Raw genomic sequence first — 230686 nt, forward strand, 5'->3', positions numbered from 1 at the left:
AAAAAGCTAAACCCTAATCCTGGCCGGACCCTTCTTGATATTGGTTGTGGTTGGGGCACCCTAATGCTCACTGCGGCCAAGGAATTTGGGTTAACCGTTGCCGGAATTACGCTTAGTAAGGAACAATACGACTACGTTCAAAAACAAATCCAAGAACAAGGACTAGAAGATGTTGCTACCGTCTACCTTCGTGATTACCGTGATTACCATGACGAACAATATGACTACGTTACTTCAGTCGGCATGTTCGAACACGTTGGAAAAGAAAACCTTGGTGAATACTTCAAGTATGTTAATAAGTATCTAAAGCCCAATGGAGTTGCCTTGATTCATGGAATCACTAGACAACAAGGTGGTGCTTACAATGGTTGGATCAATAAATACATCTTCCCAGGTGGTTACGTTCCTGGTTTATCCGAAAACATTGACCACATCGTAGAAAATGGAATGCAAATCTATGATTTAGAAACCCTGCGCAGACATTACCAAGTGACGCTAGAACACTGGGATCATAATTTTAACGAACACTTAGATGAAGTTAAAACTATGTTTGATGAACGGTTTATTCGGATGTGGGATCTATACTTAAAAGCCTGTGCCGCTTCATTCAAGGCTGGTAACATTGATGTTATTCAATACTTGATTTCCAAGGGCCCTTCCGGACACGCACTTCCAATGACTCGTGAATACATGTATGAAGATAATCAAAAATAACATGCTAACTAAAAAAGATGGGACCGATGATTTTACATCATTGGCGCCATCTTTTTTAGTTTAAAATAGATTGACTAATCCTCGCCAGAACCGTACGAAGATATTGGCTTTTTGAACTGAATGATCAGTAGCCAATGGAACCGAGATTGATTGCCCCGTTAAGGTTTTCAAATCACTAAATACCAATCGACCAATTTGTTGATTAGCTTTGACGGGGGCCTTAATTCCATTTCCATCCTTAACACTAGCTTTCAACGCTAATTTCACCCTTGAACCACTTAGATTAGGATTGATCCAATAGTGGAATTGCCGGTCGGTCTTCACCTTAACACTAGTATCTTTTCCAGCTGGAACGGCTACCTTTTGATATGCAGTTTTAGCGCCTGACGAAAGGCTAACGTAACGGTAGTTATTATAAACATAGTTCATAATCTTTTTAGTTTGAATAAAGCGTCCCGGATCGGTAGGCATGGTATTGGAAGCATGCATTACTACCGTGATGATCCGGTGTCCATCACGATTAGTGGTCCCGATGAAGCTCCCACCACAAGTAGTGGAGGTCCCGGTCTTTAACCCCTGAACTGGAAATTGGCTATCATATTGACTCCCGCCAGGTAGCATATAATCTCCATTTCTAAGGGTGGTGCCGGCAATGCTGTATTCACTAACCGAAGTGTTATTCAAAACATCAGGGAACTGCTTAATAAATTTACTAGCAATCATCGCCATATCCTTAGCTGACATTTTGTTTTCAGCATTCGAACTAACCCCGGGCATCCCCAAAGCACTTCCAACCTCACCATTGGTCAATCCACAGGCGGTATAAATCTGCGCATCGGTAATGCCCAATTGACGAGCCGTTTTACGCATCATCAGAGTAAAGTTTTGCGTTGAGCCCCCCACCAAGTTAGCGAGTGACATCATTGCCGCATTTGCTGATTCGAACGATGCTTGGTAAATCTGTCTAACTGTATAGTGACTCCCCTCAGCTAACGGTGCATTAGCATAAGTAGTGTCAACACTAAGTTTATGTAAAGCAGAGGAGACCGGAACCTTTTGATCCCAGCTAATCTTTCCCTCTGCAATTGCTTTTCTAACAATATACAAAGACAGTAATTTACTCATCGATGCCAACGCCATTGGTTTATTAATGTTCTTAGAGTAGAGGATTTGATTGGTGTTTGCATCAATCGCTAATCCAGTAGTTGCATCAATATCAGGTTGGTCAGTATTTTGAACGGCACTAGCACTGGCCACAATTGGCAATGCTAACATCATCAAAATGGTTCCGATTATCAAAATCATTTTAGAAAATCGGTGAGTAATATTCATAATTAATTATCCTTCTTATCTGTAGATTGTAGTTTTTCAAAGCCACTTTTCTTAAGTGGTTGATCAGCATGAACGGGAAGATGGATTGCAAAACTAGTCAATTTGCGATTAGATTCAACGTTGATAAACCCATTATGGCTATCAACAATATTTTGGACAATTGCTAACCCCAATCCAGTCCCCCCGGTGGCTTTATTCCGGGAAGTTTCAACCCGGTAGAACCGTTCGAAAATTTGATTGATCGACTTCTTAGGAATCGGCTCCCCATCATTTGATACCGTAATAACCGCCTCATTCGAATTCACCTGTGAAGCCGTTAGATAAATATGCTTAGCATCCTTCCCATATTTCAATGCATTGGTAATCAGATTATTAAATACCCGGCCTAACTTCTCAGCATCCGCCTCAATAAAAATGTCGTTATCCTTACATTCAGTCTCGATTTGAATGTTTTTCTTCTCGGCCTCTAACTCAGAACTAATTGCCAACTGTTCAACTAATTGCTTAACGTTAATTCGATTCATCTGCAGATTCCTAGGCAGTGTCCGCGCCTTTGAGTATTCAAATAAATCATCGGCGAGTGATTTCATCTGCTTAGATTTAAAGAATGCAATATGGGTGTATTTTAATAGCTCGGCTTGGCTGCGGTAACCACCCGCTTCAATTAAACCCAAATAACCAATGATGGAAGTTAAGGGCGTTCTGATATCATGCGATACATTCGTAATTAACTCATCCTTAGAACGTTCAATTGAGCGTTCCTCATCCATTGATTCAATCACACTATCCACTAAGGAATTCACACTGTCCACTACCTTTTGATTCTCGCTATTAATTTTAAACGGAATCCGGTGGTCAAAATGGCCGTCTGCAATGTAGTGAATTTCATCAATTACATGCCGAAGCTGAATTAAATGGTAACGCCGCAATAGCCGCCAATAAATTACTACCAAATCGACAATTCCCATTACTGCAGATAAAATATTTTGCCAGGTTAGAAAATCCATCCACCATGGAGCTGGCCGTCCAGATGGATTTTGAAACGGAGCTCCGGGATTAGTAAAGATCGAATGCTTAATCGTAATAAAGCCAAATTTTAATCCCGGATTATTGAATAGGGCCTGACTGAATAATACAATTACCGATAAATTCAATAATAATAACAGAATTAAGGTAATTACTCCCTCGCCAAATAGCTCTGTTTTTTCGCGTGTCGTTAACTTCAATTTAAAAGGACCCCGTTAATTATTTCATTTCAATTTTGTATCCAACACCCCAAACGGTTTGAATTACCTTTTCACCATTAGTAGCTTCTTCAATCTTATCCCGTAAGTGACTAACGTGGACCATCACGGTCTTGGCAGAAACTACACTTTCCTGTCTCCAAACCCGTTCGAAAATTTCATCAGCTGAAAAGACCCGGTTAGGATGACTAGCCAATAGGTATAAAATACCGAATTCAAGGGCCGTTAGTTGAATTTCAGTCCCATCGGAAGTCTTAACTTCATGGGAATCCTTATTAATGGTCAATGATCCAATATCCAATACATCAGGTTCATCGTTAGTCATCTTGTCTTGGCTTCTTCTTAATAATGAGCGTACCCGCGCCATAATTTCCAATGGATTAAATGGTTTCGTCACGTAGTCATCAGCACCACTGATCAACCCCTGAATTTTATCCATATCGGTGGTTTTAGCTGATAGAATGATTACCGGTAGCTTAGAATCACGGCGGAGTTCCTTAAGCACCTCGATTCCGGTCATATTTGGCATCATAATGTCTAGAATCATTAGTCCAATGTCATTTTCAGTTCTTAAAACGGAAAGGGCATCCTTCCCATTGTAAGCAGATACTGGTTCGTACCCTTCGTTTCGAATGTAAATTTCTAATAATTGTGCGATTTCTTTATCGTCATCTACGACTAAAATTTTCATAAAATATCATCATCCTTAATGCATAGATTTATATTAATTATAGTGTATCAAATTGAACCAAAAATTATTTTATTAAAGATGTTTCTTTACGACTATTTTAACTGGTTTATAAAAATTTAACTTTAACAAAACTATTTTATCATACTCATTATCAACAAAAAAAGACTAAGTCATTGGGCAAGCCCAATTCTTAGCCTCTAGATTATTAATTATCCTTATTTGTAGTTAGGAGCAGCCCTAGTAATTTGAACATCATGGGGATGGGATTCAATCAATCCCGCATTAGAAATCCGAACAAATTGAGCTCGATCAATCATGGTTTGCAGGTCCTTAGAACCAGTATAACCCATTCCGGAGTGGAGACCACCAACCATTTGGAAGATGATGTCCTTAACGCTTCCCTTGTATTCAACCCGGGCTTCGATTCCTTCTGGAACTAGCTTTTGCGCTTCATTCACTTCACCTTGGAAGTAACGATCCTTGGAACCATGTTCCATAGCAGCAATACTTCCCATTCCACGGTAAGCCTTGTACTTCTTACCATTTTCTTCAAAGACCTTCCCAGGAGCTTCAGCAGTTCCTGACAACATGCTACCAAGCATTACCGCATTTCCACCAGCAGCAATGGCCTTAACAACATCACCACTGTACTTGATTCCACCGTCAGCAATAATTGGCTTGCCCCACTTGCGAGCAACTGAAGCAGCATCGTAGATGGCAGTTAGTTGGGGCACCCCAACTCCGGCAATGATCCGAGTAGTACAGATTGATCCAGGACCAATTCCAACTTTAACTACGTCCACCCCGGCTCTAAACAATGCGTTAGTTCCTTCACCAGTGGCAACGTTTCCAGCAATTAAGGTTGCATGAGGGTACGTATCGCGGATTTCTTTAATTTTCCGCAATACCCCTGCTGAATGTCCATGCGCAGTATCAATAACAATTGCATCGACCCCTGCATTTAACAGTGCTTCCGCACGTTTGAAGGTATCACTAGTTACCCCAACGGCAGCAGCAACTAGGAGGTGGTCATTTGAATCCACAGCAGCATTTGGAAACCGTTCTGCATCCTTTTTAACTGCCTTTACTTTTTCAACTTCCTTCGCCTGGGCGTCGATAACCATATTTTTATGAATTACCCCTAAACCACCCAAATTGGCTAATGTGATTGCCATTTCACTTTTAGTAACGGTATCCATACTGGCACTTAGGAATGGCACGTTCAGCTTTAAATTAGGGGCTAATTGGACACTAGTATCAACTTCGTTCGGTAAAACATGACTTTCTGCAGGCACTAATAAAACATCATCAAATGTGATTCCTTCTTTTGCAAATTTTGTATCCCAATTAGACATAACTTAAAGCGCTCCTTTATAAAATATTCAACTGTACTAAAATTATATTGTTTCTAATTTACCAAAAAAACATTTAATTGTAAATAAAACTTTAGTAACCAGGCAAAAAACTAATTACTTTCACATTATTATCTTATTTTAGGCTAAAAAAGCGTTGAATTACGAACATTCAACGCTTTTTTAGTAATTATTTTCGTGGTTGGCGTCTTGAAACAAACAGTCCAGTTGTAATCTTAAACTTACGACGCATCCAAAGGGTAATTCCAAATGAAATCACCGCAATAATAATATCAGCAATTCCTGGCAACACCGGATTGATAGCAGTCGGAACCACTACAATCGCCCCAAATGAAACGATAATCCAAGCAGCTGCTAATAACAACATCAACGCTAATCGAACATACCACTTGCTTTGATGTTTAACAGCTGGATCGAACATTCTGGTAAAAATTGGCATTAACGCCCCGGTCGCAAGTGAAGTTATTAAGATCACGGCAACCCCTGCTGATTTAGCCTGTTGGGCGGTAATGTCCTTTGAAAACATTACCGAAGCCCCGTATGCTACAAAGAAAATAGCTAAGAAGATAAAGAAATTATAGATTGCATTCGGCCAATAGTTATCAAACATGGCTTCTTTTTCACGGGGCGGATTCTTAATAAAATCAATTCGTTGCTCAACGGTCCCGTATAAATTACGCGCAGTGGCACCGCTCTTTTGATTTTGTACTAATTCATTTACCATTGAATCCACAACTTCACGTTTCTTTTCTGCCAACATGTTTAGTTGGTCTAACTGTTGCTTGAACCGAAACATGTATTCAGCATTGCGCTTCGTTAAGCCCATATTATCAAAGGCATTGCGTTCCTCTACTTTTGCAGCGGCCTTCTTTTGTTGCGCAGCTGCAGCAGCATTGCGCTTTCGATTTTCGTTACTCATTCAAGCCCTCCGTTATTAAACGTTAAATCTAAAGTTAACAATATCGCCATCTTGCATTACGTAATCTTTACCTTCGACCCGTAGCTTACCGGCTTCCTTAACAGCACTTTCACTTCCTAGTTGATCAAGGTCATCGAATGACATTACTTCAGCACGAATAAACCCACGTTCAAAATCAGAGTGAATAATTCCAGCGGCTTGCGGAGCCTTAGTACCCCTTAAATATGTCCATGCCTTCGTTTCCTTCCCACCGGCAGTGAAGAAGGTTTCCAATCCTAAGAGCTTGTAAGATGCCCGGATTAACTTGTTTAACCCAGGTTCTTCCACTCCCTCAGCCTCTAAGAAGGTTTGTTTATCAGCATCATCCAATTCAGCAATTTCTTCTTCGGTCTCAGCAGCAATCCCGATTGCTTGAGCCCCGTCTTTGGTAGCATAGTCTTGGACCTGCTTAAAGTATGCTGAACTTTCAGGATCAGCCATGTCATCTTCACTAACGTTTGCAACGTATAAGACCGGCTTAGAAGTTAATAGAAATTCACCCTTAACGATTTTTTGTTCATCTTCATTAAAGTCAATCGAACGAACTGAACCACCGTTTTCAAGCACTGGTTTAATTTTTTCTAGGACCGCTTTTTCAGCGAGGGCATCTTCGTCCTTCCCCTTAGCAGCTCGTTCGACTTTTCCAAGCCGCTTATTAACAGCATCTAAATCCGCAATTCCCAATTCCAAATTAATGGTTTGGATATCAGCAATGGGATCCACCTTTCCGGTAACGTGGGTAATATTGTCGTCATCAAATGCACGAACAACGTGAACAATTGCATCCACTTGACGAATGTTTTCCAAGAACTTGTTACCAAGTCCTTCCCCCTTACTAGCACCCTTAACAATTCCAGCAATATCAGTAAATTCAAAGGTGGTTGGCACCACTTTCTTAGCTGGAATTAACTCTTGAATCCGATCTAGCCGCTTGTCTGGGACCTCAACCATCCCCACGTTAGGATCAATCGTAGCAAATGGATAGTTCGCCATTTCTGCTCCGGCATTTGTAATTGCGTTAAATAAAGTCGACTTTCCAACGTTCGGAAGTCCAATAATTCCTGCTGTTAATGACATAAAAAAATTCTCTCTCTTTCTATTTATTCTGCTGAATGTTTTTCCAGTAATTTTTTCATTTTGTGATCAAATTGACGTCTTGGCAACATCACAATGTGACCACAATTGGTACATTTAATTTTAATATCCGCACCCATCCGAATAATTTCCCAACGGTTAGCGCCGCATGGATGGGGTTTCTTCATTTCAACGATATCATGTAATTCATACATTGAAAAAACTCCAATCTAGTCAATATTAATGTTTAATATTTTTAAAATGCGATTTAAATCATCATTAGACATGTAGTCAATCTCAATTTTACCATGCCCCCGTTTAGAACGATTACCATTGATTGAAACGGCAGTTCCAAAGCGATCTTGTAGCTTATCCTCAGTCGCCCTTAAAAATGGTGATTTATTCCGAGCTGTTCGTTTGGCTTTTTTAACCGGCTTTTGATCATTCATCGCTTCAATTTCCTTATTAATTTGGCGAACGGTCATGGTTTGATCATAGACCCGCTTAGCAAGCTTGCGGAGTTCATTTTTATCAGTAACCGAAAGTAAGGCTCGCGCCTGGCCCATTGATAGTTGCTTTTTTTGCACCATTTCCTTCACTTCATTCGGAAGGCCTAATAATCGTAAATAATTAGCTACATACGAACGGCTCTTCCCCATCCGACTAGCCACCTGGGCCTGAGTGAGGTTTAAGTTTACCATTAATGTATTGTATGCCTCTGCCTCTTCAATCGCGGTCAAGTCCTCACGTTGTAGGTTTTCTAAAATCGCAATTTCCATCATTTCTTCATCTGAAACGTCGCGAACGATTGCTGGAATTGTATCCTTGCCAGCGATTTCAGATGCCCTAAACCGTCGCTCACCAGCTAGGATTTCATATTGACCCTGGTGTGCTGATTTTCTAATGATGATGGGTTGAAATACCCCTGATTTTTTAATTGAAGTAGCTAGTTCGTCCAAAGCAGCTTTATCAAAGCGGGCCCTTGGTTGATATGGATTTGGTACTAACTCAGTCAGTTTAACATCATTGATGGTTTCCTCAGGTTGAACGTTGTTATCTGAAAATAAGGCCTCAATCCCACGGCCTAAACCTTTTTTATTTACCATGAGCAGCCAACACTTCCTTTGTAAGATTCATATACACGATCGCCCCTTTTGATTTTGGATCATAATCATTAATGGGCTTCCCATAACTAGGAGCTTCAGATAGCCGAACGTTCCGGGGGATTACCGTGTCATATACCTTATCCTTAAAATAATCGCGGACTTGTTCATTCACCTGGCGTCCTAAGTTCGTTCGCGAGTCGTACATCGTCAATAAAATGCCCTCAATCCTAAGCTCAGGATTGAAATACTTCTTAACCAGGTTAAAAGTATTTAACAACTGGCTCAGTCCTTCCAGTGCATAGTATTCACTTTGCACTGGGATTAAAATCGAATTGCTAGCCGTGAACGCATTTACGGTAATCAATCCGAGCGAAGGGGGACAGTCAATCAAAACATAGTCATAGTCATTTGCAACTTCGGTCAACGCAGCTCGTAAAATGGTCTCGCGGGCCATTTTAGAAACCAACTTAATATCCGCACCGGAAAGGTCAATCGTAGCTGGGACAACATCCAAGCGTTCGTATTCAGTATGGATGATTGCATCCTTGATCGGCGTATCTTCGACCAACACATCATACATTGTCGGAAGCTGATTTTGCTTAATGAAGCGTTTTTCAATATTAATCCCACTCGTTGCGTTCCCCTGGGCGTCAGCATCGATCAATAAGACCCGCTTTCCCATGAATGCTAAATCTGCACTCAAATTAACGGCGGTCGTGGTTTTACCCACACCCCCCTTTTGATTCGCTAGTGCAATTACATATGCCATTTGAAAGCCTCCTTTTATTCACCAATTGGTTTTTTATTTGGTGTTCCTGCCTTACGCGGATACTGCTTTGGGGTCGCCTTAACCTTTTGAATCACCACAATATTCCGTTCATCATTAGAGACGGGTAGTTTAAATTCATGGTCTTGAATTAACTTTCCGCCCAACGTTTGAATTGCCTTTTCGCCGGTAGTTAACTCACTAGCAGCTTTGGCAGCTTTGAGTGCCACTAGATTACCGCCAACCTTAACTAATGGCAAGCACAATTCAGCTAAAACGCTCATCCGAGCAACTGCACGGGCAGTGACTACGTCAAAAGTCTCACGAGCAGCTGACTTTTTACCACCGAATTCTTCGGCCCGAGCATGCACCGTTTGAACATTTGATAGGCCCAATTCCTTAACTAACTCATTCAAAAAATTAATTCGCTTATTTAGTGAATCAACAATGGTCACCCGTAACTGTGGAAATAAAATTTTAATCGGTAATGATGGAAAGCCAGCTCCCGCACCGACATCACAAAGGGTTAGTGGTTCGTTGCGTAAGTCCGAAAAATAAAATACCGGAGTAATCGAATCGTAGAAGTGCTTTAAATACACGTCATCACGATCAACGATGGTCGTTAAGTTAACGTGTTCATTGGTTGCTACCAAACGCTGGTAGTATGTATCGAATTGCCTCATTTGAGTATCGCTGAGCTCAATGCCCTTGCTTGCTAACTGTGTTTTAAATTCTTCTGGATTCATTTCATTACTCCATCACTGTTTTGGTTTAAATGTTCAATTATCTAATAGTAGGTAGTCAACCCTTATTTTATCATAAATTAATCGTCCTGGATAAGCTGAAGGATATCTTAAGCAAAAAAAATAAGCCCCCCACCGAACCCCGGCTAAAAGCTTTATGTGCTTGTAATATGTATGTGCAGTTTAAGCAAGCCACCGCACAAAGCAAATTCATGAAATCGAATCCCTAATCCATCAAAAAAGCGATTCCAATTCACGACACGTTTAGTATTTTAACACAAAAATTAATAAAATAAAGCTTTTTTTAATAATTAACAAAAAAATTCTAAATCAATTAGAGCTTTAATATTATTTTTTAATAACTTTTAAATGGCCATTCTTATCAGCGCGGTATTGCAATCCATTATAATTAAAAACTGAATTAATGACTAAATGGCCTAGCTGATTATCATAATATTCGAGATGCTTACCAACCCTTACAATTTGATTTTTAACTTGAACGCTATTTTTATCAAAATACATGTAATTACCATATAGTTTTTGTTTTCCAGTAACCGCAATGCCAAACTGATTAAAATAATAATTTTTCCCAGCAATGTTATCAAAAATATTAATAGGTGCATTTCCATCAGCCGGTTGATAATATCTCAAGTTCCCCTTATTATCACGACGCCATTCATCTTTAACTTGATATCCATTATCATTAAAATATTGGTAATTTCCGTTAATTAACTGTGAGCCAACCGCCATGACTCCATTTCGATCATAATAACGATAATTTTGATATGGATCACCCGGAACAACATAATAATTATTAGCATACTGGGCACCATTGGCACCAAAATAATAGCTTTGCCCCTTAGCATCTCGGTAATAAATACTCTTCTTCATCACTCCATTAGATGCAAAGTAATAAACCGCTCCGTGAATTCTGTGGATTCCAGTAACCATATTTCCATCGGCATCAAAGTAATATGAATTACCATTATCATCCCTAACAAAATTATCCTTCACCTGATAACCACTGGTAGAGTAGTAATTAGTATTACTACCATTTTTAATAAATCCATAAAATGACTTTAAATTAAGAAGCTGTGCTGGGGCTAATTGATTAGTATTAACATTAAAGTAGTATTTATAATTCCCAGAATTTAATACATATCCAGCTCCACGGCCCTGAATATTAGAACCATTGAAGTACTTAGCCTCCCACTGCTTAATCTTAGTTCCTGGATCAATTCGATGGTTATTAGATTTTTGAACCATTGTGAATATATCCGGGTACATCGATTGTAATTTAGCTAGAAATTCACCACCATACTTATTCTGATAATCGCTATTACTGCCCATAGTATAAGAACTATATAGCGTATTATAAATTAAACTTCCCGGTGTTAATTGGCCGAATTGATTCGTTCTCATTGCAGTGACTACCTGTTGATTTGGCAATGAATACAATTGATCAGGAACAAAGTCAGCCATTACCTTAATGCCATTAGCATGAAACGCTTTAATTGTATTAATTAATTGGTCGTCCGTTCCATACTTAGTTGGGGTATTAAATCCCAAATCATAGCGATCATTAAATGCATACCCATTCTTAACTGATGAATCTAAAAATGAATTATCATCAGTAGAACGATATTGGGGTGGTAATTGAATGTAAGTTACGCCCCAATTTTTAAATTGATTTACCTTTTGAGGTAAAATTACATTTTCATATTCGTCATTAGTAGTGGGTTGGGCTTGAAAGTTAGAGAACCCTTCAAAAATCAGATTAGAATCCAGTGCTGCGTTGGAGTGAATTGATTGTCCGTCAGTGCTTGGGGTTGTTGTCGGAGCAGTTCGAACATCTTGATCAATAGCAGCCCCTACCGGAACCCACATTGATAAATAACCAGAAACCGTTGGGGTATTAAATCCTTGAACCTGAGAAGCTCCTAATATTAGTTGGCCCTGATTATTGGTATATATTATATTATTACCTGCATCAGAGTCATTAGCGTAGTTTTGCAACCCATTACTGGTGGAATTAATTAATGGTCGATATGCTTGATTTTTATGGGCAGCGCCCATGTTGATAACTACCTGATCACCACTAGCTAATTTCAAATTAGGGTTATTACTTTCAATGACTGCAATTCCTGAACTTCTAGTGGTACTATCTCCAGAATCACTAGCATTCAAAGCTCCCTTCCCGTATCGGACAGACGTTAAAATGCCCCGGTAACTATTACTAGGCATCTTAGAATCACCCTTAACATTCATAACCTTCATCGACTGCCCACCAGCAACATATTTAACACGCCCCTTCAACATCTGATCAATTGAAGCAAAGTAAGGGGTCTGGTTAGCCATAAATTGACCATCATCAGTATACATATCACCGTAATAAACCCGTGGAATTGTATCTTTGTTAGTTAACATTAAAGCATATGCACTAGGGATATTATACTGAGTATACTTTTTATTGGTCTGTTTTTGATCGGCATCATAAATCTTAAAGGCCCGGTTTAATTGGTCAGCAGTTAGGACAAATCCATTAGACTTAGGATCAATTTTATCCTTAATGATTTGGGCGATTACATCTTGAACTCCGTTATCATGCGCTCGTACAATCGAATAGTTAGGAATTGCATTATTTTCAGTACTATCATTATTTCGGTCAACTAGCCCCGTATTAATTAAAGACTCCAAACCAAATCTTTGATCTGGGCTCTTTAATAGGTCAGCTTGAACTGCGTCTAAGAAAGTTCCGTCAATCGTTAATTGATTGCCACCATTATCCCGTAGATAATATGCATCATTTTTACTCCAATCCTCCAGAATCGTTAAATGATTATTAGCATTCTGATCATTTGAATTCATATGATAAGCATCTTGAAAATACCGTGCAGCAATATTCAAAATATCAGCATTCATATTTTCAACTGCATCAATTCTTAAGCTATCAAAATTAGCATCTGGATCGTTATGGGTAATGGAGCCGAAGTTAAGAAGGTAATACAGCCAATTCAAATCCTCAGCTTGAACAATTGGATTGGAATTATCAACATCGTTAGCCAACAAAAATTCATAACCATAGTAAGGATCCTTGGTATAATTTACCTTTGCATTTTGTTGGGTTGGAGTGCGATTTAATAACCGGTAATTCGAGTTTGCATCAGGTGTCAACGAGCTATTAGTATACAGTAACGATCCACCCTGGAAACCATCATTGATGTTATAATCTTCACTCTTGATGTTCCAAAGTGGTTGTTGATTAACAAAATTACTAATTAAATCATGTAGCCATTGCACGTTTTTAGTTGTTGTGATTTTGCGTTCAATGTCCCGCTGCACTTGATAGGCAGCATCATTTAAATCAGATTGATCATCACTAGCAGCGTGTAGTTCATAACTAGGCCCAAATCCATGTTGATTCATATATGATAAGTAGTTTACCTCAGTTTGTTTGTCCGGCCACCATGCCATTAATAATGGTCGCATGTCGGTTGAACTAGATGGCATCCACTGCTTTCCATCAACTAAAATGTCCTTGGGCCGATACCAAGTATCAGCAGTCATATAACCATCTGTAGTGGTAACACTATTTGAATCAACACTAGCAAATGAATTATGTTTGGATAGTTCATTATTCAAGCTCACCTTGCCATATTGAAATTGCTTTTGATCGGACTTTACCAATGCTCCGGTTTTTTTATTAAAATACAAAATCTGTTTGCCAACTTGGACTGCAAAACCAGTCTGTTTTTCGCCATCTTGGTAGTAATAGTAATTATCATTAATTTTCTTAATATTTTTATCTTGATCAGTTAATTTACTAAGGTTAACGTCAGCCTGAGAATTGAATTGCTGCGCACTTGAAGAACGATTATCACCAGCAAGCGAACTTGCCAATGAAATTCCCGTGCTTGAATTCGAAGAAGCAGCCACAATACTACCCGCTGATGACGAAGCAGCTGAATTGATAGGTTCTGCAATCGAACTAGACTGACTAACAACGGATGAGTCAATCGAAGCACTAGTTGGTATCGTGGCTGTCGTTTCAGTTTGTTCATCAGCAAATACCTTTGGCTGGGCTCCTAAAAATTGATAGCCAGCCCCTAACGCAGTAGCAATTACAGTTGCTGCTGCCCACTTTTGACTATTTTTATAAATTTTATAATGCATTTTTAATTGATGATTTAATTTCAATTTAAAAAACTCCTACTTAATTGCTTGAGGAAGGTATCCATGATGATTGGTTACTAAATAATACTTATGACTATGTGAATCTTGTAAAATATAGTTAATGCCACGTCCCTGAATGTTACTTCCATTGAGATATTTCGCAGACCACTGGCGGAGTGGTTGATTCGATACTAACCGCTGCCCATTTGAAATCTGGCGAACACGAAATAACTTGGGATGTTGTTTTTGCAACTGCTTTAAAAATTTCCCACCATACTTAGCCTGATAACTATTCTTAGGGCCCAATGCATTTGCTAAATACAATCGATTCACTAACTTAGTCCCCTTAATCCGCTTACCATTAATATCCACTCGGGTTGCAGAAACGACCTGCTTTCCTGGTAAATCATAGAGTTGATTAGGCACAAAGTCAGCAAGTGATTTAATTCCATCACGATGGAACGTTTCAATCGTGTTTGCTAATTCACTAGCGGTCCCATACTTAGTGGGGCTCCCAAATCCCAAGTCATAACGATCATTAAAGGCATACCCGTTTTGGGTGGTTGCATCCACAAACGAGTTCCCGCCAACTGAACGATACTGGGGTGGTAATTGCATATACGTAATTCCCCAGCGTTTAAAATCATTCACACGCTGCGGTAAAATCACATTTTCATACTCCTGATGGCTAGTAGGGACGGGTTGGAAATTCGAAAATGCCTCAAAAATGACCTGTGAATCTAACGCGGCGTTTGAATGAAATGTTTGCTTAGTCTGATTTCGTGCTGAACTCGGCGCGGTCCGGACGTCTTGGCTATCGGCAGCCCCAGTCGGGACCCAAACAGAGAGATAGCCCGACAACTGTGGATTCAGGTATCCTTGAATCTGTTTATTCGTCAAAATTAACTGGCCCTTCCCGTTCGTTTTAAGTGTTTGTTGATTATTATTGTCTGCAAGTGCCGTCACTAATCCATTTGTACTAGGGGCAATCAACTGCCGGTAGGTTTGATTTTTATGGGCAGCTCCCATGTTCAAAATCACCTTAGCATTTGACTTTAACTTCATTTGTGGTTGGTTTCCGATCACAACCCCGATTCCAGAGGTCCGCGTCTTTTGATTCCCCCGTGAACTTAGCTTATTGGCGCCACTACCAAACCGCACTGAGGTCAATAAGCCATGTTGAACATTCAACTTTTGTCCGCCGGCTACGTATTTCACCCGCGCTTCTAACAGCGTCTCAATTGCATTAAAGTAAGGTGACTTATTCGCCATGAACTGACCGTCATCGCTATACATATCACCATAATAAACCCGTGGAACGGTATCTTTATTGGTTAACATAAACGCATAGCTAGCTGGAATATTATAGTAGGCATACTTTTTATTGGTGGCTTGCTCATCAGCATTATATACCTTGAGCGCTTGCCTCAAATAATCAGAATTGACCCGGCCTCCCACAAATCGATGATCATATTTATCGTGGATAATTTGGAATAAAATTTCCTGCACGCCACTATCATGGGCCCGCATAAATGAATAGTTCGGGGTTGCACGATTCTGGGTGGTGTCATTATCACGATTAGGGACAATCGTATAATCAGCCAAGTGATTCATGCTCAAACGTTGTTTTTGCGGCAACGCTAGCGAATTAATCAGTGCAAAGTGTTGATCACTATCCATCGTCAATTGGTTATCACCATGTTCGGAGACATAATTCGGATCCTTACCTGCCCAGTCCTCTAAAATAGAGAGGTGATCAATTGCATTCTTATCGCTTCGGTTAACGTGGTACTCCTGTTTAAAGTAATCTGCGGTAATGTTCAATAGGTCAGCATCGACGTTATCAACGGCATCAAACCGAATTCCGTCAAAATTAGCTGCGGGATTGTGTTGAGTAATGCTCCCAAAGTGAGTTAAATAATAAACCCAGTTTAAGGCTTCTGATTGAACCACCGGATTGGAATTATCAACGTCATTAGCAAGTAAGAATTCGTTTCCATCAGATAGATTTTCATCATCATGGGCGTTTTTACCAGTTTGGCGGTTGGGATAACGATTCAAAATCCGATAATTGGAATTTGCTGCCGGCGTATATTTACTATTGCCGTACCGTAACGCACCGCCCTGAAACCCATCGTTAATGTCATACCCCTCACTTTCGATGTTCCATTGGGGTTGGGAGTTCACAAATTGTTTGATTAGCTGTCTTAACCAATCCACTTGATGGGTTTGACTAATCTTGCGTTCAATTGCCACTTGAACGGATCGATTAGCAACCGCCAATTGATGGTTAGACTCAAGCGTGGTGTGATACGATGGCGTGTCCACAAACCCCCGGCCATTCATAAAGTTTAGGTAGTTAACCTTGGTTGACCGATCAGGCCACCAACTCATCAAAAGGGGCCGTCTGTCATCAACATTAGACGGGGTCCAATGCGCTCCATCCCGCAGAATTTGTTTCGGCCGGTACCATGATTCAGGGGTTAAGAACCCATCTGCCGTATCATCAAATGAATTCGCAGTGTGGTTATAAGCTCGGTTATAGTTATTAATTGAAGTTAGCGTAACTTCATTTGCATTTACTATTTGAGGTGACTGAAAAATAAAAAGAATGGTAACGAGGCAGAAAAACATAAATAGCGGTAAATGGAATTTTCTTAGCATATTCAGACACCCTAACTTTAATAAATTATATGAATTTTAATATTTATTAATGGTATCTCAATATGTTAGTCCGTGCAAATTTTACAAAAAAAGCCGCTCATCAAAAGTGACTCTTGATGGCGACTCTTTAAATTAATTATTTAATTCCTAGATCAAATAACTTCGTGGTGTAAGTGTATGGTTGACTGTAGCCGGGTAAGTTCTTAATGGTAATTGTGTAGCTGTGGTTGACCTTAATGGCGTTAGCATCTGGAGTGAACCAAACGTTAGAACCGAAGTATCCTGATCCATAAGCATAGGTACTGCCCTCGATAACTCCGTTAAAATTAACTCCACCAGAAACGATAGTTCCATTGATATTAGTATTCGTGACTGAAACAGCCCTTTTATCAGTATTATCATATACAGTGACAGTTGGCTTAACAGTCGTATTGTTAAAATTAGTTGGTACCGAAACTGACCATGGGGTCCCTTGTACTAAATTGATTGGATATAAGTTATTTCCAGGAAAGTTAACCGGGTGATTAACATTTGTATTAAAATCATGTTCACTATTTGAAGAATTATAAATTTTATAATCACTAAAGTTGCCTGATAGTCCAATCCCAATGCTATCAATATTTCCAGTTAACCATTCACGATGCCCCGGTCCATCCTGAGCCTTAATGTTGTTACCATCATTTAGATACTGTGTAACAACATCATATGGGGATGGATTTTCACCATTTGATGTTGCTGAAATATTACTAGTTGATGTTGCAGCAATTCCACGGTTCCAGTCTTGATCACTCATAAAGGGTGGCTTGTAAACAGCTGATATATTGTGAGCAATGTAATTATCAAAATCGTTGTAAGTATTAACTGCGTTCAACAGATTTGCCCCATATTGAGATTCAGTTGACCAACTGCTATTTTCAGAAACTGGATTCATCCCCACCATTTTCCGGAAAAAATTAATCCATTTAATACTATTATCAATATAATTCTGGTTTAATTTACCAACACTAAATGTACCATTCACGTTTGGCTTAGTATCATAAACATCCGAATCAGAATTACCATTGCCAATGGCAGCCGCTTCACTCTTATATGCATTAATTTGCTTAATTTCATCACCTGTAAAGTACTTAGCTAATTCGCTGTTACTTGCGCTACTGGCAGCCGAGCTAGTGCTACTACTATTGTTGCTTGCATTTGATGCATTGCTAGCTGACTTTGCTGACGAGCTGGCGCTGTTGATATTCTGATTTGATTTTGATGCAGCACTGGATGCCTTTGTTGACGAGCTGGCGCTGCTGCTATTCTGATTTGATTTTGATGCAGCACTGGATGCCTTTGTTGATGAACTAGCACTGTTACTAGCTTTACTTGCCGTTTTACTGTTATTAGATTGATCACTAGATTTACTAGTCTGACTAGTAGTTGAAGCAGCAGTATTAGCGGCATTGTTACCAGCATTCGCGGCATTCGAAACCTTAGCACTACCGTTCGAGTTATTAGATGAACTAGCACTATTTGCAGCCTTGCTACTATTATTCGAGCCATTAGTAGCACTAGCAGCCCTACTACTTTCACTTGATTTTGTGGATGCTGAGTTAGCACTATTTACAGCCTTACTACTTCCATTCGAATTGTTAGCAGTGGAACTAGCGTGACTTAAAACGCCTGCACTACTGCTACCATTACTTGAATCACTAGTTACAGAAGTCCCAGTCATTCCCATTGGGGTGGTCGTTACAACGGTGCTAGTCCCACTACCGGTACTAGCATTTGGATCTCCAGTATAGCTAGTTTTATTTAACGTTGAATTTGCACTAGTTTGACTGGCTTGATCATAACCCACTCCCTGATTAATAGTTGGATTCACTGCGGTTGAACTTGGGGTTTGGGGATTCTCGCCATTCAATGTGGAATTATTATTTGTGGTAGTACTCGTATTATGGGTAGTTGATTGCTGCTTAGCATGGTGCTTAGCCTTAGTTACCTTGACTAATCTTAGCTTGTGGCTTAATACGACCCCCTTCAGCTTCTTGCTCTTAATCAAGCTATAAGTCTGTTTCTTTCCCCTTTGGTTTTTAATCACATACTTGCGGTTCGTTTTAAAAACCGTATGTTTATGTTTTTTAAGGTTACTGATGGCATGGTTAAGATGATAGTTAGAATAAATAACCCCGTTCTTACCACGCACTTTTCGAGCATGACTCAATTTAACCGTCTTTTCCAGCTTCGCCCTCGTTGAAGGATGGGTTTTGGCAAATGCATTGACATCTGATAATCCAAACGTCCCCGTTGCAACCACTGCAACTGTAATTATTTTATAAATATTATTTTTCTTCATATGTAATCTCCTTAATCAATATAATTAATATTCATTAACTAAAATAATTATAAAATATTTAAATTTACTTATCAATCATTTACTATAATTAACCGTTGCTCACCAATATGATCCAAAATAAAAAAGCCGTCATTCCTTACTAACGGCTTTAATTCGTATTAATCAAATGGCCACCAAGCGATCCGCTTAGCCGTCACGGGTTCATCCTTTAGCTTACCCATGTATGTCGAACCCACTTGTTGTCGCATCGAAATTGGAATCTGATTTTTGGGAATTAAGCGAATTGATGAAACATATGATCCCTTATGCTTCACAGCTGCCCATCTCTGCTTATTACTATAAGCCCCTGTATAAAATTTAAGCCAACTGCCATAGCCAAATTGATCGTCAGATACGTAGGCACTTACTTTTTTATTTAAAGCTGGACTCTTCGCTGGGAGGGTCGCATAACCAACCTGCGTTTTTAAAAATGGATTCACCGCGTCGATATATTCATTTTGGGTTGCACGGCCATACCCTAAGATCCCCAGCCACAGCAATAAAATACAAAGGACTCCCAATCCGCTTGCTAAAATGACCGTAGACCGTTTATACTTTTGCTTTGCTCTTACATCATTACTAATTTGATTGACCATCGTGTTGTTTTCTCCCCTCAATAGTTCATCTAACGTCACGTTTAAAATGCCCCCAAGGTCGACCAGCGTATCCAAGTTCGGATAACTCAAATCATTTTCCCATCGTGATAACGTCTGCCGCGTCACGTGGAGTTGGTCTGCCAATTGTTGCTGGGTTAAACCAGCTGATTTGCGTTTATTTTTTAATACCGTTGCAAATTCCAAATTAGACACTCCTTTCAACCATCACGATAGCAAATTAGTTCCTAAATGTAACGCAATTATCATGTTACATCGTTGAGATAACAGTATTTTAAGCATAAAAAAAGAAGCCGAAACGACTTCTTTTTTAATTATGAATGATTTTACCAAACAAATAAACCAACGATTCCAGCAGACATTAGTGAAACCAAGATTCCTGATAGTAGCATGTAAACCACGTTCTTACTAATTACGTCGTTATGAGCCCGATCAACGATTCCCTTGAATGCACCAACGATCATTCCAACCGTACTCAAGTTCGCAAATGAGGTAATAAAGACCACTAATTGAGCTTGGTAGTGTGGTGGAAAGACGCTGTGGTTATTAATGTTCTTTGTGATTTGTTGCATAATTACGAATTCATTCGTAACTAACTTCTTCCCCATAAACTGAGCAAATTCAAATGCTTGATGGACATCTAATCCCATTAACCAAGCAAATGGGAACATGATGATTCCTAGAATGTGTTCCAATGAAATCCACGGGTTAATGTATCCTAATAATTTATCAATCAACGCTGCTAGGGCAACGAAAGCAATTACGTTCGCGGTAATGATCAAGATCAACTTCCCGGCACCTAAGATGGAATCACCCAGGAATGAGAAGAATGGTTCGCGACCCTGATCTTCATCACCATCAGCAGCTTCGGCAGTTGCTTCAGCCACATCAGCACTTGAGCCTAATTTAGCAATCGTATCCTCTTCAGGACTAACTTCAATTGGATTCAAAATACTAGTGATAATTACCGAGTTCAAAATGTTCAATGGAACGGCAGTCAATACGAATTGACCGGGCACCAATTGAACGTATGCCCCAAGGATTGACGCGGTAACACATGACATGGACATCATCGCAATCGTTAAATCACGATTAGCCTTCATTTGCTTTAACTGTAGTTGTGAAACCGCTAATGCTTCGGTATTCCCCAAAAACATCATTTCAACTGAGAAAAATGATTCGAACTTTGGTTGGCCAGTAACGAATGAAAGCCCCCGGCCAATCCATTTGATCAGGAATGGTAGGACCCCAATGTAAGTTAAGATATCAAACACTGGAACGATCAAAAGGATTGGAAGTAATGCACTAGTAACAAAGTCAGGTGTCTTCAAAGCAAGCCAACTAGGTAATGCAAATCCAATTCCGGCATTAGCAACTTGAACCAGGCTCGTAAAGCCATCGGCTGCCGCCTTAACTGCATCACGACCCCATGAAAATTCGGTCAATAGAAATGCAATCAATAAATTTAAAATTAAAACGGTGATAACTGAACGCCAGTTAATTTTTTTACGGTTTTTCGAAAATAATACCGCAATCGCAAGGAATACAATAATTCCCACGATGTTAATTAAGAGATACATTAAAAACTAATCCTTTCTATTAATAAGAACTAAATTTAACCATGCAACTAAAGCAACAAATCACCAGTTTGTCACACATCACTCCTCTCAAGTTAGTGGATTTACCGATCTAATTCGTGCAATAAGCTATGCTTAAAATCACTCTTACTCATTGGACTAGTAAAATTATCCATGATGGTAGTTGCAACGTCGCCTAAAGTGCGCCGAATACCAAGCGAATGGCCTTCCTGGTAATGCTTAGTATATAGAATAATTGGTAAGTATTCACGAGTAGTCGGTTTATCAATCGCAATGTCCTTAGCAAAACTTGCTGTTACCATTAATAAATCGGTATCAAGCATTGTATCCATCAATAACTGGATTTGCTTATCCACGACCATTAACCGACTAGCATAGGCACTTGCATTATTTTGACGGGCAGCAATTGCTAATTCTGGCACCTGGTTATAAATAATCCCCTCTTCAACCTTCTTTAGGTTATAGAGCACTTCCACGAAGGAAACATCATCACTAGCGCATTGAACCTGCTTACAGACATCTTGTGATTCCAGATAGTTAACAAATCTTGAAATTAAAACATTTGAAAACCCCTGGCGCGCTAAATTATTAAAGATACTCACTACTCGTAATGGCTCCGAATAATCAAACATTTCGCGAAGCGTTGAAGATGCGTGACTAGTCTTTACCTGAGCATGCATCTTACCATAAAACCCCTTGGGATGTTCAACCATTGGGATGGTCGTTAGTTCATGATCCCAGCGAATGTTACCAAAACCAAGTGATTCTAAAGCTGGTAATCTAAGTCGATCTGCGAATTGCTCGTCTAAATGGCCAATCGTATCAGCACCAATTGAATCATAACGGTTTGCATCACTTGCTTCACCCATCCCGAGCGAAGCCAAGTCAATAATGATAATTCGCCGAAAATTCATTTCTACAACCCCTTAATTTTTAAGAATCGTTTAAATCTTTATAACGATTATAGCAGTGTATTAATTGTTAGTAAATAGCATTTAATTTACTAGTCACAAAAAAAGCTTTTGTAAATTTAAAAATAAACTTACAAAAGCAGCTTAACCATGACTAATTTAGTTAGCCCCTGCCAAGGAACTTTATTATAGCACTTAATTTCATGTTATTTTTGAATTGGTTACTATATAATAGAGATAATACTATATTTAAGGAGGAACTGTCTTGAAAATACTTGCATTAGGTGATTCAATCACCAATGGTTACGATGGTGAGCGTGACCTAACCAATGGTACATACCCACAGGAACTTAGTAAGTTATTGAACTGCGAGGTAACTAACTACGGGGTGAACAATGCGATGATCACCCGCCATGAATATGGTGATCTCACCCCCCGGGTAAATAGCGTTGACTTTACCAAATATGACCTCATCATCATCTTTTACGGCACCAACGATTACGCTCACATGTCATCGTCACTAACTGACGTTGAGAACGAATTGGGCCATGCCGTTGAAGCCATCAAGGCCAAGAATCCAAAAGCAACCCTTTTAGGCATCGTGCCAATGAACCGGTGGGATTTTAACCACAATGCGGATCAAATCGTGCGGGGGGGTGGCTACACATTCCACCAATTACAAGCTGGCATTGCTAAAACGTATGCAGAACATGAAGTCGCATGCCTTGATTGGAATAAAGTGGCCCCACGGTTATTAACTGATGATAACTACCAAGAGCGGCTTCATGATTCACACCTCCACCCCAACGCAAAAATGTATGGTATCATGGCTGATTATATTGCTAAATTTATTCGAGAGCACCATTTAATTTAGGAGGGGTAACGCTATGATTTCATTTGCTTACCGCGCATTCAGCGCCGTAGTGCAAGAAAAGAGTTTTTATAAGGCTGCTAAGCTATTAGACGTTACCCCATCAGCAATTAGCCATGCCATCAACCAACTAGAAAAGTTTCTGGGGTTTTCGGTCTTCATTAGAAACCGGTCCGGCGTGAAGTTAACCGCCGATGGGAATGCGGTGATGCCAATCATCCAAGACATTATTAATACCCAACACCGCTTGGAACAAGAGGCTGCTAACATCACCGGTCTTAACGCTGGTTCCGTTCGATTAGGAGCATTTAGTAGTGTTTGTATCAACTGGCTCCCCCAAATCATTAGTTCATTTCGTGCTCAGTATCCAGATATTTTAATTACGGTCGACCAGGACTCATACGATGATATCAGTAACGATGCCAAGTTGGGTACCATTGACATTGGTTTTACCTGTGATCCCATCATTGAGAAATTAATCAAGGTCCCGTTGGTCAAAGATCAAATTTATTGCATCACTCCCAATGACTTCATCCCGATCAATGGTAAAACGATTACCATCGAAGACGTAAAACACCAAAGTTTTATTCTTCAACGAAGTGATTATTACGGTGATACTAAGAAGGTGTTGGACCGTTACAACGTTACTAACACCGCCCTCCAATTTAGTATTGATGATCAATCAATGTTGGCAATGGTCAAAAGTAAATTAGGAATGGGAATTCTACCTAAGTTAGCATTAACTAACGTTCCAAACGGGGTCAAAGTCTATCCATTTGACCAAAAATACTACCGAACGATTTACCTAGTGATTAATTCAATTCAAATTAAAACCCCTGCTACTAGGCGGATGCTAAATCATATTAAGGAGTTCATTCAAAAGCGTTATCCAACCGGAATTTTAGAATAAAAAAACTGCTCAAATGAGCAGTTTTTTTAGGATTAATATTAAATTATTCAGCACTTAAACTTTCAATCGGATCTAATTTAGCAGCCCGACTTGCAGGTAGCATTGCAGCCAATAGGTTAATAATGATTGCAACTACGATTCCGAAGATTGCGTTACCAGCTGTAATTTGAATAATTGAGTAGTGGATGGCACCACTAGCAGCAGAATTAATTCCCCATTCAATCAAGTAAGCAACGATTGTTGCTGAAATTGATGAGAACAATCCAAGTAGTAATGCTTCACTAAAGAATAGGCCACGAACGTTCCCCTTGGTAACCCCGAGGGCCCGGAGGATCCCAATTTCCTTAGTTCTTTCAGCAACACTGATGTAAAGAACCACGATAATCATGATTGCAGAAACCAATAATGAGATTCCAGCAATTGCAGCTAATACGTTAACTGCTAAGCTAATGTAAGTGTTCAAGGTCGAAACAATCGATCCGGCACCGGTAATTTGGAAGTCCTTCTTACCATTCGAATCCTTCAATGCCTTAATTTTATCTTGAGTTGGTTGTACTTCAGCAACCCCACCCTTGATGTTAGCAGTTACAAAGTTCGTCTTTAAGGTCTGGTTATTATCCTTATAGATACTCTTTAAAGTATCGTAGCTAACTGCGATCACTGGCGAAGCACTATCACTAATTCCACTAACCGTAACCTTTTGACTCATTTGAATTGGTTGACCGTTCTTACCAGTAGCAGCAAATGCAAGGTTAATCTTCTTACCAACTAATGCCTTGTAGTTACTCTGCATCTTTTGTGCAATGCTCTTTGGTAGTAAGACCGTGTTCTTCTTGGTTGGCTTATCACCCTGCTTAATGCTCTTTTCAAGCATCGTTGAGTTATAAGTTTGTAGCACCTGTCCCTGAACGTTCTTATCCTTGTAGGTTAACTGGGGACTAACTGCCATTGAGCCCTTTTCAACTGACTTAACGTTCTTAACATTATCAAGCTTGTCAATATCCTTGCTAGTCACGTTAGATTTTAAAATGGCGGATGCATCAGTGCCACTATCAGCTTTCCCCTTGGTAACCTGAACTGAATTAGGGTTAATTTGATCGTAAATTTGATGATTAATATAACCCTTAATTCCGTTTCCAAGCCCCAACATGAAGATCACACTAAAGATTCCAATCGCACCCCCGAAAATAATCAAGAGGTTTCGCTTCAAATTGTATGTCATTTGTTGGAATGCCATTCTAAATGTGTCTACCATTCTAAGTGGATGCAGCTTCATTCCACTGGATGGTTCGGTTTGGTATGGATCACGAAGTTGCTTATCACTATCGATCTTCCCACTTGCCATGTGCACAATTCTAGTCCCGTAGGCAGCGACCTTATCAGAGTGGGTAACCGTAAGCACTAGTTTCCCTTCGGAAGCAATTTCATCCAATAGCTTTAGGATTTCATCGGTATTTTGAGCATCCAAAGCTCCGGTTGGTTCATCAGCAATAATGATATCTGGATCAGAAGCTAATGCCCGCGCAATTGCGACCCGTTGTTTTTGTCCACCGGATAATTGATTTGGGTGCTTATGAATGTGATCACCTAATCCAACCCGCTTTAATAGGGTTTCTGAACGCTTATTTTGTTCAGCTCTTGATAAATCACTCATTTCAAGGGCGACCCGTACGTTATCCAAAATGGTCATGTGCCCAATCAAGTTAAAGTTTTGGAAGATAAACCCAATTGTTTTACGACGGTATTCATCTAATTGCTTATCAGTATCATGCCTAAGGGAATTTCCGTCTAATAACACGTCCCCTTGGTAGTTACTATCTAGTCCCCCAATAATGTTCATTAAAGTGGATTTACCACCACCTGATTCTCCCAATAGTGAAACAAATTCACCATGGTTAAATTTTAGGCTGATCCCCTTTAAGACTTTAAATTCTTCTTTGCCGAGGTAGTAAGACTTTTGAATATCTTTTAACTCTAGTAAAGCCATTTGTGTTCCCCTCTCAATCTAGTTAATTTTAGAATTGTTTGTTAACTTTGTTTCCAATAGTATATCAGAATCTAATAATAGTTAAAAGTAATTACTAATTTAATTTGTTTAAGAATCCATAAAGAACTAAAAATTAGAATTTATATTTGTAATCATATCCATATCAGTGTACGATATAAAAATCGTGCATTTTACATTCTTTGTATTTTCTACTAACTAGAATTAAAATTAACTATATTAGATAATTGATAAGGAGCGATTAATAATGGAAATCAAGTGGCACTTAGAATCATTTGAACATCTAATGAATGACGAAATTTGGCAAATTTATGCCCGCCGGGTTCAAGTTTTTGTGGTTGAACAAAATCGGGCATTTCAAGAAATTGATAAATTAGACAAACACGCATTTCATTTATGGGCAACCGATGAGAACGATAAGGTCGTTGCATACGCACGAATCTATCGAGAAGAAGACTATATCTCATTCGGCCGGGTCCTAACCACTCCTGATACCCGTGGCACTGGAATGGGTAAGCAGTTAATGGATCACGTAATGAAGGCCATTGCTGACGTCTTCCCCGGTGAACCAGTTAAAATTCATGCTCAGGCTGATAAACAGCATTTCTATGAAAAATTCGGCTTTGTTGCCCACGGTGATGAATACACCCATATTCATACTCCCCACATCTTTATGGTGAAGGAAAAATAATGCTCACTCAATCATGGTTATTCGAATTTAAATTCGAATAACCATTTTTTATTAATAACCGCTCATCATTAATAAATCCGTAAAGATAATCAACCATTGTTGAATTAAATACGAGTATAATTACTTTTAACTATAAATACAAACGACTTTTATTAAACAAAAGTTGATTAAAATGAATGGAGAGTTGATATGCGGGTAAAACATGATTTAAGAATTAAAAAAACGCAATTTGCCATTAAACACGCATTTTGGCAATTAATTATGGAGCAGGGCATATCAAATGTAACCACTAATCAAATCATTGCCACTGCTGGAATTAACCGTACAACCTTTTACAACCACTATGCTAATCAAGCAGAATTGCTATCAAATGTCGAAGATGATTTAATTGCAAAGATTAATCAGCAGGTCAGTGCGTTCCCTAGTGATACTGAAAAATGGAATGATTACCATCAACGGGTCATTAACGCCATTTATAAAAATGGTGCCTATATTAAGGCGTTGATCGATAATAAGGATTCCCGATTCATTCAAAAAGCAACCCATCAAAGTCGTATCTTCATTAGGGAGCAAAATCTTTTAAATCAAATTACCATTCCCGAAAACTACGTTATTGAGGGCCTGTTCGGCCTTGCCAGTACCATTATTTATGAATGGGTAAAGTCTGATTACCGTGAGACCCCTGCTGAGTTTTTTAAAATCTTCGAAAAAATGATTCGACCCATTTTAGTTAGTAACCAAATTATTACCAAGTAGTTAAGATTCACATTATCAATTGGATGAACTGATAGGATAATTGCGGTGCATGATTAGAAGCTACAATAGCATTGCTAAATTCTAATAAAGTTATATAATTAAATTGGTATAGACTTATATTACATTTAATAATGAGGTGTTTCACATGAGTAAAGATGCTACAAACTGGAACCCCAAGACCTTACTACATAGGTTTGCGGTGCTCTCAATTTCTTTGATTATTACGACTGGGACGGCGATCTCCCCTGCACTTCCTGCTATGGAAAAGACATTTAGCAATTATCCCGCTTCATTAGTTGATATGATTGCAACCATCCAACAAATTCCAGCATTTATCGTATTATTGTTTTCATCCAGCATTTCGAAAAAAATTGGGATGAAAAATTCCATTGGAATAGGATTAATCTTAATGGGGGTTTCGGGAGTCTTACCATCCATCATTCCTAACCTCTGGGTCATCCTAGGGCTTAGAATTGTATTTGGGATTGGAATTGGACTCTTCAATTCATTAGTAATTACCATCATCGATGATTTTTATGAGGGCCATGACAAATCCCAAATGCTAGGAATTAGAAGTTCCTTTGAACAAATCGGAATCTGTATTATCAATATTCTGGTTGGATTATTACTAAGCATTAGTTGGCAAGCATCATTTCTTTCATATTCAATGGCGTTTTTAGTCTTAGTAATCTTTTGGTCTATCGTTCCTAACGTTAACCACGAAGAAAATGATAACGATGCGCAAAACAAATCAGCTGACCACCCTAAGGCTAAAATTAATTCACGGGTCATTGGTGCTGCTATAATGTGTTCATTCATGACAATGGGAATGGCCATCGTTAGTGTGTTAGTCCCATCGATTGTTGTAACATTAAAAATTGGAACCGCTCAAGATGGTAGTTTTATCATCACCTTGTTCACACTTGTCAGCATGGTAATGGGCTTTTTGTTCGGTGGATTTGTTAAGGTTTTGGGCAAGTTCGTTTATCCACTCGGCTTACTATGTCTATCAGTTGGAACCATCTTGTTAAACTACTCAGACAGTTTACCAATGATCATCGTTTCAATTGCCATTATCGGTTGTACATTCCCATTAGCCGGTAACTACCTCTTTAGTTTAATTGATGTAATTGCTCCTGCTAACTCAACCGCATTAGCTAATTCCATTCTACTAGTCGGCTGTAATATGGGGACTGCTTTTTCACCATTAATCGTTAAATTTCTGGGTTCGTTCTCCCCAATGGGTGGTAAACAACCTGGAATTGGATTATTTGGTGGCATTATCGGAGCGTTGTTAATTGCAGCAATCGTAGTTCAAATCTTCAATCGAAAGAAACCGGCCATTAAAGTTGATAATCATCACCAAAACCGGTTCTAATCACATTGTGATAATGTGCTAAATAAAAAACCTTCCAATCGGAAGGTTTTTTATTTAGCCTATTTAATTGGTGCCGTCGTCTTTAAGATTTCTGGTTTCCATAACATCAATAGGTACCCATATCCCTGGGCATCAAATGTTAAATCTTCAAACTCACGACCGGTATTGAATGAAATGTAGTTAACGTCTGAAGGTTGCACCGTTCCGGCACTGAGCTTATCCGCTGGAACCGATGTAATAATATCATCAGATACAATGTATAAGCGATTATTAACCGGATTATAGGTTAACCCTTGATTATGGGTCCCACCCCACTTAATCTTTTGTGGGACCGGAGCGAAGTTAACCTGGCCGGTAGTTTCATTTAACTGACCCTTGAATATCTGGTAATTCTTACCTGATTTTCGACCAAAGTAGGCATTCCCATCGTTATCAAACGTTAACGTATGAATAGCGTAATTAACGTTATTGTGCATTAACTGGAAGTTAAACTGCTTAATTGGTTGGAGGGTATTCGCATCTAATTCAGTGATTACATTTGAACCACTAGCTGGTAAATCACCAGAAGTTTCATCTTGTGCTAGGTAGAGGTTCTTAGTCACTGGATTATAAGAAAGGGTCTGCCCATGACCAATATTAATCAACGGACTAATTTGGGCAGCATGTGCAATTGCAGAATACTTAGCAAAATCAACTTGATTTTGACTTAGTTGATCGATTGCCTTTTGGGCATTCACAACCGCTTGATTAGCATCCGTAATCGCTTGTTGATCCTGGACAATCAAGTCCTTTGCATCGTTAACATTCGTAGTGTCAGTATTCCACTTCTTACCAAAACCATTTAAATATTGAGCAAGGTACTTGCTATTAACAGCCCGTTTGCTCTTAATATCATTCTTTTGATTGGTAATCTTAGTTAACTTTTTAGTTAACGGTAGCATTTGTTTTTGGTATTCCTGCTTCGAAATTTTCTTCACTTTGGTCTTGGCATTAGCCTTGCTATCAGTAGTGCTATCCTTTACTGAAGACTTATCAGTCGCACTAGCAGAAGTGGCTTTAGTGTCATCACTCGATGCTGATGCACTGGAAGCACTTGACGAACTATCAGCACTAGCATCGCTATCAGTATCGGAAACAGAAGCAGAAGCACTAGAACCTGCCTTAGCAGCAGCCGCTGAACTACTTACTGCCAATGACTTTGGTGCCTTCCCCTTCAAAGCTGCTTTGAGATCACTCATTGATTGGCGCACTTGTTGTTCATCGGCAGCTAATTTATTCAATCGATCATCATAAACGCTATTTGCAGATTTCATGGTATCAACGAAGTTATCCAACGTGAGTTTTGCTGGCTTAGGCATTGGAGTATTCTTATCAGCCTTTTTAGCAGCCTTATATGCCGTATTTAATTGCGATTGAATCTTCGCAATTTGTTGATTCCCGGCCTTAGTGCTCTTGTCCAACTCAGTTTGATAATCATCAACTTCTTGTTGGTCGCTAGCTAATTGGTCCTGAGCATTTTGAACTTGGTTTTTGGTGTTTTGCAACTGACTGTTGGCATCGTCTAAATATGATTGATAATTTGCATATTGAGATGAATGGTTATTTCCAGATTGTGTATATGGTGAAATATACTTCAGTGCCTTCCAAACCGTATCGATGCCGCTTCCATCGGGGTTTAATACCCCCAGTTGCTGTAAGTCATTTACGTTGTAGCGAACGATAGCTCCCTGGTTCGTCCCAGTCCCCATTGATTCGACCACGTAGATGTTATCACCCACTTGGACTGAACTTTGGTAGTTCCCGTGTTCTGTACTCTTAACGTGGAACCCTTCTGGAAGGTAGTAATAAGTATTAAAAGTCGTGCTGCCATCTTGCGATGTATAACTATCAGCCTTATTTTGGGAGTTCATATCCAAACTGGTGTGCACATACTTGGAAGGTGCGGCGACACTAGGTGGAGTAGTGGCAACCGTTTGTAAGGAATTATCGGCATAGCTACTCATTGCATTGGAAGTGTTATTTTCCTGTTGAATATTCGAATTTGCATTAGGAACACTGTAAAACTGTTCAGCAGCAGATACTCGAACGTTATTCCCAACGTATCCGTAACCAAATGCGAAAATCCCAAGTGAAATTGCAGAAATCGCTCCTAATCTAACCCATTTGTTCATTAATCTTGCTCCTATCTTATCAATAATTCTTAATACATATTTTACAACATCCAATCATAAATATCCTATTTTCCCGCTAAATGTTATAATATGGTAATAATTAACAACGAAAGGAAACATAATGAAAAGCTATCAAAACACCAATGATCAATTTCAAATTGGTCAACAATTTACTTTAAACACGAAGCCAGAATTTGATCGAATGGGGGTCAATGGTGAGGCGGTTGGTTACGTTGACCGGACCCTTGTATTTATTCAAGGCGCCCTCCCAAAAGAGCGGGTCACCATTGAAATTACTAATACTTACCACCATTATTTACGTGCTAAGGTCGTCAATATCGTTACCAAAAGTCCTTACCGGGTCACTCCCCGCGATAACTATGCCGAATCCGTGGGGGGCTTTGAATTAGAAGCAATGGATTATCCAGCCCAATTAAGGTATAAAAAGGAAATCGTTCGGCAATCGCTTTATAAATACCAACCGATTGGCTTTGAACGGTATAAGATTCATAATACTATGGGCATGCAGGATCCCTATGGCTATCGTAACAAGGCCCAGTTTCAGATTCGTGAACGCGATGGTCAGGTAATCGCCGGATTATACAAGACCCGTAGCCATGATCTGGTCGATCTAAAGACCTGTTCCGTTCAATACCCAGTTACGATGAAGGTAATGCGCGCCATCGTAGCAATGATTCAGGAACTCAACATCCCCGTCTATGACGAATCGAACCACTCTGGGATTATCAAGACCGTCGTGGTCAGAGCCGCCTTACACACTGATGATGTGCAAGTCGTTTTCGTCACTAACACTAAGAAATTCGTTAAACAACACCGCATCTTAATGAAAATTGCACTCCAATTACCAGAAGTCACATCGGTCATGCAAAACATCAATCCCGGTGATACGCCACTTATCTGGGGCGATGAAACCATTCTATTAGCCGGTAAACCATTCATCGTAGAAAAAATTGGTGGATTAGAGTTTGAACTATCGGCACGCGCCTTTTTACAATTAAACTCCTTTATGACTCCCCAGTTATATGAGGTGGCCATTAACGCCTTGGACCTTGATGGAAACGAACGGTTAGTGGATGCTTATTCCGGAGTCGGTACGATTGGATTACCACTAGCCAAGTACGTTCAGGAAGTTCGTGGAATGGATACGATTGCAGAAGCCGTCGAAGATGCAAATCAAAATGCTGAAATCAACGGAATCCGAAATGCGCAATACTTCGTGGGAAAGGCGGAAGAATTAATTCCTGAATGGATTGATTCGGGTTGGCGACCAGACGCATTAATCGTTGATCCACCAAGAACCGGATTAGCAGAACCATTAATTGATGCGATTTTAGATGTGGCTCCCGAAAAATTCGTCTACGTCTCCTGTAATCCCGCCACGTTAGCTCGCGACTTAGTCGATTTAACCCGCCGGTATCGGGTTGATTTTATCCAACCAATCGATATGATGCCACAAACCGCCCGGGTCGAAGCTGTCGTTAAGTTCACCCGAAAGTAAGCACAATGTTTTTAAAATGGTTTAATAAGTGTTAAGCTATCTTAATAGACTATTAAGGAAAGCAGTGAATTAAATTGCAGAACCCGTTTGGGAATGGAATGATTCCAATTCCACCTAATTATGCAACTTTTAAAAATCCAAAAACTGGTGAACTCAAACTAAGCAAGGTCGGTTTTTCTTATACCTCATTAGTTTTCGGGTTCATTCCCGCAATCTTTCGAAGTGATTGGTACAACTTCTTTTGTATGCTTGGGATTAATTTCTCAATTTCAATGTTGGTATAAGCTATTATGGGTTCACCACTTGGTGTGGTTTATGAATATACAGAAGCTGCCACCAGAATCATTTGGGGATTCATGTATAATTTAATGTACTGTCGACACCTCTCAAACATCGGGTTTGTGCCTACGGATGAGCGCTCAAGAAACCTACTAATCAAACACAAATATATTAAAGCTTAACATTAAAATACGGACACCAGTAATTCTGGTGTCCGTATTTTTTAATCACTACTGATTAACGTTTGATTTCTACTCGAATATCAACGCCTTCATTGGGGTTCAGTTGTTCTTTATACGTAAAGTTAGCTTCTTGGAAGTACTTCTTAACTTCGGCGTTAACCTCTTCCAATGGCCGCCGATCATTATCTTGACGGTGTAATACTAAGGTATATTCCTTATTATCATCATCAGTATTTTCAAAATCATATAACACGTCAACCGTGTTTAAAATTTCTTGAATTAATTTCCGTTCTGAATTTTCCATAATCAATACCCTCTCAATAAATGATGTACCTATATTTTAGACTGTTAGAAAGGATTTATAAAGTAAAATGCATTCATTAGACTAATGATTGGTCGTTCTTACTTACAAACTGACCGTGGCCATCAACAATCTGATAATTACGATCCACATATTTGATTAACCGGGAATCATGGGTAATTAATAAAACCGTCTTATTTTGGTGATGCGCAATTTTTTGAAAAATTTCCATAATTTGCACGGCCCGCTTACCATCTAGAGCTGCTGTAGGTTCATCCGCTAAAATAATGCTTGGGTTTGGGTACATCGCCCTAGCAATGGCCACCCGTTGTTGCTGTCCACCTGATAACTGGTCTGGATAATCATTCATTAAATCACCAATTGCTAACGCACTACATAACTCCTTAAATTCAGCTGGCGCTAAATTATGCTTTGGCTTAACCCGACCCACCAGTTCAAATTGTTCGCGGACGGTTAAGTACGGGACTAAGTTATATGATTGAAGAATAAAGCCCAATTGATCTAAACGAAATTGACTTTGGTGTGCACGGGTCATTTGATTATAATTTTGCCCATTAATCGTTAACTCACCACTAGTTGGTGATAAGATGCCACCAATGAGCTTTAAAAAGGTACTTTTCCCAGATCCAGACGGTCCGGTAATGGACACTAATTCACCCGCATCCGCAGTAAAGTTAATTCCACTCAGGGCCTTAGTTTCACTAGCCCCCCTACCGTAAATTTTTTCAATTTGGTCTAATTTAATCGTTTCCATTTGTTAACCCCCAATTACCGTTGCCGGATCAATTTTAGCAACCGTGCGCATTGGAATTATGGCCCCTAATATGGTAATGATTACCATTAACAGTGAAATCAATCCCAACAAGCCTAAATTAAATTGAATCGGAACGCTAGTGGGAATCGATAATGCAGTCATAAATGTCAGGGCTCCGCTAATCACAATTCCAGTAATTGCTAATGCTAACGCTTGCCCTACAATACTCTTAAATAGGTACCAATTACTAATTCCTTGTACCTTCATTACCGCTAAAAACGGAATCTTTTGAATTGTTAATACGTATAGGAAGATGGCAACGATGAACAACGTAATTACCAATAAAAAGCCAATCATAAAGTTGAAAGTATTATTCTGAGCGGTATAACCAGGTAATTTATTAATAAATTGATCCATCCGCATTACCTGGGTTCCGCTTGCAGCCACTCCGCTAAAGTGATGCTTCAAAACAATTGCACTAACAGTAGGTGTTTGCTTACCGAACTTCAGTTTTTGAACCATCTTCGTTGAACCGTAAATAACCGGTGCAACGCTTAACTTTGCATTCTTAGTCATTCCTACGATTTGGAATTTTTTGGTGTGATTGGCAATTCGAATCCATTCACCAACATGATAGCCATTCGCCTTGATTAAGCTATCATCGACCACAATTTGATGGTCATTCGCAAACCGGTGTCCCGATTCAACTTTTAAATTCCGGTAAATCGGTTGGTCCATGTTAATTCCCAACACTTGGACCCCCAATTTAGCACCATTCTTATTCTTAGCAACGTTGGCGTTCAGCTGAACCAGTGTTGATTCATCGTTAACGCCCTTAAAGTGAGCCACCTGGTTGCTGGTTAGATTCGATTGAGTCAATGAGCCGTTTGCATCATCATTTAACACAATTTGTTGGGCATCCCAAGAATCAATCGCTAAGCGATTTGATGAGGATAATCCATTCGCTAACCCCGTTAATACAAAAATTAAGTATGCGATTAATAATAAAACGAACGTAATCAGGCCATAACGTAATTTATACTTTTTAACTTCCCTTAATCCTAAAAACATCTTAATGCACCTCTTCAAGCAATCCTTGATTCATAATCTGCAACATTGTTTTTAGATCCGCCAATTCAGTCTTACGATCAGCCCCCATTAAAATGGCTCTGATCGTGTTGTGGCTAGCAGCTGTGGCCGCTTTATAAATCACTGCGGCCACGTTTGAATTCGATAATAACTGCCCGTTGACCCATAGCGGTAACTGCTCCGGATTAAAATGATGGTAGTCCACTACCGGACGCTTAATTTCATATTGATTGTATTCAACATATAGCCGATAAAAATCAAGGTACTTAGATTGGCTAATGCGCTTAATGAAATCAGTTGTGGCAGCATTAAAACTAGTTAGTGTGTTCTGATGGTTCTCCCTAATCCTACTAAACACATCAAAGTGCACTTTATCTAACACCCGCTTTAAAGTGTAGTGATAGCTATCAGTTAAATCTGCAAAATACTTATAAAAGGATCCGCGCGCAATTCCGCAATCCTTAATGATCCGCGCCACCTGAGCATCAGGTAGTTTATAGTGCGAAAATTCATTTAACAGTGCATTCAAAATGATTTCCCGTTTATCTGGTTTTAAATTTTCAAATGTTTTAGTCGGCATATTATCCACGCTCCTATTCGATGACACCGTGTCATAATTGATTGATTGTAGTTTAACATTAAGATGACACCGTGTCAATCAGTAGCTTTTTGAATTCACAAATAATATTAGTATCTTATTTCAGATATTTCTTTTAGAATAGAAGTAGGATAATCTAGCTAATAATATGAAAGAGTGAGTAATAATGACAGACAATAAACGGTTATTGAACATTAAAAACGGTTATAATTTCCGTGATATCGGTGGTTACCCCACTAGTGATGGTCGCACTACCAAGTGGCATAAAATCATTCGTTCTGGAAACCTAGCCGAATTAGATTCAAATGATCAAGCATACTTAAAAAATTACGGGGTCACTAACGACATCGATCTCAGATCGAAAATGGAACGTGATTCGGAGCCGGACTTACTACCGGATGGCATTAAATATTCCAAGAACCCCATCTTTGAACAAAAACAACGGCGAACAGCAGACGTAATGAAGAAGCTATACTCCACTGATCCGACGGTTGGTAAATTACACATGCAGCATGTTTATGAAGACCTCATCGAAAACCCAATTGCTCGCGATTCATACCGCCGTCTCTTTCAAATCCTCCTAAAAGATCCTGGTGAAAGTTCATTAATTCACTGTTCACAAGGTAAGGATCGGACTGGGATGGGAATCGTGATGCTAATGTTCGTATTAGGAGTTGATGAAAAAGACATCCAAGCTGATTACCTTGAATCAGCTAAGCAAATGGTTCCATACGTTCAAAAGAAAGTGAAGGAATATGAACGTTACAATATTAATAATATTTGTAAGGAAAATATAAAGTCCCTTTACACCGTTTCCATTGATTATTACAATGCTGCTATGGATAAAATCAAGGAACTATACGGTAATATGAATAACTTTATCCATGAATATCTACAATTAAGTGATTCAGACATTCAAAAACTCAGGGATAAATACCTGACTAATAGCTAAAATATTTGGAGGAACACAATGGCAAAACACAGTAAATTACCACTAATTTTAGGAATTCCCATCGCAGCTGCTGCTGGGACATTCGCACTTAGTGAATACTTCTTTCGTATGGGAATGAATCGGCGGACTAAAAAGCCGAAGCCATCTAAAACTTTGCTCCCATACGCTAAGGAATACTACCAATGTCTGAATTGGTACAATAACATCCACAAGGAAGTTTGGCGAAATACTGATTCAGAAACGGATGAGGTCATGGTTGCAGACTTTATTCCAAATGAAACCCCTACCAATAAAACCGTTATCATCGCTCACGGTTATAACGGCACTAGGGAAACAATGTCTGCTTACGCTAAGATGTACTATGAAATGGGCTTTAATGTAATGCTTCCTGATGACCGGGGGCACGGTGAAAGTGCTGGTAAGTACGTCAGCTTTGGGTGGTTAGACCAAAAGGACTACCTGGCCTGGATTGATCGGGTCATTAAACGGGTGGGGCCTGATAGTCGCATTTTACTATTTGGAGTCAGCATGGGAGCTGGAATCGTTTCCATGTTAAGTGGTGACGACTTACCACCACAAGTGGAGGCCATCATTGCAGATTGTGGTTATTCTAGTGTGTCTGCGGAATTAAAGTACCTATTACAATACCGCTATAACCTACCAGAATATCCGTTTGAAGCACTGGTCAGTTCAATTAACAAGCGGCGATTAGGCTACTACTTAAATGATGCCTCGACAACAAAACAGTTACAAAAGAACCACCTGCCGATTTTAATTATTCATGGGAGCGAGGACACATACGTTCCTACGTTTATGGCCTACGAAAATTACCGGGCATCTGATTCACCAAAACAACTATGGATCGTTAAGGGTGCTAAGCATGCCGAAAGTTTTTGGAAGAAACCGGTCGAGTATCGACAACGGGTAAGTGACTTTTTAAAAACCTACTTCAATTAAAAAAACCTCCATCGGTTCGACAGCAATGTCCAATCGATGGAGGTTTTTTCATATCATCATGACCACTATTTTTATTTCTTGATTTTTTGACTAACTAATCCAATCACTGCTGGTAATAGTGATACGGCAACAATCCCTAAAACGACTGCAGAAAAATGTTCTTGAATAAATGGAATGTTCCCAAAGAAGTAACCAGCACCACAACAAATCAGGACCCACGCAATTCCTGAAGTAACATTATAGAAGATAAATTTTTTATAATTCATTTTCCCAGTTGCAGCGATAAATGGCACTAGGGTTCTAAGAATTGGCATGAACCGAGCTAAAAAAATAGCTACGGGACCATGTTTTTCAAAAAATTGCCGCGTCTTATTAAGATGCTCTGGTTTGATGATTTTTTGGACCCATTTATGTTCCAGTAGTTTGAGGCCCACTTTTTCACCCACCCAAAAATTAATGGAGTCCCCGGCAATCGCAGCAACCAGAAACAATCCGATAAACACCCAGATGTTTAATGAATAGCTAGCGTTAGCAGCTAATGCTGCGGCTGCAAATAGTAACGAATCACCAGGTAAAAAGGGCATAATTACCGCACCGGTTTCCAATAAAATTACGATAAAAAGGATTAGGTAAGTCCAAGCCCCAAACGTATTCACGATATCAATAATGTACTTATCAATATTTAAAATAAAATCAATTAAAGTTCCCAAAGTATTTACCCCTCATAAATTAGTATTTATATTTTAGCAGAAATCCAATCGTAATCATTCTGTTTAGAATTTAATTTATGAAAAAACAATAAATAGACTTAAAATATAATCATATATTGAGTTATCCCATGTGAGAATGGGGCTTTAATAACGTTAGGCGCTTAACAACCACTAGTGAAATAGTGCAAAAGTAGTTAACAAATTAAACTGGGGAGCTCTTTAATTTCCTCAATCAAAATTGAGGTACTTTAGTTCAATCCATTAATTAATATTTTCATGGTAGGTCTTCTTAGCAAGCAAATCACCAATGATTTGGATAATAAAGACGATAATCAAAATGATGATCATTGACATGATCGTAACATCATTTTCAAATCTTTGGTAACCGGTCATGATGGCTAAGTTACCTAAACCACCACCACCAACGGTTCCGGCCATTGCAGTTAAACCAATCAAGCTAATTAAAGTCACTACTGATGATCTAATGATTGCTGGCAGCCCTTCCTTTAAATAGACCCGAAAAATAATTGCTAAATTGCTGGACCCCATTGCTTGGGCCGCTTCAATAATTCCCTCATCAACATCCAAAAGCGCATTTTGAACTTGCCGGGCGTAAAAGGGGGTCGTCGATACGATCAACGGCACAATCGCAGCAATCGTTCCAATACTGGTTCCGACAATTAGCCTAGTTACCGGTGCAATCACCGCAAGTAAAATGATAAACGGAATCGATCGGAACAGGTTTACAATTTTATCCAAAATGGTGTAAAACGCTGATTGCTGGGCAATCCCATCGGGACCGGTAATTACTAATAACACCCCAATCAAGATTCCAAAAGCTCCGGCAATTAACGCCGTAATCGCCGTCATATAAATGGTTTCCCACGTTGCTTGAACAAAGCTCTGAATCGAGTTAGCAACATTTGGAAAGTACTGACTAAATAATCCCATCTATGCTTCCTCCCTTTCTTCCAACGCTTCTTGTTCCCGGACCCTTGCTAAGTCAATATCATGAACATGAATTTGATTAGCATGGAGGTACTCCTTAGCTTGAGCAATTTCAGCATCAGTTCCACTAAGGGTCACAATTAAATGTCCCAATGGCACACCTTGAATGAACTCTACGTTCCCAAAAATAATGTTGGCGGTAACGTTAAACTTCTCAAATAGTTCAATAATGACCGGATTATTGGTATTATCACCCAGGTATTGAAGCTCAACTAAGCGCCGATTATCGTAGTTAACAAAGGCTTCTTGATGACTCAAGACCCGTAATGCGGGTTTGATTTGATTCGTGGTTTCAATAAAGTCCCGCGTCAAATCGTTCTTAGGCGCACTGAAGATGTCCAGGAGGCTGCCCTCTTCAACGACCTTTCCGGTATCCATTACCGCAACCTTATTACATACTGACTTAACGGCATCCATTTCGTGGGTAATCAATAAGATCGTTAGATTTAGTTCCTGATTTAGTTTATGCAACAACCTAAGAATTGATTGGGTCGTCTTAGGATCCAACGCACTGGTGGCTTCATCACTAATTAGAATTTCTGGATCACTTGCCAGGGCCCTAGCAATTGCGACCCGTTGCTTTTGCCCACCAGATAGTTGAGAAGGATAGTAATCCTTCTTTTCAAACAACCCGACTAGTTTGAGTAGCTTGGTCACCTTTGCTTGTCGATCATGCTTACTAACCTTGGTTCCCAATAGTGGATACTCAACATTATTAAAAATGGTCCGGGCATTCATTAAATTAAAGTGTTGAAAAATAATGCCAATCTTACGTCTAACTTGTCTTAACTTAGCCCCATTGAATTTTTCAATATTTTGGCCATTGATGATCACTTCGCCAGCTGTGGGTTCTTGAAGCCGGTTCACAACCCGAACGAGCGTACTTTTACCAGCACCGGAATAACCAACAATTCCAAAAATATCTCCCTTTTCAATCGATAGCGACACGTCAGAAACGGCTTTAATGGATTGCTTTTTTTGTTTAAACGTTACGTCAATGTGTTTTAACTCCACTTGAGCCATCATGAATTCCCCCTCAATTAACTATTTTAACTTGATATTCCAAGCAGGGATAAATGCTCCTTTGTAAGTCTTTTCAATATTCTTTGCGGTAGCAGCAGTTTGGTAAGCTTCAACGACCTTCTTTAATTCCTTGTTGTTCTTGTCAGACTTGTTAGTAGCAATAATGTTAATGTATGGTTTGGATTCTTCGTTTACCTTTTCCTTGATTAAGGCCTTCTTAGGATTCAACTTAGCATCCAATGCATAGTTCGTGTTAACAATTGCAGCGGTAACATCATCCAATGAACGTGCCGTTTGTGCTGCATCTAGTGGTGTAAACTTCAAGTTTAACTTGTTATCGTAAACATCCTTAGTTGTTGGGAATCCAGTTGGATCCTTAACCTTGATTAATCCGTAGTAAGCAAGGAGTTGAAGTGCTCTTCCTTCGTTCGTTGGATCATTTGGAAGTGAAATCGTGTCGCCCTTCTTTAAGTCCTTGATACTGCTAATTTTATGGGAGTATAAGCCAATTGGCGTTAACACAGTGTTTCCGATTGAAACAATGCTTGATTTGTGCGCCTTGTTCCAGTTATCCAAGAATGCTTGGTGTTGGAAAGCATTCGCATTAATTTCATGGTTTTGTAGCGCCCCGTTTGGTTGGGAATAATCACTAAATGAAACTAATTGCAAATTGATGCCTTCCTTGGCCAACGTTTTCTTAATTGGATTCCAAATCCGGTAATCATTTCCCATGATTCCTAATTTAACCGTTTTCTTGGAGTTTCCACAGGCTGCCAAAGTTAATGGTAATGTAACTAATAAAGCTAATAAGAATAAATACTTAATGAATTTTTTCATACTCAATCGCCCCTCAGCGTATAATTTTTAATGAAATATAGAAATAAACAAAAAAGCCGTTCCTAGACTATCGCTAGAAACGGCTTTTACCGTGGTACCATTCTAATTCAGCAAAAAATTACTTTTTTGCCCTCAACAACGTCAAAATAACGCGTGCAATTAATAATGGTTGCCACCCCATTGCTATTTAAATATCAATAGCACCAAATCACAGGCCATATTCACCATTACGAATCGATCTACTCACATTAACCGTAGACTTTCTGAACCATCGTTAACGACTACTCTCCTGATCACTTTGTTTATGTATCTCTATATCTCATTTATTACTTATTATTGTACAATCTTTTAAAATAAAATCAAGCATTTTTTAATTATTTTTTAATAATACAGGCAAATCAGCATAAAAAATGGGAATTTGAACATCAATTCCCATTTTGATTAATTAAACCGGTATGCTTTCACATCCGCTTTATGCTGCGTATTAAACTTGAGTTGATTATCAGTCGAGAGTTTTAAAATCGTGTAAATCTTCCCTAATTCAGGAATTACGACTTCAATTGAACTCTTGTCAATGTAGAAAATAAATTGCTTAGCAGGGTGGTCTAATCGATTCGAGATATCATTAGCACCGCTTAACTGACTAAATGGCTGTGAAATCGTAACGTTATTTTGTTGGTTCTTCTTTCCGTTAGAAAAGACGTTAACGTTCGTAGTGGTATCATTTTGCACCATGGCAAACACATTTTGTGAGACCGGCTTTTTAAAGGTGACCACAATTTTACTACTGGTATTAGTCCCCTTTAGCGTCAATCCATTACTCTTCTTTTTGTGATAGAAAAGCCGATTAGCTGGTTCCACCACCTTTTCATTCAACACCCCGTTCTTAAGGGTTAAAATCCGGGGTAACGTAAACGAGCCAATATGATAATTATTATTCGCCTTCATAAAACTACCATAACCACGGTCCCAATTACCAATCCAACCAATCATCATAATTTGTTTTCCCTGTGAATCCATTGGTTCGTAATTCGCAGCGTAGTCATCGGTCCCGTTATCAATTCTCCGCACATTACTACTACTATCGGCAATAAATAAGCCACTTGAATTAATATGGCCAACTTGATAGTAAAGGCCCTTGCCCCCTTCGCCACCATCACCACTAAAGAATAACACTGATTTTTCCTTATGGGTAGCATAGTCATAAACATTGCGAATTACATTCGGACATTCTAACATCCCTGGAGCATCATCGTTCATCTCAGGATCAAATGAAGCGCTATTTCCAATTTCAGTCCAGGTATTGGGCGTCCCCGTGGGGCTAGTAAAGGTGCCAATTTCGTCACCACCACTGTTAGTGGTCCCTTGGGCAATGTACATCACGATTTGTTGCTTATCTGGATCCCATAATACCTTGGGATCACGGAACGCGCCCCCTTGACTATACTGATTCATAACCGGCTCGTTTTGGGCTGGTTGAAAGGTAATCCCTCCATCAGTAGAGTATGCCTCATACACGTTTTGCCGCCCTTCGGTAAACCCGGTAAAGAATGCTAAAATGGCGTTCGCTGGTAGATTGGGATTCACAATGTGGCCATTTTGATTATTTAGCATTACCGAACCCGTAGCGACCGATTCCCAACCACCGGTGTTGCGTGGAATGGCCACCCCGCGATTAACGAATGATTTAAAATCGCGGGTTTGCACTAGTGACCATTCGGTACTACTGCCAGTATTTCTTTGATCATTTGAGAGGTAGTAGATGTTCCAAACATCGCCAACTTTGATAATTGACTGAATGTCATTCATAAAGCCATTCGGGATGTTGTAGTGATAACGCTGGGTAAATGTATTCTTATTTAACGGGTTCACTGCAGCCGTTTCAACATTACTAACCGCATTTTGATCAACATAGTACAGATTATTATTATACATGGTGGGGACCTTATTCTTAACCACGTAATCGGCCGTCTGGACCTGGGTGTTATCACCCCCTAGCGAAGACGTAACGTCACCATCGACCGGGTTATCATAAAGCTTTGCGCTAGCATCAACATAGGCATCACTGAATGATTTTTGTAACACCACCTGGTTGACGATGTTCGTTGCGGCCTGCGTAATCGCATTAGCGGCATTTTGCCCCAACGGAACTGCATTCATGGGGTCGGTCGAAATCGTGTTATTGGCCGCACTAGCTGAAGTTGAAAACTGGGCCGCTTGCTTACCATTCACTTGGCCAACGACCTGTGCCCCAGACGAAGCGGCCCGATCGACCTGTGATTGAGCCATCTGAATTGCATTTTCACCAAAGTTAAATGTCGGGACCATATTAAATGCTGATGCATGCACGGGTGGGGTCGCATCAACCTTTGTAGTACTAAAAACAAACACTGTAAGTGCAGCTGTTGACAGCATTAGCCACTTTAAGCTTCGATTGATTTGGCATCGATAGTTAAATTTCATCATTAAATCCCCCCCTTAAGTCATTTATTGATTATTTTGTGATTATGAAAATGGACTGGTCGTGTTCGTAGCGGTATTCGTGGTCGTTCCGCTCGTCCCGGTAGTCCCAGCAAAAACACTATTGGTAAGGGCGCCCTGCGGCAGAATCGAATTAGCAACCACGCTAGTCCGATTTCCATTGATATTGAGTAAAAAGCTTGGTGCAAACGTGGAATGCCCACCGCGTAACTTAGCATCCCCCGCCTTCGTCATATAACTAGTTACCACTAGGTTATTACTATTTGGATTATTAATCACGAAGTAGGAGTATGTGAAACGCCGGTTATTGGGGTTTAATTCGGTCGATGATAACACCACCCCACTCTTGCCGTTCAATGGTTTGTAAGGGCCGGTCAACTTATTGGCAGAAAAGCCGAGCATGAAGATGCCCTTCCGACTGATTGTACTCTTCAACATGTGGGTTCCACGGGTATCCGTAAATAGATACCATTTCCCGTTTTTCTTAAATATGTTTGGCCGTTCGGTCTCATCATCAACCCCGTTAAACGTAACTAATGGCTTCATGACCTTCTTAACCGTATAATGGTTGGTTAACTCTACAATTCCAATCGCGCCATTAGTGTATTGGTTTCTGAGTCCATTCCAAGTATTGCGGTTCTTGACCAGTTGTTTTTGCACTTGCTTTTGATACTTTTTACTCCCGCCAATATTAGCGTAATTATAGTTATTATTATCACTGTATGCCGGGCCGCCTAACTTAGTCCCAGTATTCCCCTCAAAGACTAGGTACTTATGACCGTTATCTTCAATGTAGTGTGGATCCCTAAGTGTAAAATCATCGGCAGTAAATTCCATTGCCTCCTTCTTGGTCTGATCAGTACTTTGATAGTACTTCCCATCACCAAAGAAGATGGTCTTATGGTCGGTAGTCGCATTGTGATCAATTTTTAGACCGTTGCTAGTCGCAGTGATCTTTAATTTAGCGGTCGCCAATGCCTGTTCATTGTACCCATTCCCACCATGGCGTTTTGCTCCAGAGAAGGCGGTATAAAATACCCGAACGTGGTTCGTCCCCTGAACAACCGTTGATCCAGACCACTCGTCAGTTTGCTTCTTTAGATACTTACTCTTTCCATCGCTACCATCAGTTTTAGACTTAAAGATCTTTCCACCATTATACCACGATGAAATATCACTGGTGTCAGTGCCGATTTTTTGATAGAACATGTAAATTGATGCCCCGTACTCAGCACCGTTTTCTTCATTGGTCTTAGGATCATTTGCCATTGCAAAGACCACGTGGTAGCCGTGGTAATTAACCAGGTTGCCCTTGCCGTCTTGAAGTGGCCAACTATCCCAAACGTCTAATTGGTCAGTCCGGTCCTTATGCAATCGATTCGTAATCCGGGCATTCGTAACGTCAGAAATCGCAACGTTCTTAAAGCTAGGCACTTGATGCTTAGTTAGTTTTGCAGCGGCTGGCACGTGCTTCATATTATAACGGGTATAATGATTCGTTCCATAGCTATCGCTAAATGTAACCGGCTTAGTCGTTAATTTACTAGCATCAACATACACCGTCTTACCATCATAATTAGCAGCCACCTTTCCTGAGGTATTATCAGTTTTTACGAGCACGTTATGGTCGGCAAGCTTCCCAGCTGCTGATGAAGAATTAGCACTCTGATAATAAGCCGTTCCCTTTTGGGCGTACTTATAACCAATGCGTGATAACTTGGTTCCTTGAACGTACCCCCGCTTAGTCCCGTAGGCGTTTTTATACGTGACCTTCATCCACTTAGAGTAACCACGACCCGTTCTAGTCACCTTAGAATTCCGCCCTAAATAGGAAAGCGGCTTACTATTTTTATCAGCCTTAGTGAATAAAATGGCCGAACTATTTACATAGTAAGTATTAGTAGAATATTTCCATTCGTGGTACCCATAAATACCACCTGCAATTAAAATCACACCTAGGAGTAATGCCCCACTGATCCAATATTTAAGATGGGCCATCCGCTTGTGCTGAGTTCTTTTTTGCAACTTCATTCATCTCCGTTAATTAAACTTATAAACTAATTAATATTAACACACAAAAAGCGTCGCTTCCCATTTTATATGTCAAAGCCACGAATCTTAATCTTTATATTTAATTGCTGTTTTTGATGAGTAATCGAATCAACCAATCACCATGAAATCGGATTAGTAATCATCATTTCCTTCAAAATCAGAATCCATCCAATCATCATTATCGATTGAATCTAAAACATCATCAGCTTCGATTCCACCATGGATTTCATTTGCATCATCATTCGGATCAATACCATCCTGAATTTCATTTGCATCATCTAGATCAATCTGGTCCTCTAATGATTCTAAAAGGTCCTCATGGTCATCAGCATCATCGATCAAATCATCAATTGCATCATCATCGATTTCCTCATCATTAATTTCCCCATCCGATTCCATATTGGCATCATTAGGCTCTAAATGCGAGGTTGGATTAGAATCAGCACTTAATTCTGCAAAATTGGAATGATCGTAAATATCAGTAATGGAATCCACTATCTCTGCATCGTAAAGCACCTGCCCTAGCGGTGTCGCAAAAATACTCGGTGCATTGCAATGCGGACATTCCAGAAACAGACTATCAAATTCAAGATTACAGCGACCACATTGTAATTCCATCATTATCTAACCCCTTTATAAAATCATTATATTGATATTGATTATTATAATTGAACCCAACTGATTTAAAAAGATACAAAAAACCGGTAAACCTCATTGAGTGGATTTACCGGTTTGATTATTATTTTAATAATCCAACGCGCTTGAAGACTTCATCCGCACGCCGAATGTGGTAATGGTAATCAAAGGCATCGTCAATATCAGCCTGTGAAAGGTGACTGGTGATATCCTGATTGCCCTCTACTAATTCCTTAAATGGCAGGCTCTCATCCCATGACTTCGCGGTCAATGGTTGGACTAAATCGTATGCGGCTTCACGCGTCATCCCGCTATCGATTAGCTTCAACATCACCCGTTGACTGTAAATCAACCCGTGGGTAATTTGCATGTTTGCCTTCATCCGATCTGGGAAGACGGTTAAGTCCCTCAAGATCCCAGTGAAGCGGTGCAACATGTAGTCCAATAGAATCGTGGTATCAGGCATAATGATTCGTTCAGCTGATGAATGGGAAATATCTCGTTCGTGCCAAAGTGGCACGTCTTCATAAGCAGTGACCATGTGGCCCCGAACGACCCGTGCTAATCCACAGATGTTTTCAGAACCGACCGGGTTGCGCTTATGCGGCATTGCAGAGGAACCCTTTTGACCAGCATTGAAGTGTTCTTCGACTTCATGCACTTCTGAACGTTGTAGTCCCCTAATTTCAGTGGCGAATTCTTCTAAACTAGTCGCAATCAATGCTAACGTCCCCACGTAGTCAGCGTGGAGGTCCCGTGGCAAGATCTGACTAGAAATTTCCTGAGCCCGAATGCCCAACTTATCACATACATATTCTTCCACGAATGGTGGAATGTTGGCAAAGGTTCCAACGGCACCGGAAATTTTACCGGCCTCCACTTCACGGGAAGTTTCTTCAAAGCGTTTTTGGTTCCGCTTCATTTCTGAGTACCAACGAGCAATCTTTAACCCAAAGGTGGTTGGTTCGGCTTGCACCCCGTGGGTCCGACCGATCATGACCGTATCCTTGTACTTAAGTGCTTGGGCAGCAATTACATCGATTAGTTCTTGAATATCTTTTCTTAAAATTGCGTTTGCTTGTTTAAAACGGAGGCCGTATGAAGTATCAACAACGTCGGTGCTGGTCACTCCAAAGTGCACCCATTTCTTTTCAGGGCCTAATGATTCTGATACATTTCTGGTAAATGCTACGACGTCATGATGGGTAACGGCTTCAATTTCTGAAATCCGTTTTTCATCGAACTTAGCATTCTTTTTAATCTTTTCTACATCTTCAGCAGGAATGTGGCCTAATTTGGACCAAGCTTCATCAATCGCAACTTCTACTTCTAACCAAGCTTTAAATTGGTTGTGCTTAGACCAAATTTGGCCCATTTCACTTCGTGTATATCGATCTATCATTAGCTAATCACCTTTTATATTAATTTCGATTTCACAATTATTATAACACATTCAACAAATAATTTTCGGAAAAAAAGGAATATTAATCTATTAATAGTTTAATATTCCTTTAAATCCGAACTTTGTTTTTTAAAAAAGACCGATTGTTCTTGATTTTTTCTTTTTTAATGGTAAAATCTTATAGGTTGCTTAAATTAATGCTAACCTAAAAAATTCTACGAGGTGTTTATATGTCATCAATTGTTATCGTTGGAAGCCAATGGGGAGACGAAGGAAAGGGAAAAATTACCGACTTTTTAAGTCAACGCGCCGACATGATTGTCCGCTACTCTGGTGGTGACAACGCCGGTCACACCATCGTGATCGATGGAAAGGAATTACACCTTTCCCTAATTCCTTCTGGAATCTTTTTCAATGATAAACTCAGTGTGATTGGCAACGGGGTCGTTGTAAACCCCAAGTCACTCCTATCTGAGCTAAAATATCTAAATGATAATGGAATTGATACTGATAACCTCAGAATTTCCAGTCGAAGCCACGTAATTATGCCTTACCATATCTTATTCGATGGGCTCCAGGAACGTTTAAAGGACGAAAAAATCGGAACCACTAAAAAGGGAATCGGTCCGGCCTACATGGATAAACTTGAACGAATCGGGATTCGAATTGCCGATTTAATTGATAAGGATACCTTTGCTGAGAAATTACACCAAGCCCTTAAAATTAAAAATCAATTTTTGACCAAGATGTTCAATGAAGATCCACTCGACTTTGATGATATCTTCGATGAATACTATGAATACGGTCAACAAATCAAAAAATACGTTACTGATACCTCATTACTAATTAACGATGCCCTTGATGCCGGCAAACACGTGTTATTCGAAGGCGCCCAAGGGGTTATGTTAGATGTTGACCACGGGACCTACCCATTCGTTACATCATCTAATCCCATCGCTGGTGGGGCTGCCGTCGGTGCCGGAATCGGTCCTAGTCGCATTAGTGAAGTGATTGGGGTTTGTAAGGCATACACTTCCCGTGTTGGAGACGGTCCGTTTCCGACCGAACTCCATGACGAAGTGGCTGATCGAATCCGTGATATTGCCCATGAATACGGTGTCGTTACTAAACGGCCCCGTCGAATTGGTTGGTTAGATGCCGTGGTCTTAAGACATGCCAAGCGGGTTTCCGGATTAACCTACCTATCATTAAATTGTTTGGACGTTCTTTCGGGCCTTAAGACCATTAAGATCGCTACTAAGTACGAAGTGGATGGGCAAACCATTGAAAACTACCCTGCTAATAACTCCGTTCTCGAACGCTGCAAGCCAGTGTACGAAGAACTGCCCGGCTGGGACGAAGACATTACCAAGTGTAAAACGGTTGATGAACTCCCGGTCAACGCACAGAACTACCTAAAACGAGTAAGTGAACTTGTCGGCATCAAACTGGATACGTTTGCCGTGGGCCCTGATCGTGACGCTACTAACATCATGATTAATGCCTGGGATACCGCTGACAAGCAATAATTGTTACTACACCTGTTGTTTTTATTTATGGAGGCGTTCAAATGAAAGTATTTGATTATGAAGACATCCAATTAATTCCAAGTAAATGTATTATTAAGAGCCGAAAGGAAGCTGATACTAGCGTTACCTTAGGCCCTAGAACTTTTAAAATGCCAGTCGTGCCAGCAAACATGCAAACCGTTATTAATGAAGAATTAGCAGAATGGTTAGCATCCAACGACTACTTCTACGTAATGCACCGGTTCCAACCCGAAAAGCGGGTCGATTTTATTAAAGACATGCAATCAAAGGGTCTATTCGCATCCATTAGTGTTGGAATCAAGGATAGCGAATACGATTTTATTGACGAACTCGTTAATGAGGGCTTAACCCCAGAATACATCACCATCGACGTTGCCCATGGTCACTCTGATTTTGTAATCAAGATGATCAAGTACATCAAGGAAAAAATTCCAGCTAGTTTCTTAATTGCTGGGAACCTAGGAACTCCTGATGCCGTCCGGGAAATCGAAAACGCCGGTGCGGATGCTACTAAGATCGGAATTGGTCCTGGTAAGGCATGTATCACTAAGTTAAAGACCGGTTTCGGAACTGGTGGTTGGCAATTAGCCGCCCTCAAGTGGTGTGCTAAGGCTGCTCGTAAGCCAATGATCGCTGATGGTGGTTTAAGAACTAACGGTGACATTGCAAAGTCAATTCGCTTTGGTGCTACGATGACCATGATTGGTTCCCTCTTTGCCGGTCACGAACAATCACCTGGTAGTGTTATTACCATTGATGGTAAGCAATACAAACAATACTGGGGTTCCGCTTCTGACACCCAAAAGGGTGAATACAAGAACGTGGAAGGTCGGCAAATGTTGATTCCATACCGGGGCGACATTCAAAACACCCTGCGCGAAATGCAAGAAGATTTACAATCATCGATTTCATACGCTGGTGGTAAGGATCTTTCTGCCATTAAGACTGTGAACTACGTGGTTTTAGATTCAGACGATTAATTCAAAAAAGCTCATCAACGTTATTTAACGTTAATGAGCTTTTTTGGTGGTGTTTATTATTAATATTAAACTAAATTTCGTTCAAAAGAACGATGACAACGAATTATCCAATCGTTTAGTATAAAATTCGATTAATTGTTATTGTTTCTGCTTATCTGAATTAATTTTACTTGGTCATTATTTAGCATAGGAGCGGACAAAATAAGCCCGCTCAATCAAGAGCAGGCTTATTGTATTTACCCTAAAAATGATATACAATAAGTTTGCTGATAGGTTAGCACAAAATAGTTACTAAAGTTGGTAAGTGCAACCTTGCACCTGTAACTTTAGCTATGCCAGTAGCTACCAACATGGTGTGTAACCAATAACTTGGTTAATTTAACCACCACCCGTGTATTTTTTAGGTTCGTGGAGCTTAATAACTCCACATACATAGTATACCATAAGTATTAATCATCAAGGGATTGCTTAATTGCAATCTCTTTTTGTTTAGTGCAATTTATTAATGTTTTTGATTGTAATCATGATTATAATCAAACTGCTCATATGACTAAATAATGGAATAAAGAAGCTGAATTAAATTACTTTTGTTCCATAGTTTTAAATGGAAATACAATCATTTATTCAATTCCTTTGAAAAACGAATTATGGATTCAAAATCAAATGAAAATTTTCAATGTAGAAATTCAAGAGAATATGGGAAGACTGTCACCTCTATCGCTAAATGAGGAAAAGATTGAAAAGTAACTTCGACTAAGAATGGCAACGTCAAGAATGCAGAATCAGGTGATTAATATCCGTAAGCAAGCCAAAGTAATTAAGTCCAAAATTAATGAAACTAATTAAATAATTATGAACTTCATGGTTTACAGGTATACAATATGAATCGAACGATTACTTGAGATAAATTACTTTTTGCAATATTTTAGCATAGGAGCAGAATGACTAATGAAAATCAAAAAATTATCTATCTATTCATCCATTTTATTAATAATAATTACTTTTATTACAGCGTATCATTTTAAAGTTAGTGCTAATACAAATTATCCAGCTACAAATTATCAGCTAGTTCTTTATAAGCACAAAAAGCAGACTAATAATCATATCAAAACTTTAAAATCCTATCATATAAACCCTAAACAATATATTTTTCAGGGTAACATATATTCGAAGAACTTAAGGTATATAAATGCTTACTTGAACCAAACAGTAGTGAATGCGGATAAAAAGAAATTAGTATACAACTATAAAACAAAAAGAAATTATACTTATTACTTCGTTAAATACAATCCTACTGTTTATAAATATGATCCTAATAATACTTCAGAAGCTTCAATTCCCTTTAGCGGTTGGGTTTTAGGAAGTAAATTAAAAGCCATCACAGGGATAAATGCCAAGCAAAATAAGGAAATTCTCAGTCTGTTCAAAGGAGCAATTCCAAATTCACTTTATCAACTAGCAGTAAATTATAGAAGTAAGGTTAGTCTTGCAACCTGGGAGAACGATTTTAGTATCAGTAGTATCACTGGTGATCAAAATACCACTTATATTGAAATAGCCCCTAGTAAAGTTAGTAAATATATAAAAAATAATTTAACTTATTTTGCTAATAAGACATATGACCAGTTAATTAATGGAAAAATCACTTATCAACAATATATTGCTTATAACGTTAACAACTATCAAAATTTATACAATTTAGGTGGAGTAAGTAATGGAATCACGTTTAAAGATTATTTAAACAACATTAAAAAATATAAATCTGATAAACCAACTAATAAATATAATGGTCAAAAAATTGGAATATATGCATATCCTAAGAATAGTAAGTTGTATGGAATCGCTTATATTATTATCTCTAATAAATAATACTAATGAAAGATTCTTTGTTGCTTAATTATTTGATCATATCTCAATAAATTGGACTAATTATAAGTAGTTTTAACCAATTTAATTCTGTCATTATATTGATGATTATGCTAACGATAAAGGAGCTGGTTAAAATCAAGTCAAAGGGAATTTATTTTGCATTAATATTATTTGCTATTACGTTGGTTTTTTATATAACATTTAAATTCAATCATGATGATGTAAAATCATCAATGGAAAAAACGGTTTACAAAATTATCAATAATCCTGAAGCCCTGAAAAGAGTAACAGATAAAACAACATATAAGTATCTTTTAAGCCATCAGAATGTTAAATTGAAAAACCTAAGTGATAATCAAGGATCAGGCAATCTTTACTATTATGTTGGTCAATACGGGAGCGGACGCGTTGAATATGAAGGATCGATAATAAAAAATAAAGTAACAATCAAAAGCATAAAATATCTAAATCAATCTTAAATCAGTTCCGAATCGGAATCAAAAGACAATCACTAAATCAATTCAAAAGCCCCACCAATGATATTTATCACTGATGGGGCTTTATTTTACATCATTTTACTTTAATAGTTTTCTAAGGCCTTCTGACAATGCCTCTAGCTTACCGCCTAGCACATCGTTCAAATCATTTGAAGGAACGTCTAGTTCACCAGCCTTAATAAGGTCCTGGGTGGCAATTACAAAGCCTGCAGTAGCTTCATCTAAGCCGGCCTTCAATAATGATTGCTTATATTCATCATCGGTTAGTGGCACTGGCGTAATTTCTTGGCCAGTGGCGGCCGTTAATTCATCAACTAGTTGGGTGTATGAAATTGGCTTGCCACCAAATTCATAGACTGCCTTAGGATCATCTGCAGTTAAAACTCTAGCAGCACCCGCAGCATAGTTTTCTTCACGGGTCCACCCCACCTTGCCATCTTCAGCAGAGTATGGGAAATCAGTGGTCTTTAAAGCCGCTTGAATCGTCATTAAGTCATTTTGCAAATACCAGTTATTCCGCATGAATGAGTACTTAATACCAGATTCCTTAATCCATTGCTCAGTCTGCTTGTGATCAGCTGATAGTGGCGATTTAGCATGGTCTGCATTGGGGAAACTAGTGTAGGCAATAAATTGCACCCCCGCCTGCTTTGCAGCGTTTACGACATTATGGTGTTGTTCAGCCCGTGGCATCCCTGCTCCCGGTTGTGATGATATAAAAATCAATTTATCAACACCCTTCAATGATTCGTTCAATTGATCAACTTGGGTGTAATCAGCTGGCCGAATGTCCGTTCCAGCGGGAAAAATTTGTTTAGCCTTATCAACATTCCGCACCAAGACCACAATGTCAGATGCGGGGACTAATGTAGCTAACTCCTTAAATGCGGTTTGTCCGAAGTGACCGGTCGCAGCGGTAATCCCATATTTCATAGTTCATAACTCCTTATTGTTTAAATTAGTGTCTTCATAATAACTTACTTTTTGTAAGAGTACAAGCTATTTGCACAAAAAAAAACGGCGAATCAGATCCGCCGTTTAGAGTCTTACTAATTTAATTAATGGTTAATCCTAAATCTTAGTACCAACCGTGGCTTTGCCAGAATGCCTTAGCAGCATCCCATGAACCGTAACGTGAAGCTACGTATGAATCAGCAACTCTTTCTTGGTTAGCAGCTGAGTAGTCACCGTTAAGGTATGATGAAGATAATTGGTACTTACCAACGTATTGACCGTTAGTAGCAGTGTATGAACCACCAGATTCACGGTTAGCAATCCATGCCTTAGCAGAGGAACTGTCACCTGAAGTAGCAGCAGTGGTTGCAGTCGTGTTTGAGCTAGCTGCAGTCGTAGTGTTGTTTGAGCTAGCAACTACGTTTGATTGGTTGTTGTAGCTTGATTGAGTAGCACCACTAGTTTGAACAGCTGATTGAGTGTTTGCAGTCGTGTTAGTAGTTGAAGCAGTGTTTCCGTTATCAGGTAGGGTTAAACTTTGTCCAACGTAAATAACTGAATTGTCATTTAAGTTGTTTGCGGATTCAAGGCTCTGTAAATCAACATTGTATTCACGAGCGATTGCCCAAAGGGTGTCACCTGATTGAACAGTGATTCTAGTGGAAGCATCAGCCTTAACGGCACCAACACCAGCAACAAATAATCCGGCAGCAACAGTAGTTGAAGCTAAAATTCTCTTTAAATTCTTATTCCGTAAGATAAAAATCTCTCCTTCTATAATAAAACATAATCTGGATATCGTTTCCTTGATATCGTTTTCTGGATCGTTTACATGAAAACAGCTAATCCGATTTGATTAACTGTGATGTATTCTACCCATTAGTTGTTACATGTAAATATCGTCAATGTTAAATAAACAGGGTGATTTTGTAAAAATGTAATCGTTTTGTAACAATGCACCCCTTGATAGCTGTTAATACTGATTATAAATCAGTAAATAATATACATTTTAGCTGTGTATTTCTGCATATTTTGTAATATTTCATGGTTTCTAAATGATTAAAATGCTTATTTAATCAGTTTCTAATTAATTCGGCTAACTTAAAAGTGTATATTTTATTTGAAGTTAACTAATTTAGCGTCATAATTCAAAAGTTCTAATCAATCACTATCCCTATTTAATGTAAAAATGATTTAATTTAAACTCTAAAAACAGGTAAATTTTGCTTGAATTAGCTTTATTTTAGCAAGTTTTGGTGGTATATTGTGAATGGATTAACAAGATTATAAATAATACAAAAGAGGTCCTTATAGATGAAAGCTGCTGTTGTTAGACAAACCCCCGATGGTTACGTTGATATTAAAGATGTTACCCTCCGCCCAATTAAGAATGGTGAAGCCCTAGTTAAAGTTGAATACTGTGGGTTATGCCACACTGACTTACACGTTGCTAATGGTGACTTTGGTGATCAACCAGGTCGAATCATTGGTCACGAAGGGGTCGGTCGAGTAATTCAAGTCGCTGACGATGTTGATAGTCTTAAAGTCGGCGACCGTGTCTCAATCGCTTGGTTCTTCAGTGGCTGTGGTCATTGTGAATACTGTCTTACTGGTCGTGAAACGCTTTGTCGAAACGTTTTAAATGCTGGGTTTACTGCTGATGGTGCAATGGCTGAAGAAGTCATCGTTAAGGCTAACTACGCAGTGAAGGTCCCAGAAGAACTTGATCCAGTGGAAGCCACTTCACTTACCTGTGCTGGGGTTACCATGTACAAGGCTTTAAAGGTGGGCCAAACCAAGCCTGGTCAATGGGTAGAAATCGTTGGTGCCGGTGGTTTAGGAAACCTAGGGGTGCAATTCGCTAGCCATGTCTTCGGTGCAAACGTCGTTGCCATCGCTCGTGGTAAGAACCTTGAAGAAGCTAAAAAGGTTGGTGCTAACGTTGGGCTTGACTACCGCGATGAAAACTTGGACGAAGAAGTCCGGGCTAAAACTGATGGTGGTGCCCATGTTTCAGTAATCACTGCGGTTACTCCGGTCGCATTTAACCAGGCCATCAATGCATTACGTCCTGATGGTCATTTAGTCGCCGTTGCCCTTCCACAAGGAAACATGGACTTAAGCATTGCTAAGACCGTTTTAGATGGTATCCATGTTGAAGGTTCATTAGTGGGGACCCGGGAAGACCTTAAGGAAACCTTCCAATTTGGTGCCGAAGGAAAGGTTAAGCCAATCGTGCAAACTAGAAAGTTATCAGAAATTAATGACATCATTGATGAAATGAAGAATGGTAAAATCGTTGGCCGGATGGTCGTTGATTTTACTAAATAATTAACCCATTGAAAAAGAGCCGCCCATTTGAAAAAATGGACAGCTCTTTTTTAGTTACTTTTTAACCGGGTGAATGTGCTTAATTCCGATCCCCGTGTAAGCGGAAAGAATCGAAAAGACCGGTGAAAATAGACTCACGAATACAAATGGCAGGTAGTGAATGGTTGGAACACCCAGGGCATTGGTAACAAATGCCCCAGCGACTCCCCATGGGATTAGATAGTTAATTACGGTACCCCCATCTTCTAGTGCCCGACTCAATGCGACCAGTGCAAGGTTATTTTCCGCAAACGTCTTCTTAAAGGCATTCGCTGGTAAAATAATCGACAGGTACTGTTCACCAATAAAGATGTTGACCCCAATACAGGTTGCAATGACGGTCGTAATGATATTACCATCCGACTTTAGCCGATCGGTCAATGGTTTAATCACTGCATCCACGATGCCCAGGTGCATTAAAATGCCCCCGAGTGCCAATGCCACAAAAATCAATGACATCGTGCTCATCATCCCGGCAATCCCACCTCGGGATAATAATGCGTCTACTTGGGGGTTCTTAGTATGGGCAACGTAGCCACTTTGAATCACGTTGTTCAATTTAACCAGGTTTAATTCTGGATTTTGAATCATCCCGATAATTGATGAAACCACAATGTTGATAAATAACGTGGGAATAGTGGGAATCTTAGACCACGCACATATGAATAGTAATAACACTGGAATTAGGGCCCACGGTGTAATTGCAAAATTTTGGTGCAACGTCATTACGGTTCCTTGGATCCGGTCTAAATCAGCATGCCCGTTCCCTTGACTCATTAGTGCGTATAGAATAAATGCTACCACACTAGCTGGTAACGTTGACCACATGATATTTCTAATGTGAGTAATTAAATCAGCATTTGCAACGGCGGCCGAAAGGTTATTGGTTGCTGATAATGGGGATGATTTATCCCCGAAGACAGCCCCGGATAGAATTGCCCCAGCCACCATGGCTGGATTAATGCCCATCGTTAACCCAATCCCCATGAATGCGATGCCGAGCGTTGAAATAATCGTAAAGGCACTTCCGATAATCGAGCCCACTAGTGCACACACCACAAATACGGATGGCAAGAACCAGCGAATGCTAATTAAATTAAACCCAAATACCATTAAACTAGGAATAATGCCCGTGGCAATCCAGACCCCGATAAGGGCTCCGATTAACAGGAAGATAAATAACGGGATGATGCCATTTTTAATCCCGATCGTGAAACTTCCGTGAATATCATCCCACGAAAAGCCGCGTAACTTGGCCCAAAAAATCAATAGCATGATGCCGATTAAAATGGGCACTTCAGGGCTAATTTTCAATCCGATGATGCCGGCTGCCATAATCGCTAGTAACACCACCAGGACTAATACGCCCTCCTTCAAACTAATTTTTGGTCGCTGTTCATTCATAAAATCCAAATCCTTTCTATCATGTAGACAAACAAAAAGTCCCAATTACACCTAAATGTAATTGGGACGACTTTTATACCGTGGTACCACCCTTATTAATAGTCAATTGACTACTCACTTCAAGACGGTAACGGGTCTCATTTCGATTAATAATTCATGCAAATTCCGGTATTTCGCATTCATAATCCTGATCGGTTCGCATTAACCACCGACTTTCTGACGCACAGACCATGCCCTACTTAAATGGAATTCAAATTATTCTAAACTAATTTATCAAAAGCTTATCATTGATTAAAGTAACTGTCAATTAGTGAATTAACTAATTTCAGCAATTTTTTGTTCGATAAACTCCGCTAACTTGGGCTCTGGGAAGATGCCAGAGACCTTTTCAACGCCCTTGCCATCCTTAAAGACGACTAGGCTGGGAATACTAAACACCTTGTAGCGTTCGGCAATATCTTGATTATCATCAACGTTAAACTTACCAAACTGAAGCTGATCGCCATATTCAGCTGCTAAGTCCTTGATGATGCGGTCCATAATCTTACATGGACCACACCACGGCGCCCAAAAATCAATGATTGTTAATGGGGCCGAAACGAACTCATTTAAGTTATCACGCGTTACCTTAGTGATCATCAGTGCTGGTCCCCCGTTTCTTTCTCGTAAAGTGAATAATCATCGTAATGATGACCGTCACTAGTACAATGCCACTGAACAACAGTGGTGGAATTTCAATGTCAATTGCGGGAATTGAAATAAAAAGCTTCACCGCAATGATGGCGATCAACACGTATGCCATCGATTTTAATTCTGGGATCTTCTTCATTAGTAGCATAATTACCTCGGCGACCCCCCGCATTGATAGAATTCCAATCATTCCACCAATTAACACGATCACGGGGTTCGGCGAAATTGCTAGTGAAGCTAAGACTGAATCCACTGAGAAGACGATATCCATCATTTCAATCTGGATAACCACCATCCAAAACAATCTCCGGTGGTGTTTTGAATCAGTAGCATGTGTCTTTTTGACCTGCTTTTTATCATTACCATGACTAGTAAAGTGTTTATAAACCAGGTATACCAAGTATAAACTACCAATAACCTTAATTTCCCAGAGGTGAATCAGAAACGTTCCCAATCCAATTACTAAGAACCTGAAAATATAAGAACCCCAAATTCCATAGAATAATGATTCTTCTTGTAACTTTTTAGTCGGTAGTGATTGAGTCTGCGCAGCTAATACCACCGCATTATCCACTGATAATAAACATTCAATTAGTACCAGTGAAAGAATCACTAACCAATCGCTCCCCGATGTAATTACAGATGTCCAATTATTCAAATCGAAGAATGGTCCGTACATTTTAGATAATATTTCCAGCATTGATCTTCCCTTCAAAAAATAAATTTTAAACTATCACTTACTAAATTATAGTACAAGTCAGATAATAATTGCTAGTCAAATCGTTTAATTATTGTTTAATGCCTGTAAGTCAAACCGTTCTAGATTATATTCTTCAATTACACTAATTAACTTGCTAGCGTATTGTGGATCAGTCGCATAAACGTTTTTTTGCAGCAGATTAGCGGCCTTTACGTAGCTAGTCACGTTCGTTTGTTTAATAAAATGCGTCTTGATTGATTCATCATGATCCTTGATGGCGGCTTCTAAGTTTGGATACTTTCTAAATTTAGCCACTACCGTGATGTTTTTACCATTTTCATATTCAGTCGTATCATATGATATCGACTGGCCCTTATAACTCCCCTTAATTCCAAATGGGTTATTGGCCACCTTGTAGAGTTTAGAATTACCCCAATCAGATTCCAGGATTGCTTGAGCAGTCACAATGCTGGGGAGCACGTGATAGTCATTTTGATAAACCTTAATTGATGATGCGGCCACTTGATTTACAAATGCCCGTCGTTGTTTAATTTGTTGAATTTGTTCAGAAGTTAAAGAGCTACTGGACTGTGAACTTTGTTGCGAATTTTCTAACCGGGTGCTGATTTTACGAATTGCAAACCCAAACACCAATACCGCTAAAATGACAATCACAATTAAAATGGCAATTAATTGGCCATGGCGTTTTGGCTTTGCGCCCCGCTCTTTTCTGGTTGGTTGATTATTCTTCAATTCTTTTCCCCTCTATCAATCGTTCTTTTTTGACCGCAACCTTTATTATAGTTAATTAATTGCCAAAACTAAAACAAAATTTTACTTTTTTCGACTTTTTTATAAATTTACCCCCAAAGCTTAGCTCGATAATCTATAATAATAGGTAATTATAATATAAAGGAAAGATAATTTTGATAACAACTCAAATGGTCAACGATAAATTTAAATGGGTCAAAGTGGAAAACCCAAATGAGAAGGACCGGGCTAAACTGCTCAATGATTATGATATCAGACGCGACATCATTGATTACGCATTGGATATTCATGAACGGCCCCGGCTCGAAATTGATGAGGATAATAACTACCATCTATTCATCTATGATGCGCCGGTTAGGCCTGCCTTTATGGGTGATATTAGTGTTGAACCAATTGGTTTATTAATCAGTGACCACATGTTATTCACGTTTACTAGAAAGCGCACTAACTACGTCGTTCCACTGATCAATTCGATTCTGAACAATCCTAATATTAGTAACCCTAGCTTTATCTTAGACCTCATTTTGGAAGCTATTTTTCAAGTGACCACCAAGTATTTCGACTACATTAATAACGCTAATCGGGAACGCACTAGCATCCAACAACACCTAACCCATAAGGCTAATCGGGATTCAATTAACCAGCTTTTGGGGTTGCAGACCCAAACGGTCTATTTCTTGACCGCCTTAAATTCAAATTCCGAAATGCTGTCCGCAGTCCAGAGAACCTTTCGTTCCCAGCTAACTGAGTTTCAAAATAATCGCTTAGAGGACATTTTGATTGAAGCCCAACAGGGATTGTCAATGGCCCAAGTATCCAGTAGCGTTACCCGGGAGGTAACGGATGCATACTCAAACCTACTGGATAGTAACCTAAATTCGACCATGAAGTTTTTAACCATTTTTTCACTGGTCCTCTCAATTCCAAACATCGTCTTTGCGTTCTATGGAATGAACGTTAAGCTCCCATTTGAAAATTCACCAGTGGGGTGGATCATTTCAATTGGGATTTCAATCATTTTATGTATTATCATCTGGATTTTATACCATAAACGTTTTTCTTAAATTAACTAGTCAAGGGAGCCTTTTCAAATGCAACTACTAAAAAGAATCAATGCAAACTGGTTAATTGTGATCGTCATCTGGTTGGTAGCGGTCTTTTTCGCACTAGCCAAACTACCTAACGTTACTAATCTAATCACTAATAACGCGCAACCACAATTTAATCAATCATCACAAATCACGAAGGAAACTCAACTCCAAAATTCATGGGGACGGGGATTAGCACATTCCACCACCCTAGACGTGGTTTATAACAATTCGAATGGCAAATTGGATGGTACCCAGCAATCCAAAATCAATACCGCCATTCGCAACCTACAAAAGGACCGTTCCATCGGCATAAAACAAATTATTTCAATTAACAATACGCCGAATGGGATTTTACAATTGGCATCTAACGACCAAACCACCCAGATCGTGCGGGTCACCGTTAGCAATGAAGCCGCCGTTTCCAATGCCACCATTAATAAATTACAGGAAAAAATGAATATTGCAGGATTAAATACATACGTAACTAGTCCTGAGGTGGTCGCGCACGCCAATGCGCAACAATTTGCGCACGTTTCTAAACTGGTCATGATTATTTCATTCATTGTCATTTTTATCCTGACCGCTATTTTCTTCCGTTCAATTGTTGCTCCGGTCATTTCGGCAGTCACCATGCTAATTACGGAACTGACGGCCCTTAGCCTGATCGGTAATTTAACCGTGCACAAGCACGTGGCCTTTTCTCCATTAACACCCATCTTAGTTACTATGATCACCCTAATCCTTGGGAGCATCTTTAACTTCATGATCATTAAGGCAGTTAGCGAGGAAATTAGCAACCACCGTGATTCGCTCAATGCAACCACTAGTGGTTTAAAGCGGGTTGCAATGCCAATCGTTACGGTCGCATTGGTCCTTACAATTAGCTTCGCGGGGCTTTCCTTCGTTAACTTCTATCCACTAAGGGCATTTGCATCGTTATCCATTGTATTTATTATTTTATTAGCAGCGGTCTTTACCATTAACCCCATCCTCACTAGTTTAATGGGCGCCGAATTACTATGGCCACGGCACCAACCACTCCATGTCGAAACCCATCGGTTCTGGCATCAATTAATGCGGTTACCACTATGGCAACCCATCGTTGGCATTCTTTTGATTGCATACATCGTGGTTCCATTTGCATATTCATACCGTAATAACGTTACCTATGGTAACTTAGATGATGCTAAGAGTACTAATCAAGCAATGGTGGGGGCTAGAATCCTTCAAGCCCACTTTAGTCAGGGGAAGGCGACTCCGGTTACCATTTATCTTCATAACGCTAAGCAGCCCCTTAACCAACAGGCCAACGTAGCAAAAATCGACGAATTAACCACCAAGCTAAAGGCGGTCCCAAATGTTAATGCGGTGTATTCAATTACCCAACCTAGCGGGGTTCCAATCAATAAGTACTACGTTCAAGGCCAGCTTAATAGCATTACTAAAAAGATCGACTCCGTTCAAGTTCAATTAACAAATAGCATCAAAAAGGTCAATCAGGGGACTAAGAACATCACCGCTGCGAAGTTAAGTTCTGAAGCTACTGCCCTTAGCCAATTAAAAGCAACCGCTGACGAACTAGCTAGTGAAAACGGCCAATTAGCAAGTCAACTTGTGGGGGCTGGTCAAACTAGCAGTCAAAATGGCCGTAGCAAAAGTGCCCGAGCCTACCAAAATGAAATTAACCGCTTAAAACAAACAATCGCTAGTGCCGAAACCAGCCTCAGCTCGATTCAAAGTAAGGGCCAACAAATTACCACCGCTTCAGACACCCTTAACACCCAGTTAAGCAAGTACACGGCCAAGTTACAAACGGCTAAGGGGATCCTAGCAAGCATTAAGGGGGCCACTAAAGCAGCTAACCAAAAGCTAACCCCGATTTATGACTACCTAACCGGATTAGCTAAGAGTAACGTGGGGGCTGCTTATTACATTACCCCTACGCAGCTAGCTGATACTGACTTTCAGCAGTCTCTATACACTAACAACAGTGCTGATAATAAGACCACTAAGTTGACCGTGATGTTACAATCCGATCCTAATAATGCTGCACAAACTGCCCGGACGATTAACAACTTGCAGCGCACTGCTAACGTAGTATTACAGGGCACTGAGCTCCAATCATCAACGGTTGCGATTACCGGCCAACCAGCTCAACAAACTGAATTAAGAGCTAATTTTGCAAAATTTGGAATGATTAGCCTCGTTTTAATTGCAGCCTTCATCCTGGTGGTTCTCTTTATCATCAGCAAATCGATTCTAAATCCCCTATTCTGGTTGACCACCGTAGTGATCAGCTTCCTAGCGGGATTGCAATTAACCACCCTAATGACCCACTATGCAATGGGCATTGATCAACTCAGTTGGGAGGCCCTAATCATTAGTGGGATGATGGTTAGCATCATCGGTTTAATCGAAATGACCATTCTTGCCATCAGTTACCGGCAGCGTCAATTGCCGTTTTTTGCGACCATTGTCGAAGGGGTTGACCAACTTGGAACCATCATTAGATACATCAGTGGTTTCTCAATTGTGATCGGCTTAGTCCTATTTGCAATGAACGTTCAGTCACTCAAACAGGCTGGCGTTATCATGATTATTAGTACCATTATTTTCAACATCATTTTCCCAATCGTTGCGGTTGGGTTAGGCAAGCTAGCTGAATATCGGCCAGCTAAGTCGAAATAACCATTCCATTCAAAAAACCACCCTGAAATTAATTTCAGCGGTGGTTTTTATTTTGCGTCATTAATTGGAACAACCCGGTAAACCGTCTCTTCATCTTCCGTTAGATATCCATATAGATAACTAGTTTTCGCTTGATCAAAATAGCCTAGGTTAATCATCGGACGGCCATCAATCCTCTCAACCCCGTAAACTGCATGGGTCAAAAAGCGGTGAATGTTTCTAATCGTTTCTTGCTTATCGTTAGTCATTTTGACCGCAGCTTTTAGGGTGTATCCATCATCCAAATACCCCTTGATCGAACCAATTCGTAACAGGCTAGGAAAATCATACACCCGTGAGCTACTTTCACCATGACGCTTAGACGCTATAAAGCCCTTTTGATCCCAATATCGTAATTGTCGTGCCGAGACATTACAAATTTTGCTTACTTCACCGATTCGAAAGATTAGTTTATGGATATCAATGGGGGTAAAAAATTCATGTTTCCCATTCATATGCATTCTTCCCAACTTAATTAAGGATAAACATACTTTATCACATTATCGCAAACGTAAACCAGTATTTATAATAATGGGGTTAAATTACAAGCCTGTTATATGATTTAACTGACTTGAAACGCCCGTGTTATCTTTTTGTAACATAGAATTGTTAATCTTATAACTGTTGATTTAAGAAACGACCAAAATAAAAATAAAAATTAAAATTAAAATTAATCATTAAAAATACTAAAAATCGAAGGGAATTAAAATTATCATGAACAATCATTTAAAAAAGACTTTTGTAAGCATCGCCACTGCATTTACTTTATTTACCGCAGGCGCATCACTAACTGCCGCTAAGCCAGCTCACGCTGCTAGTGACGAAGATGCCACTACGTTAATCGATGAAGCAAATACCCACATGAATGCAAGATACGTTTGGGGTGCTAACGGTCCTTCATCATTTGATTGTTCAGGATTCACTAAGTACGTTTACAAAAAGGCATTAGGCGTTAACTTACCAAGAACCGCTCAAGCTCAATACAATTCAAATCAAAAAGTTTCAGTTTCAAACCTTAAAAAGGGTGACCTAGTATTCTTTGGTTCCAGCTCCCGTAGCATTTCACACGTTGGAATGTACATTGGTAACGGCAAGATGATCGATGCTCAAAACCGTGGGGTTATCAAGGAAAACATTCACTCAGCATGGTGGAACCTAGTTGGAGCCGCTCGGGTCGGTGAATAATAACAATAATTAAAAGGCGTAACGAAAATAATCGTTACGCCTTTTTTGCGATTTAAATTACTATTGGATGTTATAGTCGGTAACGACGGTTTCATCATCACTGACCGCTAACTTAGTAATACTCCCATTTGCGGGCCGTTCGGTCACATCGTACTTTCCACGACCAAATCGTTCTACAATGCTTAACACGGTATTGCCATGGCTAATTAATAGCACGTTGTCACCGTCATGAATTGCTGAATCATTCTTAATTAAAGCTAGCCCCTGATTTAACCGGTGCCAGTATTCTTCGTTATTTTCAGCTTGATGAAATGGATCGGCTTGCTTTAAGTAGTCCTTAGCCGTTCCAATTGAATCGCTTTCCACAATTGCCTTAAATGTCGGTTTCCCATGCGGCGCTCCTGCTAAGTACCAAGCTTGGTTCATGTCGGTTCCTTCAAAGTAACCATAAAACTCTTCCCTAAAGAATGGTGAAACGGTTAATTTAGCATCTGAAACCTGGTTGGCACCTAAAATGATGTTAGCAGTTTGTTCAGCGCGGGTGGTATCACTACAAAAAGCCGCCTTAAATGGAATCTGCTTTAACTTATCAGCAGTTTGCTTGGCGCCATCAATCCCCTTTTGGGTCAATGGTGAATTACTCCACCCCTGCAGTTTATTATAAATATTGTAATAAGTTTGCCCATGGCGGACAATGTAAATATTAAATGCCATGTCTTCATCCCCTCATGAATTATAATTACCCCTTAATTATAATTCATGAGCTAATTTCTTTCGATAATATTGATTTGCAACCTTTGAATATCTAAGCTGCCTTAACGTTCTATAAACAATGCATTTTAAGTCAAATTGCTTAATTTCAGAGTAGGATAATAATTGGGTTAAAATTAAAACCTCAGACCGTTTAATGACATCAGGGTTATTAGTGAACTCACTTAACGCCGCCCGTAATTGATCAGGATGAAATTCAATTAAGGTCCCGTCGTTTTTGATGACCCTTAACTTCGCATCAGTAATTGATTTAGCTAAATCCACAATAACCCTCCTTTCTGCTATCAATTCGTTTCTATATATAGAGCATCTATTTCATATTATAACAACATATTGTGGTTTGCGCACTGATTAGATTAATTTTTTTAATATTTCGCAATCAAATCATGCTATTTAACTAATATTTTGATAATATTAAATCAGCTATATCCAAAAGGAGATTATATCTTGTCACTTCTTAAACGAAATATCCAAAAAATAAACACCAGAATGGGCTTCTTCTGGCTGCTAGTTGCCCTATTTTGGATCAAAACCATTGCTGCATACTTCATTGATTTTCAATTAAGCATCACGGGTGGATTCGAAATGTTCATCGCATTAATCAACCCCATTGCAACCACCATTTTAATTTTTGGAATTGCACTGTACTTTAAGCGTTCGAGAATCTTTTATCCGTTAATTTTTATCTTAGATATTTTAAACACCGTCTTATTATATTTAAACGTGATTTACTTTCGTGAATTTACGGACTTTATGACGATCAACACGATTACCGGTTATTCAAAAGTTAACCAGGGGTTAAGCGGCAGTTCACTTGCCCTAACCGCCTCCCATGATTTTATCTATTGGATCGACATCGTCTTAGTACTACTGTTAGTTATCTTTAGGGTGATTAAAATGGATAATCGGCCCCTCAGGCCTAAGGTCGGCTTTACGATCACTTCGATTGGATTGTTACTATTTAGTTTCAACCTAGCACTCGGTGAAATGGATCGGCCCCAGTTAATTACCAGAACCTTTGATCGGACTTACATCGTTAAGTACTTAGGCTTAGATGCATTTACCGCATATGATGCTGCAAAGTCCCAACACACCAATGATCTTCGTGCAATGGCCACTAAATCAGAATTAAAGAACGTCTTAAAGTTCACCCGGAGCCACTATGCCCCTGCCAATCCGAAAATGAAGGGAATTGCCAAGGGCCGCAATGTGATTGTGATTCACCTAGAAAGTTTCCAGCAGTTTTTAATTGATAAAAAGATTAACGGGAAGGAAGTGACCCCGTTTCTAAATAAAATCTACCATAGTAAGTCTACGTATGCATTTGATAACTTCTTCCACCAAGTGGGTCAGGGGAAAACATCGGATGCTGAAAACATGTTAGAGACCAGTACCTATGGTTTACCACAGGGTTCCCTATTCTCACAGCTAGGTAGCGATAATACGTTCCAAGCAGCCCCCGCCATTTTAAAGCAAAATGGTAATTACACCAGTGCGGTCTTCCATGGTAACGTTGCTAGCTTTTGGAACCGGAATAATACTTACAAGAACATGGGTTACCAATATTTCTTTGACGCCAGCTACTATGATGTTTCTGGTGATAAATCAACTGGTTACGGACTAAAGGATAAATTGTTATTTAACGATTCAATTAAATACCTCCAAAATCTCCAACAACCGTTCTATGTTAAATACATCACGGTTACTAACCACTTCCCTTACACAATGGATGCTGAGGATAATGATGATAACTTTAAATCAACTGATACCGGTGATTCGATTATCGACAACTACTTTAAGACCGCCCACTACCTGGACCAATCAATCAAAGAATTCTACGCATACCTTAAAAAATCAGGATTATTGAAAAAATCAATCATTATGATTTATGGTGACCATTACGGGATTTCTGACACCGAAAATCAAAACCTTGCCAAGGTGATTAGTAAGGATCCTGATAAATGGGATGATTTTGATAATGCCCAGATGCAACGGGTCCCATTCATGCTAAACATCCCTGGCACCAAGGGCGGTTATATTAGCCATAAATACGGTGGTGAAATTGACGCCCTCCCAACGCTGCTTCACCTGCTTGGGGTTAATTCCAAACCGTTCGTTCAATTTGGGACCGACCTCTTCTCAAGTAAGCACGACCAAGTCGTCGCATTTAGAAATCGGGATTGGATTGATCCGCAATACACGTCAATTAGTGGCACGATTTACGATAACCAAACTGGGAAACCAGCTAAATTAACCAAAGCAGAAATTAAAAAGGTCCAAAAGATTAAGGAAAAGGTTTCACTGGAGCTCTCCCTATCTGACACCCTAAACGAACAAAATCTCTTACGATTCTACAAACCAAAGGGCTTCAAAGAAGTGGACGCCAGCGATTATAACTACGCCAACGGCCTCCAAAAAGCCGAAAAAATTGAAAAGCAACTAGGTAAAAAATCCACCAGCCTCCTTTCAAAACGGGGTGGGAAGTCGACTGTGAACCTATACAAGACTGATGCCCCTGAGGTTAGTCACCATTCCACTGACTCAAATCGTCTGAAGGTAACCAACCCGGATTCAAATAAGTAGCAATTTCGTTAATGACTAAGGAAGTGAGTTATCATTACTAAAACCAAAACTAACCCATGGCAGCTTTCGTATAACGTCATCATCGTTATTTTGGCGTTAGCATCGATTGGAATGGTCATCCTAGATTACATCCACTTGGTATATCTATACCGTGGTTGGCTAATGTTTGTCTACTACGGGATTTGGATCCTTTTCATTCTGGACTACCTAGTGAACCTGGTCATCAGTAACAATAAGCGCCACTTCTTAATTGCTACCTGTTTAGACTTGGTCTCGTTAATTCCAGGCCATCCCATCTTCGTCTTCTTTCGGATTTACCGGGTCATTCGAATTATTCGGAGTTACCATCTTTTTTGGCGCCTCGGGTGGGACGGTAAATTAACTAAAAAGATGCATCAGTTCATTTATGACACCGGCTTTATCTACATTTTTTCAGTTAGTATCATTATTCTAATTATTGCCGCACTAGTTTTTTCACACTTTGAGCACTACCCGTTGAAAACAGCATTATGGTGGGCAATTACGACTGCCACTACCGTCGGATACGGTGACATCGCTCCTCAAACCACCGGTGGCCGCCTGGACGCCGCAGTCCTAATGATTGGTGGGGTTGGTTTTATCGGTTTATTGACGTCTTCAATTACCGACTTCTTCACTAAAAATAACGCCGAAAACGATGGGACATCGGATAAATTGGATCAATTAATGCAACAAGTGGCCCAGTTAAATCAGGAGGTCCAATCCATGCGTAAGGAGTTAAAACAGACACAAAAAAACGCCGCTAAAAAGCCCAAGGCTTCTAAGCAGCGTAACCACCATTAACGTTTGAGTGCAGTACTATGAATTGGTAGATGCCGGTCTGGATACAGCTGGTTAGCAATCTGATTGATTGCTAATGGCACTTCACCGAAACCGGTCGCAATTAGGGTGTCTTTGCCCTCATAGGTGGCACTGTCGCCGACCGCATAGACGCCAGCAACGCTCGTTGCCATCTCAGTATCGACATTAAACATGTGGTGGGATTCATCTAAATCTAACTCCCATCCCTTTGACACCTTGTTACTGGAAATAAAACCATAATTAACTAAAATTTTATCCGCCACAATCTCAATTGTTTCGGCTTCCGTTCGCATCTTCTTAGCGGTGACCAACACTTGATCAGCTTGTGCGGATATTTTTTTAATTAGGTATGGAGTGACCACCTTAACCGCAGAGGCCCTTAGTTGGTCCACCATGTGTTCCATCCCACGGAATTCATCCCGGCGGTGAATCAAATAGACCTGTTTAGCAACATCTGATAGTAATAAGGCGTTGTCAACGGCAGAATTACCCCCACCGGCGACGATTACCGTTTTGCCTTTAAAATCGGCTAAATTTTGCACACTGTAAACAATGTGTTGGTGTTCAAATTGTTCAACGTTATCCACCGCTAATTTCCGTGGTTCAAACGATCCCCCACCGGTAGCGATCAAGACCGTTTTGGAAGCACTAGTTTCATGGGTGGTCTGAATTTTAAATGCATCCGGACCCTTTACTAGATTAGTTACCGCTTGGCCTAACTTAACATCCACATCCATGGTCGCTAATTGATCAGCTAAGCGTTCCACCAGTTGCTTCCCAGTTACACCGGTGAAGCCAGCAACGTCTAAAATCGTTTTTTCTGGATAGATGGCATTTAACTGCCCGCCCAGTTCGGGGAGGCTTTCAATTAATTGGACCCGTAAGTTTCTTAAACCCGCGTAGAAGCCGGCGAACATCCCCACGGGGCCGCCACCAATGATTGTAATATCATAAAGATTATCTTGCATTTTATTATTACCACTTTTCTTTCATATAGTTTTATAATATCATGTTAATATTATATTAACATAGGTCAGAACCCTAGGATAAGTAAAGGAAGTTTAACATGCGCATTCGCAAAAAACACATTGGGATTTCAATTATCCTGTTCATTGAAGCAATTATTTTTATTTTCACCCTGAATTGGCAGTTTCGGGGCAACGTTTTAAATGACGTCCAGGTTCACAAAACCAGAACGGCCACCGTTTTCATCCCTGGATTTGCTGGAAATGCGGTTTCCACCGATGATTTCATTCAACAATTTAGTGAACACAACATCGCCAGTCGGACCCTTAAAATTGGGATTACTAAAAACGGGAAGGTTTATACAATTGAACAGTATAAGAAGGTAGAAAGTGATAACCCACTGGTACAACTGGTCTTTAAGGATAATACCCACCCCTACAAGGAAAGTAACCAAATGGTCAGCGTAATGCGGTATTTAAAGAATAAATATAACATTACTAGTGTAAACTTACTGGGCCATTCTTCTGGTGGCAATATTGCCTACTACTACATGGTCAACCATCCCCACTTAAAGGATTTACCAACCGTTTCGAAGTTCGTGTCGATTGCAGCTGATTATCCCACTAACGATCCATACGCTAAGGGCGGCCCACAAAACCTGCCTAAAAACCTCGAAATCTTAAACATCGCCGGGGAAATTTGGAACCTTAAAAGTGATGCCGAAGAGGCCGTTGATATCGTTAAACCAATGGGTAAACTGGTGCAACCCCATGTTAAATCTTATCAATTCTGGCTCTACAGAAGTGATCCGCTTAGTGCTGAACACTCAATGCTTCACGAAAACCCAGTCATTGATAAACACATCGCCGGATTCTTATTTGGCTTTAAAAAATAACTAAGTAAAAGGGGTGCTCATCGTAATTTTACGATGAGCACCTCTTTTTTGTATTCATATTTAATTCTAGTGACTAATAACATGCTTAGGTCCTGCGTAGCCAAACACCATAATTAAAAAGCTAAATAACGCTAAAATGATCATTGTGACCACTGCCAATAGGTTGCCCAATATTTCACCCATCCGATACGTGGTCATCGAACTAGCTAGTATCCTGGATAAATCGTATCCATCTAAAGCTAAGGTTAAATTGCATTGAAATATTAAGAACAATCCAGATGCAATAACGACCAATTTTTTATTATGAGTCAGCGGCTGAACATCGCTTTTGGTGGTATTCCACACAATCATATTAACCACTAACAACAACGTGATAAACGGCACCCGAACGTGCCAAGAATTCACCAAATTAAAGTAATATAACAACAGTAAGCAGATATTTAATCCATAACTAATTTGATTAATCAACTGATTTCTTTTCATTAGCTCACCCTGCTTTTGATAATTATTTACGATATCGCTATTTTGCCGTAGCAAATCATTTAAATCAATATCATAATCACTACTAATTTTCAGCAGCATCGGAATGTCCGGATATGAACGTTGATTTTCCCAACTAGAAATGGTTTTACGTGACACGTTCAGTTGCTGCCCCAATTGGGCTTGCGTTAACGAATGCTGCCTGCGAAGTTGTTTGATGTTTGCACCAAATGGCATCTCTTCACCTCCCTATCCGATCACCTTCATTATTGACGGATTCATGCAATTAGCCAAGCTAAGCTAACGTTACATCAACGATTGCTAATTTACTTAGCCCCCATTTAATGCCCATACACCACATTATTTCAATCGTTTCCGGATTTGTTGACCCTGCAAAGTGCGCACTTCACGCAGCCCGGCATCAATTAACCAAAAGATAATCACCCAGCCAACTACGATCAATAAATATTTCAATAAGTAAAATTCATTAACCCACCATACTGGAAATTGCCAATCCCACATTGCGTGGAGCAAAATGGCGACTAAGTAATAACTAAGAAAGTGCGCATTCGTGAGTGCATCATGAAGCGTAAAGTGATGATAGCGTTGCTTCCCTAAAATAACGGCGGCCCCAATGATTGCAGCCCAGATGGTGTGGGTCCCAATTGCTTGCCAACTACGTAATAAGATGGTCGATAGGCCAAACTCATTCGAATACCCAGCCGTTTCAAAAATTGCAAACCCCGCCCCAATTGCAGCGCCAATTAAAATTCCGTTCAAAATGTAATTGAGCTTAAAGCGGTTAATAAAGATCACAATGATAATCGTTTTCGCGGTTTCTTCAATGAACCCGACCAACAATGCTGAGCCTAATGACACCCCATTGCCAGATGGAATCACATCGTAAAGAACCATCGTTAATAATAACGAGGCCACCCCGCCCACTAGCATGGTCGTATTGACCTGCATCAGTGAAATATTGCGGTAAACATTCATTTCAAAAAACATGATTAAGATCGAAAACGGCACCACTAGTGACCCCACGACCATCATTCCAGGAATCGCCTTATCACTACCAAAGCCTAAGTAAAGAATGGTTAATAGTAAGAAACTAAAACTAAGTAGCATAAAAAAACGTGAAAACAGCCATGGTTTAACCGGTGCTGATGAAACCTTAGTTAGCGCAGGCGTGGTTTGTTTAGTCCCTGCAATCATGATTCGATCGGCTTCATCACGAGAATGACGGTGGAATACCTGCTGAAACAACTGGCTGAGGTGAATTTCAACGAACTGGTTGCCCCGATTCGCCTCATTTTTAATATCATCCTTAATCCGGGCATAGTTACGCTTGACCCCCATCATGGTCGTTGACAGTAGCACGGTGTGTAATGAACCCGTTAGTTTGTTTTTTGCCAATTAAATTGAACCTTCTTCATTTTTTGTTTGTGTTTACATTGATTTTACAGTATCATTAAGATAAATAATTAACTTTTCGACTAAATAATTGAGGAGCGCGATCATGACAAATAAAAAAGTGATTTTAGATGTTGATACCGGAATTGACGATGCAATGGCAATTGCATATGCAGTTGCTGCACCAGGATTAGATTTAATCGGGGTGGCCAGTTCATATGGTAACCTAGTGGTGCGGGGCGCAGCTGAAAATTCATTGAAAATTTTAGAACTACTGGGCCATACCGACATTCCAGTCTTCATGGGTGAATCACATTCAATGGCTACCGATCACTTTGACAGAATGCCAGTTAGTGCACACATTCATGGTGAAAACGGGATTGGTGACGTCGAATTACCCGCTCCGACGCGGCAACCAGAAGCCCAAAGTGCCGTTGATTTTATGATTGAATCAGCTCACAAATATGGCAAAGAGCTAGTTATCATCCCCACCGGTGCATTGACTAACGTTGCGACTGCAATCGAAAAAGACCCTAGCATTGTTGACTTAATCGGTGACGTGACCCTGATGGGTGGTGCCCTGACCGTTCAAGGAAACGTTAGCCCGTTTGCAGAAGCGAATATTAACCAGGATGCTGAAGCCGCTAATACGGTATTTACTAGTAACCTCCATGACACGATGGTCGGCTTAGACGTGACCTTACGGACGCTCTTGACTAAGAAAGAAACCCAACAATGGCGTGACCTCGGTACTAATGCCGGTGCTAAGTTTGCCGACATTGTTGATTACTACATCGATGTGTATGCAGAACTGTATCCCCACTTAGATGGTTGCTCACTACACGATCCACTAGCAGTCGGGGTGGCCGAAGATCCATCCTTTGTCCGGACTTTAGACATTGACATGATCGTAAATACTGATAAGGAAAAGTACGGGCGGACCATTGGTGATAACACTAGGTTAGACGACCCAAACCCATCAGTGAGTGCCGCCATTGAAGTGGATACCGATCGCTATTTAGCCACGTTTATGAAGTACCTTACGACCCTCTTTAAAAATAATAAATAATCAGCATCAAGACCACGGTTCAATCGAACGGTGGTTTTTACAACTTAAAATAATTAGCTAAAAACTGCCCGACGCCATCGTGATCATTGTCGAACTGCGTTTCTTGATCGGCAATCCGTTTTACTTCCGGTTGACCATTTTGCATCGCAACCCCCACGCCAGCAGCCTCAATCATTTCTAGGTCGTTTTCAGCATCACCAAAGGCCATTAAATTAGCAAATGTCCAGCCATAATGATCGAGCAGCGCCTTTAAGCCGACGGCCTTGTTCATGTGTGGAGCGATAAATTCCAAAATTTTGGGTTGGGACCGGACGATATGGTAAGCACCCTGGTTGTTAAACCCATCCCTAGCTGCATCTAATTTATCGGGCGTGGTGGACATAATCGCCTTACTATATTGCTGATCGGATGGTAGCGTTTGAAATGTCTTTGGGATGAACTTTACGTCGGCTTTCATGATGGTATGGTACATTGATGGTGCTAATTCGGTTAATTCGTAGATCGAATCAAAATCAAGGATGTTTAACGGGAGCTGTGCTCGCTTAGCAAAATTATAAATTGGTTCAAAATCCGCCTTCGTTAATCCAGATTTAAACAGGGGGTGGCGGGTTTTATTATTAATTACTAACGCGCCGTTAAAGGTAATCGTGTAATCCGTAGCGCCCACTACCCCCAGTTGATCAATGTAATTTTGAATTACACTGATTGGCCGGCCGGTACAAATGACGACCCTCACCCCCGCAGCATGGAGCTTTTTCAACACGCGGGTATTAAAATCACTAATTCGTTTATCGCTAGTTAACAGGGTCGCATCTAAATCTAGTGCAATCATTTTTATCATTATTCATTACTCCCATCTAATATTACAAAAAAAGCATTAATTTCACTTAAGAAATTAATGCTTATGGTTAAACTACGGAACTAGGCGCCCAATTGAGCCTCTAATTGACGTAATTCAGCTTCTCTAACCTTACGTGGTAAGAAGCGACGAATTTCTTCTTCGTTATAGCCAACTTCTAGGCGTTTATCATCAAAGATGATTGGACGTCTGATTAAATCAGGGTATTTCACAACTAACTTAATTAATTGTGAAACTGATAAGTCATCTAAGTTGAGGTTTAGCTTTTTAAAGATATTAGATCTAGTGGAAATAATGTCTTCGCTTCCATTTTCAGTTAGGCGAAGAATTTGTTTTACTTCGTCGGCGTTTAATGGATTAGAATTGATATTACGTTCCTTAAATGGAATATCGTGTTCCTTAAGCCAAGCACGAGCTTTGCGACTTGATGCACTACTAGGTGCTACATAAAGATTTAACATGAACATCCACTCCTTTAAGTGTATTGGATATATCGACGATTATGAGAAAATAGGTGTACTTACTCATAATCATTTTTATATTATCATAGATTCGTGGATAGTCAAGCCAATCCAGCGTTTAATTCACCAAAATTGGCTTTTTCTTAAGTAATATGGTGCAAACAATTTAAGACTGCTTCAAATATCACGTAGGAAAGAATTTACATTAAAGTTAATTCAGCTTATAATTTGAACTAACTAAACATTAATGTAATAGAGGTGTGTGTATGAAATTAACGATTCTATCCACAAGTGACACCCATGGGTTCATCGAACCCACTAACTACGTTAGTGCCACAAATGATAAACCGTTCGGCTTAGAACGAGCGGCCGCGTGCATTAACAAATTACAAACCGAAAATGATAATACCATTACCATCGATAATGGTGACTACTTAGAAGGTTCTCCATTAGCTTATTACATCGCAAAAATTAAAAAACAATCTGGTCCTGATCAAATCGACCATGCGTTTAACATGGTTAATTATGATTACGGAATATTAGGTAACCATGAATTTAACTACGGATTAGAGTACATGCAGTCTTCAATCCATAATACTGACCGACAAATCCTTTGTGCTAACATCGTTGACCAAAACGACGAGCACGTGTTAGGCGCACCGTATGCGATTCAAACCATTAATGGAATTAACGTCGGGATCATTGGCATGACGACTAGGGGAGCTACCAAATGGGAATCATCAGAAAACATCATTGGCCTAAAGTTTTTGTCAGTTGCAGAAACCGCTAAAAAGTACGTCCCCATTGTCCGCCAGAAGGCAGATATCGTAATCGTCGCTTACCACGGTGGATTCGAACGCAATAGTGAGGGCGTCGCTACCGAACCGCTAGAGGACTCTGAAAACGAAAGCTACGCTATGTTAAGGGATGTGCCAGGAATTGATGCGTTGGTTACTGGCCATCAACACCGTAAAATTGCTGAAAAGTTATTTAACGTCCCCGTCACCCAGCCGGGCCACCGCGGTGAATTTGTTGGTAAGATTGATTTAGACATCCAACACGTTGGTGATCGGTATCAAGTCGTCGATAGCGATGCCCAGTTAGTTAAAACCGCAGATTATGCCCCAGATCAACAAATCAAAGAATACATTAAACCACTTAGTAACAAGGTTAACCACTGGTTAGACGAACCACTATCTAAGATTGATGGCTCCCTTTACTTTGCCGATGCGTTTGATGCCCGCATCAATAAGACCAGCTTCATCGAATTCATCCAGAAGGTGCAGATGGAGACGATGGGCGTCGATATTTCAGCTACCGCCCTATTTAATAATGAAGCGCATGGATTTGAAAATCCAATTACCATGCGTAATATTATGACTAACTACGTGTATCCCAATAAACTAGCTGCCCTAGAAATCAGTGGTGCGGACCTTAAAGCTGCCATGGAAATTAGTGCGAAATACTTTGCAATTAAGGACCATCAAATTGCCGTCAACGAGGCGTTTGTTTATCCAAAGGCAAGGCATTATAATTACGACATGTACGAAGGGGTTGACTACACCATTAAGGTTAGCAACCCCGTTGGTCACCGCATTATGAATTTAACTTACCATGGCCAACCGGTGCACCCTGATCAAAAATTAAAAATCGCTTTAAATCAATACCGTGCATCCGGTGGTGGTCACTTCCCGATGTTCAGTAATGATAAGGTAATTGCCAAGGATTCAGTCATGATGAGCCAATTAATCGCTAACTACCTGCGTAAGCATCCTTATATTAAGGCTACTAATAATCATAACTTCCACGTTGTGGAGTAAAAAAATAAGGAATCATAATCAATGGATTATGGTTCCTTATTTTATTTAGTGGCATTGGCATAGCGTCGCCGCTTTTGATTATAGCCAACGTATTGAATTACATTTAATTTGCGAATTGCAGTCACTTTGATTTTTCCCGGGTAAGTTAAGTCGTTTTCAATTTGTGCTTGAACGTGCTTAGTCATATCCGACATATCATGATCGTTTAACCGCTTAGGATCAACAATAATCCGAATCTCACGGCCAGCCTGAATTGCGTAACTCTCTTTTACACCCGGCTGGGTATCAGCAATTTTTTCAAGATTCTTAAGGCGACTTACGTATTCCTCAACCGATTCACTTCTGGCTCCTGGTCGGGCACCAGAAATAGCATCAGAAGTCGAAATCAGCGTAGCAATCAAGCTAATCGGTTCCACATCACCATGATGGGCAGCAATTGCGTTGACAACGATTGGCTCCTCATGGTAGGTTTCAGCAATTTTAACCCCTAGTTCAACGTGGGTCCCCTCAACTTCGTGGTCAATCGCCTTACCAATATCATGAAGCATCCCGGCCCGTCTTGCTAGCCGGGGGTTTAACCCCAGTTCACTAGCAATCACTCCGGCGAGTTGGGCCACTTCAATTGAATGGTAAAGGACATTCTGCCCGTAACTAGTCCGGAACTTCAAACGACCAATGATCTTCATTAAATCAGGATGCATTGCCCCTAAGTGCAGTGAAAGCACCACGTCTTCACCAGTTTCACGCAGTTCATCGTTAACATCTTGCCTAGCGTTATTGACCTGGGTTTCAATGTTAGCGTTATTAATTTGGCGTGAGACAATCAAGGCGTTCAACGCCCTCCGAACCACTTCCCGTCGGATTGGATCGTGGGTCACAATGTGTAACGTTAAAAAGTCATCCGGGTCAAAAATCAGGCCCGTTCCGGTCAACGTTTCAATTAACCGCAGGTGCTGCTCATCGTGACTTAATAGCCGATTGCGAATTTCAGCTGATGGGATGTTGACGTTACGTTCAATGTGGCTTCTAGGAACATCTTCAGGTCCGCGCTGAATGGCTTCAATAATGACGTTATCAGCAATTCGATTGGCATACGTCTCAGTGGACTCACCAAGGTATTTAACCTCAATGTCACGTTCCCTTCGAAGTTGCTGTGCCGTTTCGTCCAAGACCATTTGCTTAACGGTATTATCGTCTAATTGACTTTGCTCATTTAGAATCTGATGGCGGTGCACAACCAATTGATCAGCTTGAATAATGGTTTGCTTAACAAACGCCCGATTTTTGGCATTCAAATCCTTAATTTCATTATAACGGCGTTCATCGTCATCGATACGACTACTTAATTGTTTTAAGTAATCGGCATGTTGACGAATCCGCGTTTCGCGGGTTTGATTATCGGTAATCTGGGTCGCCAAATCCTCGGTAATTGTCCGTTCATAATCGGCAGTCCGAGCTTGATTCTGGCTAATTACCTGCTGCTTTTTACTTTTGATTTCAGCCAAACGCTCGTCAAGATATTGCCTTGCCCTACGCTTTGCATTCGCCAGTTTTTTAGCAGTTTGTTTGTTGCTAGTAATGACTCCACAGCCCACTCCGGCAATCATCATTACTAATGCGACTAATGGATACAACGAATTTTCCCTCCCTTCAATTTAAATTCTTCTATCTTATGATAACATAATTATTTAGTGATTGAGTCCAATAATTGGTAAAGAACGGTCTTATTTTGGGCGTCAATATCCACAGCAGCAATTTGTTCGGGAGTTTGTTGAACGGCATTCGGTGCATTCGTAGCAGCTAGATAGTCATGATCAAAATCAATTAGCGGGCCTAGGTTTTCGGCCTTCATTTCGAAGTGAAATTGCAGTCCAATGATATTGTTGCCCAACATGAAACCTTGGTTTAGCGTCATTGAGTTCGTAAATAACCGTTTTGCATCCGGTGGCAACGTAAATTGTTGGCCATGCCAGTGCAACACCGTCAACGTCTCAGGTAATGCTAATGGACTTTGCTGATCAGCTTGAACGGGGAACCAGCCGATTTCAGTTACGGGAATATTACTGATCCGGCCCCCAAACGCTAGTGCAATTTGTTGAGCTCCCAAGCATACCCCGAAAATGGGCTTGTTTGCTTCATGGGCGCGGTGAATTAAGTCTCGTTCAGATTGTAGCCATGGGTCACTATCGGTAGCACTATTACCACCCCCCATGATTACCAGGAGGTCGAATTGATCAGCACGAATCCGATCCAATAATGCCCCTCGATCAGGCCGGAGGAGCAACACATCGTATTGATTATCTTCCGCCCAATCCTGGATTAATCCGGGCCCTTCGACCTCGTTATGTTGTAAAATTATCATTTTCATTATTAATAACCTTCTTTAGTTAAATTCATCTATCCTAATTATAACTAAAATTCTAGAGCAGGTCGATTACTTGGCCCGTTCTAGTATTCAGAACGCCATTTTGGCTGTATAATTATACTGAAGGAGTGATTTTTATGTTATCTATTTTCGGTCAACGACTGCGGGCCTTGAGGCGCGGGCGCAATTTAACCCAAAGCCAACTAGCAGCCGCATTGAATAACCAATTCGATGCCAAACCACATCCAAATACGGAAGCCCAATTGGGTAAATGGGAGTTGGGTTTAAGGTCCCCTTCAATTCCAGAATTAATCAAATTAGCCACGTTTTTCAACGTCAGCATTGATTTTCTAGTGGGCCGTAATGACGATAATATTAAGGATGTTGCTCGTGAACTAATCAGCGCTAGTGAACTGCAATTTAACGCCACTCCGCTCGATCGGAATGATAAACGGGAAATCTTCGAACTAATCCATGCCTACTTATTAGGTAAGGAGGGGCGTAATCATCGCCACGTGGCCAATCACAAACAACAAGAAGAACTAAGGTTAGACTTCGGCCCCCAGCCAAAAAAGTAGGGAGGAATTTTTATCAACCGCAAAAAACTACTGAAACAGCTCCGTAAAAATCACCAAATTAAGCATCACCCAGCATATATCGAACAACTAAAACAATTTGCCGAACTATTCAGCGATTTTGGTGAAATTAAATTTCTAATTAACAATATCATCATGAGTGATAAACTGCTCAGTAACGGTAATTTGCCCCAGGATCTGCCTAATTTATTGCTTCCTGATAACATCCAAGACACCATTTTTAAAGCGGTCAACAACCAGTTTCCGGCCGATAGTAGCGAGGGTGATCGCCTCTGGGAACGATACTCAAACGCACTGCCTAAGCTCGATAAGCAACTACGATCATTTCGGGACTACTTAGAAACCCAATATGGAATGTGGGCCTACATTTCCGCACCGTTTACCAAGGCGATTGCTGATTTTGTTGGTAATGACCACGTTTTAGAGGTCATGGCGGGCAATGGTTATATTTCAAAGGGCCTCCGGAATAATAACGTGAACGTAGTTGCTACCGATAGTTTAGAATGGGTGCAGGAGAACGAAACTGGCAAACACCTGGTCACTAACGTTGAAAAATTGGATGCCATGGCTGCTTTTCACAAGTATGAATCATCAGTCGATACGATCATCATGTGTTGGTCTCCGGATGGCGTGCCAATTGATTGGGAGCTACTGCAGGCAATTCGTCAATCCCCTCGTGATATTCGACTAATCGTTATTGGTGAAAAAAATGGTGCTACTAATTCCAAGGCGTTTTGGGAGCATGCCCAATTTGTGGACTTAGCTGCTGCTAAGCAACTGAATGTCCACCACCAACCATTCGATTTAATTCATGATCAGCTCTACGTCGTAAAATAAAAACCTTGTCGTGCAATGATTTGCATGACAAGGTTTTTGCTTATTTGGTTTCAGCAGCTTCTTCTTCACCCGCTGTAAAATTAGCATCAATTTTATTAAGTTGGTCTTGCGTCCACTCCACAAATCGAGTCGTCATTGCAGGCGTTTGTTTAACAAAGTCATCCGCAGCAGCAGCTTCATCAATTCTTAACTTTGAGCGATTCACATCGGGTGATTCTACGATCATATATACGTTAATGGGTTTAACCCCATCACCAGCCATAATCTTACTAGTGGCCTTAATATTATCAAACGGCAAATTAATGACCCCCGTTTCTAATTTAAAAACGGTATCAGCATCATCAACGATTAGCCGCGCTTGAGCAATTTGATCCGCATTGATTTGTTCGGTAATAAACTGTACCAATGGGGTCAATGCCTTCTGTAAATCAGCCTCTAATGCTTTTCGGTTCATTGTAAAATTAGTGGCAGCGTATTGTTCATTAGTTACTTGCTCAATAAATTCGTCTACATCCATTTTCATTTTTAACACCTACTTTGATTTTTGATTTTGCTTTAATCGCTTCTCAACGCGCCGCTTCGAGTTCTTAAATACCATCTGAAACCAAACCACGTTGACTACGATTCCAAGGGCGCCCAATAATAGGTTAATGATTCTAAGCCAAATACTAATGGACGCATCGGTGATTAGCAACATTGCGGTGATAAAGCTAATCGTGTAAAAAATCATAATCAACCCTAGCAGATGGTAGGCAAAGTGGAAGCGCAACGTTGCCAAGCCCATCGGCACTCCGTATAATAAGGCTGCAATGACAGCCGTTTTAATGAGGGCCTCCCCACTCAATAATGATGACCCTAGCCACATGCCAACGTTAATTAAAATATAAACTAATAGTGAGCATAGTGCTCCGATGTTTAATTCTTTATTTTGCATCCCATTCATCCATTCTAAAATGTTATCTATTAATAACTTTGCCACAAAATAAACCGATACACAACCATTAACCCTACTTTAGAAGGAAGGAATTTAAGTGAACTGGCAATACCATCTCGTTGCAAACCGCCCCGGAACCGTGCGGGAACTACTTAGCAACCAGCTATTAATTCCAAAACACCTCATTTACAGACTCCGTACGGATAAGCGGGTCACCGTCAATCACCGCTACCTCCCGATGAATTTTCAAGTTGCTGTCGGAGATCAGATTCAAATCAGCTTTGAACCCGATGACTTTAATTCAGTCCAGCCCCCGCTCTCAGATTGTACCGACGGCGTCCAAGTTCTATTCGAAACTAACGATGTTATCGTCGTAAATAAGCACCGTGGGGATAAAACGCATCCTAATCAACCGGGAGAACGGGGCGCTACGATCAACCACGTAGCAGCATACCTAGCACCTGCCCATCAACAACCATATATTATTCACAGGCTCGATCAACAAACCTCTGGTGCCATCATCTTTGGTAAAAATCCAGCGGTGGTGCCGATCCTAACCCGGCTCATCAGTGAGAAACGCATTAAACGTTCCTACCTAGCGTGGGTATCAGGAACCGGAATGCGTTCATCGGGAACGATTGACCTCCCAATTGGCATTGATCCCAATGATCAACGGAAGCGCATGGTCAACGGTCCCCATTCATTGAATGCAATCACACACTACCAAGTCATTCGGACGAGTCATCATATGACCCTCCTTAAAATCGAACTAAGCACCGGTCGCACCCATCAAATTCGGGTTCACTTAGCAGCAATTGGCCATCCACTCGTTGGTGATCCCCTTTATAATCCGACTCCAGGGAACGCGCTCCAGCTGCATTCCTACCAACTAGATTTAATTCAACCATTTACAATGGAGCACCACCTCATTACCGCCCCACTACCAACTGATTTTTATATGTAAAAAAATTCCGAACCAATTAAGGTTCGGAATTTTTTGCTTTACAGTAATTAATTAAGCAATTACTTTAAAGGCTTCCATTGCCATTCGTTAACTTCTGGTAAATCAGTACCTTCGTCACGAATGTAAGCGTTATGCTTAGCAACCATGTCTTCCATCCGACGAACGAATGATTGACCCTTAACAGCATATTCTGGAACATCGTTAACAACTTCGATTGCAAGATCGAAACGGTCAAGTTGGTTAAGAACACGCATGTCAAATGGAGTAGTAATATCACCATTTTCACGGTAACCATGAACGTGGACGTTGTGGTTATGACGGTCAAAGAAGAATCCTTTAATCATGTCTTCGAAGCCGTGGAATGCAAATACAACTGGCTTGTCAGTAGTGAATAATTGATCGAACTTAGCGTCACTTAAACCACGAGGGTCGTTTTCTGGAGTACGAAGTCTTAAGATATCAACAACGTTGATAAAACGAATCTTCATTTCTGGGAATTCATCGTGTAGTAATGAAACTGCAGCTAAAGCTTCCCAAGTAGGTTCAGTACCAGCAGCAGCAATAACTACGTCAGGTTCTTGACCTTGGTCAGTAGATGCCCAGTCGACGTAACCTAAACCATCCTTAACAAGGTTGGTAGCTTCTTCGATTGAGAACCATTGTGGACGTGGGTGCTTGGAAGTAACGATTAAGTTAATCTTTTCGTAACTTCTGAATGCAACATCACCAACAGCTAATAAAGTATTAGCATCGGCTGGCAAGTATTCACGAATAAATTCAGGCTTCTTTTCAGCCAAGTGAGTAAGCATCCCTGGATCTTGGTGAGTGTAACCATTGTGATCTTGTTGGAATACAGTGGAAGTATCAACGAAGTTCAATGATGGGTATTGCTTACGCCATGGTTGTTCAGCAGCCTTACGTAACCACTTGAAGTGTTGAGTTAACATTGAGTCAACAACCCGACCGAATGATTCGTAAGTTGCGAAGAAACCGTGACGACCAGTTAGAACGTAACCTTCTAACCAACCTTCAGCTTGGTGTTCTGATAATTGTGAGTCAATTAATTGACCGTGGTTAGCCATGTAAGCATCGTTTGGTTCTTCGATGTCTTCCATCCATTGACGGTTAGTGTTTTCGAACACACCGTAAAGACGGTTTGACATTGATTCATCAGGACCAAATGCACGGAAGTTAGTAGGGTTTAACTTAATAACTTCACCTAACCAGTTTGACCATACAACCATATCTTGAGCAACTGGCTTTCCGTGACCTTCAGCTGCAATATCAACAGCAAAGTCGCGGTAGTCTGGTAACTTCAATGGTTCTGGCTTAAGACCACCATTAGTGATTGGGTTCATAGCCATTCTTTGGTCACCCTTAGGTGCCATGTCGATAACTTCTTGCTTGATAGTACCATCATCGTTTAAGAAGTCTTCTGGCTTGTATGACTTCAACCAGTCAACTAATAAGTCAGCATGGTCCATCTTGTTAGCGGAGATGTCGATTGGAACTTGGTGAGCACGGAATGAGTTTTCGATTGGTTCACCTTCAAGGTTCTTCTTAGGACCAGTCCAACCCTTTGGAGTCCGAACAACGATAACTGGCCAAATTGGTTCCTTAACGTTGTCAGGAGTTTCGTTTTCACGAGCATGCTTTTGGATAGCCTTGATATCTTCGATAGCAGCATCAAGAGTCTTAGCCATCTTTTCGTGGTATGCCATGTGATCGTCGAAGTCGTTACCGTTTTCAACAAAGGAAGCCTTCCAGCCAAGACCCTTGAAGTAATCAGCAATATCTTCGTCGCTCATCCGGTTTAATAAAGTAGGGTTAGAAATCTTGAACCCGTTTAAGTTAATGATTGGTAAAACGGCACCATCAGTGATTGGGTTGATGAACTTGCTTGAGAACCAACCTGCAGCTAATGGACCAGTTTCGAATTCACCATCACCGATTTCAGTAGCAGCGATAACGTCTGGGTTATCAAGAATTGCACCAACACCGTGTGAAAGTGAGTAACCAAGTTCTCCACCTTCATGGATTGAACCTGGAGTTTCAGGAGCAGCATGTGAAGCAACCCCACCTGGGAATGAGAATTGCTTGAACAATTTAGCCATACCCTTTTCATCTTGTGAGATGTTAGGGTAGATTTCTGAGTAACTACCATCAAGGTATGAGTTGGAGACCATTACTTGGCCACCATGACCGGAACCTTCGATGTAGAACATGTTAAGGTTGTACTTCTTAATTGCACGGTTTAAATGTGCGTAAATGAAAGTTTGGGAAGTAATAGTACCCCAATGTCCGATTGGCTTAACTTTAACATCATCAGAAGTCAAAGGCTTCTTTAATAATGGATTGGCACGCAAGTAAAGTTGACCTACTGATAAGTAGTTAGCAGCACGCCAGTACTTGTCAACTTCTTCCAAATATTCTTTGGAATCGAAATTTTCTGCCATTTAATAACACTCCTTTAGTAAAATTAAATACATAGATTATCGTCAACATAAAATTAACCACGACAGCTAATTTTATTTACAATCACTATGATAATAGATTTAAATTAAAAGTCAACCTTTTTGTAAATTGATACGGACCAATTTAAAAGACCACTTTTAATCGTTACGTATATTATGAATGAAAACGGTTAAATAGTCCAACTATTTGTTACGAATATTAACCTTTTTTTAATTGATTTGAACGAATGTATTATACTTCAAATATTGATAGTGTAATCGCATGTTCGAAACCTCAAACGGCGTCCCATCATCAAGGAAGAAAATCCCTTCCATGATGCCGACTGGTTCGGTAGGTTTCAACCCCAATAGCTGTTGATCTTCTTTCGTCGATGGTTCTGCCATGATCGACATGAACGAGCGGGTCACGGTCTTGCCAATTTCTCTTTCCAAATAGTTGAAAATCGATCCTGCAACCACCTGTTTAGTTAGTTTAGGGGTGATTTGAATTGGGATGTAGCCGGTCTCAATCATAAACGGCTGATCACCGAACGACCGCAGCCGCTTAATTTCATAGACAAAGTCATCTTCGCTCAAAAATAAATCCTGCTGAAGCTCTTTGCTAGCCGGAATGACCCGAAGATCCAATAATTTGATTTGGGGGGTCCTCCCCTTACTCTCCATGCTATCGGTAATGCCGATATTAGAGCCATCATAATGAAAAATCGTCTTGGACTTCATATATAGCGGGTTTACGAACGTCCCAGAACCCCGTTTTTTAAAGATAATCCCCTGATCAGCCAAAAGGGCTAACGCACGCTTGATCGAACTTCTACTAACTCCGTATGCTTCACTTAACGACCGCTCATCTGGGAGCCGGTTGTTGGGGAACTCATCCCGACTAATTCGTGCTTTCAAATCCTGCATCACTTTATGATAAACTAAATCTGCCATTTCATTACTCCTCATAAACGTCCGTTCCATCTTGTGTCTCCAGTATAACAGAATAACAGCTGATTTTTAAAAATGAAAATGGGTTGTGCTAAAATGGAGGAAAGGTGGTTATAATATGTCGAAAAAATCCAAATTAAAAAAAACCCTCGTCGAAAAAATTCTCGATAAGAATAAAATTAGCTATCAACAACATGAATTTGCAACCCACACCGAGGGTGACGTTGCCCAAATGGACGTTGATCACGGTGGAATTGAAGAACATCGCATCTATAAAACCCTGGTCCTAAGTGGTAAGGCCACCGGTCCAGTCGTTGGCGTCGTACCATTAGATCAACACCTGAATGAAAAGGAACTCGCCCGTGTTTCCGGGAATAAAAAGGTTAACATGGTGCCATTAAAGGACCTCGAAAAAACAACCGGATACGAACACGGTGCTAATACCCCGATCGGTATCTGGGAAAAATTTGAATATCCCATCTACATTGACGCTTCAGCTGAACAACAGGGAACCATTTTAGTGTCATCCGGTAAAATTGGCCGCTCGGTCGAATTAGATGCGAACGATTTGCAAACGCTTGTCCATGCCCAATTTGCGGACATTGCTACTGATAAGTAACGATGGATAATTTAGGACAAACACTATTGCATACTAATCTCACCGCACTATTTGAAATGATAGCAGTGCCATTCTTCTTAATTTTGGCGCTCAAGCGGGTCAGTCATGGGTGTAAACAGTTGATCGCGAATCGGTATGGAATTCGCGGTCAGCTCTTTTTCGGTTGGCTCGGCATTGTAATTCATGAGTTCAGTCACCTAGTCATTGCGGTGCTTTTTGGTCACCACATTACCGGATTTAAGCTATTACACGTTCCGCGTGGTGGTGATGATAACCAGTTAGGCTACGTTAATCACACGTTCAACCAAAAAAACGGCTACCAGCGAACTGGCAACCTATTTATTGGGATTGCCCCTGTTTTGGGGTGTGCAATCAGCTTAATTTTATTTACCAAATTGTTAGCACCGGAATTAATCACTAGCCTCAGTCGCCTTCCCGATTGGCATTTTCCGACCGCCATTTTAGCGCTAGCTTCCATCTGGAAATTCATCCTTTTAATTTTAATCGCTAGCTCGATTTCAATCGGCGGCTTTGACCTTAGTCATGCTGATCTCAGCAATATTAAATTCGGCCTCTTGGTGGTCGCAATCTTGGTGGTGGTTTCCGCCAGTTTCGCAACGGTGCTCGGGGTCGCAGTCAATTACTTAAATTGGGTGCATTCGATTTGCATCATTGTCAACGGAGTCCTGACGTTATCGTTAGTCGTGACCGTGCTTAGTAACGGGGTCATCAGATTAATTACTGACCACTAATTACCCCATTCGACCTTAAATTCGGCTAGAAAATCCTGCATCACCTTTTGGCGTACCCGGGCCATTTCACGTGCCGTATCAGTATTCAAGCTATTTTTAATTCGCAACAGTTTCTCATAGAAGTGATTAACAATGGTCGTCGGGGTCCGGTATTGTTCAACGGTTAGCTCCTCGCGGGGTTTAATTTTAGGATCATACATCCGTTCACCGAAATGACCACCGTAATAAAACGCCCTTGCAATTCCAATTGCTCCAATTGCATCCAAGCGGTCGGCATCCTGGACGATTTGCCCCTCCACCGATAGTTCGTAGTGGTGTTCCAGATTCTTACTAAATGACATGTGCTCGATAATTTCTAAAATCGCATCAATATGGGCACCTGAATAATTCCATTCCTGGAGTTTGGATTTCACGATCGCAGTTTGTTTTCCTGGATCATCCACTAACTTATCATCAATTAAATCATGCATATACGCTGCGGTTAGGACAATTAGAGCGTTTGCCCTCGATTCATTTACCAAAATTGACTGGGCGTTGTTAACGACCCGTTCAATATGGTCAAAGTTATGCCCAGTGTGATCACGTTGCATTTGTTGCTTTACGTATGGTCCGACTTGATCAAATGCGGTTTCCATCATTCACTCATTCCTTTTCCTTAAATCGTACTAACATTTTATCATAGTCCCTTCTGATTCAAATGAAAAATAATTAAAAGCATATTCAAAAAAATAGCATTCAGATGATTATCATCTGAATGCTATTTTTTATTGATGATGCAAACTAAAAATCACTGCACCATATTGACTATTCCCTTTATAATTTCCACTAACATGAATATGATGTTTAGGAACTAACCAAATGGTATCCTTAGAAACTTGCTTAATCTTAAACCAATATTTCTTATTTCCAGGATTTTTAGTCATTTTATTTTTATAATTACCCTTACCGTAATAGGTTGTTTTATTAACCTTCTTTAGGGTATAGAATTTAATTCTAGTTTTACCCTCATAAGGCGTAGTATATTTAATAGTCCGATTTGAAAATTTAGTCTTATCATTGTATCCACCCTGACTACCATCAGTTAAACGATACCAGTTATGACTTCTGATGTACTTTGAAAAACTAGCAGCATTAGTAACGGGTGAAGCAACAACCAAAATTAAGAACCCCATCAAAAATGAAATCGAGATACTAATTAAAGCTTTATTTATTTTCATTATGTATAACTCCTTAAAAATAATTTAATTTTTATTAATTATACATTATCAAAAAATAAATCGTCAATATCAATTTATTTAATAAAGAATGATTAAAATGCTCATTAATGTAAAGCACCCCTAAGCTTTGTCTAACAAAACCCAGGGGTGCTTTACATTTATTTATTAAACCGTTTAAATTTATTAACTAACAGCTGGATCCCCAATATCAACGGATATGCGGTTAACACAATCAATAGCGCTACCCATATCATTGGTGCGGCGAAAATAGAAACCAGTGAGAAAAACTTACCGGTAACGATGAACGTGAATAAGAAAATCAATCCAGTTCCAGCCACCACCGTTGATTTGAATGGGTTTAATGGTCTGGAAACTAAGATCAATGCAATCCAACAACACACCCCAGTGGCTAACACGCTAAGCGTTGACGTCTGGGCGTAGTTCATTGGCCATTCGCGCGCTATAAATAGAATGGCCAAAACATAGAAGACAATGCTGAATGCCGCGGGGACGGCAATCTCAACAATCTTAGCAGTAAATTGGTTCGTCACCCGTTGGTAATTGGCTTCAAATGCTAAAATAAACGACGGAATGCCAATCATGAACGTGGAAATTGGCGTTAATTGAATCGGTAAGAAGGGATAGTCATGGGTGGCAAAAATGAATAATAACGTCAAAATGGTGGAGTAAATCGTCTTAATTAAGTAAAGCGATGCCACACTCCCAATGTTATTAATCACCCGGCGACCTTCCTTTAAGACATCGATCATGGAGTCGAAATTCGAATCAATCAACACGAAGTTTGCAATACTCTTAGCACTTTCACTTCCTGATGCCATCACAATTCCACAATCAGACTGCTTCAAAGCGGGCATATCGTTAACCCCATCACCAGTCATTGCAACGGTATGGCCATCATATTGATATCCCTTAATTAAGCCCCGCTTTTGGTTGGGCGTTACCCGACCAAAGACGGTGTACTGCTTGGTCAGGGCTCCATAATCAGGATTTGCACCAACGGTGGACATATCAATGTACTTATCGGCATCCTTTATTTTGACCCGCTTTGCAATGCTGGATACCGTAACCGGGTCATCCCCTGAAATCACGTTAATGTCCACATCTTGGGAGGCAAAGAAGCTAAGCGTTTGTTCGGCGTTGGGTCTAATCACATCAGAAATGAGAATCAACCCAATCATGGTCGCACCAACTGCTCGTTCCCCGTCAAAATGATCGGCCTTTGCAATTGCCAAGACCCGGTTGCCCTGTTCAGCGTATTGCTTAACCAGTGCCGCTTGTTCATTCGTCATCTGATCAACAACGAACTGTGGCGCACCGACCATGTAACTGCCGTTAGCAAAAGTAGCCCCACTCCACTTCCGAGCAGATGAAAAGGGATGCACTTCTGTGGCATGCCAACCTGGATTTGGCATTGCCGCCTTTAAAGCGGTGGCGGTTTCATTATCATCGCCAATGCTATGCACTGCAGCCCCCACCGCTTGTTTGAGACTATCAACGGAATTACCAGCTAATGGAACTAGTTGTTCAAATGCTAATTCCCCACTGGTAATCGTTCCAGTCTTATCTAAACAAATCGTATCGACCCGCGCCAGCGTTTCAATTACCGGCAGATTACGGACTAACACCCGCTTCCGTGCTAACTTCATTGCTGAAACGGCTAGCGTCATTGATGAAAGTAGGACCAATCCTTCTGGAATCATCCCGGTTGCAGAAGCAACTGTTCCCAAAATGGCGTTATTGATGTCACTCCCCCGTAAAACCTTGGAAGTGAATAAAATAATCCCCAACGGAATAATAATGAATGTCAAAATTTGAATGATCTTATTGATCATCTTTAACATCTTGCCGTTCGAGTCGCCATCGTCCTTAGCAGCTGCTGAGATTTGGTTCACAAATGATTGAGCGCCGACCTTAACGGCGACCATCTTGGCGTTGCCGCTGACCACAGAACTGGCCGAGGTAATTTCATCGCCGGGTTGTTTAGAAATCGAATCCGATTCACCAGTAATTTGGGATTCATCGACCTCAAGGGCGCTTGTGGTAAGGACAATTCCATCAACTGGAACCTGACTCCCCCGGGTCAATTCAATTACATCCCCCACCACAATTTGGCTGGGGTCAATTTCAATCGACTGCCCATCCCGGATCACAGTCGTTTTATCCCTGGATAATAGGGTCATTTTATCAATTTGTCGTTTGGACCTAATTTCTTGAAACGAACCAATCACGGTATTAACTACCGCTACCACTAGGAACAATAAGTTTTTATAGCTACCAGTATAAATAACGAATGCGGCTAATACCACGTTAATCAAGTTAAACAACGTAAAGGAATTAATCTTAATAATTTCCCAGACACTCTTGGTTAAAGTCTTGGGCGAATGATTAATTTCATCAGCTTCCACTCGTTTGTGCACTTGATCCGTAGATAGTCCGCGATCAGCATCGACCTTATGCCAGTCAATGTTCATAGATGACCACCCTTCCTAATTAAACATCTTAACTCCTATTATATAATGCAATTGTCCATAGGTGGAAATATTTGCACTAATTAACCAGTTCGCATTATTATATTCGTATATACTATTAGGAGGTTGCCTGTATGCCAAATTCAATTATGGATACTTTTAAGTTAAGTGACGGGAACGAAATTCCAATGGAGGGATTTGGAACCTATAAAATTAACGAACAATCAGAAATGGATGCCGCCATTAAAATGGCCTATGAAGTCGGTTACCGGTTATTCGATACCGCTCAATTTTATGGCAACGAGGCAGTATTAGGCCAAGCGATTAAGAATAATGGCATTGCCCGGGGTGATATCTTTATCACCACTAAGATTCCGGAACCTAAGCAGGGGTATGACTCCACATTGAAGGCCGTTGATGAATCACTTCAGCGCCTCCAAACTGATTATTTAGACCTAGTCTTAGTTCACTGGCCAATTCATTCTGAATTTTTTAACACCTGGCGTGCATTAGAAGACGCTAAGGCTGCTGGTAAGATTAAGTCAATCGGAGTCAGCAACTACCACCGGACCCACTTGGAATTTCTTAAGACGCAAGCGCGCGAAATGCCAGTCGTAAACCAAATTGAAGACCACCCATACTTGAGTCAACCTACAATGGTTGATTTTAACAAGCAAGCTGGCATTTTGACCCAAGCCTGGAGTCCGCTCGGCCGTGGCGCCGTCCTCAAGGATCCCGTAATCGCAAAGATTGGTGCAGCTCATAATAAATCAGTTGCACAAGTTATCTTAAGATGGCATTTACAACGTGGCGTTTCCATTATTCCGAAGTCCGGAAAACCGGAACGGGTTAAGCAAAATGCCGATATTTACGACTTCACCCTATCAGATGAAGAAATGAACATGATCAATGATTTGAATAAGAACCAACGAACTGGTGACGATCCAGAATTGGTTTACGAATTGGAACACCAATACCACTAAAATTAAAAATCATTTCACTAATTTAAAAGCTTTGGAGATTTAAGAGGCCTCCATAAGTTGGACAGAAATCGTTCAACTTATGGGGGCCTCTTCATATTGAATAGTGATTTTTAGATAATTTCTTTAAATTCCGTTCGAATTGTGTAGTTTGATTAACTTTCATTCCGTTTGATAGTTTCTAAATATTGGTTGAAAGCTTGAATAGCGCCTTAATTTTCGCAGGCCTCAACAAAATAACTGATAGAACAATAACTAGTCCATAATAAAGTATTTCAAACCAGTTACTGGATGAGATCAAAGAACTTTGAACAAAGTTAGAAACAATATGAATAATCATTCCAGGAATGATCGATTTTGTTCTAATGCAGATAGCCGCTAAGAATATTCCGATGATGATAGCGGTTATTACTTGTAAAATCGTTGCCAATACTGGTTGGCCAATTATATTTATTAAATGCATGCCACCAAATAAAATACTGCTTATAATGACTGCACTAATGATTCCCCAATAATTAGCATTTCTGAATCGGTTAATCAGCGCCTTTAAAATCAAGCCTCTAAAAACATATTCCTCATAAATTCCAGGCCCAATCGAAAAGCAGATGGCGTTAATTAATTGACCTTCATTGTAATTGTACTCGAATCCATAGCAAATAAATAAGATTAGAATTAATTCAAATGTGTATGGTGCTAACAAATCTTTGACAGCAATTCCGCTGGAGAACACCGGAACCTGCTGTTTTAACCAAAAATGATTTAAAATCATAGCTATTCCAATTAACACGATATACCTAGTCGCAACAGACATAAATTCATTGGGAATCAAGATAATACATAAAATGGCAATTACCAATATTAAAATCGTTTGAACAATGCTAAATCCAATTATACTAGATAGTGATTTTTTCAAATTAATAGCTTCCTTTTTGATTTAGTTAATTTTTATTAAACTACATTAAAATATTAACATAATAAAGAATGATAGGGACTACATTAATCCAAAAGAGCATGAGCATTATCTCCATCGTGCATTTGGATAATTGATTCCCTAAATTCGTTTGAATATTTTCTCGACATCGAAAAAATTCATATGATTAAATTATCCCGGATTTAAAAATTTTGTCCGGAATTTAATCATAGGAGCAATATAAATAATATCATTTTTTAGTCCATGTCGTGAATTCATCCGTGTTTATATTAAAATCAATCGTTTTCACAAAATAAATAAAAGCTTCAGCAATCATTTCTGACTGCTGAAGCTTTTATTAATGAATATAAATTGTAATGAAGGTTACTAATCCAAAGATAACCCCCGGAATATTAGAAATAATCAACGGCCAATCACGGTAAGTCTTTGCCCAACCATAGTATACCCAAAGCGATGCATTAATCGTCGCAATGGCGTATTGCAGTGGTGAACCCGGCTGTCCGTGAAAATTAGCAATAATTTGTGGGAAGTAAAAGATGTACATCAGCGAACAGGTAACGATGGCCACCTTACTTAAATTCTTTAACCGCTTTACCCTTTTCTCAGATACCTTTTTACGCTTATCATCTGGGACATAATTATCTACTTTCAAGTCCTGACCCCCCTTATTAAAACCGAATTAAAATTGGTAATAATTTAATTATATCATAAACGGAGGGCCTACTAAAATAGTGCCCTATTCAGTATGAACGGAATCATCAGCCATTTCCCCATGGTCAACGAGGTCCATCCCCTTGATTTCTTCTTCCTTAGTCGCTCTCATTGGTGTAATCAAACCAATGACCTTCGCAATTACATAGGCTGCAATTGCAACGAAGACGATCGTAAAGCAAGTGGCGATCAGTTGCACCCCGACTTGGTGGAAGCCACCACCATAGAACAATCCGTTATCAGCAATTGATGGGTTTGCTAACTTACTTGCAAATAGTCCGGTGGCAATACTCCCGACCATTCCACTAATTCCGTGACAACCAAATGCATCCAAGGTATCATCCAAACCAATCCGTGGCTTCACGTAGTTGATAAATGCGAAACTCGCAATCGTTGCAATAATCCCGATCCAAAATGAACCAGCAACGGTCACGAACCCAGTCGCAGGGGTAATGCCCACCAATCCACACAGTGTTCCGGTACAAACACCCATTAGACTAGCCTGCTTGTTAAAAATGACATCCAAGAAGAACCAGGTCATCATTGAAGCCCCAGTCGCAACAGTTGTTGTAACGGCAGCCTGCATTGCTACATCATTCATTGCCAACGCTGAACCGGCGTTAAAGCCGTACCAACCAATCCAAAGTAACGTCGTTCCAATTAATACCAATGGAACGCTGTATGCTTGGAATGGCTTACCGTAGTTAAGCCGTTTCCCGATTAACTTCGCTAGCACGAAGGCCGTTACCCCAGCATTAATATGAATAACGGTTCCACCGGCAAAGTCAAGGGTGCCCATTTTAGCTAGGAATCCAGTTGAACTCCAAACCATATGTACCATTGGGTAGTAAACAACGATCGACCAAACAAAAATAAATAGCAAGATGAACTTTAATTTAGTTCTTCCAACAATCGCACCAATAAATAATCCGGGCGTGATGATCGCAAACATCATCTGGAATAACATGTATACCCCCGTTGGAATCTTGCTGGGTTGAAGTGAGTTCAAGTCAATCCCACTCAAGAAGAAGTGCTTAAAATCCCCGATAAATGCTCCGTTCCCAACGAATGAGAACCCATAACCAAAGATGACCCACATTAAGGCAACCATTCCGGTCATGATGAACACTAAGAACATCGTATTAACTACGTTTTTCTTGGAAACTAATCCACCGTAGAAAAATGCTAACCCGGGGGTCATCAATAACACTAGTATTGCAGAAATTAAAACAAAGACTGTACTTCCTAAACTCATCGCAATCCACATCCTTTTTCTTTATGTTAGATATTATAACACGAATATTTTTAGTGCGCAGCTCATTTTTAACCAAAAATTAAAAATAGCGGCCAACACAGTGTGTCAGTCGCTATTATAAACCGGTATTATTATTATTGAATTTCAATCCGCGTATTCTTTTGTTGTTCCTTGGTTTGCTTTGGGAGCGTAATCTTTAAGATGCCACCATCATAACTAGCTGAAATCTTGGTATCATCAATGTTTGGAATATAGAACGAACGTGAAATATTACTTGATGAACGTTCACGCCGTAAAATATTGCCTTGCTTATCATTATCTTCCTTAGTTAAATCATGAACAGCACGAACACTAAGGGTGTCATCGTTATAATATAGCTTAATGTCATTTTTCTTAAATCCTGGTAATTCTGAATCCACTTCATAGTTATCATCATTTTCAACGACATCAGTCTTCATTTGATTACCTGACACAGAAGATAAGAAGCTCTTTCCGAAGTTACCAAAGAAAGCATCCATTGGATCGAAACTAGAATCAACATTTCTTAAATCATTAGCCATAATCATAAGACTCCTTTTGTCATTAAATTGAATTTGTAATCACGTTAACCTTGATTACATTATCTATGATAGTCCGAATATTTCAGAATTCAAATATTTAGCACTCAAATAAGGTTAGTGCTAAAAAGATTAAGCTTGCTTTTGACCAGTAGCTTTAGCAAGGGTCTTCATTGCTGCATCCCGATTAGGGACCTTATCCATATCAAAAATAATACTGTCAATCTTGCCACCTACAAAATCAAATTTTTCAACGTAGAGGTATGGATCATCACTATCATCATCCCTAAAGTGGAGGTCGAGTTGCTTTTCGAATGCAATTGCCCAGACATCATCAGTCATCTTTGGAAAGTCCTTTTTGGTAAGATACCCTTGGGTTTCAATTAAATCGATTCCCTTCTGAATATCACTGTCTTCAAACGTCATTTCAGCTTCCCGTTTTTCATCTTCGGTTCTGTTATCTTGATTATCCTTAGCCATAATAATTCCTCCCAAATATTAGTACGACTTTAATTTAGCACTCTTTTTATCCCTAGTTAAGAAAAACGCTTCCTAACATTTGTATTTATTTTAATCTACTGTTTTTAGCTGTATAATGTAAATATTAATTAAATATATATAAAGATTCAGAAATGAGGGAACTTAATTGTCTAGTGGCATACAATTAATAATTATTTTATTTACGTTTTTCTTTGCAGCGTTTTCGGTTGCAAGTGAATTTGCGTTAGTGCAAACCAGGCTTAGTTCATTGGAAGATGATAAAGCTAACGGAAATGGTAACAAAAAGAAATTAGATCGCCAAATTTACATGGTAACCCATTTAAATGATTACCTATCCACTACCCAAGTGGGGGTTTCGCTTGCCGGAATCATTCTTGGGTGGATTGGTGAGCCATTTATTGATGGTTTATTATCTGACGTTTTAAAACTAGTCAATTTAGGTGAGACGTCATCACGGGGAATTAGTGTCATTATCGGGGTCGGGTTACTAACCTACCTAGAAGTGGTTTTCACGGAAGTCGTTCCTAAGAACCTCAGTACTGATAAACCCCGTCAAATGCTAGACATCGTGGCCGGCCCGCTTCACTACCTCCACACCCTATTCTATCCATTCGTGTGGCTCCTAAACATCTCAGCTGGAGCGGTGGTAAAGATGATGGGAATCAAGATGGCTGATGAAAACGATGATTCATATTCTCAAAATGAAATTTTAATGCTCTCTAGAAATGCCGTTCAATCAGGAGAACTTGAGAAAAATGACTACCTATATATGCAACGGGCATTTGATTTAAATGATAAGGTCGCCCGTGACATCATGGTCGACCGGACCCAGCTAGTGGTTTTAGACATTGACTCTAGCGTTAAGGATGGATTACGGCTCTACCTTCAAAAACGGTTTAGTCGAATTCCAGTGGTTGCTAATGGTGATAAAGACCGCATTTTAGGTTATGTTTATAACTACGATTTAGTTCGTCAATCCCGGGTGGATTCTAGTATTGGAATCGATCGGATGCTTCGTGACATCACTACCACCTCTGAAACGACCCCGATTACCGAGGTCCTTCAACAAATGATCAAAAACCGGGCCCCCATCGTGGTGGTCGTGGATGAATACGGTGGGACTTCCGGAATCATTACCGATAAGGATATTTACGAAGAACTATTCGGAACCGTTCGGGATGAAATTGATCCTGCTACGAATGAATTTATCTTTAAACAACCGAAGGGAACCTACCAAGTGAACGGTAAGTTAACCACCTATGATTTTGAACGGTACTTTAATACCGATATTAAGGCGTTCGATAAATCAGATATCGTTACCATTGCTGGATTCATTATTGATAACTATGATGACCTTAAGGTTGGGAAAGTAATCAAAATCATGAACTTTGAATTTAAAGTATTGGATTATGAAAATTCATTCATTAACTGGTTCGAAGTTACAAACCTCAATGAAGCTAAACCGACCATTCAAAAGTCTACATTAGACCAGGTTAAACGGGGTCAAAAGGAACAATCAGAAAACAAATAATTAAAAAGCTAGCGATTAACTCGTTAGCTTTTTTCAATTCAAAGGATCGTGATATTATTGCAACCAATTCAAGCCCTTTTTATCTCCATCAGCGGTAACACCCGTAGCTTTATGGATTCACTCACGGAGTACGCAAAGACCCAACATGCTAATCATTCGGCATCCCCACTATTTAAAGCTCGTGAAATTAGCGATGTCACTGATTTGGCAGTTGAATCCCACCCGTATTTTGCATTCGTCCCCACCTATTTAGATGGTGGCAACGGGATTGACAACGGGGTCAAGGAACTAATGACCAATTCGTTAGGCGAATACATCGCATATAAATCTAATCGCAACCAATGCCTGGGCGTTATCGGAAGCGGCAATAAGAACTTCAATGAGCAGTACTGCTTAACCGCAAAACGGTATGCCCGTGATTACGGGGTCCCATTCCTAGATAACTACGAACTTCGTGGCACTTCTAAAGATGTTGAACGGGTATATCAGTCGATGGTCAATCGGATGAAAACAAATTCAGCAAAATAAAAGATTAGCCGAACGGCTAATCTTTTATTTTTGGTGATATTCATCTTTAATCGGATTGCTATCTGAAATAATGGAATTAATTTTGTACTCACCATCAGATCCTTGCATCACTGCATTGGTCTTAAAGATTTGGGTGTGAATTTGATCGTCGTTATCAAACCGGTACGTAAGGTTATAGTCAACGCTATAACGGTCATTACCCACCTTCTTAACGTCAAGCACCTTGGGTTGGTATACCGCTTGATACTTCGATTGATGGAAAATCAACGCTAATTGATGAACGCTTTGATAGTAATGATTATTCTTGGCATCGGTAAAGTAACTAGATAGATTCGTCCGGACATTCCCCTGGTTGGTGATCTTTTGCATTTGCTCATAAACATCATTAAGGGTCGACTGAGCAACGGATGCATTGAGGGTGTTATCCCCTACTAACTCAATCTGGCGACCGTTATCCTTGGGCGTTACCTTAACTACCGGTGTACTAGGGCCCTTATCATCGCGGTGATACTTAGCACTTAGGTAGATATGGTCACTGGTCAAATTACTAAGGTGATAGTTTCCATTATCATCAGCAAAACTCATTACCTTCCCATTTAATAAGATTAAAGCATGGGGCTTTGTCTTAATATTAATCGAATAGGTCCGCTGTTTAACTAAGCGCTTATTCATTACCACTTGGTATTTAGGGAAAATGCCAAAATGAGTTCCAGTCTTCTGGTATGTAAAGAAACCATCGCTAGTCCGATCTTTAGATCCTAATTCAGACTTCAAATGATTGGCCAAATCAGGATTTGCCTTTAAATAATCAGCCACCATTTTGTTAATATCTTGTTGTTCGGTTTTAGAAACAAAATAATTGGCGGTCTTCCCATCAGCTACACTATCGGTTAACCGGTTTAAAGTAGCGGATTTGGAGTAATAGTAGCGACCATATCCATATCCCCCCACGATCAAAACCAATGCCGCTGCTGAAAAGATCCATAATTTTTTATGCTTAAAACCCGTTCCGTTCGGCTTAACCGGTTGCTTCTTCGCTTTTGGTTTAGGACTAACCTTAGGGTGAGCATTTTGCTTTGGCTTCTTCTTTAGATTTTTATCCTTTTTTTTGCCATTAACCGCATTTTGGCGGTCAACATCAATTTGCGGATTGGGTCTAGGTTTAGGAGTCGTTTTCTTGTTATGAGTGGTTTTTTTAGGTGCTTCACTATGAACAGTGCTCTTTTTAGCATCATTTTTTTGAGATTCTGCTGGTTTATGCGAACCTTCGCTGTGTGATTCACTACGGGAAGGGAAGGTTTTGAACGAATATAGTTCAGATTCTGTTTCACCGTCAGATTCAGCTTTTTTGCCAAAATATCCAGCGAGGTTAAACCCACAATAATCACAGAATTCATTTTCTGGATCATTTTGATAACCACAACGTGGACATTCAATTTTTTGTTGATCTGGCATTCAAGCACCTCCTTAAAAAATAATATATAACCTAATTATACTATAATTATCTGGTTTTATCATTCTGTTTTAGAATTCGATTCCGATTTAATACAATTAAAATGGCAATCACAATCAAAGCGAACGAAAAAATAAACAGCAAATTGTAACTAAAATATTCCACAAATGCACCGGCATACAACGGACCACATGCTCGCCCTAATGACATTGAAATACTAAAGAATGATTGGTAGAGTCCCTTTTGTGAATCACTTGCAAGTGAATCAATCCAGGCCGGCAGGTCCGGAAAGCCAATCATCTCACCAATGGTTAAAAATGCAATCGTTAAAATGAATGAAATGTAGGAATGATCAAATACTAAGAATAAAAAGGAAAGTCCGAAAATAAAAATCCCAAAGGCAATTTGACGATTAATCGGAAATTTACGCCCGATTTTGCTAACGAGCGTTTGCCCAAAGACAATCATCAATCCGTTCACCGTCCAAACAGAACTGTATTCTTCAAATGAAATTCCCATTTGGGTCATGTGAATTGGCATTACACTTTCCCAAATCGCATAGATTAAGTAGATGCTAAAAATCAGAAAACAAATTGCTAGTAGTAACTGCAGCGTTTTGGACTTAGCACCATCAGCTGCCTTAACTTGGTGGTTATAGTCATAATCAGTAAAGTCAATGTCGAAAAGCCGAATTGCCATTATAAATAAAATAGCATAAAAAGCAGATGTTACTGCAAATACCGTGGTCACTCCGTATTTCAATAGGTAACCCACCATCGCAGTTCCAACCACGACCCCAATGTTTAGCCCTACGTAGAGGGTATTAAAAACATACCGGGGACTCTTCGATTTAATGGTAGAAGCGTATGAATTAATCAACGTTAAGCTAATTCCATCACTAAACCCATGAATAATTAATAGGAATGCAAAAATAGGCCAGCCATGAAAAAAGGTCAGAGCAACGATTGACGCTAGTGAAATCAAAATACTGATTAGCGCTGTTTTATATGCTGACCAGTGATCGAATAAAAAGCCGCCAGTATAGTTCCCAATAATCATGAATAATGACATTAAAAATAAAATCAATCCCGATTCAGTCAACGAACGGTGAAGATAGTCATGCATATACATCGTTGTCAGTGGCCATAAACATGATGAGCCGGCATTTAGTAGCGTTGTATAGACTAATACCGACTTCATCCCCACTTCTTTTGGCTTTGCCATAAATTACACTTCCCAACTATGATTTAAAATCCTTATTCTCTAGCCTAAAACATTCCGAATGAAAAAACCACCACAGCTAATGCTGAAGTGGTTATTATATAGAAAGTTAAGCTAATTACTTAATCCGAGTAAACGAGTAAGTAGCAGCTGGTGCAGCCCCCATCTTAACGGATACTAACTTATTATTACTATCTACTAAGTAGAACTTATTCTTGTTTACCAAGCGAATGTACATTGTGCTAGTCTTCTTATCGCCCTTACCACGGTAAGTTAAGGTAATTACTTTTCCATTAACGTGTTTAACGTTAAAGACTGCGTTACTCAATAACTTGCTGTTCAAAATTTTATTTTTGTATAACGTTTGGTTTAAACCAGTATCGTTGTTAAAAGTCCAGAGTTGGGTATAACTACCGCTAGCGCTTGACTTCCAATTGCCCATCAAATCGTTGACCTTAGCAACGGCAACTGATGAACTACTGGAGTTATTAGAACTACTCTTATTAGTCGTCTTAGCAGATGAGCTAGTGTTAGTAGTGGTAGTAGTTGAGGCAGCCTTAACGGTTACGATCCGGTAAAAGTAATGCGATGATTTATCTGGTTGTGCGTAAACATATAGCTTCGTGTTTACGGCATACTTTTTAGGAAGCGTAATGGTATACTTACCCTTACTATTAGCGACCGTAGCAGCAATTTTTTTATTGTTATTTAACCGAACGTAAACATCAACGTTCTTAGTAGCAGTTCCTGAAATTTTGGTATCTGCGGTGGTAACACTAGGCACGCTTAATGATGGTGTCTTAGTAGCTGATGTTGCTGCATTGGCACTGGTTCCGAACGAGAAAAGCGCTAGGAAAAATGCCCCAATTACAAATAAAAATGGTTTCTTCATGATGGTTCTCCTTATCATTTATAAATAAATAAATCTTACCATATCTATATTAAACATTTTAGATATTAATAGCAATAGAATTGGGATTAAATTGCACTGATATTATGTAAATTTAAATAATTGGAAACCGGTAAATAATTTAAAAATAGCGTTTTCATAATATCAGTGTAAACCCTTTCTTTGACTTTGTATGTGGTATATAATAATCAAAGTTGATTAATATATATGAAGAATATTGAATTAATAATTTAAATCTAGGGAGTGTGACAGTATTGGCAACTGAACAAACTGCTTTGATAACGCTTTTCGGTGCAACTGGTGACCTTGCTTCACGTAAGTTGTATCCTGCCCTTTTTAACCTATATAAAAAGGGAGAAATTAAGGAACATTTTGCACTGATTGGTACTGGTAGAAGAGAATGGGATGATGATAAGTTCCGTTCAGTCGTTTCTGACTCAGTCAAGGGTGCTGCTGATAGTGATCAACAAGTATCCGACTTTGCAAGTCATTTCTACTACAAGTCACACGACGTTACTAATCCTGAACACTACAAGGTGTTAAAGGGAGTTGCAGATCAATTAGATGCTAAGTACGACCTTAAAGGAAACCGTATTTTTTACATTTCATTAGCCCCTCGCTTCTTTAGCTTGGTTGCTAACAACTTAAAGCAACAAAACGTATTCTCTGATAACGGTTTTAACCGCTTAATCATTGAAAAACCATTTGGTCATGACTTTGAATCCGCTCAAGAATTAAACGATTCATTGAGTTCAGCATTTGATGAAGACCAAGTATTTAGAATTGACCACTACCTAGGGAAGGAAATGGTCCAAAACATTGCCGCCCTTCGTTTTGGTAACCCAATGATCGAATCAGTTTGGAACAACAAGTTCATTGATAACGTCCAAGTAACCCTTGCTGAAAACATGGGGGTTGGTGAACGTGCTGGTTACTACGATACTTCCGGTGCTCTTCGTGATATGGTGCAAAACCACATCATGCAAATCTTAAGCCTCTTAGCAATGGACGAACCTAACAAATACAAGGATGTTGAAATCCGTGCCCAAAAGGTGAAGGCATTACAATCACTTCATATTTATGATGAAGATGAAGTAGCTAAGAACTTCGTTCGTGGTCAATATGGCGCTAATGGCGACCAAAAGGACTACCGTCACGAAGATAACGTCCCCGAAGATTCCAATACTGAAACCTTCGTTGCTGGAAAGTTAGAATTCCAAAATAACCGTTGGGCAGGAGTTCCATTCTACGTTCGGACTGGAAAACTATTAGCTGATAAATTTGCAAGAATCGACGTTGTATTCAAAAAGCCTGCGTTAGATGACTTCGCACGTGCTAATGGAACTGCTCCTCAATTATTACCAAGCGTGCTTACCATTAAGATCGAACCAGATTCAGGTTTCGAAATGCAATTGAATAAGAAGCATGTTGGCCAAGGTTACACTACTGATAGTTTCAAGTTCACTCATGACTTAACCGACTCAGAAATGAAGGAAGTGCCACTTCCATACGAACGCTTAATTAACGATGCCATGAAGGGTGATCACACTAACTTTGCAAGTTGGGCTGAAGTCGCTCAAGCTTGGAAGTTCGTTGATCAAATCGAAAAGTTCTGGAACAGCAAGAAGGCCGACTTCCCTAACTACACTCCAGGGACAATGGGGCCTAAGGCTGCTGAAGAATTATTGACTCGTTCAGGTCGTAATTGGGCATTTAGAGCTGAAGATTAAGGATATGTATAATTAATTCACTTTTAACTCACTAAATGTTAAAATAGAATTGTATTAAAACTAATAATAATATCTAAGTAAGCGTTTTCTTACTAGATTAATTCTTTTATAAAGGAAGGTTTATTTCAATGGCTGATCAAAAAGCAAATATTGGTGTTGTTGGGATGGCTGTTATGGGTAAAAACCTTGCCCTTAACATTGAAAGCCGCGGCTACACTGTAGGTATCTACAACCGGACTTCTGCAAAGACTGAAGAAGTTATGAAGGATCACAGTGACAAGAAGTTAGTTCCAAGTTACTCTGTGGAAGACTTCGTTAAGTCACTTGAAACTCCACGTCGGATTCTAATCATGGTTAAGGCCGGTAAAGCAACTGATGCTGTTATCGACGAATTATTACCACTTCTTGACAAGGGTGATGTTTTAATCGATGGTGGTAACACTAACTTCCACGATACGATTGCTCGTAACGCTCGTCTTGACAAGTCTGGGATTAACTTTATCGGAATGGGTGTTTCCGGTGGTGAACTTGGTGCATTGCACGGTCCATCATTAATGCCTGGTGGCCAAAAGTCAGCTTATGACTTAGTTGCCCCAATCTTGGAAAAGATCTCTGCTAAGGCCGAAGATGGCAAGCCATGTGTTGCTTACATCGGACCTAATGGTGCAGGTCACTACGTAAAGATGGTTCATAACGGTATCGAATACGGTGATGAACAATTAATCGATGAAAGTTACGACATTTTACGTCGGGTTGCTGGAATCGACGTTGATGAACTTTCAAACATCTTCAAGGAATGGAACAAGGGTGAACTTAATAGTTACTTAATCGATATCACTGGTGATATCTTAAGCCGTAAGGATGACCTTGGTTCAGGTAAGCCAATCGTTGACTTAATTCTTGATGAAGGTGCTAACAAGGGTACTGGTAAGTGGAGTTCAGAAGATGCATTAGCACTTGGTGTTCCTCAATCAGTTATTACTGAATCAGTTTACGCTCGTTTCATCTCAATGCTTAAGGATGAAAGAGTTGCTGCTTCTAAGGTTCTTCCTAAGCCAGGTCTATCCGTAGACTTCGATGCTAAGGAATTAGTTGAAAAAGTTCGTGAAGCACTTTACTTTGGTAAGGTTATGAGTTACGCACAAGGATTCGAACAATTACGTTTCGCTTCCGAAGAATACGACTGGGACCTCAAGTTTGGCGAATTAGCTCAAATCTGGCGTGAAGGTTGTATCATTCGTGCACAATTCCTACAAAACATTACTGATGCCTTTGAAAAGGATCCTAAGTTAACTAACTTACTATTGGACCCATACTTCACTGACATTGCTAAGAAGTACCAAGACTCAGCTCGTGAAGTAGTTGCAATTGCTACTAAGGCCGGTATTCCAGTACCTACCCTTTCAGCAGCTGTATCATACTACGATTCATACAGAACTGAAGTTCTTCCTGCAAACTTACTACAAGCTCAACGTGACTACTTCGGTGCTCACACTTACAAGCGTGTAGACCGTGAAGGTACTTTCCATTACCCATGGTACAAAGAACAATAAAATTCACTTAAATGTTCAAAAAGAATCTGCCGGTTGGCAGATTCTTTTTTTATTTAATCTTAAAAATTATGCTTACCTAAATTTTTTCTTAATTCATAAGCATTATAAACTAACTTTTAAATCATTCGGTGTATCATATAGATGGATTATTTAATTGAAAGGATGATTAAGATGAGTGAAAGACAATTAGTAACTGACTACTACTTTAACAAGGAAGATTATGACACTCAAGATGGTGGCTACGTTCCGTTAGAGGAACCTAATACTCCCCCACAACAATTGAAAATTCCTGAAATTCTTACTCCTGATAAAGAAACTGATACCGATATGTATTACACGGTAGTTTCACAGACTGGTGAAACCCAACTGCTGCCTGGTAAGAAGACTAAGACCTGGGGTTACAATGCTTCTTTGCTTGGCAAAACCATTATCTTCAAAAATGGTAAGCACATCCATATTACCCTTAAGAATGAATTGCCCGAGTTAACTACATACCATTGGCATGGGGCAATTATTCCTGGAGTTGCGGATGGTGGTTGTCATACCCCCGTTTACCCTGGTGAATCTAGACAAATTGATTTTAACCTTAATCAACCTGCTGCTACCCTTTGGATGCATGCCCACCCATGTCCTTCCACTGCTGAACAAGTTTGGCATGGATTAGCAACTGCCGTGGTCGTTCAAGATGCAGAAGAGGCTCAATTACCATTACCCCGTAACTACGGTGTCGATGATATCCCATTGATTTTACAGGACCGGCGATTCCATGAAGATAACCAATGGGATTATAATGCTGACTATGATCCTGATGGTGTCATGGGACCCACTCCAATGATTAACGGGACAATTAACCCCTACTTTGATGTAACCACCCAAAAGGTGCGGTTCAGAATTCTAGATGGTGCGAACCGTCGTGAATGGCGCTTACACTTTAGTGACGACTTAAAATTCACCCAAATCGCCGGTGATAATAGCTTATTACCACACCCAGTCGATTATACTAAGTTATTGATTGGCTGTGCTGAACGGATGGAAATTGTCGTTGATTTTGGTCAATATCACCCTGGTGATGAGGTCGTCTTATATTCAGATGATACCCCAATCGTTCACTTTAGAATCCATGAATTTGCAAAGGATGATTCTAAAATTCCAGAAACGCTTACCACCACACTGCCAGATCCAAAGGTTACCCCTGAGGCCCCTATTCGCAAGGTTGTAATGTCAGGAATGGATGAATCGGTTGCCATCAATGGGAAAAAATTTGATATGAGCCGTATTGACACGAAGACCAAGTTGAACAATGTTGAATACTGGGACGTTACTAATTCAAACGATATGGATGGTGGCATGTTGCACCCTTACCACATGCATGGTTGTGTATTTAAGGTAATTTCAAGAAATGGGAAGGAACCTAATCCAAACGAATTAGGCCTTAAGGACACAATTGAAGTGGAACCTGGTGAAACAGTCCGCCTCAAAGTATGGTTCCCATGTATTGGGGTCTTTATGTACCACTGCCACATCATTGAACACGAAGATGGTGGAATGATGCTTCAATTAGAAGTTACTGATCCAAAGCATCCAAATGAATTACCACAACCATTGATGGATCACCACACATTAATGAGTGCCTTTGCTAAGGAACGTGGTGTTAAGATGGAAGATTTAAATTTAGGTGGCATGGAATCATACCATAAAATGAACATGAAAATGTAATTATTTTAATTGACAATTCATGCGTGATATATTATATTAATAATGTATGGTAAATATTATTGAAGATAATTTATTCGGAGGTGAGCAAAATGACAGAATTAACATTTGATCCTGGAGCGACGAGTGAGTCGATGATGGGAAAATTGACGTCATTTCACAAATCACCAAGGAGCTTTCATGGTAGATAATTGATGACGACCGATTTTCCCGAAAAAAACATTCAATATTAATTGTTTTAATCTAATCAATCTTTCTAGTAAATAGAAAGTAATCATCAAGTAATCGGTGGTTAAAACAATCTAGAAGCGTGTAAAATAGGAAAATTAGTTGTTGTTGATTATCTCGGTATCTTCAATTATTCCAGGTATTGACGTACTTATAATTGAAAAGGTAATCACGTTGCTTATGATGCTTTACCCTATGGGGAACCATTGGGGGAGGTACTGAACAACAATTTAATTATAGTTAAATTTTAATCTGACATTTGATCTGATAATTAAAAAGAGCATTCAAATTATTTTGAATGCTCTTTTTTACGTTCTAATTTAAATTACTTAGCGTTAGGCAGAAATTCTTGAACGTATTGACGCGATTGTTCAGAATTAAATACCTTTTCAGACTTCCCAATAATCACGGTGGCCAGTGAATTTCCAACTACGTTCACTGCAGTCCGGCCCATATCAACTAATCGATCAATTCCAGCAATAAACGCCAGACCATTTACAGGAATCCCAACCGTGGAAACGGTTGCTAGTAATACTACAAATGATGCTCCTGGTACTCCAGCCATTCCCTTAGAAGTAACGACTAGCACTAGTAAGACCATCACCTGTTGTCCAATTGATAGGTGGATATGATAGGCCTGAGCCATGAAGATAACCGCCAATGACTGATAGATTGCAGAACCGTCCAAATTAAAAGTATACCCAGTAGGAATTACAAACGAAACGATTGATTTATCAACCCCAAAGCGTTGCATTTTATCAATCAATCTGGGTAACGTTGCCTCTGAACTAGCGGTCGAAAATGCTAATACAATTTCATCTTTAATCACAAATAACAGATTTTTAAGGCTAAAACCAAAGAGTTTCGCAGCTAAACCCATAAAGACTAGGATAAAGACGATCATAGTAGCATACGCCAGGAATACAAAGTAACTCAACGGAGCTAATGCACTAACCCCCATTTGGGCAAGGGTTGCTCCAATCAACGCACAGACCCCAATGGGTGCTAAGCTCATTACCCAGTTGGTTACTTTAAACATTACCTCTGAAACTGAATTCAAGAAGTCAACGATGATTTTCCCCTTTTCACCAATTGCTGCGGTTCCTAATCCAAAGAAGACTGAAAATACAATTACCTGCATCATTGCACCATCACTTAAGGATTTAAAAATGTTGGTGGGAATTAAATTCATTACAGTTCCCCAACCGCCACTTTCTTTTGCTGCATTAGCAGTGGATACATACTTACTAATATCCTCTCCCTTTAAGGCATGAATATTAATAAAATCACCAGGATGGGCTAAATTAGCAACTAATAATCCTAACGCAATTGCAATCGTAGTCATAATTTCAAAATAGAGGATCGTTTTACCACCAATCCGGCCTAATTTCTTAATGTCTCCCATGCTTGCAATCCCGACGGTTAAACAGGAAAGCACGATTGGTAGCACAATCATTTGAATTAGGTTAATGAACATCGTTCCAATGTTCGACATAGTAGTGATTGCAGTTTTATTTTGATAGAAAATAATCCCCAAAATAATCCCCAATACTAACCCGATCATGATTTGCCAACCAATCGTTAGTTTAAATCTCTTCATAATAATCCTCTTCTCAATATATTAGTAACATTATGTAAACTCAAATTTACAATGACTGATTATATTTTATCATAATTTTAAACTCATTTTAGGGTTATCTTAACTAATCTAAAATTAATAAAAATAAAAGAGCATCCGTAAAATTAATTACAGATACTCTTTTATCACTTGCGTGGCAACGTCCTATCCTTGCAGGGGGCGATCCCCCAACTACTTTTGGCGTGCGAAAGCTTAACTACTGTGTTCGGCATGGGAACAGGTGTATCCTTTCGGCCATCATCACCACACTAATTTAACTGTGAGAACTTCGTTCTCTCAAAACTAGATAATATTTTATTTTTCCGTGAGAACAACCTTACTTGGTTAAGTCCTCGACCAATTAGTACTAGTCCGCTCCATGCATCACTGCACTTCCACTTCTAGCCTATCTACCTGATCATCTTTCAGGGGTCTTACTTCCATAAAGGAATGGGAAATCTCATCTCGAGGTGGGTTTCACACTTAGATGCTTTCAGCGTTTATCTCATCCATACATAGCTACCCAGCGATGCGCCTGGCGGCACAACTGGTACACCAGCGGTATGTCCACTCCGGTCCTCTCGTACTAAGAGCAGCTCCTCTCAAATTTCCTACGCCCGCGACGGATAGGGACCGAACTGTCTCACGACGTTCTGAACCCAGCTCGCGTACCGCTTTAATGGGCGAACAGCCCAACCCTTGGGACCAACTACAGCCCCAGGATGCGATGAGCCGACATCGAGGTGCCAAACCTCCCCGTCGATGTGAACTCTTGGGGGAGATAAGCCTGTTATCCCCAGGGTAGCTTTTATCCGTTGAGCGATGGCCCTTCCATACGGTACCACCGGATCACTAAGCCCGACTTTCGTCCCTGCTCGACCTGTAGGTCTCGCAGTCAAGCTCCCTTCTGCCTTTACACTCGTCGAATGATTTCCAACCATTCTGAGGGAACCTTTGGGCGCCTCCGTTACTGTTTGGGAGGCGACCGCCCCAGTCAAACTGCCAACCAGACACTGTCTCCCACCACGATTAGTGGTGCGGGTTAGAGTGTTCATACAGCGAGGGTAGTATCCCACCAATGCCTCCATCGAGACTAGCGTCCCGACTTCTATGGCTCCTACCTATCCTGTACAAGCTATACAAACACCCAATATCAAGTTACAGTAAAGCTCCATGGGGTCTTTCCGTCCTGTCGCGGGTAACCTGCTTCTTCACAGGTATCTCAATTTCACCGAGTCTCTCGTTGAGACAGTGCTCAGATCGTTACGCCTTTCGTGCGGGTCGGAACTTACCCGACAAGGAATTTCGCTACCTTAGGACCGTTATAGTTACGGCCGCCGTTTACTGGGGCTTCGTTTCTGGGCTTCGCCGAAGCTAACTCATCCACTTAACCTTCCAGCACCGGGCAGGCGTCAGCCCCTATACTTCATCTTACGATTTTGCAGAAACCTGTGTTTTTGATAAACAGTCGCCTGAGCTTTTTCACTGCGGCTGCACATAGTGCAGCACCCCTTCTCCCGAAGTTACGGGGTCATTTTGCCGAGTTCCTTAACGAGAGTTCACTCGCTCACCTTAGGATACTCTCCTCGACTACCTGTGTCGGTTTGCGGTACGGGTAGTTAACTACTAACTAGAAACTTTTCTCGGTAGTGTGACGTCAACGACTTCCCTACTAAATTTCGGTCCTCATCACACCTTGTCAACCCGGGATTAAGCATTTGACTCAACCCCTGACTTAGTGCTTGAACATTCATATCCAACAGAATGCTTCGTTTAGCCTCCTACGTCCTTCCATCGGTCAAACATAGTTAACTAGTACAGGAATCTCAACCTGTTATCCATCGCCTACGCCTCTCGGCCTCGGCTTAGGTCCCGACTAACCCTGGGAGGACGAGCCTTCCCCAGGAAACCTTAGTCATATGGTGGATCAGATTCTCACTGATCTTTCGCTACTCATACCGGCATTCTCACTTCTAAGCGCTCCACCAGTCCTTACGGTCTGACTTCATTGCCCTTAGAACGCTCTCCTATCACGTAACAAAGTTACGTCCACAATCTCGGTAATATGCTTAGCCCCGGTAAATTTTCGGCGCAGGATCACTCGACTAGTGAGCTATTACGCACTCTTTAAATGGTGGCTGCTTCTGAGCCAACATCCTAGTTGTCTATGCAACTCCACATCCTTTTCCACTCAGCATATATTTAGGGACCTTAATTGGTGGTCTGGGCTGTTCCCCTTTCGACGGTGGATCTTATCACTCATCGTCTGACTCCTGGATATAAATCAATGGCATTCGGAGTTTATCTGAATTCAGTAACCCAAGACGGGCCCCTCATCCAAACAGTGCTCTACCTCCATGATTCTAAACTCCAAGGCTAACCCTAAAGCTATTTCGGAGAGAACCAGCTATCTCCAAGTTCGTTTGGAATTTCACCGCTACCCACACCTCATCCCAGCACTTTTCAACGTACACGGGTTCGGCCCTCCGGTGTGTTTTACCACACTTTCAGCCTGGACATGGGTAGATCACCTGGTTTCGGGTCTATCACAACATACTCGAACGCCCTATTCAGACTCGCTTTCGCTACGGCTCCGACTTTTCATCTTAACCTTGCATGTTATCATAACTCGCCGGTTCATTCTGCAAGAGGCACGCTATCACCCATTAACGGGCTCTAACTGCTTGTAGGCACATGGTTTCAGGAACTATTTCACTCCCCTTCCGGGGTGCTTTTCACCTTTCCCTCACGGTACTGGTTCACTATCGGTCACTAGGGAGTATTTAGCCTTGGGAGATGGTCCTCCCGGATTCCGGCAATGTTTCACGTGTATTGCCGTACTCAGGATCCTGAACTGAGGGAATTAGATTTCGTCTACAGGGCTATCACCTTGTGTCGCAGAACTTCCCAGATCTTTCGACTATCTAATTCTTTGGTAACTCAAATGTTCAGTCCTACAACCCCACCGAGTAAACTCGATGGTTTGGGCTGTTCCCCGTTCGCTCGCCGCTACTGAGGGAATCGAATTTTCTTTCTCTTCCTGTGGGTACTTAGATGTTTCAGTTCCCCACGTCTGCCTCTTGATGAGTATGAATTCGTCATCAAGTAATAATCGATCAAGATTATTGGGTTTCCCCATTCGGAAATCTCCGGATCAAAGCTTACGTACAGCTCCCCGAAGCATATCGGCGTTAGTCCCGTCCTTCATCGGCTCCTAGTACCAAGGCATCCACCATGCGCCCTTAATAACTTAACCTATTACCACGAAGTGGTATTTGGTTAATTGAGTAAATACGAATAAACTATTTAAAAAACTCAAAATAACGCGGTGTTCTCGGTTGAAATTGTATTTAATACAATTCAATAATTTGGAAAAATTAAAATATTATCTAGTTTTCAAAGAACCAAGTTTGAGAGTAGACCTCTCAAAACTAAACAAAACTATGACTGTGCAAGGTTCCGAATTATTCCTTAGAAAGGAGGTGATCCAGCCGCAGGTTCTCCTACGGCTACCTTGTTACGACTTCACCCTAATCATCAGTCCTACCTTAGGCGGCTTGCTCCTCAAAAGAGGTTACTGCACCGACTTTGGGTATTACTAACTCTCATGGTGTGACGGGCGGTGTGTACAAGACCCGGGAACGTATTCACCGTGGCATGCTGATCCACGATTACTAGTGATTCCAACTTCATGCAGGCGAGTTGCAGCCTGCAATCCGAACTGAGAACGGCTTTAAGAGATTAGCTTGACCTCGCGGTTTCGCGACTCGTTGTACCGTCCATTGTAGCACGTGTGTAGCCCAGGCCATAAGGGGCATGATGATTTGACGTCGTCCCCACCTTCCTCCGGTTTGTCACCGGCAGTCTCACTAGAGTGCCCAACTAAATGCTGGCAACTAATAATAGGGGTTGCGCTCGTTGCGGGACTTAACCCAACATCTCACGACACGAGCTGACGACAACCATGCACCACCTGTCATCCTGTCCCCGAAGGGAACGGCTAATCTCTTAGCTTTGCAGGAGATGTCAAGGCCTGGTAAGGTTCTTCGCGTAGCATCGAATTAAACCACATGCTCCACCACTTGTGCGGGTCCCCGTCAATTCCTTTGAGTTTCAACCTTGCGGTCGTACTCCCCAGGCGGAATGCTTAATGCGTTAGCTGCGGCACTAAAGGGCGGAAACCCTCTAACACCTAGCATTCATCGTTTACGGCATGGACTACCAGGGTATCTAATCCTGTTTGCTACCCATGCTTTCGAGCCTCAGCGTCAGTTACAGACCAGACAGCCGCCTTCGCCACTGGTGTTCTTCCATATATCTACGCATTTCACCGCTACACATGGAGTTCCACTGTCCTCTTCTGCACTCAAGTTTCCCAGTTTCCGATGCACTTCTTCGGTTAAGCCGAAGGCTTTCACATCAGACTTAAGAAACCGCCTGCGCTCGCTTTACGCCCAATAAATCCGGACAACGTTTGCCACCTACGTATTACCGCGGCTGCTGGCACGTAGTTAGCCGTGACTTTCTGGTTAAATACCGTCACGATGTGATCATTTCCTATCACACCCGTTCTTCTTTAACAACAGAGTTTTACGAGCCGAAACCCTTCTTCACTCACGCGGCGTTGCTCCATCAGACTTGCGTCCATTGTGGAAGATTCCCTACTGCTGCCTCCCGTAGGAGTATGGGCCGTGTCTCAGTCCCATTGTGGCCGATTACCCTCTCAGGTCGGCTACGTATCATTGCCTTGGTAGGCCATTACCCCACCAACTAGCTAATACGCCGCAGGTCCATCCTAAAGTGATGCAAACGCATCTTTTAAACAAAAGCCATGCGGCTTTTGTTGTTATGCGGTATTAGCACTTGTTTCCAAATGTTATCCCCCGCTTTAGGGCAAGTTACCTACGTGTTACTCACCAGTTCGCCACTCACTTCGATGTTAAGTCAAGTTAATGCAAGCATCAACTATCATTAACGGAAGTTCGTTCGACTTGCATGTATTAGGCACGCCGCCAACGTTCGTCCTGAGCCAGGATCAAACTCTCATCTTATGATGAAAAGCTTAACGTTAGCTCTTCTTAATTTTGTTACTTTAAAGCGAATTGACTTCGCATAAGTTTTTTGTACTTCATATTAAATATGAAGTTCCTTACACAGTTTTGTCATAATTTTGTTCAGTTTTCAAAGATCTACTTTGCTGTGTCGCTCTTAACGACAACTATTTAATAATATCAAATTGTTAACTCAATGTCAACATTTATTTGAAATTATTTTTTGTTGGTTATTGATAAGCGCTTTGCAGCGCTGCTCAATTGACAACGTTTTATATAATATCAATTATCAAAATGTAAGTCAATACATTTGATAAACTTTTTTGCAATTTATTTTTAAAATGAAGTTAGCTAACGTGGAATTAATTTTTTCCAAACTTAGCTTTTATTTCATTATCCCATTATTTAAATATTGTATACTAAAAACAATCAATACAAAACCAAAGGAGCATTTAAAATGGAAGAAGTTGTAATCGTTAGTGCCGTTAGAACCCCCATCGGAAAATTTGGTGGCGCACTTAGCAACCATTCATCAGTTGAATTGGGTACGATCGTCACTAAGGAGGCCATTAAAAGAGCTGCCCTTTCCCCAGCTCAAATCGATCAGGTAATTTTTGGAAACGTTCTTTCTGCAGGTGCGGGGCAAAATATCGCACGTCAAATTCAAATTCAATCCGACATTCCAGAAAGTAAAACTGCATTTACTGTAAACCAAGTTTGCGGATCAGGCCTCAGAGCGGTGCGGTCCGGACAAGCAGCGATTGCAGTTGGTGATGCTGAAATCGTAGTGGTCGGTGGAACCGAAAGTATGTCAAACGCCCCGTTTTTAAATCATGATATGCGCTTTGGTCATAAAATGGGCGCAGTTAATATAGAGGATTCAATCCAAAAGGATGCATTAACCGATGCGTTTTCTGGTGCGCCAATGGGGTTAACAGCTGAAAAAGTCGCTGAACAATTCAACATTACTAGACAGCAACAAGATGAATTTGCCTTTCAATCATATCAAAAGGCAATTACTGCTCAGGACAATGGGACCTTTAATGATGAAATCATCCCAATCGACCTCCCAAACGGGACTCAAATCAATAGTGATGAAAGCGTCCGCAGGGATACGAACCTAGCTAAGTTAGCAAGGTTAAAGCCCGCTTTCAAAGCTGAAGGTAGCGTTACGGCAGGGAATGCAGCGAGTTTAAATGACGGGGCCTCCGCACTAGTCCTCATGACGAAACAAAAAGCACTCGAGCTAGGGATTCATCCCCTAGCTACCATTAATGGTTATAAGGAGACTGGTATCGACCCATCCATCATGGGGTATGCACCATACTACGCCATTAAGGAATTAGCAAAAAGCCAAGGGATTTCCGTAAACGCCTTCGAACAAGTTGAATTAAACGAGGCGTTCGCAGCTCAAGCACTTGCAGTCATTAATCAATTAGGAATCCATCGCGAACGCGTCAACGCTACTGGGGGTGCCATTGCACTTGGTCATCCCCTCGGTGATTCAGGTTCACGGATCATCGTTACCCTAATCAATAACCTTAAACGAAATCACCAACACCGGGGATTAGCCAGTCTTTGTATTGGTGGTGGCATGGGAATGGCCATCGATATTTCTGTTTAAAAATCAAAAGCCGCTGAGGACTGACTCGGTGGTTTTTTAACCGGCTACTTTCTGTTAAGAAGGTGGTCACCATGTTAAAATTAAGTTAGTCAAATTTAACTCAATTAGCGAGGTGAGCAATTTAATGCCAGTCAACATCAATTTTTCAGCAATTATTGTAATGGGTGCCCAAAACATTTACGTTCAGGTGATTGATTTAACACATGCCAAGGTCGTCGAAGACACTCGTTATGATATTGATCTCGGTGAAGATGTCTTTTCCGAGCGCGTTGTGCATAGCGATACCGTTAATGAAATCGCAACGGCATTGAATGTTATCAAAGATTTACTCAATGAATATCACGTCAGTAATTATCAATTCTATGCGACACATGCATTTCATGAAGCTAAAAATTCAGAGTTCGTTAGGGAACAGCTTGAAGAACGAAGCCACTTCAATATTAAGTGGATTAGCCAAAGTCAAGAGGCCCTCTATCGTAACCTAGCTACCAATACCTACCTAAAAGATTTTGATAAAATTACCCAGAAAAACACCCTTTTAATTGATATCAGTTCCGGAAGTGTAGAATTAATTGCATACCGTGATGGTAAATTTACCACATCCAGGACCCTTAAACTGGGCCCGTTACGTGTCTACGAGGCAATGCGCGAAATTAAGGAATCAGAGCCAAATTACTTCGCAATTCTTCGTGACTATGTTGATAGTCGGTTGATTGATTTTATCAGGCACTTCCCAGATATTAAACGAACTGATAACGTCATTTTGATGGGGTCATCAGTTGCAATCATCAAACCGTTAATCAGTGACCTTCATAAGACGCTTAGATTCTCTAATAAAGAGTTTAATGAATTATATAATGAAGTTAAAGCTAGTAATGATCAGATGTTAGTGCAAAAATACGATGTGGATGAGGACGACGTTCCACAGATTCTTCCATTTATGACCCTCCTCCACGAATTATTTAAAATTTTCCATCCCAAACGCCTTTGGGTATCAGATTTAAAATTCATTAACGGATTGACATACGATTTACTTTCTAAAACTAGCGGTAACGGCAAAAGTCACATTTTAAGACAACAAATTCTTATTTCTGCCCATAATTTAGCAAATCAATACCAAGTCGAACCACGCCATCAACAATTTGTTGAAAAGTTCGTTCTTCAACTATTCGATGAGTTAAAACCACTACACGGCCTCAACGAACGGGACCGTTTATTGATCGAAATTGCAGCTATTGTTGATGACGTAGGTTCATTTATCAATAACCATAACCACTACGTTCATTCAGAATACATCGTCAAAAATTCTGAAATTATTGGGCTTTCTGAATCAGAGCTCAATATGGTGGCTGCCATTTCAAGATACCACAGCCATAAGGCCACTTCATCGGCCCTTAAGCACCTTGAAAATATGAACATCGACCGACGGATGCGAATTATGAAATTATCTGCGATTTTAAGGATTGCGGATGCACTAGATGCCAGCCGCAAGCAAAAAATCAAATCCATTGATATTGGAACATGGAACCCCACCCAAATCATCATTACCGCAACAGCTGATCAACAAATCGAGCTTGAAAAGCTTGATTTTGACCGGAAGGGCGCATTTTTTGAATCCGTATTCGGTGTTAAACCCAAATTGAAAGGAAGATTAAAAATATGAAGTTTGATAATCCAGAATACTTCAATAGCCGTGAACTTAGTTGGCTTGACTTTGATAGTCGGGTCTTAGATGAAGCAAACGACACTAATAATCCCCTCTTGGAACGCCTTCGCTTCTTAGGCATTACCCAAAGTAATCTTGACGAGTTCTTTAACATCCGGGTCGCATCCCTTCACAAACTGGTTGCGGTTAACTACGAACAGCCAGATGCTGCTGGATTAACCCCCGCCCAACAACTAAAGGGAGTTTCCAAGAAGGCGCACCATTTAGTGGATACCCAATATAATATTTTATTTAATGAATTGCTTCCCCAATTAGCTAAAAAGAATATCCACATGCTTAAGATGGACCAACTAAGTAATCGACAAATTGACTTTTTAGATGATTACTTCCACCAAAAATTATATCCAGTGTTAACCCCACTTGCGGTGGATGTTTCAAGACCATTTCCATTCATTGCTAATAATACATTAAACATTGCATTGATCATCACTAAGAAGGGCCAAAATGAACAGGAATCTTTTGCTACCGTTCAGGTGCCGGATGTCTTTTCCAGAGTGATCAAGCTTCCGGACGCAAGCAACGACTTCATTTTATTAGAAGAGGTCATCAAGCACTACGCAGGTGAATTATTCGTTGGTTACACGGCCCATGACATGGCCTGCTTTAGGGTCACTCGTGACATGGATATCGAAGCGGATGAAGACACCTCAGATTTAATGCGCGAAATCAAGCATGAACTTAGGCAACGTGAACGGGGCCAGGTAATGCGATTAGAAATTGAATCCAGCATGAGTAATCAATTACGCAACCGTTTAATCAAGGAATACCAACTCGATGATGATGCAATTTACGTTGTCGATGGTCCAATTGACCTGACCCTAGTTAGCAAGTGGATCAAGCAAGTTCAACGACATAATAACTTGCTCTTTGATAAGTTTACGCCATACTTTCCAACCCCATTGCAAGATGAATCTATGTTTGACGCCATTTCTAAAAGCGATGTTTTCGTTCACCATCCCTATGACTCGTTCCAACCCGTCTTAAATTTCATCGACCAGGCTGCAAACGATCCGGATACACTGGCCATCAAGATGACCCTCTACCGGGTCTCACCCAATTCACCAATTATTAGATCACTTAAGCACGCCGCCCAAAATGGTAAGCAGGTCACCGCACTAGTTGAACTAAAAGCCCGCTTCGATGAGGCCAATAACCTTCATTGGGCTGATGAACTAGAACGGGCTGGGTGTCACGTTATTTATGGACTAGTCGGATTGAAGGTTCACAGTAAGTTAACCTTAATCGTCAGAAAAGAAGCGGATGGCATTAAGCGTTATATGCACATGGGAACTGGAAACTACAATGACGTCACCGCTCGCCTATACACTGATATGGGGATTTTTACAGATAACCAGGAAATGGGCATTGATGCCACTAACATCTTCAATATGTTATCGGGATTCTCGGAACCACCATACTTCCATAAGCTAACCATTTCACCAAATGGAATTCGGAATTACTTAATGGAACGTATTGATGACGAGATCGAAAACGTGAAGGCCGGTAAAAAGGGCTTGGTTAAAATGAAGATGAACTCACTATCGGACACGACCATTATCAAAAAACTATATGAGGCCAGTGCCGCCGGGGTTAAAATCGACCTAATCGTTCGCGGTATTTGTAATCTCCGGGTCGGAATCAAGGGCGTCAGTGATAACATTACGGTGCACTCACTAGTGGGCCAACTATTGGAACACAGCCGGATCTATTATTTCTACGCAGATGGCGAAGAAAAAGTCTTCCTATCTAGCGCTGATTTGATGAAACGAAACCTTAGTCGGCGGGTAGAATTACTCTTCCCAATCCTGCAGGATGATATTCGCGAACACATCATTCAAATTTACGATATTTTATGGGACGATAATGTTAAAACGCGCGTTCTACAGCCTGATGATTCATGGCCACACATTGCTCAAAACGGCGCAGAACCATTGAACGCCCAATCATTCTTAATTAAAAATCGTAAAAGAATTGCGAATGCATTATTCAAAAAGGATTTTGGCAGTTCAGCTAAGAAAAAGACCACTAAGTTCATGCCAATTCGTAACCACAATGGAAGGAAGCTTTAGGATATGGAACATTTTGCAGTAATTGATTTGGGCTCAAATTCAGCCCGCCTTGCCGTTACTAGAATCAAAGAAGACGGGACGTTTGAAAATATTATCGAACGCAAGGAGGCCGTACGCTTATCCGAAAACATGGGTGATGAAAAAGTCTTAAAACAACCCGCCATTGACCGAACAATTACGGCCTTGGAATCCTTTAAAGATGCTTTTAAGGACCTGCCTAACTTGACCATCCGGGCAGTCGCTACTGCAGCCACTCGAATGGCAGTAAATCAAGCTGACTTTTTAAATGAAGTCAAAACAAAGACTGGAATTACATTAGAAGTAATCCCTGGGACCAAAGAAGCTTATTACGACTATTTAGGGGTAATCAACTCCTTGCCCGTGGTAAATGGAATCATCATGGATACCGGTGGCGCTAGTACCGAACTAATCCTAGTGCAGAATAAACGCATCATTAACTTAATTAGTTTACCCGTCGGTTCAGTGACCCTTTCCGAAGCAGACGTTAACGCCGATAAACCATCAGCTGGCCAAATGTATCGGGTCTTTGACCAACTCAATGATATTTATAACGACATTTGGTGGCTCTATCGGGGAACGAACCTACCAATTATCGGGCTGGGCGGTTCCAATCGGACGCTAGCCAAAATTAAGCGTCGCAATGATCCAGATAAGTTACACTGGGATGATATCCACGGCTTCCATATGAACGCGCGGGAAGTAAAGGACATCTTCTTAAAATTAATGGACTCCACATTAGATGAACGTAAGGACATTCCCGGTTTATCTAAGGAACGGGCTGACATTATCGTTGGTGGCTTGGCCCCCGCAATGTCATTAATCTGGCGCCTTAATTCTGATCGAATGATTTTCTCGAAACAGGGATTGCGCTATGGTGTCCTCTACGAACACATTGAAAATCTTCGTAATGCGGGAACGATTGAGGCTCCTAAGCAAGCGGGGGCTTCAAATGATTAAATCTGATTTTGACGTTCAAGTTAAATTAACAATAATGTACTTAGTAGGAGTGGTTGTCGTATTCGCCCTGCTAGGGTACTTAATCTATAAGCATAAACGGATATTTACTAAGTTTACTGCTCCACTAATGGTCGTTATGCTAATCATGATCTACATCTTAGTAACCGTAATTCGATTATCATAGCAAAAAAACAGGTCAATTCGACCTGTTTTTTATTTGATAACCACTTTCGTTCCGGTTGGAACCTTTTGGTTAATCCACTTAGCATCTGGAATTGATAGGCGAATACAGCCATGTGAATTAGCCGTTTTCCCCAGTTGCCTAGCTTCTGATTTAATGTATTGCCCCTGTGCATTCGTGGGCACGGTATGGAATAAATAGATGCCATGGTCCTTCCAGGATGTCCAATAACGCGCCCCCTCCTTCGATGATTGATTATAGAAGAAATGGCCCCGCTCTGATTGAATATGATAAGTCCCACGCGGGGTTGAATTATGGGCTCCGGTGGATGCATTCATGGTATAAAGTACCTTGTTTTGAGGGCTCATTACATAGACGCGCTGTTGCTTAATCGATACTTTAAGCCAGTTATGATCACTCAATTGCATCTTTGGATATGGCTTATCTTCAGATGGTTGCCGCCAGTTGATGGTGGGTTGTTTTTTGGTTTGATTTTTAGCCGTAGTAGACTTGCTACTAGCTGAGTTGGTACTAGATTGACTAGTCGATTGCCGATGGGCTGATTGATTAGCACCACAGCCACCCAACGTCAGTATTAATAATAATGGAATTAATAGGATGCGCTTTTTCATTTCAATCCCCCTCTTGAAATTTAATTGTAGCTTGAAACTATTGGAAAATCAAAAAGGAGTGCCAGTAAGCACTCCCTAATCTTAAATGTATTGAACAATGGTCATTAAAATTGGTACTACGATAATAAATAACACGGTCGATGTCGTTACAATGTTAGTCGCATACTTAACATCCCCGTGCGAATCGGCGGCTAATACCGGTAGCACTGCCAACATTGGGGTTGCTGACTGGACGATCATTGTTTGCGATAACATGGCTGGCACATTGGCATCACGCGTGGCTACCAACATCAAAATGACCATCACGGCTGGCGATAAAACAAACCGCCCCAGCAACACTACGACGGTGTCGCGATCAAATTTAATGCTCTTTAGCCCAGCATCAGCTAATACAATCCCAATATAAATCAATGAAAGCGGGGTCACCAGGTTACCGACGTAGGTTAATGATTGTGCAATAAAGTCAACATGCAGGATTGGAATGTTCAATATTAAAAATACCAATGCCACCAAAAAACCGACCAACGGCATTGGTAACACTTGCTTCCAATTAATGCGGTTCTTACCAGCAGGGCAGGACTGCTTAGTAGGGTCATCATTACTGATTAAAAACACCCCGAACGCCCAAGTGGAAACCGTGTTAATGATGTAATACACCAGAAAGTACGTCATACTATTTTCTCCGAACAACGCAATATTCAGTGGCAAGCCAATGAAAATGGTATTAGCATTCACGATTGCGTTAATGAAAATTCCGCGCCGCCCCGCTCTGACCCGTAGGATCTTCACCAGAAGAAATGAAATTAAGTAACCAATTACAACCGAGATCAGTCCCCACAATAGGTAGCTAGAAAAACTAATTAATTTATCGCGAGTCAACTTAGTTAGTACTGATACAAAAATGGAAGCTGGTAACGCAATGTTCTTGATAAACTTAGCAATATTTCCCCCAAATGAATCAGCGAACCAGCCGGTATTTCTTAAGATGTAACCCAGTGCCATAATTAAAACCACCACTAGTACACTTTGAATTGAGCTCCATAAAACACCCATTAAAAACCCTCCTGTTAATTCATTAATTATAAGTTAGTAAGATTATCCTACAATTATAATCGCGACAATCAGGTATAGTCAAAGCGTGGCTAGTTAATAAATAAAAATTATATCACATTTAAAAATACTGATTTATAAACATTTTATAAGTTATTTTTTAATGAGTTATAATTAATTTAATTATCAAGCAAAGAAAAAGAACGCTAAAAGTAATTTAGCGTTCTACATTTAAATCCAGTCTTATTTAGAACCGTTGATGTCAAGGTTAGCTAACTTAGTCACCCGCATCTCTTCCACTTCGGTCCAATTTAAGTTTAAGTGGGTTCCTTCATGGAAGAAAAATCCGGTCATGGTCTTGTAACCATCATTAATGAAAAGCTCAAAAACGGTGTTATCAAGGTATAGTTTACAGTTTTCAATTTTCCCGTTGTTCAAGCGAATACTTCTCGTTTCATCATGACCATCGTTTTCAACGTCCTTACGATGAAGGGTCAACTTTTGGCAATCGCTATCAATATCAAATACCAAGTGGGTGTTACCAGCGGTAATTGCCACTTGATTATCAGCATCGGGGTTGATCTTAAAATCAATCAAGCTTTGCTTATCAACTTCCATCCCGTTGAAAGTGTCTTCAGGACCATCTTCAATTGATTTCATTTCAGCCACTGGCGTTTGAATCAAGTTCTTATCATCATCTAAGCTTAATTCACGCACCATGGACAGGCCGCCTTCCCAGCCCTCATCATCAGTTGGGTAGGTAGTATCTGGCAACCCTAACCAACCGGTAAGTAGCGTCCGACCATCAGGTGCATTGATTCCTTGAGCGGCATAAAAATCAAATCCTTCATCTAATTGACGCATCTTGGAAGGGTTAATTAACTTCATCGTTTCCCAGTTAATGTCATCAGCAACGATATATGCATTGGGATGCACATTATCATATTTAAAGGACTTTTTATCGGCCCCCTGTGGACAGAAGGTTAGAACTGGGTGCCCATCAACGAACAATAGGTTTGGACATTCAGCCATGTAACCCAAGTTATCGTTTCCAATGTCTAACTTACTGTAAAATTCCCAACCACCGTCAACGCGAGTCGAACGGTAGGCAACGATTTCGCCCTTTTCTTCGGTCGTTTGAGCACCTAAGAATGCATAGTAGTAGTCACCATGCTTAATTACTTGTGGATCGCGGAAGTGTCCAGTAACGCCCTTTGGTGGGTTCGCAATCAATGGCTCGGATAGCTTGGTGATGTTATTATCCTTATCCATCCAGGCCCCATCTTGGTATGGGTGCCGAACTTCATTCATCTTTTCCCAGACGTTTCCAGTATACATTAAGAAGAGCTTATCATCGATTGCAATGGCTGAACCAGAGTAACAACCATGCCGGTCATACTTAGTATCGGGAACCATTGGTTTTCCAACGTTTTCCCAGTGCACCAGGTCATCTGAGACCATGTGGGTCCAACTCTTTAGCCCATGCGTTCCGCCAAATGGAAATGCTTGGAAAAAGAGATGCCATTGGCCATTAAAGTATGAAAAACCATTAGGATCATTTAATAATCCAGTTTCAGTTTGAATGTGGTAACCAAACCGCCAGTTCGATTTTTTAATTTGGGTTTTAAGTTCCTCAATTCGATCAGCTGGCCAATCTTTATACAAACGATTTAAACGTTCGGTAGTCCAGTAATTTTTATCCATAGTGAATACTCCTTAGAATTAATTTTATCTATATTTTAACATAAATTTGGTTTATACCAATAATATTAATTACAATATGATATGATAATGGTATCAAATTAACTAAGGTTGGCTTAATCATGTCAAATTCTCAAATTCTAAAAATTTTCTTAAATCATCCTAATCAATGGCTTTCCGGCACAGCCATTGCAAAGCAGCTATCAATCAGCCGAACGATGGTGTGGAAAACCATTAACATCCTCATCGATAATGGTCATCAAATTGAGCGCAAGCATAATCTCGGCTATCGCTATCTGGGGACCACCCAGCTCAGCGCTACTAAAATCAGTCTGCAATGTTCACAATCAATTCAGATTAAAACGTTCGACCAAATCGATTCTACTAATAAGTACGCAAAGGATATTTTAAACCACAAACAAATCACTAATCCATTTGTAATCATCGCAAACCAACAAACTGCTGGTTATGGCAGGCGCGGGCGTCACTTCTATTCACCCGCTAATTCTGGATTATACCTAACAATTGCGGTCCCCGTTGAACACCATGCAATGATTAATCCTGGTTTACTCACGACCACGACCGCTGTCGCAGTGGTCAGGGCACTCAAGGTAAGCTATCCCCAGATTCCATTTCAATTAAAGTGGATCAATGACATCTGGGTCAACGGCCAAAAAGTCGGTGGCATCATGACCGAATCCATTATGGACGTCGAGTTAATGCAACCATCAGCGATTATCGTGGGGATTGGAATCAATCTATCCACTAAGCAGTTTCCATCCACCATTAACCAACCGGTGACATCAATTAGTGCGAACCCAATCGATCGAAATCAATTAGCTGCGGACATCATTAATCAGTTCATGCAGAGCTATCCAACCTACCAAAGCGGGATTGCAATGGATGAATACCGCAAACTGTCAGTTGTAATCGGTAAGCAGGTCACCATCAATATCCGTAATCAACCCATTGTTGGCACCGTTGAAGCCATTGATGATAACGGCGCATTGATGCTCCGAAGTGCTGACGGGCAGCTGCAACGAGTCATGACTGGCGAAGTTACTAAAGTCCGAATTAACCATCAAAACGAGAAGTAATTCTAAAGTGGAATTGCTTCTCGTTTTTTAATCCTGTATAATTGTTAACCGTGTTAAATAAAAGGTTAACAACCGTAATGATGGAGGAACACTAATGAAAAGTAAAGATTTAACTCAGATTGCACTAATGGTCGCTTTGATCATCGTATTAGGCTTTATTCCGGGGATTCCAATCGGCATTATTCCGGTCCCAATCATCCTACAAAATTTCGGGATTATCCTAGCCGGGTTATTGCTAGGTGGTAAAAAGGGCACGATTGCCGTTGCCATCTTCATTTTATTGGCTGCAATTGGGTTACCAATTTTATCTGGCTTTCGGGGCGGCTTGGCGGTCGTCCTTGGCCCGACTGGTGGCTACATCTTCGCATGGTTACTTACGCCAGCATTAATTGCCGGTGGGATTGACCTAATGGCTAAATTATTACGCCAGCCACTCAATTTCGGCTGGGTCCTCCTAATCACCCTAATCGTAAGTATTCTCTGGGTCTACCTAGTTGCTGTCATTTGGCTTAGCTATCAAACCCACATGCCATTTATGGCTGCCCTATCAGCTAATGGGGTGTTCATTCCGGGTGATGTTATTAAAACGGTAATTGCAGTCATCATTGCAGTGCGCTTAAACCATTCGTTAAAGTTAAATCCACAAATTAAATAATAAAAACCGTCCGATTGGGACGGTTTTTTATTATTCAAAGAAGATTAGTAGATTCAGTAAGATCCCGACGTTGATCAACATGATTGTGGTTGAGACCGCATAGTATAAGATGCTACGTTTTTCAATCAAAATACGCACGGTGTCTAAATCGACATCATTATCATTCTCAATGGCTTGAACATCAACATTTGTATGTTCGCGTTGAATTGCAATCAATGCTTGCACGAATAACCATAATAAAATTGCTACTAAGATGACCAGTCCAATCAGTTTCAGGGCTGCCAACCGATTAATTAGCACCAATAAAATGGTTGAAACGACTAACCAAATTCCCTGATAACTAATCTGGCGATTCCGCTTGTGCCCATCAAAATCAATCACCTTGGCATTAATTCCGGTTGTTTTAATAAATCCATGGTACTTAATTAATAAGCCCAGTAAGATCAACACCACTACGATTGGACAGACAAACGTCAGGGTTAATAAAATTAAATAAAATAGCAAAAAGCTTCCTCCTTAATCGTTGTGCTCATGAATGGGGACTAATTTACCAATCGCAAGTAGATACAAGAACCGCTTTCGGACCGGGCGACCGAGAATTTTTTCCAATGCTAATCCGTATAGGTTCACCTGCCCACGGTATTTATCAACAATGCGTTGTACATGTTGCTCTACATTCCGTTTACCGACATAATCAGTTTTATAATCAAACAAATAAACTGCGTCATCCAGAACCAAGTACCCATCAATAATCCCGTGAATCAAGATTTTTTCATTTGCGGCCGAATTAAAACCTTTAAACAACTGGCTGGCTGACATAATTAATGAGAACGGCGCCTCCCGACGCACACGGTCTGGATGCTTTAAAACTAATGCCCCTAATTCACTGCTAAAGAAGTTCACAATCGCTTGGCAGTCAATTTTAGCAGCGACCCGCTCAGCAATAATCCGGTCGGTAACCAATTGATCAATTAAAGCATTTACCGTTGCCAAGGTGGGCGGCTGCGTGAGGTCTAATTGCTGTAGTACCAAATGAGTCGCCGTCCCAATCTCAGTGGGTTGGGGCTGACTAATTGTTTGTAAAAACTCAGGTTCGGCAAAGTCATTGGCTACGTACCGGTTAGTCTGCTTGGTATCTTCACTAATCCCATCAATGCGCCCCATCTCCAGGGCATCGGGATCATCAAAGGCCCGTTTCACTTCCGAAACCGCTTGGTATGCCGTGGTGGTCGTGGCCGCTTGATTGGGGTATTGATAATCCATAATTCGTTGAATTTGATTTGCGTTGTCAACATCTAATCCGGCGGCAACGGTTGCGTTCAAATGGTCAATAAACTCATGGTCATCATCGACCGGTTGCTCGGGAGCATGTTCCTGAAGGTCAACCGGATGGTAGAAGCGTAACGAAATATTAGTGGTATCACTATCCAATGCCGTTAGTGCAGTGGTGCCAGTAAATTGGGCCTGTAATTTAGGGTGGCGTGCTACTGCTGGTAAAATCCAATCTAAATAGCTCTTAGCGCTCCTGCGTAACGCTGGGGTCAGCAATAGTTGGTCACTTTGCATCGCCTTATGGCCCCATTCATCTAAAATGTCCGCATCGGTCTTTTTAATATCCTTAATTGCACCAACAATGAATAGTTGTTGTTCGGTTCTAGTCAATGCCACGTAGAGTTTTCGCATCTCTTCATCCAGTGTATCATTATCAATTCGATTTTGAACAACCTGTTTTTGGAGCGTGGCAACCTTTTCACGGCGTTGATCGTTAAAGTAGGTAATCCCCAATCCTAAATCATCATCTAAAACATACTCACCCTTTGAGTCCTGCATGTTGAACTGGTGATTAGCATCCACTAGGAACACAATGGGATACTCTAGCCCCTTACTTCCGTGAATCGTCGTTACCGTAATCGTATTATCATCCGGATTAGCAGCCGGTTCGGCAAGGTCGTTGTCACCACTTTGCATCTTATCGATAAAACGGACAAATTGGAACAGGCCCTTAAAGCTACTTTTTTCATACTGGGCAGCCCGGTCATATAACGCATGCAGATTGGCTTGACGTTGTTTCCCAGCCGGCATTCCGCCCACATAATCCAAAAAGCCGGTCACTTCATAAATTTGCCAAATTAATGTAACTAACTCGTTTTGCTGCGCGGTATCCCTAAATTGACTCAGCTGGTCCAAAAAGCGCCCGACCCGTGCATAGACTTGATCACCAAACTCAGTTGAATCTTGATGGGGGTAATTCCGCACAAAGTTAGTTACCGCTTGGTAGTACTCACCAGTATTGGAGTTAATCCGTAAATAGGCTAACTGATTTTCGTTCAACCCCACAATCGGCGAACGTAACACTGCAACTAACGGGATATCCTGGTACGGATTATCAATAATTGACAGCAACGCCATCATAATTTGAATTTCAGTCGTTTTAAAGTAACTTTGGGCCCCGTTAATGGTCACCGGCAAATTATGTTGCGCAAAAACATCCGAAATGACCAGGTTATTATTCCGGGTCGCTGAAATTAATGCAATATCTGAGTATCGAAGCTCCCGCATTTTTCCTTCATGCCGGTCATACACCCTTTGCTGCTTCCGTTTTAATTCTAATATTTTTTGCGCAATTAACTCAATTTGCCCATGGGCACTATCATCCACTTGAAACCGCTCGTTCACGGGTTCTGATTGTTCATCATTAGAATCGGTCACATCCTGATTTCGATAGAGCATCACCGTTACTTTAGATTCAAGTTCATTTGGATAGTAATTTGCTCCAGCAACTAGGTTATTGGCTCCTTGATATTCAATTTTACCAACTTGATTGCTCATCACTTGGTTAAAAATCAAGTTTACAAAGTGGTCGACGTTTGCCATCGAACGAAAGTTTTCTTTCAATAGGATCGTTTGGTCGTCATTATCGATCACTTGGTACTTTTTCATTCGTTCCAAGAACATTTCCGGAGCCGCTAGTCGAAACCGGTAGATGGACTGTTTAACATCCCCCACCATAAACATGTTGTTAGTTTCGCCAGTATCCTCATCACGACGGGCAATCGTGGTTAAAATGGCATCCTGTAGTCGATTATTATCTTGATACTCATCAACCATAATTTCGTTATACTGGCGTTGCAAATCCATTTGGACGTTAGCCTTTCCAGTGTTTTGATTAAAGATATCCAAAGCAGCGTGTTCAATATCAATAAACTCCATTACGTGGCGATTACGCTTCAATTCCCGATAATGATCACTAAACGCACCTACGACCTCGACTAATTTATCAATGATTTTCGCTGAAGCATCCATAATTGCAACGTTGCGTTGTTCATCATTTACAAAGTAGTTTGATAGAATTTGATCCCTAAATTGATTCTTGCCGGCATCCCTTAGGTCCTTAACGTGGTTATGCGCTGTTTTTACCAGTTCATCATCATTTTTAGAACCACGTGGGAACGACTTGAAGTTAACATTCATGGCATCTCGAATTGCATCCCACTGCTCAGTATCCAAAAGCCGAATTAAATGGTCAATTAACTCCACTTCACTAGCCTCTAAAGCGGCTTCTTTTGCCAATTGCTGTTCATTGGCATAGTCCAACGCCGCTTGAAAATTAAGGCGCACCTGATTGAGTTGATCGACCAACGTCGGTTTCAAATATTGACGATAAAAAGGACTTTGCACAATTGAATCCCCAACCTGGTATTGCTTGGTTAGTTGGTTCAACCACTCCTTAGGGTCGCGGTTAACATTGGCATAGTCGTACAGGCGGTACACTAAATCGGTCAATCCGTCATCAGAGCGGTCATTTGAAAAATTCTCCGTTAGTTGCGCAAATGAACCATCTTGATCATTTGCGTAATAATTCTCCCTTACGGTTTCCCAGACCAAGTCACGCAGCATCGCAGTTTCAGTCCGGTCAGTCAAAATCCGAAAATCAGGATCCAGATTAATTACATAGTAATTCCTTTGGACCACTTTTTGACAAAACGAATCCAGCGTACTAATGTCTGCCACCGGTAACTTCCGAATTTGGAGGGTTAAGTGGGTGCGCAGCTTAGCATCCTTAGCCTTACTTAGTTGTGCCTGCAAAGCCGATAGAATCCGATCCTTCATCTCCTTAGCAGCGGCCCTGGTAAACGTAACGATTAGCATTTGATCGATACTTTCAAAATGAATCAACTTATTGATCACCCGGTCAACTAAGACCCGCGTTTTCCCAGATCCCGCAGATGCGGAAACTAATACGTTGCCATTAAATTTACCATACACGGCAGCGGATTGTGCCTTAGTGTAGTCCATGCTTTCGTTCCTCCCTTAATTTTGCAATGACTTCCTGCATTCCAAGTGATTCAACATTGCGGTAGTTATTTTCACTCAGTAGCGGATCAAACTGCATGATCGACTTAAACGGTGAGTACTGCATCGCAGTCATATTATTATCCTTAACGGGAGCTAGTTGAACGTCACCATTAAAGATGCGTACCCCCGCATTTTGAATCAGTTGTTCGGTGTGTTGTAAGATTAAATCCAAATCATCGGGTTCAATTACCTTACTGAAATGGCTTAATTTTTCACCACCCTTGTTAAAACCAATTGGATAAATGACCGAATTCCCACCAGTCTTAATTTGATCATCGATCAAGCTAATCAGTTCCCGGTCATCAACCAACACCCCGCTGTACTTTTGTTTCTTCATCATTGCGGTTTTGAAATCATGCTTTTCAAGATCCTTGGGCGTCAGCTTCGGATTAAAGACGTGGAAGTACAACGCTCCCGCAAGTTCAGCTTTTTGCTCCTGGCTAAATCGATCCAGATTCTTTTTAATTACATCTAGGTAGGTGATCAATTGCATCGCGGTTCCATCATAAACCTGGCCGAAGTCAATCGATTTATTTCCTGATTTATAGTCAATCAACTCTAAGAAGCGTTTATCCTCAGTATTCATCGAATCAATCCGGTCAATTCGACCGCGCACCTTCAGGGTTTGAATTCCTGGAATCACAATTTGATTAGAAAGATCGAACGTTAGGGGATCTAAATTCGGCCCCTTGCCGACCCGACCAAATGAAATTTCAGTATCACGTGGTCGCATTGGCGTTGATTGGCTTTGCCAGTGCATTGTTAAAGCCATTCGTTCAACGGTTTTAATCAATTGCGTCTTTAAGTAGTTCATTCGAGAAGAACTATGCAAGATAGCGTATTGAAAATTATTGGGGTCGTTCAACAACTGATTAGCGACCTCATTTACTAGCTGATTTACATCCTGTTCGTCCAATGATTTCAAGTCAATTTGCTCAGCTTGCAGGCGCTTGACCAACATGTCCAACGCGGCGTGGTAAAACTCACCGGTACTTGCGGATGATAATTCAAAGACCGCCCGTTCATGTAATTTTAAACCATACTTTAAGAAGTATTCATACGGGTTGGAATAAAACTGTTCTAGTTGTGAAATCGAGGTCTCGATCGTATTGCCATATAATCCCGTGACGATTTCATTCGTTAACCGGGTTGGGGTATTATGATAGTCCAATCCGCCCAATAACTTCTCAGTCAAAGCACGACTTTCAGCACTGGCGTTAATCAATTCAGCATACACAAAGTTCCATGAGTCAGCCATATCATGATGGTTATACTTATGATCATAACTAGCCTGCACCAAATGGCGAAGCGTCGTGCGTTGCGTTCCAACATACGGCATAATATCCGCATGGCTAGCATTGGGGGTATCAACATAGTGATATTCTTGAATCTGAAAATGGCGTTTAATTCGATCCACGTATGGTGAAATTTGTACCCCGGTCTCACTATCACTATCGTTTGCAAGGCAATATGAAAAAATCAACCGCTCACTACCAGTTAAAAACGCCAGGTAGTTCAGGTATGAATCATTTGCCATTTGGCTGATGCTAGTGTCACGAAGATATTGATCAGCTCCAAAGTACTTCGTTAAATCATCCCGATCACTGTCATTAAATAAATTATCATCAGTAATTCGATCTGGCATCACGTCATCAGTGGCCCCGATCATAAATACGACCTTATAATCCTGCATCTGGACAATTCCACTTTCAGAAATTGCAACCTGATCCAATGTCGATGGAATTTGCGAATAATTAGCCCCTTCAAACCCAGCCTTCAGTAGCTCTAAAAAGTCAGCTAACTTAAACGTTTGGTGTTCACCTAGGACGGTCACAAAATCGTCTAACAAGCTACAAAAAGTTTGCCAGACCTGCTCAGGCTGTGCACCAGCGGATAAATCGCCGCGTTCAACGGCGGTATCACGCCATTGCTTTAGGCGTTCTACGACCCCCTGCTCCACTAAGAATTGGTACAGCCACTTTGCAGCAGTTGGCACATCCTTGGCCCGTCGCATGCGTTTAAAGAACGGTGGGAATGTATCCTTTACATAGTGTCTAATCAAATTGATCTTACGGTTAACCTGTTCATCCGAAGGCGACTTTGATTCAAAATCAGCATCGTTCAACCACCGATATTGCCAGTCGTCATCTTGCAACCACCGCGATCCTTCATAGCCATTCTTTAACACCACATTCTCAGTCAAAGCAAGTGCATCCCGAAATGCTTTAATGTCCATTAAGTGGCCATTTTCATCACGCGGAAGTAATAATTCCGTTTTTAACAAGCGCATTACATCGTCATAGCGATACGAACGTGCACCGAAAGCTGGCTCAATATTAAATAGCGCATCGATTAGTTGGACCAAGGGATGGTCGACCATCGACTTTTGCACATCGTTAAAATACGGAATCGCCTGCATCTTAAAAATTGGCTGAATAATGTTTTGATATTTATCTAGATGCCGTGTCATTACTAAAATATCCCGGTAATGATACTGCCCACTGGCCACTAATTGCCGAATTTGAATTGCCACTGATGTTAATTCAGCATAGTAGTTATCAGCTTTAACCACCTGAATGGATTGATCATCGAATAGCTTAGTCTTTTGAATTGGATCAACACCACTTGATTGAATCCAATAGTTATTTAACGCCAATAAATCATTATTGACCCGTTCTTGCTTAGCGTATAAGTCAAACTTAACATGGACATGGTGATCGTTTGCAAATTGATACAACTGATGATAAAGCTTGGCCGGTTGAAAGAATAAATCTGGTTCATCTGCTCGCTCACGAACTGCTGGGCGATCCAGGTTTAAATCGATGGTCACATTCGCTGCTTTTTGGATCATGATCATTACTAATTCACGCTCTTGTGCGCTCAACTGTGAAAAGCCACTAATAAAAAAGTGCATCTGTGATAAATCAGCTTCCATTAGGTAGTTACAAAGGAGTTTCAAAGTGTCATTTTGATGAATAAATTTTCCGACCGTAGCTTCCTCAAATTCACGATAAATAATCGTAAAATCATGTAATTTATCACGTAAACTGGGACTCAGAGCATCATGATTAACTTCATATAGGTCGGCAAGGTCATCGGGGCTCACCCGTCCAGATTCCATTTCAGCAATCTGACTCGCAATTTGGTTGATAAACCCGGGCTGTCCACTTTCACCACGAAAAACGGTCAGTTGTTCTTGTTGCTCGTTAATAATTTGGTAGAGCAGCATGTTAACCCCCGCCCCACTCAACCTAGGAATTTGATACTCCGGCTCATGACTTAAAAAGAACCATGCTAACCGGGTCAACGAAAAAATCTGCACATTCGTCTGAGCGTAAACATCATCATGATGACGATTCAACCGCTCTAACGTTTTCACTTCTGATTCAAACTTAATGTGATTAGGAACTAAATAAAAATAACGGTCATTGGGGCGGTCATGAATCATGGTTTGTAATAAATCAGTCAACGTCTGAGCGTGATTCTTATCGGCAGTTCCTAAGATAAATTGTAGTGCCATGGTCAGCTTCTCTCCTTTTTAGTATGTAAAAAGTCATTGACGTTCAGCCAATGACTACTTGTTAGTTTCCAGTTTATTTTCGGCGAGTACTTCGTTAATGCATTCATCCATTCTTTGGACCAATGCTTCAACATCACCATTGCCACTCATGCTAGCAGCTGCAGCATCGTGTTCAGCAACTGCCCACCGGGCTAATGCATCGGTTACCGGTACGAAGTCACGAATGATTTTCATTGGTGTCGTAGCATTCCGGGCCTTTTTCATTTCCTCGTACCCATTCCGATCGATTACCATCCGGACCTTTTCATTTAAAGTAGGATCGTAAGTTTCAAAAATTACGAAATGTGATACTTGCTGCGCACGAGCTAGTTGTTGTTTCACTTGGTCCAGTTGGTCACGGTTTAAATCCATATTTACACATCCTTTTTATTTTGAAATAATCCAATTGATTGATTCACGTATTGATGCTCAACAGCGGATTGGACTGCAACTCGAGCAACTGTTTCACGTGAAACAAATCCAGTAGGCATTTTTTCACCCTCATCATAAACCTTAACGGGGCCAGCCACTTGATCGACCACCGTTACCGGTCTAATCACCGTATAGGGAATTTCGGCTTCATCAACAACCTTAATGGCATAGCGTTGTTGTTTTAAATACTCATTAACATCACTAACCCCCGCTGGGAATTGAAGGGTCCCCGTTACTTCATTATCAATTCCAGCAGTGGAAATCATTACAAAGTTCGTCAGCGTCACTTCACTGGCCCGAATTGCATCAAATAGCCCCTCAAACGCAATGTCCACATCCAACGGTCCCAAGAACGAAATAATGATATTCACATCTGAAATAAATGGTAAGTAGGTCTTTTCATATGTGACATCCACTTGTTCATCATCCAATTCAATTAAATGGACATCATCACGCCCACTTAACTCATGAATTGCTAACCTTGCGGTCGGCTTTTGACTTCCAAGCACTAAAACGGTTTTCAACTTAATTCCCTCCCTTATTAATTCCTACATTAATTATACCTAATCTAATGCCACGATTTAAAGGCCAAATATTTTAATTTTAGGATTATTAGTATCATAATAGGAATATCAAATCAAAATTAAACTTATTTTAGGAGGAATCATCTTATGAAGGAACGTAACGTTCAAATTGGTAAATCAGGTGTATTAAGCACCCCACTCGGGTTAGGTACAAACGCAGTGGGTGGCACTAACCTATTTCCAAACTTAAAGGATGCTACTGGAATTGAAATCGTTAAAGCCGGCTTAGATTCCGGTATTAAGTTACTAGACACTGCCTTTGCCTATGGGATGGGTCATTCAGAAGAATTAATCGGTCAAGCCATTCAGGGCTACGACCGTGGTAGCTTCGCAATCGCTTCAAAGGGAGCTCAACAAGTCACTGGTGACTCAGTGGTGATTAATAACGACCCTGAATTCTTGAAACAGGCAGTCGAAGATAGCTTAAAACGCCTGCATACCACATATTTGGATGTTTTCTACATTCACTTCCCAGATGACCACACCCCCAAGGATAAGGCAGTTGCCGCATTAAACGAACTTAAGGTTGAGGGTAAAATTAAAGCAATTGGGGTTTCCAACTTCTCAATGGATCAATTAAAGGAAGCTAACAAGGACGGCCTTGTTGATATCGTTGAAGATCAATATAGCTTAATCCACCGGGATGCTGAAAAGGAATTATTCCCATACCTAAAGGACCATGATATTTCATTCGTCCCATTCTTCCCCCTTGCTTCAGGCCTACTAACTGGTAAATACGATAATTCTGCCGTTAATTTTGCCGATGATGATATTCGGCATAGTAATCCTGATTTTCAAGGTGCCCGGTTTGCTGAAATCGTTAAAGCCGTCAACACCTTAAAGCCACTTGCTGAACAAAAGAATGCTACCATTGCACAACTAGTTCTTGCTTGGTACATGCAAAACCCTAACATTTCAGTTGTAATTCCAGGTGCAAAGCACCCTGAACAAGTACAAAGCAATGCGAAGGCCATGGATGTTGAATTATCAGATGCTGAATATCAACAAATCGATGCTGCCTTTGCCACATTTAAGTAATTTCTGCCTAATCACTCCTTAAATCGAACCAATCGTTCGTGAATTTGATAAAAAATTAACATTGTGTTAAGATGAACTTTGTAATTTTATTGAAAACCGAATATTTATAAGGAGTGGCCTCAAATGGGAGCTAAAATAGCTAACTTTTTTCACTTTGACGAATTAGGGACTAATTTCCGGACCGAAACCGTGGCCGGATTGACGACCTTCGTCTCAATGGTTTACATCCTATTCGTAAACCCGAATGTCTTGGGTGCATCTGGAATGGAAAAGGGGGCTGTGTTTACCGCAACCGCCCTTGCAACTGCCATTGGTTGTTTTTTGATGGGACTAATTGCTAACTATCCGATTGCACTATCGACTAGTTTAGGAATGAATGCATTCTTTGCTTACTCTGTCTGTATCGGAATGAAAGTGCCTTGGCAAACTGCCTTAGCTGGTGTGTTCATTGCATCATTAATTTTCTTGGTCTTGACGTTATTCAAGATTCGCGAAATCATCATTGATGCAATTCCAAACGACCTAAAAAGTGCCATTAGTGGTGGGATTGGGTTGTTCATCGCCTTCCTTGGTTTAAACCAGGGGGGCATCGTGACCGCCAGCAAGAGTACCTTAGTGGAACTAGGGTCCTTCCATGTTGGCAGCACTTGGTTGACGATTTTTGGATTAATATTAACCCTAGTGTTAATGTCTGCACGGGTGCCCGCATCAATCTTTATTGGGATGGTTGCCACTGCAGTCCTCGGAATGATCACGCATTTAATTCCGCTACCTAGTCAATGGGTATCAGCAGTGCCAAGCTTAAAGCCAATCTTTTTACAATCAATTAAACACATTACGGACATCAATACCGCCCAGCTTTGGATCGTAGTATTGACATTCTTATTGGTTAGTTTCTTCGATACTGCTGGAACGTTAGTTGGATTGGCTGAACAAGCTGGATTCATCAAAAATAACAAGATTCCAAGAATTGGTGGCGCATTGCTTGCTGATTCTACTGGAATGGTTGCCGGTTCATTACTGGGGACTTCACCAGTGGGCGCCTTCGTTGAATCATCCGCCGGAATTGCCGTGGGTGGTCGTTCAGGATTCACAGTTATCGTTACTGGGATTTTGTTCATTCTCGGAACCTTCTTCTCACCATTGTTGGGTGTGATTACCGATCAAGTAACTGCTCCAGCATTGATTATTATCGGAATCTTAATGGCCCGTTCACTTAAGAGCGTTCATTGGGAAAAATTCGAAATTGCTGCTCCAGCATTCTTAATTATGTTAGGAATGCCCCTGACCTACAGTATTTCAGATGGGATTGCCCTTGGGTTCGTTATCTACCCAATCACAATGCTAGCTGCAAAACGGGGGAAGGAAGTTAACCCAATTATGTACGTGTTAGGGGTTATTTTCCTAATCTTCTTCTGGGTCTTAAATGAATAATTAGCTTAATTAAAAAAACCACAATGGAAGATAGTTCCATTGTGGTTTTTAATTTGCTCATTGTAAAATGAACTACCCATCAATTTTTATACTCATGGTGAAAATATTATTAAATAATTCTAAAGAAGATTGTTAAAAGTTAATCTTTTATGTATACTACAAAGCGTAATGAATTTTGGTAAACCTAAAAAATATGATTATTAGCAGCTAAAAAGCTAATCAATCTAGTTACCCCTGTAGCAAAACACAAAGGAGTGCTTTTAATGCTTAATGTTAGGAATCTATCCGTTTCCTACGGTGACACACCAGTCTTTTCCGATTTATCAATCGCAATTGAAGCTGGCAAAATCACCGGAATCATCGGCCCCAATGGTGCCGGTAAGTCAACCTTTATCAAGGCAATGTTAGGGTTGATCAAGTCCCAGTCAGGAACTAGCGAGTACGATGGCCAACCAGTTAAGGCCATCCAAAAGAAAATTGCCTATGTTGAACAACGAAAGGAAATCGACTTAACGTTCCCAATTAGTGTGTTTGACGTCGTATTAACTGGTAGCTATGCGAAAGTCGGCCTATTCAATAGCCCCGGCAAAGCAGAAAAAGCAGCCGCAATGGAGGCATTAGCAAAGGTTAAGATGACCGGATTTGCAAACCGCCAAATCGGTAACCTATCTGGTGGACAGCTCCAACGGGTCTTCGTGGCCCGTGCAATTCTGCAAGATGCAGATATTGTAATTTTAGATGAACCGTTCGTTGGGATTGATCTGCAAAGTGAAAATTCAATTATGCAAATTTTAAAGCAATGGCGAAATGAAAATAAGACCATCTTAGTTGTTCACCATGACTTAAATAAGGTCAACAGCTATTTCGATAATTTAATCATCATGAATCACGGCATCGTAGCTAGCGGAGCAACTGATCAAGTTTACAATTCCACCAATATTAGTAAGGCATTTAGTGCTGATCTATCCTCCGTATTGTTTAATCAAAAGGAGGCTCAATAATGAAAATTGCTGAATTTATCTCTGCTTTAGGAAAGTATGATTTCCTCCAAAGCGCCCTAATTACCGCCATCATGGTCGGAATTATGTCTGGAATCATTGGAAGTTTTATTATCCTGCGGGGAATGTCACTAATGGGGGATGCAATTTCACATTCGATTCTACCAGGGGTCGCAGTGGCTTACATGCTAGGAATTAACCTCCTCTTAGGCGCATCGTTCTTCGGGGTCTTAGCCGCCCTTTTAATTGGGTTCGTCTCCACCAGAAGTAAGATCAAGGTCGACACCTCGATTGGAGTCGTGTTCAGTTCGTTCTATGCATTAGGATTTATCCTGATTTCGTTAACCGAAAGTTCAACAAATTTGCACCACATCCTATTCGGGAACATCCTAGCAGTTAGTAACTCCGATATGATGACCACCGCAGTGGTGCTAGCCGTTGTCATTCTTTTCGTGACCATTGGCTACAAAGAATTATTAATTACTTCATTTGATGAAACATTCGCTAAAACGTATGGGCTAAATACCCAGCTAATTCACTATTCATTGATGTTAGTATTAACATTGGTTACGGTATCTGCACTGCAAACGGTGGGAATCATCCTAGTGGTTGCAATGCTAATTACTCCAGCGGCGACCGCATTCTTCTGGACTAACCGACTATCATTAATGCTAGTCCTATCAGCCATCTTCGGAACGGTCGCATCGATCATCGGACTCTACCTGAGTTACACATTCAACTGGGCTTCCGGGCCTGCAATCGTGGTGATGGCAGCAATTATGTTTGCAATCTCATTCATTTTCTCACCCAAGCAAAACTTAATCCACTTTAAAAAATAATCCTGGAAAGAGGTCCCAAAATGAAAAAAATTATCGCAGCAGTTGCCGCAGCAATCGTCATTATCGGTGGTGTCTTTTTATTCATCAACCAACGGGGAAGTCATAAATCGACATCCAATGAAAATGGCGATAAACGGCTGAGCGTAGTCACTACCAACTCAATTTTAGAAAACATGGTTGAAAACATTGGTAAGGATCGCATCAATGTTTATAGTATGGTGAAACGGGGAACTGACCCCCATGAATACGAGCCACGGCCCGAAGATATCTCAAAAACCACCAACGCCGATGTCGTTTTCTATAACGGGTTAAATCTAGAAACCGGTGGAAATGGTTGGTTCAAAGAATTAGTTAACACCGCCCACAAGAAGTTTGGCAAGCAAGTTTTTGCCGCCAGTGAAGGTGTAAAGCCATTACACCTTACTACCAATAAAAATGAAGTTGACCCCCACGCATGGTTAGACCTCTCTAACGGAATTCAATACGTTAAGACAATGACGAAGGTCTTGAAGGAAAAGGATCCAAAGAACGCCAGTTACTTCCAAAAGAATGCTGATGCATACATTGCAAAGCTATCCAAGTTAAATCAGGATGCTAAGTCTAAATTCCTGGACATTCCAGCTAAACAACGGGTCCTAGTAACTTCCGAAGGGGCCTTCAAATACTTCTCAAAGGCCTACCACGTGAAACCAGTTTACATCTGGGAAATCAATACTGAGTCCCAAGGAACGCCAGAACAAATGAAGCGCGTCCTTGCAGCCATTAGCAAGTATGACGTTAAACACCTTTTCGTTGAATCATCAGTTTCACCTAAATCAATGGATAAGGTCTCATCAGAAACCGGCATTAAGATCTATTCAAAGATCTTTACCGACTCCCTTGCAAAGAAGGGCACTCCAGGTGACACCTACTATTCAATGATGAAGTGGAACTTAGATAAGATTCATGATGGATTGGCTAAGTAGTTATAGTCATCATATACAGAGTTTATAAGAACAATAGCATGAACTTAAAATTACAAATATTTAGCTAATCAAAAAGCGTAGTTCGAAAAAGATTCATTTTCGAACTACGCTTTTTACTATTTTGATTTTAATAAGATTGCGATGGACTTCATTTTATTTTTGTATGCAACCAATAACTGATCATAATCCCGTTTGTGGTTTCGCTTTGATTTGTTTTTATTAATTGCTCGTCTTAATTTGTTAGCTGCTTTTTCCATTCTTCTTAATTTATTATCATTGACTTTAAAGCTTTTAGTAAACTGTTTCGCTTTAATATTCAAATTACTTAATTCGCTTTTAAAAGAATTGAGTGCATTTTTTAAATTATCAATTTTCTGTTTTGCAGCATTTAAAGTTTGTTTCATTCTCACAATTTTATCATTAACATTGGGATTGGACCCATTGGAATCCCAATTATTAGCTTCTTGAATCGTAAATTGATTGACACGATTGAATTCAGCAACTGCATGATTTAATTCATTTTGATATTTTATAACAATCTTTTGCGCTCGAATTAATTCCGTATTAAAAGCCTTAATCGCCAACGGTTTTGCTTTATGCTGACGCGCCCGTTCAACATTCAACTTTGCATGATTTAATAATTGTTTTAAGTTAATAAGCTGATCATTAGATTGCCCTATTTCTGAATTATTAATAATCTTTTGTTGAATGTCGTTTTGCTTTGAATTTAAACGATTAATTAATGTAGCGTTATGATCATTATTACTAGCATTGGTAACTTTATCATTCATAACATCATTTTTAGAAATTGAGCTTGAATTATCATTAGTTGATGCATTCAATGAATTATTAGTAGTCGTCACCTCAGAACTATTAGCACTACTATTACTATTAAGATTAGCGATACTATTACTACTATTAGTGTTACTTATTGAATCATTAGCAATCGATTCCGTTGTTAATGAGCTGATAGCCAAAGATGCGCCATTATTTTCTGAACTGAATTGAGCTGGTTCCGTTACATTCATTACGTTAGCAGAACTAGCTGGTTCTGAAGCATAAGTAGCAACACTACTATTATTACTAGCAACACTACTGATTGCAGGAATGGCACTACTAGGTGGACGAACAGCAATCCCACGGTGCTGATCAACCATTTGTTTAGCCATTGGATTATTATATCCATAATGAGAATATATATAAATTTCAAATCCATCTAATCCTTCAAATGGAAATGGCGGCTGACTACTGGATTGGGAAGTGCTCGAGGTAGCTACGGAGGTTTGTGCAACTGATTCAGATGCGGTGGCTGTTGATGCAAATTCAGCAAATGAATCAGGAATCACAAACGCCTTAGCCACGGGTAGACTTAGTAGCTCAGCGTCATGATTTGAGACTAAATCACAAAAGGTAATTGTTGATGCAGCTACAATCATAGTTGTAACCCAATTCTTGCCAGATTTATATAATCGATAGCGTTCTTTTTTATCATTTTCATTCATATTATTTCACCTATAATCATTTATTTTTAAATTTCCAAATGAAAAAGCCCAATTATGAATATTTTTATAACTGGGCTTTTTTCATTTATTCAATATTATTAACGCGAAATTGGTACATTCGTATTCGTTGGATTCTGACCATCTTGGAATTCATCATTATTAACGGTATATAGTACCTTGTTGTTATTGGCATTTCCGTTAATTACCACCTTAGAGTTTGAAGCAGCTCCATCAATGGTATCCATCTTGATCATATTGTTGTTTCCACCCATGATTAATTCACGAGTAGCTTCAGATTCTTGTTCAGAAGTTAAGTGGTTTCCTTGTAATACATTGTTATCACCGGAAACATAGACATCCCCAATCTTCTTATCAAAACCACGTGGGTTATCCTTATTTCCACGAATATAGATTGAGTTATTGGACATTGTATTGTAGTTCCCAGTTAGGAACACTGCCCGACTGTAGTATGATTGAATGTTATTATTTGAAATATTAACATGGTCACCATCATTAACCTCAAGATTAGTAAATCCATCTGGATAGATGTTATTACCATTAATAGTTGCCGCGTATGGGTGATCTAACTTAACGGAAATTCCGCCTGGTTGAGCACCAATAAAGTTACTAGCAATCTTAGCTTGTTGGGATGAGCCTAACAGGTGCACCCCATTGGTTAATTCTGAAATCCAGTTATCGTGAATATCAGGAGTATCAGCACCACTTAACTTAATTCCATAGGTAGCGTTCTTCATCACAACATCATGAATCTTAATTCCATCGGAATCTTGTGGGCCACTAATTAGCGTTTGATCCCCACTACCACTTCCGAGCATATTAACGTGGTCAATTTCAATTCCGCTAATTCGTGGGGTTTGGTTAGCCACTCCAATTTGGATCCCAGTGGAATTATTAGCGTCCATGATTAACCGACTCCCACCACCGGGACTAACGGCAGTCTTATCGGGATCAATGGCTGAACGTAATCCTGAATTAATTCCCTTAATTCGAACGTGGTTATTATTAATTACCACCGGTGTCTTCAAATAGAAATCACCATTTGGAATTAATACGGTTCCACCAGATGATGGCATTTGTGAAATGATATTGTTAATAATGGCTCCAGAATCAACTGATGACTGCCCACTCTTAACCCCATAGTCAGTAATGTTGTAGTAAACATCGGATAGCGCATCCTTACCGTCTTTACCATCCTTGCCGTCCTTACCATCTTTACCGTTTTGACCATCAGCACCCTTGGCACCTTGGGCATTGCTGGCTCCAGCATCACCCTTAAGCCCTTGAATTCCTTGTGCGCCAGTGGCTCCGGTCGCACCAGTTGCGCCAGTCGCACCAGTATCACCCTTTGGACCCTGGGCACCAGTCGCTCCAGTTGCTCCTGTATCACCCTTTAGGCCCTGGGCGCCAGTAGCCCCGGTAGCTCCAGTAGCGCCCTTTTGACCCTGGGCACCAGTTGCTCCGGTGGCGCCGGTATCACCCTTTGGACCCTGAGCGCCAGTAGCACCAGTGGCGCCCTTTTGACCCTGAGCACCAGTTGCTCCAGTTGCTCCAGTGGCACCGGTCGCACCTCGTGCACCCGTAGCACCAGTTTTTCCACGATGGCCTCTAAGAATGGTTATATGTCCACTAGTCGCTTTTTTAGTCGACTTCTTCTTTTTATTAACCTTCTTAACAGCCTTTTTCTTACTATGTTTGGCTTTCTTATGAACTGCGGCACTAGCAGTATCTTCATTGCTATTCAAGTTAGCACCCAGTCCCAAAAGTGCAGTTGAGATCGCTAACGATGCAATTATTTTTCGCACATTATTCAATTTATGATTCCTCCATTTTATAAACCATGCATTTAAGTAGTGATGTGAAATAATAATTGAATGAGTATGGATTACTAATAAGAAACCGATTAAAATTAAAATTTACCATCATATCAAAACCATCATTAATTATATAAGGTTAATAATAGTTTTGATCACTTTAATCCAGGATAATGATTATATAATCATCCTATTACTTTTGCACAAATAATATAATAGCATATTTTTATGCAATTAGTACATTATTTTTTCAATAGTCATTAATTTAATTACATCTTCATAAATCAATATGATACTAACAATCCATTAGCGCACAAATAAATCACATAATACATTTAGTTGAATCATTATTAATCTACCTTCAATAAACAAAGTCAGATATCATTTCAATTTATCTTAGTTATTAAATGCATAAACACTATGGTTCAAAATTAGTTAAATTAGTTAATATCCCACCAGTATTTGATTTTACCAATAAAAAAGGACAAAATAACTTAATGTTAATTATAAATTAAATGGAGATGATTTTTTCATGCAACTCAAAATGACTGTAACTCTAGTTACCGCTGTTTTACTCCTTTCTGTCCCAGCTACCAGCAAAGTTAAAAAGAGCAAGCAAAATAGTGCTAAAACAAAGGTTACTTTCAAAAATAGTAGGGTTTCAGTAACCTACACTGAAAATGATCACAATAAAAAGGAACCCACGTACTCATTTAGCACTAAATACCAAAAATCTGGCAATCAATATAAATTAAAAAGCCACCATTGTCTAAATGACAATGGCGGCTTTTTAACTTATTCATTTAATTTAGCATCAATTTGGTTCAGGACCGCGGTTAAGTCCGCTGCGCTATTAACAAAATCGTATTGATCGCCATCAATTTTTAATTTAGGGCTAATATCATAATTTTGAAACCATTTCTGGTATGCCACTCGTAATTCTCGGTAGTAATCTAATAGTTCATCGGATTGTTCAAAATCGCGCCCCCGTTTTTTAATTCGTGCTAACTGGGTGTCTAAACTGACCTCAATATACACTAGCAAATCCGGGCGTTTCTTTTTCGCTGCAAATGGTAGTTCCTCCATCATGTTATCCAATAATTCATGATAAATCGCTGCCTCGGCATCGTTAATATTTCCCAACCGATGGTTTAAATCAGTAAACAACGCATCTTCATAGATTGAACGGTCTAAAACGTTGTTATCATCCCGTTGCGCTCGCTTAATCATTTCAAAACGCTTATTTAAAAAATAAATTTGTAATAAAAAACCGTATTTCTGTTTATCCTGATAAAACAATGGTAATACTGGATTATCCCCAACTGGTTCGTAGAACGCCTTCGTTCCAAGGTGCTTCGCTACCCGGGTAGTCAATGATGACTTCCCTGCGCCAATCGTTCCAGCTAATACAAGCATCGGCATAGGATCCCCCTTTTAATCGACCCAAATTAATTATCCAGCTGTTTAGCAAACCATGGACTCTTGGTAAACGCTAGAATATCATTTCCAATGTACAACATATAGGTTACAAATAGCACTGGTGATGCCCCACCCTGTGCTGCAGTGATCCCCCATAAAATAACTGATAAAATGCCCTGGGCAAACCAAAAATAATAGGTTTCCCGTTTCTTTAACGTGGTTAAAATCGCGCCCATGATTCCAGTTGTTGATGAAATCGAATCAATCAATGGCCGCGGACTGTCAGTAAGGTGAACCAACAGGGTATGCATAATCAAAACCACAACAACAAAGCCGAATACGTATGGTAACCAGTTTTTAATGGTCGTGGCAACACTATCGCCTCGCAGACCAGAAATTTTTTGTTCAGCATCTTGATTCCAACTAGGCATTAACAATACCGGAACATCTAATAATACGATATAGCTAAGTTGCATCACAATTTCCATGTAATTCTTGGCGGTAAATGCAACCGCAATTAATAAGATCGCACTAAGTAAGCCCAACCAACCGTTGACTGGTTTTGCATTATTAATTGCCAGTACACAGGTTAAACCTAGCGCACCAGCAATAAACGTTACAATACTAATCGTAGTCATCGGGCTACTTAGCGTTAATGCTAAGTTAAATCCTAACCCAAAGAATAATAGAATGTATGATTGGACATTCCAGCCCAACAATTGGCTCCATAGCCACTTACAATAATTCATTCAAAACGCTCCCAACACAATATATAGTACCTAAATAACTAAAAATATCTATATATAGTTATTTTAGTCGACTCGTTCTATTATATCCAAATTAGAATTGATTTCAATCTCGTTAATTAAACGATTGAATCGTAAACGTGTTATTTTTCAATTAGCAAATCCACGAAAGGACCCCTAGCCATAAGCATAAATAAAGGGGATGGCCACCCCATCCCCGTACTAAATTGCCATTCCGATTAAAGCTGCTAAGATTCCTAATAAAGTAGTTAAAATAAAGTATATCCCGGCCCATTGTGGATGTTTAATCTGCAGTTTGACCGTTTCATTCATGAACGTAGAGAACGTAGTATAGCCACCCAGAATCCCACTCCCGATTAGAAATGCGATGGATCCATCAGCAAGGTGGCCAGTTAATAAGCCTAGCAAAAACGCACCGGACACATTGATCACCACGGTAGCCAGCGGAAATTCCTTCCACCCCATGCGATTGCCAATTAATTCAATCATGCCATATCGAATGACCGCTCCAAACGCAGCGGCAAATCCCACAAGTACAATTTTGGTAATCATTATTTTTCACCCGCCTTTGCAATAACGTAATCAGCGAGTTTGACCCCAATTAATGCGAATATATATCCAAAAATCAAACTGATTGAAAGATACCAGAATGAATTAATTAGTGAAATTTTGAGCAGCTTCACAAAATCGACCGTAAACGTTGAAAAAGTAGTAAAGCTACCAATAAACCCCACGGTAATCCCACTTAAAACATCACTCGAAATATTCATCAATAGTGGCAGAGTACTAGCAATAAATGATAGTAAGAACGTCCCAATTAAATTAATTGCAATAATCATTGCAAAGTGTTGATTACCAGATAATAACGTTAACCACTCACGAAGTGCACCGCCTAAGAACCCAAAACAGATAATATAAATAATCCTACGCAACTAAATCGCCTTCCTTAGCTTTATTAATTTATCCTATCATAATTAAGTGATTATGCACTTTAGTTAAGAAATTCACAAAATAAAGTAAAAATATCATTTTTAATTTTTTATTCATGCAACCGGTTGTAATTTGCATAATTATATAAAAACAAATTAATTAATTATTAACATTTGTGAAACCATGAACTATCTTTGCTAATAAATCAACATTCACCCTTGCTTACTAGGTATTCCACTAATGTGATTTTATTCATTTATAAATTGAATTATCGTTATATTTATAAGAAATAATAGTTGATTATTTAACAATAATCATTAGTATTATAAGTGTAATCAAAAGTAACTAACTACTAACTAGTTGGTGTTAATTGGTTATTTCATATCAAATCGTTATTGAAAGCCTGATCATTTGATTGGGTTAAAAAATTTATTATATTTATAAAGGGGATATTTACACATGAAAGCATTAGTATTAACTGGTACTAAACAAATGGAAATCCAAGATTTGGATACTCCAACTCCAAAGCCTGACGAAGTTTTAGTTAAGACCGCATACGCAGGTATCTGTGGTACTGACGACGCATTATACAATGGTCTTCCAGGTTCAGCAGATGCTGTTCCTCCAATTGTTTTAGGACATGAAAACTCAGGGGTTGTTGAAGCCGTTGGTGCTAACGTTACCCAATTTAAGAAGGGTGACCGTGTTGCTGTTGACCCTAACATCTACTACCCTAAGGACAAGTACTTCCGTGTTGACCGTCCACAATTAGCTGAAGACTTATCAGCTGTTGGTGTTACTCGTGATGGTGGTTTGGAAGAATACTTCACTGCTCCTGAATCAGTTGTATACCACGTTCCAGCTAACCTTTCATTAAAGGCTGCTTGTTCTACTGAACCTGTATCATGTGGTGTTCACGGTGTTCGTCGTCTTAACTTACAACCACACTACAAGGCACTTGTTATGGGTGATGGTTACATGGGTCTATTATTCGTTGAATTATTAAAGGCTTACGGTGTTCAACACGTTGACTTAACTGGTCGTCATGATGACAAGTTAGCTGAAGAACAAAAGCTTACTGGTGCAGACCACGTTATCAACACTGAATCTGGTGACATTACTGAAGAATACGACATCGTTATTGAAGCCGTTGGTCGTCCAGAAACTCAAGAAAAGGCAATCGAAGTTGCAGGTAAGGGTGGTCAAATCCTTATGTTTGGTGTTGGTCGTCCAGATCAAACATTCACTGTTAACACTTACGAAGTATTCCAAAAGGAATTAGACATCAAGGGTTCATTCATTAACCCATACTCATTCGATGACTCCCTTGCATTAATGGCAAGTGGCAAAATTGATGTTGAACCACTTATCAAGAACGTTCTTCAACTTAACGAAGTTGTTGGTAAGCTTGATGGTTCTGACAAGCGCCCTGGTAAGTCAGTTGTTGAACTTGACGGTAGCTTGAAATAATTAATTTCTACGGAGGCATATAAAATGGCTTTACAAGATTACTTCACTGGACTTCAACACGTTGGAATCCCATCAAAAGACTTAGATAAAACAATTGCGTTTTACAAGAAGTTAGGCTTTGAAGAAGCTGGTTTGTTCCATAATGGTGAAAACCGTTGTGCGTTCATGAGATACAACAACTTAACCATTGAAACTTGGGAAGGTGACCCCGTTACTATGAAGAACGGTGCCATTAACCACTTTTCAATGAACTGTACTGACGTTGACAAGGCTTTCGAAGCTGCTAAGGCTGAAGGCTTTGACATGGTCAACGATGAAATCCAATCCATCCCTTCATTCTGGGATAATGGAATTCGGTTCTTTAACATCTTAGGACCAAACCATGAAACGATTGAATTCTGTCAAATTGTCTAGTTAAGACTTAAAAATAACCACGATGATTAAATCATCGTGGTTATTTTTTTATCTTTAGTAGTAAAAAAGCTTTGATCCTAAGAATTAGAATCAAGGCTTTTTTTAAATTTATTTAACTGCTTTAACGTAACTCTTATTAGATGTAAAGTGAGTCCCATTTGCACCCATTGCAATGGTCTTAGTCCCCCGTTGTTTAAACGATTTAACTGCAACCTTTGCGCCCTTCTTAAGGTGCTTAATCCGTTGATTAGCACTGTCATAAATGTAAATTCCATTCTTAGCAGTTACCTGAACCATCTTAACGTTCTTTGAAGAGTGGTAAACTTTTGTATTAATCTTTGGCTTTAACACCTTAATCGTAGTCGTTTTTTGCTTACTGATTGAGTGTTTATTAGCGGTCGTCAAGCTATTAGTCGTACTGTCACTAAATTTAGTGCTGGAACTAGCACTAGCAGCTACACTGGACTTTACGCTAGTTGAACTAGCGCTAGCACTTGAACTTGCGCTACTACTAGTTACTGAACTAGTACTGCTGCCATTCGAGGATGCAGAACTAACGCTACTACTAGCGCTAGAGGTGACATTAGATGAACTAGCAACGCTTGCTGATGAAACGATCGATGAGCCGACCGAATTAGCAGATGAAGCAGCACTACTGGAAACGGATTGCGAACTGCTTGCAGTGGAACCGCTGGCACCACTACCGACCCAAAATGACATTGATTTTCCACCATCTGGAATTACAGATGCATCAACATTTTGATTCAATGCCGTACTATGATAACTATCAGTAAATTGCCATAACCCATAAGTATATGATGGATTGGGTTCCCCCGCTCCGTATGATGCAACCCATAATGTATCATAATCGTCCTTAGCGTCACCAATGGTATTACTCATGAAGTAAAGGCCACTATAAAGCACAATTGGCCTAGTGGTCAAAGTCCGCATCTCATCAGCCCAAGCAGAAGTTGCTGAATTCAATGTGCTCGTACTCATCCCATTGGTTTGTTCAAGATCATTTACGTAGAACCGGGCGTTTGGCACCCGATTATAAAGTGTCTGCGCTTCCCCCTGGGCCTGTGCAACGGAGTTATATAAACTATAACTATAAACCCCGTATGGCACATTATACTTATCTAACAACTTAATGTTATTTTGATAAACTTTATCAGCATAGTTACTACCATACTGAACCCGGATAATTACAAAGCTAGCTTCCTTCTTTAATTGTTGAACTTGAGAATCAGTCATCGTCTTTTGCCATTCTGATAAATCATAGGCTGGATTCATCGAAACAGCAGCTTTAACGGTGGGATTTGGTTTTCCTAATGTCGCAACATTAACAATTCCTAAAGTAACGATTCCAGTGGATAATACCAGTCCCGCTTTCGTTAGTACATGTCTTATTTTCTTCATATTTAGGATCCCTTTTCACTTAATTACTTTGCGTCAATTGCAGCCTGCAATGCAGCTTCCGGAGTACTTCCGGAAACCTTATGCACAGTAGCTCCTTCTTGCCACTTAACGGTCGTTTCATTTGAATCAATGTCAGCACTTACGTGTCCATAACCGTCTGGAACTGGGAGGGTATGGGTTTGCAAGTAAGCAACCATTTGCTTAGCAGCTGGGGTGGCAGTATCACTAACGTTAACCTCAGTCCCCCGAACCGTTAATGACCAACGGCCCATGTTAAAGCTAACAAAGACCTGGCCGGCACCAGCATCTTTCACCCCGGTAATTCCGCTTCCTAAGTTCACGGTTGGTAATCCGGATGTCGATGCTTTAGATTGGTAGCCCACGCTGTTTTTAGCAGCTTCCCTACTAGCGTAAGTTTTCGAGGAAACTGGGTTCCCACTAGTAGCGCTACTAGCACTTTCACTACTACTTGAACTAGCCACACTATCACTTGAACTAGCGGCACTAGAGGAGCTAGCGCTAGAACTGGAACTAGCCTTTGAACTAGTCGTTTTATCACTACTTTTAACAGAAGTAGATTGACTGTTCTTCATCGAAGCATTTTGATTGTCATTATTTTTGCTTCCACAACCAGCTAACAGTAGCCCTAAGATGGCCACTGGAATTAATTTTTGATATGTTTTCATTATTAAACTTTACCTCCTGAACGGTAAACATGATTTGTACATAGTATAACAAATTACCGTCCAAAATAAACATTAGTCATGATTTTTTAACTTATCGTAACCAATTGCAACTACGTAAAAAGCGCTTTCTATCGCTGCTATGAAGAAACTAACTGGCCAATTTGTAATGTAACTGAAATATAAACCGGCCCAGGTTCCAACTAGCGAAAAGAGGAACGTTAAGAAAATCATCCCCCAAACATTATGCACAAAATACTTGGCGGCAGAAGCTGGAATCGTTAATAATGCAAAGATTAATAACGATCCCACAATTTGGGCCGTCACACTAACAGTGGATGCAAGTAATATCAAAAAAATGATTGAAATCACAGTATCATAACCAGCATTAAAGTGCGATCCGGTCCCATCAAATGAATTATACTTCAATCGACGGTAAATCAACAGAATTGCGATAATAATAATGATGCTTAGGATAATTAGGGTCTTTAAGTCATTCACGCCGATTCCAACAATGCTCCCAAATAAAATATTCGTGGCATAACTGGACTGGGTATTAGCTAGTGATAGAAATAATATCCCCAGACCAATGAATAATCCGGAAAAGACACTAATTGAAGACTCACGCCGGCTAACCCGGTTACCAACGGTCCCAATCATTAGTGAACTGAGAATCGTAAAGATTAACATCCCAATTACAGGTGAAGTGCCTAGAAACAATCCAAATGCAGCCCCCGCAAAACCAATTTCCGATAATGTATGGGTAAAGAAAGACGTCTTTCTAGAAACTACAAACACGCCCATGAATCCACATAGGATTGAAATAAAGAAACTGGCAATAAAACCATACCTCATAAACGCATAAGCTAACATTATGCTTGTCCCCCCTTTACTCGGTGCATTTCACCATGGTGATTAGCAATCTCTAAGTCGTAATCACCAAACCGGTTGATTAATTCAGGGTCGTGGGTAATGAACATAACTGCAGCTCCCGTTCGTTTAATAATATCAACGACCACTTGAAGGAGGTACACCCGCGATTGCTTGTCCAAACTAGCGGTCGTTTCATCTAGAATCAATAGTTTAGGATCCGTCACTAGTGCCTGCGCTAGGTAGGCCCGTTGCTTTTGCCCACCGGAAGCACGCCCCAGTGGCTCATTTTCAATTTCAGTTAATTTAGTAATCTTGAGCACGTTTTCGATTCGGTCTTTTTCTGATTTAGTCAACCATGGTAAAAAAGAATTTTGCAAGCTCAAGCTCACAAAATCCTTTATTTTTAACGGATAATCGTCATCTACATTCCGAAATTGTGGAACGTATTGAACTTGATCCGGCCGAACCAAAAAGTGGACTTGTTTAGTTGAATTCCGTTTATGTTTAAGCAATGCCTTTACTAAAGTGGTCTTCCCCACCCCGTTTTCACCGGTAACACAGGTTAATGCACCACCGTAAACATTAAATGAAAGATCATTGATCAAAATCCGGTCTTCAACCGCAACATCAAGATGTTGAACAGTCAGCACTTTTGATTTCAATTGATTTATTTCTCCTTTTGAATCGCCAATAATTGTTTATATTGAGATGCCATCCAGTCTTTATAGTCCATTCCATCAGGCATCGTCTCAGTAACCTTTAGCACTGGGACTTTGTATTGATGGGCCATCTTAACTAGGTTTTGGACAACTTTATCACTGGCTTGGCTATTATCAACGAAGAACGCAATCTTCTTATTTTTAATATCATTTTGAATTTCCTTGATATCGGAAGGTGAAGGATCGGTTCCCTTTTCAACTGACTTAGCATAGCCATTGTCAGCAACCTTGTAACCCATTTCTTGTAATGAGTAATCAAAGACGGGTTCACTAACCCCAACGTTCTTATTCTTAGTATTATTAGCCTTAATTTGGTCAACTAACTTCATGTTTGAATCCAAGGACCGAATGTACTTAGCTGCGTTCTTTTTGAACTCGGCTTTGTATTTTGGTTCTTTTTTACCAAACTGAGCTGCTAATTCATTGGCTAACTTAGGCATCGTCTTGCTATTGTACCAGATATGTGGATTGTCACCGGTTTGCTTACCCATCAAGCTACCAACATTAATGGATTTTAAATTATCTGATCCATTGCTGGTCAACTTCTTCATCCATGAATCATAACCCAATCCATTATAAATGACAAAGTCAGCACCTGATACTTGCTTTGCAGTTTGCGCAGTTGGTTGAAAATCATGTGGATCAATCGTCGACTTATTAATAATCGATGTAACCGTCCCGTGGTCTCCTAAGACCGCCCGTGCTGCATCACCATAAAAATCAACAGAACTCACCACGTGAATTCCCTTACTACTTTCGCCCTTTTTAGAGCTACTGCAACCAACTAACACGAATACCATACTTAGGACTAATAGTAGCCCCATTACTGATTGTTTCACAAATCTAAACATTATAAAATGTCCACTCCTTCAATTTGTATTACCCCCAAAAGCAATAAAAATTGATTTAAAATCTGATTTGCTAGATAATCTTAGCATAGGTTAAAATTATCTAATATAACCAATCATCATTATTCTACTTGAAAAATGCAAGGGTGGCAAAGATTATGAATAAAAAAATCAATTCTTTTTTATCCGCTTCCCCCGGAGTTTGGATGGTTCGCTTGATTATTACTGCTTGTATCGTTGGAATTATCGTAATTGAACTGGGCCTTTATTTTGCACGTCCACTAGTGACTGCTCATTCAGTTAATTTAAGGTCGAGTCCACAATTATCTGCCAAGTTAGTCAGTCGAATCAATACCGGGACCCGTTTAAAAGTCATTAAGAAAAATGAATCCACTGAATGGTGGTACGTGAAAGCTAATGGTCATACCGGATGGATTGCATCATGGTTAATCGACCAACCAAAATATAATGCTAAAACAGCTGATAAGATTTCAGAAGCAACGATCGTATTGGATCCTGGCCATGGTGGTCAAGATACCGGGACCCTTTCCCACTTCGGTAGTGGCGCTAATAATGAAGAAAAAACATATACCCTACCGCTAGCTTTGCGGGTGCGTGATTTACTCAAACCGACTTTTGCACGGGTGATCATGAGCAGAACCAGTGACAAAACCGTTGGTTTACAAGATCGGGCTAATTTATCAAATCATACCAAAGCAAATCTATTCATGAGCTTCCATTATAATTCTTCCAATGTTGCTAACGATGCCACTGGTTTCGAAGTTTTTAAGTACCATCGCAATGCTGATATTTTTGCAGAAATTCTAAATAATAATTTTGCAAACCTACCATTAACTAACCGGGGCGTAAGCTTTGGTAACTACCTGGTATTAAGAAATAACACCCAACCAGCAGTGTTGATTGAAATGGGCTTTATGGATAATACCCGGGATTTACAGTATATTCGCAATGCCAGTTATCGAAACCAGGTGGCGCAGGATGTTGTTAAATCAATGAATCAATACTTTGATGCGGAGTGATAATATGTTAAGTCTATGTACATTTAAATTAAATGATTCTGAAATTAAACTAGTAATGCCAGAAGCGCGGTTCGCGGAACCGCTTTACACCGTTATCGATCAAGATCGTGAATCACTAGCGCGTTATTTACCATGGGCCGATGCAATGAATAGCGTCCAAGATGAACTTAATTTTATTGAATTTGCCCGTCACCAATTCGCCGATCGGAAATTATTTTTATTTGTGATTACTGATAATCGCCAACCAGTTGGAATGATTGATCTACACAACGTTAATTTTGATAGTCATTCCGCTGAGGTGGGATATTGGTTAGCTAGTTCATCACAGGGCAAGGGCATTATGACCAACGCGCTAAAACAAATGATCATTAATATCCAACCCGAATTACAACTCCATAAAATCACGGTAGTTGCAGATGTGGATAATATTGCAAGCCGTTCAATTCCGCAACGCCTTGGTTTTACACACGAAGCGGTCCTTAAAGATCACATCTTTTCTAATGGTCAATATCATGATGCGGACACTTTTATCAGACTTTTTGATTAAAAAATTGGAATTAATTTACTAATGGCTTCCAAATAATATATAATTAAGGGGTGACTAGATTAAATTTTATATAAGGAAGGGTTTATAATGGCAATTTTAGTTGGACTATTGCCAGCGCTTTTGTGGGGAATTGGACCAATCATCGCCACTAAGGCTGGTGGTCGACCAGTTGATCAGCTAATGGGGACCGTTTATGGTCAAATTATCGTTGGTTTAGTGCTTTATATTATCTTTAGACCCACATTAACGCTAAGTGGTTTCATTTGGTGTTTTGCTGGGGGAGCACTTTGGTCAATTGCACAATTGATGCAATTCGATGCATTTACGAAAATGAACGTTTCCACTGCGATGCCTATTTCGACCGGACTGCAATTAGTTGAAATTCCACTAATTGGAGTGATCGTTTGGGGAGAATGGGGTTCCGTTTCATCTAAATTAATTGGATTCATTAGTATCTTAGTATTAATTATTGGAATTACATTTACTAGTATTCAAGATAGTAGTGTTGAACGCCCTAAGATGAACTACAAGAGCGGATTAATGCTCTTGATCGTAGGTTCACTGGGTTACACCGCTTGTTCTGTATTTCCACGGGTGCCCAATGCATCTGGGTTATCCAGTTTATTCCCACAAACCCTTGGAATGTTCTTTGGGGGAGTCGTTATCGGTTTGATCTTACAAAGACGTGATCATCAACCACTGTTCTTCACCAAACCTGCGTTGAAGAGTATTTCAATTGGGATTACCGGTGGTTTCGGGGTCCTTGCATACTTATCATCATTGAAGCTAAATGGAGTTGCCACTGCATTTCCACTTACTCAATTAAACGTTATCATTTCCACATTGGGTGGAATCATCGTCCTAAAAGAAAAAAAGAACCAAAGAGAACTAATTCTTACGATTATTGGATTAATCTTGGTAATCGGAAGTGCGTTCATGATTAGTAGGTTAGATTAATCAATCAGCTTAAACTACAAAAACGATATGTCAAATGACATATCGTTTTTTATTTGTAAATAATTTTTGCAATTTCCATTAAAATATCACAAAAAAATGATTGCTAGACGTAACCGTCGCGCAATCATTTTAAAGTTTAACTATTTAACAATATCTTCATGAAATTTCCTAAGTGCTGGAATCGATAGCATCGTAACAAAACTAATTAGGTAGAGCACCGATAGGCTCGCCATAACTACCGTCAGTGAATAATGCTCCATCATAATCCCAATTACCATTGGTGAAAAGCCCCCGATGGCCCGACCAACACTCATGATCATGTTATTAGCAGTTGCTCTAATTTGGGTGGGGTAAAGCCGGCTAATAATGGCTCCGTAACCACCATACATTCCATTTGAGAAGAAGCCAACCACAGTACTTGCTAGCAGCAACGTCCAGGCATTAAATGCGAAAATAATCGCATAAACTGAAATTGCAGCAACCAGTAGAAAAATGCCAAATGCCCGCCGGGGACCAAAGAAGTCCATAATCGTCCCGAACGTAAGCATCCCAAGACTTATTCCGATAATCGTGACGATCATCCAAGTCGATGAACCGGAAACGCTCAAGCCGAGTTGTTTTTGCATGATCGAAGGTAACCAGTTCATCAATCCGAAGTATCCAGAGATTTGAACGATTACCATTACGATTAACGCAAGCGTTTGATATGCCAACCGTGGGGTGGCAAATAATGCTTTAATTGAAACCTTCGGTTGGTCATCAGTGGCCTGCATTTCCGATTCAAATTCAGGGCTTTCCTTCAAGTTCTTCCGAACAAAGTAGGCAAACACAATTGGCACCAATCCGACTAGGAACAAGGCGTGCCACCCCAAGTTAGGCAATACCCATGCAGCAACTAACGCTGCAATGATGGCACCAATTTGGCCCCCGATTGCAGCAATCGAAGTCCACTTAGCAATCTTACCGTGTCTAAAGTTTTCAGCAATTAATGTCACTCCAGCACCATATTCACCACCAGCACCAATTCCAGCAATAAACCGGAATAAGAACACCAAGTAAATATTATTAGCAAAATACATTGCTGCAGTCGCAATTGCAAAAATCAAAATGGTATGGGAAAAAATCTTGACGCGTCCATATTTATCCGCCAGAATTCCGAAAAGAATCCCGCCCAATAACATGCCCAAATTAGTAACTGACGATATAAATCCAGCGGCACCGGCACTGATATGCAAGTCAGCGATAATCGATGTCAAAGCAAAGGACAGGAACATAACATCCATGTTCTCTAATCCAAACCCAGCCGTACTGGACGCAAGCGTCAATTTCTGATTCGTCGTTAATGAACGAGATTCATCTTTAAGTATTTCCATATTCAATTAATCCTCCAAATGAGTGCTCGCTGGCACTCTTTATTTCTCGGCTTTCTGCGAGATATTAAATTCTTATCTATCATTACACAGAAATTTTCAAATTGCAATCTTAAATTATAAATTAAAATGATGGTACCAATTAAAGATCGGTTCAACCGTCGCTTGTGGTAAGTATCTGCAGGTCATATTAGTTGCAGAAAACCCGCTTCGCACCGCTAACTGCAAATGGGCTCTTTTACTATGCGTCATAAAAAGTGATTGATTGACGGTCATACTTTGGATTTGGTGCCAGTTAACAATATCGACCGTTCTGGTAAACATTTTAGTGGTGCGTAATGCAAGCTGACTAGCGTTAATTTGCCTTACCGCCGTTTGCTTGCCACGGTAAATCCCCATGCAGATATTAATCGCCGCAATGACTATCAAAATAGCATATAGCCACCATGGCCTAAAGAACGTGCTGATTGCAGCTCCTAAAATAACGGTCCACAACAAATTATTACGACTAAATAACCACTTACTGCGATTATCACCAGCTGTAAATTGAATTGGTTCAACGGGGACCATCCCGATAAAGCGGTTGATCATCTTATATGCCAGCTGTTCATTAATGACCGGCATTACCGTTACCACTTCCTTATCATCATCACTACTTACCCCAGTAATTAGGTGAATGCGAATTGTCACTAGGTGAAATAGTTGCCGCAATGCATTTTGTTTGAACTCTACTGCTTGAATTTTATTAATCGGAACGTTAATTCGTTTTGTCTGGAATAACCCCTTTTCAATTACTAAGTGCTCCCCTTGCTTCGTCAACGTAAACCCATAGTAACGAACCAGTGTCTCCACCATGCTAGCCACCGCTAATAAAATTACCGCAGAAATAATGGACGAAACGATTAAATAAATGCTATTGGCCAAGTTGGCAAAGATACTAAAAAAGCTATCAAAATTAACGTGTAGTCGGTCTAAAAATGAAATGATAACCAGAACTTCAGCCATTACCCGTAGATTCGTTAACCCAAAGATAAACATATCAGTGCCTTTAATCCGATATTGATCATTATTTGAAGCTTTTGATTCGTTTTCAATGGCTGGGCTTTGCTTCATCGCAGTTTTTGGTTGCCCTGAATTTGTTGCTGCTTCGTGGTGTTGCTCTAAAATCGGTGCAATTTTGGTGCTGACCGCATGTAAGCTAATTTCACTGTCATCGTGGGAGGTTCCAGCATTGTTAATGACTAATTCTTCAATCCCAAACGGGCGTAAATAGAACCACTGCCGGTTTTGAATCGTTTGAATTCGTTCATATGGAATATGATGCTCTTTTCTAAAGATTACCCCTTCTTTGATGACTAATTCATTTGGCAAAATTGAGTAAGTAAACATTGCATAGCGTAAAATGTCCAAAACGATAAATAACCCTAATAAAAAGATGCCAATCTCAATTAATAACTCCAGCTTTAAAAAAGCCACCGCTAGCAACAGGTAAAATAAAAATTTGAATGATTCGAAAAACATTGAAACTAGTGCTAATGGATGTTGGTGTTTATTGCGCATTTTTGGCCTCCAACGCTAGTTGCATCACGCGATTCTTCAATTCCGTAGCATGCTCCTTCGTTAATGCATCAATCGAATGATTTGAACCACCAGTTGCAATCTTAACCTCATAGAGATGCTGAGTAATCAAAAATGGGCCCTGGTTTAAGTCCACATTTTGCACCCGGGCAATCGGAATTGAGATATGCTTCCTAAAAAAGAACCCCTTTTGAATTTCAACGTCGGTTTCATTTACCGCGAAATGATAGAAGCGATAGCGGTACGGAATCAACGCAATTTCAGAAAAAGTTACAATTAAGCCGATGATCAAGACGATCAACAGCCCCCAAATTGGTAACCAGCTCCAAAAGATTTGGGCAATTCGATACCCGATTAGGATCGCTATCCAAAATAATGCACCGCCAAGCGCACTAAATAACCAGACGGTTTTTACGCGTTTGGGTAACCTTTGCATGGTTTAAATCCTCCTAAAAATTAGCATCAGCGCTACGGTTAAAGTATTTTACATAATAATTATTGTTAGCAAGTGTAATCTTAGTCACGGTCGTATTATCAGGTTCTTGAATCACCATCACGTCGGGTGGATTCCCCATTGCAGCCAACACTGCCGCTTTAATGGTAAAGCCGTGGGTTACCACAATGATTTTTTGAGCTGGTGATTGACCAGCAACATCCTGCATAAATTCAGCAACCCGTTCAATTACAGCATCGAACGTTTCACCATGTGCTAACACTGAATAGGAAGGTAATACGTCGTTCAACACTGGATCAAATACCTCGGGGTGAGCCCTTTGTAAATCCGCATTTTGCTTGCCGTCCCAATTGCCATATGAAATTTCTAGAATCCGTTTATCTAAACTAATGGGTAACTGAGCAGTTTGGTTTAAGTAAGCAGCGGTATCTTGGGTCCGTTTCAACGGACTCGCAATGATACGATCAGCAAATGAAATATCAAAATGATCGTGAAGCGTTTGGGCCTGTTGTTTCCCCTTCTCTGAAAGATAGGTAATCGGGGTATTAATACACCCCTGCTTTAAGCCAGCGGCATTGGCAGCCGTTTGGCCATGACGAACAAAGTAAAAATCAGTCATAGGAATTCCTCCAGTAATATTTTTATTAATTATCTCACATTCTTTCCAACAAAACATTCTAATTTTTAATTGCATTTTCAAAAGAGCTGTGTTAAATTAAAATTATAAAGAAGGGGAGGATTTCTAATGAAAATTATAATTTATAATTTGAATAAATTTAATATCGTTAGCTCAAAGAGTTCCTCTCGGTCTACAGTGACATTTATGTAGGCCTATTTAAAATGACAATTTAGTCTGGTCTTGCATAGATGTCTTAACATCGCTGCGAGGCCGGGAATTATACCCTGAAAAGCCCTCGCAGTGCACTACTGCGGGGGCTTTTTGTTTCTACCTTTTTTATAAAAAATCCACATAAGGGGATCATCATTATGACAGTTTATAATTTTTCAGCTGGTCCAGCGGTTTTACCAAAGCCAGTCATGGAACAAATTCAAAAAGAACTTCCATCGCTTCAAGGGAGTGGAATGAGTATCTTAGAAATCTCACACCGAACAAAACGGTTCGAAGATATCCTGGATACCACGAAGCAGGATCTAAAGGAGCTTCTACAGATTCCAGATAACTACGAAGTCCTCTTCTGCCAAGGGGGCGGTACTGGTCAATTTGCTGCCGTTCCACTTAACCTAGCTAATCATCATCGTAAAATTGCGCTATTGGATAGTGGTCACTGGGCATCGGGCGCTGCTGATGAGGCTAATCGTTTAGGATACACTGTTGATATCGTTGGCAACACCAAAGCCAATAAGTACCAATCACTCCCATATCCTGATCAAAAACTGTCTGGTGATCAATATGATTACCTATACGCTACCCTTAATAACACGATTGAAGGGACTACGTATCATCGTGATATTCTACCGGAGCATAATGACATTACCCTGGTGGGTGATATGTCATCTAATTTTATGGCTGAACGTTACAACGTCAATGACTTCGGATTAATCTTTGCTGGAGCCCAAAAGAATCTTGCTCCAGCTGGCTTAACAATCGTCATCGTTAGGAAGGACCTAATCCATCCTGCAGCCCATACTCCCAAAATGTTAAATTACGAACCATACGTTAAAAAAGATTCGATGTTCAACACCCCACCAGTATTTCCAATCTACGTTGCCGGTCTAGTTACCAAGTGGCTTAAGGACCTCGGTGGGGTTGATGAAATGGAAAAAATAAACCGCAAGAAGGCAGCGGTCCTATACGACTACCTCGATGAATCTAAAATGTTTAAAAATCACGTTGCCAAGGCAGAACGTTCGTTAACTAACATCACGTTTTCCACCGGCAGTGATGATTTAGACGCTCAATTCGTTGAATTTGCTACCCAAAACGGGTTAATGAGCGTCAAGGGGCACCGGAGTGTCGGTGGACTCAGAGCTAGCCTTTACAATGCAATGCCAATCGAAGGTGCCAAAGCATTAGTTGATTGCCTACACCAATTTGAACAAACCCACTAGGAGGAAATTAAAATGTACAATGTAAAAACCTATAACGCGATTTCACCAGCTGGAATCGACCACTTATCAAATCAATACCAAGTAAATAAAACTGACGATGCAGATGCATACTTAATCCGTTCAGTTGATTTACACGAGGCTGACTTTCCAAAGCAACTAAAGGTCATCGCTAGAGCCGGAGCCGGTTTTAACAACATCCCATTGGATCGGGTAACCGAAGCCGGAATTGCTGCCTTCAACACCCCTGGTAGTAACGCCAATGCCGTTAAGGAATTAGTAATTGCGATGTTAGTGGCATCCGCACGCCACATGTTTGCGGTCACTAATTTCTCTGCCCAACACATCCACGCTGACATTTCATTAATGAAAAAAACTGATGATCGTTTCAAGGGCACCGAACTCCTTGGTAAAAAACTAGCGGTAATTGGTTTAGGGCATGTCGGTTCATTAGTTGCCAATGCCGCCCGCGAATTAGGAATGAAAGTCGTTGGTTTTGACCCCTTCTTATCATCAGATGCCGCTTGGCACATTTCGAATCAAATCGAAAGAGCAGATTCAATGAAAGCAGCAATTAAAGATGCCGACTTTGTGACCGTCCACGTCCCAAAGACAGCTGAAACCACCGGTTTAATTGGCGCTGAAGAAATTAAGGCCATGAAGGATGGAGTCCACCTTTTAAACTACTCTCGACTAGGCATCGTTGATAATCAGGCTGCCGTTAACGCATTGGATGCTAAGCACGTGGCTTCATACATCACTGACTTTGGTGAAGACGTCCTCTTTAACCGTGAAGATGTCGTTGTTACGCCCCATATTGGTGGATCAACTGAGGAAGCCGAAGCCAACGGTTCAATTCGTGGTGCTAACATCATCATGAAGTACCTAGAGACGGGTAACGTTAAGGGAGCATTAAATCTACCGGACTTAAACGTACCGTTCAATACCCCCTTCCGCTTAACGTTAATTCACCAAAACATCCCAAACATGGTGGGTCAAATTGCTACTAAGTTAGCTAATAATGATTTAAACATCGAAGGGATGAGCAATGCTGCTAAGGATAAAATTGCCTACACGATTATTGATTTGGATGAAGAACCCACTGAAGATTTAGTGGATGCATTAACCCAAATTAATTCCATTATTCGCGTTCGGGTAATCAAGAATCAAAAATAACCCTTGCTTAATCCGTTAATTGAATGTAGAATACATGTAAATAAAAGCATTTTAAATTAGTCCTGTGAGGCTAGCAATTGACGGTGCATCTTCATCACTACCATTCCGCTTAATGGGGTGGTTTCAAGCCAGCTAGTCCTATCGACTAACTGGCTTTTTTGATAGAAAGGTGAATTTGATGAAACCAATTATTATTGCTCTGGATTTTGAGAATCAAAAAGTCTGTTTTGACTTTCTTAATCGCTTTGCCCATCCTGAGGGATTGTTCGTTAAAGTCGGAATGGAATTATTTTACTCCGCTGAACCTGCAATCATCAGTAAATTACGTCAAATGGGGATCAATGTCTTTTTAGATTTAAAACTTTATGATATTCCACACACGGTAGAACAAGCGATGGAACAACTAGGCCGGCTCGATATTCAAATGACCACCATCCATGCTGCTGGTGGTGCTGAAATGATTCAGGCTGCCAAACGCGGGTTGATCAAGGGTAGTCAAGCAATTGGTGGCTTGCCTGCTAAACTGCTTGCAGTCACTCAGTTAACTTCAACCTCTGAATCACAGATGCAATCAGAACAATTGGTTTCGGCTAGTCTTAAAGAATCGGTCATCCACCTTGCCCGGTTAGCTGTCGATAATGGTGCCGATGGGACCATTTCATCAGCTTTAGAAACGCCATTCATTCACGATGCCGTAGGGAATGACTTTTTATGTATAAATCCGGGCATCAGGTTAAAAAATAATCACGCTGATGATCAAAAAAGAATTACCACGCCTGCTCAAGCTCGTGAGCTGGGCAGCAATGGCATTGTGGTTGGTCGCGCCATCACTAAAGCAGTCGACCCACAAGCAGCATATCAAATCGTTAAACAAGAATGGGAAGGATAATAAATATGGCACTCAAAATTGAAAAACAAATTGCATCGGGACTTCTTAGAATCAACGCGGTCACCCTATCACCTAAGCAGCCATTTACCTGGGCCAGTGGAATTAAGTCCCCCATCTACACTGATAATCGATTAACCATCGGTTATCCAGCCCTAAGGACCCAAATTGCCGATGGACTTGCTAACATGATTAAAGTTGCATATCCAGAAGCGACCGTTATTGGTGGTGTTGCCACCGCGGGAATTCCCCACGCTGCATTAGTTGCGGATCGGCTCAACCTGCCAATGGTCTATGTGCGTTCTAAGCCAAAGGACCATGGTCAAGGCCGCCAGATTGAGGGCCATCTCCCTAATGACGCTAAGGTGGTTTTAATTGACGATTTAATTTCCACCGGCGGAAGCGTATTGGATGCTGCTAAGGCTGTTGATAAGGAAGCAGCTGCCAAGGTAATCGGTGTTGCGGCCATTTTTACCTACGAATTAGCTGATAGCACCAAAAATTTTGGTAACGCCAAGATTCCGTTAACCACCCTTACTAACTACTCTAGCTTAATTACCCAGGCTAAGGATGAGGAATTAATCACTCCAGAAGATCACGAATCCTTGGTTCAATGGCGGGAAAATCCATGGAGTTGGGGTAAATAAAATCTCTTTTACTTGAATTAGTTCCAGTTTTTGAATATGATTAATAATCAAAAACTCAAGGGAGGCTTGATTATGAGTAAGACTAACATGACTAAGTCAGAAGCTAAGAATAAACAACAGGCCTTTAATGCCAATACGAGACATTGTGATTGCGCCTCGCATAAGCAAAGATAGCTTAATTGTTTAACTCAGCCCCGGTTAGAATCCGAATGAGAATCCATTTTCATTCATTACTAGCGGGCTTAATATAAATTTAATATTATCTAAAAAGCATTGAACCGTTGATAAACCAACGATTCAATGCTTTTTTAATTGGCAATGATTATCGATAATCAAAATTAATGCATCCCGGTTATAGACTTTTCAATGCTAGCATGATATATTATGTCGTATACAAATTGATTGTATGCTAATCAATTGTATGCGATTAATTAAATTTAAGGAAAGAAGGAATCTTTATGTTCAGACACACTCGAAAATTGCAATACAACGCTAAGCCGGATCGTCCAGATCCATTAATGGCGCGTCGACTACAAGAAGCGCTTGGTGGTCAATGGGGAGAAACGACTGGAATGATGTCATACCTTTCCCAAGGATGGTCATCAACTGGAGATGAAAAATATAAAGATTTACTTCTCGATACCGGGACTGAAGAAATCGGTCACGTTGAAATGATTTCAACGATGATTGGCTACCTATTAGAAGGGGCCCCAATCCATGCTTCTGAAGCAGAATTAAAGAATGATCCTTCATTAGCTGCAATGATGAGCGGTATGGATCCAGAACACGGACTTGTTCATGGAATGACCGCTAGTCTTAATAATCCAAATGGGGCTGCCTGGAACGCTGGTTACGTTACTTCCAGTGGCAATCTCGTTGCTGACATGCGCTTCAACGTTGTTCGTGAATCAGAAGCCCGCCTTCAAGTTAGTCGGCTTTACTACATGACCAAAGATGAAGGGGTTCGTGATATGCTCAAGTTCTTATTAGCTCGTGAAACGCAACACCAATTGCAATTCATGGAAGCCCAAAAGGAACTGGAAGATAAGTATGGCGTCATCGTTCCTGGTGACATGGGTGACATCGAACATTCCCAATTTGCCCACACGATTATGAACTTCTCCGATGGCGAAGGTTCACGTGAATTTGAAGGTAAGGTCGCAAAGGATGGCCACAAGTTTGAATACCAAGAAAACCCAGAAGCAATGGGTGGGGTTCCAAAGACTAAGCCAGCTGATCCACGCTTCAAAAATAACCAAGGTTAATCATTTAAAATCATCATAAATAATTAAAAATGGTTCTGGAATTAATTCCAGAACCATTTTTAATTATAAAATCGGGGCAAACAAACGGCTAAACTGTTGCTTAAACCTAGTCCACAATGGCTGTTGACTAAATAATTCTGGCGTCATTAACTTACTTTTAGCCATATCCTGCCTATAAATGGATTCCAATTGCTCACAAATCTTTTCATCGTACATAAAAGCATTTACTTCAAAATTTAATTTGAAACTTCGGTAATCTAAATTAGCCGATCCCACTGAACCAACTTGACCATCAATTACCATCGTCTTGGCATGAATAAATCCGTCCTGATAAAAATAAATCTTCACCCCATCCTCAGCTAGTTGATGAGCATAATACTGAGTAGCCCGATAGACAAATGGGTGATCAGGTTTACATGGCACCATGATTCTTACATCTACACCGGACATTGCAGCAATTCTAAGCGCGTCAATCATACTGTCATCTGGAATTAAATATGGCGATTGAATCCAACAGGTTCGTTCAGCCATTTGAATTAGCTTGATGTACCCCACCTTAATTTGTTCCATATCGGAATCAGGACCACTGGTTACGATTTGCATATCAGTCGTCCCAGGGACCTCAGTAACTGGGAAGTGCTCCGGACTATCATCATCCATTTGGTGTTTATCATCAGTTGCGTTCCAATCCAGAATAAACTGTGACTGTAAACCAAATACTCCGGCACCCATCACGCGAATATGTGTATCACGCCAATTCCCAAACTTCTTCTTACGGCCTAGGTATTGATCTCCGATGTTAAAACCACCAACGTAACCGACCTTCCCATCAATTACCACAATTTTACGGTGATCCCTAAAGTTAATCCGAAAATCCAGGATTGCAGAATGGGTATGTAAGAATGGTTCCGCATTGCCTCCTGCTTCTACCAACGGCTTAAAGAACTTTGCATTCGTTCCCATCGAACCCCAGCTATCATAAATCACCCGAACGGAAACGCCCTGTTTAGCCTTTTCCACTAACTGATCAAGAACCTGAGTCCCGATTTGGTCAGAATAAAACGTGTAAAATTCAATGTTAATACTCTGTTTGGCAGCTTTAATATCAGTAAACATTTGATCAAATAGCTGGTTTCCATCTGTAAAAATCTGAACGTCGTTTCTACGGGTCAAAAATGCATTATCCATATTATCGAACAGCCGAATCAAACCACGCGATTTATACGCAACCTTATCAGCAGGGATCACCTGAGCATTTTTAAACATCCCCAGTTGCATATCTAATACCTTTCGCATGTTGGCAACGTTTTGTTCTTGAAATCTGAATAATCGTTTCTTAGGTAACTTCCGCCCCAAAAATGCATAGGCAATGAATCCCACCACCGGCAAGAACGACAAAACTAATAACCATGCCCAAGTAGCAGCAATATCCCGTTTTTGTCTAAAAACGGTCAATAACGCAAAGAATGTATTGATCCAGATAATTACATCAATAATTTCCGTTATCATCTTTTATTAATCACCATCCTATAATTTCCATAAGTATCATTAATTATACACTCATAGGGGTAAATAATAAGGGTAATTCAAGACAAAAAATTAATAAACGCACCGCTATCATCATTTCTTGGCATCACTAGCATCCCAAAGTCGCTTTAAACTAGCCATCCGGCCAAATTGATCAGCCTGTTCCAACGGGGTCACAATTAAGTTGCTATCAGAATCAGCAAGCTTTGCAAAGGCATTGATCGATTGATTTTCAAAATACTTTTCATCTGCATTGGCCAGCCCAGATTGTAACGTATCGATCCGGTACTTTTCAGCATCGGCTCTGATTTTAGTCGCCTTGGCATTTGCATTTGCCGTGGCAATTAACGCTTCATTTTGAGCCTTCGTCCGCAATTGAATCGATTGGGCATCCCCTTCTGCCTTAGAAATTTCGGCTCTTCGTTCCCGATCGGCAGTCAATTGTTTGTCCATCGCCTCTTGAATTGACGTTGACGGCGTTAATTCATCAATATTGATCCTATCAACATTAATTCCATAGGTATTCGTCAAATCACCAATGGCTTCAGCTAGATCCTGATTGATTTTTGCAGTTGAGCCAAGGACCTCATTTAAATCCATTCGGCCAACAATATCACGTAGGTGCCCACGCACTAATTGTGACATTGATTCCACTGAGTCGGTATTTTCATACTGATATTTAACGGAGTTCGTAACGTGATAGTTCAAGGTCACACTTGCTGATACTTCGGCATTATCCTTCGTAATGATTGAATATTTGCTAAGTGATAATGGCTTCATTGCAAGGCTGACCGTCACCACCTTTTGAAAAATTGGGATGTACAAATTTAAGCCTGATTGAACCGTCCGGCTGTACTTTCCCAAAGTTTCGATTAATCCTTCACAATTTTGTTTAACAATTTTGATTCCTAATGGCATTATAAGCGCCCTCCTTAATTATTTTTGGCGTAACAATAATACATTACCGTTCGTTCCCACCACTTCGTATGTTGCAGCGTTAGTTGGTTGTGATTCGTTCAATAGATCATAACGATAGTAGATTCCTTGCATTAGTACTAACCGACTTTTGGCACTAATCTGATCACCACTCACTGTTCGACCCACAAATTGTCGTTGTTCCAAGGTGCCACTTTTTACGGTGTTCCTCAATACGTTTTGAATGTATTCATCCACCGTCCGATGCTCAACTGCTGCTGCTTGCTTGATTTGATTAGCTAGTTGCGCATCTAAATCAATTGTAAATTTGATGTTTCCCACCTCTTTTTTTAATGTTTCACGTGTAACATTATCGCATTAATCGTTATTATTACAACCCAATATAATTCGTGATATACTGAATTATAATCATTATGAGACTTGGAGGACAATCGGATGGCTACTAACTTACAATTACGCAGTATGTTAACACTAGAATCACAACCAGGACCTTTTATTTCAATTTTCGAACCACTAGATGATGTTCGGAATCAAGACTTTGTCAAAAATTTGAGCAATCGAGTTAAATCTTCATTTAATAATAAATATCCTGATAAAGATTGGTCACCATACCAAGCGAAATTCGATAAGCTAAAGATTCCAAGAATGTTGGGTTCACGCAATACTAAGGCCTTAGCAATCTACGTCGGCCCCACCATCTTAAAGGTGTTTAAATTAAACCACGAAGTGAACGAGGCAATTATCATGGATGATACCATGAAGATTATTGAATTGATTATCGATACCCAATTCAAACACATTCAACGTTCACATCGACTTTTTAACGCTGCCATTAAAAATATTAAGGTTCATTATCATGAATCAAGCCAAATTGACATGACCACTGATAAACTCGATGACATTGTTAAACTCGCACCTGCTGGAAGAATCGATGCATTAATCATCAACTCCTCCGCATCATTAGAAGCTAAGTACCATATTTTAAATGACCTCGCCATCACCGTCATCGGATTTGGTGGGAATGTATTCCTATTAAATAACGATGAAATGCCTAATAATAAAGGGGTTGTGGTTATTAAACGGGGCTAAAAAAGACACTCATTCGAGTGCCTTTTTTATTTGAAAAACGGTCGTCCACCAGCAAGAATCACTCCTAACAAAAGTACGATGATCAATAAAACCGCTAGTGTCGTGATCCATGTCTTGTTAAGTTGGTGCTTTTTTTGCTTCGCAAACGTCATTTCTAAAAGGCCAATTAAGATAATTGCTGCAACGACCTTAGCCACCGTTAGGATTGGATTTCGATCCCACGCGTGCGGAAATAACACAATCCCGCTAACCAAAAATACTAGGTAGCAAAACCGGTCAATCATGACATAGAATTGATTGCCGCTCCTTAGTGACAATGCCATTACGGTCGAAATGATTAGAATTAAAGCAAAAATAATATGCAGCCAAAGAATCATACCAATTCCCCCACTAAATTAATTTATTCGTCTTTATTCTTTTTCCGTCGTTTGTCAGCCAATAATTTTTCAGCTGTCTTAGCGTTAATTTTAACGGAACCATTTGCATCCAATAATGGAATCAATGAACTACCGTAACCACCATATTCAACCCCGGTCTCACGGTCAACGTACACTGACACACCCGTAAACGATTCTTCTAATAGTTTAAAACGTTTTGCCAATTTATTCGCCCCCAAGTTATCACTACCATTTATTCTAACATAAAAAACACATAGCAACCGGATTGCCGATGCTATGCGTTTAATCTAATTAACTTAATGAATCCCAAGGCGCAAGTTCCACTGGAGCCTGTTCCAAAACGGCTTGTTGATCAGCAGTTAGGTACTTCTTGTTTACGACGACTTCATAGACAAATTCGTCCATCCAACTATCATCCATTGCGAAGTAACCCTTTTTACCGTTATCTGCTCCCCAGCTATTTTCAACCTTCCATCTCGTTGGTTGATCATCAACTAAATCGACACCCGTCAATACCATCGCGTGTGATACTTCAGCTTGATGATACTGCAATCGTTCAGCCTTACTCATTGATAGGTCAATATTATATAACTCAGCCCGATGGTAAAGATTAGCGTCTAAAATTCCATCCTTACGTTGTGATTGTTCCACCACGTCGTTGCCAAACCATACTGTCTTACCCGCCTGCAACTGTTTAATCGCAGCAGTTTTTAAAACTTCCATTGGCAGGTTCACGAATTGGATTTGTTTCCCACCGACCACGTTATTTTGGCTAGGGAGGCTATATAACTGGTTGTAAGGCTTATCAGGTGAATTGGCAAGCACTACGTAATCATCTAAATCATCATCAAAGTACTTATCAAAGAATTGCTTGGGGGTCAATCCTTGGTCTAGATGGTAGTTATCCTTATCATCCCGATATTCAAAATCAAATTTTGCTGGCGGAACCCCGACTGAATAACCCACCATCCGGTAAACTTCACTCAACATCTTTTGGCGCACTTGGGTCAATTCCTCATCACTAACCCCATCATTAACGAGGTTCCGTAGTTGCATCCCATCACGCCGAAGCTTCAAATTCAATACAGAATTTAAATCACGGGTATTCTTAGTAACATTCGTTTCTGGAAAATCAGCCTGCGGCATCACGCCGTACTTTTGAACTAGCGCTGCTGACATGGCCCATTGACCACCATCATTGCCAGGCCCTGATAAGTAAAATGCAACCGTCCGGTCAGTTGTAGGTCGGTTCGCAGTACTAATCATTCGATCATAGAAAATATTAGCCCGTTCGATTTTATCCCAGAAAAAGAGGTAACTTTGGGAAAGTTCAAATTCCTTTACACCGTATTTTGCTGCAAACTGGTGCCTTAGGTTATTAGTAAGTGAAAATAGCCAACAACGCCCGCTTTGCCGTTGGTTCGTCACTCCTCCGGTCTTAACTTCTACCGAGAAAACATGGTTCGTCCGAACCACCGCTTTAGGGTCCCGTGCGGTATTGTTAACCCCGTTTTGTTGAATTGCTCGGGCAATTACATCCGCTTGGGGTTGTTTTTGATAGTCTGCTTCCAGATCGGCAATATCATTAGCGGTTAGTGCATTTTTAGATTCAGTCATTATCATCCCTCCAAGTGTTCATTAATCCCACGGTTCCAGTTCAACAGGGGTCTGAGTCAGCATCTTTTGTTGCTTGGCGGTTAAGTACTCCCGTTTAACAATTACTTCGTACACAAAATTATCCATCCAGTCATCGGACATCGTAAAGTAGCCGTCTTCACCGACTTTAATCCCCCAACTATTTTCAACTTGCCACTTCGTGGGTTTGCCATCAATCACATCCACTCCGGTAAAGGTCATCGCATGTGATTCCTGTGCCTCTTGGTATTCAAAGCGTTGCTTCTTGGTTAAATCAAGATTAACGTCAAATAACCGATCACGACGGTAGAGGTGACTATCCAAGAGCCCGGCCTTCGTAATTGATTGTGCTCCAACGTCATTCCCAAACCAAACTGGTTCGCCATTTTTCAGTTGTGCTAACGTCATTCGTTTTAATTCTGGCATTGGTAGGTTTAGGTAGTGAATATCAGGCCCCCCCACTACGTTGCTTGCAGTGGGTTGATAGTACAACTGGTTGTAGGCACGGTGGGGAAAATTACATACAGGAACGTATTCACTCAAATCCAATCCAAAATACTTATCATAGAATTGCTTGGGAGTTAAATTACGATCAATATGGTAATTATCCTTATCATCCCGATATTCAAAATCAAATGTTTTTGGTGGTACCCCGATGCTCATTGCAACAATCCGATAGACCTCGGTCAACATTTGTTTTCTGGTGGCTTTAACTTCGGTAACGTTTGCATCTGCATTCACTAATTCGCGTAGTTTTGCTCCATCACGACGTAACTTTAGTGATAATAACCGATCAAATTCACCCGTGTTATTAGCAACGGCGGTTCTAGGAAATGCAGCATCTGGCATTATCCCGTACTTTTGCACTAATGCCACTGCCATATCCCATTCGCCACCGTCTTCATCTGGATACGATAAGTAGATTGATACTTCACGGTCATGGGTATCCTGGTCAGCAGTTCTGATAATTTGATCATAATATGCATTCGCCCGTTCAATTTTATCCCAGAAAAATAAGAAGTTTGATGATAATTCAAACCCACTAACGTTATTTTGCTTTACAAATTGATGCCGTAAGATGTTCATTAATGCAAACATCCAACAAAAACCGGCCTGTTTTTGATCAGTAATTTTATCGTTCTTACTGGCCTTTAAGTCAATTGAAAAGGTCGGATTTAAGCGGACCTTGGCTTGATTATCAATGGCTACTTTGTTAATGCCATTTTCTTGGATCGCCCTAGCAATTACGTCTGCCTGTGGTTGACGATCATATTCGGTTTTAAAACGTGCTAAGTCATTAGCACTGACTTCGTTCGTCATTAACCATTCCTCCTTGATTAATAAACCATTAAAAAACAATTTATTTATAATCATACTATCATTTTAGTTAAAGTAAAGCAGCCCAACTAACTATAATAAAAAGAGCCCCCGTAAGAGCTCCGATTAAATCATCAATTTAGCTTATGATTTAGCGATATCATCGTAAGTACTAGTCATCTTTTCAATTACGGCTGGTAAACTAACATCATTTAAATCAACCGTAGTTGTGAGACAGTGGTATGGACGATAGTAGTAAATCTTAAAATTACTTCCATCAATCCGGTGATTAGGTAACTTTTCAAAGTAGTTTTCCACAGTGGATAACTCTGGGTAATCTTTGATATCAAAAACGCCCCAGTCTTCCAATTGGAGTGGGATTAAAACCCGTACTTGGTGGTCATTGTGAACTTGAAATTGAATTTCACAATCGCCATCATTAACAAGTCCAACCATTGCCCAATATGGTGTTTCAGGGATGATTTTTAATTCTGAAATGTTGTATTGACCATCAGCTTTAACTGATTCAACAGCACTTTCAATTGTATCGATCATCTGCATGAAATCATATCCTTTCTCTATATTAATACGTATATAATTATACCATTATAATTAAACTACGATTACTATTATACATTATAATTAAATGCTTTTTTACAATTTTCACGGAACATAATTACTAATATTGTCTTTATTAAATAAAGATTATCAAAAAAAATTATAAAAATGAACGTTTTGTATGTTATTTATTTCATGTTTGTGATACTATATTAATTTGTGAATGATAGATACTTTTTGTTAGTGAATATTTAGAACTGTTTTTTGAGAGAGAATATGTTTTATAATGAGAGGTAATTAATATGTTTTTAGGAAGTAAAATTGCTCAGCAGCGGAAGGCGAAAAACATCACCCAAACCGATCTAGCGAGCGATATTTGTACACAGAATACCATCAGTAAGATTGAAAAGCATAACGTTCCACCAACTACTAAGATTTTGATTAAGCTATGTCAAAGAATTGATTTAACCTTAAATGATGTCTTTTCAGACTTCAGTCGTCCAGATGGTGATTTAAATTCAAAGTTACAAACCATCGAACAATCATTATACAACTATAAGCCTGAAAACGAATCTAAACTAGAGAAGGCGGTTAGTAAGTTAAATCCTGAAAAACTAGAATTAAATGATCAGATTCAAGCACAGTTCATCGTTGCATTTTTGAAGTTCCGTCAAGGTAAATTTGAAGATGCGATTTTTGAATGTGATAAGGTCCTAGCCAGCACCCACAGTGATGATGAGAATGTATATACTACGTTAGCATATACGATCAAGGGTGACTCATACAAAAAAGTGGATAAAATTAATAAGGCTGAATACTACTTCAACATCGCTGATAATTTTATCAATAATTTAAAATTGGATCAGGAAAATGATAATAATTCAATTCAAATTATTTTTGTATGTAACCAACTGGCTAACTACTATGTTCTAACTAAGCAATTTAAAAAAACAATGAAGGTTGCAAGAAAGGGAATCAGTCTAAACGACCGCTTGCACACTACCTATTTTATGGATTCCCTATTTAAGATTGCATATGAAGCAGGTAAAGAACTTAATTTAACCACAGAGCTACTCGAAAAATACCAAAAGTTTGCTAATTTATTCAGTGAATATAATGAATTTGAGAGTGTTAATGATTAAATAAAGGATCGTGATTTAGATGATCAATATTAAACAACACATTCGCATGTACGCTGAAACGGCAGTGGAGAATCACGATTTAGTCTCCACTGAGGACGTTCGATCAATCGCCCAACCCGATCATAAGTCATGGAATGTGGCTGTTAATAATTTTCAAAATAACAATCGCACCGTTCAAATTACCCTATCTCCAGTTGATAACTCATCTGAATACCGGGTATTAGATAGTAATGATAATCCTATTTGGCAAGGTCAATTCACAGAAGCAAACTTTAATTCTATTATTCAAAATGTTCTAATGAAGCTAAATATTATCTAACTAAAAAGCCCTCCCAAGTAATGGGAAGGCTTTTAATTTATTCATATGATAATGAATTAATGTTTTCTTGTTGTTGTTTATTCGTATTATTTCCATTAAATGGTGCTGGCCATTCAAAGACGTGGACGACACCCATAATCTTATCCTTCGGAACAAATCCCCAGTAACGACTATCATTAGAAACACTCCGGTGATCACCTAAGACGAAATATTCACCCTTTGGAACCGTCACGGCCTGCTTATTCTTAGGCCAATTAGCTGCTAACTTATGGATATCCCAATTAGTAATCTTGTAGGCTGGAATTTGAGTTCCCTTTGTCCGTTCATATTTACTAATGAAGGTTTGCTTGATTTGTTTATTATTCACATAGATGGTGCCATCTTTAAATGCTACTTTGTCCCCTGGTAATCCAATTACCCGCTTAACATAGTAATCTGGATTTCCATTTGCTTGTGGGTCTTCACCAGAAGCGTTAAAAACAATTACGCTAAGGTGCTTAATTTTAGCTTGCCGGTAAACCACGATTGACTGATTATTCTTTAAATTTGGCTCCATGGAAGACCCACTGACCCGGACCTTCGTGATCAAGAACGCTTGAACGATCCAAAGAATTACTAAGGTCACAACGACTGGTAAAACGTAGTCGTATATAAACTGAATGAATTTATTTTCCGATTTCACAATAACGTCTCCTGTTCAATTTAAGCAAATTTACTAGTATTATAACATTTTACGCCAAAAGATTCTGATATCAATCATTTTTTTATCAACAAAGTTATCCACAACTTATCCACAGTAACAATATGTACACAAAAGTAATCCACAGGTTCCTTAAAACCTGTGGATTACTTTTTACTTCGTCTTTGCAATCCGTCCCTGTTGGATATAAACACTTAGAATTGCAATATCAGAAGGATTTACCCCACTAATTCTGGATGCTTGGGCAATACTGTGTGGTTGAATCTGTTTTAGTTTTTGATGGGCTTCAGTTGCCAATCCATCAATCGCATCATAATCAATGTTTTCTGGAATTTTCTTAGCTTCCATCTTCTTCAGTTTTTCAACGTTTTCTTCGGCCTTTTTAATGTATCCGGCGTACTTAGTCCGAATTTCAACCTGCTCGATTACCCGCCGGCCCAGTGGCTGGTCAGGGGCTGGGATAAAGCGCTTCAAAACGTTGTAAGTAACGTATGGTCTTCGTAGGAAAACGGACGCTAAGACCCCATCTTGAAGTGGTTTATCACCGTGGTCTTGGATGAATTGGTTCACTTCAGCATTGGGCTTAATCCGAATACTGTTCAGCCGCTTGATTTCGCCTTCCACTGCAGCTTTCTTTGCAAGAAATGCTTGATAACGCTCCTCTGAAATTAACCCCAACTCATATCCCTTTTCGGTTAATCGCATGTCAGCATTATCGTGCCGCAGTAATAAACGATACTCAGCCCGACTAGTAAGGAGTCGGTAGGGTTCGTTCGTCCCCTTGGTAACCAAATCGTCAACCATTACGCCAATGTAGGCTTCATTCCGCTTTAAAATTAGCGGATCCTTCCCCTGAGCTCGTAATGCAGCATTAATGCCCGCATACATCCCCTGTCCAGCAGCTTCTTCATACCCGGAAGTCCCATTGGTTTGTCCCGCAGTATAGAGGTTCTTTATCACCTTAGTCTCAAACGTCGGTTTTAACTGGTATGGATCAACTACGTCATATTCAATTGCGTATCCAGGCCGCATTAGTTCAGCATCACGCATCCCCTCAACGGAGTGCACCATCTTTTGTTGGACTTCTTCTGGCATCGAAGTTGACATTCCATTAACATAGTATTCCTGGGTATCACGACCCTCAGGTTCCAAAAAGACCTGGTGGTGATCCTTATCAGCGAACCGCACAACTTTATCTTCAATTGAAGGACAATACCGTGGTCCAATTCCTTCAACGGTTCCATTGAACATTGGTGCCCGATCCAAGTTTTCACGAATGATCGCATGGGTCTTCTCATTCGTATATGTTAACCAACAAGAAAGTTGATTCTTCACATCTAGATACTGGCTATCAGGGGTTTCATAACTAAAGTGGTTCACATCTTTATCCCCAGGTTGTTCAGTCGTCTTAGTGAAGTCAATCGTATTTCCATCGACCCGTGGTGGGGTCCCGGTCTTAAAGCGCTTCAGCTTGAAACCAAGCGCTTCTAAATTCTTAGAAAGCTCCAGTGCTGGTTGGGTATTATTAGGGCCTGAGGAGTACTGCAGTTCACCGATGATAATTCTACCCCGTGCAGACGTTCCGGTACATAAAACGACCGTTTTGGCGTTATATTTAGCCCCTGTGTTAGTAACAACACCCTTACAAACCCCATCTTCCGTAATCAACGAATCCACAATTCCCTGACGTAACGTCAGGTGGGGTTGATTTTCAATCGTTTGCTTCATTTTCATGTGATAAGCATGCTTATCGGCTTGAGCCCGCAGTGCCCGGACGGCTGGACCCTTCCCGGTATTTAGCATTCGCATTTGAACGTAGGTCTTATCAATATTGCGACCCATTTCACCACCAAGTGCATCCACTTCACGGACCACAATTCCCTTTGCGGGGCCCCCAACAGACGGGTTACATGGCATAAATGCAACCATTTCTAAATTGATCGTCAATAACAGGGTCTGATTCCCCATTCTAGCGGCCGCTAATGCTGCTTCACAGCCGGCATGTCCAGCACCGACCACGATGACATCGTAATCCGGCCCCTGATAAGTCTGCTTAACATGACTTAAAATTTCACTCATAATTTTCCTCCAAAGTTATCCACATGTTGATTATTTGAATTTACATTAGTTATCCACAGTTACTTTCCTAAACAAAATTGGCTGAATAGCTGATCTAGTAATTCATCATTGTAACTATCACCAGTAATTTCACCGAGCAGCTCCCAACACCTAGTCATATCAATTTGCACTAAGTCAACCGGCATCCCGCTATCAATTCCATTAATTACATCGTTCAACGCAGAATCAGCTTGATTCAATAAACTAATGTGTCTAGCGTTAGTCACCATTACGTTCGATTGCGAATTTTGAATGCCCTCTTCAAAAAAGAGCTTTGCAATTCGTTGTTCTAAGGATTGTAAACCATCAGCCTGCATTGCAGAGGTTGAGATAATATTCTGCGCTCCAACTAATTTTCTTACGACATCCAATTCGATCTTAGTCGTAAGGTCGGTCTTATTTAAAATCACAATTCGTTTCGTATCACTAGTGAGCTTCAATAGTTCACGATCTTCAGCAGTCAATGGTTCACTAGAATTTAAAACCAATAGCACTAAATCAGCACTATTAATTGATTTCCGTGAGCGTTCGACCCCAATTTTTTCAACCTGATCATCGGTTTCACGAATTCCAGCAGTATCAATCAACTTAAGAGGCACCCCACTGACGTTAACGTATTCTTCCAACACATCCCGTGTCGTTCCTGGAACGTTAGTAACAATTGCCTTATCTTCATGCAGAAGGTGGTTTAAAATACTGGACTTGCCAACGTTGGGTCGGCCCACAATTGCAGTGGCCAATCCATCCCGTAACACCTTCCCCTGTTTAGCAGTTTTTAACAGTTGCTGAATTCTGGCCCGCACTTCTCTGGCCTTATCTAATAGCAACTTCGTCGTCATCGTCTCTGCATCATCGTATTCGGGATAATCAATATTGACCTCGACGTTCGCCAGTACGTCTAAAATATCCTGTCGTAAGTTTCTGATTAAATGTGAAAGATTCCCATCTAGTTGGTTTAAAGCCGCCTTCATTGACTGGTCGGTCTTAGCCTCGATCAAATCCATCACTGCTTCGGATTGGGAAAGGTCAATCCGTCCATTTAGAAATGCCCGTTCAGTAAACTCTCCCGGGTTCGCCATTCGCGCTCCGTTGCTAAGGACAATTTGTAAAATTCGATTCGTAGCAACGATGCCACCATGGCAATTAATTTCAATTACATCTTCCTTGGTATAGGTATTCGGTGCCCGCATTACAGACACCATCACTTCATCAACGGTTTCATTATTATTAGCAGGATCAATAATGTGCCCATAATTAATGGTATGGCTAGCAACTTGATTTAAATTTTTACCACGGTAAATTGCGGTAATCACCTTCATTGCGTCCTCACCACTAATTCTGACGATTGCAATTCCGCCCTCACCAGGAGGCGTTGAAATTGCTGCAATGGTATCAAATTCAGTTGTTGTTAATGCCATTTGATGACTTCCTTTCTCTTTTTCAATACAAAAAAAGTGCCCACTCCACGCTTAAAATTCCGTGGATAAAGCACTTTCACTACTTCATCTAGCGATATTTATTTTTACACGACAAATAACATTTATATCATAGCGAGATATAAACGGTTTGTCAATTTGGCTGTTTGATAAAAGCTAGTTACTTGGGAACCACCACTACAGCGCGATATGGTTCGCGACCTGCTGAGTAAGTCCTGACGTATTGATGGTGTTCTAGTGTCTTGTGAATTTTTTTACGCTCAAATGAAGGCATTGGATCTAGATAAACTGGTTTGCCTTCAGCTACAACGTCTCGAGCGGTCTTCTCTGCTAATTTTTCCAAAATATCTAATCGTCGTTGCCGATAGTTAGCGGTATCTAATTCAACCGTCACATGATAAATCCCTAACCGGTTTAAGTAAATTTCAGCAAGGGTCTGAAGGGCATTAATGGTCAAACCATGCTTTCCAATTAACAACCCCTCTTCCTTAGTATCAAAATTAATTTTAACGAACTTACTATTTTTAATAATTACTTCTGAAGTGGCATGAATGCTCAATTGGATCACGATCGCATCTAGGTATGCCCTTAACTGTTCGATTGCTTGTTTAGTTTCTTCAGCATTTTTAGGGGTTTCAGATTCATCACCCTTAGAACGACTGAATTCAACACTTGCTGACTTAGCAGCATTGGATGCCTTCGTATTAATATCATCGTCATTACTGGATGATTTTGGTACTTGTTCATTAGGTTCTTGGATGGGTGTTACTTCAACGATTGCATCTCGTTTGCCAAAGCCAAGAAACCCCTTTTTTTCTGTTTGAACAACTTTTATTTTTGCTTGGTTTTTATCGATTGCTAGTGTGTTGAGTGCTTTTTGAATCGCATCTTCAACGGTTTTTCCGGTAAACGTGTTCATGAATATGTTTCCCCCATTAAATTTTGGTTAACATTATAATGATAGCACATCAACAACAAAAAAAGACACCGAATTCAATAGAAACGGTGTCTTTTAATTAAGGTTTAATTTATTTACGACGGCTCTTCTTAGCTTTTTTAATTGCTTTAGCAACCTTACGTTCGTGATCTTTTTGAATCCGCTGCTTTTCATCACGTTCCCGTTGGATTTTCCAAGGGTTTTGAAGAACTAGGGTTTGTACCGCTTGGAAAGCATTGGTAATTACCCAGTAAAGTGAAAGGGCGGATGGAACACTAAGTGCAGTAAAGAAGATAATTAATGGCATCCCAAATGTCATCATCGTGGTCATGCTATTTTTCTCAGGTTGAGACTTCATTGCAAGCCATGAACTGATGAACGTCAATCCTGCTGCTAAAATTGGTAGGATGAAAAATGGATCCTTATCCCCTAATCTTAGCCACAAAAATTGACCGGATTTTAAAATCTCAGTTCGTGAAATTGATTGATACAACGCATAAATAACTGGTAGTTGAACAATTAAAGGCAAACAACCGGCGATTGGATTAACACCAGCTTCAGAATAAAGCTTTTGTTGCTCCTCACGCAATTTTTGCATTGTTTCGGTATCCCGCGACGAATACTTCTTTTGCAATGCCTTTAACTGTGGTTGAATTTCTTGCGTCTTTTTCATGCTGCGGGTCTGGAAAATCATCAATGGTAAAATGATGATTCGGATGATAATCGTAAAAACAATGATCCCAATTCCGTAACTAGACCCAAATAGTTTAGATAACCAAATGATCGCACGTGAGAAGTTTAAAACAATTCCACCATCCCAAAAACCAGTACTGTGGTTGGTGATGGGAGTGGTACTACATGCACTCAAAAGGAACGCTAAACTAAAAACAGAACCTAACGCTAAGTACTTTTTTAGTTTTTTATTCAATTTTTTGGTCCTCACTATAATCAGGATTAAGTAAATTTGCTAGTTTCAAGACGTGAATCAAATTATACTTGATGGTTTTCATTGACTGGCCATCAGCATGTGGACGCGCAATCACTAGGATATCAACATCACTGCGTAATGCTGGCTTCAATTCTAAAAGTGATTGACGAACCCGACGCTTGACCCAATTTCTATGGACGGCGTTCCCAATTTTTTTACCAACAGAAATGCCAACTCTAAAATGAGGTTGGCTCGGCTTATCCATTTGATAAATTACAAACATTCGATTAGCCACTGAGTTATGGTTTTCAAATACCGTCTGGAAGTCAGCTTCCTTTTTAACGCGATATGATTTTCGCATAATCCATCTCCAGGTAACGATTCAAAATATACATAATAATGAAAAAGACCACTGAATGGTCAGTGATCTATACAGACAATGATTTTCTGCCTTTTTTACGACGACGTGCTAACACCTTGCGTCCGTTACTAGTTAACATGCGTTTACGGAAACCGTGTACACGAGCACGATGACGTTTCTTTGGTTGGTAAGTTCTCTTCATTACTAACCCTCCTTAGACTTGTTCTATTTATATTAAGTTTAAATACAATTCCTAAACATAATAACACAATTAATCTCAATTTTAAATAGTTATTTCTAGAAACCACCATTATTTTTTATCCACAAAACTGTGGATAAAAAATGTTACGCAACATTTTTATGAAATCCATTTTACTAGTTATCCACATAGTTATCCACAAGTTATCCACATATCCACAGGCTGTGGATAAAGTTATCCACAGTTGTTGATAACTTTAACTAAATGCTATTATACCAACGTTAAAAGCACATAAGTTATCCACAACGCCTGTTGATAACTCAATTATTAACTCTCAAAATTAGTAGTTATTCACAGGGTGTTGATAACTTTATCCACAAGTTGTGAAACAAGCTTGATTATTTAATGAACCTGTGGAAAACTCCCCCTTTTAATGCTAAAATATTTTTTGTATTTTTTATAAATCATAAGGAAAGGAGGCTCTTAATTTGGATGCTAATTCTTTATGGGATGAAATCAATTCACTCTTAAAAAATGATTTTACAGCAGTTAGTTATCGGACGTGGTTTAGCAACGTTAAGCCCCTTAAGCTTGATCACGATCAATTAACGCTCCAATTACCCTCCGTTTTACACGTTGAATATTGGCAAAAAAACATCTCTAGTAAGGTCATTGAGTATGCCTTTCAACTTACAGGAAAGGACATTACCCCGGTACTAATGACTGAAAACCAAGTCAAAGATGAACAACAAGCGCAAGCAGAGCCACTATTATACCCCACAGAAAGCGACGAAAGCGATCAATTAGATCCTAATTATACTTTCGATAAATTTGTGGTCGGTAAGCAGAATATGTTCGCTCAAGCTGCCGCCCTTTCAGTTGCTGAAGATCCAGGAGTTACCTATAACCCCTTACTGATTTATGGAGGCGTGGGGCTAGGTAAGACTCATTTAATGCAAGCAATCGGAAATTACATGTTGGAACAGGATCCGAGCAAAAACGTCGTATTTATTACTAGCGAGAAATTTACAAATGAATTTGTAAGTGCTGTTAAAGATAGTTCACATGGCGGTACTGAAATGGAACGCTTTAAAGAAAAGTACCGCAATGTCGACTTACTATTGGTTGATGATATTCAATTTTTCTCTAGTAAGGATAAGACTCAAGAGGAGTTTTTTCATACTTTTAATGAGCTTCGTAATGATAAAAAACAAATCGTCATGACCTCAGATCGACTCCCCAATGAAATCTCAAAGCTCCAAGACAGATTGGTTTCTAGATTTAACTGGGGACTATCAGTCAGTATTGAAGAACCAGACGTTGCTACCAGAACGAAAATCCTCCAGAGCAAGGCCAAATATTCCAAAATTTCAATTACTGAAGAAGCGCTGGAATACCTTGCTAAACAGGTTGATTCTAACGTTCGGGAGTTGGAAAGCGCCCTCTCACAAGTAAAGGCGTTTTCTGATTTTAATGGTGGCCCTAGCCGCATTAATATTCCAATGGTTAAAAGTGCCATTTCGAATCATGATTTTGCTTCTAAAGTTGATCATAACGTTGATATTGAGGATATTTTAGAGGGCGTTTCGGCTTATTATAACGTTTCAATTGATGATATTAAGGGGAAAAAACGGTATAAGGAAATCGTAGCACCCAGGCAAGTTGCCATGTACCTTTCTCGCGAACTAACCAAAACGTCTCTGCCTAAAATTGGTGAGGCTTTTGGTGGTAAAGACCACACAACGGTTATCCACGCCTATGATAAAATTAAACGAGCTCTTGATAATAATGATCCACAGATAAAAGACGAAGTGGCTGATCTAAAAATGGAGTTACTTCGTTAGCTTGCACAACTTTAAATCGGGAAATAATGTTATAATTTAAACATGTCTTTCACCTTTTTATAACTAAAGTTATCCACAAGTTATCCACAGAAATCTCGAGTTATCCACAAGTTATCCACAGGCTCAATCGCTTGGGCCCCATGGGCTAAGGTCGAAAATCAAAGGGTTATCCACAGCCCCTAGTACTACTATGTATATAAATACTTATTGTTGTAGAGCAGGAGGAAATTAACAAAATGAAATTTTCAATTAAGCGAGCAGCTTTAATCAAAAGTTTGAACAAGGTATCCAGAGTTATCTCTTCAAAAACAACGATTCCAATTCTTACTGGAGTTAAAATTACTGCTGATGATGAAGGGTTAAGTCTTACTGGAAGTAACAGCGAGGTCTCAATTGAAACCCAAATTAAAAGTGATGATGACAATAACGAATTAGTAATTGCTGAAGGTGGCGCAGTTGTTTTAACGGCCGGATTCTTTATTAACATCGTTAAAAAGCTTCCTGAAGAAAAAATGGAACTATCAGTTGCCAGTGACCTACAAACCACGATTACATCTGGGCAATCAGAATTTACGATTAATGGGTTGAACGCTAGTAACTACCCTCACCTTCCTCAAATTGACACAGACGATTCCATTCCATTTTCTGGTGATATCTTTAAAGAAATTATTAGCCAAACTGTAATTGCAGTATCAAATCAGGAAAGTCGGCCCATCTTAACTGGGATTCATTTTAAAATCAGTGATGGGAAGTTATTAGCAGTCGCAACCGATAGTCACCGTTTAAGCCAAAGAACCATTAATTTCTCTGGAAATAATCGTGAATATAGCTTTATTATTCCTGGAAAGAACCTAAGTGAGCTTTCTAGAATGATTGAAGAGCATCAAGATCTTGAGATGCGAATTGCTGAAAACCAAGTACTATTTATTTTTGGGGACACGTACTTCTACTCAAGACTACTAGAGGGAAACTATCCTGATACTTCCCGTTTGATTCCCGAAGAGTCATCCACCCAAATTCAATTAGAAGCCCCTATGATGCTGGCATCCATTGAACGGGCTTCCCTGCTTTCCCATGAATCAAGAAATAACGTTGTCAAATTAACTATCGACCCAAGTGATGGTAAAATTAAAATTACTGGTGATTCTCCAGATGTTGGAACGGTTGAAGAAGAATTAGAGCCAGATTCAGTCACGGGTGAAGAACTAGAAATTTCATTCAATCCTGATTATGTTAAAGAGGCATTGCATTCATTTGGAAAAACGATGATTGAAATTTCATTTTCATCTGCACTTCGGCCGTTTACTTTAAAGGCTACTGAAGATGGCAACAGCTTTATCCAACTAGTAACGCCAGTACGGACCTTTTAGCAGTTAATTAAAAATTATTTTGTGGGGTGGTTTAAATGTCAAAATTAGAATCAGTTCAAAAATGGACTGCAGAACAGGGTGCTGATTTCACATACATTAGCAATCCTAAGACGATTGAATACCTAACTGGATTCTTTAGTGATCCAGTGGAACGGGTATTAGCGTTAGTTGTATTTGCTGACCAGGAACCATTTATGTTTGCACCAGCGTTAGAGGTGGAAGTAATTAAGGGGACTGGTTTTAACCACCCTGTTTATGGATATTTGGACCATGAGAATCCATGGCAAATGATTGCTGACCAAGTAAAAAAGCGGGTCGCTAATCCGAGACGAGTGGCATTAGATAAATCCTACTTATCCGTTGCAAGGGAAGAGGCACTCCAAACCGTAATGCCAGCTGCCCAATTTGATTTGGATGTCACTTCGTTTATTGATCAGCTGCGGCTATTTAAGTCTGCTGATGAAATTGCAAAGCTAGACGCTGCTGGCCGTGAAGCTGACTTTGCTTTTGAGCAGGGCTTTGCTGCTGTTAAACCAGGCGTGACTGAGATGAGTATTGCTGCCAAATTGGAATATGCATTAAAGATGCGTGGTGTTAGTAACATGAGTTTTGACACGCTAGTCCAAGCCGGTGCCCATGCGGCTAATCCACATGGTGATACCAGTGAAATTAAGGTTCAAAATAATCAGCTAGTGTTATTTGACCTAGGGACGATTCATGATGGTTATATCTCAGATGCCTCTAGAACCGTTGCCGTTGGTAAACCGACTGATAAGGAACTGGATATTTATAACGTCTGTTTAGAAGCCCAGTTAAAGGCAATGGATGCTGCGAAACCCGGAATTACTGCTGAGGAATTAGATGCGGTTGCTAGAGACGTGATTGAAAAAGCTGGTTATGGTAAGTACTTTATCCACAGACTTGGTCATGGGATGGGGATGAGTGAACATGAATTCCCATCAATTATGGAAGGTAATCAGATGGAATTACAACCAGGCATGTGCTTTTCAATCGAACCTGGGATTTACATTCCAAATGTAGCAGGGGTTCGAATTGAGGACTGCGTCCATGTTACTGAAAATGGTGCTGAGCCATTTACACATACTTCAAAGGAATTAACCTACGTTGATAAAGATTGATTTTAACCTAAAGGAGCAGAACTAATTCAATGGTTCTGCTCCTTTTTTTGCCTAATATCCGTCAAAATTTGCGATTTAAGGCGATTTAAGTTTTATTAGACTGATTATATTTAATTAGCATAAAGTGGCTGTAAACGGCTGATAATGTTATTAAAGTGTACTTTTTAACTTTTTAAGGGTATAATAATACTTGTAAAAGAGGGGTGAAAATTTGAAAAAAACTGTTTTTATCTCCACTCCGTATATAACATTAGGTCAAATGTTAAAGGAGGAGACAATCGTTAGTTCTGGTGGACAGGCTAAGTGGTACTTGCGTGAAAATACGGTGCTGCTTAATGATGAACCAGAAAACCGCCGTGGTAAGAAACTATATGATGGTGATAATGTCTCAGTCCCAGATGTTGGGATGTTCTTCATTCGAGCAAAGCAGGATGATTAATGAGAATTTCAAAATTAGAATTGGATCACTTTAGAAACTATGAACACCTAGTTGTTGATTTCGATCGGGGAGTGAATGTGCTACTCGGGGACAACGCCCAGGGCAAGACTAACCTATTGGAATCGATTTATGTCTTAGCATTGACGAAGAGTCATCGGACTAATAATAATTCTGATTTGATCCAATGGAAGCAACCGAATTCCCGTTTAAAGACCCTCGTAGAAAAGAATTCAGGAAACCTGAACTTAGAATTAGACCTTGGTAAGAAGGGGAAACGTGCTAAGGTGAATCATATCGAACAGGCCAAACTATCTGATTATGTTGGTCAATTAAACGTTATTTTATTTGCGCCAGAGGACCTTTCGATCGTGAAGGGGGCTCCCCAGGTTCGCAGACGATTTATGGATATTGAATTTGGTCAAATGAGCAATCAATATCTTTATAATACCGTTCAATATCAGCGGGTGTTAAAGCAGCGTAATAAGTACTTAAAGTTGTTACAGCTTCATAGGGCGACTGATTTAGTTTATCTTGACGTTTTATCCGATCAGTTAGCTGCTTATGGGTCTAAAGTGATTGCCCAGCGGTTAATGCTATTAAAAAAACTTGAGCATTGGTCAGCAGAGATTCATTCGACGATTTCACAAAAACAAGAGCACTTGACCTTTAAGTACATGACTTCTTTAAAGCAAAAGCAACTTGAATCCATCAACGCAATTTACGATGGCTTAAAACGGGTGTTTCATGATGAACGTGACCGTGAAATTAAAATGGGAACCACCATTGCCGGTCCCCATCGTGATGATTTAAAGTTTCAAATTAATCAAAATGATGTTCAAACGTTCGGCTCACAAGGGCAACAAAGAACGACCGCCCTATCTGTGAAATTAGCTGAGATTGATTTAATGAAATCAGAAACTGGTGAATACCCAGTGTTGCTATTGGATGATGTTTTATCAGAATTAGATGATGCCCGGCAAACCCACTTGTTGAAGGCAATTCAAGACAAAGTTCAGACGTTTTTAACAACGACTAGTCTGAGTGGGATTGCTAAGGATTTAATTCATGATCCAAAGGTGTTTCAAGTTACAAATGGGGTTTTAAAAGTTGATTAATGATGTTTGATTAAAGGAGGAGTTTAGGGTGACTGACGAAGAAAAGCGCCGTGAAAAAGAGGCTGAGAAGTATAATGCCAGTCAAATCCAGGTCTTAGAGGGACTGGAAGCCGTTCGTAAGCGACCTGGGATGTACATTGGTTCCACTAGTGTTCAAGGATTGCACCACTTAGTATGGGAAATTGTTGATAACGGAATCGATGAAGCACTCGCTGGATTTGCTGATACCATTCACGTAATTGTTGAAAAGGATAATAGTATTACCGTTACTGATAACGGACGGGGAGTTCCCGTGGACGTGATGACGAAGACTGGGAAACCGGCGCTAGAAACCATCTTTACGATTTTGCACGCTGGTGGAAAGTTCGGCGGTGGCGGATACAAAGTTTCCGGTGGTCTTCATGGAGTGGGAGCATCGGTTGTTAATGCGCTTTCCACTGAATTAGATGTAACCGTTAAACGTGGTGGAAAGGTATACTACATTGACTTTGCACGTGGACATGTGAAAACACCGATGAAACAAATCGGGACGACCTCTGAAGAGGAACATGGGACTAAGGTGCACTTTGTACCGGACCCTGATATCTTTACTGAGACGACTACTTACGACATGGACACACTAACTAACCGGGTCCGTGAACTTGCGTTTTTGAACAAGGGTTTGCGAATTACGGTACGTGATAATCGACCAGAAAAGCCAGTTGAACATGATTTTCACTATGAAGGTGGAATTAGGCACTACGTTGATTACCTAGATGAAAACAAGGACACGTTATTTGAAGAACCAATTTACGTTGAGGGCAAGGAAAATGACATCAACGTTGAAGTGGCACTTCAATATACTGATGATTATCACAGTAATCTATTAACCTTTACTAATAACATCCATACGATTGAAGGGGGAACCCATGAAGAAGGGTTTAAGCGTGCTTTAACACGGGTCATTAATGACTATGCACGTAAGAATAATCTTTTGAAGGGTAAGGATGCTAAGCTGACCGGTTATGATGTGCGTGAAGGGTTAACCGCAGTGATCAGCATTAAGCATCCAGACCCACAATTTGAAGGGCAAACTAAGACGAAGTTAGGGAACTCCGATGCACGGGCCGTGACCGATCATATCTTTAGTGAGCACTTCAACCGCTTTTTGCTAGAACATCCAAGTGTAGCCAGAAAAATTGTTGAAAAGGGTTCGATTGCATCCAAAGCACGGGTTGCTGCTAAACGGGCCCGTGAAGTTACTCGGAAGAAGAGCGGCCTAGAAATTAGTAACCTTCCTGGGAAATTGGCTAATAACACCAGTAATGATCCATCCATTTCAGAGTTATTTATTGTCGAAGGGGATTCTGCCGGCGGTTCAGCTAAACAGGGCCGTTCAAGATTAACGCAGGCAATCTTACCAATTCGGGGCAAGATTCTAAACGTTGAGAAGGCTAGCATGGATCGAATTTTGGCAAATGAAGAAATCCGTTCTTTATTCACAGCGATGGGAACCGGGTTTGGTGAAGACTTTGATATTTCTAAGGTTCACTACCACAAGTTGATTATTATGACCGATGCCGATGTTGATGGTGCTCATATTCAAACGTTGTTATTGACTTTGATTTATAACTACATGCGTCCATTATTGGATGCGGGGTACGTTTATATTGCACAACCACCTTTGTATCGTTTAAGACAGGGAAAACTACAACGGTATATTGATACCGACCAAGAGTTACACAAGCTATTGAGCGAACTACCAGGTTCACCAAAACCACAAATTCAGCGTTACAAGGGGCTTGGTGAAATGGATCCGGAACAACTATGGGAAACAACGATGAACCCAGAGAATCGACACCTCCTACGAGTGGATTCCGATAATGCTGCTGGTGCCGCACAGGTATTTGCAATGCTAATGGGGAATCAAGTTGAGCCACGGCGTAAATTCATTGAAGAAAACGCAAAGTTTGTTGAAAACTTGGATGTTTAATTAAATGTTTCACGTGTAACATTTAATTGGATTGCTCAAAAAATGTTTCACGTGTAACACGAATTAAAATAAGACCATGAATGGAGGCAAATTAAAGTGGCCAATGGAGATATTGTAAATCACCGAATAACAGATATTGATTTATCTAAAAAAATGAAGACCTCATTTTTAGACTATGCAATGAGTGTGATTGTTGCAAGAGCACTACCCGATGTGCGGGATGGATTAAAGCCAGTCCATCGTAGAATCCTTTATGATATGCATGAATTAGGGGTTACTCCTGATAAACCGTATAAGAAGTCAGCCAGAGTCGTTGGGGACGTTCTTGGGAAGTACCATCCTCACGGTGACTCTGCCGTATATGGATCGATGGTGCGGATGGCACAAGACTTTAGTTATCGTTACCTACTAGTTGATGGACATGGAAACTTTGGTTCCGTTGATGGTGATGGAGCTGCTGCAATGCGGTATACCGAAGCTAGACTTAGTAAGATTTCATTGGAAATGTTACGTGACATCAATAAGGATACCGTTGATTTTCAAGATAACTATGATGGAACTGAAAAGGAACCGAGCGTGTTACCATCACGCTTCCCGAACCTATTAGTGAATGGAGCTTCTGGAATTGCGGTTGGGATGGCCACTAACATTCCACCACATAACTTAAGCGAAGTTATCAGTGCGATTCATATTTTAATGGGCAATCCTGATGCAACGACTGCTGATTTAATGGATGCCCTTCCGGGACCTGATTTCCCAACCGGGGGAGTGGTAATGGGTAAATCCGGAATTAGAAAAGCATATGAAAATGGGAAGGGAACCATTGTCCTACGTGCCAAAGTGGATATTGAAGAAGTGAAGGGCCATCAACAAATTATTGCCACCGAACTTCCATACATGGTTAATAAAGCCAAGTTGATTGAGCGAATTGCTGATTTAGTTCGCGAAAAAAGAATCGATGGGATTACCGATATTAAGGATGAATCTGACCGTGAGGGATTACGGGTAACGATTGATGTTCGCCGGGATGCTAGTGCCGAAGTGGTTTTGAATAACCTTTATAAGTTGACCCTTTTGCAAACCTCATTTAGTTTTAACATGTTAGCGATTGTTCATGGAGCACCCAAAGTGCTAAGCCTAAAAGAAATCTTGCAGAACTACTTGGAACACCAAGTCCAAGTGATTAAGCGCCGGACTGAACATGATTTGAAACGGGCCCAAAACCGTGACCATATCTTGCAGGGACTGTTAACAGCACTGGATCACATTGATGCAATTATTAAAATTATTCGTGAATCCCAGACGGGTGCAATTGCCAAGGCGCAATTAATTAATAATTACGCTCTTTCTGATAAACAAGCCCAAGCCATTTTGGATATGCGACTAGTTCGTTTAACCGGCCTGGAACGTGAAAAGGTTGAAGACGAACACCAAAAGCTATTGAAGGATATCGAAGAATTTAAAGCAATTTTGGCAAGTCGTGAACGGATCAATCAAATTATTTACAATGAATTATTGGAAATTCAAGATCGCTTTGGCGATGCCCGCCGGACTGAATTATTGGTCGGTGAAGTCTTAAGCATCGAAGATGAAGACTTAATTGCCGAAGAAGACGTAATGGTGACGTTGACCCATAACGGCTACGTTAAACGATTACCAACTTCTGATTTCAAGACCCAAAATCGCGGTGGTCGAGGAATTCAGGGGATGGGCGTTCATAATGATGATTTTATTGAACACCTAGTTGCCACTTCTACCCATGATACGCTGTTATTCTTTACCAATGCTGGGAAGGTCTATCGAATGAAGGGGTACGAAATCCCTGAATATGGCCGGACTGCAAAGGGAATTCCAATCATTAACTTATTGGGGATCAAACCCGAAGAAAAGATTGAAGCTGTGATTAACGTTTCTGCTAAGGCTAAGAATAATGAAAAATACCTATTCTTTACGACCCAGCTGGGACGTTCCAAGCGGACACCAATTGATGAATTCTTCAACATTCGGAGCAATGGACTCAAAGCAATTAGTTTGAAGGATGATGATGAACTAATTCGGGTCTCAGTTGTTAATAATGATGACAATATCATTATTGGGACGCATTTAGGGTATGCTGCAAGCTTTAAGGCTGAAGATGTTCGTTCAATGGGGCGGACTGCTAGTGGGGTTCGTGGAATCAATCTCCACCCTAATGACTATGTAGTTGGTGCAGACGTGTTAAATGCTGATAGTTATGTTTTCGTTATCTCAGAAAAGGGATATGGAAAGCGGACGCCAGCTGATGAATATGCCATTAAGGGTCGTGGTGGAAAGGGAATCAAGACCGCTAGGATCAATTCTAAGAACGGCCCGTTAGCTGGATTAGCAACCGTTGATGGTGATGAAGACATCATGTTAATCACCGATAAGGGGGTTACGATTCGGTTTGATGCAAACAATGTATCAAAGAGTAGTCGGGTGACCCTGGGAGTCCATCTAATTCGAATGGATGATGGTGCGAAGGTTGCAACCATGGCCAAGGTCGCTAAGGATGATGAAACGGCTGATGCTAATCAAACTCCAGAATCATAAAGATTTAAAATAAAAAAAACGGTGATACGCCGTTTTTTATTTTGCTGCGTATCTTAATACTGTATCGCAATTTTAGATCTCGTTATTTGAATCTATTGATTAATTTATTTAAACATGCTATAATTTTTATTTGTGAATATTGGCGCACTATGCGCTAATGTTTTCCTTGCCCCATGGAATTGTCCATGGAGCCACAGACCACAAGGAGGTGTAACTCATGGAAGAAAAGAAATACGAAATTACTTACATCATTCGTCCTGATTTAGACGAACCAGCTAAGAAGGAATTAGTTGATCGTTTTGACAAGATCTTGACTGATAATGGTGCTAAGATTATTGACTCAAAGGATTGGTCAAAGCGTCGTTTTGCTTACGAAATTGGCGGTTACAATGAAGGAACTTACCACATTGTTAACCTTACTACTGATAAGCACGAAGCATTACAAGAATTTGACCGTTTATCCAAGTACAGTGATGGAATCTTACGTCAAATGACTGTTTTAAGATAATTAAACAGTCTAGCTTAAATATGAGAGGAGTTTTTCAGCATGATTAATCGAGCCACATTAACTGGTCGTTTGACCCGGGATGTAGAATTGCGATACACCCAAAGCGGCAGAGCAGTTGGTAGTTTTAGTTTAGCTGTTGATCGTCGTTTCAAAAATGGAAATGGCGAACGTGAGGCGGACTTTATTAACTGTGTCGTGTGGGGGAAGTCAGCTGAAAATTTTGCTAATTACGTGCATAAGGGGAATTTGGTCGGAATTGATGGCCGAATTCAGACCCGGAATTATGAAAATAACCAAGGGAACCGTGTGTATGTAACGGAAGTTGTCGTTGAGAACTTCTCATTCTTGGAATCACGGAATTCTGCTAACTCTAATCGGGGCGCAGCAAACGTGAATAACTTCCAAAATGGTGGAATGAACAATGATAATGCTCCTCAAAATGGCGGAAACATGAACCACTATAATAATCCTGGCAACGGTGTGAATGGTGGGAACCAAAATCCTAACCAAACTTTTAATAACCATAATAATGGTAATAATAAAGACCCGTTTGATGGCAATGATGATGATAGTGGAATTGATGTTTCTGATGATGATTTACCATTCTAATCTAAAATTAAAATTGTAAACCGAAAATAATAAATTGTAGGGGAGTGAATCAAATGGCACAAAGAAGAGGCGGACGTCGTCGTCGTAAGGTTGATTACATTGCTGCTAATCATATCGATTACATCGATTACAAGGATGTAGCATTGTTAAACCGCTTTACATCAGAACGTGGTAAGATTTTACCTCGTCGAGTTACTGGTACCAGCGCTAAGAATCAACGTAAGTTGACTGCTGCTATCAAGCGTTCACGGATTATGGGATTAATGTCCTTCGTCAGTGAAGACTAATATTGATTGTGAAAGGGAGTGGGATCATTTGGTCCTACTCCTTTTTTTACTATCAAAATCAGATTGTGATAAAATATAGTTATCTCAAAATACAAGAGGTATCATAATGAAGAAAAAATTTTCATCTAAAAACATACCACCTTTTCTTAGAAATAAACATTTAAGGTGGGTGACTTTATTTACTGCCACTTTATCAATTTTAGGCACCGTGATTGCTTTTTTATACAGTAGTTTAACTGGAGTCTTCCTATTAGCATTTGTATGTTTAGGATTAGCGTATACCTTCAATTTATTAAATCATTTAAGTGCTAATCGGAATGAGTACATTTCAGATTTATCATATCGAATTCATCGTGGTGAATCAGAAACGATGCTAGAGATGCCAATGGGAATTATGATCCTAAGCGATGATCAAAAAATTGAATGGGTTAATCCGTACTTACAACCATACTTTGGTGACCAATACGTCTTAGGCCAATCGGTTGTGGATGTCGCGCCAGGGCTAAATTCCTTAATTTCAAAATATTGGAATTCTAACGATACGAATGATGTCACTTGGAATCACCACCATTTTTCGATGTTGATTCAAAAGGAATTTCATACCGTCTACTTAATGGATGTTACTAGTTATTATGATATTCAAGAACGTTATAATAATGAAAAAATTTCAATTGGAGAAATTTTTCTAGATAATTACGATGAAATTACCCAGTCAATGACTGACCAAGAAATTTCGAACCTATTGAATTATGTTACCAACGAATTAACGGCATGGGCTCGCGAATTTGGAATGTATTTGAAACAGATTGATGATGACCACTTCATGATTATTGCATACGCTAGTTCGTTAAAGGCAATTGAAGAGGATAAGTTCAAGATTTTGGATAAAATTCGTGAAAGTACTTCTAAGCAAAACTTCCCGTTAACCCTAAGTGTGGGAATTGCTTATGGTGATAATAACTTGAATAGCCTAGCTGATCAGTCCCAGAGTGATTTAGATTTGGCATTGGGTCGTGGAGGTGATCAAGTCGTTGTTAAGGCTAAGAACCAAGAAGCTCGGTTCTACGGTGGTAAGACCAACCCAATGGAAAAGCGGACGCGTGTGCGTGCTAGAATGACCTCTCAGGCCCTTCAAGAAATCATGAAGGAATCTGATCAGATCTTTGTTCAAGGGCATCAACGACCAGATATGGATGCAATTGGGGCCTGCTTTGGCATTCGGCGAATTGCTAAGATGAATAATAAGAAGTGTTGGATCGTAGTGGACCAGTCACAGTTGCATACCGATGTAAAACGACTGATTGAAACTAGTAAGGACTATCCTGAAATTTATGATTCCATCATTACCCCCGAAGAGGCTTTACAAAAGGCTACCGACGATAGTTTATTGATTATGGTTGATCATTCCAAACCATCAATGAGTATTTCCAGTGATCTTTACGAGCGCCTATCCAATCGGGTTGTAATCATTGATCATCATCGGCGGGGTGAGGAATTTCCACCAAACCCAATTTTGGTTTACATTGAGCCGTACGCATCCTCTACCTGTGAATTGATTACTGAAATGTTTGAATATCAATCTCAGGATGCAGAACCAATCAATAAGCTAGAAGCAACAGCAATGCTAACTGGAATCTTCATTGATACCAAATCGTTTTCAATGCGGACCGGGACTCGAACGTTCGATGCCGCCAGTTATCTTCGTTCAGCTGGTGCTGATTCTGAAGAAATGCAACAATTTATGGAAGAAAATGTTGATGATTACCTTGCTCGGAACCACTTAATTTCATTAGTTAAGTTTGTTGATAAGGATCGCCACATTGCAATGGTAATTGGTGAAGATGATCATCCATACGATCCAGTTACTGCTGCTCAGGCCGCTGATTCAATTCTTACGATGTCTGGGGTAGAGGCTTCCTTCGTTGCTACGGAAAGAGCCGGCGGAATGGTTGGAATTTCTGCTCGAAGTAACGGTGAAGTTAATGTTCAAATCATCATGGAAAGACTTGGTGGTGGTGGGCACCTTTCAAGTGGAGCTACTCAAATTAAGGATAAAAAGGTTTCTGAAGTTGAGCCAATTTTGGATAAAACCATTAAAGATGTTTTGTCAGATGAGACTGATTCAGATAATGATGATAAAATAGAATAGTAATAGCTAAATAGCCATTTTATTTAATAATTTGGCGAAAAGGAGTGGATTCTAAATGAAAGTTATCTTCTTAGAAGATGTTCGTGGAAAAGGGAAACGTGGCGAGGTCAAGGATGTCCCACAAGGTTACGCCCAAAACTTTCTAATTAAGCATGGAAAGGCTAAGGCAGCTACTGGTTCTGCAATTGGAAAGCTAAAAGCTGAACAACGGGCTGAAGCTAAAACTGAAGCCGAAGAACTGGCAAATGCTAAGGAACTTAAAACTACGCTAGAAAACGACAAGACCGTCGTAGAACTAACTGCTAAAGCTGGTTCAGATGGCCGGTTGTTTGGATCAATTCCAAGTAAGCAAATCGCACAAGCGTTGGATAAACAATTCAATATCAAGCTTGATAAGCGTAAGATCGAACTATCAGAACCCATTCGTTCACTTGGTTACACTAACGTTCCTGTTAAGTTACACCCCACCGTTACTGCTACGATTAGGGTTCACGTTGGTGAAAAATAACCACTTACTTTATTAATACGTTAGTAAAATGGAACTGAGGCGGCTGCGCTTCGGTTCCATTTTGATTAAAGATCAAAAAGAGGAAATCCTATGAGCAATGAAGTAATGAATCAAATTCCACCACAAAATATTGATGCTGAAAAAGCCGTTTTGGGAGCAATTTTTCTTGATACTGAATCATTACCAGAAGCCATGGAACAACTACAGTCTGATGATTTTTACAAAAACGCGCATCGGATTATCTTTCAGGCGATGGAAACGCTTAATGATCGGGATGAAAAAATTGATTTATTAACCATCACTAATTATTTGCAATCTAATCAGCAACTGGAAGATGTTGGCGGAATTCCATACCTAACTGAATTGGCCCAATCGGTTCCGACTGCTTCGAATATTGTATACTATGCTAAGATCGTTCATGATAAGTCAGTGGCTCGAAAGTTAATCGATACCGCCACTAGCATTGCAAAGGAAAGTTATAATAACGATGACATTACCACTTTGCTAGATGATGCTGAAACGAAGATTATGAACGTTTCTGATAATCGCAATCAATCCGGATTTAAATCCATTGGTGATGTTTTAAAGCTATCCTTCAATGAAATTAATGAACTGTCAAAAAATAAAGACACCGTAACTGGGGTTTCGACTGGATTTCAAAAATTGGATGAAATCACGACCGGATTGCATGGTGGTGAATTGATTATTCTTGCTGCTCGACCAGCGGTTGGTAAAACTGCCTTTGCATTGAATGTTGCTCAAAACGTTGCGACTAAAACTAATAATACGGTTGCCATTTTTAGTTTAGAAATGGGGGCTGAGCAGCTAGTTAACCGGATGATCTGTGCAGAGGGCAGTATCGATGCAAACCACCTCAGAACCGGGAATTTAAGCTCTGAAGAGTGGCAAAATCTGGTGATTGCAATGGGCAGTCTTTCTAAGGCGAGTGTATATATTGATGACACCCCTGGCATTCGTATGTCAGAAATTCGGGCTAAAAGTCGCCGGCTAGCTAAGGAAAAGGGTAATTTAGGGCTGATTGTGGTTGATTACCTTCAATTAATTGAAGGTGGCAATCGTGAAAACAGACAACAAGAAGTTTCTGCCATCTCGCGGCAAATGAAGAAATTAGCAAATGAATTAGACGTTCCTGTAATCTCGCTTTCCCAGTTATCACGGGGAGTGGAACAACGACAGGATAAGCGGCCCGTTCTTTCAGATATTCGTGAATCAGGATCGATTGAACAAGATGCTGATATTGTAGCATTTCTATATCGTGATGATTATTACGAACGTGATGAGGGGGACGATGACGATGGTTCCCAAGATGATGGCAACAACGACATCGGTGAAGTTGAAGTGATTATTGAGAAGAACCGTTCCGGGGCACGTGGAACGGTTAAGTTATTATTTATTAAATCCCATAATAAATTTTCATCAATTTCATATATGGACGATGAGTAACGGGAACTTAATTATTTTTTAGATAATTAGTTAAATTAGTTTAAATAGTATATCTTTTTATGATGGTGCTCTGGTACACTATAATTAGTAAATTAAACGATTGGAGAACTATAAAATGGAAATTACTTTTAGACCACCTACTCAAAATGATTTAGATGGAATGTTACACGTGGAACAAAGTTGTTTTGAACCTGAAGAAAGAATGGATGAAAATGAATTTATCCAGGTGCTTAAACATGTTTCAGAAACAACCATCATTGCAGCTGATGATGATCATGTTGCCGGAATGTTAATCGGACGGACCACTAGTAACCAACTATTGGATAATGATGCTTACCATTTAGACCTAGATAGTAAGCCTGGTGATAAGTATCTTGCAATCTTAGGGCTGGCCGTTTACCCCGACTACCAAGGACATGGAATTGCCACTCAGTTGCTCGATCAAATCGAAAAATTGGCTAAACAACGCGGATTATCCGGGGTAACCTTGGATTGTCGTGAGCACTTGATTCCATTCTATGAAAAACATGGCTTTGAATTGCTTGGCCGCTCTAATTCCAATTTTGGTGGAATTGAATGGTTCGGAATGCAAAAAAACATTTAATCATTTTAAATTATAAAATAGGGTTAACTACCAAATTGGTGGTTAACCCTATTTAAGTATTGCCTGTAAAAGAATGTTAATTAAAATATCACCCACTTGTTTAGTTTGATTATTAATTGTTAATTAATGTAGAATTAATAAGATGGTGGTGAAAAAATGATACTTGTTTTATTATTGTTACTTTTATTTTTGGGTGGCTTAGAGCTCTTCTTTAGTTGCTTTGGCACCTTAATTGCAATTGTTGTAATCATAGCGTTACTGTTTTTTGCAGCATGGCTAATGTTTTATGCTGCAATCGTGTTGCTAGTGTTTTATGCCGTATTTATAATTTGGCGGTGGTTAATTAATGACCATCCTCAATTAGCTCGCCGGCTTAACTTAGATCGATTGAATGCTTGGATCATTCGGGTTAATAATGGTCAAACCCGGCAGAATGTTTTCATATTATTAATCATGGCATTGATTATTATTTGGCTAATTCGTAAGTGAAAATGTTATATGTCATATCCACAATTGTGCTAGAATTAGTTTACAAGGATTTTCATATTGAAGGGGTAATTTTCTATGTTATGTATTATGAACTTTAAGACTTTAATGCCTGTTAATGAACAACAAAAAATGATGAAGGATGTTGAAAGTCATACTTTTGACCCAGACTTAATTATTTCACCAGTTATGCTTCAACCCAATCATTTTAAAAATTTTCAAGAAGCATCGCAAAATATTACCATTACAAAGCGGACCGTCGGAGAACCATCCGCTGATGAATTACATTACTTTGGAATCAAATATGCTTTTGTCGGACACTTGGAACGGCGGATTCAATTACATGAAGGTTATGATATCATCCATAACAAGTTAGAAAACGCTTTGCGGCATAAAATTGTTCCCATTATTTGTATGGGTTCCCAAAATGATGAAGATGGGATTGAAAAGGAATTCAATAACATCGTTGGTGACCTTGATTTAAGTAACCATGAAGTAATCATTTCATGGGAATCAATTAAGTCCACTTTAGAGGGCAAGCGGTTGTATTCTGATGAAACCGCTGCACGGACGTTTGATGAACTGAAGAAAATTCTTTCTAGATATGACAATGTGAAGTACCGCTTAGTATTAGGTGGTCATGTGGAACCCCGTGAAGCTGAATTAGCTAAGAAACTTGGTATCGACGGGGTCTTAATTGGTGATCGGTTCAAGACGTTCGATCAATTAAACACGATTTTAAAACCATTATCATAATTAAAAATGCGCTTCCTCATTTGAGAAAGCGCATTTTTAATTATTGGAACAGGGATGAATATTTATAAATTGCAGCAATCATTCTAGCTTGATCCTTAGAACCGGTGTTATCATGTAGAGTCGTTACGATTAGACGATGATTACCCTTAGTACTGGTACTGACCAAACAATACCCGGCTAGTGGGGTATAGCCAGTTTTCAGACCGTCAACATTAAGGTTTGAATGATAGCTATAACCACCCGGGAGGAGCTCATTTACGTTCTTAATGGTTTGACCATATAATTTAGCGTACCGATGGTCAGCATCATTTACAATCGATGGGTATAGCTTTAATAGGTGTTGAGCGATAATGGTCAATGCCCGGGCACTAACTTTGTTGTAATCACCACGACTACCGACCCTAAATCCATATGGATAAAGATCGGAGTTTTCTAATCCTGATGATGAAACGAAATGGGCTTGACTACCGATATCCCATGCATCAGCTTGTTTGTTCATCATTGAAATGAACTTAGCATTTGAACCTGCAACGTATTGGCCCAACGCAATGGCTGCACTATTTGACGATGCGATTAGTGCAGCTTTATATAAACTCCGAACGGTGTAACGACTACTGGAGTTCATTTTAAAGCTACCAAGTGCACTATTTCTGCTCATCTTAACGAGGCTGTTGGAAATCTTAACCCGATGGTTCCATTGGCCCAATTTCTTGGCCTTTTGAATCGCAAGGTATAACGTCATTATCTTAGTGGTGGATGCAATTGCGTACTTTTTACTGCCGTTCTTTGAATAAACGAATTTACCACTATTGGCGTCCATTGCTGCAGCAGCCCTAGCGTTATTCTTTAACTTACTTAGTGCAGTTGATGAAGTGATATATTGATTTTGGCCTAACGATTCAGTTGAAAAGTCTGAATAGTAATCTGGTTTATAACTGGCGTTAACTACTGAAGTAGTTACAGCCGTCCCAAGGGTAACGGCCGTAACTAGTGTGATTGTCATTTGTTTAAAACTGTGATTGTGAAACATTAACTTCACTCCTAATTTATGTAATTACTTTTATCATATTACTAAAGTTGAATTTATTCTGGAATGTTATTAATATGTAAATAAAAATTCACAGGGATGAAACATGTGAACATTTAAAAGGAATTTGATTATTGACTAGTAGCCCTGCTTAGAATGGACTAATCTATATTAAAATCTTTTTAGCGTTCATCTTAGAATAGTTATGGTACGATAATAATAAAGAAGGGTGATAGTATGGCGATTCAACATAAAGAAACGATTCCCGATAACATTAAGGTTTATGGGGCAAGGGTAAATAATCTAAAAAACATTAATGTGTCAATTCCACTAAACGCATTTGTGGCAATTACTGGTGTTTCTGGTTCTGGGAAGTCATCACTTGCGATGGGGACCCTCTATGCTGAAGGCGCGCGCCGGTATTTGAATGCACTATCTACATATACGAGACGCCGAATTGGTCAGGATGCTCAAACTGATGTGACACGGATTGAATACTTACCATCAGCAATCGCATTACGTCAGCGGCCTACCGTTCCCGGGAACCGTTCTACTGTTGGAACGATGTCTGAAGGCTTAAACGTATTAAGGTTAATGTTCTCAAGACTGGGTTCGTATACTTGTCCGAATGGGCATACCGTGCCACCTACCATTAAGGTGGCCCAGGCGATGGATGCATCTGGGGATGCCAGGGGGAAGATTAAATGTCCTACCTGTGGGGTTGCCTTTGAGGCCCCAAGTGCAGAGTCGTTTGCGTTCAATGGGGATGGTGCCTGCAAACAATGCCAAGGAACTGGAAAGGTACGCCAAATTTTAAAATCCTCGTTAATTGAAGATGAAAATGAAACGATTGCGCAGGGGGCCGTTGCATCTTGGCATCTTCCTGGTCGTAATTTTATGCCTTCAGTTGCCCGAGAAATGGGGATTCGCATTGATATTCCGTTCAAGGATCTAACTGACCATGAAAAGGATTTAATTTTTAATGGTCCTGATAAGAAATATCAAATTAGCTGGCCCACTAAAGCGGGACGGGTCTTTAATTTAAATGCAAAGTATGAAAACGCCTTTGCTGCCGTTGAGGATAGTATGAAAACCACCAAGAATCCACGGTCAATCAAGCGCTTGGACCGTTTTTATGAATTCGGGACCTGTCCGCGTTGTCATGGGGGATCGATTTGACCCGGATGTTTATAAAACAAAGTTAATGGGCAAGAATATTGCTGAGGTAAGTGATATGGCGCTCTTAGACTTGGTACCGTTTATGGATCAACTAGCACCGTCTCTACCTGATGATATGAACCAATTAGCCACTAGCTTGTTTAATGAATTTAAGGGGGCCATTAAACCGATTTATGACCTGGGGTTAGATTATCTTACCCTTTCAAGACCGGGAAATACCCTTTCAACTGGTGAGTTACAACGGATTCAACTAGGCCGGACGTTACGAAGCCAAACCACCGGGGTATTGTACGTGTTAGATGAACCTTCCGTTGGGCTCCATGCTGCAAATGTTGCTGGTTTAATTAAGGTATTACACCAACTAGTTAGCCAGGGGAATTCACTGGTCGTAGTTGACCATAATATTGATATTATTTCAGCGGCCGATTATATTATTGAAATCGGGCCACAGGCCGGTCGCCTAGGGGGACAAGTGATTGATTATGGGACTCCGGATGAGATTAAGCAGCTGCCAAATTCAATTATTGCACCGTTCTTAAATGGTCAGGGACAAATTATTGAACGCCCGCAAGCACCTGAATCGAAACTCTTTGAACACGGCCAAATTGATTTACACATTAATCATCGCCATAATTTAAAAGATGTCGGGGTTAAAATTCCCAAGAATCGAATGACCGTTTTTTCTGGTTATTCAGGAGCCGGAAAGTCCACACTGGTAATGAGTGGACTAGTAACGGCAATGCAAAAACAAGCCGCTAAGCAACCATTACCTAGCTATATTGATCAGTTTAACAGCAACGGTTTAAAACGGGTCATTGAGATTAACTCAGTGCCAATTGGCAAAAACGTTCGTTCAACGGTTGCAACGTACTGTGGGATTTTAGATCCAGTGCGAAAATTGTTTGCGCAAACTCCTACTGCTAAACGCCACCACTGGAATGAGGGCCGGTTTTCATACAATGTGAAGGATGGGGCCTGTCCTAATTGTCAGGGAACCGGAACGATTTCGCTTGATGTTCAATACCTACCTGATATGACGATGACCTGTCCAGTATGTCATGGTAAGCGCTATGCTCCCGATACATTAGCCGTTAAATGGAATGGGAAGAGTATTGCTGATATTCTTGATTTATCGGTTAAGGATGCAAAGGCGGTTTTCAAAGATGAGCATAAAATTTATGATATTTTACAATCATTAGATCAGATGGGGTTGGGCTATCTAATCTTGGGTGAAAGCACCCCCATTCTTTCTGGTGGTGAAGCCCAACGTCTAAAGCTAGTTTCACAAATGGGTCGTCAACAGGGCGATACGCTATTTGTATTTGACGAACCTTCCGTGGGGCTGCATCCAAAGGACGTGGAAGTTTTAAACCATGTTTTCCAACAATTGATTGATAAGGGAGCGACCCTTGTGGTAATTGAACATGATTTGGATGTAATTATGAATGCAGACTACGTCATTGATCTGGGTCCAAAGGGTGGTAACCTTGGTGGACGAGTGGTCGCTACTGGAACGCCAAGTGATATTGCTAAATCAAAGGACAGTCAGACTGGGTACTACCTTGCTAAACGGATGCAATTAGACCATTTATTAAAATAGATTTTAAAAAGAGTAGCTTGATCCAAGCTACTCTTTTTAGGATGGTGTATAATTATTTTTGATTTAATAATTATACATATGGAGTGATTGATTATGAAAAAAATGTTATTCGGATTAATGACAACGATTGCACTATTAGCTATGATGCCAATAACTGCGGATGCCGCTTCGATCAACGGCAGCTGGTCTAGTTCTGGAATAGCACTGTTCATCAGTGGTAACCATGCTAGGGTGAATGGAATAAACGTTAAGTTGAAAAAGACGGGTAAAAACCGCTGGCGGAGCGTTATTAATAATTCATCGCAACCATTTACACTGGTTAAGCATGGTAATCACCTCTTACTTAGTTCGGGGATGGACCATGAAAAATTAACTAGGTAAATTAAAAAAGCGCTTATAAGGTTGTCCACTGTGGATAACCTTATAAGCGCTTTTGAATTATTTACGTTTTTTATTTTTACGGAAGTATTCACCAATTAAGATTGCTGAGACGCCCAGTGACATTAAGCCAAAGAGTGCTGAACGATTATTACGTTCACCGGTTTGTGGCAACTGGTCCGCATCCTGATTGTTATCATTACTCAATTCATTCTCCCGTTGGGCGTTCAGTTGAGTGCTTTCAGAACTAGTTGAAATTTCAACTTCATCACTTGATTTTGAGATAGTAGTCGTATTGCTACTGCCTGAATTCGTAGTGTTACTGCTAGACGGGCTGGAAGATGGACTACTGCTAGCTGAGCTAGTGGAACTAGATGAAGCACTACTACTTGAGGTAGTTATGCCGCTGCTAGTTGAACTGGAAGTAGCACTACTGCTATTGGATGAACTTGGGTTTGATGATGCAGAACTATTAACAGAGTTAGAAGAGGCGTTACTACTTTGATGATGTCCGTAGCTAGTAGCTCCACTAACAACGGTGCTTCCTGAACTAGTAGCTGAACTGCTTGCAGCAGACGAAGTGCTACTGTTGGAGCTAGCGGAAGAGTTACTATTAGCAGACGAAGCGCTACTACCGTTTGAACTATTGGAAGCGCTGCTATTAGCAGATGAAGAGCTACTATTGTTAGAACTAGATGAAGCACTGCTATTAGCAGATGAAGAGCTACTACTGTTAGAACTAGATGAAGCGCTGCTATTAGCAGATGAAGAGCTACTACTGTTAGAACTAGATGAAGCGCTGCTATTAGCAGACGAAGTACTACTACCGTTGGAACTAGATGAAGCGCTGCTATTAGCAGATGAAGCACTACTGCCGTTGGAACTATTGGAAGCGCTGCTATTAGCAGACGAAGTACTACTACCGTTGGAACTAGATGAAGCGCTGCTATTAGCAGATGAAGCACTACTACTGTTAGAACTATTAGCAGATGAACTACTACCACTACCATTATTATTGTCCAATACAATGTACAATTGGGTGTAGCTACCAAAGATTGGATTACCATTATTCTTGGATTGATTCAAAATTTTATCTTGATAATCATTTTGTGAATTTAGTTGTGAATCAATTGTATTTAATCGATAGCCAACATAACTCCAACCTGCATTTTGATAGTTCCAAAGTGCATAGTTATTATCCCTTAATGCACTATCAACGGTATCCATTCGGTTTCCTTGAACAATCGGGCTATCATGTGTCCCAGCTTCAATTTCATTTCCACTCGTATCGATGTAGTGAACTTGGAATGGATATTTGTAATTAACATTGCTAGGATCATTAGGATCATAAGGAAGTAAATAAATATAGTAAGTAAATGACTTGTTGTTAGGATAAACGTTAGCAAATTGATCAGCAGCAATGTAAATATATCTATTATATCCATCGAAGACGTGTGGATTATCCTTTAAAGTTAATGTTCCATATGGTGATTCCTGGATTGGTAAATAGTTAGAAATATTAAATGAATTAGGATCAAATTTAGGATCATTATCCGATAGCGTTTGGAAGTAAATTTGCTTTCCATTGGTGAGGTTAATGTATGGGATGTTAATTTGAACAAAATGATCACTATCTTTATCCGCATTTAAATAAACCGCAACGGTCCGATCAGTATGATCAGGAGCATATGGATGCATTTGGGTATTAGCGCTAGGAACATCCGCATCGTCACCCACGATCCAACTAGCAGTTCTTAATCCACCCCGTTTAGAACTATCTTGGCTGTAATTATTGGAAGCATATTGATTTTGGGTTTTTAAATCGTACTCCCAACCAGCGGGAGCATCGAAAAGTTTTTCCTTTTGGACGCCAATATCGGAAGGGTTTTGTCCCCGATCTGTGTCCGTTCCATATCGTTCCAAATAATAGGCATTACTACTAGGATCATAGTAAATCCGATCTTCCGTATAGGCATTGATTGTTTTACTGGTAATTGTACTTGCGTTGGGTAGCGGTAGGGGACCACCAACGGTGGTTCCGTTCACGTTATTACCACTGTTTAAATATTGAAGGGTAATTGGATATTGTTTTGCAAAATTGTTAATTGACCCGATGTCATACGATTTATTAGGATCTGAGTAACTAGAAGTTACGGTTGGCTGGTTATTATCATCATCATATTGCAATTTAACAGGATTTTGATAGTTCGTATCATCATCATAGTAATAATTTCCATTATGATAGTTTAATAAATGACCAGAGTTCCACTCACTTAATACCCTAGTTCCGTTTGGATAAAAGACTGGGGTGGTATCTGAACTGGATGGGTTGAACATGTTTTTAGGGATGGTATAACCATCAACACCATTTTCAACTTTATGAATCACATCCTTAGAATCCTTATTTTCATTAGCTATATCTGAGATGTTTTCTTGAAGGGTAATTCCCCTCCGGTTGCTTGATTGATCGATGTTAGTATTGTTTAACTCAATTGCTAATCCAGACATATTAATAATTTTTAATCGTTTGGGGACGACGTTGCCGTTACTGTCCTTAACGATTTGAATTACATAATTATTTTCAGGTTTATTAGGATCACTTTTATCAAATCCAGTATAATTCCAAGATGTCATTCTATAAATGGTGTTTAAAGGGGCGAACTTATCACCAGTTAAATCCCAATGGTAGGTCCGATAATTAACAGCATTTGCAAATTGGTTACTGGTTTTTGTAGGATCAGACTCATAACCAGAACCATCCAAATTCTGTGGCCCCCAAAACTTGAAGTCATAGGTTAAATGGGGGACTGGAACAACATCTGAAGAGGTAATTGGCATGTAGTAAAGTACCGGCGTAACTCCATTACTATTTGAGTTATTGGTATTTTCCCATGTAATCTGAGGATCCTTTGTCCAACTATAATTATTACTATTATAATCCATTGAATTATCAGCATTTAACTTAGCGCCCAATGTGGCCCAAAGGGTGGTGTTACGGCTGCTAAAGATAACGGGTTTACTATTGTTAGTAAGGGGATTGATATATCCATTGTTAACATTGATGTTATCTGCAGTCACGGTAATATTACTTTGATTACCGTAAGTCCCAGATAGATGGACGGTCGCTGGAATATCACCTGAAGAACCACTAGCAGTTGTTGATCTTAAAATGACTGGAATGTCTTGTTCGATTGGCTTTGGGACCAATTGAACATCGAGGGTATAGTTACCATTCGAATCAACATTGCTTTTGTATGTGGAATCATTTATATCGTTAGGAAGCGTGAAATAATCAGTTAGTTTAACGTTATTTTGATTATAATTATTAAATGGCGTGGTATAGTCAATTGAATTACCATTTAATAATTGTTCATCTCCAGGATCAAAGACTGTTTTGACACCATTGCTAGCAACGGTATAGTACCTTACCTTAACGGATGGTAAAGAGCCCTTCATGGTAATGACATCGTTTCCATTAGCGAGTCCATGATTTAAGATAGCAGTAAAATACATTCCATTGGAATCGACTTGATTACCAATTTGTTGGGGGGTGAATCCCTGAAATTGGTTACCAAATTGTGATTGATAATATATTCTAAATGGTTCTCCATCGTAACCATGAATTCGAGTATTAAAATCTACATACCCATCCTTAGCTTCATTATTATATTGATTAGCCACTGGATTATTATTTTGATCAACGAACCGAACGCGATAGGTAACCGTGTAGGACTGATAATTAGGGGTAAAGCTACCCTGATTAAAATTATCTTGGTTATTAAATCCCTGGTTAGTTTTAGGATCAACTAGTTGGGTACCGTTGATTTTAACCGATTGACCATTGGGAAGGGTCACAACAGCTCCGTTATTACCAATCACAACGTATGGATGGTAAGTTCCATCAGTCCCCATGATATTAACGGTATGTTGGACGGACTGTTCGGATGTGTCACTAGGATTGCTGAGTGTATTTGTTGCTGATTGCAATTCAGCCATTGATGCGATGCTAGATTTAACGCTTGCCTCACTCGCTGCAGCTGCCAGCGCAGCAGAACTACTGGCTGCTGCGCTGGCACTGGCGCTGGCACTCGCACTTGCGCTTGCAGATTGTTCCGCAGCCTCAGTACTTTGAGCATCACTAGCGGCTTGGGAATCGATATTATTACTGCTACTATTATTAGTAACAGTAGCGCTTGAACTGGAAGCGCTGCTGGCGGTTGAAGCGAAACTTGTTTCGGTGGACTGAATACTATCAGCATGGGCATGATTATCAGATTGACCCCAAATGTGAATACTAAATAACCCAATTCCAGCAACCGCACCCGTTGCTAGTTGAACATTTCTTTTTTGGTGCAATTTCTTTTTTCGGAGTTCCTGTTTAACGACTAGGTTAAAGTTATTGTACTTCATTTTGGGCTCCCTCCCCATTGATAATATTTTGTAACATAATTATGTATTTGCTTATTTATATAGATACATTACGAATAAATATGGTTATTACTAAGCACAATTATATTACATTTTTGTTTTTAGTTGTAATTTTTTATTACGTAACAATAATGCTATCCTAACAACCGTTGAATTATTCATTCAGATTTAAAATTAATTATTAAGCACCAAATATAAATTATATTGAAACAGTAAATAAAACACAAGCAGTTAGCTATTCTGCTCCTATGTCAATAATTTGGACTAATTTTATGTAGTTTTAACCAAGCTAATCCTTATCATTATGTTTAAACAACTCAAAAATAAGAACTTAGCAAGATCCAATATAAGAGCTAAAGCCCGTATAATTAAATCCAGTAGTAAAAGGGAATCCATGCTATCACACCCTTGTGTGCTATAAACTAAGCTGATTAGACTTAAACACGCAATCGTAATTTTAGCATAAATTCATTGAGATTAATTAGTTTGATAATAATAATGTTTAATGATAATACGTAGGTAGTAAAAGAGGAGACATGCTAAGCATCTTAATTTTATAGGCTGATTACCTGTATTTATCCATGTTTATCGTTGTCTTGTGGTGGTTGGGAGTTATCCTAACCGCTGTACATACTTAGTAGGGATTTTGCTTATTTGCAAACTCTACATGATAAAGCCATACATAAGAAAATCATATTGAACCATACCAATAGCATTCTTTGGTAGATTCTAGCTTGCCCGAAAATAAGTCAAGCCCGCTAAAGAAGCATTCTTTGCTATGGATTTAATAGTCCGAATATAAGGCAATCCTACCAAAGCAACGATAGTAAGACATCCCCTCAAAATTGGGTAGATTTTAACAGCGTACCCAAAACAGATACGCAGGTTATTTAGAAAACGAAAATTTACGTTTTCAGAATTAGCACGTAGATTATTTAGAAAAACCACGTTTGGTTTATCAGAACTGGATAATCGTAAGGGATGCACGGAATACCGTAGCGAAATGCGACTGTATTAAGTGAAGTAGACTTAATTTAAACATCATCAATAGATAGTTAATCACTTAGTGGATGAACTTAAGCACTGAGAGCGTCTGATTAATAGTAATATTGCTAACTATTGAGATAAGCCGAATTTTAGGCAGGTCTTTCTATGCTGACAATGGATCATAACGCAAGTTTGCGTTTAGATATTCAAAGTAAAATGAAAAGGCTACTCAAAATGAATTGAGTAACCTTACATCACCACCACACAAGCGGTATATTATTTAAAATTAATGACTAAGTTTTGAATGTTTGTTTTAATATCTTATAACTGCCTTAGGTATTAAAAAAGCCGTTATATCAAGGGTTTAAACACCTTATTATAACAGCTACTTATCATTTGATGGGCAGTCAGGGGATCGAACCCTGGACCCACGGATTAAGAGTCCGTTGCTCTGCCAGCTGAGCTAACTGCCCAAATAATTACTTTTTGATATCACTTAAAATATCAACGATTTATATAATATCATCTGAGCAATTAGTTGGCAACCCTTTTTTCAAAAAAAGTTTAAAAAAATTTGTCATTCCGTTTTAATTCAATGAACAACGGGTCTAGCCGTGATATAATTCATACTGGAGCTAGTCTAAGGATTAGCTGTTCAAACCTATAAGAAACCGTTTAAAAACAACTAAAACTAGAAATCGATAATTTAAGAGGGACTTTAATTATGAAAAAAATACTTGTAGTAGACGACGAAAAGCCGATCACTGATATTGAGAAATTTAATTTAGTCAAGGAGGGCTACGATGTCTCAGTAGCCTATGATGGAGAAGAAGCACTTGAAAAGGTGGATGAAGAAAATCCAGATTTAATTATTTTGGATTTAATGTTACCTAAGGTTGACGGGCTAGAAGTTGCCCGTCAAGTTCGAAAAAACCACGATACACCCATTATCATGGTTACTGCAAAGGATTCGGAATTAGATAAAGTCTTGGGACTAGAACTGGGCGCTGATGATTATGTCACAAAGCCATTCTCGAATCGGGAGCTAGTTGCACGAGTTAAGGCAAACTTAAGACGGCAAACTGCTAGCGATAATGCTGCAGATGATGATAATCAAGACATTCGAATTGGTGATTTAATCATTCATCCACAAGCGTATTCAGTGACTAAGCGGGGGGAAAGTATCGAACTGACCCATCGTGAATTCGAATTATTACACTATTTAGCTCAACACATTGGTCAAGTAATGACCCGTGAACATTTATTACAAACCGTTTGGGGATACGACTACTTTGGTGATGTCCGGACGGTTGATGTAACCGTTAGGCGGTTGCGTGAAAAAATTGAAGATAATCCTAGTCATCCGGTATGGTTAGTAACCCGTCGTGGAGTTGGTTACTACCTTAGAAACTCTGAAAATGAGTAATGATGACTAGTTGTTAAAGGGGTATTCCTGTTTTGAATAAGCGATTCAAGTTCTTTCAGTCAATTGATTTTAAAATGGCATTGGTATTCGTTTTGATGCTATTGATAACACTAGAAATTGTGGGTGGTGTATTTGTTACCCAGTTGGAAAAAAGAAACGTTCAAACGTTTGAAAATCAGCTCCAACTGCCGACCTACGTTAATAATTCACTAACGACTCAGCTAGCCAAGAATGACACTCAAAAAGCGGATACAATGATCCGGTCATTATTATCTGATGTTGATAATAGCGGTGATGACCAGGTCCAAGTAGTTGATAGTAAGGGGATTATTAGGGGCACTAACCAGGTCAATAATCAATCAATCGTGGGGCAGAAATCGGTTGATTCTGGAATTAAAGACGCTATTCATAATAACAAGACCGTTACGAAGACAATCCAACCCGATAATAACAAGTACTTTATTAAAATTACGCCACTTTTGCGCAGTCAAAATGGTGATGTAGTTGGAGCTGTCTACATTAAGGCAAGTTTAAATCCAGTTTATACTACGATTAATAATATTACCGTTATTTACCTAGCAGCGGCTGCAATTGCGGTTTTACTAGGGATTTTGATGTCAATTGTGATTTCACGGGCAATCACCAGACCAATTGATGAAATGAAGAAACAAACCTTACAAATTGCCCGTGGAGACTATTCAGGCCAGGTTCAAGTCTACGGAAGGGACGAATTGGGTCAGTTAGCAATGGCGGTTAATAACTTATCAGTTAAGGTCGAAGAGTCACAAGAATCGACTGAATCAGAACGGCGGCGGCTGGATTCAGTCTTATCTAACATGACTGATGGGGTGTTAGCCACTGACCGGCGCGGAAATATTATCATTGCTAATTACGAGGCGGCTAAGTTTTTAGATACTACTGAGGATCGTATCATTGGGCATTCAATTATGGATGTGTTAGAAATTCAAGATGACTATACGCTTCGCCAGCTATTGGAACAACCAGAGGAGATTTCGCTTGATTACACCCATGAAGGGCGTGATTTAATTTTGCATGCTCATTTCACCTCAATTCAAAGGGAATCCGGATTTATTAGTGGGTTAGTTTGTGTGCTCCGTGATGTCACTGAACAACAAAAAATTGATCGGGATCGCAAACAATTTGTGTCGAATGTTTCCCATGAATTAAGAACCCCGTTGACCAGTGTGCATTCCTATATTGAGGCCCTGCAAGATGGAGCTTGGCAGGATAAGGAAATTGCGCCACGGTTCTTAAAGGTTGCTCAGGATGAAACGGATCGGATGATTCGGATGATTAACGACTTATTGACGCTGTCTAGAATGGATTCTGGAACGCAAAAAATTAATAAGGAAATGATTAATTTAAACGAATTATTCAACTATATTTTGAATCAGTTTGATATGATCATTAAAAATGGAAATAAGACTGAAAAGGGAATTGACACCAACAAGCACTATCAAATCGTTCGGAAGTTCACAACTCAGACACTCTGGGTCGAAATTGATGCGGATCGATTTACCCAGGTGATTGATAATATTATGAATAATGCCATGAAGTATTCTCCCGATGGTGGTAAAATTACCTGTTCACTATACGAAACCCATAATCAGGTCATTTTGAGCATTTCAGACCAGGGACTGGGAATCCCAAAGAATGCGATCGATCACATTTTTGATCGTTTTTACCGGGTTGATAAGGCCCGTGCTAGGGCTCAAGGTGGGACTGGACTGGGACTAGCAATTTCACGAGAGGTAATTGAATCCCAAGGTGGTCGGATTTGGGTTAAAAGTGAAGATGGTAAGGGTTCGACATTCTTTATTGCGCTCCCTTATGAACCGATGGAGGAGGATTTATGGGATGAGAATTAATCGCTTAGTGAGGTATTTACTACCATTACTTTTAACTGCTTCAGTTATTATTAGTATTATTCTATCTGCCTCATTGTGGTTGAACCCTTCACACTATAAGAACAACGCTTCAAGTAGTTCCGGAACCAACATTAAGAGTCAGCTAAATAGTAAACCGATTTATGATGTGTATGCGCCCACTCAGTTGATGCATAATGATGATGATGGCAATCAACACCTATTAGTTAACCAATCAATTAACTTAATCGGTGAAATTCGTGAAGATATTCAAAATTTTCAGGATGCCCGGATTCAATCCACTTCATCTAATTCCGAAAATGATTATTTGAAGATGTTAAAGCGGCCGAATGCATACATCTTAAATTATTCGAGTGCGGTTTCGATGTCCATTTTAAATGAATTTGTGAATAAGCGTTTTAGCAATTTTCCTAATCGGAAGATTAACCGGGTGGTAATTCCGTTAAATGATTCTAGACACATTTATTTATTGGGTGACGATGATTATAAAATTTATACCGTTTCCGTGAAGCAGCATTCACTTAGTGATTTAAATGAATTTTTGAACACTAAGATGAAACGAATTAGCGTTTCATTTGGGATGTTTAATCAACGGCCGTTAATTTACTTTAAAAAGAATCAGAAAATGCCACAATATGCATATTTAGTGAACGTTCAACAACAAAACTACTATGTAATTCGACTACTGGGTGAATCACAAAACTTTAACGTTAAGCATAAAAAGAACGGAACGGTTTATAATGATCAAGATTCTAAGCAGGTTACGTTTTATAATAATAATGACGTTAAGTATGTCGATGAACGGCCAAAATCAATTCCAAGTAACTTAAATCAACTGTTATTTAGTAATTACAATGCATTGATCAATTCAGGAGTATCGTTAGATAATGTTAAGTATTTTGGTTATAACGAACAAAAACAAATCGCTACTTATCGGGGCTATGTTGAAGGCTTCCCTATTTTTAATAATATCAACTCGGGTTCGATTACGATGCAGGTAGTTGATAATTCGTCACTGAAGTATCAATTTTCAATGGCTAGTTTACAAATTCCAGTTCCAAGTTGGGTGCCAGACGTTAAATTACCAAGCACGCACGCGGTGTTAAGTAAATTGAAGGCGCTTGGCTATAAGCAAAGTAAGATTAATGGAATTGAGCTTGGCTACAGTTGGCAGGGGAGTGCTAAAACGAATGTTTTGGTGAACTTAATTCCTACTTGGTATATTCGATATGGTAATACTTGGATCAACTACAATGATATTTCAGTCAATCGGTAATGGAGGGTAGCATATGAATTTTAGACGGATTCAAATCATTTTTCTAATCACATTTGTAATCATTGATATCATGCTATTCTCCATTTTTAACCAGAATATGAATCCCCAATCCCAAGATGATGGGTCTGGGAACTCTAATATCATTAAGGAAATGCGAAATGATCAAATTACGCTAAAGACCCCAGCTAAAAATAACGGGACTGGTTATTACCTCTCTGGAAATCGTAATGATACGTTTAACCAGGAGGCTAGTCTATTGGAAAATCAAACTACTAAATTCAGCAATCACGTCCTGCAGAGTACATTTAAGCGTCCGATTGCAATGTATTCATCCCATCCTGAGGAGAAGTTAAACCAACTCATCAAGAGTAGTTCGTTCGTTATCAACGGGAGTCAGTATCAATATAATAGTCAACTATCCGATAGTTCCACCGTGGTTTATGTCCAAAAGGCATTTGGTTCGCAGCTTTATTCTAACTTTGGTGAAATTCGCTTTAAAATTAATGATGATGACGGGGATAAAAGGTTAGTGGGGTACACGCAAACCTACCTAACGAACCTTACTACTTTACGTGAAAAAGCCCAGACCATTTCTGAAGAACAGGCATTGAGTGCGTTGTACCAATATAATGAAATTCCTAATAGTTCGAAGGTTGAATGGACTAGTTTGTCATATACGCGCTACATTACGGTTAAGAATAATTATATTTTTATTCCGACCTGGATTATTGCTTACAAAACGGCTAATTCCAGTAGCTATCAAATTAAATGTATCAACGCGTTCAGTGGCTCAATCATTAATGATGATAGTGTAAAAACAACAATTGAAGATATGTAAAATAATTAGGAACGTGTGATTAGATGAATGATGATTCAAACTTAATGCGCGTCGCCATTCTTTCTAGCGGGAGCTCTGGGAACGTCGCATATATTCAAACTAACCAGCATCAAATTCTTTTGGATGCTGGTTTAAGTGGCATTAAAATTAGAAAATTACTTAAACAAATTGATCGCTCAGTTGATGATATCGACATGCTATTTATTTCCCATGAACATTCTGACCATTCTAGAGGGATGGGGGTCCTTGCTAGGCGCTGTCCTAAAATGCAGGTGTTTGCTAATCAAGAGACTTGGGATGCATTGCCCAGTTCAATTGGTAAGATTCCAGAATCCCAACGGAATCTGTTTCCGGTTGGGACGATCCAAACGTTTGGTGAACTAACTGTCCAGAGTTTTGGGGTTTCACATGATGCTGCATCTGAACAGTGTTACCTATTTAAATGCGGTCAGAAACGGTTTGTGCTGATTACTGATACTGGGTACATTTCAGAGACGATTCAACACCACATTCAAAATTCATCTGCGTTTGCACTAGAATGTAACTACGATGTTGAAATGTTAATGAATGGACCCTATCCGTGGCCACTAAAGCAACGAATTATTTGTGACACGGGTCATATGTCAAACGAAGATGAGGGTGAAATTTTAGCAAAGGTGATTGGTAATGCTACTAAGGCGGTGTTTCTTACCCACCGCAGTCACCACAATAACACACGACTAGTTGCCCATCAGACGATTGAAGAAATTTTAACTAACCGTGGATTTAACGTTGAACATGATTTTCATCTATATGATACCGATGTTTGTAAACCCACGAAATTAATAAACTTATAAAAAAGTAAAAATAAATTAAAATGCTATCTTTTTAACTGAAAAATTAGTTATGATAGTTAATAAAAACAAGGGAGGTAGCGTTGCTCTAACGCGCTGACTATGAAAACATCTCTACTATTTAAAGTCGGTTTGACTTCTCTAGTAGCGGGATTGCTTGGTGGTGGGATTGCGTATGGTGGAATCTCATATTTCCAAAATGATAATCCAATCACTGGAGAAGTTGCCGCACCCACTGGCTCGAATGCCGGTGGAACGACTAGCAGTAGTAACTTAAAGGTAAACGTGCAGACCCAAGCTGAAAAGGCATTTAAGGATGTTAAAAATTCGGTAGTATCCGTTATTAATTTACAGCGGGTCAGTTCATCACAGGATTCATTTGCTTCTCTATTTGGTTCAGGTGGGACTGCTGGTAAATCTAGTTTGCAAACCACCAGTGAAGGATCAGGAGTAATCTACAAAACAAGTGGTGACACGGCTTATATCGTTACCAATAACCACGTGGTCTCTGGCTCAAACGCTTTACAAGTATTATTAAGCAACGGACAAAAAATGGAGGCTAAGATTGTTGGACGGGATTCCGTTACCGACTTAGCCGTAATTAAGATTAGTTCTAGTAAGGTGACCCAGGTCGCTTCCTTTGGCGATTCAGATAACATTAAGGTAGGGGAGACCGCCCTTGCCATTGGTTCGCCATTAGGGACGAACTACGCATCTTCGCTAACTCAGGGAATTATTTCGGCTAAAAATCGGCAGGTGCCACTGACTACCGAAAGTGGCCAGACGACTGGGAACTATGCATCCGTAATTCAAACCGATGCCGCAATTAATCCCGGAAATTCTGGTGGTCCGTTGATTAACCTGGCTGGACAAGTAATTGGCATTAACTCCATGAAGCTATCTTCTGATACTTCCGGAACTAGCGTGGAGGGAATTGGATTTGCAATTCCTAGTAATGAAGTGATTAAGATTATTAATCAATTAATTAAGAGTGGTAAGATTGTACGCCCTGCATTGGGAATTGAATACGTTGATTTAGCTAACGTTTCAAGCAATGATCGCAAGTCAGTATTGAAGTTACCTGATAACGTGACCACGGGGGCAGTAGTAATGTCAGTTAATTCTAATTCTCCCGCAAGTAACGCTGGATTAAAGAAGTATGATGTAATTACTGAATTGGGTGGCAAGAAGATTACCAACCAAGACCAAATCAGAAATATTCTTTACACTTATAAGTTGGGTGACACGGTTTCATTAACTTACTACCGTGGTGAAGATAAGAAGACGACAAAGGTTAAATTAACTGAGGAATCATCACAGTTAAAGGTTAACAGTAGTAGCGAAAGTTCTAATAAGTAATAATGTTTCACGTGTAACAATTAAAAGCCATTCCTAATTAAATTAGGAACGGCTTTTTTACCATTGTGGATTAATATCTTGGCTTGAGATTGTTTTTAGGTCCTTTTGATTGGTAGTGGTTTGAAACGCTCGAACAATTTTACGATAAATTGCTTTGTGGCGATCCTTTTGATTTACCACAATCACGTTAATATTACGCTTATCCCTTAATTCCCTTGTGTTTTCAGAATAAAGGGCGCGTTTGGGATTGAGGTGTTCAGCACTTGCAAAATTATCATTAACGACCCCAATGGTAGCATCGCTCATATCACGAACCGTCTGGGAGGCATCAACCGTGAAGAAGCGGAATTTATGACGATTTTTAATCACATCACTAACCTGTGGGACCTTAGCATGATTTAGTTTTAAGACCCCAGCAGATTGAAGTAATCTTAATGCCCGCGCTTTATTCGCATCGTCATTGGGGAGGACAATGGTATCACCTTGTTTTAATTGCTTTAACTCATTGATTTTTCGTGAATAGATTCGCATCGGAGCACTATATGTTTTCCCAATCGCAACCAAATTACCATGATTTGTATGGTTCCATGCATGTAAAAACGCCTGGCTTTGAAATGAATTGATGTTAATTTCATTATTGAAGAGGGAATTATTAGGTTGCCCATATGAATTGAACTGGGTTAGTTCTAAATCGATTCCCTGGCGTCTTAACTTATTAACGGTCGGTTGCCAAAGCTTAACATCCGTATCAATGATCCCAATTTTTATCAAAGTGGGCCTTTTATGACACCCAGCTAAGCCAATGGTAACAATTATAAATATGGTTAGCATCATAATAATTTTGCTGGTGTGTTTCAAAGCATCCCCCTCAATCATTTAACAATTAATAATTACATTTTAACATGAAATGAACTAGAATATTGACAAATATTTTTAATCATGTATACTTAATGTAACGTTTTATAACATAAAGCGAAATAAGGAGATGCATTTTGATGCGAATTGAAAAAGACTGTGTTGGTGAAATGGAAGTACCTGATGATGCTTTATATGGGATTCATGCGTTACGAGCAGTGGGTAATTTCCCTATTACTAAGGAAAGAACGAATCATTTACTAATTCAAAGTTACATCGAAATCAAAAAAGCAGCAGCACAAATTAATGCGAATGCAGGAACGTTAGATCGTGCTAAGGCATCAGCAATCGTTGATGCATGTGATAAGTTATTACATGACGATGATCAATCAGCATTTATCGTACCCGCAATTCAAGGTGGGGCAGGAACTTCCACTAATATGAACACCAATGAGGTTGTGGCTAACGTGGCAATGCGTCTCCACCCAGAGGTTAAAATTCATCCAAATGATGATGTTAACCAGAGTCAATCCACTAATGATACCTATCCAACTGCAGGTAAAATGGCAATGTTGAAGTTAATAACGCCACTATGTGAACAGGTGCAAAGATTAGTTAAACAATTTAAAAAGCTTAGCGATGAATATCAAAATACAATTAAAGTGGGACGCACCCAATTACAGGATGCCGTTCCTACAACCTACGGAAAGAGTTTTCATGCCTATGCGACCCTCTTTGGTCGGGATTTAAAACGGATTAATTCAGCAATTAATGAATTAAAGACCGTTAGTATGGGCGGCACGGCGATTGGCACCGGGATCAATGCTTCTAAATACTACCAAGAGCACATTGTGGATGCAATTAATGTGGTTTCGGGACTGAATTTAGCACCTGATACCGACTTGATTGATGCGATTCAAAATAGTGACCACTTCATTACCTTCTCAGGAGTGTTAAAGACATTGGCACTCGATCTATCTAAGGTTAGCAACGATTTTCGGTTACTAGGGAGTGGTCCTAAAGCGGGCTTAAATGAACTAGCGCTTCCGAAACGGCAAGCTGGTTCATCAATTATGCCAGATAAAATCAACCCAGTGATTCCAGAAGTGGTTAACCAAGTCGCTTTTGAAGTAGCAGGTTTCGATACCACGGTTTCAATGGCTGCTGAAGCGGGTCAACTAGAGCTGAACGCTTTTGAGCCCATTATGTTTAAGAGCATTTTAACTGGTGAGGAACACTTGACGATGGCGGTTAAGACGTTTGTTGATAACTGTCTGAACGGTTTAAAGGTAAATGTCGAACAGTGTGCTGAAAACGTTGATAATTCAGCGGTTACTGCTACTGTTTTGAGCCCTAAGATCGGATATGAAAAGACCACGAAGCTAATTAAGAAGAGTCTTTCTGAAAATGAATCCGTTAAAAAGGTTGCTATCGAAGACCACCTATTGCCAATTGATGAAATCGACCATCTCTTTTCACCAGCAGTATTAACGAATGATGAAAAGTAACCTAAAATAAATCCATCAAAAGCTTGATCAGATTTGATCAAGCTTTTTTGTTGGCTAAATATTCATTCCTTAAATGGGTTTCACATTGTTTGTGAAAAACATTTTATTGTGAATTTAAATATGCTAGTATCAATAGAGAAGTTAGATTGATTGGATTGTGAAATAGCAAAGTGTAAATAGTGAAACAATCGTGTTACTCATTGTTAATATCACTAATATTCAATTATTCACATATTGATGATAATCACTTGATCAAAATCAATATGTGGAATGGTTTTTAGTTAAAAACACAAAATATAGTGGAGTTATCCACAAGTTATCCACAGGTTTTTCAAAAACTGTGGATAACTAGGGGGAAAATGCATAAAAATGAACATAAAATTAGTCGTAGTGGGTAAATTAAAGGAAAAATATTTTAAAGCGGGCATTGCAGAGTATGCAAAACGACTATCACGATTCTGTAAATTCAAGATCGTTGAAGTGCCTGATGAACAAGCTCCTGAGTCCCTAAGCCAAGCTCAAATGGATGTGGTAATGCAAAAGGAGGGCGAACGCATTTTAAGTAAGATTAATGACCGGGAGTACGTATTTGCGTTAGCAATCTTAGGAACGGAACGTTCATCTGAGGAATTTGCAAAGGAAATTGATCAATTGGCAACCTATGGGCATTCCGATATCACCTTTGTAATCGGTGGATCGTTAGGATTAACGGATGCGGTGTTAAAGCGCGCTAATACCCAAATTTCATTCGGTCGGTTTACATTACCACATCAATTGATGCGGTTAGTTTTGACCGAGCAAATCTACCGGGCATTCATGATTAATGCGGGGTCCCCGTACCATAAATAGTCGATTAGGATTATAATTGAAGCAACAATCAAAGGGGTGGATTGAATGGCTAGAAAAATCGGGATAATTGGATTAGGACACGTTGGTTCAACGGTTGCCCATCAAATTATTGTTTCGGGCTTGGTTGATGATTTAGTGTTAATTGATGCTAATGAAGAAAAACTGCAGGCTGATGGGTTAGACTACTTACAAGCAATGCCCAATTTGGCAACGAAAACGAACATCATCATGAATGATTATGATGCACTCCGTAACGCTGATATCATTATTTCTGCGTTGGGGAACATTGGATTGGAAGAAGATGGGAATCGATTTGCTGAAATGGTTTTTAATATCAAACAGGTTAAGCAGGTCAGTGCCAAATTAAAGGCACTGCATTATCCAGGCGTTTTAATTGTGATTACGAACCCGTGTGACGTGATTACACAAGTCTATCAACAGTTTACTGGGTTTGATAAACACCGGGTATTCGGCACTGGAACGATGTTAGATTCTGCACGAATGAAGACGATCGTCGGCAAGGAGTTTAACGTTGATCCGCGCTCCGTGAATGGTTTTAACCTTGGTGAGCACGGTAATTCGCAATTTACTGCCTGGTCCACCGTTTCCGTTCGGGGCCATTCAATGTTTGAGTTAAACCAGGATGGCCATCTTGATTTGGATGCGTTATCTAAACAGTCGGTCGTTGATGGGGATAAGGTCTTCTTTGGTAAAAAGTACACTAACTACGCGATTGCCGCTGCTGCGACCCGGTTAGCCACGATTGTGCTTAATGACGGCAATACGGAAGTGGTGGTATCGAACTACCGTCCTGATTTTAATAACTACATGTCTTATCCGGTGATTGTGGGACGGCATGGAATTATTGAAGACGTGCCAATTGATTTGACGGATGATGAACACGCTAAATTAGCCAAATCAGCCAAATTCATTAGTGATAACTTTAATCAATTTAAAGATGAATAAAAAATCGTCATCAGCTAAATTGCTGATGACGATTTTTAGTTTAGATTAATCTACATAGGCCTTTGAAAAGTCCCAGATGGGGCCGTTCGGGAAGTACTGAATGCCCTTGATATTGGACTTGATTACTTCAGGTAGGCTTGATTGGTAGAGCGGAATGACTGCTTGATCGTTCATCATGATCTTTTCAGCCTTAACTAGATCGTCCCACCGCTTAGCAGGATCATTTGCATCTTGATCCTTGGAACGGTTTACTAATTCATCATATTGACGATTGTTCCACTTAGAAGTGTTAATCGGGTTGTTAGATAACTTTGTTTGTAGTGGTGAAATTGGGTCGGTGATTGATGGGTTCCAACCAGAGACACTAATTTGATATTGAGACTTGAGGGTCAATCCAGTGACGGTAGTGTGCGGAAGTAATTGATTGGAAACTTTCAAACCAGGAAGTTTTTGTAATTGACTTTGGAGAAATTCATTCAATTGCTTGTTAGTATCATCATCACTATTTAAGATTGAAACGTTGACCTGCTTCAAGCCAGTTTCTTTAAGGCCTTCACTCCATAGTTGCTTAGCCTTTTTCAGGTTATAACTAACCGCATCCGGAACGTAAGCGGCATCGGCAAAGTCTTGGCCATTCCGTGAGGCAAGGTGTTGTTGAACGAAGCCCTTAGCTGGTAGGGACCCGTTACCGAGGAGGTCGTTAACCAGTTGATTTCTGTCGATGGCAAGCGAGAGCGCCCGTCTGATCTTCCAGTTTTTAAGTGCCGGCACTTTCTTTTGGTTCAGTGAAAGGTAGTTCATGGAAAGGGTGCTCCGCTTGATTAGTTGGTTACTGTTTTTGAAGTTCTTAACCTGTTGTTTGCCAGATAGTTGTAGTTCATCTAACTTACCGGTTTGATATTGATTTAAGCCGGTCTGAGGATCCTTAACCACGTGGTAATTGATGTTATTCAACTTCGTAGCGTTAGCATCCCAGTAGTACGGATTCTTTTTGAGCGTCCACTTATCATTGCTACCGCTCCAGTTCGTGACCGTGAACGGACCGTTAGAAACAATCTTTTTACTAGAGGTCCCGTAACTGGAGCCGTATTTCTTAACTGCCGCTTCGCTTTGGGCATAGAAAATCGGGAGCGTCACTAGTGTCTTAAAGTAAACCTGGGGTTTTACTAGGTGAACGACTAACTTGTACTTGCCTTCAGCTTTCACGCCCAATGTTGATAATTTAGCGTTCTTTTGAACTTGATCGTATCCCTGAATATTACCAAGGTAGTAGCCCATTTGTGAGGCGGTCTTAGGGTTCGCACTTCTTTGGACCCCGTAAACGAAGTCCTGAGCGGTCAATGGCTTACCATTATTCCACTTTGAATGCCTTAGGTTAAACGTATACGTCTTCCCATCCTTTGAAACGGAGTAACTTTTAGCAATTCCAGGTGCAACCTTGTTTTCACCAGCAAGGACCAATAGTCCTTGATTACTATTGTAAAGGGTTTGATCACTGACCTGATCAACAGCTTTGGATGGATCGAGGCTGGCAATTGATGCTGGGCTCATCCAGTTCAGCGTCTTTTTAGAGCTGGAATCAGATGCGCCCTTATTGTTGCCACATCCAGCAAGCACCAATGCCGCAATTGCAGCGGTTAAGCCAATTTTACTGATTTTCTTTAAACTAGTTGCCATAAAATGTTCACTCCAATATTTCAAAATAGATTTAATCAAACAAAAAGGGGTCCCGCCGAATGTCTTGCGACATCCGACGGAACCCCTCTAAATTCTTTTTATTGTCCGAATCGATAAGTGTGTTCAACTAATCAACCTAACTAGCACAAAAAGATTTTAGAAACATTGCTACCGTCAATGTCGACTAAAATTGAACACATACAAAATTCAGTTTTGGCAAAAGCAAATGACATAGCAACGTTTCCTCCGTTCGATTTAAATTAGTATTAATATATCATTAAAAATTAATTAAGGCAATACCATTTTGTAATTAAATTAAATTAAATTCTTCCATCCCTCATGCATAATGGATGGGAATAGTGGAGCCAATTGTTCGCGTTGTTCACGATTTAGCTTAAGCGCAATTGCTGGCAATACGCCGTTGATGAAATCCTCTGCTTCTTCGCTGACCTCAGTCGCACCCACTAAGTGATCATCTTGATCAAAGATTAGTGCTTGATCCGCAATTTGGTCCTGGTTGATTTGTCTGAACCAGGCCCCGGTAACGTCACTTTCGACTAACTGATATTGATCCGGATGGGCCTTAGCAGTTTCCACAGAGACCCCCGCCTCCGCGATCCGTGGGGAAGTGAACGTAACCGTCGGCACTACGTATGGTTTCATATCCTGATCGGTATCACCCATGATGAAATGAGCAATGTAGTTAGAATGGTGGGTCGCAGTAGGGGTCAACTTAGGTTGATCAGTATTTGCAACGTCACCAGCAGCAAAAATATTTTCAACATTGGTCTGTAACTTGTTGTTTACGGTAATTCCCCGATCGCTATATTGAATGCCCAATGCATCCAGTCCGTAGCCAGTGAGGTTCGGGTTCCTACCGGTTGCATCTAAAATCCAATCGGTTGCTAATTTTTGACCATCGCCATATTCAACGAATTGGTGATCGCCATCCTTTGTAAACGCACTGACTTGGGCATTGGGGATGAATCGAACGCCCCTGGTTTCAAGGTCAGCCATTACTTTTCGAACGTATGGTTCATGGAATTTGCGGAGGGCTCGATCACCATGCATCATTACGGTTACATCACTGCCAAAGGCATTTGCGATTGTGGCAAATTCCATACTGATATAACCAGAGCCAATGATGGTCATCCGCTTTGGAAGCGGGGCCAAGTCTAAGAAGTCCTTGCTATCATGGGCCAATTCAGTGCCCGGAATCGAAAGTTGATTTGGGTGCAGTCCAGTGGCAATAACAAAATAATCGGCAGTGTACTTAGTGCCGTCAATATCTACGGTGTGGTCATCCACCAACGTTGCCCAACCACGAATTACATCGATGCCGGCGTTAACGAAGCGTTTTTCCATGTTTTTATCGAGGGGCCGGATTACCTGGTGCTTGTGTTCCATATTTGCGTCCCAGCTTAACTTTAAATTCCCCTGAGCAATTTTGCTGAGCCGTTCTTGGGTCCGTGCTAATTCAACGGCACCGTCTAAAACGACCTTGGCGTTACAAGCTCAGTTCGCGCAGGTCCCACCCACCCGGTTGGCTTCAATCTTAGCTACTTTATAGCCGTTTTGGACTAATAATCCAGCACCATCTGACGCATGCCCGGCACCGATAAACATTACATCATAGTCGTATTTTGGATTCTTCATTTGAATTCCTCCCGGTTTCTGATTATAAAAAAGGGCGCTCAAATGAGCGCCTCTTCTTTAAATTACCAGCTGAAAATAAATCAACTGATGAATTAATTTGCATTATAATAAATATCATCTGTAATTATATCATAAAGTTGATTGTATGCAAATTATTTTATAGATTGAATTAATGATTGAACTAAAACTATTTGTCAATTAAAATTATAATATATTAAATATTTTGGAGTGATTTTAAATAATGAAAAAATGTCCTAATTGTGGCAAAGAGGTAGATCGTAATTCGAAATTTTGTACATATTGCGGTTATAACTTTACCAATCAGTCATCAGCTAGCGTTAAAAATAATGGGGGCGATGCTAATCAAACTACTGATTCATCACAACCAAAGGCTAGTGCCCATCAACAGGTTGACGCTCATTCAGCTAATCCACAACCAAATGTGCGAAATAGTCAGGTGAAAAAGTTTTCCAAAAACTACTTTCAGTGGCTATTGGATACTTTGAAACATCCCACGAAACGAAATACGAACACACATAGATACTTTGGATTAACATCATTTATGATTTCAACCTTGTTGATCATCTTAGATATTGTCCAAGGGATTAAGTTAGCTGTAAATGCAACGACTTCCAGCATCTCAGGGCTCCTAGGGATTGGCAATTCATCTTCAATTGGAAGTTCAATTACTAGCAGTTCTGAGTATGGTTCGATTATGTTCCATACTTCCATCTACTTATATATTTGTGTGTTATTAATGTTGTTGATAACAATCTTAGTTCCATTTGTAATTCGTAAGGTCGCTTACAATGACGCCACTTCACTAGGGGAATTCATGAATCAATTTGCGGCTTATTCCAATTATGGATTACTAATTGAACTGGTAGTGTTACTATTGTTATCATTGGGGATTTTAATAATTCCTGCATTTGTGTTGATGCTATTTGTTTATTTAGGATACTTAATTGCATTTGTATATTCGATTCTTTCTGTTGATGATCATGGCAGATTAGATAAAATTTATGCAATGCTGATTGCGTTTGTGATTGAATTTATTATCATAACGATTTTCTTATCTATACTAGGATTGATATTAGGCGTTTTTCTGCCAGTTTTGAGTTCACTTTAAATAATTAAGGCAGTTTATGGGAGGTCATTAAAATGAAATTTTGTCCAAATTGTGGTACCAAGGTAGCTGAAGATACTGAATTTTGTCCAAATTGTGGGTATCAATTTAAAAACAGTCAAAATAGCAGTGCAGAACATCATATTTACGATGGGGCTGAAAACAACGATGCTCAAATGAGTCGTGAGGCCCACAATGCCGATTATAATGGGAATTATGATCAAAAAAAGCCCCAAAAACACGGGCACGGATTGGTAATCACGTTGATTGTCATTATTGTTTTATTGCTAGCTGTCGGTGGCTATGCTGCTTATAAATTTGTTTTGACGCCAGGAACTAATCAACAAGCTGCTAGCAGTTCATCAAGTAGTAGTAGTAAAAATTCAGCTAGTGCTTCATCAGCTAGTTCTAGTGCTGCCAATTCTTCTAGTGCTGATAGTTCAGCAAGCGATCCCAATATTTCAGCAAACGATGCAAACTCATTACTAAGTGGAATGTTTAGTTCCGCTGCTGATGATGTATCGAGCGGCGGGGATGCCAGTGATATATCAGATAACTTCGTTGATGGGACTGATAACGCTGGGTACCAAGACCTTGCCAATTGGGTTCACTTACAAAGCAACAATGATAAGGTGGATTCAGTAACGATGGACGTGCAAAATTTAACGACCCGTGGCAATCAGGTTAACTTCCAGGTAAAGTATGATTTTGTGCAGTCTAATGGCAATCCTGACCATATTCAAGTGTTTGAATGGCATGGTAAGATGGTCAATGATGGTGGTAATTTAATGATTCAAACCTTAGTTGGTGGCTCGAAGCCAATTTCCGATTACGATCAAAATTAATTTCAATTCAAAAATGCACCCCGGTTCAAAAACGAACTGAGGTGCATTTTTGGGTTTTTAGCCCGGGAGTTCACCGCTAAGCATTTGGAAGAGTCCAAAGCTTTCATCAGGGAACGCCATGATCATATCGTTATTAACGTCGTCAGGAGTCATGTGCTTACTGATGATGACTGACAATAAGTTAGCGAGTGGGCCGGCTTGGTTGCCCAATACGGTTGCACCCACAATTTCATTTTTAGCATTCAAAACAACGGTTGCTTCCGCGGTCGGTTCGTTCTTGGTCTCAAAGACGACCCGTCCATATGGAATCCGCTTGATTTGATATTGATCATCATTTTTAACGGCGTCAACCTTAACCCCGACTTGGGAAAGGCGGGGCAGGGCGAAGATAATCTCAGCAATTGGGGGGTAACTGAGGGCTTGGTCAGTCTTACCCAACAATAACTTAGCAATGTAATTAGATTCGTACGCGGCAGTAGGGGTTAACTTGGGTTGTGACTTTTTAACTACGTCACCACTTGCAAAGATGTTAGGAACACTGGTCCGCAGGTGGTCATCAACGGTGATGCCATTGGAATCAGCTTCAATGCCCAATGCTTCTAGCCCCAGCTGTTCGTAATTTGCAATTCGGCCAGTCGCATCTAAGACGTAGTCGGTCTTAATTTCATTGCCGGTATCAGTTTTGACCACCAAGCCATCGTCAGTTTTAGTTACTGAGGTGACACTCTGGTTAAATTCAAAATTAATCCCACGGTCCGCTAACTGGTGTGTGAGCTTTTGAACGTATTTAGAGTAAAATGACCGCAGTGGCCGGTCGGAATGGCTAATAATATCCACTTCGGCACCGGCGGCACGGGCTAGGTCGGCAAATTCATATGAAATAAAGCCACCACCAATGAATGTAAGGTGCTTTGGCATTTCTGGAATGTCCAAGAATTCACGACTATCGTGGAGAAATTCTTTCCCTGGAATCTCTAATTTTGCAGGGCGTAGTCCAGAACCAATGACAATGTAGTCAGTTTCATATTCGTCCGGCCCCACTTTAACGTGGTGGGCATCACTAATTTGCCCCCAACCATCAATAATATCAATCCCCATTTTAGGAAAAGCTTCCCGAATGGAATGGTGATCAGGATCTGCATCTAAGACCTGGTGCTTAAATTTCATTAGGCTGGGCCAGTCAATTTTAACTTCCCCCGTCAAGCCAGTCTGTTGGTATGCATGGGTTTGGTGAATTAAATCGGCAGGTCCGTCCAATAACATTTTGGCGTTACAACCGTAGTTAGTACAGGTCCCAAATAGGGTATCACCCTCAACTAAGGCTACTTTTTTACCAGCAGCAGCTAGCTTAGTTGCACCATGCCAGGTGGCGTGACCACTACCGATAAAAATGACATCATATTGCTTCATTAGTTAATTCCCCCGTTCTTAAATTAAGATTAACCTTGGCGTTGCTTTAATTTTGGATTCTTCTTGTTAATAATATATACGCGGCCCTTTCTGTGGACCACTTGACTATTTTCGTCACGTTTTTTAACCGATGCTTTTACTTTCATAATAATAGCCTCCTGTAAATCTCATAATTTGATTGTGTACTTACCATTTGTAAGCTTTAGTTATACTATCATAGATTGATTAAATTGGTTAGTAAAACGCTCATAACAATGATAAAGGTTTTTTTAAGTTGAATTTTTGTTATAATTAAAGCATCTGATATACGGGGAGATGTTTAACATCGAAGCATTAATCGAACAATGTACTGTTAATGATGTTCGGAAGCTTCAGGAGATTAGTCGTAAAACATTCTACGATACATTCGCTGCTGATAGTGAACCTACTGATATGGCACGGTACTTAGAATCGGCTTTTAACATTGATAAGTTAACTAAGGAGATTCAAAATCCAGAATCATTCTTCTATTTTGTAAGACTGGATCAAGAAATCGTTGGTTATTTAAAAGTTAATATCGGTGATGCTCAAACTGAACCAATGGGTGCTGATACACTTGAAATTCAGCGGATTTACATCGATGTTGATTCTAAACACAAGGGCTTAGGTGGGCAGCTTTATGATAAGGCAATTTCAGAAGCCAAGCAGCACCATAAGAATAAAGTCTGGCTGGGGGTTTGGGAACATAATCCAGATGCACAGGGATTTTATGCCCACAAGGGGTTCAAACAATTTGGTGATCATGAATTTATCATGGGCTCAGAACACCAACGTGATCTATTAATGGAAAAATCCATTTAATTAAAAAAGAACTAAGTGGTTGGAATTGAATCCATCACTTAGTTCTTTTTTGATTTAATTAGACTTCCCAACTACCACCAAAAAGGTATTCCTTAAGATCTTCAGCAGTAGGCCGGTCATTATCTTCAAAGCCTCTAAATGGTCGTAGTGCCTGAAGCGCACCGTCTTGGTAATCACGACCAAGTGCAACTGCGTATTCAACCAACGAGTTATCCTTGATCTTTTCCTGGAGTTGCCCACTTGGGGTTAACTCAGGATATTTCACCCGCAGCCCCATATCTTGAATGATTTCTTGATATTCTGGGCCCGCTTGAATGGAATTGACAAAGAATTTGAGTTGGCGAATCAATGACTTAGCATGAATGCTGTAGGTACATTCATTCGGCTTTTCGAGTGCGACCGTATCATTCATTTCATTGGCCCGGGCTAATGTTTTAACAACTTCGCTGGGTTTTAATGATGGGCTCATGATAAAGTAACTGGCCATCAACCGTAGAAAACGAAGGGTCCCAGTCCGAATCCCAATTGAACTGCTTGGATCTAGATCGAGCATCCGCAACTCAATGTATTGAATTCCAGTTTTTTTCATTTTATCCAAATCATTATCACCACGGAGTCTAACCGGGCCCTGACCTTCCGCAGTCGTTAGCAGGGTTTTATTTTTAACGGCTTCGTTCATTGAATCAACATACGTATTTAGGTTCGTATAGTCCGCGAAGAACTTAGCACCAAATCCAAAGCTGGTACTTTGTCGTAAACTCCGTACGGGATGCTTAGGCCGATTATCACTGTCAAAATAATTTTCCTCAGCAATTGGACTTGCACCAAATAGGTATGTAATTAACCACCGATATCTAATGAATCCCTGAGCCATTGTCATGTATAGGTAGTTTTTAACTTCTTGCTTAGATTGAAAACGATTTGGAAAGTTTTTATAAACTAAGTCAATAATGTGGGGTCTAATACTTAAATTGACGTGGGTTCCACAAGGAGCTCCTTCAGAAATGCTGTGCTTTTTTAACCAGGTTTCAAAGTACTTTTGTTTTTTAGGTGTGGTATGCGCAATTAATGATTTATCCTTATTTTTAGGCATGATCGGTGGCATTGAAAGTGGCCATAACATCTCACCGGGGGATAAAGCGGTTCTTAACGATGTATTAATACTATATAGGTAGTGCACTGCATCAATTGCATTCTTAGCGGGTGGGGTAACAACCTCAGACATTGCCTCCAAAAAATCATTGGTAATCCACGGGTTGGTAGTTTCATCACCAATCATATTTGGATAGGGTTCGGTGCTGAGATGGCCGGTTTCATCAGCTCGATCCATTTCAACTTCTAGGCCCATTTTGAAATCTGAAGTCTTTGATACTGCTTCGTTATCAAAAATAGCTTGTCCAATTTTACTAAACATAGTAAATTCCTCCTTTGAGGTATAAGTTAGGTATAATGATATGCTAAAATCGACTATAAGTAAACTTAATTTATCCAATTACATGATTATATTTTGTAATCTTTAAATTTATGGATGATGCTAGTTGATATGATGGGATTATCATTCCTCACGATAATGAATTAAATTGACTTATGTAAAATTGCAAGATAAAATATTAATCATAATTATATAAAGAATCAATGGGATTAGCTGATATCAATTCAGTTGTGGTAAATGATTAATTCCCATTAATAATGATTACGAAATTGATAAAAATGGGTAATATGACATCTTAAGCGTCCCTTGGCATTTTGCTACGGGGCGCTTTTAAATTGAAAGGAATTTGATAACGAATGAGTAAAATTGGTTTTATTAATGCAAATATTTTTGATGGGGTGCATAATACAATCCACAGTGATGCTTGGTTGGTCGTAGATGATCAAAGCGGCAGAATCATTCAAGTAGGCAGTGGTCAAATGCCCACAGTGGATCAAGCGGTGGATGTTAACGGGAAGTACATAATGCCCGGGTTAATTAATGCCCATACGCACATTACCGATGATCCAGCCACCAGTGATGGTGGGGTTAGTAAAGCACTTCCTGAAACGGTCGTGGACGCAATTCATTTTTTACAGCAGCTTTTAAAATCGGGCTGTACGTACATCCGGCAATGCGGGAGTACGTATGGGGTCGATGTGCAGTTGAATGAACTGATTCATAAGGGCAAGATTAAGCATGTTCCTAGCATCATGGCATCTGGCCGGGCGTTCACCATGACTGGTGGGCACGGTGACTATCAAAATGGTGGGTACATTGTGGATTCTGAAGATGAAATGCGGAAGAAAGTTCGTGAAAATTTCAAAAGGGGTGCGCAGTGCGTTAAGCTAATGGCTGGTGGCGGGGTCATGTCACCAGGGGATGCAATGGATGAAGCCCAATTAAGTGTGGAAGATATGAAAGTAGCCATCCATGAAGCCCATAATAAGCACACGATTGTGGCTGCCCATGCTGAGGCCAATCCAGCGATTCAAAACTCGATTGATGCGGGCGTGGATTCAATTGAACATGGCTTTTACGTTACTGAAAAGCAAGTTGAACAGATTAAGGAACGCGGCATTTACTTGGTACCAACCGTGGTGGCTGCCTGGTCGGTAGTGACCTATGGTGCGGAGGATTTACCAGCTTGGGAATACGATAAGATGAATGCTGCAATCGACAATTTATATGCAAATATCCACATGGCATATAAACGGGGAGTCAAGATGGCATTGGGAACCGATGCCGGGACGCCATATAACAATTTTGAGACGACCACCCCGAAGGAAATTGAATTATTAGTGACTAAGGAAGGATTCACCAATTTTGACGCCCTTCATACTTCATATCATTCTGCCGAACTCATGGGAATTGATAGTGACTACGGATCGATTGAAGATGGGAAAGTAGCCGATTTTATCATTCTTGATGACAACCCCTTGACTGATGTGAGGGCAGTTCAACAATCAGATAAATCCGTTTATAAAAATGGCGTGAAGGAATATTAATTACCGGTTACGATGGGAACCAACTAAAAAATCCTGCTATCTTTTTAAGGTAGCAGGATTTTTGATTTAATTATTCAGCGTATTCATCAGATTCTGAGTAATATGCCTTCTTAGCTAATGACAGGTTACCGATAATTGCTAGCTTCCGATTGGAATTAGATGGTGCAACTAGGTATTCATCGATGGGACCGACATCAACGTAGCCATTGAGTAGTTTCTGAAATTGCACCCTAATTTTGGCTAGTTCCACTTCGTTTACAATATCGCCACCAATGATGATTTTTTCAGGTCGAATCAACAGGGTTGCTTGTAATGCAGATTGGGCAATGTAATACGCAACAATGTCCCAAATGGGTTCAAACATTGAAATTTCCTTGTAGCTCTTGCCAAAACGGGCCTGAAATGCTGGTTCTGAAACTAAGCCTTCTAGGCAGTCACCTTGGTATGGGCAAGTGCCCTTGAACGTTTGATCATCTGGATGCCGTTTGGGCTTGATATGCCCAATTTCAGGGCTCCCCTGGTAGCCGATTAGTTCACCGTTATTCACAATTCCGGCACCAACCCCCTTGCTAATTGTGAGGTATAGCAATGACAGTGTCGGCTGGTTGGCCAAAATCGAGCTGATGTATTCACCATATGCGGTACTATTTACATCAGTGGTAAATGAAATCGGGGCGTTAATATATTGCTTTAACGTTCCCAATAGATTAATATTAGACCAATTTTTACGTGATGAATCTAGAATATACCCATATTTAGATGAGTAGTTTCTTAACTCTAACGGACCAAATGAGGATACCCCCACGGCCTTAATTTTATCAAATTTTTGAAAATATTTTATAACCTTAGTCAGGGTTTCCTTTGGATCTGATAATGGAAAATCAACTTTATCATCAATATTAACGTGGCCGTCACCCACGGCGCAGGTTACTTCATCGTCACGAAATTCAATGCTGCCTAGTAACATGAGACGATCCCTCTTTTCACAGGTTGTTTTATTATTTTATGATTTTACAGTTTA

General features: G+C 40.1%; 196 protein-coding genes, 1 tRNA gene, 3 rRNA genes, 2 pseudogenes and 1 other annotated feature (1 of these 203 cut by a window edge). Of the genes and pseudogenes, 89 read left to right on the forward strand and 113 right to left on the reverse strand.

Translation table 11 applies throughout. The features are described from left to right. A protein-coding gene (locus MOO44_RS02715) for a class I SAM-dependent methyltransferase (protein WP_260116891.1) crosses the window boundary here: on the forward strand, nt 1-714 show its 3' portion. It extends 471 nt beyond the left edge of the window; 714 of the gene's 1185 nt are visible here — the last part of the coding sequence; its start codon lies off the left edge, out of view; the stop codon is at nt 712-714. Nucleotides 715-774: 60 nt separating this feature from the next. Here the strand turns inward: MOO44_RS02715 and MOO44_RS02720 are convergent, their stop codons facing one another. The 16 genes from MOO44_RS02720 to MOO44_RS02795 all read right to left on the reverse strand — a co-directional run bounded on the left by MOO44_RS02720 (nt 775) and on the right by MOO44_RS02795 (nt 22341). Beyond that, on the reverse strand, nt 775-2046 hold the full coding sequence (locus tag MOO44_RS02720; protein WP_260116892.1) for a D-alanyl-D-alanine carboxypeptidase family protein: 1272 nt from the start codon (nt 2044-2046) through the stop codon (nt 775-777). Nucleotides 2047-2048: 2 nt separating this feature from the next. Further along, the gene (locus MOO44_RS02725; RefSeq protein ID WP_260116893.1) at nt 2049-3272 is read right to left on the reverse strand and encodes a sensor histidine kinase; all 1224 of its coding nucleotides are present in this window, start codon (nt 3270-3272) and stop codon (nt 2049-2051) included. Between the two features lie 19 nt (nt 3273-3291). After that, nucleotides 3292-3981, reverse strand: a complete 690-nt coding sequence (croR, locus tag MOO44_RS02730; RefSeq protein ID WP_260116894.1) for a response regulator transcription factor CroR — start codon at nt 3979-3981, stop codon at nt 3292-3294. Between the two features lie 215 nt (nt 3982-4196). Then, complete coding sequence (gene guaB / locus MOO44_RS02735) at nt 4197-5336, reverse strand: IMP dehydrogenase (protein ID WP_260116895.1); 1140 nt, start codon at nt 5334-5336, stop codon at nt 4197-4199. Between the two features lie 187 nt (nt 5337-5523). Continuing rightward, nucleotides 5524-6273, reverse strand: a complete 750-nt coding sequence (locus MOO44_RS02740; RefSeq protein ID WP_260116896.1) for a DUF1129 domain-containing protein — start codon at nt 6271-6273, stop codon at nt 5524-5526. A 15-nt stretch (nt 6274-6288) separates the two neighbouring features. Beyond that, on the reverse strand, nt 6289-7389 hold the full coding sequence (gene ychF / locus MOO44_RS02745; protein WP_260116897.1) for a redox-regulated ATPase YchF: 1101 nt from the start codon (nt 7387-7389) through the stop codon (nt 6289-6291). Nucleotides 7390-7412: 23 nt separating this feature from the next. After that, the gene (locus tag MOO44_RS02750; RefSeq protein ID WP_260116898.1) at nt 7413-7601 is read right to left on the reverse strand and encodes a DUF951 domain-containing protein; all 189 of its coding nucleotides are present in this window, start codon (nt 7599-7601) and stop codon (nt 7413-7415) included. A gap of 15 nt (nt 7602-7616) precedes the next feature. Continuing rightward, on the reverse strand, nt 7617-8492 hold the full coding sequence (locus MOO44_RS02755) for a ParB/RepB/Spo0J family partition protein (RefSeq protein ID WP_260116899.1): 876 nt from the start codon (nt 8490-8492) through the stop codon (nt 7617-7619). Next, complete coding sequence (locus tag MOO44_RS02760) at nt 8482-9261, reverse strand: ParA family protein (protein WP_260116900.1); 780 nt, start codon at nt 9259-9261, stop codon at nt 8482-8484. The genes MOO44_RS02755 and MOO44_RS02760 overlap by 11 nt, the downstream gene beginning before the upstream one ends. Nucleotides 9262-9275: 14 nt before the next feature. Beyond that, nucleotides 9276-10004: a 16S rRNA (guanine(527)-N(7))-methyltransferase RsmG gene (rsmG, locus tag MOO44_RS02765; protein ID WP_260116901.1), complete on the reverse strand. Its 729-nt coding sequence runs from the start codon at nt 10002-10004 to the stop codon at nt 9276-9278. 345 nt (nt 10005-10349) lie between these two features. Beyond that, a complete protein-coding gene (locus tag MOO44_RS02770) occupies nt 10350-14198 on the reverse strand; it encodes a glycoside hydrolase family 70 protein (protein WP_260116902.1) in 3849 nt (1282 codons plus the stop codon). 12 nt (nt 14199-14210) lie between these two features. Next, nucleotides 14211-16838 carry a glycoside hydrolase family 70 protein gene (locus MOO44_RS02775; RefSeq protein WP_260116903.1) on the reverse strand — a complete coding sequence of 876 codons (2628 nt, stop codon included), beginning with the start codon at nt 16836-16838 and terminating at the stop codon, nt 14211-14213. Between the two features lie 136 nt (nt 16839-16974). Beyond that, complete coding sequence (locus tag MOO44_RS02780; RefSeq protein WP_260116904.1) at nt 16975-19176, reverse strand: CAP domain-containing protein; 2202 nt, start codon at nt 19174-19176, stop codon at nt 16975-16977. Nucleotides 19177-19334: 158 nt separating this feature from the next. Then, nucleotides 19335-20015, reverse strand: a complete 681-nt coding sequence (locus MOO44_RS02785) for a helix-turn-helix domain-containing protein (RefSeq protein ID WP_260116905.1) — start codon at nt 20013-20015, stop codon at nt 19335-19337. Nucleotides 20016-20155: 140 nt separating this feature from the next. After that, complete coding sequence (locus tag MOO44_RS02790; protein WP_260116906.1) at nt 20156-21409, reverse strand: NupC/NupG family nucleoside CNT transporter; 1254 nt, start codon at nt 21407-21409, stop codon at nt 20156-20158. 101 nt (nt 21410-21510) lie between these two features. Next, complete coding sequence (locus MOO44_RS02795) at nt 21511-22341, reverse strand: alkaline phosphatase family protein (RefSeq protein WP_260116907.1); 831 nt, start codon at nt 22339-22341, stop codon at nt 21511-21513. A gap of 262 nt (nt 22342-22603) precedes the next feature. Here MOO44_RS02795 and MOO44_RS02800 point away from each other — a divergent pair, with 262 nt between their 5' ends. Next, nucleotides 22604-23212 carry an SGNH/GDSL hydrolase family protein gene (locus tag MOO44_RS02800; protein WP_260116908.1) on the forward strand — a complete coding sequence of 203 codons (609 nt, stop codon included), beginning with the start codon at nt 22604-22606 and terminating at the stop codon, nt 23210-23212. A gap of 13 nt (nt 23213-23225) precedes the next feature. After that, a complete protein-coding gene (locus MOO44_RS02805) occupies nt 23226-24119 on the forward strand; it encodes a LysR family transcriptional regulator (protein ID WP_260116909.1) in 894 nt (297 codons plus the stop codon). A 43-nt stretch (nt 24120-24162) separates the two neighbouring features. On the opposite strand, the gene MOO44_RS02810 is transcribed toward MOO44_RS02805, so the two are convergent. After that, on the reverse strand, nt 24163-26106 hold the full coding sequence (locus tag MOO44_RS02810; protein WP_260116910.1) for an ABC transporter ATP-binding protein/permease: 1944 nt from the start codon (nt 26104-26106) through the stop codon (nt 24163-24165). A gap of 265 nt (nt 26107-26371) precedes the next feature. Here MOO44_RS02810 and MOO44_RS02815 point away from each other — a divergent pair, with 265 nt between their 5' ends. The 3 genes from MOO44_RS02815 (at nt 26372) to MOO44_RS02825 (ending at nt 28949) form a co-directional block, all read left to right on the forward strand. Further along, complete coding sequence (locus tag MOO44_RS02815; RefSeq protein WP_260116911.1) at nt 26372-26815, forward strand: GNAT family N-acetyltransferase; 444 nt, start codon at nt 26372-26374, stop codon at nt 26813-26815. A gap of 189 nt (nt 26816-27004) precedes the next feature. Next, a complete protein-coding gene (locus MOO44_RS02820) occupies nt 27005-27571 on the forward strand; it encodes a TetR/AcrR family transcriptional regulator (RefSeq protein ID WP_260116912.1) in 567 nt (188 codons plus the stop codon). Between the two features lie 145 nt (nt 27572-27716). Next, nucleotides 27717-28949: an MFS transporter gene (locus MOO44_RS02825; protein ID WP_260116913.1), complete on the forward strand. Its 1233-nt coding sequence runs from the start codon at nt 27717-27719 to the stop codon at nt 28947-28949. Between the two features lie 59 nt (nt 28950-29008). Here MOO44_RS02825 and MOO44_RS02830 read toward each other — a convergent pair whose 3' ends face one another. Continuing rightward, nucleotides 29009-31120: a hypothetical protein gene (locus MOO44_RS02830; protein ID WP_260116914.1), complete on the reverse strand. Its 2112-nt coding sequence runs from the start codon at nt 31118-31120 to the stop codon at nt 29009-29011. A gap of 121 nt (nt 31121-31241) precedes the next feature. Here MOO44_RS02830 and rlmD point away from each other — a divergent pair, with 121 nt between their 5' ends. Then, nucleotides 31242-32639 carry a 23S rRNA (uracil(1939)-C(5))-methyltransferase RlmD gene (rlmD, locus tag MOO44_RS02835; protein WP_260116915.1) on the forward strand — a complete coding sequence of 466 codons (1398 nt, stop codon included), beginning with the start codon at nt 31242-31244 and terminating at the stop codon, nt 32637-32639. Between the two features lie 516 nt (nt 32640-33155). Here the strand turns inward: rlmD and MOO44_RS02840 are convergent. From MOO44_RS02840 to MOO44_RS02855, 4 genes are all read right to left on the reverse strand, one after another. Next, nucleotides 33156-33404, reverse strand: a complete 249-nt coding sequence (locus MOO44_RS02840) for a hypothetical protein (RefSeq protein ID WP_260116916.1) — start codon at nt 33402-33404, stop codon at nt 33156-33158. A gap of 76 nt (nt 33405-33480) precedes the next feature. Next, the gene (locus MOO44_RS02845) at nt 33481-34176 is read right to left on the reverse strand and encodes an ABC transporter ATP-binding protein (protein WP_260116917.1); all 696 of its coding nucleotides are present in this window, start codon (nt 34174-34176) and stop codon (nt 33481-33483) included. Nucleotides 34177-34179: 3 nt separating this feature from the next. Then, nucleotides 34180-35247, reverse strand: a complete 1068-nt coding sequence (locus MOO44_RS02850) for an ABC transporter permease (protein WP_260116918.1) — start codon at nt 35245-35247, stop codon at nt 34180-34182. 1 nt (nt 35248) lies between these two features. Beyond that, on the reverse strand, nt 35249-35845 hold the full coding sequence (locus tag MOO44_RS02855; protein ID WP_260116919.1) for a TetR/AcrR family transcriptional regulator: 597 nt from the start codon (nt 35843-35845) through the stop codon (nt 35249-35251). Nucleotides 35846-36029: 184 nt separating this feature from the next. On the opposite strand from MOO44_RS02855, the gene MOO44_RS02860 reads away from it, so the two are divergent. Together MOO44_RS02860 and MOO44_RS02865 are read left to right on the forward strand one after the other, a co-directional pair. Then, nucleotides 36030-36815, forward strand: coding sequence for a tyrosine-protein phosphatase (locus MOO44_RS02860; RefSeq protein ID WP_260116920.1), 786 nt, complete (start codon nt 36030-36032; stop codon nt 36813-36815). A gap of 18 nt (nt 36816-36833) precedes the next feature. Continuing rightward, entirely contained in the window at nt 36834-37772 is a 939-nt protein-coding gene (locus MOO44_RS02865; RefSeq protein WP_260116921.1) for an alpha/beta hydrolase, read from the forward strand. Nucleotides 37773-37843: 71 nt separating this feature from the next. Here the strand turns inward: MOO44_RS02865 and MOO44_RS02870 are convergent, their stop codons facing one another. From MOO44_RS02870 to purB, 8 genes are all read right to left on the reverse strand, one after another. Beyond that, the gene (locus MOO44_RS02870; protein ID WP_260116922.1) at nt 37844-38482 is read right to left on the reverse strand and encodes a VTT domain-containing protein; all 639 of its coding nucleotides are present in this window, start codon (nt 38480-38482) and stop codon (nt 37844-37846) included. Between the two features lie 261 nt (nt 38483-38743). Further along, a complete protein-coding gene (locus MOO44_RS02875; protein ID WP_260116923.1) occupies nt 38744-39433 on the reverse strand; it encodes a methionine ABC transporter permease in 690 nt (229 codons plus the stop codon). Next, on the reverse strand, nt 39434-40516 hold the full coding sequence (locus MOO44_RS02880; RefSeq protein WP_260116924.1) for a methionine ABC transporter ATP-binding protein: 1083 nt from the start codon (nt 40514-40516) through the stop codon (nt 39434-39436). Between the two features lie 18 nt (nt 40517-40534). Then, on the reverse strand, nt 40535-41350 hold the full coding sequence (locus MOO44_RS02885; protein WP_260116925.1) for a MetQ/NlpA family ABC transporter substrate-binding protein: 816 nt from the start codon (nt 41348-41350) through the stop codon (nt 40535-40537). 72 nt (nt 41351-41422) lie between these two features. Further along, nucleotides 41423-41656 (reverse strand) — a binding site (T-box leader). Nucleotides 41657-41791: 135 nt separating this feature from the next. Further along, nucleotides 41792-43816: a glycoside hydrolase family protein gene (locus MOO44_RS02890; protein ID WP_260116926.1), complete on the reverse strand. Its 2025-nt coding sequence runs from the start codon at nt 43814-43816 to the stop codon at nt 41792-41794. Nucleotides 43817-43855: 39 nt separating this feature from the next. After that, the gene (locus MOO44_RS02895; RefSeq protein WP_260116927.1) at nt 43856-45856 is read right to left on the reverse strand and encodes a glycoside hydrolase family 68 protein; all 2001 of its coding nucleotides are present in this window, start codon (nt 45854-45856) and stop codon (nt 43856-43858) included. Nucleotides 45857-46015: 159 nt separating this feature from the next. Then, on the reverse strand, nt 46016-46504 hold the full coding sequence (locus MOO44_RS02900) for a hypothetical protein (protein ID WP_260116928.1): 489 nt from the start codon (nt 46502-46504) through the stop codon (nt 46016-46018). Between the two features lie 118 nt (nt 46505-46622). Further along, a complete protein-coding gene (gene purB, locus MOO44_RS02905) occupies nt 46623-47921 on the reverse strand; it encodes an adenylosuccinate lyase (protein WP_260116929.1) in 1299 nt (432 codons plus the stop codon). A gap of 230 nt (nt 47922-48151) precedes the next feature. Here purB and MOO44_RS02910 point away from each other — a divergent pair, with 230 nt between their 5' ends. From MOO44_RS02910 to MOO44_RS02925, 4 genes are all read left to right on the forward strand, one after another. Beyond that, nucleotides 48152-49450 (forward strand): adenylosuccinate synthase, encoded by a 1299-nt coding sequence (locus MOO44_RS02910; protein WP_260116930.1) that lies wholly within the window; start codon nt 48152-48154, stop codon nt 49448-49450. Nucleotides 49451-49491: 41 nt separating this feature from the next. Beyond that, on the forward strand, nt 49492-50451 hold the full coding sequence (locus MOO44_RS02915) for a GMP reductase (RefSeq protein WP_260116931.1): 960 nt from the start codon (nt 49492-49494) through the stop codon (nt 50449-50451). 948 nt (nt 50452-51399) lie between these two features. Next, nucleotides 51400-52320: a hypothetical protein gene (locus tag MOO44_RS02920; RefSeq protein WP_260116932.1), complete on the forward strand. Its 921-nt coding sequence runs from the start codon at nt 51400-51402 to the stop codon at nt 52318-52320. A 233-nt stretch (nt 52321-52553) separates the two neighbouring features. Next, the gene (locus MOO44_RS02925) at nt 52554-52799 is read left to right on the forward strand and encodes a hypothetical protein (protein WP_260116933.1); all 246 of its coding nucleotides are present in this window, start codon (nt 52554-52556) and stop codon (nt 52797-52799) included. 96 nt (nt 52800-52895) lie between these two features. On the opposite strand, the gene MOO44_RS02930 is transcribed toward MOO44_RS02925, so the two are convergent. Both MOO44_RS02930 and apf read right to left on the reverse strand, forming a co-directional pair. Continuing rightward, the gene (locus tag MOO44_RS02930; RefSeq protein WP_260116934.1) at nt 52896-53750 is read right to left on the reverse strand and encodes an SDR family oxidoreductase; all 855 of its coding nucleotides are present in this window, start codon (nt 53748-53750) and stop codon (nt 52896-52898) included. A gap of 145 nt (nt 53751-53895) precedes the next feature. After that, nucleotides 53896-54618, reverse strand: a complete 723-nt coding sequence (gene apf / locus MOO44_RS08715; RefSeq protein WP_480241887.1) for an aggregation-promoting factor — start codon at nt 54616-54618, stop codon at nt 53896-53898. A gap of 467 nt (nt 54619-55085) precedes the next feature. On the opposite strand from apf, the gene adhP reads away from it, so the two are divergent. Further along, nucleotides 55086-56102 (forward strand): alcohol dehydrogenase AdhP, encoded by a 1017-nt coding sequence (gene adhP, locus MOO44_RS02940; RefSeq protein ID WP_260116935.1) that lies wholly within the window; start codon nt 55086-55088, stop codon nt 56100-56102. Between the two features lie 54 nt (nt 56103-56156). Here adhP and nhaC read toward each other — a convergent pair whose 3' ends face one another. From nhaC to MOO44_RS02960, 4 genes are all read right to left on the reverse strand, one after another. Then, a complete protein-coding gene (nhaC, locus tag MOO44_RS02945; protein WP_260116936.1) occupies nt 56157-57545 on the reverse strand; it encodes a Na+/H+ antiporter NhaC in 1389 nt (462 codons plus the stop codon). Nucleotides 57546-57860: 315 nt separating this feature from the next. Continuing rightward, nucleotides 57861-58184 carry a thioredoxin gene (gene trxA / locus MOO44_RS02950; protein WP_260116937.1) on the reverse strand — a complete coding sequence of 108 codons (324 nt, stop codon included), beginning with the start codon at nt 58182-58184 and terminating at the stop codon, nt 57861-57863. After that, nucleotides 58174-58935, reverse strand: a complete 762-nt coding sequence (locus MOO44_RS02955; protein ID WP_260116938.1) for a TerC family protein — start codon at nt 58933-58935, stop codon at nt 58174-58176. Before MOO44_RS02955 ends, trxA begins: the two co-directional genes overlap by 11 nt. A gap of 84 nt (nt 58936-59019) precedes the next feature. Continuing rightward, a complete protein-coding gene (locus tag MOO44_RS02960) occupies nt 59020-59688 on the reverse strand; it encodes a glycoside hydrolase family 73 protein (RefSeq protein WP_260116939.1) in 669 nt (222 codons plus the stop codon). A gap of 173 nt (nt 59689-59861) precedes the next feature. Between MOO44_RS02960 and MOO44_RS02965 the strand changes: the two genes are divergently transcribed. Further along, a complete protein-coding gene (locus MOO44_RS02965) occupies nt 59862-60770 on the forward strand; it encodes a magnesium transporter CorA family protein (protein ID WP_260116940.1) in 909 nt (302 codons plus the stop codon). A gap of 27 nt (nt 60771-60797) precedes the next feature. Next, entirely contained in the window at nt 60798-63485 is a 2688-nt protein-coding gene (locus MOO44_RS02970) for an MMPL family transporter (protein ID WP_260116941.1), read from the forward strand. Between the two features lie 47 nt (nt 63486-63532). Here the strand turns inward: MOO44_RS02970 and MOO44_RS02975 are convergent, their stop codons facing one another. After that, nucleotides 63533-63979 (reverse strand): MerR family transcriptional regulator, encoded by a 447-nt coding sequence (locus MOO44_RS02975; protein ID WP_260116942.1) that lies wholly within the window; start codon nt 63977-63979, stop codon nt 63533-63535. Between the two features lie 259 nt (nt 63980-64238). Here MOO44_RS02975 and MOO44_RS02980 point away from each other — a divergent pair, with 259 nt between their 5' ends. After that, nucleotides 64239-64709, forward strand: a complete 471-nt coding sequence (locus tag MOO44_RS02980; RefSeq protein WP_260116943.1) for a C40 family peptidase — start codon at nt 64239-64241, stop codon at nt 64707-64709. Nucleotides 64710-64769: 60 nt separating this feature from the next. Here the strand turns inward: MOO44_RS02980 and MOO44_RS02985 are convergent, their stop codons facing one another. Next, nucleotides 64770-65423 carry a histidine phosphatase family protein gene (locus MOO44_RS02985; protein WP_260116944.1) on the reverse strand — a complete coding sequence of 218 codons (654 nt, stop codon included), beginning with the start codon at nt 65421-65423 and terminating at the stop codon, nt 64770-64772. Nucleotides 65424-65459: 36 nt separating this feature from the next. Beyond that, nucleotides 65460-65744, reverse strand: coding sequence for a hypothetical protein (locus tag MOO44_RS02990; protein WP_260116945.1), 285 nt, complete (start codon nt 65742-65744; stop codon nt 65460-65462). Nucleotides 65745-65969: 225 nt separating this feature from the next. Here MOO44_RS02990 and MOO44_RS02995 point away from each other — a divergent pair, with 225 nt between their 5' ends. Both MOO44_RS02995 and MOO44_RS03000 read left to right on the forward strand, forming a co-directional pair. Beyond that, nucleotides 65970-68063 carry an LTA synthase family protein gene (locus MOO44_RS02995; RefSeq protein WP_260117289.1) on the forward strand — a complete coding sequence of 698 codons (2094 nt, stop codon included), beginning with the start codon at nt 65970-65972 and terminating at the stop codon, nt 68061-68063. 81 nt (nt 68064-68144) lie between these two features. Continuing rightward, on the forward strand, nt 68145-68885 hold the full coding sequence (locus tag MOO44_RS03000) for an ion channel (protein ID WP_341482926.1): 741 nt from the start codon (nt 68145-68147) through the stop codon (nt 68883-68885). Here the strand turns inward: MOO44_RS03000 and MOO44_RS03005 are convergent. Beyond that, nucleotides 68882-69871, reverse strand: coding sequence for an NAD(P)/FAD-dependent oxidoreductase (locus tag MOO44_RS03005; RefSeq protein ID WP_260116946.1), 990 nt, complete (start codon nt 69869-69871; stop codon nt 68882-68884). The two genes, MOO44_RS03000 and MOO44_RS03005, sit on opposite strands and share 4 nt — an antisense overlap. 98 nt (nt 69872-69969) lie before the next feature. On the opposite strand from MOO44_RS03005, the gene MOO44_RS03010 reads away from it, so the two are divergent. Next, nucleotides 69970-70764: an alpha/beta fold hydrolase gene (locus MOO44_RS03010; protein ID WP_260116947.1), complete on the forward strand. Its 795-nt coding sequence runs from the start codon at nt 69970-69972 to the stop codon at nt 70762-70764. 66 nt (nt 70765-70830) lie between these two features. Here the strand turns inward: MOO44_RS03010 and MOO44_RS03015 are convergent, their stop codons facing one another. Next, nucleotides 70831-71481: a helix-turn-helix transcriptional regulator gene (locus MOO44_RS03015; protein ID WP_260116948.1), complete on the reverse strand. Its 651-nt coding sequence runs from the start codon at nt 71479-71481 to the stop codon at nt 70831-70833. 123 nt (nt 71482-71604) lie between these two features. Beyond that, nucleotides 71605-72660 (reverse strand): PrsW family intramembrane metalloprotease, encoded by a 1056-nt coding sequence (locus tag MOO44_RS03020; protein WP_260116949.1) that lies wholly within the window; start codon nt 72658-72660, stop codon nt 71605-71607. Between the two features lie 103 nt (nt 72661-72763). On the opposite strand from MOO44_RS03020, the gene MOO44_RS03025 reads away from it, so the two are divergent. Beyond that, nucleotides 72764-73726, forward strand: coding sequence for a nucleoside hydrolase (locus tag MOO44_RS03025; protein ID WP_260116950.1), 963 nt, complete (start codon nt 72764-72766; stop codon nt 73724-73726). Between the two features lie 37 nt (nt 73727-73763). On the opposite strand, the gene MOO44_RS03030 is transcribed toward MOO44_RS03025, so the two are convergent. Both MOO44_RS03030 and spx read right to left on the reverse strand, forming a co-directional pair. Further along, nucleotides 73764-74567 carry a Cof-type HAD-IIB family hydrolase gene (locus MOO44_RS03030; protein WP_260116951.1) on the reverse strand — a complete coding sequence of 268 codons (804 nt, stop codon included), beginning with the start codon at nt 74565-74567 and terminating at the stop codon, nt 73764-73766. Nucleotides 74568-74647: 80 nt separating this feature from the next. Further along, on the reverse strand, nt 74648-75046 hold the full coding sequence (gene spx / locus MOO44_RS03035; protein ID WP_260116952.1) for a transcriptional regulator Spx: 399 nt from the start codon (nt 75044-75046) through the stop codon (nt 74648-74650). Between the two features lie 266 nt (nt 75047-75312). Here spx and MOO44_RS03040 point away from each other — a divergent pair, with 266 nt between their 5' ends. Then, the gene (locus tag MOO44_RS03040; RefSeq protein ID WP_260116953.1) at nt 75313-76866 is read left to right on the forward strand and encodes a bifunctional metallophosphatase/5'-nucleotidase; all 1554 of its coding nucleotides are present in this window, start codon (nt 75313-75315) and stop codon (nt 76864-76866) included. Between the two features lie 41 nt (nt 76867-76907). On the opposite strand, the gene rny is transcribed toward MOO44_RS03040, so the two are convergent. Both rny and MOO44_RS03050 read right to left on the reverse strand, forming a co-directional pair. Beyond that, complete coding sequence (gene rny / locus MOO44_RS03045; RefSeq protein WP_260116954.1) at nt 76908-78500, reverse strand: ribonuclease Y; 1593 nt, start codon at nt 78498-78500, stop codon at nt 76908-76910. Nucleotides 78501-78550: 50 nt separating this feature from the next. Then, a complete protein-coding gene (locus MOO44_RS03050) occupies nt 78551-79234 on the reverse strand; it encodes a type 1 glutamine amidotransferase (RefSeq protein ID WP_260116955.1) in 684 nt (227 codons plus the stop codon). Between the two features lie 134 nt (nt 79235-79368). Between MOO44_RS03050 and MOO44_RS03055 the strand changes: the two genes are divergently transcribed. Both MOO44_RS03055 and MOO44_RS03060 read left to right on the forward strand, forming a co-directional pair. Continuing rightward, complete coding sequence (locus MOO44_RS03055; RefSeq protein WP_260116956.1) at nt 79369-79809, forward strand: helix-turn-helix domain-containing protein; 441 nt, start codon at nt 79369-79371, stop codon at nt 79807-79809. A gap of 6 nt (nt 79810-79815) precedes the next feature. Then, nucleotides 79816-80664 carry an SAM-dependent methyltransferase gene (locus tag MOO44_RS03060; protein WP_423802927.1) on the forward strand — a complete coding sequence of 283 codons (849 nt, stop codon included), beginning with the start codon at nt 79816-79818 and terminating at the stop codon, nt 80662-80664. Between the two features lie 40 nt (nt 80665-80704). Here MOO44_RS03060 and MOO44_RS03065 read toward each other — a convergent pair whose 3' ends face one another. Together MOO44_RS03065 and MOO44_RS03070 are read right to left on the reverse strand one after the other, a co-directional pair. Beyond that, nucleotides 80705-81187, reverse strand: coding sequence for a hypothetical protein (locus tag MOO44_RS03065; RefSeq protein ID WP_260116958.1), 483 nt, complete (start codon nt 81185-81187; stop codon nt 80705-80707). A gap of 9 nt (nt 81188-81196) precedes the next feature. After that, nucleotides 81197-81598 (reverse strand): hypothetical protein, encoded by a 402-nt coding sequence (locus MOO44_RS03070; RefSeq protein ID WP_260116959.1) that lies wholly within the window; start codon nt 81596-81598, stop codon nt 81197-81199. Between the two features lie 97 nt (nt 81599-81695). Here MOO44_RS03070 and MOO44_RS03075 point away from each other — a divergent pair, with 97 nt between their 5' ends. Beyond that, nucleotides 81696-82562 carry an RluA family pseudouridine synthase gene (locus MOO44_RS03075; RefSeq protein WP_260116960.1) on the forward strand — a complete coding sequence of 289 codons (867 nt, stop codon included), beginning with the start codon at nt 81696-81698 and terminating at the stop codon, nt 82560-82562. 59 nt (nt 82563-82621) lie between these two features. Here the strand turns inward: MOO44_RS03075 and MOO44_RS03080 are convergent, their stop codons facing one another. Then, the gene (locus MOO44_RS03080) at nt 82622-85018 is read right to left on the reverse strand and encodes a phosphoketolase family protein (RefSeq protein WP_260116961.1); all 2397 of its coding nucleotides are present in this window, start codon (nt 85016-85018) and stop codon (nt 82622-82624) included. Between the two features lie 228 nt (nt 85019-85246). Then, complete coding sequence (locus MOO44_RS03085) at nt 85247-85969, reverse strand: GntR family transcriptional regulator (RefSeq protein ID WP_260116962.1); 723 nt, start codon at nt 85967-85969, stop codon at nt 85247-85249. A 115-nt stretch (nt 85970-86084) separates the two neighbouring features. On the opposite strand from MOO44_RS03085, the gene ybaK reads away from it, so the two are divergent. Both ybaK and MOO44_RS03095 read left to right on the forward strand, forming a co-directional pair. Further along, entirely contained in the window at nt 86085-86585 is a 501-nt protein-coding gene (gene ybaK / locus MOO44_RS03090) for a Cys-tRNA(Pro) deacylase (RefSeq protein ID WP_260116963.1), read from the forward strand. A gap of 26 nt (nt 86586-86611) precedes the next feature. Further along, nucleotides 86612-87337, forward strand: coding sequence for a hypothetical protein (locus MOO44_RS03095; protein ID WP_260116964.1), 726 nt, complete (start codon nt 86612-86614; stop codon nt 87335-87337). On the opposite strand, the gene MOO44_RS03100 is transcribed toward MOO44_RS03095, so the two are convergent. The 3 genes from MOO44_RS03100 to MOO44_RS03110 all read right to left on the reverse strand — a co-directional run bounded on the left by MOO44_RS03100 (nt 87334) and on the right by MOO44_RS03110 (nt 91046). Next, nucleotides 87334-87972, reverse strand: coding sequence for an HD domain-containing protein (locus MOO44_RS03100; protein ID WP_423802917.1), 639 nt, complete (start codon nt 87970-87972; stop codon nt 87334-87336). The two genes, MOO44_RS03095 and MOO44_RS03100, sit on opposite strands and share 4 nt — an antisense overlap. Before the next feature lie 129 nt (nt 87973-88101). Then, nucleotides 88102-88554 carry a hypothetical protein gene (locus MOO44_RS03105; RefSeq protein ID WP_260116966.1) on the reverse strand — a complete coding sequence of 151 codons (453 nt, stop codon included), beginning with the start codon at nt 88552-88554 and terminating at the stop codon, nt 88102-88104. 158 nt (nt 88555-88712) lie between these two features. Next, complete coding sequence (locus MOO44_RS03110) at nt 88713-91046, reverse strand: HAD-IC family P-type ATPase (RefSeq protein ID WP_260116967.1); 2334 nt, start codon at nt 91044-91046, stop codon at nt 88713-88715. A 131-nt stretch (nt 91047-91177) separates the two neighbouring features. Between MOO44_RS03110 and MOO44_RS03115 the strand changes: the two genes are divergently transcribed. Further along, nucleotides 91178-92026 carry an aldo/keto reductase gene (locus MOO44_RS03115; protein ID WP_260116968.1) on the forward strand — a complete coding sequence of 283 codons (849 nt, stop codon included), beginning with the start codon at nt 91178-91180 and terminating at the stop codon, nt 92024-92026. Between the two features lie 178 nt (nt 92027-92204). Here the strand turns inward: MOO44_RS03115 and MOO44_RS03120 are convergent, their stop codons facing one another. The 5 genes from MOO44_RS03120 to MOO44_RS03140 form a co-directional block, all read right to left on the reverse strand. Then, nucleotides 92205-92936, reverse strand: coding sequence for a CPBP family intramembrane glutamic endopeptidase (locus MOO44_RS03120; protein WP_260116969.1), 732 nt, complete (start codon nt 92934-92936; stop codon nt 92205-92207). Between the two features lie 355 nt (nt 92937-93291). Continuing rightward, entirely contained in the window at nt 93292-93606 is a 315-nt protein-coding gene (locus tag MOO44_RS03125) for an SWEET family sugar transporter (RefSeq protein WP_260116970.1), read from the reverse strand. Between the two features lie 84 nt (nt 93607-93690). Further along, nucleotides 93691-94920, reverse strand: a complete 1230-nt coding sequence (locus tag MOO44_RS03130) for an ammonium transporter (protein ID WP_260116971.1) — start codon at nt 94918-94920, stop codon at nt 93691-93693. A 134-nt stretch (nt 94921-95054) separates the two neighbouring features. After that, on the reverse strand, nt 95055-95480 hold the full coding sequence (locus MOO44_RS03135) for an Hsp20/alpha crystallin family protein (protein ID WP_260116972.1): 426 nt from the start codon (nt 95478-95480) through the stop codon (nt 95055-95057). 129 nt (nt 95481-95609) lie between these two features. After that, complete coding sequence (locus tag MOO44_RS03140) at nt 95610-95957, reverse strand: hypothetical protein (protein ID WP_260116973.1); 348 nt, start codon at nt 95955-95957, stop codon at nt 95610-95612. Between the two features lie 166 nt (nt 95958-96123). Here MOO44_RS03140 and MOO44_RS03145 point away from each other — a divergent pair, with 166 nt between their 5' ends. Both MOO44_RS03145 and nrdI read left to right on the forward strand, forming a co-directional pair. After that, the gene (locus MOO44_RS03145; RefSeq protein ID WP_260116974.1) at nt 96124-97509 is read left to right on the forward strand and encodes a hemolysin family protein; all 1386 of its coding nucleotides are present in this window, start codon (nt 96124-96126) and stop codon (nt 97507-97509) included. 57 nt (nt 97510-97566) lie between these two features. Continuing rightward, on the forward strand, nt 97567-98037 hold the full coding sequence (gene nrdI / locus MOO44_RS03150) for a class Ib ribonucleoside-diphosphate reductase assembly flavoprotein NrdI (RefSeq protein WP_260116975.1): 471 nt from the start codon (nt 97567-97569) through the stop codon (nt 98035-98037). A gap of 24 nt (nt 98038-98061) precedes the next feature. On the opposite strand, the gene MOO44_RS03155 is transcribed toward nrdI, so the two are convergent. From MOO44_RS03155 to MOO44_RS03165, 3 genes are all read right to left on the reverse strand, one after another. Then, a complete protein-coding gene (locus MOO44_RS03155) occupies nt 98062-99492 on the reverse strand; it encodes a zinc ribbon domain-containing protein (protein WP_260116976.1) in 1431 nt (476 codons plus the stop codon). 46 nt (nt 99493-99538) lie between these two features. Further along, nucleotides 99539-100714, reverse strand: a complete 1176-nt coding sequence (locus MOO44_RS03160; protein WP_260116977.1) for an MDR family MFS transporter — start codon at nt 100712-100714, stop codon at nt 99539-99541. A gap of 115 nt (nt 100715-100829) precedes the next feature. Further along, the gene (locus MOO44_RS03165) at nt 100830-101603 is read right to left on the reverse strand and encodes an Ig-like domain-containing protein (protein ID WP_260116978.1); all 774 of its coding nucleotides are present in this window, start codon (nt 101601-101603) and stop codon (nt 100830-100832) included. Nucleotides 101604-101875: 272 nt separating this feature from the next. Here MOO44_RS03165 and zwf point away from each other — a divergent pair, with 272 nt between their 5' ends. The 3 genes from zwf to MOO44_RS03180 all read left to right on the forward strand — a co-directional run bounded on the left by zwf (nt 101876) and on the right by MOO44_RS03180 (nt 106620). After that, nucleotides 101876-103351 (forward strand): glucose-6-phosphate dehydrogenase, encoded by a 1476-nt coding sequence (gene zwf, locus MOO44_RS03170; RefSeq protein ID WP_260116979.1) that lies wholly within the window; start codon nt 101876-101878, stop codon nt 103349-103351. A gap of 128 nt (nt 103352-103479) precedes the next feature. Further along, the gene (gene gndA, locus MOO44_RS03175) at nt 103480-104904 is read left to right on the forward strand and encodes an NADP-dependent phosphogluconate dehydrogenase (protein ID WP_260116980.1); all 1425 of its coding nucleotides are present in this window, start codon (nt 103480-103482) and stop codon (nt 104902-104904) included. 171 nt (nt 104905-105075) lie between these two features. Continuing rightward, nucleotides 105076-106620 carry a multicopper oxidase family protein gene (locus MOO44_RS03180; protein ID WP_260116981.1) on the forward strand — a complete coding sequence of 515 codons (1545 nt, stop codon included), beginning with the start codon at nt 105076-105078 and terminating at the stop codon, nt 106618-106620. A 550-nt stretch (nt 106621-107170) separates the two neighbouring features. On the opposite strand, the gene MOO44_RS03185 is transcribed toward MOO44_RS03180, so the two are convergent. The 4 genes from MOO44_RS03185 to MOO44_RS03200 all read right to left on the reverse strand — a co-directional run bounded on the left by MOO44_RS03185 (nt 107171) and on the right by MOO44_RS03200 (nt 113514). Beyond that, entirely contained in the window at nt 107171-108445 is a 1275-nt protein-coding gene (locus MOO44_RS03185) for a dicarboxylate/amino acid:cation symporter (protein ID WP_260116982.1), read from the reverse strand. A 170-nt stretch (nt 108446-108615) separates the two neighbouring features. Further along, a 5S ribosomal RNA gene (rrf, locus tag MOO44_RS03190) occupies nt 108616-108732 on the reverse strand. A gap of 72 nt (nt 108733-108804) precedes the next feature. Next, nucleotides 108805-111719 (reverse strand): 23S ribosomal RNA (locus MOO44_RS03195). Between the two features lie 219 nt (nt 111720-111938). Beyond that, a 16S ribosomal RNA gene (locus tag MOO44_RS03200) occupies nt 111939-113514 on the reverse strand. The 16S, 23S and 5S rRNA genes sit together here, the layout of an rRNA operon. A 457-nt stretch (nt 113515-113971) precedes the next feature. Here MOO44_RS03200 and MOO44_RS03205 point away from each other — a divergent pair. From MOO44_RS03205 to MOO44_RS03225, 5 genes are all read left to right on the forward strand, one after another. Next, complete coding sequence (locus tag MOO44_RS03205) at nt 113972-115138, forward strand: acetyl-CoA C-acetyltransferase (protein WP_260116983.1); 1167 nt, start codon at nt 113972-113974, stop codon at nt 115136-115138. Nucleotides 115139-115262: 124 nt separating this feature from the next. Continuing rightward, a complete protein-coding gene (locus MOO44_RS03210) occupies nt 115263-116801 on the forward strand; it encodes a Ppx/GppA phosphatase family protein (RefSeq protein ID WP_260116984.1) in 1539 nt (512 codons plus the stop codon). Continuing rightward, nucleotides 116798-118933, forward strand: a complete 2136-nt coding sequence (locus MOO44_RS03215) for an RNA degradosome polyphosphate kinase (RefSeq protein WP_423802918.1) — start codon at nt 116798-116800, stop codon at nt 118931-118933. Before MOO44_RS03210 ends, MOO44_RS03215 begins: the two co-directional genes overlap by 4 nt. A gap of 3 nt (nt 118934-118936) precedes the next feature. Then, on the forward strand, nt 118937-119911 hold the full coding sequence (locus MOO44_RS03220; RefSeq protein WP_260116985.1) for a Ppx/GppA family phosphatase: 975 nt from the start codon (nt 118937-118939) through the stop codon (nt 119909-119911). Beyond that, on the forward strand, nt 119904-120095 hold the full coding sequence (locus tag MOO44_RS03225; protein WP_260116986.1) for a hypothetical protein: 192 nt from the start codon (nt 119904-119906) through the stop codon (nt 120093-120095). The genes MOO44_RS03220 and MOO44_RS03225 overlap by 8 nt, the downstream gene beginning before the upstream one ends. 29 nt (nt 120096-120124) lie before the next feature. On the opposite strand, the gene MOO44_RS03230 is transcribed toward MOO44_RS03225, so the two are convergent. The 3 genes from MOO44_RS03230 to MOO44_RS03240 all read right to left on the reverse strand — a co-directional run bounded on the left by MOO44_RS03230 (nt 120125) and on the right by MOO44_RS03240 (nt 123478). Beyond that, nucleotides 120125-120724 (reverse strand): L,D-transpeptidase, encoded by a 600-nt coding sequence (locus MOO44_RS03230; protein WP_260116987.1) that lies wholly within the window; start codon nt 120722-120724, stop codon nt 120125-120127. Nucleotides 120725-120805: 81 nt separating this feature from the next. Then, nucleotides 120806-121777 carry an AEC family transporter gene (locus MOO44_RS03235; RefSeq protein ID WP_260116988.1) on the reverse strand — a complete coding sequence of 324 codons (972 nt, stop codon included), beginning with the start codon at nt 121775-121777 and terminating at the stop codon, nt 120806-120808. Nucleotides 121778-122017: 240 nt separating this feature from the next. After that, nucleotides 122018-123478 carry a sucrose-6-phosphate hydrolase gene (locus MOO44_RS03240; protein WP_260116989.1) on the reverse strand — a complete coding sequence of 487 codons (1461 nt, stop codon included), beginning with the start codon at nt 123476-123478 and terminating at the stop codon, nt 122018-122020. A 119-nt stretch (nt 123479-123597) separates the two neighbouring features. On the opposite strand from MOO44_RS03240, the gene MOO44_RS03245 reads away from it, so the two are divergent. Together MOO44_RS03245 and MOO44_RS03250 are read left to right on the forward strand one after the other, a co-directional pair. Continuing rightward, nucleotides 123598-124572: a biotin--[acetyl-CoA-carboxylase] ligase gene (locus MOO44_RS03245; protein WP_260116990.1), complete on the forward strand. Its 975-nt coding sequence runs from the start codon at nt 123598-123600 to the stop codon at nt 124570-124572. A gap of 94 nt (nt 124573-124666) precedes the next feature. After that, complete coding sequence (locus MOO44_RS03250) at nt 124667-125227, forward strand: biotin transporter BioY (protein ID WP_260116991.1); 561 nt, start codon at nt 124667-124669, stop codon at nt 125225-125227. Between the two features lie 30 nt (nt 125228-125257). On the opposite strand, the gene MOO44_RS03255 is transcribed toward MOO44_RS03250, so the two are convergent. Genes MOO44_RS03255 through MOO44_RS03275 form a run of 5 tightly spaced genes read right to left on the reverse strand, consistent with a single transcriptional unit; the run spans nt 125258 to nt 134098 of the window. Continuing rightward, on the reverse strand, nt 125258-125731 hold the full coding sequence (locus MOO44_RS03255; RefSeq protein ID WP_260116992.1) for a hypothetical protein: 474 nt from the start codon (nt 125729-125731) through the stop codon (nt 125258-125260). A gap of 12 nt (nt 125732-125743) precedes the next feature. After that, nucleotides 125744-129523: a helicase-exonuclease AddAB subunit AddA gene (gene addA / locus MOO44_RS03260; RefSeq protein ID WP_260116993.1), complete on the reverse strand. Its 3780-nt coding sequence runs from the start codon at nt 129521-129523 to the stop codon at nt 125744-125746. After that, nucleotides 129510-133103, reverse strand: a complete 3594-nt coding sequence (locus MOO44_RS03265) for a PD-(D/E)XK nuclease family protein (RefSeq protein ID WP_260116994.1) — start codon at nt 133101-133103, stop codon at nt 129510-129512. The genes addA and MOO44_RS03265 overlap by 14 nt, the downstream gene beginning before the upstream one ends. Before the next feature lie 54 nt (nt 133104-133157). After that, nucleotides 133158-133514 carry a hypothetical protein gene (locus MOO44_RS03270; RefSeq protein ID WP_260116995.1) on the reverse strand — a complete coding sequence of 119 codons (357 nt, stop codon included), beginning with the start codon at nt 133512-133514 and terminating at the stop codon, nt 133158-133160. A gap of 2 nt (nt 133515-133516) precedes the next feature. After that, entirely contained in the window at nt 133517-134098 is a 582-nt protein-coding gene (locus tag MOO44_RS03275) for an NAD(P)H-binding protein (protein ID WP_260116996.1), read from the reverse strand. A gap of 147 nt (nt 134099-134245) precedes the next feature. Here MOO44_RS03275 and MOO44_RS03280 point away from each other — a divergent pair, with 147 nt between their 5' ends. The 5 genes from MOO44_RS03280 to MOO44_RS03300 all read left to right on the forward strand — a co-directional run bounded on the left by MOO44_RS03280 (nt 134246) and on the right by MOO44_RS03300 (nt 139432). Further along, nucleotides 134246-135196: an aldo/keto reductase gene (locus tag MOO44_RS03280; RefSeq protein WP_260116997.1), complete on the forward strand. Its 951-nt coding sequence runs from the start codon at nt 134246-134248 to the stop codon at nt 135194-135196. 123 nt (nt 135197-135319) lie between these two features. Continuing rightward, nucleotides 135320-136630: an NCS2 family permease gene (locus tag MOO44_RS03285; RefSeq protein ID WP_279306815.1), complete on the forward strand. Its 1311-nt coding sequence runs from the start codon at nt 135320-135322 to the stop codon at nt 136628-136630. Between the two features lie 263 nt (nt 136631-136893). Next, on the forward strand, nt 136894-137631 hold the full coding sequence (locus MOO44_RS03290; RefSeq protein WP_260116998.1) for a metal ABC transporter ATP-binding protein: 738 nt from the start codon (nt 136894-136896) through the stop codon (nt 137629-137631). After that, entirely contained in the window at nt 137628-138467 is an 840-nt protein-coding gene (locus tag MOO44_RS03295; protein ID WP_260117293.1) for a metal ABC transporter permease, read from the forward strand. Before MOO44_RS03290 ends, MOO44_RS03295 begins: the two co-directional genes overlap by 4 nt. 20 nt (nt 138468-138487) lie before the next feature. Next, nucleotides 138488-139432, forward strand: coding sequence for a metal ABC transporter substrate-binding protein (locus MOO44_RS03300; RefSeq protein WP_260116999.1), 945 nt, complete (start codon nt 138488-138490; stop codon nt 139430-139432). Nucleotides 139433-139548: 116 nt separating this feature from the next. On the opposite strand, the gene MOO44_RS03305 is transcribed toward MOO44_RS03300, so the two are convergent. The 6 genes from MOO44_RS03305 to MOO44_RS03335 all read right to left on the reverse strand — a co-directional run bounded on the left by MOO44_RS03305 (nt 139549) and on the right by MOO44_RS03335 (nt 145884). Then, on the reverse strand, nt 139549-140934 hold the full coding sequence (locus MOO44_RS03305; protein WP_260117000.1) for a KxYKxGKxW signal peptide domain-containing protein: 1386 nt from the start codon (nt 140932-140934) through the stop codon (nt 139549-139551). A gap of 98 nt (nt 140935-141032) precedes the next feature. Further along, a complete protein-coding gene (locus MOO44_RS08670) occupies nt 141033-142757 on the reverse strand; it encodes a NosD domain-containing protein (RefSeq protein WP_261362032.1) in 1725 nt (574 codons plus the stop codon). Between the two features lie 804 nt (nt 142758-143561). Then, nucleotides 143562-144188, reverse strand: coding sequence for a deoxynucleoside kinase (locus tag MOO44_RS03320; RefSeq protein ID WP_260117001.1), 627 nt, complete (start codon nt 144186-144188; stop codon nt 143562-143564). 26 nt (nt 144189-144214) lie between these two features. Next, entirely contained in the window at nt 144215-144934 is a 720-nt protein-coding gene (gene pnuC / locus MOO44_RS03325) for a nicotinamide riboside transporter PnuC (protein WP_260117002.1), read from the reverse strand. A 219-nt stretch (nt 144935-145153) separates the two neighbouring features. After that, nucleotides 145154-145504 (reverse strand): fluoride efflux transporter FluC, encoded by a 351-nt coding sequence (locus MOO44_RS03330; protein WP_260117003.1) that lies wholly within the window; start codon nt 145502-145504, stop codon nt 145154-145156. Beyond that, on the reverse strand, nt 145504-145884 hold the full coding sequence (locus MOO44_RS03335) for a fluoride efflux transporter FluC (RefSeq protein WP_260117004.1): 381 nt from the start codon (nt 145882-145884) through the stop codon (nt 145504-145506). The genes MOO44_RS03330 and MOO44_RS03335 overlap by 1 nt, the downstream gene beginning before the upstream one ends. Before the next feature lie 457 nt (nt 145885-146341). Here MOO44_RS03335 and MOO44_RS03340 point away from each other — a divergent pair, with 457 nt between their 5' ends. After that, nucleotides 146342-147352, forward strand: coding sequence for a zinc-dependent alcohol dehydrogenase family protein (locus MOO44_RS03340; protein WP_260117005.1), 1011 nt, complete (start codon nt 146342-146344; stop codon nt 147350-147352). Nucleotides 147353-147376: 24 nt separating this feature from the next. Then, nucleotides 147377-147766 (forward strand): VOC family protein, encoded by a 390-nt coding sequence (locus MOO44_RS03345; RefSeq protein WP_260117006.1) that lies wholly within the window; start codon nt 147377-147379, stop codon nt 147764-147766. A gap of 108 nt (nt 147767-147874) precedes the next feature. Here MOO44_RS03345 and MOO44_RS03350 read toward each other — a convergent pair whose 3' ends face one another. From MOO44_RS03350 to MOO44_RS03370, 5 genes are all read right to left on the reverse strand, one after another. Then, nucleotides 147875-149185: a GH25 family lysozyme gene (locus tag MOO44_RS03350; RefSeq protein WP_260117007.1), complete on the reverse strand. Its 1311-nt coding sequence runs from the start codon at nt 149183-149185 to the stop codon at nt 147875-147877. 23 nt (nt 149186-149208) lie between these two features. Then, a complete protein-coding gene (locus MOO44_RS03355; RefSeq protein ID WP_260117008.1) occupies nt 149209-149871 on the reverse strand; it encodes a hypothetical protein in 663 nt (220 codons plus the stop codon). 72 nt (nt 149872-149943) lie between these two features. After that, nucleotides 149944-150741, reverse strand: a complete 798-nt coding sequence (locus MOO44_RS03360) for a metal ABC transporter permease (RefSeq protein ID WP_260117009.1) — start codon at nt 150739-150741, stop codon at nt 149944-149946. Beyond that, nucleotides 150741-151403: an ATP-binding cassette domain-containing protein gene (locus MOO44_RS03365; protein WP_260117010.1), complete on the reverse strand. Its 663-nt coding sequence runs from the start codon at nt 151401-151403 to the stop codon at nt 150741-150743. The genes MOO44_RS03360 and MOO44_RS03365 overlap by 1 nt, the downstream gene beginning before the upstream one ends. 5 nt (nt 151404-151408) lie before the next feature. Further along, complete coding sequence (locus MOO44_RS03370; protein ID WP_260117011.1) at nt 151409-152311, reverse strand: metal ABC transporter solute-binding protein, Zn/Mn family; 903 nt, start codon at nt 152309-152311, stop codon at nt 151409-151411. Nucleotides 152312-152466: 155 nt separating this feature from the next. Here MOO44_RS03370 and MOO44_RS03375 point away from each other — a divergent pair, with 155 nt between their 5' ends. The 3 genes from MOO44_RS03375 to MOO44_RS03385 all read left to right on the forward strand — a co-directional run bounded on the left by MOO44_RS03375 (nt 152467) and on the right by MOO44_RS03385 (nt 154852). Beyond that, nucleotides 152467-153348 (forward strand): N-acetylmuramoyl-L-alanine amidase, encoded by an 882-nt coding sequence (locus tag MOO44_RS03375; RefSeq protein WP_260117012.1) that lies wholly within the window; start codon nt 152467-152469, stop codon nt 153346-153348. Nucleotides 153349-153352: 4 nt separating this feature from the next. Next, the gene (locus tag MOO44_RS03380) at nt 153353-153895 is read left to right on the forward strand and encodes a GNAT family N-acetyltransferase (protein ID WP_260117013.1); all 543 of its coding nucleotides are present in this window, start codon (nt 153353-153355) and stop codon (nt 153893-153895) included. Nucleotides 153896-153982: 87 nt separating this feature from the next. Further along, a complete protein-coding gene (locus tag MOO44_RS03385) occupies nt 153983-154852 on the forward strand; it encodes a GRP family sugar transporter (RefSeq protein WP_260117014.1) in 870 nt (289 codons plus the stop codon). Nucleotides 154853-154992: 140 nt separating this feature from the next. Here the strand turns inward: MOO44_RS03385 and MOO44_RS03390 are convergent, their stop codons facing one another. From MOO44_RS03390 to MOO44_RS03405, 4 genes are all read right to left on the reverse strand, one after another. Continuing rightward, complete coding sequence (locus tag MOO44_RS03390) at nt 154993-156225, reverse strand: MFS transporter (RefSeq protein WP_260117015.1); 1233 nt, start codon at nt 156223-156225, stop codon at nt 154993-154995. 114 nt (nt 156226-156339) lie between these two features. Then, nucleotides 156340-157782, reverse strand: a complete 1443-nt coding sequence (locus tag MOO44_RS03395) for a PH domain-containing protein (RefSeq protein WP_260117016.1) — start codon at nt 157780-157782, stop codon at nt 156340-156342. Next, a complete protein-coding gene (locus MOO44_RS03400) occupies nt 157772-158236 on the reverse strand; it encodes a PH domain-containing protein (RefSeq protein ID WP_260117017.1) in 465 nt (154 codons plus the stop codon). Before MOO44_RS03400 ends, MOO44_RS03395 begins: the two co-directional genes overlap by 11 nt. A gap of 13 nt (nt 158237-158249) precedes the next feature. Beyond that, a complete protein-coding gene (locus tag MOO44_RS03405; protein WP_260117018.1) occupies nt 158250-158873 on the reverse strand; it encodes a histidine phosphatase family protein in 624 nt (207 codons plus the stop codon). A gap of 368 nt (nt 158874-159241) precedes the next feature. On the opposite strand from MOO44_RS03405, the gene serC reads away from it, so the two are divergent. From serC to MOO44_RS03430, 5 genes are all read left to right on the forward strand, one after another. Beyond that, a complete protein-coding gene (gene serC / locus MOO44_RS03410; RefSeq protein WP_260117019.1) occupies nt 159242-160324 on the forward strand; it encodes a 3-phosphoserine/phosphohydroxythreonine transaminase in 1083 nt (360 codons plus the stop codon). 12 nt (nt 160325-160336) lie between these two features. Continuing rightward, nucleotides 160337-161497: a phosphoglycerate dehydrogenase gene (locus MOO44_RS03415; protein WP_260117020.1), complete on the forward strand. Its 1161-nt coding sequence runs from the start codon at nt 160337-160339 to the stop codon at nt 161495-161497. A gap of 178 nt (nt 161498-161675) precedes the next feature. Further along, the gene (gene pyrF / locus MOO44_RS03420; RefSeq protein ID WP_260117021.1) at nt 161676-162386 is read left to right on the forward strand and encodes an orotidine-5'-phosphate decarboxylase; all 711 of its coding nucleotides are present in this window, start codon (nt 161676-161678) and stop codon (nt 162384-162386) included. 5 nt (nt 162387-162391) lie between these two features. After that, nucleotides 162392-163030, forward strand: coding sequence for an orotate phosphoribosyltransferase (gene pyrE, locus MOO44_RS03425; RefSeq protein ID WP_260117022.1), 639 nt, complete (start codon nt 162392-162394; stop codon nt 163028-163030). A gap of 458 nt (nt 163031-163488) precedes the next feature. After that, on the forward strand, nt 163489-164295 hold the full coding sequence (locus MOO44_RS03430; RefSeq protein WP_260117023.1) for a manganese catalase: 807 nt from the start codon (nt 163489-163491) through the stop codon (nt 164293-164295). A gap of 63 nt (nt 164296-164358) precedes the next feature. Here MOO44_RS03430 and cls read toward each other — a convergent pair whose 3' ends face one another. The 3 genes from cls to MOO44_RS03445 form a co-directional block, all read right to left on the reverse strand. Continuing rightward, complete coding sequence (cls, locus tag MOO44_RS03435; RefSeq protein WP_260117024.1) at nt 164359-165804, reverse strand: cardiolipin synthase; 1446 nt, start codon at nt 165802-165804, stop codon at nt 164359-164361. A gap of 111 nt (nt 165805-165915) precedes the next feature. After that, on the reverse strand, nt 165916-166740 hold the full coding sequence (locus tag MOO44_RS03440; RefSeq protein WP_260117025.1) for an SPFH domain-containing protein: 825 nt from the start codon (nt 166738-166740) through the stop codon (nt 165916-165918). 18 nt (nt 166741-166758) lie between these two features. After that, the gene (locus tag MOO44_RS03445; RefSeq protein WP_260117026.1) at nt 166759-167079 is read right to left on the reverse strand and encodes a toxin-antitoxin system HicB family antitoxin; all 321 of its coding nucleotides are present in this window, start codon (nt 167077-167079) and stop codon (nt 166759-166761) included. Nucleotides 167080-167193: 114 nt separating this feature from the next. Here MOO44_RS03445 and MOO44_RS03450 point away from each other — a divergent pair, with 114 nt between their 5' ends. Further along, nucleotides 167194-167847 (forward strand): hypothetical protein, encoded by a 654-nt coding sequence (locus MOO44_RS03450; RefSeq protein ID WP_260117027.1) that lies wholly within the window; start codon nt 167194-167196, stop codon nt 167845-167847. 26 nt (nt 167848-167873) lie between these two features. On the opposite strand, the gene MOO44_RS03455 is transcribed toward MOO44_RS03450, so the two are convergent. The 5 genes from MOO44_RS03455 to MOO44_RS03475 form a co-directional block, all read right to left on the reverse strand. Then, complete coding sequence (locus MOO44_RS03455) at nt 167874-168224, reverse strand: YisL family protein (RefSeq protein ID WP_260117028.1); 351 nt, start codon at nt 168222-168224, stop codon at nt 167874-167876. 23 nt (nt 168225-168247) lie between these two features. Continuing rightward, on the reverse strand, nt 168248-168448 hold the full coding sequence (locus MOO44_RS03460; RefSeq protein ID WP_260117029.1) for a DUF6440 family protein: 201 nt from the start codon (nt 168446-168448) through the stop codon (nt 168248-168250). Nucleotides 168449-168536: 88 nt separating this feature from the next. Further along, nucleotides 168537-169862 (reverse strand): C1 family peptidase, encoded by a 1326-nt coding sequence (locus MOO44_RS03465; RefSeq protein ID WP_260117030.1) that lies wholly within the window; start codon nt 169860-169862, stop codon nt 168537-168539. A 21-nt stretch (nt 169863-169883) separates the two neighbouring features. Further along, entirely contained in the window at nt 169884-171200 is a 1317-nt protein-coding gene (locus MOO44_RS03470) for a C1 family peptidase (protein ID WP_260117031.1), read from the reverse strand. A 141-nt stretch (nt 171201-171341) separates the two neighbouring features. Then, nucleotides 171342-171758 (reverse strand): hypothetical protein, encoded by a 417-nt coding sequence (locus tag MOO44_RS03475; RefSeq protein ID WP_260117032.1) that lies wholly within the window; start codon nt 171756-171758, stop codon nt 171342-171344. A gap of 299 nt (nt 171759-172057) precedes the next feature. Here MOO44_RS03475 and MOO44_RS03480 point away from each other — a divergent pair, with 299 nt between their 5' ends. Further along, the gene (locus MOO44_RS03480; protein WP_260117033.1) at nt 172058-172897 is read left to right on the forward strand and encodes a helix-turn-helix domain-containing protein; all 840 of its coding nucleotides are present in this window, start codon (nt 172058-172060) and stop codon (nt 172895-172897) included. 19 nt (nt 172898-172916) lie between these two features. Then, nucleotides 172917-173216, forward strand: a complete 300-nt coding sequence (locus MOO44_RS03485; protein ID WP_260117034.1) for a hypothetical protein — start codon at nt 172917-172919, stop codon at nt 173214-173216. 37 nt (nt 173217-173253) lie between these two features. Here MOO44_RS03485 and lepB read toward each other — a convergent pair whose 3' ends face one another. The 7 genes from lepB to rpmH form a co-directional block, all read right to left on the reverse strand. Continuing rightward, nucleotides 173254-173898: a signal peptidase I gene (gene lepB / locus MOO44_RS03490; RefSeq protein ID WP_260117035.1), complete on the reverse strand. Its 645-nt coding sequence runs from the start codon at nt 173896-173898 to the stop codon at nt 173254-173256. A gap of 171 nt (nt 173899-174069) precedes the next feature. Continuing rightward, on the reverse strand, nt 174070-175995 hold the full coding sequence (gene mnmG, locus MOO44_RS03495; RefSeq protein ID WP_260117036.1) for a tRNA uridine-5-carboxymethylaminomethyl(34) synthesis enzyme MnmG: 1926 nt from the start codon (nt 175993-175995) through the stop codon (nt 174070-174072). Between the two features lie 59 nt (nt 175996-176054). After that, nucleotides 176055-177452, reverse strand: a complete 1398-nt coding sequence (gene mnmE / locus MOO44_RS03500) for a tRNA uridine-5-carboxymethylaminomethyl(34) synthesis GTPase MnmE (protein WP_260117037.1) — start codon at nt 177450-177452, stop codon at nt 176055-176057. Nucleotides 177453-177630: 178 nt separating this feature from the next. Next, on the reverse strand, nt 177631-178389 hold the full coding sequence (gene jag / locus MOO44_RS03505) for an RNA-binding cell elongation regulator Jag/EloR (protein ID WP_260117038.1): 759 nt from the start codon (nt 178387-178389) through the stop codon (nt 177631-177633). 109 nt (nt 178390-178498) lie between these two features. Further along, on the reverse strand, nt 178499-179335 hold the full coding sequence (yidC, locus tag MOO44_RS03510; RefSeq protein ID WP_260117039.1) for a membrane protein insertase YidC: 837 nt from the start codon (nt 179333-179335) through the stop codon (nt 178499-178501). Then, nucleotides 179328-179696, reverse strand: coding sequence for a ribonuclease P protein component (gene rnpA, locus MOO44_RS03515; RefSeq protein WP_260117040.1), 369 nt, complete (start codon nt 179694-179696; stop codon nt 179328-179330). The genes yidC and rnpA overlap by 8 nt, the downstream gene beginning before the upstream one ends. A gap of 67 nt (nt 179697-179763) precedes the next feature. Beyond that, entirely contained in the window at nt 179764-179898 is a 135-nt protein-coding gene (rpmH, locus tag MOO44_RS03520) for a 50S ribosomal protein L34 (protein WP_260117041.1), read from the reverse strand. A gap of 485 nt (nt 179899-180383) precedes the next feature. Between rpmH and dnaA the strand changes: the two genes are divergently transcribed. The 16 genes from dnaA to MOO44_RS03600 all read left to right on the forward strand — a co-directional run bounded on the left by dnaA (nt 180384) and on the right by MOO44_RS03600 (nt 197716). Continuing rightward, the gene (gene dnaA, locus MOO44_RS03525; protein WP_260117042.1) at nt 180384-181739 is read left to right on the forward strand and encodes a chromosomal replication initiator protein DnaA; all 1356 of its coding nucleotides are present in this window, start codon (nt 180384-180386) and stop codon (nt 181737-181739) included. 236 nt (nt 181740-181975) lie between these two features. Next, nucleotides 181976-183109, forward strand: coding sequence for a DNA polymerase III subunit beta (gene dnaN, locus MOO44_RS03530; RefSeq protein ID WP_260117043.1), 1134 nt, complete (start codon nt 181976-181978; stop codon nt 183107-183109). A 35-nt stretch (nt 183110-183144) separates the two neighbouring features. Continuing rightward, entirely contained in the window at nt 183145-184248 is a 1104-nt protein-coding gene (locus MOO44_RS03535) for a M24 family metallopeptidase (RefSeq protein WP_260117044.1), read from the forward strand. A gap of 211 nt (nt 184249-184459) precedes the next feature. Further along, complete coding sequence (yaaA, locus tag MOO44_RS03540; protein ID WP_260117045.1) at nt 184460-184687, forward strand: S4 domain-containing protein YaaA; 228 nt, start codon at nt 184460-184462, stop codon at nt 184685-184687. Beyond that, nucleotides 184687-185802 (forward strand): DNA replication/repair protein RecF, encoded by a 1116-nt coding sequence (recF, locus tag MOO44_RS03545; protein WP_260117046.1) that lies wholly within the window; start codon nt 184687-184689, stop codon nt 185800-185802. Before yaaA ends, recF begins: the two co-directional genes overlap by 1 nt. A 28-nt stretch (nt 185803-185830) precedes the next feature. Continuing rightward, on the forward strand, nt 185831-187774 hold the full coding sequence (gyrB, locus tag MOO44_RS03550) for a DNA topoisomerase (ATP-hydrolyzing) subunit B (protein WP_260117047.1): 1944 nt from the start codon (nt 185831-185833) through the stop codon (nt 187772-187774). Nucleotides 187775-187870: 96 nt separating this feature from the next. After that, on the forward strand, nt 187871-190345 hold the full coding sequence (gene gyrA / locus MOO44_RS03555; RefSeq protein WP_260117048.1) for a DNA gyrase subunit A: 2475 nt from the start codon (nt 187871-187873) through the stop codon (nt 190343-190345). A 217-nt stretch (nt 190346-190562) separates the two neighbouring features. Further along, nucleotides 190563-190853 (forward strand): 30S ribosomal protein S6, encoded by a 291-nt coding sequence (rpsF, locus tag MOO44_RS03560; protein WP_260117049.1) that lies wholly within the window; start codon nt 190563-190565, stop codon nt 190851-190853. Nucleotides 190854-190892: 39 nt separating this feature from the next. Then, a complete protein-coding gene (ssb, locus tag MOO44_RS03565; RefSeq protein ID WP_260117050.1) occupies nt 190893-191462 on the forward strand; it encodes a single-stranded DNA-binding protein in 570 nt (189 codons plus the stop codon). A gap of 53 nt (nt 191463-191515) precedes the next feature. After that, nucleotides 191516-191749 (forward strand): 30S ribosomal protein S18, encoded by a 234-nt coding sequence (rpsR, locus tag MOO44_RS03570; RefSeq protein WP_260117051.1) that lies wholly within the window; start codon nt 191516-191518, stop codon nt 191747-191749. A gap of 106 nt (nt 191750-191855) precedes the next feature. Continuing rightward, the gene (locus MOO44_RS03575; protein ID WP_260117052.1) at nt 191856-193898 is read left to right on the forward strand and encodes a DHH family phosphoesterase; all 2043 of its coding nucleotides are present in this window, start codon (nt 191856-191858) and stop codon (nt 193896-193898) included. A gap of 55 nt (nt 193899-193953) precedes the next feature. Further along, nucleotides 193954-194406 (forward strand): 50S ribosomal protein L9, encoded by a 453-nt coding sequence (gene rplI, locus MOO44_RS03580; protein WP_260117053.1) that lies wholly within the window; start codon nt 193954-193956, stop codon nt 194404-194406. Between the two features lie 90 nt (nt 194407-194496). Beyond that, complete coding sequence (gene dnaB, locus MOO44_RS03585) at nt 194497-195870, forward strand: replicative DNA helicase (protein WP_260117054.1); 1374 nt, start codon at nt 194497-194499, stop codon at nt 195868-195870. A gap of 115 nt (nt 195871-195985) precedes the next feature. Next, entirely contained in the window at nt 195986-196474 is a 489-nt protein-coding gene (locus MOO44_RS03590) for a GNAT family N-acetyltransferase (protein ID WP_260117055.1), read from the forward strand. Nucleotides 196475-196630: 156 nt separating this feature from the next. Continuing rightward, nucleotides 196631-196963: a hypothetical protein gene (locus MOO44_RS03595; RefSeq protein ID WP_260117056.1), complete on the forward strand. Its 333-nt coding sequence runs from the start codon at nt 196631-196633 to the stop codon at nt 196961-196963. Nucleotides 196964-197038: 75 nt separating this feature from the next. Further along, nucleotides 197039-197716, forward strand: coding sequence for a triose-phosphate isomerase (locus MOO44_RS03600; RefSeq protein WP_260117057.1), 678 nt, complete (start codon nt 197039-197041; stop codon nt 197714-197716). A gap of 40 nt (nt 197717-197756) precedes the next feature. On the opposite strand, the gene MOO44_RS03605 is transcribed toward MOO44_RS03600, so the two are convergent. After that, the gene (locus MOO44_RS03605) at nt 197757-198746 is read right to left on the reverse strand and encodes a D-alanyl-D-alanine carboxypeptidase family protein (RefSeq protein WP_260117058.1); all 990 of its coding nucleotides are present in this window, start codon (nt 198744-198746) and stop codon (nt 197757-197759) included. 234 nt (nt 198747-198980) lie between these two features. On the opposite strand from MOO44_RS03605, the pseudogene MOO44_RS03610 reads away from it, so the two are divergent. Further along, a pseudogene (locus MOO44_RS03610) lies at nt 198981-201522 on the forward strand (excinuclease ABC subunit UvrA). Nucleotides 201523-201615: 93 nt separating this feature from the next. Then, nucleotides 201616-201903 carry a hypothetical protein gene (locus MOO44_RS03615; protein ID WP_260117059.1) on the forward strand — a complete coding sequence of 96 codons (288 nt, stop codon included), beginning with the start codon at nt 201616-201618 and terminating at the stop codon, nt 201901-201903. A gap of 57 nt (nt 201904-201960) precedes the next feature. Here the strand turns inward: MOO44_RS03615 and MOO44_RS03620 are convergent, their stop codons facing one another. Continuing rightward, entirely contained in the window at nt 201961-206310 is a 4350-nt protein-coding gene (locus MOO44_RS03620) for an LPXTG cell wall anchor domain-containing protein (protein ID WP_260117060.1), read from the reverse strand. A 1405-nt stretch (nt 206311-207715) separates the two neighbouring features. Further along, nucleotides 207716-207788, reverse strand: a tRNA-Lys gene (locus tag MOO44_RS03625). Nucleotides 207789-208039: 251 nt separating this feature from the next. Here MOO44_RS03625 and yycF point away from each other — a divergent pair. From yycF to MOO44_RS03655, 6 genes are all read left to right on the forward strand, one after another. After that, entirely contained in the window at nt 208040-208741 is a 702-nt protein-coding gene (gene yycF, locus MOO44_RS03630; protein ID WP_279306816.1) for a response regulator YycF, read from the forward strand. A gap of 32 nt (nt 208742-208773) precedes the next feature. Then, nucleotides 208774-210630, forward strand: a complete 1857-nt coding sequence (gene walK / locus MOO44_RS03635; protein WP_260117061.1) for a cell wall metabolism sensor histidine kinase WalK — start codon at nt 208774-208776, stop codon at nt 210628-210630. After that, entirely contained in the window at nt 210620-211924 is a 1305-nt protein-coding gene (locus MOO44_RS03640) for a YycH family regulatory protein (RefSeq protein ID WP_260117062.1), read from the forward strand. The genes walK and MOO44_RS03640 overlap by 11 nt, the downstream gene beginning before the upstream one ends. Nucleotides 211925-211937: 13 nt before the next feature. Next, nucleotides 211938-212762, forward strand: a complete 825-nt coding sequence (locus MOO44_RS03645) for a two-component system regulatory protein YycI (RefSeq protein ID WP_260117063.1) — start codon at nt 211938-211940, stop codon at nt 212760-212762. A gap of 23 nt (nt 212763-212785) precedes the next feature. Further along, nucleotides 212786-213598, forward strand: a complete 813-nt coding sequence (locus tag MOO44_RS03650; protein ID WP_260117064.1) for an MBL fold metallo-hydrolase — start codon at nt 212786-212788, stop codon at nt 213596-213598. A gap of 99 nt (nt 213599-213697) precedes the next feature. Next, nucleotides 213698-214954: a S1C family serine protease gene (locus tag MOO44_RS03655; RefSeq protein ID WP_260117065.1), complete on the forward strand. Its 1257-nt coding sequence runs from the start codon at nt 213698-213700 to the stop codon at nt 214952-214954. A 57-nt stretch (nt 214955-215011) separates the two neighbouring features. Here MOO44_RS03655 and MOO44_RS03660 read toward each other — a convergent pair whose 3' ends face one another. Then, a complete protein-coding gene (locus MOO44_RS03660) occupies nt 215012-215725 on the reverse strand; it encodes a MetQ/NlpA family ABC transporter substrate-binding protein (protein ID WP_260117066.1) in 714 nt (237 codons plus the stop codon). 224 nt (nt 215726-215949) lie between these two features. On the opposite strand from MOO44_RS03660, the gene MOO44_RS03665 reads away from it, so the two are divergent. The 3 genes from MOO44_RS03665 to MOO44_RS03675 all read left to right on the forward strand — a co-directional run bounded on the left by MOO44_RS03665 (nt 215950) and on the right by MOO44_RS03675 (nt 219132). Continuing rightward, nucleotides 215950-217317: an aspartate ammonia-lyase gene (locus MOO44_RS03665; RefSeq protein ID WP_260117067.1), complete on the forward strand. Its 1368-nt coding sequence runs from the start codon at nt 215950-215952 to the stop codon at nt 217315-217317. 369 nt (nt 217318-217686) lie between these two features. Beyond that, nucleotides 217687-218166 carry a 23S rRNA (pseudouridine(1915)-N(3))-methyltransferase RlmH gene (gene rlmH, locus MOO44_RS03670; RefSeq protein WP_260117068.1) on the forward strand — a complete coding sequence of 160 codons (480 nt, stop codon included), beginning with the start codon at nt 217687-217689 and terminating at the stop codon, nt 218164-218166. Between the two features lie 45 nt (nt 218167-218211). Beyond that, entirely contained in the window at nt 218212-219132 is a 921-nt protein-coding gene (locus tag MOO44_RS03675) for a lactate/malate family dehydrogenase (RefSeq protein WP_260117069.1), read from the forward strand. Between the two features lie 45 nt (nt 219133-219177). Here MOO44_RS03675 and MOO44_RS03680 read toward each other — a convergent pair whose 3' ends face one another. After that, entirely contained in the window at nt 219178-220809 is a 1632-nt protein-coding gene (locus MOO44_RS03680; protein ID WP_260117070.1) for a peptide ABC transporter substrate-binding protein, read from the reverse strand. 315 nt (nt 220810-221124) lie between these two features. Continuing rightward, a pseudogene (locus tag MOO44_RS03685) lies at nt 221125-222465 on the reverse strand (dihydrolipoyl dehydrogenase family protein). A 241-nt stretch (nt 222466-222706) separates the two neighbouring features. On the opposite strand from MOO44_RS03685, the gene MOO44_RS03690 reads away from it, so the two are divergent. Both MOO44_RS03690 and MOO44_RS03695 read left to right on the forward strand, forming a co-directional pair. After that, on the forward strand, nt 222707-223594 hold the full coding sequence (locus MOO44_RS03690; RefSeq protein ID WP_260117071.1) for a zinc ribbon domain-containing protein: 888 nt from the start codon (nt 222707-222709) through the stop codon (nt 223592-223594). A gap of 32 nt (nt 223595-223626) precedes the next feature. Continuing rightward, nucleotides 223627-224436, forward strand: coding sequence for a zinc-ribbon domain-containing protein (locus MOO44_RS03695; protein WP_260117072.1), 810 nt, complete (start codon nt 223627-223629; stop codon nt 224434-224436). Nucleotides 224437-224493: 57 nt separating this feature from the next. Here the strand turns inward: MOO44_RS03695 and MOO44_RS03700 are convergent, their stop codons facing one another. Beyond that, nucleotides 224494-225846 carry a dihydrolipoyl dehydrogenase family protein gene (locus MOO44_RS03700; protein ID WP_260117073.1) on the reverse strand — a complete coding sequence of 451 codons (1353 nt, stop codon included), beginning with the start codon at nt 225844-225846 and terminating at the stop codon, nt 224494-224496. A 29-nt stretch (nt 225847-225875) separates the two neighbouring features. Then, complete coding sequence (gene rpmJ / locus MOO44_RS03705) at nt 225876-225992, reverse strand: 50S ribosomal protein L36 (protein ID WP_260117074.1); 117 nt, start codon at nt 225990-225992, stop codon at nt 225876-225878. A 169-nt stretch (nt 225993-226161) separates the two neighbouring features. On the opposite strand from rpmJ, the gene MOO44_RS03710 reads away from it, so the two are divergent. Continuing rightward, a complete protein-coding gene (locus MOO44_RS03710) occupies nt 226162-226686 on the forward strand; it encodes a GNAT family N-acetyltransferase (protein ID WP_260117075.1) in 525 nt (174 codons plus the stop codon). Between the two features lie 58 nt (nt 226687-226744). On the opposite strand, the gene MOO44_RS03715 is transcribed toward MOO44_RS03710, so the two are convergent. Beyond that, on the reverse strand, nt 226745-228100 hold the full coding sequence (locus MOO44_RS03715) for a glutamate--cysteine ligase (RefSeq protein WP_260117076.1): 1356 nt from the start codon (nt 228098-228100) through the stop codon (nt 226745-226747). 374 nt (nt 228101-228474) lie between these two features. Here MOO44_RS03715 and MOO44_RS03720 point away from each other — a divergent pair, with 374 nt between their 5' ends. Then, on the forward strand, nt 228475-229665 hold the full coding sequence (locus MOO44_RS03720; RefSeq protein ID WP_260117077.1) for a metal-dependent hydrolase family protein: 1191 nt from the start codon (nt 228475-228477) through the stop codon (nt 229663-229665). Between the two features lie 70 nt (nt 229666-229735). Here MOO44_RS03720 and MOO44_RS03725 read toward each other — a convergent pair whose 3' ends face one another. Continuing rightward, nucleotides 229736-230632: an ROK family protein gene (locus MOO44_RS03725; protein WP_260117078.1), complete on the reverse strand. Its 897-nt coding sequence runs from the start codon at nt 230630-230632 to the stop codon at nt 229736-229738. Nucleotides 230633-230686: the final 54 nt, after the last annotated feature.

It is taken from the genome of Nicoliella spurrieriana, from assembly GCF_023380205.1.
In the GTDB taxonomy this organism is placed as follows: Bacteria; Bacillota; Bacilli; order Lactobacillales; family Lactobacillaceae; genus Nicoliella; species Nicoliella spurrieriana.

Excerpts from the sequence above, each read along its gene's own strand:
- MOO44_RS02720 (WP_260116892.1), bottom strand. The coding sequence starts at position 2,046 with ATGAATATTACTCACCGATTTTCTAAAATGATTTTGATAATCGGAACC.
- croR (WP_260116894.1), bottom strand. The coding sequence starts at position 3,981 with ATGAAAATTTTAGTCGTAGATGACGATAAAGAAATCGCACAATTATTA.
- guaB (WP_260116895.1), bottom strand. The coding sequence starts at position 5,336 with ATGTCTAATTGGGATACAAAATTTGCAAAAGAAGGAATCACATTTGAT.
- MOO44_RS02740 (WP_260116896.1), bottom strand. The coding sequence starts at position 6,273 with ATGAGTAACGAAAATCGAAAGCGCAATGCTGCTGCAGCTGCGCAACAA.
- ychF (WP_260116897.1), bottom strand. The coding sequence starts at position 7,389 with ATGTCATTAACAGCAGGAATTATTGGACTTCCGAACGTTGGAAAGTCG.
- MOO44_RS02750 (WP_260116898.1), bottom strand. The coding sequence starts at position 7,601 with ATGTATGAATTACATGATATCGTTGAAATGAAGAAACCCCATCCATGC.
- MOO44_RS02755 (WP_260116899.1), bottom strand. The coding sequence starts at position 8,492 with ATGGTAAATAAAAAAGGTTTAGGCCGTGGGATTGAGGCCTTATTTTCA.
- MOO44_RS02760 (WP_260116900.1), bottom strand. The coding sequence starts at position 9,261 with ATGGCATATGTAATTGCACTAGCGAATCAAAAGGGGGGTGTGGGTAAA.
- rsmG (WP_260116901.1), bottom strand. The coding sequence starts at position 10,004 with ATGAATCCAGAAGAATTTAAAACACAGTTAGCAAGCAAGGGCATTGAG.
- MOO44_RS02775 (WP_260116903.1), bottom strand. The coding sequence starts at position 16,838 with ATGCTAAGAAAATTCCATTTACCGCTATTTATGTTTTTCTGCCTCGTT.
- MOO44_RS02780 (WP_260116904.1), bottom strand. The coding sequence starts at position 19,176 with ATGAAGAAAAATAATATTTATAAAATAATTACAGTTGCAGTGGTTGCA.
- MOO44_RS02790 (WP_260116906.1), bottom strand. The coding sequence starts at position 21,409 with ATGTATCTCTTAATTAACATCGTGGGAATTATTGTATTCCTTGCGATT.
- MOO44_RS02795 (WP_260116907.1), bottom strand. The coding sequence starts at position 22,341 with ATGAATTTTCGGCGAATTATCATTATTGACTTGGCTTCGCTCGGGATG.
- MOO44_RS02805 (WP_260116909.1), top strand. The coding sequence starts at position 23,226 with ATGATTTCATTTGCTTACCGCGCATTCAGCGCCGTAGTGCAAGAAAAG.
- MOO44_RS02810 (WP_260116910.1), bottom strand. The coding sequence starts at position 26,106 with ATGGCTTTACTAGAGTTAAAAGATATTCAAAAGTCTTACTACCTCGGC.
- MOO44_RS02815 (WP_260116911.1), top strand. The coding sequence starts at position 26,372 with ATGGAAATCAAGTGGCACTTAGAATCATTTGAACATCTAATGAATGAC.
- MOO44_RS02820 (WP_260116912.1), top strand. The coding sequence starts at position 27,005 with ATGCGGGTAAAACATGATTTAAGAATTAAAAAAACGCAATTTGCCATT.
- MOO44_RS02825 (WP_260116913.1), top strand. The coding sequence starts at position 27,717 with ATGAGTAAAGATGCTACAAACTGGAACCCCAAGACCTTACTACATAGG.
- MOO44_RS02830 (WP_260116914.1), bottom strand. The coding sequence starts at position 31,120 with ATGAACAAATGGGTTAGATTAGGAGCGATTTCTGCAATTTCACTTGGG.
- rlmD (WP_260116915.1), top strand. The coding sequence starts at position 31,242 with ATGAAAAGCTATCAAAACACCAATGATCAATTTCAAATTGGTCAACAA.
- MOO44_RS02840 (WP_260116916.1), bottom strand. The coding sequence starts at position 33,404 with ATGGAAAATTCAGAACGGAAATTAATTCAAGAAATTTTAAACACGGTT.
- MOO44_RS02845 (WP_260116917.1), bottom strand. The coding sequence starts at position 34,176 with ATGGAAACGATTAAATTAGACCAAATTGAAAAAATTTACGGTAGGGGG.
- MOO44_RS02850 (WP_260116918.1), bottom strand. The coding sequence starts at position 35,247 with ATGTTTTTAGGATTAAGGGAAGTTAAAAAGTATAAATTACGTTATGGC.
- MOO44_RS02855 (WP_260116919.1), bottom strand. The coding sequence starts at position 35,845 with ATGCCGACTAAAACATTTGAAAATTTAAAACCAGATAAACGGGAAATC.
- MOO44_RS02860 (WP_260116920.1), top strand. The coding sequence starts at position 36,030 with ATGACAGACAATAAACGGTTATTGAACATTAAAAACGGTTATAATTTC.
- MOO44_RS02865 (WP_260116921.1), top strand. The coding sequence starts at position 36,834 with ATGGCAAAACACAGTAAATTACCACTAATTTTAGGAATTCCCATCGCA.
- MOO44_RS02875 (WP_260116923.1), bottom strand. The coding sequence starts at position 39,433 with ATGGGATTATTTAGTCAGTACTTTCCAAATGTTGCTAACTCGATTCAG.
- MOO44_RS02880 (WP_260116924.1), bottom strand. The coding sequence starts at position 40,516 with ATGATGGCTCAAGTGGAGTTAAAACACATTGACGTAACGTTTAAACAA.
- MOO44_RS02885 (WP_260116925.1), bottom strand. The coding sequence starts at position 41,350 with ATGAAAAAATTCATTAAGTATTTATTCTTATTAGCTTTATTAGTTACA.
- MOO44_RS02890 (WP_260116926.1), bottom strand. The coding sequence starts at position 43,816 with ATGATGAAATTTAACTATCGATGCCAAATCAATCGAAGCTTAAAGTGG.
- MOO44_RS02900 (WP_260116928.1), bottom strand. The coding sequence starts at position 46,504 with ATGATGGAATTACAATGTGGTCGCTGTAATCTTGAATTTGATAGTCTG.
- purB (WP_260116929.1), bottom strand. The coding sequence starts at position 47,921 with ATGATAGATCGATATACACGAAGTGAAATGGGCCAAATTTGGTCTAAG.
- MOO44_RS02910 (WP_260116930.1), top strand. The coding sequence starts at position 48,152 with ATGTCATCAATTGTTATCGTTGGAAGCCAATGGGGAGACGAAGGAAAG.
- MOO44_RS02915 (WP_260116931.1), top strand. The coding sequence starts at position 49,492 with ATGAAAGTATTTGATTATGAAGACATCCAATTAATTCCAAGTAAATGT.
- MOO44_RS02920 (WP_260116932.1), top strand. The coding sequence starts at position 51,400 with ATGAAAATCAAAAAATTATCTATCTATTCATCCATTTTATTAATAATA.
- MOO44_RS02925 (WP_260116933.1), top strand. The coding sequence starts at position 52,554 with ATGGAAAAAACGGTTTACAAAATTATCAATAATCCTGAAGCCCTGAAA.
- MOO44_RS02930 (WP_260116934.1), bottom strand. The coding sequence starts at position 53,750 with ATGAAATATGGGATTACCGCTGCGACCGGTCACTTCGGACAAACCGCA.
- adhP (WP_260116935.1), top strand. The coding sequence starts at position 55,086 with ATGAAAGCTGCTGTTGTTAGACAAACCCCCGATGGTTACGTTGATATT.
- nhaC (WP_260116936.1), bottom strand. The coding sequence starts at position 57,545 with ATGAATGAACAGCGACCAAAAATTAGTTTGAAGGAGGGCGTATTAGTC.
- trxA (WP_260116937.1), bottom strand. The coding sequence starts at position 58,184 with ATGATCACTAAGGTAACGCGTGATAACTTAAATGAGTTCGTTTCGGCC.
- MOO44_RS02955 (WP_260116938.1), bottom strand. The coding sequence starts at position 58,935 with ATGCTGGAAATATTATCTAAAATGTACGGACCATTCTTCGATTTGAAT.
- MOO44_RS02970 (WP_260116941.1), top strand. The coding sequence starts at position 60,798 with ATGCAACTACTAAAAAGAATCAATGCAAACTGGTTAATTGTGATCGTC.
- MOO44_RS02975 (WP_260116942.1), bottom strand. The coding sequence starts at position 63,979 with ATGAATGGGAAACATGAATTTTTTACCCCCATTGATATCCATAAACTA.
- MOO44_RS02980 (WP_260116943.1), top strand. The coding sequence starts at position 64,239 with ATGAACAATCATTTAAAAAAGACTTTTGTAAGCATCGCCACTGCATTT.
- MOO44_RS02985 (WP_260116944.1), bottom strand. The coding sequence starts at position 65,423 with ATGGCATTTAATATTTACATTGTCCGCCATGGGCAAACTTATTACAAT.
- MOO44_RS02995 (WP_260117289.1), top strand. The coding sequence starts at position 65,970 with ATGGGCTTCTTCTGGCTGCTAGTTGCCCTATTTTGGATCAAAACCATT.
- MOO44_RS03005 (WP_260116946.1), bottom strand. The coding sequence starts at position 69,871 with ATGCAAGATAATCTTTATGATATTACAATCATTGGTGGCGGCCCCGTG.
- MOO44_RS03010 (WP_260116947.1), top strand. The coding sequence starts at position 69,970 with ATGCGCATTCGCAAAAAACACATTGGGATTTCAATTATCCTGTTCATT.
- MOO44_RS03015 (WP_260116948.1), bottom strand. The coding sequence starts at position 71,481 with ATGCCATTTGGTGCAAACATCAAACAACTTCGCAGGCAGCATTCGTTA.
- MOO44_RS03025 (WP_260116950.1), top strand. The coding sequence starts at position 72,764 with ATGACAAATAAAAAAGTGATTTTAGATGTTGATACCGGAATTGACGAT.
- MOO44_RS03030 (WP_260116951.1), bottom strand. The coding sequence starts at position 74,567 with ATGATAAAAATGATTGCACTAGATTTAGATGCGACCCTGTTAACTAGC.
- spx (WP_260116952.1), bottom strand. The coding sequence starts at position 75,046 with ATGTTAAATCTTTATGTAGCACCTAGTAGTGCATCAAGTCGCAAAGCT.
- MOO44_RS03040 (WP_260116953.1), top strand. The coding sequence starts at position 75,313 with ATGAAATTAACGATTCTATCCACAAGTGACACCCATGGGTTCATCGAA.
- MOO44_RS03050 (WP_260116955.1), bottom strand. The coding sequence starts at position 79,234 with ATGAAAATGATAATTTTACAACATAACGAGGTCGAAGGGCCCGGATTA.
- MOO44_RS03055 (WP_260116956.1), top strand. The coding sequence starts at position 79,369 with ATGTTATCTATTTTCGGTCAACGACTGCGGGCCTTGAGGCGCGGGCGC.
- MOO44_RS03065 (WP_260116958.1), bottom strand. The coding sequence starts at position 81,187 with ATGAAAATGGATGTAGACGAATTTATTGAGCAAGTAACTAATGAACAA.
- MOO44_RS03070 (WP_260116959.1), bottom strand. The coding sequence starts at position 81,598 with ATGCAAAATAAAGAATTAAACATCGGAGCACTATGCTCACTATTAGTT.
- MOO44_RS03080 (WP_260116961.1), bottom strand. The coding sequence starts at position 85,018 with ATGGCAGAAAATTTCGATTCCAAAGAATATTTGGAAGAAGTTGACAAG.
- MOO44_RS03085 (WP_260116962.1), bottom strand. The coding sequence starts at position 85,969 with ATGGCAGATTTAGTTTATCATAAAGTGATGCAGGATTTGAAAGCACGA.
- ybaK (WP_260116963.1), top strand. The coding sequence starts at position 86,085 with ATGTCGAAAAAATCCAAATTAAAAAAAACCCTCGTCGAAAAAATTCTC.
- MOO44_RS03100 (WP_423802917.1), bottom strand. The coding sequence starts at position 87,972 with ATGGAAACCGCATTTGATCAAGTCGGACCATACGTAAAGCAACAAATG.
- MOO44_RS03105 (WP_260116966.1), bottom strand. The coding sequence starts at position 88,554 with ATGAAAATAAATAAAGCTTTAATTAGTATCTCGATTTCATTTTTGATG.
- MOO44_RS03110 (WP_260116967.1), bottom strand. The coding sequence starts at position 91,046 with ATGAACATTGACTGGCATAAGGTCGATGCTGATCGCGGACTATCTACG.
- MOO44_RS03115 (WP_260116968.1), top strand. The coding sequence starts at position 91,178 with ATGCCAAATTCAATTATGGATACTTTTAAGTTAAGTGACGGGAACGAA.
- MOO44_RS03130 (WP_260116971.1), bottom strand. The coding sequence starts at position 94,920 with ATGAGTTTAGGAAGTACAGTCTTTGTTTTAATTTCTGCAATACTAGTG.
- MOO44_RS03135 (WP_260116972.1), bottom strand. The coding sequence starts at position 95,480 with ATGGCTAATGATTTAAGAAATGTTGATTCTAGTTTCGATCCAATGGAT.
- MOO44_RS03140 (WP_260116973.1), bottom strand. The coding sequence starts at position 95,957 with ATGGCTAAGGATAATCAAGATAACAGAACCGAAGATGAAAAACGGGAA.
- MOO44_RS03155 (WP_260116976.1), bottom strand. The coding sequence starts at position 99,492 with ATGCCAGATCAACAAAAAATTGAATGTCCACGTTGTGGTTATCAAAAT.
- MOO44_RS03160 (WP_260116977.1), bottom strand. The coding sequence starts at position 100,714 with ATGGCAAAGCCAAAAGAAGTGGGGATGAAGTCGGTATTAGTCTATACA.
- MOO44_RS03165 (WP_260116978.1), bottom strand. The coding sequence starts at position 101,603 with ATGAAGAAACCATTTTTATTTGTAATTGGGGCATTTTTCCTAGCGCTT.
- gndA (WP_260116980.1), top strand. The coding sequence starts at position 103,480 with ATGGCTGATCAAAAAGCAAATATTGGTGTTGTTGGGATGGCTGTTATG.
- MOO44_RS03180 (WP_260116981.1), top strand. The coding sequence starts at position 105,076 with ATGAGTGAAAGACAATTAGTAACTGACTACTACTTTAACAAGGAAGAT.
- MOO44_RS03185 (WP_260116982.1), bottom strand. The coding sequence starts at position 108,445 with ATGAAGAGATTTAAACTAACGATTGGTTGGCAAATCATGATCGGGTTA.
- MOO44_RS03205 (WP_260116983.1), top strand. The coding sequence starts at position 113,972 with ATGGAAGAAGTTGTAATCGTTAGTGCCGTTAGAACCCCCATCGGAAAA.
- MOO44_RS03210 (WP_260116984.1), top strand. The coding sequence starts at position 115,263 with ATGCCAGTCAACATCAATTTTTCAGCAATTATTGTAATGGGTGCCCAA.
- MOO44_RS03215 (WP_423802918.1), top strand. The coding sequence starts at position 116,798 with ATGAAGTTTGATAATCCAGAATACTTCAATAGCCGTGAACTTAGTTGG.
- MOO44_RS03220 (WP_260116985.1), top strand. The coding sequence starts at position 118,937 with ATGGAACATTTTGCAGTAATTGATTTGGGCTCAAATTCAGCCCGCCTT.
- MOO44_RS03225 (WP_260116986.1), top strand. The coding sequence starts at position 119,904 with ATGATTAAATCTGATTTTGACGTTCAAGTTAAATTAACAATAATGTAC.
- MOO44_RS03230 (WP_260116987.1), bottom strand. The coding sequence starts at position 120,724 with ATGAAAAAGCGCATCCTATTAATTCCATTATTATTAATACTGACGTTG.
- MOO44_RS03235 (WP_260116988.1), bottom strand. The coding sequence starts at position 121,777 with ATGGGTGTTTTATGGAGCTCAATTCAAAGTGTACTAGTGGTGGTTTTA.
- MOO44_RS03240 (WP_260116989.1), bottom strand. The coding sequence starts at position 123,478 with ATGGATAAAAATTACTGGACTACCGAACGTTTAAATCGTTTGTATAAA.
- MOO44_RS03245 (WP_260116990.1), top strand. The coding sequence starts at position 123,598 with ATGTCAAATTCTCAAATTCTAAAAATTTTCTTAAATCATCCTAATCAA.
- MOO44_RS03250 (WP_260116991.1), top strand. The coding sequence starts at position 124,667 with ATGAAAAGTAAAGATTTAACTCAGATTGCACTAATGGTCGCTTTGATC.
- addA (WP_260116993.1), bottom strand. The coding sequence starts at position 129,523 with ATGGACTACACTAAGGCACAATCCGCTGCCGTGTATGGTAAATTTAAT.
- MOO44_RS03265 (WP_260116994.1), bottom strand. The coding sequence starts at position 133,103 with ATGGCACTACAATTTATCTTAGGAACTGCCGATAAGAATCACGCTCAG.
- MOO44_RS03270 (WP_260116995.1), bottom strand. The coding sequence starts at position 133,514 with ATGGATTTAAACCGTGACCAACTGGACCAAGTGAAACAACAACTAGCT.
- MOO44_RS03280 (WP_260116997.1), top strand. The coding sequence starts at position 134,246 with ATGAAGGAACGTAACGTTCAAATTGGTAAATCAGGTGTATTAAGCACC.
- MOO44_RS03285 (WP_279306815.1), top strand. The coding sequence starts at position 135,320 with ATGGGAGCTAAAATAGCTAACTTTTTTCACTTTGACGAATTAGGGACT.
- MOO44_RS03290 (WP_260116998.1), top strand. The coding sequence starts at position 136,894 with ATGCTTAATGTTAGGAATCTATCCGTTTCCTACGGTGACACACCAGTC.
- MOO44_RS03300 (WP_260116999.1), top strand. The coding sequence starts at position 138,488 with ATGAAAAAAATTATCGCAGCAGTTGCCGCAGCAATCGTCATTATCGGT.
- MOO44_RS03305 (WP_260117000.1), bottom strand. The coding sequence starts at position 140,934 with ATGAATGAAAATGATAAAAAAGAACGCTATCGATTATATAAATCTGGC.
- MOO44_RS03320 (WP_260117001.1), bottom strand. The coding sequence starts at position 144,188 with ATGCCGATGCTTGTATTAGCTGGAACGATTGGCGCAGGGAAGTCATCA.
- pnuC (WP_260117002.1), bottom strand. The coding sequence starts at position 144,934 with ATGAATTATTGTAAGTGGCTATGGAGCCAATTGTTGGGCTGGAATGTC.
- MOO44_RS03330 (WP_260117003.1), bottom strand. The coding sequence starts at position 145,504 with ATGATTACCAAAATTGTACTTGTGGGATTTGCCGCTGCGTTTGGAGCG.
- MOO44_RS03340 (WP_260117005.1), top strand. The coding sequence starts at position 146,342 with ATGAAAGCATTAGTATTAACTGGTACTAAACAAATGGAAATCCAAGAT.
- MOO44_RS03345 (WP_260117006.1), top strand. The coding sequence starts at position 147,377 with ATGGCTTTACAAGATTACTTCACTGGACTTCAACACGTTGGAATCCCA.
- MOO44_RS03350 (WP_260117007.1), bottom strand. The coding sequence starts at position 149,185 with ATGAAGAAAATAAGACATGTACTAACGAAAGCGGGACTGGTATTATCC.
- MOO44_RS03355 (WP_260117008.1), bottom strand. The coding sequence starts at position 149,871 with ATGAAAACATATCAAAAATTAATTCCAGTGGCCATCTTAGGGCTACTG.
- MOO44_RS03360 (WP_260117009.1), bottom strand. The coding sequence starts at position 150,741 with ATGTTAGCTTATGCGTTTATGAGGTATGGTTTTATTGCCAGTTTCTTT.
- MOO44_RS03370 (WP_260117011.1), bottom strand. The coding sequence starts at position 152,311 with ATGTTTAGATTTGTGAAACAATCAGTAATGGGGCTACTATTAGTCCTA.
- MOO44_RS03375 (WP_260117012.1), top strand. The coding sequence starts at position 152,467 with ATGAATAAAAAAATCAATTCTTTTTTATCCGCTTCCCCCGGAGTTTGG.
- MOO44_RS03380 (WP_260117013.1), top strand. The coding sequence starts at position 153,353 with ATGTTAAGTCTATGTACATTTAAATTAAATGATTCTGAAATTAAACTA.
- MOO44_RS03385 (WP_260117014.1), top strand. The coding sequence starts at position 153,983 with ATGGCAATTTTAGTTGGACTATTGCCAGCGCTTTTGTGGGGAATTGGA.
- MOO44_RS03390 (WP_260117015.1), bottom strand. The coding sequence starts at position 156,225 with ATGGAAATACTTAAAGATGAATCTCGTTCATTAACGACGAATCAGAAA.
- MOO44_RS03395 (WP_260117016.1), bottom strand. The coding sequence starts at position 157,782 with ATGCGCAATAAACACCAACATCCATTAGCACTAGTTTCAATGTTTTTC.
- MOO44_RS03400 (WP_260117017.1), bottom strand. The coding sequence starts at position 158,236 with ATGCAAAGGTTACCCAAACGCGTAAAAACCGTCTGGTTATTTAGTGCG.
- MOO44_RS03405 (WP_260117018.1), bottom strand. The coding sequence starts at position 158,873 with ATGACTGATTTTTACTTTGTTCGTCATGGCCAAACGGCTGCCAATGCC.
- serC (WP_260117019.1), top strand. The coding sequence starts at position 159,242 with ATGACAGTTTATAATTTTTCAGCTGGTCCAGCGGTTTTACCAAAGCCA.
- MOO44_RS03415 (WP_260117020.1), top strand. The coding sequence starts at position 160,337 with ATGTACAATGTAAAAACCTATAACGCGATTTCACCAGCTGGAATCGAC.
- pyrF (WP_260117021.1), top strand. The coding sequence starts at position 161,676 with ATGAAACCAATTATTATTGCTCTGGATTTTGAGAATCAAAAAGTCTGT.
- pyrE (WP_260117022.1), top strand. The coding sequence starts at position 162,392 with ATGGCACTCAAAATTGAAAAACAAATTGCATCGGGACTTCTTAGAATC.
- MOO44_RS03430 (WP_260117023.1), top strand. The coding sequence starts at position 163,489 with ATGTTCAGACACACTCGAAAATTGCAATACAACGCTAAGCCGGATCGT.
- cls (WP_260117024.1), bottom strand. The coding sequence starts at position 165,804 with ATGATAACGGAAATTATTGATGTAATTATCTGGATCAATACATTCTTT.
- MOO44_RS03440 (WP_260117025.1), bottom strand. The coding sequence starts at position 166,740 with ATGCCATTAGGAATCAAAATTGTTAAACAAAATTGTGAAGGATTAATC.
- MOO44_RS03450 (WP_260117027.1), top strand. The coding sequence starts at position 167,194 with ATGGCTACTAACTTACAATTACGCAGTATGTTAACACTAGAATCACAA.
- MOO44_RS03455 (WP_260117028.1), bottom strand. The coding sequence starts at position 168,224 with ATGATTCTTTGGCTGCATATTATTTTTGCTTTAATTCTAATCATTTCG.
- MOO44_RS03465 (WP_260117030.1), bottom strand. The coding sequence starts at position 169,862 with ATGACTGAATCTAAAAATGCACTAACCGCTAATGATATTGCCGATCTG.
- MOO44_RS03470 (WP_260117031.1), bottom strand. The coding sequence starts at position 171,200 with ATGACGAACGAAGTCAGTGCTAATGACTTAGCACGTTTTAAAACCGAA.
- MOO44_RS03475 (WP_260117032.1), bottom strand. The coding sequence starts at position 171,758 with ATGCAGATGATCGATACAATTGAAAGTGCTGTTGAATCAGTTAAAGCT.
- MOO44_RS03480 (WP_260117033.1), top strand. The coding sequence starts at position 172,058 with ATGTTTTTAGGAAGTAAAATTGCTCAGCAGCGGAAGGCGAAAAACATC.
- MOO44_RS03485 (WP_260117034.1), top strand. The coding sequence starts at position 172,917 with ATGATCAATATTAAACAACACATTCGCATGTACGCTGAAACGGCAGTG.
- mnmG (WP_260117036.1), bottom strand. The coding sequence starts at position 175,995 with ATGAGTGAAATTTTAAGTCATGTTAAGCAGACTTATCAGGGGCCGGAT.
- mnmE (WP_260117037.1), bottom strand. The coding sequence starts at position 177,452 with ATGGCATTAACAACAACTGAATTTGATACCATTGCAGCAATTTCAACG.
- jag (WP_260117038.1), bottom strand. The coding sequence starts at position 178,389 with ATGAACACGTTTACCGGAAAAACCGTTGAAGATGCGATTCAAAAAGCA.
- rnpA (WP_260117040.1), bottom strand. The coding sequence starts at position 179,696 with ATGCGAAAATCATATCGCGTTAAAAAGGAAGCTGACTTCCAGACGGTA.
- rpmH (WP_260117041.1), bottom strand. The coding sequence starts at position 179,898 with ATGAAGAGAACTTACCAACCAAAGAAACGTCATCGTGCTCGTGTACAC.
- dnaN (WP_260117043.1), top strand. The coding sequence starts at position 181,976 with ATGAAATTTTCAATTAAGCGAGCAGCTTTAATCAAAAGTTTGAACAAG.
- MOO44_RS03535 (WP_260117044.1), top strand. The coding sequence starts at position 183,145 with ATGTCAAAATTAGAATCAGTTCAAAAATGGACTGCAGAACAGGGTGCT.
- recF (WP_260117046.1), top strand. The coding sequence starts at position 184,687 with ATGAGAATTTCAAAATTAGAATTGGATCACTTTAGAAACTATGAACAC.
- rpsF (WP_260117049.1), top strand. The coding sequence starts at position 190,563 with ATGGAAGAAAAGAAATACGAAATTACTTACATCATTCGTCCTGATTTA.
- ssb (WP_260117050.1), top strand. The coding sequence starts at position 190,893 with ATGATTAATCGAGCCACATTAACTGGTCGTTTGACCCGGGATGTAGAA.
- rpsR (WP_260117051.1), top strand. The coding sequence starts at position 191,516 with ATGGCACAAAGAAGAGGCGGACGTCGTCGTCGTAAGGTTGATTACATT.
- MOO44_RS03575 (WP_260117052.1), top strand. The coding sequence starts at position 191,856 with ATGAAGAAAAAATTTTCATCTAAAAACATACCACCTTTTCTTAGAAAT.
- rplI (WP_260117053.1), top strand. The coding sequence starts at position 193,954 with ATGAAAGTTATCTTCTTAGAAGATGTTCGTGGAAAAGGGAAACGTGGC.
- dnaB (WP_260117054.1), top strand. The coding sequence starts at position 194,497 with ATGAGCAATGAAGTAATGAATCAAATTCCACCACAAAATATTGATGCT.
- MOO44_RS03590 (WP_260117055.1), top strand. The coding sequence starts at position 195,986 with ATGGAAATTACTTTTAGACCACCTACTCAAAATGATTTAGATGGAATG.
- MOO44_RS03595 (WP_260117056.1), top strand. The coding sequence starts at position 196,631 with ATGATACTTGTTTTATTATTGTTACTTTTATTTTTGGGTGGCTTAGAG.
- MOO44_RS03600 (WP_260117057.1), top strand. The coding sequence starts at position 197,039 with ATGTTATGTATTATGAACTTTAAGACTTTAATGCCTGTTAATGAACAA.
- MOO44_RS03605 (WP_260117058.1), bottom strand. The coding sequence starts at position 198,746 with ATGTTTCACAATCACAGTTTTAAACAAATGACAATCACACTAGTTACG.
- MOO44_RS03615 (WP_260117059.1), top strand. The coding sequence starts at position 201,616 with ATGAAAAAAATGTTATTCGGATTAATGACAACGATTGCACTATTAGCT.
- MOO44_RS03620 (WP_260117060.1), bottom strand. The coding sequence starts at position 206,310 with ATGAAGTACAATAACTTTAACCTAGTCGTTAAACAGGAACTCCGAAAA.
- yycF (WP_279306816.1), top strand. The coding sequence starts at position 208,040 with ATGAAAAAAATACTTGTAGTAGACGACGAAAAGCCGATCACTGATATT.
- MOO44_RS03640 (WP_260117062.1), top strand. The coding sequence starts at position 210,620 with ATGAGAATTAATCGCTTAGTGAGGTATTTACTACCATTACTTTTAACT.
- MOO44_RS03645 (WP_260117063.1), top strand. The coding sequence starts at position 211,938 with ATGAATTTTAGACGGATTCAAATCATTTTTCTAATCACATTTGTAATC.
- MOO44_RS03650 (WP_260117064.1), top strand. The coding sequence starts at position 212,786 with ATGAATGATGATTCAAACTTAATGCGCGTCGCCATTCTTTCTAGCGGG.
- MOO44_RS03655 (WP_260117065.1), top strand. The coding sequence starts at position 213,698 with ATGAAAACATCTCTACTATTTAAAGTCGGTTTGACTTCTCTAGTAGCG.
- MOO44_RS03665 (WP_260117067.1), top strand. The coding sequence starts at position 215,950 with ATGCGAATTGAAAAAGACTGTGTTGGTGAAATGGAAGTACCTGATGAT.
- rlmH (WP_260117068.1), top strand. The coding sequence starts at position 217,687 with ATGAACATAAAATTAGTCGTAGTGGGTAAATTAAAGGAAAAATATTTT.
- MOO44_RS03675 (WP_260117069.1), top strand. The coding sequence starts at position 218,212 with ATGGCTAGAAAAATCGGGATAATTGGATTAGGACACGTTGGTTCAACG.
- MOO44_RS03680 (WP_260117070.1), bottom strand. The coding sequence starts at position 220,809 with ATGGCAACTAGTTTAAAGAAAATCAGTAAAATTGGCTTAACCGCTGCA.
- MOO44_RS03690 (WP_260117071.1), top strand. The coding sequence starts at position 222,707 with ATGAAAAAATGTCCTAATTGTGGCAAAGAGGTAGATCGTAATTCGAAA.
- MOO44_RS03695 (WP_260117072.1), top strand. The coding sequence starts at position 223,627 with ATGAAATTTTGTCCAAATTGTGGTACCAAGGTAGCTGAAGATACTGAA.
- MOO44_RS03700 (WP_260117073.1), bottom strand. The coding sequence starts at position 225,846 with ATGAAGCAATATGATGTCATTTTTATCGGTAGTGGTCACGCCACCTGG.
- rpmJ (WP_260117074.1), bottom strand. The coding sequence starts at position 225,992 with ATGAAAGTAAAAGCATCGGTTAAAAAACGTGACGAAAATAGTCAAGTG.
- MOO44_RS03710 (WP_260117075.1), top strand. The coding sequence starts at position 226,162 with ATGTTTAACATCGAAGCATTAATCGAACAATGTACTGTTAATGATGTT.
- MOO44_RS03715 (WP_260117076.1), bottom strand. The coding sequence starts at position 228,100 with ATGTTTAGTAAAATTGGACAAGCTATTTTTGATAACGAAGCAGTATCA.
- MOO44_RS03720 (WP_260117077.1), top strand. The coding sequence starts at position 228,475 with ATGAGTAAAATTGGTTTTATTAATGCAAATATTTTTGATGGGGTGCAT.
- MOO44_RS03725 (WP_260117078.1), bottom strand. The coding sequence starts at position 230,632 with ATGTTACTAGGCAGCATTGAATTTCGTGACGATGAAGTAACCTGCGCC.